Source organism: Streptomyces carminius, from assembly GCF_002794255.1.
Taxonomy (GTDB): Bacteria; Actinomycetota; Actinomycetes; order Streptomycetales; family Streptomycetaceae; genus Streptomyces; species Streptomyces carminius.
In genome coordinates, this window is record NZ_PGGW01000069.1 from 610,877 (window position 1) to 835,324 (window position 224,448).

The following is a 224,448-nucleotide window of genomic DNA, read 5'->3' on the forward strand; positions in this document are numbered from 1 at the left end:
TCCTCGATCACGACCGTTTGGTTCTCACGGACGAGCCGAGTGGACAGCTTGTGCAGGAAGTCGCGGCGCCGGTCGGCGATCCGCGCGTGGACTTTGGCGACCTTGCGCCGGGCCTTGGCGCGGTTGGCCGAGCCCTTCGCCTTCCGCGACAGCTCCCGCTGCGCCTTCGCCAGCCGGGTCCGGTCACGGCGCTCGTGCCGGGGGTTGGTGATCTTCTCCCCGGTGGACAGCGTCACCAGGGAGGCGATACCCGCGTCGATGCCGACCGCCGCCGTGGTGACCGGGGCCGGAGCGATCCGGTCCTCGCACAGCAGGGAGACGAACCAGCGACCCGCCGCGTCGCGGGACACGGTCACCGTCGAAGGCTCCGCACCCTCCGGGAGAGGGCGGGACCAGCGGATGTCCAGCGGCCCGGCCATCTTCGCCAGGGTCAGCTTGCCGTCGCGCCACGTGAACGCGCTGCGGGTGTACTCGGCCGACGCGCGGGACTTCTTCCGGCTCTTGTAGCGCGGGTACTTGGCGCGCTTGGCGAAGAAGTTGGCAAACGCCGTCTGGAGGTGGCGCAGTGCCTGCTGGAGCGGGACGGAGGACACCTCCGTCAGGAACGCCGGCTCCTCGGTCCTCTTCCACTCCGTCAACAACGCGGAGGACTGCGCGTAGGAGATGCGACGCTGCTCGCCGTACCAGGCCCGCGTACGTTCCTCCAGGGCCTTGTTGTAGACGAGACGGACGCAGCCGAACGTGCGCGACAGCTCCGCCGCCTGCTCGTCCGTGGGGTAGAAGCGGTACCGATACGCCCGCTTGACCTGCCGCGTCACGCCTCACATTCTATCAAGTTCCGCGTGAGCAGCGGGTGTCGGCCGGTGGCGCAAACGCCGAATCGCCCTGGCGGCGATTCGTCTTCCCCTGCCCCGCTTCGCAGGAGTTTCGTTTCCTCCCCCGGCTGAAGCCGGGGGTGTCCACGAAGGGAATTCGATGAAGAACCGAGTTCTGTATCTCCTGGGTTGCGCCGCTCCGCCGGTCGTATACGCCGACCGGGCGGTCCGCGACGCCCAGGCACGGGGATGGGACGTGTGCCTGGGGGTGACGCCGACCGCGCGCGACTGGCTGGGGGACCGGTTGCCGGAGCTGGAGCGGCTGACCGGGCACCCGGTGCGCAGCGCCTACCGGGCCCTGGGCACCCCGGACGTCTGGCCCCGTGCGGACGTGGTGGTGGTGGCCCCGGCGACCCTGAACACGGTCAACGCCTGTGCGCTGGGCATCGCCACGACGTTCGTCGCGGGCTTCACGATGGAGGCGATCGGCAAGCGCGTCCCGCTGGTGGTGATGCCGTGCGTGAACTCGGCATACGCCCGGCACCCGCAGTTCGGCCGGTCGCTGGAGACGCTGCGCGAGGCGGGGGTGCGGGTGCTGTACGGGCCCGGCGGGTTCGAGCCGAACCCGCCGGGACGGGGGCGCCCGGAGGAGTACCCCTGGCGGCTCGCGCTGGCCGCCGCGGAGGAGGCGGCAGGCGGCGGCGACGGGAACGCCGGCGACGGGGACGCCGGCGGGACGGCCGGGCCGGCGGGGTGACGGGTACGGCGCCCGGTGCCAGGACGCCTCGCCACCGGGCAGAACCCTGACCGGCGTGGCACTGGCTGTGCCGTCTCATGACACCGGTTCCTCGCTGTCAGGCTCGGCGGGCGCAGGACGTGAGGCGATCGGCGAGCGCGATGACGAGGTCGCGGAGTTCAGCGGGGCGCTCGATGACGAACGGCCGGCCGAGTGCCGCGAGTACTGGAGGCAACCAGTCGAGCCGCTCCACCCGCAGTTCCACGCGCAGCCAGCGCTCGGTCGCCCGGTCCTCGCCGGCCGCGGGCTCGTGCTCCTCCAGGCTCGCGACGCCGGCGGGAAGGTGGGCGCGGACCTGCTCGACCGTCCCGTGGATCCGCAAGGTCACCGCATGCCGGTACTCGGCCGTGGCGAATCCTGACAACACGCGCTGTGCCGGAGCGGGACCCGTCGGTGCTTCGAATGAGCCGGGCAGGGTCCGCGCGTCTGCGATGCGGTCGAGCCGGAAGGTCCGGTCCTCGCCGATCCGGGCGTCCTTGCCCGTGACGTACCACCGGCCCGCATGGGCGACGATCCCGTACGCGTGCAGTGTGCGTTCGCTGCGCCGTCCGTCGCGGTCGGTGTAGCGGATCGAGACCGGTCGGCGGTGGCGCACCGCATCGGCGACGGTGAGCAGGACCCCGGCGTCCGGGGTGTCGAACTCGCCGGGCCGGTCCGTGAAGGCGAGGGCTTCCAGGAGTGTGTCGAGCCGGCGGGCGATGTGCTTGGGCAGCACCCGCCGGATCTTCGCCGACGCCGTCTCGCTCGCCGTGTGCTGCGTCGTCGTCAGCCCTGCCCGGCGGCCGGCGACCAGGCCGAGCAGCACGGCCAGCGCCTCGTCGTCGCTGAGCATGAGCGGAGGCAAGCGGTACCCGGGGGCGAGCCGGTACCCGCCGTAGCGGCCGCGCACCGACTCCACGGGCACGTCCAGGTCGATCAGCTGGTCCACATACCGCCGCACGGTGCGCCCTTCGACGCCGAGCCGGTCGGCGAGTTCGGCCACCGTCCGGGTGCCGCCCGACTGCAGCAGCTCCAGGAGTGTCAGCACGCGGCCGGCGGGTCGGGGCATGGTTCGCAGCCTAACGCGGATACAGGACCGATTCTGTCCACTATTTCTCCTAGCCTGCGACGTGCATCCCTCCAGCACAGCCGAGGAGATTCCCATGGACTTCGTCTCGATCCGCATCATCACCGGCGACGTAGCGCGCCTCGTCGAGTTCTACGAGCGCGCCACAGGGGCGCAGGCGACGTGGGCCACCGAGGACTTCGCCGAACTCAAGACCTCGGGCGCCACCCTCGCGATCGCCGGCACCCGCACCGTCCCGCTGTTCGCCCCGGGCTCCGCCCGTCCGGCGGACAACCACAGCGTGATCACCGAGTTCCTCGTCGACGACGTGGACCGCGTGCACCAGAACCTGACCGGCCTCGTCACCGACTTCGTCACCGAGCCCACCACGATGCCCTGGGGCAACCGGTCGCTGCTGTTCCGTGACCCCGACGGCAACCTCGTCAACTTCTTCGCCCCCGTCACCCCGGCGGCCATCGAGAAGTTCGCACGCTGACGCCACGCACAGCCGCTCACGTGGGAGCCCTGAGATCCCAGGGCTCCCGGTGAACGCGGCCGCCGAGTCCGGGAACGCCACCAGCAGGGGGCACCGGAACGCACCGCTGACCCCGAAGGACGTCTGCGCTTGTGTCTGCGGATCGACGCCGGACGTCCGATCGCGCACGTCGCCGCGGAAGCCGGGATCTCCCTCCGCTGCCTGGCCGAGTGGTACGCCCGCCGGCGCGCGCACGGTGAGAACGGACTGCTCGACCACTCCCGCCGCCCCACCACCGGCCCCGCCCGCACCCCCGAGGACATCGCCGACCTGGTGGAGGCGCTGCGGCGGCAGACCAAGCACGGGCCAGGTCGGCTCGCGCCGGCCTACAGCGGCTGCACGGCGTCGGCACCGAATCCGCCCGCGCCTCCAAACGCACCGGTCCCGGCACCGGCAAGGTCGGATACACGTACCTGCATCCGGCGCTCGACGACCACTCCCGGCTCGCCTGCACCGAGGTCCTGGACGAGGGGAAGGCCGTCACCGCGGCCGCCTTCCGGCACCGGGCCGTTGCCTTCCTCGCCGCCCACGGCGTCACGCCGATCCGCCGCCGCCTCACCGACAACGGCGCGTGCCACCGGTCTACGACCTGGGCTGACGCGCTCGCCGTGACCGGTACGGAGCACAAGCGGACCAGGCCCGTACAGGCCGCGTACGAACGGGAGGGCGGAGAGGTGCCACGGGAGGCTCTCCCGCGAGTGGGCGTACGTCCGCGACTACCCGGCCGAGCGTGAACGCCGCGTCGTGCTCGCGGAGTTCGTGAACTGCTACAACCACGGGCGGCCGCACGCCGCGCTCGGCGGCCGGCCGCCCGTCAGCCGGACCGCCGGGAGCGGCTACCGGATCGTCTTCGACCAGCCGCCCGAACCACTCGCGGACATCCCGCAGCAGCTCACCTTCGAGGAATCCGCGTAACCAAGGCCCCGAGGCACCACGACTAGCGGCCTCCGTCCCCGCTGTCGTCGCTGCCCCCGCTGTCGTCGGAGTCCTCGTCGGGGCGGCCGGCGAGCGCCCGGGCGGCTGCCACCTCTCCGTCGTCCAGGCCCCGGTGCCCGCTGTCCGGGTGCCGCTCGGCCTGCTCGTCGATCCACCGGTTGTGCGCCTCCCAGGCGGCCTGCTTGCTGGTGCCCAGGGCCGCGCCGATCCGGGACCAGGAGGCCCCGGCCCGGCGGGCGGAGCGCACCGAGAGCTGACGCCCGCAGGCCGCCTTGCGGACGATGACCTCGCCCAGTGCGAGCAGCTCCAGCGCCTCCTCGCGGGACAGCGGCCGGTGGTCGGGCGGACCGTCCCCGTCGTCCCCGTCGTCCTCGCCGCCGTGCGGGGCCAGGGCGTCGCGGGCGCGCAGGGCGTCATGGCGCGCGGTGGCGGTCAGCAGGGTGTGCCGTTTCTCGAGGTCGTCCGGAGTGGTCATACCGCCACCTTCTCGCCAAGGCGACCTGACGCCAAGACGGCTTGACGGCTCGGCGGCTCGTCGGTGCGGGACCGGCCGCGAACCGACCGGAGCGGGCACGAGAAGTCGGGCGCGGCGGCTTGGGTCCTCCCTAGCGTGGAGCCCGGAAACGGTGAGGAACCGGAGGAGAACGAGGACCGGACGGGCTGTCCGGGCGGAGCGGACGGGAGGAGGACCTGGTGCTGGACCGGCTGAACCAGGCCCTGGAGCACATCGAGCGGAACCTCGGCCGACCGGTCGGGACGGCCGAGCTGGCGCGGATCGCCGCCACCTCGGAGTACCACTTCCGGCGGCTGTTCGCGGCGCTGGCGGGCATCGGGCTGTCCGAGTACGTCCGCCGCCGGCGGCTCACCGTCGCCGGAGCCGAGGTGCTCGCGGGGGAGCGGACGCTGCTCGACATCGCGGTGCGGTACGGCTACGGCTCGGGCGAGGCGTTCGCCCGAGCCTTCCGCGCGATGCACGGCGTCGGGCCGGGCGAGGCCCGCAGGACCGGCGCGGCCCTGCGTTCCCAGCCCCGGATGTCCTTCCGGCTCGTCGTCGAAGGGAGTGTCGGCATGGAGTACCGAGTGGTGAAGAAGGAGGGGTTCCGGGTGGTCGGGCTCAGAACGCGCGTCCCCCTGGTGCACGAGGGGGAGAACCCGGCCATCGCGGAGTTCGTCCGCGGGATCGGCCGGGAGGTGAACCGGCGGCTGGCACAGCTGTCCGACCAGGAGCCGGACGGCGTCGTGGCCGCGGTCGACAACCTCGCCGGAGACCGGGCGGAGGGCAGTGAACTCGACTACTGGCACGGGGTGGTGACCGGCGCCGAGGCGCCGGAGTCCCTGGAGGCCCTGGCCGTTCCGGCCGGGAGCTGGGCGGTCTTCGAGAGCTCGGGCGAGTCCCCGCGGGCGGTCCAGTACCTGTGGCGGGACGTGTTCACGCAGTGGTTCCCCGCCAACCCGTACCGCACCCGGCCGGGCCCGGAGATCCTGCGTACCCGGCTCTCGGCGGACGGGAAGCGGGCGCGGTCGCAGCTGTGGATCCCCGTGGAGCGGATCACGGAGTAGGGCACGGGGGGTGAGCGGGCGGGGCAGTGGCGAGGGGGCCCGAGCCGCCCCCACTCGGCTCGAGCCCCCTGCTTGTGTGCGGCCCGGGTCCCGTCCCCTCGCCGGGACGGGTCCCGGGCCCCTCGCGCGTCATCCGGCCGCTGGACGGCTCAGGGGCGGATGACGGCCCAGACGATGTGGCCCAATCCGGGGCCGGCGGATTCGACACCCCACGTCTGGGCGATGGTCTCGATCAGCAGCAGACCGCGGCCGCGCTCCTCGTCGGAGCGCGGGAAGTGCAGCATCGGCGTGCTCGCGTAGCTGCCCTGGTCGCGTACCTCGATGCGGATCTGGTCGTCGGCGACGTGCAGCAGACAGCCGATCCGGTCGCTGTCGGTGTGCAGCACGGCGTTGGTGAACAGTTCGGACACCACCAGCCGTGCGGTGCTGCAGACGTCCGGTGCGATGCCCCACTGCCGCAGCCGCTGGTAGGCGCGGTTGCGGGCGTCGGCCACGGAGACGGCCTGGGCCGGGAGTTCGAAGGTCTCCTGGCGCAGGTCGGGGCAGATTCCGACCCGGCTGGGGATCGTCATCGTGCCTTGGGGTAGCGCCACGGCTTCCGCCTTCCAGTCCGTCCGTCCTCCTGCGGGGACCCTCACTATCCTCGCTGCGGTAGGCAGAAGGCAAGAGGCGTCTTGCAAATTGCAGAATATCGACGGCAAGCTGTTAGCGTCACCGACGGTATGTCAGACTCGCTGTCCAAAAGCCTTGTGAGGGAGGGAACGTGACGACCGTCGGGCGGATAGTGCTCGGCCTGAGACTCCGCGACCTGCGGGAGAGGGCCGGCTGCTCGTACGAGGAGGCCGCCCGCGCCCTCAGCGTCAACGTCGCCACGGTCCGCCGCATGGAGAAGGCCGAAGTCGGCCTGAAACCGCTCTTCGTGGAGAAGCTGCTGGAGACCTACGAGGTCGCGCGGCCGGAGATCGACGCGTTCCTCTCACTGGTGGAGGACTCCCGCAGACCGGGCTGGTGGCACCGTTTCCGGGACGTACTGCCGGACTGGTTCGGTCTGTACGTGAGCCTGGAGGGCGCCGCCAACACCCTCCGCGGCTACGAACCCCACTGCGTCCCCGGTCTGCTCCAGACCGAGGACTACGCGCGCGAACTGCTGCGCACAGGCTTCCCCAACGCCCCCGAGGAGGAGCTGGACCGCCGCGTCACGCTCCGCATGAAGCGGCAGTCGCTCCTCGGCGGAACCGGGGCGCCGCGGCTGTGGGTCGTCATGGACGAGACGGTGCTGCGCAGACCCGTCGGGGGACCAGAGGTCATGCGGGCCCAGATCGACCGGCTGCTGGAGGCTATGACGATGCCGAACGTCACGGTCCAGGTGCTGCCTTTCGAAGCGGGCCCGCACCCGGGCATGTTCGGACCCTTCCAGTTGTTCCGCTTCGACATACCGGAACTGCCGGACATCGTCTACAGCGAGAGCCTCACCGGCGCCGTCTACCTCGACGAGCGCCCCGACACGGCCGCGTACCTGGAGGTCCTGGACCGGATGGTCGCGCAGGCCGTATCAGTACGACGCACCGGGGAGTTCCTCGATGCCATTCGCAAGGAGTTCTGACCGATGGGCCACATTTACAACGGCATGCCCGCCAGGGAGCTGGGAAACGAGGGCTGGCACAAGCCCTGGAGCGGCACCAACGGCGGCAACTGCGTGGAAGCGATGAAGCTCGGTGACGGCCGCGTGGCCCTGCGGCAGTCCAGTGACCCCGACGGCCCCGCGCTGATCTACACCTACCAGGAGATCGAGTCCTTCATCCGGGGCGCCAAGCTCGGTGAGGCCGACTTCCTGCTCGCCTGAGCCGCCCAGCCGACCATCCATTCCAGGGGAGACCGACAGATGACCGCCCAGGGCTTCTCCGCCGACGACATCGACACCAGCAGGCCGCACTCGGCCCGCATGTACGACTACTTCCTCGGAGGCAAGACCAACTACCCGGCCGACATCCAGGGCGCCGAGGCCGTCATCGGCATCTGGCCCGGGGTGCGGACCGGGGCCCAGGTCAACCGGGCCTTCATGCACCGGGCGGCCCGCTGGCTGGTGCGCGAGGCGGGCATCCGGCAGTTCCTGGACATCGGCACCGGTATACCGACCGAGCCCAACCTGCACCAGGTCGTACAGGGCGTGGCACCGCAGGCCCGGGTCGTCTACGCCGACAACGACCCCATCGTGCTGCGCTATGCGCAGGCCCTGCTGCGCAGTACGCCGGAGGGCCGCACCGTCTACCTGCACGCGGACGCGACCGAACCGGACTCCATCCTGGCCCACCCCGAGCTGCTCGAGACGCTGGACATGAGCCGTCCGGTCGCGCTCTCCCTCAACGCGCTGCTCCACTACATCAACGACGCGAAGAAGCCGTACGAACTGGTGGCCCGGCTGGTGGACGAGCTGCCCTCCGGCAGCTACCTCACCCTCAGCCACTGCACCCCCGACCTGGACCCCGAGACCTGGGACCGCCTGCACCGGATGTCGATGTCCGGCTCCGCGGCCTCCGCCCAGGACCGCACCCGCGAGCAGATCCTGCGGTTCTTCGACGGACTGGAGTTCGTCGAGCCCGGCCTGGTGGTCCCGCACCGCTGGAAGCCGGAACCGGACCAGCCGTACGCGGACGTCACCGACGCCGAGGTGTCCATGTTCGCGGGGGTGGCCCGCAAGCCCTGACGCGCCGTGCCCCGCCCCCGCCGGTTCCGCCCCCGGATCGCGGCCCGTTCACGCGCGCCGGTGTCGGTGGCCGCGGCGGCGGGGGCGCGTAGCATCTCGGTCACGGTCGACCGGGACGGGGGTGGCGGTGCGCACATGGGTGGCCTCGACCATCGGGCTGGCGCTGCTGGGCGCGGTCGCCGGCACGCTGTGGTACGTCAACGCGCCCCGGGGCGGCCTCGACCGCGCCGAACTGCGGCGGGTGGCGGCGGAGGCCGCCGGGTCCACGGCGGACCGGCGGATCCGGCACCACTCCTACCGGGCCGTCTCCGGTGAGGTGCGCCACGCGGTGGAGGAGGCCGCCCGGCGGCTGGACCTGCCGGTGCCGCACGTGGACGTCGTCGACGCCGAGAACCGGCCGGAGGACGTGCCGGGCGGCTATCTGACGACCTACCAGTTCCAGCTCACGGACGAGGTGAGCGGACTCGCGGTGTGCCTGGTGCTGGACGAGAAGGACCCGCGGAAGGGCCCGGCCGGCTTCGAGCCGTGGATCACCGAGGGGGAGTGCCGGCCCGGGCCCGCCCGGAACCGAGCCGGGACAGGGGACTGAGCCGACAGGCGTCAGGACGCCTGCGCCTGCGCGGGCCTGCGCCGCACCAGATAGGCGGCCAGCGCGCCCGCCCCGAAGAGGGCCAGCACCGGGACCACCGTACCGAGCCAGCTCGCCCCCAGCCACTGTCCGCCGAAGTAGCCGACGCCGACGCCGTATCCCGACCAGACCAGGCCCGCCAGGGCCGACCAGGGAAGGAACTCCACGGCCCGCCGGTGAGCGGCGCCCGCCGCCAGGCTCATCACCGAGCGTCCGGCCGGGGCGAACCGGGCCAGCACGACCAGGGGGCCGCCGCCGGAGGTCAGGACATGGCCGAGCTGCCGCTGGGCGGCCGTCAGCCGACGGGAACGGGCGACGGCCCGGTCGAAGCGCGCACTGCCGCGCCAGGCGAGCCGGTACAGCACCAGATCGCCCAGGACGGACGCGGTGGCGGCGCACAGCACCAGCGCGCAGATCTCGGGGAGCGGGGCGTCGGCGGGCGGGGCGGGCAGACCGGCCGATCCCGCGACGGCGGTCGCGGCGGCGATCACGATGACACCGCTGGGCAGCACGGGCAGGAAGACGTCCAGCAGCACGGACAGTCCTATGAGCACGTAGATCCACGGTGCGTGGATCAGCTCCCCCAATGTCTCCTGCACTTCCTGCTCCCCCGGCCGGCCCTGGTCTGGGCGGTGTCTCGTCGTACAGCGTACGCCCGCGGTCCCCGTACGGATCGGCCGGGGTGCGCGGCGGCACCCCTTCCTCCGGGAACGGCGGGATGTGACGGAGCCTAGGGGAGCGGACCGACAGGCCACGACGGCCTGTGGAGGTACTTCCGGGGTCCCCCCGGAGGACGATGCGTCCCGGAGCGGGACATGCCGTGGTGCGCGGCGCGGACGGCGGTGGCGGCCGTCGCGGTGGTGACGGTGCTGGTGGGGGCGCGGACGGCGGACGCGGCGGCGTTCCGGGCGGCCACCCGGCGAGTGAGACCTGAGGGGGAGGGAGAGGGGGAGGGCGGGGCGTCGCCGCACCGGCGGGGCGGACGCCGGTGCCCGGCATCCCGGCGGCAGGGGCACGACGGCGGTGCCTCCCCGTGCGCGGCCCGGAGGCGGCCGCCCTCACGGGGCGCACCTCCGCGTCCGGCCCGGGGGCTCCGGGCCCGCCGGGGCCCCGGGGGCACCGGGTCCGCGGACGCCGTCCACCGGCCCCGCACGCGGATCCGGGGAACTCCCGCACAGCCCCCGGGGAAAGAATCCCGGGCCCGACCGCGCCACCGGCGACGGCGGCGGAAGTGCGGCACCGCCGGACGCGCGGACGGACCGCCTCACCCCGCCCGGCCGCCCGGGCGGCCGGACCGCTCCGGGGCGGCGGTGCCGTCGGCGCCTTCGCCGGGGCGGGCGGCGGGACCGGGTCCGGGACCGGGGCCGCTCAGCTCCCGGTCGAGGACCGTCTCCAGGACGGGGCCGCCGCCCTCGCCGCCGTCACGCGTCCGGTCCAGCCGCAGCCGGGCGCGGCGGCCGTGCAGGGCGAGCGTCATCAACTGGTTCCCGAACCACGGGCCGCCGGTCTTCCGCCAGCCGACCGGCGGCCGTCCGGCCCGCCCGTGCCGGGCCAGGATCCGGCCGAGCAGCCGGCCGGTGCGGCTCCAGCCGAAGCGGAAGCCCCAGCGCATCACCGCCGGAACACTGTTGTGCATCGGCGAGCAGGTCAGCTGCGCCACCCGGGCGTCCACCGGCTCCCCGAAGTCCGGCTCGGCGGTGTACGCGTGGTGCACGTCGCCGGAGAGCACCAGCACCGTCGCCGGGGCCGCCGGGCCCCGGCCCGCCGCCGCGAGCAGCTCGCCCAGCCGTCCGAAGGACTCCGGGAAGGCCGCCCAGTGCTCCAGGTCGGCCGCCTGCCGCACCTTCTCGCCCAGCCGCGCCCAGCGCGGCCCCCGGGTGCCCCGGCACAGCGCGGCGTTCCATGCCTCGGCGTCGTGGACGGCGGGCGGCAGCAGCCAGGGCAGTGACGAGCCGATCAGCAGGTGGTCGTACGAACCATGCCCGTCGAACACCTGCTCGCGCAGCCACCGCCCCTCGTCGGCGTCCAGCATCGCGCGGTCGTCCTCGGCCAGGACGCGGGCGGCCCGGGTGTCCACCATCAGCAGCCGGACCCGGCCCAGATCGCGGCGGTAGCTCCAGCGGGCGGCGGCCGGATCGGCGTCGGCGCGCCCGGCGAACTCCCGCAGCGCGCCGGCCGCGTCGCCGTCCGTGCTCCGCACCACCGCGTACAGCTCGTCGGCGGCCAGCTCGGCGGGGGAGAGGTTGCCCAGGTGCTGGTGGACCCAGTAGGAGGTCAGCCCGCCCAGCACCCGCTCGCGCCACCAGGAGGTGGCGCGGATCCCCCGGCGCCAGGCCTCGCTGGTGTTCCAGTCGTCGATCAGATCATGGTCGTCGAAGATCATGCAGGTGGGGACGGTGGACAGCAGCCAGCGCACCCGGGGGTCGAGCCAGGACTCCTCGTACAGCCAGGTGTACTCCTCGTAGTCCGCCACCTGCCCCCAGGGCGGTTCCGCCAGGCTCCGGTGGGAGGCGATCCGGCGGCGCATCACCTCGGAGGTCTCGTCCGCGTACACCTGGTCGCCCAGGAGCAGCAGGACGTCGGGGCGCTCGGCGGTGCCGGCCAGGATCTGCCGGGCGAGGGTGTCCAGGGCGTCGGGGCCGATCGCGGCGTGCCCGGCGGCGGAGGGCCGGGCGGCCCAGCGGCAGGAGCCGAAGGCGACGCGCAGCGGCGGTCCGTCCGGCCCTCCGCCGCCACCGCCGCCGGCGGCGGACGGGTCCGACGGCGGGAGGGTCCGGACGGCGGGGGGCGGGAAGGGGGAGTCGGGCGGCGGCCAGACCTGTTCGCCGTCCAGCAGCACGCGGTAGGGCGTCTCGGTGCCGGGGCGCAGCCCGGTGACGGGGATCAGGGCGTAGTGGTGTCCGGCGACCTGCCAGGTGCGGCAGGAGGCGCGCGGCCCCGCGTCGTCCCGCGGTTCCCCGCCGCCCCGCGGTTCCGGTCCGCACCGCACCTCGGCCTCGCAGGGCCGGTCGGTCTCGACCCAGACGGTCGCGGAGTCGGTGTCGGCGTACCGCAGCAGCGGTCCCAGGCGCAGTCCGGCCATGCGGGCGGCCCTCCCTCCGTCGTTCGGACGTGTCGTTCCGGTTCCGGATGCTACGTCGCTCCGGGAGTGGCGGGGGAGGGCCGCAGGGGCAGGAAGGCGGTTCAGCAGCCGCCGAGCACGCTGCTGAGCTTGTTCCTCTCGGCGGAGTCCACGGACAGGCCGTAGTCGTACTTCACCCACACCCACATCCGGGCGTAGGTGCAGTGGTAGGCGGTGCGCGGCGGCATCCACTCCGCCGGGTCCTTGTCGCCCTTGGCCTGGTTGACGTTGTCGGTGACGGCGATGAGCTGCGCGATGCCCAGCTCGTTGGCGAACGCCTGGCGCTTCGCGGTGCTCCAGGAGCTCGCGCCCGAGCGCCAGGCCTCGGCGAGCGGCACGACGTGGTCGATGTCCACGTCGGAGGCGGCGTACCAGGTGGCGCCGTCGAAGGGGGAGTACCAGCGGCCGCCGGTCGCCGCACAACTGCTGTTCCGCACCACGTCCGTGCCGTCCCGCTTCAGGACGACCTCGCGGGTGTTGCAGCTGCCGCTCTGGGTGATCCAGTGCGGGAACCTGTCGCGGCTGTAGCCGCTGGAGGAGCCCTCGGCGCGGACGGTCAGGGCGTTCAGGTAGGAGCGGGCGGTGGCGGCGCTCGGCGGGGTGGGCGGCGCGGCCTGGGCGGTGGGGCCGGTCAGGAGCAGCAGGCCGGCGCAGAGGGCGAGGAGGGTGCCGAGGAGCGTGGCTCGACGCGCGTAGAAGCCGTGCCGTGCGAAGGCGCCGCGGGTGCGGTGCATGCGATCTCCCTTGGGGTGGGGTGGTGGGGAACGGCGTGGGGCGGGGCGTGACCTCCGTCAGGGTGGCGGCGGAAGGTTTCCTCCCGGTGGGTGCCAGGTAACAGGGTGAGGACATGAACACGTCATATCAAGGGCGCGGTCCGGGGTTTCCGTCCGCCGGGCGTCCGCCCGCGCGCGGTGACGCGGTGCGGCTGCACGCGCCGCGCCGCGGGGTCCGCCGCCTCCGGTGACGGCGGGCCCCGCCGGGGTTTGGGGAGGCGGCGGGGGATCCCGTAGGGTGAGTGGCGTCTGAAGGGGAGTAGCTCTTCGCCGGACCGTCGACATACTGGCCGGCCCGCCGTGAGGCGGTCCGGCCCGGCGCCCGGAGCCGGTGCTCGCGCACCGTGCCAGCGAGACCTTCGGCCGCAGTGTTCATGTTCTTCCGTGACGCTGCCGTGCCGAAGTGTGTTCGCTCCCCGGCGGGCCCCTCGGTTCCGGCGGCCCGACCGAACCGGGAGCCCCCGTGCTCAGCCTCACCGTCTCCGCCGTGACCTTCGGCGTCGTCTTCCTCGCCGAGCTGCCCGACAAGACCGCCCTCGCGGGCCTGGTGCTGGGCACCCGCTACCGCGCCTCGTACGTCTTCGCGGGTGTCGCCGCCGCCTTCGCCGTCCACGTCGCGCTCGCCGTCGCCGCGGGCAGCGTGCTCACCCTGCTCCCGCAGCAACTCGTCCAGGGGATCACCGGCGCGCTGTTCCTGGGGGGCGCACTGGTGCTGCTGCTGAAGCGGGAGGACGGGGAGGAGGTGGTGCGCGGGCCCGCCGACCAGTCCTTCTGGAAGGTGGCGGCCAGCGGCTTCACGCTGATCCTGGTCGCCGAGTTCGGTGATCTCACCCAGATCATGACCGCCAACCTCGCCGCCCGCTACGAGGACCCGTTCTCGGTGGCCCTCGGCGCGGTCCTCGCCCTGTGGGCGGTCGCGGCCGTCGGCATCGTGGGCGGCCGCGCGCTGATGCGCCGGGTGCCGCTGAAGACGATCACCAGGGTCGCGGCCGGGGTGATGCTCGTGCTGGCGGCCCTCAGCTTCCACGAGGCGCTGACCGCCTGAGCGCGGGGCGCGTCCTCGGCGGCGCCGGACGGGTCCGGCGCCGCCGGAGGCGGCCACGCCCCGTCCGCGGGCCGGCGGGGAGGAAGGCCCGGTGCGGGGCGCGGGTCTGTGGAAGCCGTCGCTCGGACCGCTCCGGAACGAGGTCCGGGTGCGGGGAACGGCGGGGAACAGAGTGGCCCGCCCGCCGGTCAGGGAACCCCGCTGTCAGGTGCGGAGAACGGGCGGAACCACTTTGTTCTTCCACCATACAAAATGGTCGGCCTTCGCGCCACCCCGCCACGGGGTATCCGGTGCCGCCTCCGGATCAGCGACCGCCGCCGGTGGCCCTCTCCAGAGCCCGCCGGGTGTGGGGCCCGTACACGCCCTCGGGGTCGCCCCGCACGCCGTACCAGCCCTGGAACCGGGCCACGCCGTCGCGGACCGCGCGGTCGTACACGCCGTCCACGTCGCCCTGGTAGGCGTTGGTGTGGCGCAGCCGGATCTGCAGCTCGTAGACCTCCGGGCCGGTGTCGCCCTCGCGCAGTACGGGCTCCTGGCCGCTGCTCTGCTCCTCGTCGCCGCGGCCGTCCCGGTCGTCCTGGCCGTCCTGGCCGTTCCGGCCGTCCGTGTCGTCCCACCAGTCGTGGTCGCCGCCGTTCCAGTTCCCTTCCCCGGGTTCTCCGGAGGGCGAGGCCGCCGGGGACTCCCGTCCGGCGGGCGGGGCGGAGGAGTCGCGGGCGGTGGGGGTGGCGGACGGGGCGGGAGTCCGGGACGGGCTCGCCGGGGGTGAGGAGGACGGCGAGGGCGGGGCGGAGGAGGGCGCGGCGGACGGGCTCGCCCCCGCCCCCTGCCCGTCCTCGGGCGGCGGGGCGCTCGAGGTGGCGGTCCGGCTGTCGAAGCGGGCCTCGTCGAAGGGGTCGTCGTTCTGCGCGAACATCCCGATGACGAGCGCGCTGGAACCGATCACGGCCAGTGCGGCGCCGCCCATGGCCAGCGCCGCGCCGCGGCCCACGCGGCGCCCGGGCCGGTGCCGCGGCGCGCCGTCCACGGCCTGCAGGACGACCGTGTCGTCGTCCGTGCGCCGGGCCCGCTCGAACATCGCCAGATCGGCCGGATCCGGCCCCTCGTCGGGTACGGCCGCCCGCCGGGGCATCACCTCCACCTCGGCGCACCGGCAGGTCGCCCGGCCGGAGGCGTCGGCAGGCCTCCGGCATATGGGGCAGATCGGCGTATCCGCCACTGGGGGCTCCCCTCCCTCAGAAGTGCCACCTCTCGAAACGTCACAGAGGTTACCAACGGTTCCTGTGTGACGACTCAGCCCTTCGGGACAGGACCGGCGCGTCCCCGCGCCGGACGGCGCGCGATGGTGCCGCACGCTGCTTGGCCCGCCGTTCCCTGGGCACCCGCCCCCGGTGACGCGCCCCGCGAACCGCCCGGGACGCCCGGCACCGCGGTGTGCGCGCCCGGATCCGTACACCGGTGAGGAGGCGTCCATGCCGCAGCACGCACCGACCGCCGCCGCCCCGCCCGCCGGACCGGGGGCCGGGCGGCCGCGGCGCACCGTGTGGCCGGCGATCGGCGCTCTGCTGCTGGGCATGCTGCTCGGCGCGCTCGACCAGACGATCGTCGCCACCGCCCTGCCCACGATCGCCAGTGACCTCGGCGGTCTGGAGCACCTGTCCTGGGTGATCACCGCCTATCTGCTGGCCGCCACCGCGGCGACCCCGCTGTGGGGCAAGCTCGGTGACCAGTACGGGCGCACCTGGCTCTACCGGCTCGCGATCCTCGTCTTCCTGACCGGTTCCGTGCTGTGCGGACTCGCCCGGAACATGCCCGAGCTGATCGCCTTCCGCGCCGTCCAGGGCCTGGGCGGCGGCGGTCTGATGGTGCTGTCGATGGCGATCGTCGGCGACCTCGTACCGCCCCGGGACCGGGGCCGCTACCAGGGGGCGTTCGGCGGCGTCTTCGCCGGGGCCAGCGTGCTGGGGCCCTTGCTGGGCGGACTGCTCACCGAGCACCTGGACTGGCGGTGGGTCTTCTACGTCAACCTGCCCGTCGGCGCGGTGGCCCTGGCCGCCGCCGCGGCGGCCCTGCGCCTCCCCGCCCGCCGCGGGAGGCACCGCATCGACTACTCCGGCACCCTGCTGATCGCCTCCGTCGCCGCCTGCGTGGTGCTGGTCGCCTCGCTCGGCGGCACCACCTGGGCGTGGGGATCGGCGCCGGTGACCGGGCTGGGCGTACTGGGCGCCGTGCTGCTGGCCGCCTTCGTGGCCGTCGAGCGCCGGGCGGCCGAGCCGGTGCTGCCGCCCGGCCTGTTCCGGGTGCGCACCTTCACCATCTGCTCGGTGATCGGCTTCGTCGTCGGCTTCGCGCTGTTCGGGGCACTGGCCTACCTGCCGACCTTCCTCCAGGTCGTCCACGGGATCTCACCCACCATGTCCGGTGTGCACCTGCTGCCGATGGTGCTCGGCGTACTGGTCTCCGCCACCGTCTCCGGCCGGATCGTCAGCCGCACCGGCCGCTGGAAGGCCTTCCCCCTCGCGGGCACCGCCGTCACCGCGGCCGGCCTGCTGCTGCTCCACGGTCTCGACGAGAACAGCACCGACTGGCGGATCTCCGGGGCCTTCCTCGTCTTCGGCCTGGGCCTCGGCCCGGTGATGCAGGTGCTGGTCCTGGCCGTGCAGAACGCCGTGCCCTACGAGCACCTGGGAGCGGCCACCGCCGGCGCCACCTTCTTCCGCTCCATCGGCGCCGCGGTCGGCGTCTCCGTCTTCGGCTCCCTCTTCGCGGGCTCCCTCGCCGACCGGATGGCCGACGCCCTGCGGGGCGAACCGCTGCCGCCCGGGATCACCCCGGAGGGGCTGCGGGCCGACCCGCGCGCCGTCGGCGAACTGTCCCGGACGGCGCGGGAGGAGGTGCTGGGCGTCTACTCCGACTCCATCACGGACGTCTTCCTGTGGGCGGTGCCCGTCGTCCTGGTGGCCTTCGTCCTGGCCTGGTTCCTGACGGAGGAGCCGCTGCGGGCCGGCGTGCGGTCCCCCGACCCCAGCGAGGTCGTACCGCCCAACCCCGTCGAGCGCTCCTCCCTGGAGGAGGCCGCCCGCGTCCTGTCCCTGCTCGGCACCCGGCAGGGACGGCGCGACCTGTACCGGCGTGTGGCCGAGCGGGCCGGGGCGGACCTGGCACCCGCGTCCTGCTGGATGCTGCTGCGCGTCCACCGGTACGGCTCGGTGGAACCCGCCCTGCTGGCCGACCGCGGCACCGTGCCGCTGGAGGTGATCACCGAGGCGGCCCGCGAGCTGGAGGCGCGGGGCCTGGCCGGGCGCGAGGGGCTGGCGCTGGTGCCCACCGGCCGCGGCCGGGCGGTGGCCGACCGGCTGGCGGACGCCCGCGAGGAGTGCCTGGCCGAGCTGCTGGGCGACTGGTGGACGCCCGGCCGGCCCACCGACCTGGCCGCGCTCGTCCACGAGCTCAACGAGGAAACGGGCGGCGCGGAGGACGACTGCCCGCGCGCCGGGACGCACCGGACGGCGGGACAGGGCGGCCGGCTGCCCTGACCCGGCCCGGCGTCCGCGGCCCCGGCCCCCCCCCGCGAGCGCCCGCCCCGCCGGCTGCGCCGTCCGGGTGAACCTCCCGGCGCGGCACGCCCCGGCGGGCGTGCCGTCCGGCCGGATCCGCCCGGAGCGTCCCGGAGACTGCGGCGGAGGCCGACGGGGCCGACGGGAGGGTGTCCGTGTACTACTCCGCCATCGCCGACCTGCCCCTGTGGGCGACGGCGCTGATCATCCTCGGCGGGCTGCCCGTGCTGGCCGTCACCCTGCAGGCGCTGACGCGCAGGGTGCTGCCGCCCGCCAGGGCGAAGGACCACAACGACGTCGCGGGTTTCCTGGTGGCGGTGATCGGGGTGGTGTACGCGGTCACGGCCGGCTTCACCATCGCCGACCAGTGGGACAACTACGCGGAGGCCAGGCAGGACGTCACCGAAGAGGCGTACGCCGTCGCCTCCGTCGCCGAGGGCGCCGCGGTGGCCGGGACCGGGGAGCGGCGTGAGATCACGGCGGCGGCGGTGGCGTACGGCCGCGCGGTGGTCGCGTGGTGGCCGGACGCCCCCGGCGAGGCCGGGGACACCGTCCGCGAGGACCGGGCGATGGAGCGGCTCCACGCGGCGGTGCGGTCGGTGCGCCCGGACAGCGAGGCGGAGCGGGCGTACGTGTCCGAGGCCACCGGGCAGCTGATGCGGGTGTCCGTCCTGCGCGGCCACCGCCACAACGAGGCCGGCACCGCCCATCTGGAGGCGCCCATGTGGGTGGCGGTGGTGGTGGTCAGCGCGGTGACCCTGCTGTTCAGCCTGCTGTTCGGGCTGGAGCGGCCGTGGCTGCACTACGTCATGGTCGCGGGCGTGGCCCTGGTCGTCGCGGTCAACCTCTTCCTGGTACTGCTGCTGGAGTACCCCCTCGTCGGGACGCTGGCCGTCACGTCCGAGAGCTTCCGCGAGCTGGCCCGTGAGCCGGCCTCCGGGATCTGACCGGCCCGCGGGGCCGCCGGTCACCGGGCCGGCCGCGTCACGCCGCCATCCGGTCGCGGCCCCCGTACGACAGCGCCCGGTCCAGGCACATCGCGGCGCTGACCAGCCCCAGGTGGGTGAAGGCCTGCGGGTAGTTGCCCAGGTTGCGGCCGGTGCCGTCCATCTCCTCGGCGTACAGCCCCAGGTGGTTGGCGTAGGTGTGCATCTTCTCGAAGAACAGCTCGGCCTTCTCCGTCTGCCCGGCCATGGCCAGACACTGGATGAACCAGTAGGAGCACATGCAGAAGGTGCCCTCGGTGCCGTTCAGCCCGTCCGAGGCCCCCTCGTCCGTGCGGTACCGGTAGACCAGGGAGTCCTCCACCAGGGTCTCCTCGATCGCGCGCAGCGTGGCCGTCCAGTGCGGGTCGGCGGGGGAGACGAAGCCCACGACCGGCATCAGCAGGCTCGCGGCGTCGAGGGTGGAGCTGCCCCGGTGCTGGACGAACGCCTCCAGCTTCTCGTTCCAGAACACCCGGTGGATCTCGGTGTGGATCTCGTCGCGGACGTCCAGCCACTTCTCCAGCGGGGCCGGCAGCGAACGCCGCTGCGCGATGCGCAGCCCGCGGTCCAGGGCCACCCAGCACATCAGCCGCGCGTACAGGAACTCCTGGCGCCCGCCCCGGGTCTCCCAGATGCCCTCGTCCGGCAGGCGCCAGTTGGCCGCGACCCACTCCAGGGAATCGCGCAGATGGCCCCAGAGCCGGTGGGAGACCGGTTCCACCCGCTCGTCGTACAGGTCCGCCAGCAGCAGGAACTCGCCGTAGATGTCGAGCTGGAGCTGGTTCCAGGCGCCGTTGCCGACCCGTACCGGGCTGGAGCCGCGGTAGCCCTCCAGACAGGACAGGATCTCCTCGTCGAGTTCGTGCCGGCCGTCGATGCCGTACATGATCTGCAGCCGGCCCGGCTCCTCGCTCTCCCGGTAGCGCTCCTCCACCCATCGCACGAATCCCCTGGCCTCCTCGTGGAAGCCCAGCCCCACCAGGGCCGCGGCGGTCAGCGAGCCGTCCCGGATCCAGGTGTAGCGGTAGTCCCAGTTGCGTTCGCCGCCCACCAGCTCCGGCAGCCCGAAGGTCGCCGCCGCGGCGATGGAGCCGTGCCGCACCGAGGTCAGCAGCTTCATCGCCAGGGCCGACCGCAGCACCTCCTCGCGCCAGCGCCCCGTGTAGGTGGAGGACCGCGCCCAGTCGCGCCAGAACGCGTAGGTGTGCCGGAAGGCGCGCTCGGCCCACCGCGGACCGGCCGCCGGGGTCCCGGTGCCCGGCGGCACGGCCTCCAGGACGAAGTCCGCCGTCTGGTCCGGCCCCAGCTCGAACTCGGCGACGACGTCACCCGCGCCGCCCGTGCCGCTCGCGGCCCCGCTCTCGATCCGGGTCGGCACGGGGGTCTGCAGCCGCAGCGCCGATTCCTCCCGGCCCTCGGGGACGAAGAACACCTCGCCCGGGCGCTGCTCGATCCGGTGCTCGGTCCGCGCGTAGTCGAACCGCGGCCCGCAGCGCAGCGCGAAGCGGAAGCGGCCGCGCACGCCCTTCACCCGGCGGACGACCGCGTGGGTGTGCCGCACGGCGCCCACCGGCATGAAGTCCACCACCTCGCCGACCCCCTCGGGGGAGAGGAAGCGGGTCAGCAGGATGTTGGTGTCGGGCAGGTAGAGCTGTTTGAGCCGGGCGCCCTCGGTGGCCGGGCCGATGCGGAAGCTGCCCCCGCGGGAGGAGTCCAGCAGCGCGCCGAACACGGTCGGCGAGTCGAAGTCCGGCAGGCACAGGTAGTCCAGCGAGCCGTCGAGGGAGACCAGGGCCACGGTGCGCAGGTCCCCGATCAGCCCGTAGTCCTCGATCGGTCGGTATGCCATGGAGTCTCCTTCTTCCGGGCTTCTCCCGGGCGCTCACAGGCCCGTGAGGTCGTGCAGGTACTCGCGGGCCTTCTTGGCGTAGGTCAGCGGGTGCGCCTTGGCCGGGTCCTGCTCGGCCTCGACGACCAGCCAGCCCCGGTATCCGGCGTCGGCCAGGGTGCGCAGGACGGGCCCGAAGTCGAGCATCCCGTCGCCCGGCACGGTGAAGATCCCCGCCAGCACGGCGTCGCGGAAACTGGGGTCCAGACGCCGGCAGTCCTCCAGGACGTCGCGGCGCAGGTCCTTCAGGTGGACGTGCCGGATCCGGCCGGCGTGGTCGCGGACCAGCTCCAGCGGATCGTCCCCGGACCAGGCGAGGTGGCCGGTGTCCAGCAGCAGGTGCACCAGTTCCGGGTCGGTGCCCGCGAGCAGCCGGTCCACCTCGGCCCGGGTCTGCACCCCGGTGCCCATGTGGTGGTGGTAGCACAGCAGCATGCCCTGGTCGGCCGCTGTCCGGCCGAGCGTGTCCAGCCCCGTCAGCAGCCGGTGCCAGGCGTTGTCGCCGAAGACCGGTTTGTTGGCGACCAGGGCCACCTGCTGCTGGTGGACGGCCCCGGCGAGCTCCGCCACGACGATCCGGTCGCCGCCGGCCGCCTTGATGAAGTCGAGCTGCCGCCGGAAGGCGGCCACCGTGCGGTCCCACATGTCCTCGGCGGTGAAGTAGGTGCTGGACCAGGGCTCGGACACCCGCAGGCCCCGCAGCTCCAGCGCCTGCCGCAGGGTGCGCGGATCGGTGGGGTACTTGTGGCCGACGCTGCACCCCTCGAAGCCGGCGAGCGCCATCTCGCTGACGCACTGCTCGAAGGGGATGTCGTCGCCGACGGTGGGGAAGTCGTCGTTGGTCCAGCAGGTGGGCGTGATGCCGAAGGAGACCGCGTCCCGGTCGAACAGCGCGCCGTCCCGCCCGCGTACGGAGGCCGGGGAGGCCGAGGTGGTCATGGCGGTCACCACACTCCGGGAGGCGCGTCGCCGAACTCCAGACCGTGCCGGGGGGCGATCCGGTGGGCGTCCGCCAGGTCGGTCTCCCCGGTGGGGGCGTTCCGGTTGTGCTCCGCCACCGCCTCACCGGCCTCGGTCAGGTACTTCTCGAAGCCCGCGGGGGCGAAGAGCAGCAGGATCCTGGCGTCGGTGTCCCCGGAGTTGCGGAAGGCGTGCAGGGTGCCCTGGGGCATGTTGACGAAGTCCCCGGGGCCGACGGGGAACTTCCGGTCCCGGTCCAGGACCTCCATCTCGCCCTCCAGCACGTAGAAGAACTCGTTCTCCCGGTGGTGGATGTGCGGCGGCGGCCCGGCGTGCGGGAGGATGACGGTCTCCACCACGGTGAGGGTGTCCCCGGTGTCCTCGCCGGTGGCCTTGAAGGTGTCCAGATCGCTGTAGACCCAGTAGGCGGGGCCGCCGCCGGCGGGCACGTGGGAGACCCGGACGTGCTGCTGACTGTCCATCTCGTGCAGGCTCATGAGTGCTCTCTCCTTCGGGGGGTCCGCGGCCGGGGAGTCAGTGGTGCGAGGGGACGGCGTGGGACATCTCCTCGACCGTCACGATGAGGATCGGCCGGATCGTCCCGCGCAGCAGGTGACCGCCGCGCGCGGCGCCGTCGGGGCAGCCCAGGACGACGTGGCCGTGGACGGTGGGGCCGTCCTCCCCGGGGCTGATGTCGCCGATGAGGCTGAGGACCTCGGCCTGGTCGTACGGGAACGGGATGTGGTCGAAGCCCCTGGTGTCGATGTTGTAGAAGCCGATCTCGACCCCGTGGAAGCCGCCGATGGCGGCGAACGAGGCGGGGCCCAGCTCCTCCTGGCGGGCGAAGTCCGCCAGCCCCTGGACGACCTCTTCACCCGGGTCGAAGACGACGGTGTAGTCCCGCTGCGGGCCGCTGTTCTGCAGGGTGGTGTGCATGACCGGTTGTCCTTGTCGGTGGGACGGACGCGCCGGATGGACGGCGCCTTCCGGGGGTGCGCGCCGGACGGCCCGGCGCTAGACGGCCCGGTGCCGGCCGGCCGGCACCGGGCCGCCGCCGGTGCGCCGCCGGTCCCCGTCGCCGCCGGCGGACACCAGTTGCCGTCCGATGAACTCCCTGGCGTGGCGGGCGAGATCGGCCGAGTCGGTCCACAGGTCGCGCCAGATGCACAGGGCGTCGGTGAGTTCGGGGGCGAGGACCGCGGACGAGAACGACTCGAAGGTGATCGGCCCGGAGTACCCGATGCGGCCGAGCGCCCCGAAGAAGCCGTCGAAGTCCACGCTGCCGGTGCCGAGGTAGCCCCGGTGGCTCTCGCCGATGTGCACGTAGCCGAGCCGGTCCCCGCAGGCCAGCACCGGCTCGGTCATGCCGTTCTCCTCGATGTTCATGTGGTACGTGTCGAGGTGCACGACACAGGTGTCCGGCCGGTCGATCTCGTCGAGGATCTCCAGGGCCTGCCGGGCGGTGTTGAGCAGGTTGGTCTCGTAGCGGTTGCACAGCTCCAGGCCGATGCGCACCCCGCGTCCGGCGGCGTGGTCGGCGACCTGCCGCAGGGTCTCCACGCAGTTGGCGCGGCCCTGCGGGGTGGGCGCGTGGTCGTAGCGCCCGAGCTTGCTGTAGACGGTGCCGCACAGATGGTCGCCGCCGACCGCGGCGACGGTGTCGACCCCGCCGGTCAGCCGCCGCAGTCCGGCGGCGACGGTCGCCGGGTCGTGGCTGGTGATGTCGTTCGCGTCGGTGAGGAAGAGGTTGCCGGTCATGGCCAGCCCGTTGCCGGACAGGAGCTCCCGGGTCGCGGCGGTGTCGATGTGCCAGTCGTCGAGCAGCGGGATCTCGATCCGGTCGTAGCCGCGGGCCGCCGCGGACTCGATGGCGTAGCGGGCCGTCTCCCGGTTCCAGTCGCCGACCCAGACCAGGGCGTGGATGCCGATGGAGTTGTTCATGGCGGGAGTGCCCCCTCGGTGGGAACCGTGCGCCGGCCCGGCGGGCCGGCGCACAACGGACCGTCACCGGGTACCGGGCCGCCGTTCGGGTAATCCGCGGAGGTGCGCTTTCACCCGATAGGGCCACCCGGATTGCGGGAGACGGCCGGACGGCGCACACTCGGCCGCCTCCCGCGGGCGGGAGTCAGCCCTCCTTAGGCCTCGGGCCCGTCTGCTGGATCACCTCGAAGGTCCACACGGTGGAGTCGGCGGCCGCCGGGCCGGGCCGCCGCCCGCCGTCCGGTCCGCCTTCCCGGGCGGCTTTCCCGCCCTGGTGGGCGGACTTCATCGGTCCCTCCATCCACGCCTGGAAGGCCGCCTCGTCGCGCCAGCGGGTGTAGACCAGGTAGCGGTCGGTGCCCTCCAGGGGGCGGAGGAGTTCGAACCACTCGAAGCCGTCCGAGGACTCCACCACCCCGGCCCGGGAGGCGAACCGCTTCTCCAGGACTTCCCGCTGGTCTGCCGGGACGGTGAGGGCGTTGATCTTCACGATGCTCATGCCCCCATCGTGCCCTTTGCCGTCCGGTACGGCCCGCGCGGCCCGACGCTCAGGTGACCGCGGGGTGTCCCGCGTCTGACGTGTGGGGGGTCCGTCATGGATGATGGGGCCCGTCCGTGGTCGCGCCGGCGTCCGCGCGCACGGACCTTCCGACCGGAGAGCGGGACCCCGGATACCAGGAACACCGGACCACGGGAACACGGGGAACCGGAAAACGAAAATGGGGGCAGCGGGGCGTGGTTGACACTGACAGGCGCGCGGTGGCGGGGGTGCCGCGCCGGGGATCGTACGGCGGTACGGCGCTGGTGGCGCTCTGGCTGCTGGCGCTGGCGCTGGCCGCGCGCCAGGCGGTCGCGGTGCTGGCCCGGCCACCGGAGGAGCGCTTCGCCGATCTCGCCGCGTGGACGGGCGAGCGGGGCGTCCTGGAGGTCAGCGGCCCGCTCTACGAGGGCGGGACGTTCACCGGGACGCCGTTCGCCGGGCTGGCGCTCAGACCCCTGACGAACGCCGCCGAGCAGGTACTCGGCGTCGCGTGGACCCTCGGCACCCTGCTGCTGGTCGCCGCCCTCGGCGTGGTGGCGGTACGCGCCCTGCCCTGGGTGACCGGCCGGACCGTGCGGCTGGCCGCCGCGCCGGTGGCCATCAGCCTGCTGGTGCTGTCGGTGCCGGTGCGCAACACCTTCCACCTGGGCCAGACCAGCATCATCCCGGTGCTGCTGGCGCTCTGCGGCCTGCTGTACGCCGCCCGCGCCCCGCGCGGCGCGGGCGCCGCCGTGGGCCTGGCCGCGGCGATCCAGCCCACCGTGCTGCTGTTCGCCCCGCTGCTGTGGCTGACCGGACGGCGCCGGGCGGCGGCCGTCGCCGGCGGGGTCTTCGCCGGGTGCACGGTGCTGGCCTGGGCCGCCATGCCGTCCGACTCCTGGACGTACTGGGTGCACCATGTCGCGGGGGCCGGGCTCGGCGCACCGGCCGACGGGCTCGCCAACCAGTCCCTGCACGGCCTGCTGCTGCGGCTCGGGCTGCGGGGCCCGCTGGAGATCGCGCTGTTCGTCGCCCTGGCCGCGGTGGTGGCGGTGGTGGCGCTGCGCCGGGCGGCCCGTTACGCGCTGGACGGCCAGCTCCTGCTGGCCGCCGCCCTCGTCGGCTGCGCCGCGGTCGCCGTCTCGCCGGCCGCCTGGCAGCACCAGCAGCTGTGGATCCTGCTGGCCGCGGCCGGCCGGGTGGGCCGCCGCTCGGGCGACCGCCTGGTGTGGCCGGTCTTCCTCGTGCTGGTGATGACGCTCGACCCCGTCGCGCTGGTCCCCAACCTGCCGCTGCTCACCCCGCTCGGCGAGAACGCCCCGCTGCTCGCCGCCCTGCTGGCGGCCTGTGTCCTGCCGTTCGTCTCCCGCACCTCACCGCTGTGGGACCGCCCCGAGTACTCCGGGCCGTTCAGCCGCCCCAACCTGATGCTGGAACTGCTGCTCATCCGGGTCGGCTACTGGCTGTACTCCCTGGTCCGCTCCCTGGCGCCGGACGGGCGCGAGCTGGCCGAATCGCACGGCCGGCAGGTCCTCGCGGCCGAGGAGGCCCTCCGGCTGGACGTCGAGCACTGGCTGAACCACGCCGTGGTGAAGGTGGGCTGGCTGGAGGAGAGCATGAACCTCTACTACACCAGCCTGCACTTCCTGGTGCCGATCTCCCTGCTCGCGGTGCTGTACGTACGCCGCCCGGTCACCTACCGCTGGGCCCGGACGTCGCTGTCGTTCGCCACCCTGCTGGGGCTGGTCGGCTTCTGGCTCTACCCGCTGGCGCCGCCGCGGCTGATGCCCGGCCTGGGCTACATCGACACCGCGCACGGTCCGCAGGACTTCGACGACCCCGACTTCGGCGTGCTGACCGGTATATCCAACCAGTACGCGGCGATGCCCTCGCTGCACGTCGGCTGGTCGCTGTGGTGCGCGGTCGTCGTCGTCCGCCTCACCCCCAACAGATGGCTGCGGGCGCTCGGCGTGCTCTACCCGGTGCTGACCACGCTGGTGGTGATGGGCACCGCCAACCACTATCTGCTGGACGCGGTGGGCGGTGCGGCGGTGGTCGCCGCGGGCCTGGGCATCGCGGCCCTGTGGCAGCGGCACGGCCCGGCCTGGCGGGCGGCGGCGGAGCCGGCGGCCGGGCCGGCGGAGCGCGCGGGGCGGACGGTGCCGGCCGGCCGGACGGAGCCGGGGAAGGCCGCGGCGGCGGGGAAGACCGGGGAGACGGCGGAACCGGTGGGCGCGGTGGCGGCCGGGCCGCCACCGGAGGAGGCCGCGGCACCCCGGCCCTGACCCGGCCCTGGCCCGGCCCCGATCCGGCCCGGCGTCACCGGGGTACCGGGGCACGCACGAGGGCCGCGGCCCGTCTCACCGACGGGCCGCGGCCCTCGTGCCGTACGTCCCTCTCACAGCCGCGTCAGCCGCTCGGCGGCGTCGCGGTACCGCCGCAGGGCGTTGCGCAGGTCCTCCGTCTCCGTCGCGGCCTCGTCGTCGCGCCAGGGGGCGCGCAGGCCGTGGTGGCGCTCGGCGACGAGCGCGCTGATACGGCGGGAGAGCTCCTCGAACAGGGCGTCCGCCTCCTCGACCGAGCGCCGCGGCTCGTCGACGAAGCCGTTCACGGCCTGGTGCATGCGCCGGAGGAACTCCTCGCGCTCGGCGGGCGGCAGAAGCCTGGTGTCGTCCCGCCCGGAGCCGGGGTGGTCCGCACCGTCGCTCCGGTGCTCGGTCCGGTGCTCCACCGGGTGGTGGGTGCGGTCGGTGCCGTCGGTGTGCTGGACGCGATGGGTGCGGTCGGTGGTGGTCATGCGTTGCCCTTCGACGTGTCGTGGCGGTGCAGCATCCGGGAGGCGTGCAGCTTCTCGGTCAGCCGGCCGGAGCGCCGCGGCTCGCCGTCGTGCCGGTCACGGCCGCCGCCGGTTCCGCCGGTCCCGTCGTGCCGGTCACGGTCGTCGTGGCCGTCGTGCCGGTCGCGGGTGCGCCCGCCGCCGTGCTCCTTCCGGTCGCCGGTCCCGCCGTCGGCGGGCTGCGCCATCAGGTCCTCGTACAGGGCGCGGGCGTGCACCAGCGCCTCGCGCTGCCGCTCGGTGTCGGCCTGGCCCTCGCGTCCCAGCACGGCCACCGCGTGCATCTCGCGGTAGCCCTGGACGCGCTTGGGGTGGTGCACCGAGAGCGCGGAGACCTGCTCGTCGTATCCGTCGCCCGGGAAGCCGCGCGCCTCGGCCAGCCGGCTCAGCAGCCGGTCCGCCTCGGCGACCGCCTCGGCGGGCGCGTCGACGAACCGCTCCTGCACGGCGGCCCACTGGGCGGCGTAGTGCTCGCGCTCCTGCGGCGTCAGCGGCTGCACGCGCAGGTCGCCGTGTCGCTCCAGCCGCTCCCGCAGCTCCTGTTCGGCGGCCTTGGTGTCGCCGTTGTGCTGGGCGACGGTCCGCTCGTACTCGGGGCCGAAGCGCCGCCGCACCGAGTGCGGCCCCTTACGCCTGGTGCCCAGGTACAGGGCGAGTACGAGGACGGCGACCGCCGCCACGATCAACGTGATGATCAAACCTGTGGACATGGCTCGCCTTCCACGGGTGTCCCCTTGTACGGGCTGTCATCTGTCCGGATTGCCGCCCCTGTGCCCGGCAAACGAAGCGCTGGTGAAGGACACCGGGGCGTCGAACGCCGCCCGCCGGGTGGCCCGTCGCAGCGCCCGCAGCACCGTGCCGCCCAGCGTGAGGGTGAGCACCACCGTCAGCAGTGCGCGGGAGAGGTCCCAACCCATCGAGGTGGCCAGCACGTAGGCGGCGAACCGCACCAGGTTCTCGCCGAGCGGATCGCCGGGGACGAAGGAGACCCCGGTGCCCAGCCCGGCGATGTACGGCCAGCCCTGGAGGTTCATCACCGTGCCGTACAGCACCGAGGCGGCGGCCCCGTACCCGGCCAGCATCGCCAACTCGCCGCGGCCGCGCAGCCGGTGAGGCCCCGGCAGCAGGCCCGCGCCCATCGCCACCCAGCCCATCGACAGCATCTGGAACGGCAGCCACGGCCCGACCCCGCCGGTCAGCAGCGCGGAGGCGAACATCGACACGGCGCCCAGCACGAAACCGAACCCCGGCCCCAGGACCCGCCCGGAGAGGACCATCAGGAAGAACATCGGCTCAAGTCCCGCCGTACCGGCCCCCAGCGGCCGCAGCGCGGCGCCCGCGGCGGCCAGCACCCCCAGCATCGCGACGGCCTTGGCACCCAGCCCGGTGCCGGTGCCGTCGTCGCTGTCGGAGACGGCCGCCACCACCACGCCCAGCAGCAGCGGCAGCAGGGCCGCGAACAGCCAGGGCGCGTCGCGGGAGTGGGCCAGTCCGGAGGCGGAGTCGGCCAGCAGCGGCCACCCGAAGGCGGCGACGCCGACGGCCGACACGAGAAGGAGGGTCACGGCGGAACGCGGCCCGAGCCGCACGGCCCGCACCCGGCGGCCGGCCGTACCGGCCGCTGGACGGTGCCCGGTCCGTGCCGTACCCGCGGACTGCCGCGCGGGCGCGGCACCGGTGCCGGCACCGGTGCCGGGGTCCGGGTCCGGACCCCGCCCGGCGCCGGAATCCGGCACCGGGTGCTCCGTGCCGACTTGTCCGGGTGCCTCCGGCTCCGACGCGGCGGGGCGGCCCGCGCGGCCGGCCCGCTCCGGACCGCTGCCCGGGCGCGGCGGTCCGGCGGCGTCCCGGGAACCGGACCCCGTCCGGCGGCCGGGGTCCCGGCCGGTGCCGCTCATCCGCGTACCTCCGTCTCCCGGGGTCCTTCCGGTGTCCGGTCCTCTGCCGGCCCTTCCGGCCCTTCCGGCTCCTCCGGCCCGTCCAGGGCCGTGCGCACCTGTCCGACCGTGAGCCAGCGCTGCGGGGCGAGGACCTTGGCGGTCTGCGGGGCGAAGGCGGGGGAGGAGGTGACGACCTCGGCCGCCGGACCGTCCGCCACCACCTCGCCGTCGGCCAGGACGACCACCCGGTCGGCGAGTTCGGCGGCCAGCTCGACGTCATGGGTGGCCAGCACGACGGCGTGGCCGTCCGCCGCCAGGGCACGCAGCATCCCGGTCAGCCGTTCCTTGGCCGCGTAGTCCAGGCCGCGGGTCGGCTCGTCCAGGAGCAGCAGCGGCGGGGCGGCGGTCAGGACGACGGCCAGGGCGAGGGTGAGCCGCTGGCCCTCCGACAGGTCGCGCGGGTGCGCGGTGCCGGGCACGTCCGGCAGCAGGGCGGACACCAGGGCGCGGCAGGTGCCCGGTTCGGCGCCCGCGTCCCGGTCGGCGCCCGCGCACTCGGCGGCGACGGTGTCCGCGTACAGCAGATCGCGCGGGTCCTGCGGAACGAGCCCGGCGTGGCGCAGCAGTTCGGAGGGCTTGGTGCGGTGCGGTGCCACCCCGCCCCCGGAGCCGCCGGAACTCCCGGTGCCGCCGCCCAGCCGCACCCGGCCGCGGGCCGGTTCGTGCAGCCCCACCAGAGCGCCCAGCAGGGTCGACTTGCCCGCGCCGTTGCGGCCCATCAGCGCGACGGTCTCGCCCGGCCGCACTGTCAGGTCCACCTTCCGCAGGGCCGGGACCCGGCCCCGGTGCACGGCGAGCGAGGAGACCTCGGCCAGCGGCCCGCCCCGCGCGGCGGCGCCGCCGGACGTGCCGGACGTGCCGGGGACGGCGGTCCCGGGCGGGACGAGCGGCGCCAGCCGCTCCCGCAGCCCGGCCGCCCGCCGGCGCGCGTCCCGTACCGACAGCGGCAGCGGGGACCAGCCGGCCAGCCGCCCCAGGGCGACGACCGGCGGATGGACCGGGGAGAGCGCCATCACCTCGGCGGGCTCGCCGAGCACGGGCGCGGCGCCCGCCCCGGGCAGCAGCAGCACCCGGTCCGCGTACTGCACCACGCGCTCCAGCCGGTGCTCGGCCAGCAGCACGGTGGTGCCCAGGTCGTGGACCAGCCGCTGGAGCACGGCCAGCACCTCCTCGGCGGCGGCCGGGTCGAGCGCGGAGGTCGGCTCGTCCAGCACCAGCACCCTCGGGTGGGCGGTGAGCACCGAGCCGATGGCGACCCGCTGCGTCTGCCCGCCGGAGAGGGTGGCGACGGGGCGGTCGCGCAGCTCGGCCAGCCCCAGCAGGTCGAGGGTCTCCTCGACCCGGCGGCGCATGGTGTCGGGGGACAGGCCCAGGCACTCCATGCCGTAGGCGAGCTCGTCCTCGACGGTGTCGGTGACGAAGTGGGACCGCGGGTCCTGCCCGACCGTGCCGACCACGTCGGCCAGTTCGCGCGGCCGGTGCTCGCGGGTGTCGCGGCCGGCCACGGTCACCCGGCCGTGCAGGGTGCCGCCGGTGAAGTGCGGCACCAGCCCGGAGACGGCGCTCAGCAGGGTGGACTTGCCGCTGCCGGACGGGCCGACGAGCAGCATCAGTTCGCCCTCCTCGACGGTGAGGTCCACCCCGTGCAGGGCGGGCGCGGCGGCGTCCTCGTAGGTGACGGAGACCTGGTCGAAGCGGATCATGAGCGGTTCGTCTCCTCCGCCCGCGGCGGCTCCCCGCTGCGACGGGGACCGGCCGCGGCGCCGGTGTCGGTTCGGGACTCGCTGTCGGTGCTGCCGGCACTGCCGGCACTGTCGGCGTCGGCGGCGGTGCCGGTACGGCCTCCGGACGTACCGCCGGAGGGCCCCTGCGGTACGGGTGCCACGACGGCCGGGAGCAGCCCGGCCAGCACGGCCGCCGCGGGCCACAGCGGCAGCTCCGGCGCGGTCAGCGGGACCACCGACGGGTGCAGTGCCGCCGGATCGGCGGCGCCCGCCCGGACCATGGCCGCGGCGACCACCGCGCCGGAGCCGGACACCAGCCAGGCGCGCACCCCCCAGCGGTCGGGCCGGTACCGGCTGCGCACCGAGCGGCGTCCGCCCAGCCACAGCCCGCCGAGCGCCGCGGCCAGCCCGCCGAGCAGCACCGGCAGCCCGTACGCCCCGCCCTCGGCGGCCAGCAGCCCGTACACACCGGCGCACACGCCCAGCAGCCCGCCGACGGTGAGGGCGGCGGTGGTGCGGCGTACGGCGGCCGGCACCCGCGCGGTACGGCCGTAGCCGCGCGCGTCCATCGCGGCGGCCAGCGCCACCGACCGTTCCAGCGCCCCCTCCAGCACCGGCAGGCCGATGCGCAGCAGCGCGCCGATCCCCTTGTCGTCCCGGCCGCGCAGCCGGCGGGCGGCGCGCAGCCGCCGGACGTCGGCGATCAGCTGGGGGGCGAACGTCATCGCCACCACCACCGCCATCCCCGCCTCGTACAGCGCGGCGGGCAGCGACTTCAGCAGCCGGGCGGGACTGGCCAGGGCGTTGGCGGCGCCCAGGCACACCAGCAGGGTGGCCAGCCGCAGGGCGTCGTACAGGGCGAACGCCAGACCCTCGGCCGTCACCCGGCCGCCGATCCGCACCCCCTGCGCCCAGTCGGGCAGCGGGACCTCGGGGAGGGTGAACAGCACGGTGCTGCCGGGGATCGGGGAGCCCAGGACGGTGGCGAACACCAGCCGGACGGCCAGCACCAGCAGCGCGAGCTTGAGGAAGGCCTGGTAGCCGCGCGCCCAGGGGGCGTCGGTGCGGCGGGCGGCGACGACGTAGCCGGTGACGGCGGCCAGCAGGGCCAGCAGCAGCGGATTGGTGGTCCGGGAGGCGGCCGCGGCCAGTCCGAGCGCCCACAGCCACCACGCCCCCGCGTGCAGGGCGCCCGCCCGGTCCGCCCGGGGGGCGCGCAGGGCGGCGCGCGCGGCGGAGAACACGGCGGACGGGGCCGGGCGGGTGGTCATGACCGGCGCCGGCGGGCCTGCCGGACGGCGGCGGCACCGAGGAGGGCCACCACGGCGGCACCCGCGGCCAGCCCCGCGGCGGGACCGCCGGAGTCCTCACCGGACCGGTCGCCGCCCCCGCCGGACTTCCCGGCGGACTCCTGCCCGCCGGCGCGCTCCCCGCCCTTGTCCGGCGCGGCGTCCGGGACCTGCTCGCCGCAGCCCGTGCGCGGATAGCCCGCGACGGCGCACAGCAGGGACCCCGAGTCGTACCGCAGCGGCTTCAGCACGGCGGCCAGCGCGTCGGCGGCGGTGCCGTCCCCGGGTACGCGCGCGCAGGCGGTACGGCCCTTCGGCGGACTCTCGCCCGAGGGAGCGTCGGCCGGGGTGCCGAAGTCGACGCTCAGCGCGATCCGCTTGGTGCCCGGCGCGGGGTCGGTGCGCCCGCAGATCGCCGCGAAGGAGGACGCACCGCGGGGCCGGTCGACGTCGGCGGAGTCCTCACCGACGGCGAACCGGAAGCCCAGCACGTCACCGTCCGCGGGCCGGAGCGTGCCCGGGCCCTGGGTGGCGTACGTCCACTGCCGTCCGTCGTGCTCCCAGAAGGACCAGTAGCGGTATCCCGCGGCGTGCGCGGGCGCCGCGCCGACCGCCGCCAGGACGGCGGCGAGCAGCGCGCCCAGCAGGACGGCACCGGGCAACGGGCGGCGCGGCGCGGTCACCTCGACCGCCTCCGGTGCCGGACGAGCATCACCAGCAGCGCCGCGAGGGCGGCCAGGAGCGCGGCACCCGCCGCCGCGACGGCGGCGTAGCCGCCGTCACCGTCCCCGCCGCCGCCCTTCGCGCCCTTCCCGTCGTCCTCCGCCGGGGCCGGACCGGTGGCGTTCAGGAGCTCGACCAGGTCGGTGCCGCCGAAGTCGCGCGGATCGCCGCCGACGGCATGGGTGGCCAGCACCAGCTGGCCCAGGGCGGCCGGGCTGTCGTCGAACCTGTCCCACCGCGGGGCGTTCTCCGTCAGCCAGGCCAGGGACTTCTCCGCCGTCTCCCGCCGGTCGACCGCGGCCAGGGCGAGCACGGCGTCGGCGGTGTTGCCGTAGTCCGGCTGCGCCTCGGCGCCGGGCATGGCGGACAGCAGATGGCCGCCGTTCTCGCTCAGCACCCTCTCCAGGTAGGCGGCGCCGCCCGCGGCGGCCTCGGCCGGGGTGGGGGTGCCGTCCGCGCCGCACCGCGGGGGCTCGGCACCGGCGCCGCTTCCGCCGTCGTCCGGCTCGACGGTCAGGTCCCCGCCCAGCGCGGCCAGGACGGCGGCGGCGGTGGCGTCGTCGTTGGCGTGCAGCCGGCCGTCCTCGGGCTGGAAGGCGAAGGCGCCGCGCTCGTCCGGCTCCGCCTCCTCGCAGCCGAGCCGGAAGCCCAGCAGGGCGTCGTAGGGCGAGTTGCGGTCCCCGGCCGAGAGCACCTTCGCCGGGTCCTCGTCCGCCGCCGCCAGGGCGCCGATCACCACGGAGACGGAGTTGGCGTCGCTGGCGCCGCCGGGGTTGTAACCCCAGCCGCCGTCGTCGTTCTGGACCAGCCGCAGCCACTCCACCGCCCTGGTCACCCGCTCCTCGTGGCCGCCGAGCGCGGCCAGCGCCTGGACGGCGACGGCAGTGGCGTTGGTGTCGGCGGTGGTCTTGGAGGTGCACGGCTCGGCGGGGTCGGGACGGTAGGAGGCGAAGGAACCGTCCTCGCACTGCTGCCCGGTCAGCCACTCCACCGCGCTCGCGGCGGGTTCCACTCCGGCCGTGTCCTGGGCCAGCAGGGCGACGGACTGGCGCCAGACGCCGTCGTACTGGGGGTCGCCCTTCCCGTACAGCGCGGCCGGCGGGTCCGGCCGCGCCGGGGCCGACGCGGACGGTGACTCGTCGGCGGACGCCGGAGTCCCGGCGGCCGCCGACGCGCAGAGCGCGGCGGAGACGGCCAGGACCGCGGCGGTGCGGCGCGGGGACAGTGGCATGGCGGTGTGGTGCCTTTCTCGTGGGCGACAGGCCGGACGCAACCGGGCACGGAAGCCGGCCGCGCTCGCCGCACGGGGCACACCGGGCTCGGCTCCGTATTCCTCGACGGTGCCGGACCGGGGCCGCCGCCTCCACCCCGTGACGGGTGCGTTCGACGGCTCCGGGAGCCTGCTCGTGCCCGGGCGGGTGCTCCGGCTCGTACGGCGGGACGGGATGTCCGCCGTGCTCACGGTTGCGGGTCAGCGCCGGATTCGCACCGGCTTCCCCCGTTCGGGCACATGACGTTCGTCGGGTCACTCTAACGGGCGGACGCGGGATTCCCCGAGGCTGGGAGCGGGATCACATCCGGGGCGCGCCCGGCCGCGACGCGGGGAGGGGGCGCCGGGCGGCGCGTCCGCGAGAGCGTGTCCGCGGGCGGCCGGACCGGTGGCCGGACCGGTGGCCGGAAGGCGGCCGAAACGCGGACCGGCGCGCGTGACGACGTTTCCGTTCCGTTCTGTCCCGCGGGCGGGGCGGTGAATTCCCGGAAGTCCGCCGGTGGTTCATTGACGCCCGCGGTGTCGGTGCGTCACCCTTCCGCGCTCCGGTGCCGACCGGGGCGCGGACGGCCGGGCCGTGGAGGTGTATGCGCAGGTGGCGGCGGGTGGACGGGGAGCGGATCGATTTTCGGCCAGGGTTTTCCGGCGCTGGTGCGGAATTCCTGTGGCAGGCGGGTGAAAGCCGGTGGAAACCTCCGGCACTTTCTTGACGTGGCCATGCCTTGCGGATAGAAGTTCCTGCCGACCACGGGCGTGAGCGAGCAGCCACTGCTCACCCCCGCGCACATGCCCACCGGGAGGAAGAATGCCCAGACGTCCCACGGCCCGGCGGTGGCCGGGAGCGCCCGTCCTCGGCGCCCTGGCCACCGCGGCGCTGCTCGCCATGGCACCCCCGGCGGGCGCCGCCCCGGCGGACTCCGCCGGAGGTGCCCCGCACGCCCCGGTGAGCCGGGCCTTCGACCGCGCCGCCGAGGAGTACCAGGTCCCACGGGACCTGCTGGTCGCGGTCGGCTACGGGGAGACCCGCCTCGACGGCCACGGCGGCGAGCCCAGCCACGCGAACGGCTACGGGGTGATGCACCTGACCGACAACCCCGTGCACCGCACCCTGGCGGAGGCCGCCGTACTGACCGGCGAATCCGAGGCCGAACTGCGCGAGGACACCGCGGCCAACGTCCGCGGCGCCGCCGCCGTACTGCGCTCCTACGCCGACGAACTGGACCTGGACGCCGCCGAACGCCGTGACGCGGGCGCCTGGTACCCGGCGGTGGCCCGCTACGGCGGCGCCTCCGATCCCGGTACGGCCCGGCTGTACGCCGACGCCGTCTACGAATTCCTCTCCGCCGGCTTCAGCGCGCTCACCCCGGAGGGCGAACGGGTCACCGTGGGGCCGCGCGAGGCCGAGCCCGAGCGGGGCCGCTACGCGGAGGTCCGCCCGGCCGCCGGTCCCGTGCCCTCCGCCGCCCGCCCGGCGGACGCCCCGGACGCCCCGACCACCCCCGACACCACGGCCCTCCTCAGCGCCGACTACCCGCCCGCGCGCTGGGCGGCGGCCCACCCGGACAACTACGCCGCCGGCCGCTCGGCGCCGATCACCCATGTCGTCGTCCATGTCACCCAGGGCACGTACGCCGGGACCATCTCCTGGTTCCGGAACCCCGAGGCCGAGGTCAGCGCCCACTACGTGGTCCGCTCCTCCGACGGCGAGGTCACCCAGACGGTCCGCGACCGCGACACCGCCTGGCACGCCCGGTCGGGGAACCCCTACTCCGTCGGCATCGAGCACGAGGGCTACGTCGACGACCCGGCGTGGTTCACCGACGCGATGTACCGCTCCTCGGCCGCGCTCACCCGCCATCTGACCGACCGCTACGACATCCCCCGGGACCGGGCCCACATCGTCGGCCACCACGAGGTGCCCGGCAACACCCACACCGACCCCGGCCCCAACTGGGACTGGAACCGCTACATGCGGCTGGTCCGCGACGACGGCGCCGCCGCCCCCGCCCGGCTGAGCTTCGGTTCCTACGACACCCTGCGGTCCGGCTCCACCGGCGAACAGGTGCGGGCCGCCCAGCAGCTGCTGGACGACCACGGCTTCGACCCGGGGGAGGCGGACGGCGTGTTCGGCCCCGTCACCGCCGCCGCCGTACGGGCCTTCCAGGCCAACCGCGGACTGACCGCCGACGGCGTCGTCGGCCCCCGCACCTGGACGGCCCTGCTGTCGGCCGGGGCCACGCCCACCCTGCGGCAGGGCGCCTCCGGCCCGGCCGTCGAGCGGCTCCAGCGCGCGCTGACCGCCGCCCTCGGCCGCACCGTGGACATCGACGGCGTCTTCGGGCCGCTCACCGCCGCCGCCGTCCGCGACTACCAGCGCGGCCGCGGACTGGCCGTGGACGGCACCGTCGGCCCCCGCACCTGGGAGGCCCTGCAGACGGGCAGGTGACCTGGCGCGCGCTCCGGCCGGCCCGCGCCGCCGCACGGCGGCGCGGGCCGGCGCCGTTCCGCGGCCCCGGTGCCGACTCCCTTCCCGCCGGCCTCGGTTACTCGTGAGTTCTTCACAGCCGACTCGTGACAGCTGTGACTGTTGCGCCCTCCGGCCCCGTGGAAGAGTCGAAGTCAGTCGCCGCCGGTGAAGCCGGACGGACCGACCGGGCAAGCCGACCGGACGAGACGGACGAAGGAGATGAGATGAGCAAGGGGTACGCCGTCTTCTGCGACGCGGACCGTCGTTTCTACGACGCCCCTCACCGCATCTCCGACGACAACGGCCGCGCCGGCGGCTACGAGACCGCCCGCCGCCCCGTTCCCGAGGGCTGGCAGAGCCACCGCTCCGGGGACTGGCTGGCCTTCCGCCCGCTGGACGCGAAGCTCCCCTACCAGGGCTGGAAGATCCACGTCTCCGCCTGCCTGGACAACGCCGAGCGGATCGCGGAGAAGGTCTGGGACTACTGCGTGCCCCGCGGCATCGCCTTCAAGTTCGTGCCCAGCCGCTACCTGCTGCACAACCGCAACGCCAAGTACGCCGAGCGGGCCGGCAGCGGGAAGTTCGTCACCGTCTACCCGGCCGACGACGAGCAGTGCCGCACCATCGCCGAGGACCTGGACGAGCTGCTGGCCGGCGAGCCGGGCCCGTACATCCTCAGCGACCTGCGCTGGGGGAACGGCCCGGTGTACCTGCGCTACGGCAGCTTCACCGAACGGCACTGCTACGGCGCGGACGGCGAGCTGCGGCCCGCCGTCGAGGACGCCGGGGGCCGGCTGGTGCCCGACCGCCGGGAGCCGTCCTTCCACGTCCCGGACTGGATCACCCTGCCCGACTTCCTGGGGCCGCACCTGGCGGCGCGCAACGCCACGAAGCTCGGCTCCATCCCGTACCGCATCGAGAAGGCCCTGCACTTCTCCAACGGCGGCGGCGTCTACGTCGGCACCGACACCCGCACCGGCGAGAAGGTCGTCCTCAAGGAGGGCCGCCCGCACGCCGGCCTGGCCGCCGACGGAGCCGACGCGGTGACCCGGCTGCGGCGCGAGAAGGAGGCCCTGGAGCAGCTCTCCGGACTGCCCTGCACCCCCGAGGTGCGCGACTGGTTCAGCCTGGGCGACCACTGGTTCCTGGTGCTCCAGTACATCGAGGGCAAGCCGCTCAACGGCTTCTTCGCCCGCCGCCACCCGCTGATCGAGGCCGATCCGGGACCCGAGCGGCTCGCCGAGTACACCGGCTGGGCGCTGCGCATGCACCGGCTGGTGGAGGAGGCCGTCGAGGCCATCCACGGGCGCGGCATCGTCTTCAACGACCTGCACCTGTTCAACATCATGGTCGCCGAGGACGAGTCCTCTGTGGTGCTGCTGGACTTCGAGGCCGCCGCCCACATCGACGAGGGCCGCCGCCAGACCGTCGCCAACCCCGGCTTCGTCGCCCCGGCCGACCGCAGGGGCTTCGACGTGGACCGCTACGCCCTGGCCTGTCTGCGCATCGCCCTCTTCCTCCCGCTCACCAGCCTGTTCGCGGTGGACCGGGGCAAGGCCGCGCACCTGGCCCGGATCGCGGCCCGGGAGTTCCCCGTACCGCGCGAGTTCCTCGATACGGCCGTCGAGGAGATAACCCGGGGGTGGCCGGGCCCGGAACCCGTCGGGGCCGCTCCGGACGGCGCGGCCGGGGAAGCGGCTCGGGAAACGGTCCAGGAGGGGACGGCGGGTGCCACCGCGGACGGCCCCGGGGAGGACTACCTCCCCGTGCACCCCGCCGACTGGCCGCGCAGCCGCGACTCGATGGTCCGCGCCGTGCTCGCCTCGGCCACCCCCGAGCGCACCGACCGGCTGTTCCCCGGCGACATCGCCCAGTTCGCCCCCGGCGGCGGCGTCTGCCTCGCCCACGGCGCGGCCGGCGTGCTCTACGCCCTGTCCGAGACCGGCGCCGAGCGGCCCGCCCAGGCCGAGGAGTGGCTGCTGCGGCAGACCGAGCAGCCGGCCTCCGGCACCCCGCTGGGCTTCTACGACGGCCTGTCCGGCGTCGCCTGGGCCCTGGAGCGGTTCGGGCACCCCGACCGCGCCCTGAAACTCGCCGAGACGGTCGTCGGCCAGCCCTGGGCGGACATCGCCCCCGACCTGCACAGTGGCCTGGCCGGCATCGGCCTGGCCCTGGACTCCCTGGCCGCCGCCACCGGCGAGAGCGCCCTGCACGACGCGGCCCTGCGCTGCGCCCGGCTCGTCGCCGACAAGGCCGAACGGAGCGGACCGCGGAAACTGCCCGTCACCAAGGGCTCTCCCCGCGCCGGACTGCTGTACGGCTCGGCCGGCCAGGCCCTGCTCTTCCTGCGGCTGTACGAGCGCACCGGCGACAGCGCACTGCTGGACCTCGCCGCCGAAGCACTCCGCCGCGACCTGGACTGCTGCGTCACGGGCATCGGCGGCGGACTCCAGGTCGACGAGGGCTGGCGCACCATGCCCTACCTGGGCGCCGGCAGCGTCGGCATCGGCATGGTGCTGGACGACTACGCCGCCCACCGCACCGACGAGCGGTTCGAACAGGCGCGGCGCGACATCGTCAGGGCGGCCCAGGCGAAGTTCTACGCCCAGCCCGCGCTGTTCCGCGGCGCGGCCGGCATGGTCCTGCACCTGGCCCGCACCACGGTCGGGGGTCCCGGCACCCAGGACGCCGACCTGCGCCGCCAGATCGACTCGATGACCTGGGGGGCCGTGCCCTACCGAGGACAACTGGCCTTCCCCGGCGAGCAGATGATGCGTCTGTCGATGGACCTGGCGACCGGGACCGCCGGATGCCTGCTCGCCCTGGGCGCCGCGCTGCACGACACACCCGCGCGGCTGCCCTTCCTCCCGCCGCTTCGGCGGCCCCAGAGCCGGTCCTCCGCGAGGGGGACCGTGAAAGAAAATCCCGTCCCCACGGAATGAAAGGAAAGAAAAATGACCCTTCTCGACCTGCAGACCATGGAGACCCCCGCCGAGGACGAGTTCACCGGTGGCGGCAGCCGCGCCAGCCTGCTGCTGTGCGGCGACAGCTCCCTGAGCGTCACCACCTGCGACTGACCTTTTCGGGGCACGCGGTGACGACACCGCGACCGTGAAACGGCAGCGCGCGGTCCCGGGCGGTCACAACGCCCGGGGCCGCGTCGCCGTATCCGGAGGTTACCCCCCGCCCAGCTCCCCGTACCCCCGCGGGCGCGGCAGCACCGCGCCGCTTCCGGAGGCGAGGACCCACCGCCCATGGCAACCCAGCCCACCGACCGCGAAGCCGGCGGCGCGCCGGAGCGGTCCCCGCACGGCGGCCCGTCCGAGGACCGGCCCGGGAGCCCGCCGGTACGCACCGGCCGGGACGCCGACCGCCTCCTGCTGGGCGCGCTCCGCCACAGCGCGGGCCGCACCACGGCGATCTGCCTGCTGAGCTGTGCCTCCGCCGCGGCGGCCGTCGCCCTGCCCGCCGTACTCGGCCGCACCCTCGATCTGGCGCTGGACTCCGGCGACGGCCCGGACGGCGGCGCCGGACTGCCCCGCTGGCTGGCGCTGTGCGCGCTGCTGGTCGCCGCCGAGGTGCTGTGCGACGCGGCGACCGCCTATCTCACCGGGGTCACCGGTGCCCGCTCCACCGCCTGGCTGCGCCGCCGCGGCCTGGGCCACCTGCTGTCCGTGGGCCCCCACCGGGCGGCCCGCTTCACCTCCGGCGACCTGGTGACCCGGCTGGCGGGCAACGCCGCCGAGGCCGGCCACGCCCCCGCCACCGCCGCCGGCGCGTTCGCCGCCCTGGTCACCCCGCTCGGTGCCCTGGCGGCCCTGCTGCTCATCGACCCCTGGCTGGCCGCGGCCTTCTGCGCCGGGGTGCCCCTGCTGGTGCTGCTGCTGCGCGCCTTCGCCCGCAGCTCCTCCGAGAGCGTCTCGCACTACCAGCGCGTCCAGGGCCGGATCGCCGCCCATCTGGTCGAGGCGCTCGCGGGCGCCCGTACGGTGGCCGCCGCCGGCACCGCCGGGCGCGAACGCGCCCGCGTCCTGGCCCCGCTGCCCGAACTGAGCGGCCAGGGAAGGCGGATGTGGCAGGTGTACGGGCGGGCCGTCGTCGGCAGCGGCGTACTGGTGCCCCTGCTGACGGCCGCCGTCCTGGCGGTGGGCGGCGTCCGGCTGGCCGCCGGGGCGGTGAGCGTCGGCGAACTGCTGGCCGCGTCCCGCTACGCGTCCCTGGCCGCCGGGATCGGCGGGATCACCACCCAGCTCAGTTCCCTGGTGCGCAGCCGCGCCGCCGCCCGCCGCGCCGCCGAACTGCTGGCGGTGCCCCCGGTGGAGCACGGCGGCCGGTCGCTGCCGCCGGACGGCACCGGACGGCTGGAACTGCGCGGCGTCACCGCCGTGCGCGGCGGACGGACGGTGCTGCGGGACGTGGACCTGACCGTCCCCGGCGGCACCACAGTGGCCGTGGTGGGCGCCTCCGGGTCGGGCAAGTCCACCCTGGCCGCGCTCGCCGGGCGGCTGGCCGACCCCGACGAGGGCGAGGTGCTGCTGGACGGGGTCCCGCTGGCCGGCCTCGACCCCGGGGTGCTGCGCCGGGAGGTCGGCTACGCCTTCGAGCGGCCCGCGCTGTTCGGCGCGACCGTCGGCGAGGCCATCGGCTTCGGCCCGCGCGAGGTGGACGACCGCGCCGTGGCCCGGGCCGCGAGGGCGGCCAGCGCGGACGTCTTCGTGAACCGGCTGCCCGCCGGGTACGGCACCGCGCTGGCGGACGCGCCGCTGTCGGGCGGCGAGTTCCAGCGCCTGGGCCTGGCCCGGGCGTTCGCCCACGCGGGGCGGCTGCTGATCCTGGACGACGCCACCTCCAGCCTGGACAGCGTCACCGAGCTCCAGGTGGGCCGGGCGCTGACCCGCGAGGTGCGGGCGGGCACCCGGCTGCTCGTCGCGCACCGGGTCTCCTCCGCGGCCCGCGCCGATCTGGTGGCCTGGCTGGCGGACGGCCGGGTGCGGGCCGTGGGCCCGCACGAGGCGCTGTGGGAGATCCCGGAGTACCGGGCGGTGTTCGCCGCCGGGGAAGCGGACGCGGACGGCGCGGCGGCGGACCCGGCGGGCACGGCGGCGGCCGGGGAGGGAGCCCGGTGAGCCGCACCGAACCGGGCCCGGCCCGCCGGCTGACCCCGCACGCGGTCCGTTTCCTGCGCGGCAGGAAACGGGTGCTGGCACTGCTGGGCGCCTGGTCGCTGCTGGAGTCCGCGCAGACCTTCCTGTTCGGCTACGGGGTGGCCCAGTCCCTGGACCGCGGCTTCCTGGCCGGGCAGACCGGCACCGGGCTGCTCTGGCTGGCCGTGGCCGCCGTGGCGACCCTCGCCGGCGGACTGGCCACCCGGGGGGTCTTCCGCGCCCTGGCCGACCTCGTCGAGCCGCTCCGGGACGGACTGCTGCGCCGGGTGGTGACCCGCGCCCTGCGCGAGGCGGCGGCGGACCCGGCCCGGGCCGACAGCTCGGCCGTCTCCCGCCTCACCCACCAGACCGAACTGGCCCGGGACAGCTTCGCGGGCCTGGTGCTGGTACTGCGCTCCTTCGTCTTCACCGCCGCCGGGGCGCTGGCCGGGCTGGCCTCCCTCGCCCCGCTGCTGCTGGTGGTCGTGGTGCCGCCGCTGGTGCTGGGCCTGCTGCTGTTCACCGCCACCCTGGTGCCGATGGCGGCCCGGCAGCGGGACTTCCTCACCGCCGACGAGGCGCTGGCCACCCGGTACGGGGCCGTCGCCGCGGGGCTGCGGGACGTGGTGGCGTGCGGCGCCGAGCGGCGTACGGCCGCGGAGGCGGACGGGCTGGTGGACACCGAGGTCGGCGCTGCCCGCTCGCTCGCCCGCTGGGCCGCGGCCCGCACCCTGGCGCTGGGGGTGGCCGGGCAGCTGCCGGTCGTCCTGCTGCTGGTCGCCTCCCCGTGGCTGCTGGACCGGGGGGTCACGGCGGGCGCGCTGCTGGGCGCGCTGACCTATCTGACCCAGTCGCTCCTGCCCGCCCTGCACACCCTGATGAGCGCGCTGGGCACCGCGGGCACCCGGCTGCTGGTGATCCTGGACCGGCTGGTCGGTCCCGGGGACGCCGGGGAGGTCGGGGACACGGGGGACGCCGCAGAGCCCGCGGCCGGGAAGGCGCCCCCACCCGCTCCCGTCCCCACCGCCTCCACCGCCCCCGCCGTCCCCGCCGTCCGCCGGGAGTCCGGCTCCCGGGTGGAGCTGCGCTCGGTGACCTTCGCCTACGGTCCCGGCGCCCAGCCGGTGCTCCGCGATGTCGGTCTGGTGGTCGAGCCCGGTGAGCACCTGGTGGTCGTGGGTCCCAGCGGCATCGGCAAGTCCACGCTGGCCGCCCTCGTCGCGGGCCTGCTCGCACCGGACGAGGGCGAGGTGCTGGTGGACGGCGAGCCGGCCCGGCGGCTGCGCGGTCTGGAGGCCGGGGAGCTGGCGCGGCGGCGGGTGCTGATCCCGCAGCAGGCGTATGTCTTCACGGGCACCCTCCGCGACAACCTGTGCTATCTGTGCCCGCCGGAGCCCGAGGTGCCCGGGGAGGCCGTGGCCGCCTCGGTGGCCGCGGTCGGGCTCGGACCGCTGGTGGACCGGCTGGGCGGACTGGACGCGGTGGTCGACCCGGCGGCGCTCTCCCAGGGGGAGCGGCAGCTCGTCGCCCTCGGCCGGGCCCATCTGTCGCCGGCCCCGCTGGTGCTGCTGGACGAGGCCACCTGCCATCTGGACCCGGTGGCCGAGGCCCGGGCCGAGCGGGCGTTCGCCGCCCGGCCCGGCACCCTGGTGGTGATCGCCCACCGGATCAGCTCGGCGCACCGGGCCGACCGGGTGCTGGTGATGGACGGCGCCCGGGCCACCGCCGGGAGCCACCGGGAACTGCTGGCGGGCTCCGCCCTCTACCGCGACCTCGTCGGCCGGTGGCACACCGGGCGCGACGGCGGACGAAATGGCGGACGCGACGGCGGACAGAAGGATGGACGCGACGGGGAACGGGACCTGCCGGCGGGCCGCGCCCGGTCCGGGCCGCCGCCCGCGGTCCCGCTGTCCGGCGGCGGTGCCGCACCGGTCTGATGCCGCACCGGCGCCGCCGGACCTCCGCGTGGTGGGTGTCCTCCGCTACACCCAGCCCGCGCCCTGGGAGATCCTTATGGCGTCGACGCGGTTGCGCGCGCCGGTCTTCCGCGTGATGGCGGACATGTAGTTGCGTATGGTCCCGCACGACAGGTGCAGTCGGCCGGCTATCTCGGAGACCGTCGCACCTCTGGCTGCCAGGGACAGCACGCTCAGCTCCCGTGCGGTGAGCGGCATGTCCGCCGCGCGCAGCAGATCATGGGCCAGGGATTCGTCCACATAGCGGCGGCCGGCGGCAACATTCCGGATGCCTTCCATTAATTTCTGCGGAGTGGCGTCCTTGTTCACGAAACCGAGGGCGTGGGCGTCATAGGCGCGGCGCAGCACCCCGGGTCTTCCCGGGGTGGCCAGAACCAGTAGGCCACAATCTGCCTTTGGCATATGCCGACACAGCTCGGCGACGCTGCCCCCCTCCGGTCCCTCCGGGCCGTCCAGGTCGACGACGCACACGTCCGCCCGCAGGGACCGGAGTCGACCGGGGGCGTTCGACCAGGGGACATCCCTGACCTCCATGTCGGGCGCCTTGTTGAGCAACGCTGCCAGGCCGGATCTCAACAGGCTGAAGTGGTGCACCAGCAGTACCTGAATCACGGTCGGCTCCTCCAGTGCCCTGTCCGGGCGAAGTTTGTCGAACACCCGTCAACAGATACCTACAACGGTCCCCTGATAACGCAGACTTTCGGCCAGTACCGACGAGTATTCAGAGGCGCTGGAAGCTGTTCGGGGGCGCGCGCCTGACCTGTGCGAATTATCGGCGCGCGCCGTCCTGTGCCGTGATGTCGATCAATCGGCACGCCATTTCGATATCGCCGCGCACCTGTTCGCCCGAGGCCCGCCCGGAGAGCCAGCCGGTCAGGGCCGAGTGCCAGGTGTGCTCGATCACCCGGACCGCCGGGAGACGCTCCGTCCCGGGGGTCCCCGCGTCCCCCGCCGTCCCCAGGGCGTCCAGGATGATGGCCGTGGTGAGCCGGGAGACCGCGTCGACCTCCGCGCCGGCCGAACGGTCCGCGAACGTGAACGCGCGCACCATGGCCTCCGTCAGCCGCGGCTCCCGCTGGAGCGCGCGGAAGGCGCGCAGCAGTGTGCCGGCGACCCGGGCCGAGGGCTCCGGCTCCTGCGGCGGATGCCGGTGCAGTGACCGGTGGAGATGTTCCAGCCGGTCGTGCATGGTGGCGACCAGCAGGTGGATCTTGGAGGGGAAGTGGCGGTAGAGCGTGCCGAGCGCGACACCGGACGTCTCGGCGACCTCGCGCATCTGCACCGCCTCGAAGCCGCCGCGCCGGGCCAGGGAGACCGTGGCGTCCAGGATGCGGCGGCGGCGCGCCTCCTGGCGCTCGGCGCGCCGCGGGGCGGCGGGGGCAGGCGCGAGGGGGCGGGGGTGTGCCGTCGGCTGTTCTGTCATCTACCCGTCCTGCCTGCCTGCCGTCCTGCCTGCCGGGGCCCGTCCGTCTCCGCCGGGCCGCACGGGTCCGGCACGGGGGGTGCCGTGGTGCGAATCACCCGGGCCGTCCGGCCCGGATCACCTACCGGCCGGTAATCTTGCGGGTCGGGGCCGTACGGACCGCCGGACCGGACACGGCCGGAGTGCGAGCGGGGCGCGGCCCGGCCATCCTTGAAACTTGTTCCAGATTAACGCGAGCGGTTACGCTCCCGCGGAGGTTTGCCGCGAGATCCTTGCAGAAGGGGGCCGTGAGTGACGGCAGAGGCCACCAGGGACGCCGCGCCCGGTCCCCTGGCGGGCACGGCCGCCGACGGCGGCCGACCGCTGCGGATCGCACTGCTCACCTACAAGGGGAACCCGTTCTGCGGCGGCCAGGGCGTCTACGTACGGCACCTGTCGCGCGAACTGGCCAGGCTCGGCCACCGCGTCGAGGTGATCGGCGCCCAGCCCTACCCCGTCCTCGACGCCCCCGGAGCGGACGGGGAGGACCGCTGGGCTGGGGAGACCACCCTCACCGGACTCCCCAGCCTCGACCTCTACCGCCAGCCCGACCCCTTCCGCACCCCGCGGCTGGGGGAGTACCGCGACTGGATCGACGTGCTGGAGGTCGCCACCATGCGGACCGGCGGCTTCCCCGAGCCGCTGACCTTCTCGCTGCGCGCCCGCCGCCTGCTGGCCGCCCGGCGCGGCGACTTCGACGTCGTCCACGACAACCAGACCCTCGGCTACGGGCTGCTGGGCCTGGAACGGCTCGGCCTCCCCCTGGTCACCACCGTCCACCACCCCATCACCGTGGACCGGCGGCTGGAGCTGGCCGCCGCCGCGGACTGGCGCAAGCGGGCCTCGGTGCGCCGCTGGTACGGCTTCACCCGGATGCAGAAACGGGTCGCCCGGCGGCTGCCGCGGATCCTGACCGTCTCCGGCTCCTCCCGCCGGGAGATCACCGAGCACCTCGGGGTGCGCCCCGAGCGCGTCCACGTCGTGCACATCGGTGCCGACACCCGGCTGTTCTCCCCCGACCCGGCCGTCCCGGAGATCCCCGGCCGCATCGTCACCACCTCCAGCGCCGACGTCCCCCTCAAGGGACTGGTCCACCTGGTGGAGGCGCTGGCCAAGGTCCGCGCCGAGTACCCGGACGCGCATCTGGTCGTGGTGGGCGGACGGCCCGGGAAGGGCCCGGTTGCCGACGCCCTGGAACGCTACGGGCTCGGCGGCGCGGTCGAGTTCGTCAAGGGCATAAGCGACCGCGAGCTGGCCGACCTGGTGCGCGGCGCCCAGGTCGCCTGCGTTCCCTCCCTCTACGAGGGCTTCTCGCTGCCCGCCGCCGAGGCCATGGCCACCGGCACCCCGCTGGTCGCCACCACCGGGGGAGCCATCCCCGAGGTCGCCGGCCCCGACGGCGAGACCTGCCTGGCCGTGCCCCCGGCCGACGCCGGGGCGCTGGCCGCCGCCCTGGGGCGCCTGCTGGGCGACGCGGCCCTGCGGGCGCGGCTGGGCGCGGCCGGACGGGAGCGGGTGCTGCGCCGCTTCACCTGGGAGCAGGCCGCCCGCGGCACGGTGGAGCACTACCGCACGGCGATCGGGAACGCCGGGCGGGCCGGACACGACGAGAACGGGAGCGCGGCGGCCCGGCGCGCTCCCGTCACCGGCTAGCGCCGTGACCGCGAAGGCGCGCCGGGACCTCCCCGCCGTGGGGAGCCGCGGGCCGGCGGGCCTCCCCGGTCACGGCACCGGTTCCCTCCCGCACATCACCGAGGAAGGCAGACCAGTTCAGTGCTGACCGTGGACTTCTCCCGCTTCCCGCTCGCCCCCGGCGACCGGGTCCTGGACCTGGGGTGCGGCGCCGGCCGCCACGCCTTCGAGTGCTACCGGCGCGGCGCGCGCGTGGTCGCGCTGGACCGCAACGGCGAGGAGATCCGCGAGGTCGCCAAGTGGTTCGCCGCCATGCGGGAGGCCGGCGAGGCGCCGGCGGGCGCCGAGGCCACCGCGCTGGAGGGCGACGCCCTCGCGCTGCCCTTCGAGGACGACAGTTTCGACGCGGTGATCGTCTCCGAGGTGATGGAGCACATCCCCGACGACAAGGGCGTCCTGGCCGAGCTGGTGCGGGTGCTGCGCCCCGGCGGCCGGATCGCGGTGACCGTGCCGCGCTACGGCCCGGAGAAGGTGTGCTGGACGCTGTCCGACGCGTACCACGAGGTCGAGGGCGGCCACATCCGCATCTACCGCGCCGACGAACTGCTGGCGAGGATCCGCGAGGCGGGCCTGGAACCGTACGGGACGCACCACGCCCACGCCCTGCACTCCCCGTACTGGTGGCTCAAGTGCGCCTTCGGGGTGAACCGGGACGGGGACGAGGCCGCGTTGCCGGTGCGCGCGTACCACAAGTTGCTGGTCTGGGACATCATGAGGAAACCCCTGGTCACCCGGCTCGCCGAGCGTGCGCTCGACCCCGTCATGGGCAAGAGCTTCGTGGCGTACGCCACCAAGCCGCACCTTCCGGCCGCCCCGGTCCCCGGCGCGGAGACCACCGTCCCGGGGACCGCCACCCCGGAGACCGGCACGGAGCGGGTATGACGAGCCCGGACCGCACCGAGCGGCTCGTCCTGCCGGGCGTGCTCACCGCCGAGCAGGCCGCGCGGACCGTCGCGGGCATCGCCGCCGTCCAGCGTCCCGACGGCGCGATCCCGTGGTTCCGCGGCCACCACCTCGACCCCTGGGACCACGTCGAGGCCGCCATGGCGCTGGACACGGCCGGCGAGCACGAACGCGCCGAGGCCGCCTACCGCTGGCTGGCCGAGCACCAGAATCCGGACGGCTCCTGGTACGCCGCCTACGCCGACGGGGACGCCGCACACCCCACCGACCCGGGCAGGGAGAGCAACTTCTGCGCGTACGTCGCCGTCGGGGTGTGGCACCACTACCTCGCCACGGGCGACGAGACGTTCGTGGAGCGGATGTGGCCGGTGGTCGTCGCGGCGATCGGCTTCGTCCTGGACCTCCAGCAGCCCGGCGGCCAGATCGGCTGGAAGCGGGACGCCGACGGCACCGCCTCCCCCGACGCCCTGCTGACCGGCTGCTCCTCCGTCCACCAGGCGCTGCGCTGCGCGCTGGCGCTGGCCGAGCACCGCGAGGAGCCGCAGCCCGGCTGGGAGTTGGCGCTGGGCCGGCTGGGTCACGCGATACGCCGCCATCCCGAGCGTTTCCTGGACAAGAGCCGCTACTCGATGGACTGGTACTACCCGGTCCTCGGCGGGGCGCTGACCGGGCCCGAGGCCAAGGAGCGGATCGAGTCCGGCTGGGACCGCTTCGTCGTCCCCGGCCTGGGGGTGCGCTGCGTACTGCCCAATCCCTGGGTGACCGGCGGCGAGAGCGCCGAACTCGCGCTCGCCCTGTGGGTGATGGGGGAGTCCGACCGGGCGCTGGAGATCCTGCGCTGGATGCAGCACCTGCGGAACGCGGACGGCATGTACTGGACCGGCTATGTCTTCGCGGACGACGCCTTCTGGCCCGAGGAGCTGACCGCCTGGACGGCGGGCTCGCTGCTGCTGGCCGTCGCCGCGCTGGGCGGCGACGAGGCCACGGTGGCGGTCTTCGGCGGGGAGCGGCTGCCGACGGGACTGGAACCGGACTGCTGTTGAGCCGCCGGGACGCGGCCGGCCGGGCCGGCGTCCCGTGGCGGTCCGTCAGTAACGGCGGATCCGGGCCGCCAGCAGATGGCCGATGAACAGGTAGACCACGGCCGCGATGCCGTAGTTGATCAGCACCTGGAACCAGCCGGGCTCCAGGTCGAAGAGGTCGTGGGACCAGCCCGCCAGCCAGCGGGCGGCGTCCTGTACGAACACGACCAGATCGTTGCCCCGGTTGGCGTCCAGCACGTACAGCAGGATCCAGAGACCGATGATGGCCGCCATGATGTCCGCGACGATCCGGATCACCAGGGCCGCCGTACTGCCTCCGCTTCGTCGGACAGTAGTGACCATGTGCTCCGGATTGCCGCTCCGTACGCGCGCAAACCCGATCCGCCCGGAATCAGGGGCTGTTGAGGCGTCCGACGGGAGACGGTGCGCGGGGTGCCCCCGGTACGGCGTCGGCCCCGCCCGGAAAACGGGCGGGGCCGACGGAGTGCCGCCGCGCGGCGGGGGCCGGGCCGGTCAGCCGCGCTGGATGCCCGAGGTGTCCTGCAGGACGCCGCGGCGGCCGTCCTGGGTCTGGGCGACCAGCGTCTGGCCGCGCTGTTCCACCGCCAGGTACCAGGTGCCCGGCGCCAGTTCGGCGATCTGGCTGTGCGAACCGTCCTCGCTGTACAGCGGACGGGCCACCGGCACGGCGAACCAGAAGGGCTGGAAGCCGGGGTCGGCCGGGGCACCGGCCGCCGGACCCGGACCCGGAGCCTGCTGCTGCGCGGGCTGGCCGCCGCCGTACGGCTGGTGACCGGCCGGCTGGCCCTGCTGCATCGGCTGCCCCTGCTGGCCGGGCTGCATCGACTGCATCGGCTGGCCCGGCTGCATCGGCTGACCGGGCTGACCCGGCTGGGGGCCGCCGGGATAGCCGTAGCCGCCCGGCTGGGGGCCGCCCGGGTAGCCGTAGCCGCCCTGCTGCCCCGGCTGCGGACCCGTGCCGTAGGGGTTCGGGGCCTGCGGGGAGGGCGCCGGCAGCAGCGGGGCCTTCAGCGCGGAGACGGTGTTGCCCAGAACGGCGAAGGCCGCCATGACCAGACCCCCGATGAGCGTCAGCCAGGCGCCGACCCCCAGTTCCAGACTCCGGTTGAGGTTCATGCCCTCCGGGTCCGGCAGGACGGTGGAGAACATCGACCACAGTGCCGCCCAGCCCGTGAACACGGCCAGCGCGGTACCCCACTGTTCGAGGCCGAGCCCGGCCACCTTGCGGTCGCCGGGCAGTATCCGTCCGGCGACGAGCAGGGCGGCGGCGATCAGTGCGGCGAGAGTCACGGTCGGCAGCAGCGGGAAGAGCGCCGGCTCCCAGCTGTTGACCGTGCAGTTCTCGGAGCAGTTCTCCGAGGCCTCGAAGAAGGCGAGGAACGAGGCGATGAACAGCAGCACCGCTGCTCCGATTACCGCACCATCGCTTCGGGTGAGCGAGCGGATGTTCACGTGAGGTCCTTAGTCGGTCTCGTCATGGTCTGGTCAGCTTGGGGGCGGGCCCTATCGTACGGAAGGACGCCCGGTGGGGTCCGGCGGGTCCGCGTTGTCCGGTCCGGCGTGCGGGTGGCTCCCCGAGGCGCGCAGGAAGGCCGTGACGCCGTCGGCGAGGCCCTCGGCCGCGCGCTGCCGCCAGGCCGGATCGGTCACCAGCCGGGCGTCGCGCGGATCGCGCATGTTGCCGCACTCCAGGAACACCTTGGGCACCCGGGAGAGGTTGAGGCCGCCCAGGTCGCCGCGGGTGACCAGACCGGTCTCGGCCACGGTGGGCCCCAGGTAGCCGGCGGGACCGGTGCCGGTGGCCGCCGCGAAGGCGTCGGCCAGCTCCTCGCCCAGCAGCCGGGACGGGCCGGTGATCCGCGTGGTGTCGGCGCCGCCCTCCTTCACCCGGGCCGGGACGATGACATGGAAGCCCCGGTTGCCCTTTCCCGAACCGTCGGCGTGCACGGAGACCGCGGCGTCGGCGTCCACGGTGTTGCCCCGCGCGGCGCGTTCGTCGATGCAGGGCCCGTACGGGCGGTCGCCGTCATGGGTGAGCACCACCCTGGCGCCCCGCTCCGCCAGGATGTCCCGGGCCCGGCGCGAGACGTCGAGGGTGAAGGCCGCCTCCGCGTAACCGGAGTTCGTGGCCGTGCCGGTGGTGTCGCACTCCTTGCGGCCCGTGCCGATGTCGACCCGGCGGGCGATCTCGCGGGTGTGCTCGCGGTTGTCCGGATTGTGCCCGGGATCGATCACCACCACCGTGCCCCGCAACGGCCCGCCGTCCCCGCCGTCCCCGTCCGGTTCCCCGGGCTCCCCTGATTCCGGGGAGCCGGCCGTGGGTGCCGCCGGGGGTGAGGCCTGTGAGGTGCCCGGGGCGGGTGCGCCGGGCTCCCGCCCGGAGTCCTCCTGGCGCACCGACCGCCACGCCGACCAGCCCGCCAGACAGACGGTCAGCACGAGCGCGAGGACTGCCAGAGCGGTGAACGGGCGGCGGCCGAGGGACATGACCGGAGATCGTAGCGGTGCGGCCGGGGCCGGTGCCGTCAGACGCCCGGGCCCGTACGCCGCAGGACGCGCAGTGAGCGGAACGCGGACACCTCGGCGAAGGCGCCCGACTCCAGCGCGCGCCGGTAGATCCGGTACGGCGCCTGCCCGCCGTCGGCCGGATCCGGGAACACGTCGTGGATCACCAGCAGTCCGCCCTCGGCCAGTTGCGGTGCCCAGCCCTCGTAGTCGGCCCGCGCGTGCTCGTCGGTGTGGCCGCCGTCGACGAAGACCAGCCCCAGCCGCCCGCCCCACAGCGCGGCGATCCGCGGCGAGCGGCCGACCAGCGCCACCACGTGCTCCTCCAGCCCGGCGGTGTGCAGGGCGCGGCGGAAGAAGGGGAGGGTGTCCATCAGACCGACCCGCGGATCGACCAGTTCCGGATCGTGGTACTCCCAGCCCGGCTGCTGTTCCTCACTGCCCCGGTGGTGGTCGACGGTCAGTACGGTCACGTCCCCGTCCGCCCGGCGGGCGGCGTCGGCCAGCAGGATGGTGGAGCGCCCGCAGTAGGTGCCGATCTCCAGCAGCGGCAGTCCCAGGCGCGCCGCCTCGACGGCGGCGGCGTACAGCGCCAGCCCCTCGTCGGCGGGCATGAAGCCCTTCGCGGCCTCGAAGGCGGCGAGGGCCTCGGGTGTCGGCCGCGCGGCGGTTTCCAACGGTTGTCCCTTCCTCGCCCGGCCCGGGGGCGGCCTGGTCCGGCCCGGTGCCGGGGCCCATGCTGCCCTACGCCCCACCGGCCCGCCCGGCGGGGGCGGCGGGAGCGGCGGAACCGCCGGGCACCCGGGGCGTGTCCGAAAAGCCATCGCCCGGAGCGGCCCGGCACCCGCGGGCCGCCATACTGTTCCTCCGGCTACCGGCCGGGTGCGTCGGACAGGGGCCTTCCGACGCCCGGGGACACCGGCCGGAGCGCGTTCTCACCGTCCGCCATCGTGCACCGCGGCAGCCAAGGAGCGAGCCTCCCATGCCCATCGACCCGGCCAAGGCCCTCGCAGCCGACCCCGTCACGACCGAACTCGTCTGGGACCACCGGGACGTGCAGCTCTACCACCTGGGGATCGGTGCGGGTGTCCCCGCCACGGATCCGCTCGAACTGCGCTACACCCTGGAGCGCGGACTGCGCGTCCTGCCCGGCTTCGCCACCGTCGCGGGCGGCCGGCCCGCCCTGCTGGACGGGCTGTACGCGCCCGGCGTCGACGTCGAGCCGTCCGCCGTCTCGCACCGCGAGCAGTCCCTCACCCTGCACCGGCCGGTCCCGGTGAACGGCAGGGCGGTGCGGACCTCACGGATCACCGCCGTCCACGACCGGGACGAGGACGCCGTCGTCGTGCTGAGGTCCGAGGTCGCCGACGGCGACGGGCCGATGTGGAGCTGTACCGCCGGGCTGCTGGTCCGGGGCGGGGGCGGTCTCGACGGCGGGCGGGGCGCGGGCCGGGCCAGACGGCCCGGACGCGGCCCGGCGCGCACGCCGGAGCGGGAGCCGGACCTGGACCTCACCCGGCCGGTCCAGGAGAACCTGGCACTGCTGTACCGCCTGTGCGGTGACCACAACCCGCTGCACACCGACCCCGAGCACGCCCGGGACGCGGGCCACGACCGGCCGCCCCTGCACGCCCTGTGCGTCTACGGGATGGCGCTGAAGGCCGCCGTGGACACCGCGCTGGGCGGGGAGGTGGAGCGGGTGCTCGGCTACCGGGCGCGTTTCGCGGGGGCCGTCTTCCCCGGCGAGACCCTGCGCGTGCGGCTGTGGCGGGGCGACGGGCGGCTGACGGCGGCCGTCACCGCCGCCGACCGGGGCGACGCCCCGGTGCTGGCCGACACCGTCGTCCACCACGCGTAGGGCCGCGACACCGGAACAGGCCCACCGGCTCGCGGCCCGGTGGCCGGTGTGCGGTCGCCCGGGCAGCCGGAGGCCCCGGGCGCCGGAGGAGGCGACGGCACCCGGGGCCGGGGGCGGGCGGACCGGCGGTCAGCTTCCCGGGCCGTCCCGCTCCGGCGACCCGGGGCGGCGGTGGCGGCCCTGGGCGGGCACCCTCATCTCCTCCTCGACAGCGGCCCGGCCCCGGTGTCTGCCCCGGGACGCGGCGTTGTCGGTGCTCGCCTCGGCGCTCGGCTCGGTGCTCGTCTCGGTGCTCGGCTCGGTCTCGGTCTGGGACATCGCGAACTACTCCGTGGACAAGGTGGACACGTGGCTCTTCCTCCGTACCCGACCGAATCGTAGTAGTTCTACGATCTTCGTTCCGTGTCGGCCCGCTCCAGCGATCCTTCCAACGCCCCCTCCAACGGGGCCTGTTGGAGCGGCACCGGAACGTACGGCACCGGCCGGGCGGTGAGCGGGCCGACCGGCGCCGCCGGGGCGGGCGGCACCCGCGGCGCGGTCCTCACCCCGTCCGCTCCTCCCTCCGCCGCCCCCTCCGCCGCCTCGTGCCCGGCCTCCGAGGGCGGTCCCGGCCGCGGCACGAACGCGAGCCCCGGGCCGGGCGGCCGCTCGCCGGGTTCCGGGCGGAACGGCCCGATCCGGGCCAGCCCGCACGGCACATGGGGGGCGGCGTACGGCAGCCGCAGCTCGCCGGCCGCCGTCCACAGCCCCGCCCCGCGCAGCCAGCCGCGTGGGGCGGGCAGATGCCGCAGCCGCCGCTGGGAGGGCCGCCACACGGCCACCCACGTCCCGTTCGGCCCGTCCACCCGCAGCGCCACCGCGCAGTCCTCCGGCACCAGGGCCTGGCCGGGCTGGACGGCGAAGGGCACCAGCGAGACCCCCTGCGGGCGCAGTGCCCCGGGGAAGCGCACCGGCCGGTGGCTGCCGAGCACCCCCCAGCCCAGCAGCGTCTCGCCCGGGGCGTCGGAGCGCACCAGCAGCAGCCCGCTGTCGGGGTCGGCCAGCAGCAGCCGGTCGTCGCTGTCGTCGGTGATCCGCAGCAGCGGGGACACCTCGCCGCCGCGTCCCAGGTCGACGGTGACGGTCTTGGTGCGGCCGTCGGCGTCGGTGCGGTCCAGGGCGAGCAGCCGGCCGTCGCGGTCCAGCCAGCCGCCGCCCGAGCAGCGGCCGGACACCATGGCGACCCGCTCCGGGCCGTCCGCCCCGCCGTGCACCCGCCACACCGCCGTGGTGTCCCCGCCGGGGTGGGCGGGGGAGAGGGCGTAGGCGGCCGCCCCGCCCGGGACGGGCGGCAGCAGCGTCAGCCGCTCGCATCCCACCTCGCCGAGAGGGACCTCGCCGGTGCCCGGACCGGTGGGGTAGAGCAGCGCCAGCCGGTGCCGGCCGGCGGTCCGGCGGCAGATCAGCACCCGCCCGTCGGACAGCGGCAGCACCTGGGTGCCGGGCTCCTCCGGCCGCGGCCCCGGCAGCGGCACCGCGTACGGCTCGGGACCGTCCAGTGTCCAGCGCTCGGGCACCCAGCCCCGGCCCGTACCGGTGGCGGCCAGCCGGGCCGCGTAGGAGCCGTCCGCGGCGATCGTGAAGCCGGTGTACCCCGTCCTCTCGCCGCCACCTCGGACGGCGTCGACGGCACAGACAGTCATCGACCAATCACCTCCGATCACGGAGGGTAGTTTTCGCTTCCCCCGGTGGACAGTGAGAGGCGCACCCCTTCACGCATACGGGGGACTGTGGATGGTTATGGGTGACATGTCGGTCTGCGGTGTGCTTCACCCCGGGCCCCGTCCGGAAGCGGGACGGGCGCGGCCCGGGCGCGGGGTCCGGACCGTACCCGTCCCGGCCCGACGGCCCCGGCACGGCAGGTAACCTCTCACCCGTGCCTGCACTCGCCGATGTCATCGCCGCCCTGGACGACCTGTGGCCGCCCGCCTGGGCCGAGCAGTGGGACGCGGTCGGGACCGTCTGCGGGGACCCGGCGGCCCCGGTGGACCGGGTGCTGATCGCCGTCGACCCGGTGCGGGAGACCGCCGAGGAGGCGGTGGCGCTCGGTGCCGGGCTGCTGCTCACCCACCACCCCCTCTACCTGCGCGGCACCACCACGGTCTACGGCGGCACCTTCAAGGGCCGCGTCGTGCACGGCCTGATCCGCGCCGGTGTCGCCCTGCACACCGCGCACACCAACGCCGACCGCGCCGACCCCGGAGTCTCCGACGCCCTCGCCGGGGCCGTCGGACTGCGGGTGGTGGCGCCGCTGGTGCCCGACCCCTCCGATCCGGCCGGCCGCCGCGGGCTGGGCCGGATCTGCGAACTGGACGTGCCCGAGCCGCTGGAGAGCTTCACCCGGCGGGTGGCCGCCGCCCTGCCCGCCACCGCGCAGGGCGTACGGGCGGCCGGCGACCCCGGGCGCCCGATCCGCACGGTCGCCGTCTGCGGCGGCTCCGGCGACGGTCTCTTCGAGGCGGTGCGGGCGGCCGGGGTCGACGCCTACCTCACCGCCGACCTGCGGCACCACCCGGCCTCCGAGGCCGTACAGCACGCTCTCTCCGCCGGCGGGCCCGCCCTGGTGGACGCCGCGCACTGGGCCACCGAGTGGCCCTGGTGCGAGCAGGCCGCCGCCGGGCTCGACGCGGTGTCGCAGCGGCACGGCTGGGGACTGCGCGTCCATGTCTCCCGCACGGTCACCGATCCCTGGACCGGCCACGCGGCGTCCGCCCCCGTACCCACCACCCACACAGGAGCCCCCAACTGAACGCCGAGCCCGCCGACCAGATCCGCCTCCTCGACGTCCAGGCCCTCGACGTGCGGCTCACCCAGCTCGCCCACCGGCGCGCGAACCTGCCGGAGCACGCCGAGATCGAGAGCCTGACCGCCGACCTCGCCCAGGTGCGCGACCTGCTGGTCGCCGCGCGGACCGAGGAGAGCGACACCGCCCGCGAACAGACCAAGGCGGAACAGGACGTCGACCAGGTGCGCAAGCGCGCCGCCCGCGACCAGCAGCGGCTGGACACCGGCGCGGTGACCTCGCCCAGGGACCTGGAGAACCTGCAGAAGGAGATCGCCTCGCTCGCCAGGCGCCAGAGCGACCTGGAGGACGTCGTCCTGGAGATCATGGAGCGCCGCGAGTCCGCGCAGGAGCGCGCCGCGGAACTGGCGCGGCGGGTGGAGTCCGTCCAGGCCAGGACGGACGAGGCGGTGGCGCGGCGCGACGCGGCCCTGGCGGGGATCGACACCGAGGCCGCCTCGGTGACCAGGGAGCGCCAGGCCGTGGCGGCCACCATCCCGGAGGCGCTCCTCAAGCTCTACGACAAGCTCCGCGGACAGCAGGGCGGCGTCGGCGCGGCCCGGCTCTACCAGCGGCGCTGCGAGGGCTGCCGGCTGGAGCTGAACATCACCGAGGTGAACGAGATCCGCCAGGCCCCGGCGGACGAGGTGGTGCGCTGCGAGAACTGCCGCCGCATCCTGGTCCGCACCCCCGAGTCGGGGCTGTGATGTCCGGGATGTCCAAGGTGTCCGGCTCCACCGCTTCACCGATGTCCCTCGTCGTCGAGGCGGACGGCGGCTCGCGCGGCAACCCGGGCCCGGCCGGCTACGGGGCGGTCGTCCGCGACGCGGCCACCGGCCAGGTGCTGGCGGAGACCGCGGAGTACATCGGCACCGCCACCAACAACGTCGCCGAGTACCGCGGGCTGATCGCCGGGCTGCGCGCGGCCCGTGCCCTGGACCCGGCGGCGACGGTACGGGTCCGGATGGACTCCAAGCTGGTCGTCGAGCAGATGTCGGGCCGCTGGAAGATCAAGCACCCCGGCATGCGGCCGCTGGCGGCGGAGGCGCGCTCCGTCCTCCCGCCGGAGGCGGTCACCTACGAGTGGATCCCGCGCGAGCGGAACAAGTACGCCGACCGGCTGGCGAACGAGGCGATGGACGCGGGCCGGCGCGGCGAGAAGTGGCGGCCGTCCGCCTCGACGGCGGAACTCACCGCCCGGGAGGACCTCCCCACCGTCGACTCGGCCGCCCTTTCCGTCCCGCCTGTCCCGGCCACCCCGCCGGCCACCACCGAGAGCTCCGCCGAGGCGCGGGCCGCCGCCCGCGCCGCCGTCCGGCAGGCGCGCGTCCGGCAGCCGGAGCAGCCGGAGCTCCCGGAGGCAGCGGGGGGCGGGACGGACCCCACCGCCGTCACCGCCGCACCGGAGCGGGCCGGGGGCACGGCCCAGGGCTGGGGCCCCGACCTGGGCACCCCCACCACCTTCGTCCTGCTGCGGCACGGCGAGACGGCGCTCACCCCGCTCAAGCGCTTCTCCGGCAGCGGCGGCACCGACCCCGAGCTGTCGCCGGCCGGGCTCGGACAGGCCGAGGCCGCCGCCGCCGCGCTCGCGGCCCGCGGGACGGTCCAGGACGTGGTCGCCTCGCCGCTGACGCGCTGCCGCCAGACCGCCGAGGCGGTCGCCGCGCGGCTCGGCCTGAAGGTGGAGACCGACGAGGACCTGCGCGAGGCGGACTTCGGCGCCTGGGAGGGACTGACCTTCGCCGAGGCGCGCGAGCGGTACCCGCGGGATCTGGCCGCCTGGCTGGCCGACCCCGGTGCCGCCCCCACCGGCGGCGAGTCCTTCGCCGCCGTCACCCGCCGCGTCGAGCGGGCCCGCGACCGGCTCCTGGAGCGGTACCGCGGCCGGACGGTGCTGCTGGTCACCCATGTCACACCGATCAAGATCCTGGTGCGGCTGGCCCTGGGCGCCCCGCCCGAGTCGCTGTTCCGGATGGAGCTGTCGCCCGCGGCCCTGTCCGCGGTGGCGTACTACGCGGACGGCAACGCCTCGGTGCGGCTGTTCAACGACACGGCCCACCTGCGCTGACTCCCGCGCCGGCCCCCGGGCGGCGGCCCGTCACCCGCCGTCCGGGGCGCCGTCCGGGGCGCCGTCCCGACCGCCGCTCCCGGGACCGCCCCGCCCGGCCTGGGCGCCGAGCCGGGCGGCGTCCCGGGCCAGCCGCTCGATCCGGGGCCAGTCCCGCTCGCGCAGCGCGTCCGGCGGCAGCATCCAGCTTCCGCCGACGCAGCCGACGTTCGGCAGGGCGAGATAGCTCCGGGCCGAGGCGGCGTCGACGCCGCCCGTCGGGCAGAACCGGGCCCGGGGCAGCGGCGCGGCCAGCGCCTGGAGGTACTCCGGCCCGCCCGCCGCCCGGGCCGGGAAGAACTTCATCTCCGTCACCCCGCGCTCCAGCAGCGCCATGACCTCGGAGGCGGTCGAGGCACCCGGCAGGAACGGCACCCCGGCCGACTCCAGCGCCGTCAGCAGCCGGTCCGTGCCGCCCGGACTCACCAGGAAGCGGGCCCCGGCGTCCACCGCCGCCTCCGCCTGCTCCGGGGTGAGCACCGTGCCCGCGCCCACCACCGCACCGGGGACCTCCGCCGCCACCCGGGCGACCGCCGCCACCGCGTCCGGCGTCCGCAGGGTGATCTCGACCGCGGTCAGCCCGCCCGCCACCAGCGCCCGCGCCAGCGGCACGGCGTCACCGGGCCCGAACCCTTCCCCCGTGCCGCCGTCCGCCCCGTCGCCGAGGGCGACGACCGGCAGGACGGGTCCCAGGGCGAGCACGGAGGACGGTACGGACTGCTCGGCGGACTGCCCGGCGGACGGCTCGGCGCTCATGGCGCCATCCTGCCGGTGCCCGTCACCCGCCGCAACGCCGGTTGCACCCGGTGCAACGGAGCCCGGCACTGCGCCCGGCGGTGCTCACACCTCGGTGACCACCACGTCCAGCCGCCACGGGCTGCCGCTCCTGGCCGGGGGCGCGGCCTCCACCGTGTACCCCAGGGCGCGCAGCGCTCCGGCCAGCTCCGCCGGGCCGTCCGGCTCCTCGCCCGCCGTCAGCAGCGAGCGCACGATCCGGCCCTTGGTGGCCTTGTTGAAGTGGCTCACCACCGACCGCTTCTCCACCCCGCCGACGATCCTCGACTGGAGCACCCGCACGGTCGCGGTGCGCTCGGCGAGGGCGCCCCTCGGCTTCCACATCGCGCCGTACGCCGCCGACCGCAGGTCCAGCACCGGGCCGTCGCCCGCCGCCTCGGGCAGCACCGACTCCAGCGGCCCGCGCCAGTGCCGGGCCAGACTCCCCAGACCCGGCAGCTTCACCCCGCCCGAGCAGCGGTAGGGCGGAACCGGGTCACCGGTCCGCACCGCGCCCCACAGCCCCGAGAACACCAGCAGCCACCGCCCGGCGCGCTCCCGCGCCGCCGGGTCCAGCGTGGCCAGGCCCAGCGCGTCGTAGAGCACCCCGGTGTAGAGCTCGCCCGCGGGCAGCGCCGGGGCCGTGCGCAGCGCGGCGTTCCGGGCCACCTCGCCGCGCAGCCCCTCGCTCAGCCCGAGCACCTCCCGCGCCTCCTCCCCGCGGGCGTCCCCGTCGCCCGAGCACAGCTCCACCAGCTCTTCCAGCACCGCCTCCCGCGCCGCCGTCAGCCCCGGCAGCGACAGCGCGCCCAGGTCGAGCGGGGGGCCGTCGGCCCCGGTGGCCTTGCCCTCCGACGGCGGCAGCAGTACGAGCACGGTCTCTCTCCTCAGCAGCGGGTCCGCGGTCCGCGGAACAACCGGTTCCGGCGCCCCGGCAGGGTATGCCGCCGCGGCGGCCCGGCTCCAGCCGGGTGCCGGACGAGGCATCGGCCGCCGGTCACGCGGTACCCGTACCGGTGTGAACCTTCTTCCACACCGCCGCAGGCCTCGCGCGGAGTCGTCCCGCTCGCCGCTGTGGACCTGGCCCACCGCGGGCGGCGTCACCGCCCTGGTCACCGCGATCCTCCTGGAACAGGTCCGGCCCCGGGCCGGCACCGGCCCGGCCAACCTGTGGCCGGGCGACTCCGACGCCGCCTCCGCCATGCTCCAGGTGGTGGCCACCAGCTCGGTCACGGTGGCCGCCCTGACGTTCAGCGTCACCGTGGTGACGCTGCAGCTGGCCTCCCAGCAGTTCTCCCCGCGGCTGCTGCGGCGGTACGCCCGCGACCGGGTGCTCAAGGCCGTCCTGACGGTCCTGTTGTCCACCCTGGTGTTCGCGCTGACGACCCTGTCCTTCATGAACTCGGACGAGGGGCTGCCCACCGTCGCGCTGCTCACCGCGTCCGCGCTCGGTGTCACGTCGCTGGCCGCCGTGCTGGGCTTCCTCAACCACATCATCCGCCAGCTGCGGGTGGACTCCATGATGCTCGCCGCCCACGACGAGACCGGTGAGGCGATCCGGAAGCTCTGCGCCGGCCGGGACGAGCCGCCCCCGCCGTCCCCGGACGACCTGGACCTGGAGCTGGACCCGGCGCGCGGCGCCACGGTGCACGGGGGCAGCAGCGGATTCGTGCGGTTGATCGACACCGGTGCACTCGTGGCCTGCGCGCGCCGGAGCGATGCCGTGGTACGGCTCGACGTCCGGCCGGGCGACCTGGTCGTCGCGGGGAACCCGATCGCCACCGTCTGGGCGCGCGACCCCGCCGCGGGCGTCCCCGACCCGGACGCCGACGGCCTGGCCGAAAAGGTCGACGACGCCCTGGAACTCGGCTACGAGCGGACCCTGGAACAGGACGTCGCCTTCGGCTTCCGCCAACTGGAGGACATCGCGGTCAAGGCGATGTCGCCGGGGATCAACGACCCGGTGACCGCGTGCACGGCCGCCGGGCACCTGGCCGACCTGCTGGTGCGGCTGGCCGGACGCCGCCTGGGGCCGGTCCTGCACCTGGACGAGGACGGGACCGGACGGTTGATCCTCCCCGACCGCGACCTGCGGTACTACCTCGACCTGGCCTGCGGGCAGCTGCGGCGCTTCGCCGCCGCCGAGCCCACCGTCCTGGCGGCCCTGCTGCGCATGCTCCGCGATCTGGCGACCGCCGTGCACGGCACGGGGGACGAGCGGGACGCCGCGGAGGTCCGGCGGGCGGCCGACCTGGTCCGGGACACGCTGGACTCCTCCGTCGGCACCGAGGACGCCGGGCAGGTCCACGATCTGCACCGGCGGGTCCTGGCGGCGCTGGCGGGGCGCACGGCCGAGGCGTACACGGACCGCAGCGGCGAGACCCGGTCCGTGTAGCGGCCGGACCGGAAACGGTTCCGGGTACCCAGCCCGCTCAGCCCGCTCAGCCCGCGGGCGCGCCCCGGGCCCCGGCCGCCCGCCGCAGCGCGGCGACCGCGGCCGACGGGTCGTCCGCGCAGAACCGCAGCACCCGCGCCCGCTCCCGCCCGCCCAGCGGCCGTACGACCGGCACCGGACCGGTCAGCTCCACGGTCACCGTGGTCCGCCCGCCGACGGCCAGGTCCAGCACACCGTCCCCGGAGACGGCGAGCAGCCGGCCCTCCTGCGGGAAGCGGTGCTCCACCCGGGCGGCGGCCACCCGCCCCGCCGGGACACGGACGTCGACCAGCGCCCCGTACCGCACCCGCAGCGAACCGTCCGCGCCCACCACATGCGGGCGCACCACGCAGGCGGCGTGCAGGCCCAGCACCAGCAGCACTCCCCACACGTCCAGCACCAGCACCACCGCGTGCACCACCGGCCAGGGGATCAGCACCGCCAGCGCCACCGTCTCCACCACGGACACGAACAGCAGCCCGTACATCAGCGGCGCCTGCCCGGCCGCGTACGGCACGGTCGTCCCGCCCGCACCGGTCCCGTGCGGACGCCGTACCGCCCAGCGGACCAGGCTCGCCGCCAGCCGCAGCTCGTGCACGGCCAGCCGCCGCACCGGCTCCGGCACGTGCTCCCGGACGGCCGCGCGCACCGCCGCCCGGCCGTCCGCGCCCCGGTGGCGCGCCCGCCGCCAGGCGCGTGCCAGTACGACCGCCTCCGCCGCCAGTACGCACCCCACCGCGGCCTCCGCCGCCACCAGCAGCGGCCCCGGCACCCGCACCCCGGCCACCAGGCAGACCACCAGCGTCAGTTCGGCCGGCACCACCACCGCCACGGCCCACCGGGCCCGCAGTGCTCGCCGCTTCCGCCCCGCCCGGTTCACCGGGCACGCTCCGCCAGCAGCCGGATCGCCTGCCGTACCGCCGCCGCCTGCGCCGGGGCGAGGTCGGCGAACAGCGCCTCGGCGAAACCGGCGGCCGCCCCCTCCCCGCCGGAGGAACCGGGCGCCCCGGAGGCACCGGAGAACTCCGGGGGGATGCCCCCGATCGCCGCCAGCACCTCGTCCGGCAGGCTGTCGGCCACCGCCCGGGCCGCGTCCGCCACCCGCGGGTCGTCCACCTCGGCGTCCGCCAGCTCGTCCAGCAGCGCGTACACCTCGTACGCGCGGGCCGACGCCGCCGGAGCGCCGCCCAGGGAGCCGAGCGCCGCGAACAGCCTGGCGCGCTCCGCGGGCGGCATGGCCGTGTCCAGCAGGGCCAGCAGCTCCCGGTCCCGGGCCGCCATCGCCGGCTCGGGACCGGGCAGCTCCGCACCGGCCCGGGACAGCTCGCCGAAGAGCACCGTCAGCTCGGCCGAGACCGGCCCCTCGGCGGGCAGCTCACCGCGCTCGGCGAGCCGCAGCAACTCCCGCACCCGGCGCCGCCGTTCACGCAGCGCCGCCTCCTGCCGGGCCAGGTCGGCGTCCAGCCCGGCCAGCACCTCGGCCAGCTCGCGCCCGGTGCCGCCGTCCGGGAACCCGCCGTCGGCCAGCACGTCGCGCACCTCGTCCAGACTCAGCCCCAGTTCGGTCAGCCGCCGCACCCGCGCCAGCGCCACGGCGTCGCGCAGCCCGTACTCCCGGTAGCCGTTCGCGCGCCGCGCGGGCTCGGGCAGCAGCCCCAGATGGTGGTAGTGCCGCACGGTGCGGGTGGTGACGCCCGCCAGCGCGGCCAGCTCGCCGATCCTCATGGGGGTGAGTCAACACATTGACGCCACGACAAGGTCAAGCGCGTCCCGCGACCGCCGGACGCGTCACCGGCCGGACCCCGGTGTGCCGGGCGTCCTCAGCCGAGTTCCCGCGCCAGCAGCTCGGCGGTCTTCGCGACCAGCGGGTAGTCCGGCTCCGCGGTCTCCTTCTCCTTGGCGGTGAGCACGGCCAGCACCACCGGTCTTCCGTCCGGGGTCCAGGCCACGCCCACGTCGTTGTTGCTGCCGTGGCGGCCCGCGCCCGTCTTGTCGGCGCTGGTCCAGCCGTCGGGCAGGCCGGCGCCGAAGCTCCGGCCGTTGGTCTCGTTCGTCCGCAGCCAGTCCGTCAGCCGCTCGCGGTCCGGCTCGTCGAGCGCCCCGCCGGTGATCAGCCGCCGGTAGGTCTGGGCGACGGCGCGCGGACTGGTGGTGTCCGTCACGCGGCCGGGCTCGGCGGAGTTCAGCTCGGTCTCCCACCGGTCCAGCCGGGTGACCTGGTCGCCGATCGAGCGGCAGAAGCGGGTGACGGCCCGCGGGCCGCCGAGCTCGCGCAGCAGGAGGTTCCCGGCGGTGTTGTCGCTGCGGCACACGGTGGCCTCGCACAGCTCGGCGACGGTCATGCCGTTCGCCAGGTTCCCGGGCCGGCCGGTGTCGGGGGAGTGGGCCACCAGGTCCGCCTCGGTGTACCGGACGCGCCGGCCGAGGAACGCCTCGTCGCGGTCGCGCAGCACGGCCGCGACGGCGAGCGGCTTCCACACCGAGCAGATCGCGAAGCGCTCGTCCGCGCGGTGCAGCACGGCGGCGCCGGTGGCCGGGTTGAGCGCGAAGACGCCCAGCCGGGCGGAGTGCGCGCGCTCCAGCGCACGCAGCCGCCCGGCGACGGACCTCTCCGGGGGCCGCGGGGCGCGCGACGGCGAGGCGGACGGACGCTCGGTCTCGTTCCCCTTCGCGGGCGCGCAGGCGGCCAGCACCGCCGCCGCGCCGAAGGTGAACACGGCACGGCGGGTCGGACGGACCGGTCGGGAATCCACGATCTCTTCCTCTTCCTCCGAGGGCTGACGGGAAGCTGCCGGGACCCGCCTGACCGTTCGGACAGTGGGTACCACCGAGTAGGACAGCACATCCTGGCGTCAGGTTCACTCTGCATTCATCAGAGTCGCCGTCATTTTCCCGCCCCGTGCACGCCCCGTCCCGCCGCGGACGGCACCCGGCGGAGGAACCGGCCCCCGCCCTGGTCGACTACCATGGCCGGCACGGCAGACGAGTCGTGCGGGCGGTCGCGGCGGAGTCCCTCCGGGGAGTCCGCCGAGGAACGTCCGGGCTCCACAGGGCAGGGTGGTGGGTAACGCCCACCCGGGGTGACCCGCGGGAAAGTGCCACAGAAAACAGACCGCCGGGGGCCTCACCGCCCCCGGTAAGGGTGAAACGGTGGTGTAAGAGACCACCAGCGCCCAGGGTGACCTGGGCGGCTCGGTAAACCCCACCCGGAGCAAGGTCAAGAGGGGCCGCCGTCCCGGACGGGACGACGGCCCTGCGCGGACGTTCGAGGGCGGCCCGCCCGAGTCCGCGGGTAGACCGCACGAGGCCGGTGGCGACACCGGTCCCAGATGGATGGCCGCCTCCCGGCGGGCCGCGAGGCCCACCGGAGACAGAACCCGGCGTACAGCACGGCTCGTCTGCCGCCGCCCGTTCCGTACCCGCTCCATCCTGGCCGGAACGGCGGCGCCGGCGGGCCCGGCAGGAGTCAGCGGGCGGGCGGGGCGAACTCGGGACGGTCCAGCAGACGCAGCCAGCTCCCGTCGGGCTGGCGGCGGACGACCTGCGCCCGGGCGCCCGCTCCGTCCTTCGGAGGGGTCGAGGTCAGGGCGATGTCCCCGCTGACCAGCGTCGGCAGCGACGGCTCCGGCTCGAAACGGGGGCGGTCGGCCAGCACCTTCTCCCACAGCGCGCGGATCGCCTCCCGGCCCACCGTCCGCCCGCCGGGCGGATAGGCCAGCACCGCGTCCTCCTCGTAGAGGGCGGCCACCCCGGCCGCGTCACCGGCGTTGGACCGCTCGACGAACAAGCGGGTGATGTCCTCGGGCCGCATGGCCTTCTCGTACTCCGGCACGGCTTCCTCCTGACGTCGGGCTTTCGGTGCTTTCCAGCGTGATCACCTCCGAGTAAGAAGTCCAACGGATGTTTCTGCTGGTAACTAGAATTACTGGTCATGGAGTTGAGGCAGCTGGGGTACTTCGTCGCGGTCGCCGAGGAGCGGAACTTCACGCGGGCGGCCGAGCGGGTGCACATCAGCCAGTCCGGCGTCAGCGCCCAGATCCGCCGACTGGAACGGGAGCTCGGGGCCGAGCTGTTCGACCGGTCGGCCCGCACCGTCACCCTCACCGCCGCGGGAGAGGCCGCGCTCGGCCACGCCCGTGCCGCGCTCGCCGCCGCCGAGGCGGTCGGCCGGGCGGTGGACGAGGTGGTCGGCCTGGTCCGGGGACGGCTCACCGTCGGGATGGTCGCCGGCTGTACGCTCACGCCGCTGTTCGACGCCCTCGCCGCGTTCCACCGGGCGCACCCCGGCGTGGAGCTCTCACTCCTGGAGGACAACTCCGACCGGCTCGTCGCGCAGGTGCGCGACGGCGCTCTCGACCTGGCCCTCGTCGGGGCCGCGGACGCCGCCCCCGACGGGCTGGAGGCGCTGACCGTCGTCAGCGAGCGGCTCGTCGCGGCGGTCCCGGCCGGGCATCCCCTGGCGGAACGGCGCCGCGTCACCCTGCGCGATCTGGTCACCCACCCGATCGTGTGCATGCCGCCCGGCACCGGCCTGCGCACGGTGCTCGACCAGGCATGCGCCGCACAGCACCTCCGGCCCGCCATCGCCTTGGAGGCCGGTGCCGCGGACGCCATGGCCGATTTGGCCGCCCGTGGGCTCGGCGTCGCCGTCCTGAGCGATTCGATGGCCGCGCACTACCGCGACCGGCTCACCGCCCGCATCATCGACGACGTCGAGACGCACGCCCTGCTCGCCCTGGTCTGGCGGAGCACGCGAAGCCCCGCGACGCGTGAACTGCTCGCGCACTGCCGACGGACGTTCGCCGGGGCCGGCCCTGCCTGACGGGAGCACTCGTAGCCCAGCGGGCCAGACCGTGAACGGCCCCCGCTTCCCCGGGCAGAGTGGCCCGTATCCGGCAGAAGAACGGCCACGCGTCCGGTCAACGTAGGTAGATGCACTCAGGCACCCTCTGTAACCGTGTTGCTACTGTCGCAGCCGTGTTGGACGGCGAGACATGACGGAGGGACGGACCGTGAGGTTCGCGGACGAGTGGACGACCACCGGCACGGACGCGGCCGCCGGTATGCGTCTGAACGGGTGGCAGGGCGGACACGGCACGTCCAAGGCCGGTGCCCTGCCGGATCTGGACATCAACACGACGGAACTGCGGGGCCTGTCGGGAAAGGCGGGAACGCTGCACGGCCGTATGACCACCGCCCTGACGAACCTCGGGCAGGCGCACTCCGGGCTGACCGCCGCGACGGAAGGCTTCGCCTGCACGGCGGCACTGGGGAAGGTGCGCGGTAGTTGGGAAGGCCGCCTGCGGGACGTACGCGACGAGTGCGAGCGACTGAAGACGGCTTTCACCGGTGCCGCGGACGCCCACGACGGCAACGAGGACGACACGAAGAAGGAGATGTCCTCGCTCTCGTCGAAGCGCCCCTGGCACGAGGACCGCCCCAAGTCCCCCATCGAGAACTTCTCGTAGGGGCGGGGATGAAGACGGTCGGTCAGCTACAGGACCTGAGGCGGACGCAGTACGAGAAGGCGGCCGACGGCTGGAAGAAGGTCAGTGACCAGGCTCAGGCCGACATGGACTGGGTGGACCAGCAGATGCTCGCCAGGATCCGGGCCCAGAAGGGCGACACCAAGGACGCGGCCTTCAAGGCCCTGGAACGCCTCAGCCGGAACTACCAGTACGTCCAGGTGGAATGCGGCCTGATCCAGACGGCTCTCAACGGTCTGTCGGACGATCTCGAGGAGCCGCAGCGGAGACTGAGACGGGCACTGGGCGATGCCGAGGAGAACGGGCTGACCGTCGGCGACGACGGCGCGGTCACCTACCCGGCCGCCAAGGGACCGGACGGTGCGGAACTGCCGGGCGGTACGGTCCGCAAGCAGGCGCACGAGCCGTTCATGGAAGCCAACCGCCCGAGCCCGTACGCACCGGCCGCGCCGAACGCCGGACGGCTCGAAATCGGGGCGAACCCGAAGAAGCACCTGGCGGAACAGCTCAGCATCACCATCATCGGTGCGCTGAACGATGCCCAGCGGATCGACGAGCAGTACACGAAGACGTTGTCCAGGCTCACTGCCGAACGCGGCCTGAAAGTCGGTGGTGCCCAGTGGTCGGACGCCCGGTCCGACCGTGCGGCGGTCGACAAGGTCGCGGGCGACAACTACGAGAAGGGCGACATCCCGCAAGGGCGTTCCCCGGAGGAGAACGCCAAGTGGTGGAAGGGGCTCTCCGCAGACGAGCGGGACGCGTACGTCTCCATGTACCCGGCCGGTGTCGGCGCCCTGGACGGTCTGCCGGCGGAGGTCCGCGACAGTGCCAACCGCGTGGTGCTCCAGGAGGAGAAGGCCCGCACGGCGGACGTACTCGCCAAGCACATGAGCCAGGAGCCCAGCCGGTACCACCTCGCTCCGAAGGGGAAGGACGGCCTGACCGCCGAGAAGACGGAGACACCGGAGTGGCGGAAGTGGAACGAGGAGAGGGCGCGGCTGGAGGAGCTCGGCAAGGGCGTGGACGCCATCGAGGAGCGTTTCCGCCAGACAGGTGTGGACGGTCTCCCCGAGGCGTATCTCCTCGGCTTCGACACCAGGGACCTGGGGCATGCCGTCACCGCCAACGGAAACCCCGACACCGCCGACCACACAGCCGTCTTCGTCCCGGGTACCACATCTCGCCTGGGTACGGTGGAAGGCGACATCAACCGGATGAGCGACCTGTGGCGGGACAGCAGCAGGGAGGCTCCGGGGCAGAGTGTCTCGACCATTACCTGGGTGGGGTACGACGCCCCGCAGACCGCGATTCCCGTCGCGGACGGAGACGTCGTTCCCGAGGCGGCTTCCGTCTCGTACGCCAAGGACGGATCACCGAAACTCACCTCCTTCATGGAGGGGTTGCAGGTGGCCCAGGGAGGGCCGAACGCCAGCCACACCACGGTGATCGGGCACAGCTACGGCACCACGGTCGTGGGAGACGCCTCCTACGGCAAGGAGTTGGCTACCGATGACATCATCGCCATCGCCAGTCCGGGCATGCTCGCCCCGCATGCCAGTGACCTCACCACCGGAACAGAACACACCTGGTCCATGGCGGCCCCGTTCCCGGACGACCCTGTCCCCTTCGGCGGCAAGGTCGCGGGACTGGGCGGAATCGGTTTCGGCGTGTCGACATGGAACGGAATTCCGTACGACGTCGGCTGGACTCGGCATGTCCCCTCGGACGAATCCTTCGGGGCAAAACGCCTGGCAACCGACTCAAAGGACCACAGTGGCTACTGGGACCAAGATTCAGTCAGCATGAAGAACCAGGCATACATCACTGTGGGGAAGTATGGGAAGGTCCAGAGTGAATAACCGGATTCCGAGTGCGGGTAAATCTCTCATCTTGGTTCTTTTCTTGATCGCTTTGACGGGATGCTATGGCGAAGTGAGGGATTCTGAAAAGATGGACGATCTCGGCTATGTTCCCACTGTTGTCGGTGTTCAAGAGGCACGTGATCGTACGGGTGAGTTGTCCAGTCAGGTTCTGGATGCCATAGGGGTCAAGGGTAAGATTACAGAGCCAGGTCCCGGTGTTTCAGTATGTCCGGCAGATCCGAAGAAGGAGAAGCTCTACAGGGTTCGTCATCCATGGGCCTTGTATGGAATTCCTGATTCCTCCCTGGAGAAGGGGATGGCTAACCTCAGGGAAAAACTTCCGAAAAATGGATGGAAGATCATCGCTGACAGGGAGGCGGAATCCGAGGATCGAGATCCTGTGATTCATGCTGAACACGAGGAGATGCGGTACGCGCTGGATGTTGTCTGGGAGAGGGAGACCGCGGAGCATGATCCCCAGATCAGTGTGACTCTTCTTTCCGCATGCTTTGAAACCCCTGAGGGGGAGAGTCCGCAGGGGGAGTTCTGACAACGGACCTCGGTCCGGCGGCTGCCCAGCGAACCGGCGAGCTGCCAGTGGTCCAAAGGCTGAGCCGGGGCGGGGATGTCAGTCCGGCAGCGGCAGTTCGGCGAGCATCACGGCGAAGAGCGGGGAGTCGGCGAAGGGCTGCTGCTCGCCGACCTCCCGATAGCTCCAGGACTTGTGCAGGGCCTGCACCTTGGGGTGGGTGACATCCACGCAGAGGGCGGTCAGGTCCTCGTCGCGGTCCGCGAGCAGCGAGTGGTGCAGCAGCCGGGAGGCGCCCGTCTTGCGCCAGCGCGGACGCACCATCAGCTCCGAGAGGGCGAAGGTGCGGCTTGCCTCGGGCGGCGGATTCAGGAACTCGCGTGACATCGTCGCCATTGCCGGTCCGGGCATGCCCGCGCCGCATGCCGGTGACCTCACCACCGGTACAGAACACACCTGGTCCATGGCGGCCCCGTTCCCGGACGACCCTGTCCCCTTCGGCGGCAAGGTCGCGGGGCTGGGCGGACTCGGTTTCGGCGTGTCGACATGGAACGGAGTCCCGTACGACGTCGGCTGGACTCAGCATGTCCCCTCGGACGAATCCTTCGGGGCGAATATTGTCGCAACGGACTCAGTTGACCACAGCGGCTACTGGGAAGATGGCTCGGTGAGCACGGTGAACCAGGCGTTGATCGTGACGGGCAACTATGGCGAGGTCAGCCGTGAGTAGGGAAATGAGTACCGCCCGAAGCGGGCGGATATTTCCGAGAGCTTCGGCTCTCCTGGTTGTTTTCTTGACAGGATGTTCCATGGGTGCGGAGAACCGAAGTGAAAAGCAAGAGCTCGACTATGAGCCCCACGTCATCAGTGTGCAGGACGCCCGTTCCCAGGCGGAAAACATTTCGAGTCGCATCCTCGACATGATGAGGATTGAGGCAAGAGTCACGGAGCCAGGACCCGGGGACTCCATCTGTTCGGTCGACCCCAATAAGGAACGCATGTATATCGTGCGTCACCCATGGGCTGTCTACGATGTGCCGAACAGTACTCTTGAGGCGGCAATGGAAAACCTGCGCTCCGGACTTCCCGAGGATGGCTGGTCCATTGTCAAGGACGGCAGGGCGAACTCCGAGGATCGCCAGCCGGTCATCCACGCGGAGAATGATGAACTTCAGTACACCCTGATGATCTCCTGGGCGCAGGACAGGGGAAAGCCCCAGATCAGTGTCACACTGGCCTCTGCGTGCATCAAGACCCCTGAGGGGGAGAGTTCGCAGGGGGAGTTCTGAGCTGGTTTTTAACGCCGGTGGGCTTGGTCTTCCTTGATTGATTCGGCGCGCTTGGCGGTCTTGTCGATGTCGTGGTGCCTGGTGCGCTGCTTACGCATGGTCCAATCAGAGGCCGCAGTGGGCGAGTCGGGGGTGCGTCCGGTACCACCGGTGCCGCGGACGCCATGGCCGGTCCGGCCGCCCGTGGGCTCGGCGTCGCCGTCCTGAGCGAATCGATGGCCGCGCACTACCGCGACCGGCTCACCGCCCGCATCGTCGACGGCGTCCGGACGCGCGCCCTGCTCGCCCACTGCCGGCGGGCGTTCGACGGGCCCGGTCCCGTATGACGGAAGGCACCGTCGCTGGGACCCGGCGGCAGCCGGGGGCAGGCGGATGCGGTGGTGCGGCCTGCGGGAACGCCGAGCAGGGCGGACAAGTAGGCTTTCCTGCGTCTCGCCGTCAGCGAGTGGTACGTCCTGGGGCCCGGTGGGCTCTGCTGGACCGCATACACACGGGGGTCGTTGTGAGTCAGGTGCTCTATGGCGAGCGGTCGTGGAACCCGCTGGCGCGGACCGTGGAGTTGACCGAGACCGGCCTGCGCCGGGGCGGCAGGACTACGCCGCTGGGCGAGCTGAACCTCGCAGCCATGGCCGAGGCGTTCCAGCGCGGCTGCTGGCTCGGGGGCGGTGGAGCGGAACGCCCGCTGGAGCGGCTGGCGGACGGGGCCGGCGTCGTCCCGGTGACACGCGTCACCGGGACCGCCACGCCGGTGAAGGCACGCCAGGCCGCCGAGTTCGCCCACCGTCTGGGCGAGTTGGCAGTACGGCAGTGCGGCGGTCCTGACCAGGTGGCCGCCCTGGCGGCACAGGCCCGCGCCGAGGGTGTACCGCTGTGGATGGCGCGGCGGAACGCGCCGGGACCCGCCAGGCCGGTCACCGTCGCCGTGGACCGGCGTCTGGTGCGCGTGGACGTGTGGGGGCCGCACGCTCCCGTCGTACGGATCCGGGCGCCGCGCGGCTTTCACCACGACTCCCCGGACCCGTCCAAGGGTCTGCTTCTGACCGTCGGCGATGTCCCGGCGCAGCTCGCACTCAGGAAGAGACTGCGCAAGTCCAGGAGTTCGGTGGAGGTGCGGCTGCCCGGGCAGCACTGGGTGCTGCGGCGGGAGAACGCGGTGAGTTCGTGGCTGCTGCGCGACGAACGGCGTGTCGCCCTCCTGACGAGGCCCCCGCGCCGGCCGGCGGTCGAGCCGGGCACGGTCCTGGTGCCGCTGGCCTCCGTGCGGTACGAGAGCCCGGACCCGCTGGACGCCGTCATGGCGCATGCTTTCGCCGTCGCCTTCGGTCTCGGGGACACCACGGGCCTGGCGCGGTTCCGGGCGCGGCGGCGCCCGCAACGTGAGGGGGAGCCGGTCGCCGTCGACGACGACTGGGGCCGTCCCTGGTTCAGCAACCTGGGCAGAGAAGGCGAGGACAACGAGCCCGGCGGTGGCGACGGCTGGGGTACGGACGGCGGTGACGGCGGCGACTCCGGCGGGAGTGGCGATGGCGGGGGCGGTGGCGGCGACGGCGGGGGCGGCGGTGGTGGCGGCGACTAAGCCGCGTTTTGCGCCAGCTGACTTTGCTGACCGACGGTCTTGGCCTGGTCGCCGACGCAGCCATGGACGCGCCGGCCGCCGCCGTCAGGGATCATGCCCACCTTCTTCACGTCCAGGTGCACCATGTGGCCGGGCCGGCGGGCGGTGATCTTCCCGGGCTTGCGGTTGTTGTCTCCACCAGGGTCGATGGACCTGCGCTTGCCCGGGCCGAGTCTGCTCAGGTGCCGGGTGGGGGCACGGCGGAAGACCGCGAACCCGAGGTCGGCGAGCTCATCGGTGATGCGCTGGGCCGACCACTTGTGCTCGTGCCGCCAGGGCTCGATCTCCTCGATGACCCAGGCTGGTGTGGCGTGCGGGCTCCGACGTGGGCTCGATGAGCGGTCGCGCAGTCCAGCCTCGCCGTGACGACGCCACCAGTTGACCCACTTCGACGCACAAGCACGGGAGATACCCATCTCTTCGGCCACGTGCGCGATGGGGCGAGTCTTACAACGCTCGACCAAGCGGTGACGTCCCTCGATGCTCAGCGGGGCATTGGCGTGGCTCATGCGTCCATCGCGTAGGAGCGCTCCATCAGGTCGGTCATCGCCTGCTGGAAGTCGCGGCGCTTCTTGTCGCTCCAGCCTGTGGTCAGCTGAACGAAGATGTCCTCCTGCCAGCGATGTGCCTGGTCCAGCATGGACCTGCCCGCGGAAGTGAGTGATGCTTCGCGTCTACGACCATCGGCCGCGGACGCCGCCATGACCAAGTAGCCGGCTGCCGCACCGCTCTTGATCAACCGTGAAGCGCCGCTCTGGTCGATCCCGATCTCGTGCGCGATCGCATTCACCGTTGCCGGGGTCCCGCGCAGACTGAGGGCATGGACTGCCTCGCAGACCAGCACGAGTCGCCCCTGCTCGCCACCTGTGTCTGCTGCGACAGGTCGGCGTGTCCAGTACCTGACGAAGTGGAACAGGATCTGTCCCGGGCCTCGGTCTGTCATTCGGTTGCTGCCATCTCGCGGCAGATGTAGGCCAGCTCGAGAGCAGCCTTGAGGTCCGGCAGCCTCAGCGCAGCCGTGACCTTCCCGCCGGAGGCACGGAAGACCGTCGCCACCCGCGCGGGCTCCGTGCTCTCGGGCCAGGTGGCATCTTCCTCGACCACCATCAGACGCTCGCTGACCGGGTGCCACGACCGAGGGATCAGCTTGATCCCCGAACGCTCCACCCAGTCAGCGAACTGCGCAGGCGTGATCGGGCCTGCACCCTTCGGGCCGAGGACGACGACCGGATCACCGACCGCTGTCGCAGACTGCTCCAGGTCACCGGCGTTGACGCTCGCGTGCCACTCGTCAATCGATTCCTCAAGGCTTGATTCCACACCCCGAACTATATGCGATCCGCATACATCTGCTCTCGGGTAGGCGCGACATCAACCCCCTGCCCCGCAACAACCAGGCAGCGGTCCTCGCCGACGGTTCAGCCGGGTGAGTCTTCGTCCTCCGCGACCCCGCGACCCCGCGACCGGGCGGAACGGACGGGAGGGACCTGGGTCAGTCCGGCAGCGGCAGTTCGGCGAGCATCACGGCGAAAAGCGGGGAGTCGGCGAAGGGCTGCTGTTCGCCGACCTTCCGGTAGCCCCAGGACTCGTACAGGGCCTGCACCTTGGGGTGGGTGACGTCCACGCAGAGGACGGCCAGGTCCTCGTCCCGGCCCACGAGCAGCGAGTGGTGCAGCAGCCGGGAGGCGCCCGTCTTGCGCCAGCGCGGACGCACCATCAGCTCCGAGACGGCGAAGGTGCGGCTCGCCTCGGGCGGCGGGTCCAGGAACTCGCGCCACCACTCGCGGCCGGGGGCGGCGGGGGCGCCGTAGGCGAAGCCCACCGGTTCGTCGCCGTCGTAGCCGATGACGCAGTGGAAGCCGGGATGGCCGCCCCAGTGGTCCACGAACCAGGAGAAGCGCTGCACGAACGGGTCGTGCATCTGGTCGGCGTAGGCGTCGGCGTGCACGTCCAGGAGGATCTGCCGGATCTCCGGCAGGTCATCGTGGGTGTGGCGGCGCAGGTCCAGATCGGCGGCGATCGTCATGCGCGAGTCCATTCGGTGCGGTAGCGGTCGGCCCACTCCCGGGCGGTGGCGGAGTCGGGGGCGATGGTGAGCAGGTCGCGGTGGAAGTCACCGAGGCGGGAGCGCATCCTGCCGGGCAGGGGATCGCCCTCCATCAGTTCGAAGGCCGTCTCGGCGGTGGCACACGCCCGCTCGACCTCGTGCTGGTGGAGCTGGGCCATGGCGAGTTGCACCGTGGCCAGGGCCCGGTTGCGGCGGAACCAGGCGGGGGTGGCTGCCAGGTCCTTGTGCGCGGCGGCCTCGGACTTGGCCGGATCGCCGAGGCGGTCATGGACGATCGCGGTGAGCCCGTGCAACTCGCCGGGGCCGTAGAAGACGGTCCAGCTCGGCCGGGGCTCGTCCGGGGACGCCTTGTCGAGGGCCTCCCAGGCGTAGCCGAGGGAGCGCAGGGCGGCCTGCCGGTCGCTCAGATAGGCGTGTCCGATCGCGGTGCGGGCGTGGGCGAGCGAGGCGAGCAGCGGATCGCGGCGGGCGGCGGTGGTGGCCTGCGCGGCCTGTGCGGCGGCCACGGCCTGGGGGTAGTTCCGGCGCTGACGGGCCAGGAACGCGTACGAGTTCCACACCTTCAGTTCCGTGACGGAGTCCTTCGCCAACCGGGCCAGATACAGCCCTCGGTCCAGATACCGCTGGGCGTGTTCCGGATGGTGGGCGTCGATCGCGGACCAACCGGCGGCGGCCGTGTACTCGGCGGCCACACCGAACAGGCGCTGCCGGATGCGCTGGGAGGCCGCCCGTTCCTGCATGCCCAGCGCCTGGCCGGCAGCGGCCAGCGCCCTGCGCTCCAGACTCTCGTGCCCGCCCTTGCGCTGGTCCAGGGCGGTGATCTTGTCCAGCCCTTTGCGGAGCCGGATCACGTCGGAGGTGCCGACGGAGGGCGGCGGGGCGGCGGCGATCAAGGGGACGGCCGCCGCGGTCGTCCCGGTGGTGGCGGTGAGGAAATGACGACGTCGCACGGGGTCCTCCTGCTCCGATGAGGGGGCGGTGCCGTCTCCGCCCGCCGGGGGCGTGAAACCCAACTCCTCGGCGGCACAGCCGAACACCACTTCCAAAGCCTGCCTCTGCCGACGGTGCGGCCAAACCGTCTTTCCGGCCAGCCAGTGGCGCACCGTCCGATCGCTCACGGTTCCTTCGTGGCCCCAGGAGCGCAGCTGGGTGTTCACCGCCTCGGCCAACTCCTCCTGGGTGAAGCCCGCCTCTGCCATGCGGTTCTTGAGGCTCTGATTCCTCTGCACTCGCTCACCGTAGCCAAGTGACCCCGCTCGGTAGAACCGAAAAGGTGAAATTTCCGCTTGGGGATGATCCGTAGGGCTTCGCCTTTTCCTCACTCAGCGTGACGGTCGGCCGTTGACTGAGGCAGGAAGCCGGTCGACGAGAAGTCGTCGGCCTCCCCGTCCCGAACGAGGCGATGACATCGGCGATGCCCATGACCACAGACGAGCCCGCCCTCTCCGACGCGTCCTCCTGGCTGACGATCGGCGCCCGCGCCGTGGACACCGGCACCGGCCGGACCGGAGTCGTCCTGCTCCTCCGCGACGCCGCCGGCAACGTCCACACCGAGGGGATAGAGCGCCCGGTGCGGGCCCTGCTGCGGTGCGAGGGCAGACGCGAGCCGCGCTGGTGGGCCGAGGTCGGTGAGCTGCGGAGCGCGCCGTGACGGGGGCCGGGCGGGAGACCGGGCCCGGGCGGGACATCGGGCTGGGGCACCGGGATCATCCGCTGCTCGGGCGCACGGTGCTGGACGTAGCCACGGGCCGCACCGGCGTCCTGCGGGCGGTCTGCCCCCTGCCGGACGACGGCGCCGCGTACCTGCGCCCGGAAGTCCGGCCGGGGAACGGGCCGCCGGTGGCGTGGCTGGCCCCGGTCGGCGGTGGCCGGGAGTGGACCACCGCGCTCGACGCGGTCCGCGACGAACAGGGGCAGGGACAGGGACAGGGACGGGAACGGGGAAGTGAATGGCAGAGAAGTCGCTGACGGTCTCCGGCGAGGTGCCCGGAGAGGACGTCCTGCGGTGCGTGGGACGGCAGGTCAAGATCCTGCGCCGGCGGGCGCGGCTGGAGCGCCGCGAGCTGGGGGAGCGGATCGGCTACAGCGCCGCGCAGGTGGCGGCGGTGGAGCAGGGGCGGCGGGTGCCGCAGCCGGGATTCCTCACCGGTGCCGACTCCGCACTGGACACCGGCGGCGCGCTGGCGGCGCTCACCGAGCTGGTGGCGCACGTCCGGATCGGCAGCGCGGCCTGCGGGGCGCCGCGGCAGGTGGCCGTCCGGTACGAGTACGCCGCCCTGACCGTCCCCGGGCCGCTGCGCACCCCGGCCTACGCCCGCGCCGTACTGGAGGCGACCCGGCCGTTGCTGGACGAGCGGACGGTCGAGGAACGTCTGGCCGCGCACGCGGCCCGGCCGCTCCCCGCCCAACTCGGCTGTGTGATCGAGGAGTCCGTCCTGCACCGCCCCTGCGGCGGGGCGGACGTACTGTGCGTCCAGCTCGCGCACCTGCTGGCGGCGGGCCGGTCGCGGCAGGTGGAGGTGCAGGTGCTGCCCACCGCACTGGCCGAACACCCGAGCACCGACGGCGCCTTCGCCCTGCTGGAACCGGCCGGCGCCCGCACCACCGTCGCCCGCCTCGGCGGCCGGTACACCACCCGCCGCGCCACCGTCCGCGCCCTGCAGCAGCGTTACGCCGCCCTGCGCGCCCGGGCACTGGACCCCGCCACCTCGCTGAGCCTCATCGAGGACGCGCTCAAGAAGACATGACCCGAGAGCATCTCCCCATGCCCGTCACCACGGCGCTGACGCCCCGGCCCGTGCGGTCGCCGCCTGTCCCGCCCAGGCGTTCCACGGCCCGGACGGACGTGCGGTGCGTCCCCGCGCGCCGGCCGCCGTCACCCGCCGCCACCTGGGCCTGCTCGACCCGCGCGCCGGGGGGAGCGTCCTGGAGGCCGGCGCCGGCTCCGGATGCGGAGCCTCGTGTGCTGCTCCAGGGCGTTCCGGTCCTGACGGCCGCACCGGGCCGGTGTCAGGTCATGCCATGGGGCGTCGCAGGCGGAGCAGGAGCTGCGGGTCCGGTGTGGTCAGGCACGGGGGACGAGTGTCGCCATGGCCCGGTCGACGGCCTCGGCGAAGGAGGTGTTCGCTCCGGAAGCGAGCCAGGAGTGCTGCGCGGCCACGAGGCATCCGAAGGCCGCGGCGGTCAGGGCACGCGGCGTCGGATCATCCGGGGCGTAGGGTGCGCCGGCCGCCTCGGCGCGTACGAGCAGTTCGGTGACCACGGCGTCCTGCATGTGTTGCAGCTTCTGCAGGTAACCGGCGAACAGCGCGGGGGTCTCGAAGACCATCCGGTGGACGGGCTCCATCAGTTCCTCGTGGCCCGGTGCCTTCGAGAGGGCCACCAGGACGCCGAACACCCGGTGGAGTGAGGTCCAGACCGCCTCGTCGGAAGGCCGGGCGCGCAAGGCGTCAAGCATGTCGTCCACGACGAGGTCGAACTTGCCGAGGACGATCTCCTCCTTCGTGGCGAAGTAACGGAAGACGCTGCGCTGGGACATGCCCACGGCCGACGCGATGTCGTCGATGGTCGTGGCTTCGAAGCCGCGCTCGACGAAGAGCGTGTTGGCGGCCTCCGCGATCTCCCTCCGCACCGCCCTGCGGGTGCGCTCCCGGAGCCGGGGTTGTCTGTCGCTCATGGTGCGGCCACACTAGCAGGCGCAGTCGTATGTGACAGTCGCTGACATTCATGGCGTACGCTGACGGTGCCCAGGGAGGACTCGGCAGCGAAGGCAGGACATGAACCAGGGACAGGGCAAAACAATCGTCATCACCGGCGCCAGCGACGGCATCGGCGCCGCGGCGGCACGTCAACTCCACCGGGACGGCCACAGCGTCGTCCTCGTCGGCCGGTCCCCGCACAAGACCCGGGCCGTCGCTCGCGAGATCGGCGCGGATCACTACTGTGCCGATTTCACCCGCCTCGACGAGGTGCGTGCGCTCGCTGCCGAGCTGGACGCCGCCTGTCGCCGGATCGACGTGCTCGCCAACAACGCCGGCGGTGTCTTCGGTGACCGCACCACAACCGTCGACGGCTTCGAGATGACCTTCCAGATCAACCATCTGGCGCCGTTCCTGCTCACGCGGCTGCTGATGGACAAGCTCGCGGCCTCGGGCGCATCGGTCATCCAGACCTCGAGCGTCGGTGCGCGCAGAGCCGGCCCGCTCGACATCGACGACCTGAGCCACGAACGGAACTACAGCCCGGTACGGGCTTACACCGCTGCCAAGCTGGAGAACATCCTCTTCACGAAGGAACTGCACCGCCGCTACCACCACCGAGGCATCTCCGCCGCGGCATTCCATCCCGGCAACGTCGCCACGAGCTTCGGCACCCGGTCCGGGAGTCGGCTGATGAGGTTCATCACCACCAACCCCCTCACCCGGGCCATGCTGATCACCCCCGAGAAGGGGGCGACCCGCCTGGTCTGGCTCGCTTCGAAGCAGCCCGGCGCCGACTGGCAGTCCGGCACCTACTTCGAAAAACGAAAGCCGGCCAAGCGAGTCAATCGACAGGCGCTCGACACCGAAATCGCCCGTCGCCTGTGGGAACGCTCGGAGGAAATGGTGGCTTGACGTGCTCCCCGGACTTCGGGCCAGGGAGCACGTCAAGGACCGCCAGAGCCCCGCTCGGCCGTCAGATGCCCAGGGAGGCCATTTCGACGGCGGTGCGGTAGGACGCCGCCGCGTTCACCACGCAGATCCGATAACTCCGGTTCTGGGAGACCGCCTGGAAGTACTCCTTGAGCTGCTTGGCGTACTTGAGCAGGTAGCTCACCCCCGGGATGAACCCCGGGGGCCGGGGGACCAGGGCGAACGCCTCGGAGCACCGCAGGATGCTGTCGGTGGCCTGCGACAGGACGTCGGCCACGGCGGGGTTCATGTTCCAGCCCGCGGCCAACTGGGGAGTCCAGATCGCGCCCGCGAGCTCGCGGAGCTGCTCCTGCTCCTCCGGTGTCAGGTCGGCGGCCGCCCCGGCCCGGAGCGCGGTGGCCTCCGCGGCGGTCCGGTGGGCGGTGTCCCGGTCCGCGCCGGCGGTGCCGACCGCGCCGGCCGTACCGGTGGCGAGCACGGACCCGGCGGCGACCAGCGCCACCGCGGACAGTAAGCGGGATGTCCTGTTGCGCATCTGTTCCCTCCCTGGTCGGGCGTGCGTCCGGTGTGATCGCGCCGGACGCACGCTGGCATGCCGTGTGGGCCGCGGTCAACGGGCCCGGCCGCCGGGCAGTGCGGGGTGTCCGGTTGCGGACGGGGGCGCCCGGGGACACGCGGTGGCACCCGGGAGCACCGATCCGCCGGACGGCCTCGCCGCCGCGGTGGACGTTCAGGCGCGGCCCGGGTTCGGCACCTGCCCGTCCGGCCCGGCGCGGCACCGCCCCTTCGGCCCCCTCCGTCCCCCGTTGAGCATCCGGGCCGCCGGACGCGTATCCCCTGCCGTGGGGGCAGGGGAAAAGCAGGAGGTGGGTGGGGTATGCCCCGTCCCGAAACGGACTCGCCGTCCGGCGGCCGGATCGTCGAGCCGACCGAGGTGCTGCCCGGGCAGGACCGCGCCTGGATGGAGGAGCTGCGGCTGTTCCGCCGCGAGGACGGGCCGCCGGACGGCGAGCCCGGCGGCCCGGCGGACGACACCCGGCCCCTGAGCACACCGGGTACCGACGGATCCCCGCAGGTCGGCCCGCGCCGCCGGGCCGGACGGGGCCGCCCGGCACGCGGCGGGCGGGGCGCACGGGGCAGAGGGGGCAGACGGGGTGCGGTACGCGTCCGCCGTCCCGCCCGCCTGCCGCGTCCCGCCCTCCTGGCGCTGGCCGTGGCCGCAGCCGGTGCTCTCCTGACCGCCGTGCTGGCGGCCACCGGCGCGCTGACGCCCGCCCCGCCGGACCGGGCCCCCGGCCTGCCCCCCGCACCGTCTTTCGCACCGTCCGTCGCGCCCCCGCAGCCGGAGGGCGCGGCGCCGTCCTTCGCCCCGCAGGATCGGGACCTCGGCGTCCTGCGGCAGGGGGACAGCGGCCCGGCGGTGTCGGAACTCCAGCGGAGGCTGTCGCGGGTCCCGGACGTCTACCCCGGGGGCGCCGTCGACGGCCGCTACGGCGAGGCGCTCGCCCGGGCGGTCGCCCGTTTCCAGGAGTGGTACGGCATCCGCGGCGACGAGGAAGGCGTCTACGGCGACGACACCCGGCGCGACCTGGAGGCACGCACCTGAGGGCGCCACCGGCGGCGCACCGGGTCCGCTAGTCTCCCGTCCTTCCGGCACAGGGAGGACGGGAAATGAACGGCACCGGCAGTACCGACGAGGCATGGGAGGTCGTCGAGCGGCTCACCGCCCGGCTGGAGGCGCACAGCACGCTCCCCGCCGAGCAGCGCCGCATCCTCCAGATCCTCAAGATCACCGAGGAGGCGGGCGAGGTGGCCGAGGCCGTGATCGGCGCCACCGGCCAGAACCCCCGCAAGGGCCACTCCCACACCTGGGACGACGTACGGGCCGAGGTGTGCGATGTGATCGTCACGGCCATGGTGGCGCTCGCCCGGCTCACCCCGGACGCCCGGCAGGTGTTCGCCGGGCATCTGGCGAAGGTCGCCGCCCGCGACCTCCCGCCGGCCGACTGAACGGGAACGGAGGCGGTACGCCCCGCCCCCGGGTCAGCCCCCGCCCGGGGCGCCCCGGCGGCGGGCGGCGCCCCCCGCCTCCACCGCCTGTGCCACCACCTCGTCCACCAGGGCGGCCAGCTCCTCCGGGCGCTCCTCGGGCAGCAGGTGCCCCGCCCCGGGCAGCACCCGGGCGCGTACGCCGAGCAGCCGCCCGGCGGCCGGGACCAGCCGGCGCGGCGGCAGGAAGACGTCGTGCTCGCCGACGGCCACCGCGGCCGGCACCCGGCGGCACCGCGCCACCACCGGGCGCGGCAGCGGGGGAGGGGCGAGAGTGGAGCGGCAGTTCCGGGCCACCAGCGTCATCCACTCGGCCGACTCGGCGGACGGCTCCGCGCCCGGGCCGGACATCACCCGCAGCAGGGCCGCGCTGCGGGCCTCGTCGGGGCGCAGCAGCCAGGGCAGGGTGGCGCCCAGCACCCGGCCCGTGACCCGCAGCCGGACCAGCCCGGCGGGGGAGAGCGCCACCCGTCCCACCATGTGCGGCGAGTCGCAGGCCAGTACGGCGGCCCCGCCGAGCGAGTGCCCCACCATGACGGCCGGCCGCGCCACCACGCCATCCAGCACCTCCGCCAGCCACCGCCCGTACCAGGCCGTACGGTCCCGGCGGGGGCGGCCGGGCGCGCTGAGCCCCGGCTGCCCCGGCAGGTCGGGCACGTACACCGGCCCTCGCGCCGCCAGCGCTTCGATCAGGGGAAGACAGGCGGCGGCACTGAAGTTGGTGCCGGGCACCAGCAGCACCGCGGGCCGGTCCGCCCGGCCCGCCGCCTCACCGGCCTCACCGGCGACGAGGACATGGGCGTCCCCGGCCCCTGTGGGGTGGACCAGGGTCCGGTGCGGTACCGGCCACCGGCCGAGCCGGTCGGCGCACCACTCCCGGACCACCCGGCGGGCGTCGGCGTCCCGGTACACGGAGTCCGCCGCCGGGGACGGCGGGCTCGCGGGGATGTCGGAGCTCATGGATGAAGCATCCCCGACCCCGCCCGCCCCGGCACGGCAGGTCCCCGACGGCGGCCGTCACCCGTCCGCGTGAACGTCACCGAGGCGCGGCACACCCCTCCGGTTCCGCCGTTACCGTGCGCACGGGGCGAACGGCGCCGCTACGGTGGAGGCGAGAGGAGACCAGTGATGACCATGGCCATCGATCGGTCCGCGCAGACGAACGACTCCGTGCAGATGAGTGTCGCGGAGTTCGAGCAGCTCGAAGCCGCCGCCCCGGAGACGGTGAAACTGGAATTCGTGCGTGGAGAGCTGAGGGTCAAGCCGGTGCCGGACGGAGATCACGGAGAGATTGTCATGTGGCTGCTGGAGCGCTGTATGGCGCAGCGGCCCGAGCTGCGTCTGTATCCGGAGCAGGGCCTCGTGGTGGAGGAGTACGGGCGGGGCCGGGCCCGCCCGGACGGGGTGCTGGCTCCGAAGAGGTACTTCGCCGGGCGCGGTGAGTGGTCCGACCCCGACGGTGTCCTGATGGTCGTCGAGGTCACCTCCACCCGGCCCGGCAGGGACCGCGCCGAGAAGCCCGACGGGTACGCGGCGGCCGGTATCCCGGTGTACTTGCTGGTCGACCGGGAGCGGCAGGAGCTCGTCGTCCACTCCCGCCCCGTCCGGGGCCGCTACCGGGACGTCCACTCCACGGCCGGGCTCGGCGAGGAGCTGCACCTGCCCGACCCGGTGGGGATCGTGCTGGAGACCGAGCAGCTCAAGGAGCTGATGGCCTGACGGCCGGCCCGCGAGGGCAACGAAGGCCGCACGGAGGCATGCTGAGGACCCGTCACCATCGGGCAGCAGCCCGGGCCCCGCTGCCCGGACGCGGACCGGAACCGATAATGCCGGTACGCGACCGAAGGAGAGGCGCCATGAACGCCGAGGAGTACCGGGACCACGGGCCACGGCCGTACGTGCTGGACATCGAGCGGGCCACGCTGGCCAACGACACCTTCCGCACCGCGCTGTGGACCGGGAAGCAGATGCAGTTGACGGTGATGAGCATCGACCCGGGCGGCGAGATCGGTCTGGAGGTGCACCCCGACCGCGATCAGTTCCTGCGAGTGGAGGCGGGCCGGGGACGCGTCCTGATGGGCCAGGAGAAGGACCGGCTCGACTTCGACGAGGAGGTCCGCGCCGACTGGGTGGTCCTGGTGCCGGCCGGCTCCTGGCACAACGTGCTCAACACCGGCGACGAGCCGCTGAAGCTCTACTCCCTCTACGCCCCGCCCGAGCATCCGCACGGCACCGTGCACCCTACGAAGGCCGATGCGGACGCCGCCGAGGAGGCGGAGGAGGAGTAACCGGGGGGAGCGGCCGGGCCCGGGGTGGGGTTGCGGCGGCCCGGGTCCGGCGGGGATCGTGCCGTACGGGGGCGGCGCGGGGCCGCCGCGGGGAGAGGGGGACGTATGCCGGTGCGGGGTGTGCTCTTCGACGTGGACGACACCCTCTTCGACTACTCCGGCTCCGACGAGGCCGGGTTCCTTGCCCATCTCACGGCGGAGGGGCTGCTGGAGCGCTTCCCGGAGCCCGCCGCCGCCCTGGCGCTCTGGCGGGAGATCACCAGGGCGGAGTACGCCCGCTACACCTCCGGCGAGATCACCTTCGCCGCACACCGCCACGCGCGGGTCCGCGCCTTTCTCTCCCGCGCCGGGGATCCGGCGGCCGCCGCCCTGCCGGACGAGGCGGCCGCCGCCTGGTTCGCGGCCTACGTCTCCCACCGGGACGCCGCCTGGGCGGCCTTCGCCGACGCCGCGCCCGTCCTGGCGCGGCTCGCGCCCCGCCACCGCCTCGGCGTCGTCTCCAACTCCGCCCGCGCCGCCCAGTGCCGCAAACTGGCGGGCACCGGTCTGCTGGCGTACTTCGAGCGCTTCGGGGACGTGATCGTGTGCTCGGAGGAGCACGGCGAGGCCAAGCCCGCGCCGGGCATCTTCCTGGCGGGCTGCGCGGCCCTGGGCCTGGCGCCGCACGAGGTGGCGTACGTGGGGGACAACCACGCGGTCGACGCGGTGGGCGCCCGGGACGCGGGGCTGCGCGCGTACTGGCTGGACCGCGCCGGCACCGGCCCGGCCGCGCCCGGTGACGGGATCCGGGTGCTGCGCTCCCTGGCGGAACTGCCCGCGGCCCTCGACCGCTGACCCGGGCCCGTCCCGGGCCTCACGCCCGCCGCAGCGACTCCGGCGACAGCTCCGCCGGGGAGCGGTGCCCCGACAGCCCCAGCGTCAGGTCCAGGTCGGCGAGCAGGCCGCTCAGCACGTGCCGTACGCCGTCCTCGCCGCCGTGGGCCAGACCGTACGCGTAGGGGCGGCCGAGCAGCACGGCCTTCGCGCCCAGCGCCAGCGCCTTGAGGACATCCGAGCCCGTCCGCACCCCCGAGTCGAACAGCACCTCGGTCCGGTCGCCGACGGCCGCCGCGATCTCGGGCAGCATCTCCAGCGAGGCCACCGCCCCGTCCACCTGCCGGCCGCCGTGGTTGGAGACCACGATGCCGTCCATGCCGGCCGCCGCCGCCCGCCGGGCGTCGTCCGGGTGCTGGATGCCCTTGAGCACGATCGGCCCGTCCCAGTGGTCGCGCAGGAACGGCAGCCGGTCCCAGGACCGGTCCGTGCCCGTGAACATCGGCACCCAGCGCAGTACGGCGGAGATCAGGTCCTCCTCCGGTGACTTCTCCAGACCGGCGAGGAAGGCCGGGTCGGAGAAGGGGATGGCGGTGCCCACGCCCCGGACGAACGGCAGGTAGGACAGGTCCAGGTCGTGCGGGCGCCAGGCCAGCGTCCAGGTGTCCAGGGTGACGACCAGGGTGGTGAAGCCCGCCGCCTTCGCCCGGTTCAGGATGCTGACGCACACCTCGTCGTCGTTGGGCCAGTAGAGCTGGTACCAGCGCGGGCCGTCGCCGCTCGCCGCCGCCACGTCCTCGATGGTGTGGGAGGAGGCGGTGGACAGCACCGTCGGCACGCCCAGTGCCGCCGCGGCCCGCGCGGTGGCGAGTTCGCCGTCCGGGTGGATGATCGACTGCACCCCGATGGGCGCGAGCAGGACGGGGGCGGGCATGTCGGTGCCCAGCACGGTGGTGCGCAGATCGCGCACGGTGGCGTCGCGCAGCATGCGCGGCACCAGCCGCCAGGCGTCGAACGCGGCCCGGTTGGCGCGGGCCGTGGCGCCGGAGCCGGCCGAACCGGCCACGTACCGGAAGGGGCCCGGCTCCAGCCGCTCGCGGACGGAGTCCTCCAGGGCGGTGAAGTCGGTGGTGAACGGCGGGAGTTGGCCGCCCAGTCCATTGAGGTAGAGCTTGCTCTGGTACGCGCCGAAGTTCTCGCCGGTGAGGCCCGGCGTGCCCGTCGTACCGGCCGTGTCCGCCGTGTCCGCCGCGTCCGGTCCGCTGGTGTCGCTCATCTCGCGTCCGCCTTCCTGCCTGTCACCTGTCCGCCCCCGTCCCGTCCGGGGCGGCTCACCCGATGCGGGCCGCCGTCCCCGAGACCCGCACCCGTACGTCGTCCGGGCGCAGCTCGACCTCCAGCAGCCCGGGGCGTCCCATGTCGTGCCCCTGGTGCAGGGTGAGGGTCACCGGCGCGGTGACCGTGACCAGGCCCAGGGCGCGAAGATACCCTCCGAACGCCGCCGCGGCGGCCCCCGTGGCCGGGTCCTCCACCACCCCGCCGACCGGGAACGGGTCGCGGACGTGGAAGACCGTGCCCGGCTGCCTGCCCGTCTGCCCGCCCGCCCGCGGACCCGGTACCGGCTCCCGCCACACCAGTTGGACGGTGGTCAGGTCCAGCCGCAGCATCAGGGCCTTGAGCCGCTCGAAGTCGTACTCCAGCGCCGCCAGCCGCTGCCGGGTCGCGGCGGCGAGGACCAGGTGCCGGGCGCCCGCGTAGGCGATGCGCGCGGGCAGTGCCGGGTCCAGCTCGTCTGCCCGCCAGTCCAGGGCGGCCAGGGCCTCGGCCAGGTCCGCCGGGGCAGTCTCCGCCACGTACGGTTCGACGCTGGTGAGCGTGGCGCGCAGCGTCCCGTCGGCCCCCGCCGCGACGGTGACGGGGACGGTTCCGGCCGGGGTGGCGAACAGGAGGTCGCCCGGCGCGGTCCGCTCGGCGAGCGCCACCGCGGCCGCCACCGTGGCGTGCCCGCAGAAGGGGACCTCGGCCAGCGGGCTGAAGTAGCGGACGCCGAAGCCCCGGCCGGGCGGGGCGGCCAGGTCCGGGGGCGGCGGCAGCAGGAAGGCGGTCTCGGAGTAGCCCACCCCGGCGGCGACGGCCAGCATCCCAGTCTCGTCCAGCCCGTCGGCGTCCAGGACGACTCCGGCCGGGTTGCCGCCGTCCGGGTCGGTGGAGAAGGCGGTGTAGCGCAGTACGTCCGGGGCCCCGGCCGTACGTCCCGCCGCGGGTCCGGGTACGTCGTTCGTCGTCATGCCCGGCCAACTCCGCGCGGCCGGGCACCTATTCCGCAACCGGCCGGATGTCCCCTGTTCAGGGGGCGTACGGCGGCCGCTCCGCGCGTGGTCGGCGGCCCGCCATCGGAGTGTCGGGTACGCGACGACGTGGCGCCGCCGGGACGCCGCCCCGGGCCGCTGCAATCGACCGCATGACGCACCCGTCCGGCGCCGACGCCGAACTGAGAGCAGCCGCCCGCCATCTGACCCGCCTGGACCGCCGCCGCTTCCTCACCGTCTCCGGGGCCGCCGCCGCCCTGGCCCTGGGCACGAACCTGCCGTCCGCCGCCCACGCCGCCACCGCCCTCGACCCGGACCGTGTCACCGCCGACCCCTTCACCCTGGGCGTCGCCTCCGGCGACCCGCGCCACGACTCGGTGGTGCTGTGGACCCGGCTGGCCCCCGAGCCGTACGCCCCCGACAGCGGGCTGCCCGCCCGCCCGGTCCCCGTCCGCTGGGAACTCGCCCGCGACGAGCGCTTCCGGCACACCGTCGCCCGCGGCACCGTCCTGGCGCACCCGGAGTTCCACCACGCCGTGCACGTGGAGGCCGCCGGCCTGGCCCCGGGCCGCGACTACCACTACCGCTTCCGCGTCGGCCGCTGGACCAGCCCGGCCGGCCGCACCCGCACCGCCCCCGCGCCCGGCGCCCTGCCCCGCGCGCTGCGTTTCGGGCTGCTGTCCTGCCAGGCGTACCACCAGGGCTACTACACGGCCCTGGGGCATCTGGCCCGTGAGGAGGAGATCGACGCCGTCCTCCACCTGGGCGACTACCTCTACGAGTACGCCGTGAACGCCGCCGGCGGCGACCGGAAGTACACCGACCGCACTCTGCCGGACGTCTTCAACCGCGAGACGGTGACGCTGGAGGACTACCGGCTGCGGTACGCCCTGTACAAGACCGACGCCGACCTGGCCGCCGCGCACGCCGCCCACCCGTGGATCGTCACCTGGGACGACCACGAGACGGAGAACAACTACGCCAACGGCGTCCCCGAGAACGGGGTCCCGCCGGAGGAGTTCCTGGTGCGCCGCGCCGCCGCCTACCGCGCGTACTACGAGAACATGCCGCTGCGCCGCCCCCAGCGCCCGCACGGCCCCGACCTGCGGCTGTACCGGCGGCTGCACTACGGGCGGCTGGCGCAGCTCGACGTGCTCGACACCCGGCAGTACCGCGACAACCAGGCGAACGGCGACGGCTGGAAGGTGCCGACGCCCGAGTCCGAGGAGCCCTCGCGCACCATGCTGGGCGCGACCCAGGAGCGCTGGCTGACCGACGGCTGGCGGCGCTCGCGCGCGGTGTGGAACGTGGTGCCGCAGCAGGTCGTCTTCTCCCGCCGCCGCAACCGCGTCGAGGGGCCGTGGCCGCTGTCGATGGACGCCTGGGACGGCTACCCCGGTGCCCGGGAGCGGGTGCTGGCGGGCGCGGAGTCGGCCGGTGTCGACAACCTGGTGTTCCTCACCGGTGACGTCCACGTCCACTACGGCTTCGACATCAAGCGGGACTTCGACGACCCGGACTCCCGTACCGCCGGGGTGGAGATCGTCACCACCTCCGTCTCCAGCGGCCGGGACGGCGCGGAGAAGCCCGCCAACTGGCAGGCGCTGACGACCGCCAACCCGCATCTGCGCTACTACAACGGGCAGCGCGGCTACGTCGTGCTCGGTCTGGACCGGGAGCGGCTGCGGGCGGACTACCGCACCGTGTCCGCGGTGACCACCCCGGGCGCGCCGATCCGGACCGCGGCGTCCTTCGTCTCGGAGGCGGGGCGACCGGGTCTGCTGCCCGCCTGACCGGCTCCGATGTCTGGTTGATCACATCGAAAGCATTTTGGTCGGTTATTGAACAAAAAAGAGTGCGCCGGGGGCGGGACACCTGTGATGCTTGGACGGTCCCACTACTTTGGAGAGGTGCATGTCCAACCCCTGCCCGTCCCCGGCCGCCGACCCCGAGACCGTCCGGCAGACACTCCGGCAGGAGCCGAAGGCGCACCGCGCCGGCACCCCGGCGGACGGCGGCGGCAGACCTCCGGCGCTCCCGGCGTCCCCGGCCGGCCCCGCCGGAAAGGCCGCCGCCCCGGCCGGCCGCGCCCGCGCCGGACTGCTGATCACCCTCATCCTCGGCAGCCTCACCGCCCTCCCCCCGCTGTCGCTGGACATGTACCTCCCGGCGCTGCCCGACATCGGCACCGCCTACGGCAGCCCGGCCGCCCAGGTGCAGCTCACCCTCACCGCCTGCTTGCTGGGCCTGGCCGTCGGCCAGCTCGTCGTCGGCCCGATGAGCGACCGGTTCGGCCGCCGCCGCCCGCTGCTGATCGGCATGGGCGGCTACGTCCTGGCCAGCGTCGCCTGCGCGCTCGCCCCCGGCGTCCACAGCCTGACGGCCTTCCGGCTGGTCCAGGGCCTGGCCGGGGCCGCGGCCGTGGTGATCTCCCGGGCGGTGGTCCGGGACCTGTTCGACGGGCTGGCCATGGCCCGCTTCTTCTCCACCCTGATGCTGATCTCCGGCGCCGCCCCCATCCTGGCCCCGGTCCTCGGCGGCCAGATGCTGCGGTTCACCGACTGGCGCGGTGTCTTCTTCGTCCTGGCGGGCTTCGGCCTGGTCCTGACCCTGGTCACCGCCCGCAGCCTGCCGGAGACCCTGCCGCCGGACAAGCGCCACAGCGGCGGCGTCCGCAACGCCCTGCACACCATGCGCGGCCTGTTCGCCGACCGGGTCTTCACCGGCTACCTGCTGGTCGGCAGCTTCGCCTTCGCGGCGCTGTTCGCCTACGTCTCCGCCTCGCCGTTCGTCATCCAGGAGATCTACGGCGCCTCGCCGCAGACCTTCAGCCTGCTGTTCATGGCCAACTCCATCGGCCTGGTGGCCGCCGGCCAGGTCAACGGCAAGATCCTGGTCGGCCGGGTCTCCCTGGACCGGGTCATCGCCTTCGGCCTGGGCCTGATCCTGCTCTGTGCCACCGCCCTGCTGCTGATGACCTCCGGCCTCTTCGGGAAGGTGGGCCTGCTCCCGGTCTCCGCGGCGCTGTTCCTGCTGATGTCCGCGATGGGACTGGTGATGCCCAACGCCAACTCCCAGGGCCTGATGCGCACCCCGCACGCCGCGGGCTCCGCCTCCGCGCTGCTGGGCACCTCGATGTTCCTCCTCGGCGCGCTGGCTCCGCCGCTGGTGGGCATCGCGGGCGAGGACACGGCCGTGCCGATGGCGGTGGTCCAGGTGGTGTGCGTGCTCGTCGCCATCACGGCCTTCGCCGTGCTGTGCCGCCCCTGGCGGACCCGGGCGTAGGCCCGGGCCGTACGGGGGCAACGGGGCCATCGGTGAGCGGGGCCACCGGTGAGCGGGGCCACCGGTGAGCGGGGCCGGGGTGTGGACGGGCCGACGCCGGCCCGTCCACACCCCGGCCCCGCCGTGTCGGACCCTCCTTCTAAGGTCTGCCCATGACCCCTGAACTGCGAGACCGGCTGCGCCCGTTCCGTACCGAGGCGATCGCGCGGGGCATCCCCGCCGACGACGTGGAGCGATGGCTGGACACCGCCCGTCCCTGCGCGATGCTGACGCGGGACGGGGACGGCCCGGTCGTGGGCCGGTTCGGCGGCCCGCTCCTGCTGCCGGCCGACGTCCCGGACCCCGCCCACCCGTTCGTGGCCTCCATCGACCTCGCGGCCCTGCCCGCCGGCGCGACGGACCTGCCCCTGCCCCCCGAAGGCCACCTGCTGCTCTTCGCCTTCCCCGAGACCGCCGGCCACTGCGAGACCATGGGCAGCGTGGTGTACGTCCCCGCCGGCACGGCCGTGGCGGAAAGGGACAGGCACGCCTGGAACTCCTCGGGCACCGACGGCTGCGAGAGGATGTTCAGCGGGTTCCCGCAGGGGCCGCTGCGGGCGAGGGCCGATGTGTCGCTGCCCTGCCACTGCCTGGTCGACCTCCCGCGGGAGCCGTGGGCCGAACCGCTTCCCGGGCATCCCCGCGCCGAGGAACTCGTGGAGGTCTGGGAGAGCACCCGTGACGACATAGCCCCCGACGGGCCGCTGCAGATCGGGGGATACGCCTCGGAGGAGATCACCGAAATCGATCCGGTCGACGCCGCCCTGTTCCATGTCCTGGAAGCGGTGAAGGAGGGCGAGTGGGGCGGGCCGGTTTCGGACGACGTCTCGGACTGGGTGCTCCTGGCCGACTGGCACGCCGGTATGGACGTGCGGGGCCGGGAGGGCGCCACCGCCCACTGGGTGATCCAGCGCGAGGACCTGGCCGCGCGGCGCTTCGACCGGGCGTTCACCCATGTCTTCTGGAACCCCTGATTCGTCCGCACCCGGACCGGCCGACCGGCCGACCGGCCGGCTCCGTCTCCGTCTTCGCCGAGTGGGTCCGTACCGGGTGTCCTCCCTCCCGCATGGAACTCCGCGCGAGAGGACACCCGGTATGGAGAGGCACATACCCGGACAGGGGAGGCGAATCGGCGATGACTGCTCAGACGTGGTCGGAGTTCCCACAGGTCGGCGAACCGCCCCCGGCCGGGGGCGGCGTGTACGAGAGCCCGCGGGGGCAGCGGTACATCGAGCTCCCGGAGACCGGCCGGGGCGCCCTGCTGGCCTGGGTCGCGGGCCCGCGCCGGGTGGTGCGCAGTCCCGCCGGACTGGCGGACAAACCCCCCGTGGTCACCGCCGTCACCACCGGGGAGGGGGAGACCGAGCACAGCGAGTCCCCCCGCACCGTCGTCGACCAGGAGGAGATCGACGCCGCCGTCGACGAGTACCTGACCGAGGCGGACCTCCCGCCCCGCCCCCGCGGCTGGCGCTGGTTCCTGGCCCTGCCGCCCTCCTGCTCCGGCCCCGAGGACTTCCACCGCTCCGTCGCCGCCCTGCTGGGGGACGAGCCCGCCGACCTGCGTCCCGCCGACCTCCGCAAGGCGCTGGAGAACGACGGCGGCGAGCTTCTGGCCCCGGCCTGAGCCCGCCCGGCCGCCCACCGGGCCGTTCCGCGGGAACCGGGTCCGGAGGAAGATGTACCCTGATGCCGCTCATCACCGAATACAGCGTCAAGGCCCGCCCGGACCGCCGGGTCGTGGAGGTGTACGACGAGGACGCCCACCTCGGTGACGGCGACGCACTGGACGCGGCAGAGACCCAGGTGGTGGCCGGCAACGGCTATCACCTGTACCTGCTCAGCCTGCAGCCCGACATCGAGGTCGAGGTGGCCATCCGCATCTGGGACGGTCCGCGGGAGCCGCCGCCCGAGGCGGAGGGCGACGCTCCGGTGTCGCTGGAGTCGGAGACCGGCACCCTGGTGGTCGGCCAGTTCACCTTCGGACCGGCCGGCGAGATGTCCCTGCCCCGGCCCGGGGTGTACGAGGGCTGCGCCTGGTGGACCGGGCGGCAGGCCACCGCCGACTACTACGACGAGTGCATCAGGCGGGGCGTCGACGAGAACTGGGACGCCGATCGCATCGGGCGGTCCTGGCGGGAGTGCCCGGTCCAGGAGCGGTATGTGCTCGACCTGTGGTACGTCCGTGAGCCCGAGCCCGTGGAGGACGCGGACCTGTGGGCCTGACCTCGCCCGGCCCGCCCCGCTGAACCGGCAGGAGAAACCAAGCCCATGCCCTCCGAAGACGGTCCCCTCGCCGCCGTGACGGCGAGCCCGCGTGTCGAATACAGGCAGTTCGCCCTGTGCGACGTGAACGAGGCCGGTGCCGACGGGGGGCTGCGCCCCGGCCGCATCGTCCACCCCGGGCCTCATGGTGTGACGCTCACCTGCGGCGGTAACGACTTCTACCCCGAGGTGCGCGTCGAGCTCTGGGCGGGTGCGCCGCCGGGGGAGGACGCCGGGGACTGGGATGCGGTGGAGACGGCCGCTTTCACCTCCCCGCACGGCCGCGTCGGGGTGCGTTCCTGGGACGGGGGCATGGCGAGCCCCGAACTCGACCTCGGCGCCCCGGGCACCTACCGCCTCCGCGCGTACTGCCGGGGCCGGGCGGCGGCCGCCACCCGGGTGGGCCGGGAACTGTACTACCGGGGCGTGGAGGAGTGGCTTCTGCGGCTGTGGCCCGTCGGCGCCGAGTAGCGCCGCGCGACCTCCGCGGCCCGGCGACCACCGGGTGCCTGCGGCCCGACGTGCGGGTGCTCGGCTTCACCTACGACGGCTCCCGCCGGACGGGCCACGCCGTCCACCTCGCCCACATCGGAAGGGGCGGGGAAGGCGGCCACCGGCGTGCCCGGGCCACGGTCGCCACGGATCCGGATGTGGACACGGCCAGCACCGTGCCGCATGCTCGGCAACGACCCGTTGCAGGCAAGGCCGTTCCCCGACTTCCGAGGAAACCCCTCCCATGGCGCTGATCACCGAGTACGGCACCAGGACTCGTCCCGACCGCCGGATCGTGGAGGTGTACGACGAGGACGCCTACCTCGGTGATGACGAAGCGCTCGGGGAGTCGCGGACCCGGGTGGTGGCCGGCAACGGCTACCACCTCTATCTCCACAGTCTGCAGTCCGAGATCGAGGTGGAGGTGACTGTCCGGGTCTGGGACGGTCCACGGGAACCGTCGTGGGAGGCGGAGGGCGACGCTCCGGTGTCGCTGGAGTCGGAGACCGGCACCCTGGTGGTCAGGGCGTTCACGGGCGGGCCGGTCGGCGACATGTCCCTGCCCCGGCCCGGGGTGTACGAGGGCCGCGCATGGTGGGCCGGGCGCCAGGCCACCGCCGACCACCTCGTGGAATGCGACCGCCGCCGCGACGCGGAGGGATGGGGGTTCGAACGCCTCCGAAGGGCCTGGCGGGAGTGCCCGGTCCAGGAGCGGTACGTGCTCGACCTGTGGTACGTCCGCGAGCCCGAACCCGTGGAGGACGCGGACCTGTGGGCCTGAGCCCGCCCGGCCCCGCCGCTCGCCTCCCGGCCCCGGCAGCACCTGCCGGGGCCGGGACGCGGCGCGATCAGGACCGCTCGGGGGCCGGACCGCGCCGGGCGGGACGCAGCCGGTACACGACGACCGCGATGACGGCGAGCAGCACGGCCAGCCCGGTCCACACCTGCCACCGCTCGACGTTCAGCCCGGCACCGGTGACGCCGGGGGTACGGCCGCCGTCCCGGCCGGTGGCGGCGACCGCGAGCAGGACGACGACGCCGGCCGCGACGGCGACCCGGCCCGCCAGCCGGGACACCGTGGACAGCGCGCCGGACCGCCGCGCGGCATCGCGCACCCGCAGGCGCTCACCGGGGCGTGCGGGGGCCAGCAGCCGCGCCAGCAGCAGGGCGGCGACAGGCACTTGGAGGAGCCACACCGTGGTGCGGAAGGCGCCGTCGTACCAGACGTTCGTGCCGTACAGCAGCGTGTGCCACACGCTCAGCACGTAGACCACGACCACGAACCGGTGCAGCGCCCGCCACAGCCGGGCGCCGGTGGCCCGGCGCAGGTAGTACGCAAGGCCGAGCGGAACGGCCAGGTAGAGGGCGAGCAGCCCGAGCAGGATGGCTGTGCGTCCCGTGCCCGAGGAGTAGACGCCGGGCACAAAGACCTCGGCGAAGGCGGTGGACAGCCGCCCCGCCCAGCCCTTTCCGTCCTCGTTCGCGCGTACCAGCTCCGCGAAGAACATCGCCGCGTGCGCGGTCATCAGGCCGATGGTGGTCAGACTGGTGGTGCGGTGCCACCGCTCGATCCGCACCGCGGACACCCTCAGCCACCCCGGGCGGGCGCTGGAGCGGGCCAGGCCGAGGACGACGGTGATCCACGCCCACAGCAGGCCTGACCAGCCGAACGCCTGGCACAGCCAGTACATCCAGTACTGGTCGGCGTCGGCCAGATAGGGCATCACCTGGAGCGTCATGGAGGTACCGGACTCCACCCGCGCGTACAGCCAGGCGAAGAGGCCCGCCGTGATCACCAGCGCGGCGGTGGCGTCGGGCACCGCCGCCCGCAGATCCGCCCGCAGCGCGGGCCAGTCGAACCGGCTCCGGCGGGCTGCCGCCGGAAGAGTGGAGTGGGGGGCTTCAGCCATCGTGCGGCACTGCTTTCTGCTCGTGGGGGGTGCGGGGTTCTCCCGCGCGGTGGAGAGGCGGAGAAGGTGCTGCCGGCCGGTCCCGGACCGGGTGCCCGTACGGACAGGGCACTCTGACCCGGGATCACGGCCCGGAGGGTAACCGGAACGGACGGCACCGGAAAGACGGCGGGAAGGAACACCGGGACGGTGACGGGGGCCCGGACGGCCGGGGGCCCGGTGTCAGTGGGTCGCACTAGCGTCTCCTCCCAGGACCCCGCACACCGAGCCCTCCGAAGGAGCCTGGCATGGGCAGCACCGAGAGCAGCGCGCACGAGGGATTCACGGCCGAGGAGCGGGCCGCGATGAAGGAGCGCGCCCAGGAGGTGAAGAAGGCCGGGCGCCGTACCTCGCGCGCGGAGAAGGCGGCGCAGGCGGAGCGGGACGTGCTCGAGAAGATCGCCGGGATGCCGGAATCGGACCGGGCCATGGCCGAGCGCGTCCATGCCGCCGTCACCGCCGCCGCCCCGTCCCTCGCCCCGAAGCTCTGGTACGGGATGCCCGCCTACGCGCTGGACGGCAAGGTCGTCTGCTTCTTCCAGGCGGCGGAGAAGTTCAGGACGCGCTACGCGACGCTCGGGTTCAGCGATCTGGCGAGGCTGGACGAGGGCACGATGTGGCCGAGTGCCTTCGCCCTGACCGAGGTGACGCCCGAGGCGGAGGCGCGGATCGCCGAGCTCGTGAAGCGGGCGGTGGGCTGAGGCGCCTCGGCGGACGGGCCGGGCCCACGCCCCGCCGGGGCGGCCCGTCCATCCGGTGCCCACTGCCTCCGACGGGCACCGGACGCGACGGTGCCGCCCGGGACGGTGCCCTTTCGGGTCTCCCGCTCCCGCCCGTCCTCCGGTAGACCTCTTTCGAGGAGGTCCGAGGGGAGGGGAGCGCCGCCGTGCACGCGAGTGAACTGTCGGAACACGACCACCCCGGTACCCGTACGCCCGCGCACCGGCCCGAGCGGACCGCCGCGCCCGGCCCGGACCGGGCGGCCCCGGCGGCCCCCGGCCACTCGGGTCATCTCGCTAGCCCGGCCGACGTGCTGCGGCTCCAGCGCGCCGCCGGCAACGCGGCCGTGGTCCGGACGCTGGAAGTCCAGCGGCACGCCCACCGCGCCGGCCACGGGCCCGGCCCGTCCGTGCAACGGGTCGAGGACGACGACCAGCCCCGCCGCACCCTGGCGAACGACCAGCGGCAGTTCGGGCCCGGCCAGCTCAAGCCGCCGGCGAAGGAGGACCAGGAGAACCTGGAAAAGGTCTTCCCCAAGGACAAGAAAGGCAACTTCAAGCAGTTCCCCGACCCGACCTCGTTCGCCTCCTCCCTCATAGGACCGCTCACCCAGCGGCTCAACAAGCTCGATCCCAAGGGCCCGATGGCCAGTTCCGGCGGTGCCGCGGACTGGGTGAAGGCGATCAACCCCCGCCGGGACGAGGAGGGGGAGGCGTACCGCCGCAACTGCATCGACGCGGTACGCAGCTTCCTGGCCTCCTGGTCCGGCAACCCCACCGTGGCGGCCGGGGTCCATGACGCGGTGGGCGCCAACCCGGCCAACCCGAAGGGAATCGAGCTGGGCGGCACCGACCGGACGAAGGAGTGGCTGGACACCGAGTGGCGGACCACGGAGGCGGGGCCGGAAGACCAGGTCCAGCGCGTGTGGCAGGTGGTGGCGGCCCGGCTGAAGAGCGCGGGGCACGGTGCGGCGAGCATCGTGGTCTTCAGACGGACGGAGACGGACCGCGTCCACGCCGTCTGCGGCGTCAACCACAAGGACGACGTGGTGTGGGTCGACCCGCAGATGGGCCGGGTCAGCGGGATACCGATGTACGAGGGCGACCTCTTCATGACGATCACGCTCGACGCCCAGTTCGATCCGGTCGACGCACCGGCGCCCGCCCCCACGGCGCTGACCGGCTGAGCCCTCCGGGCCGCGCCGCCCACCGGGTTCCGCGTGTGTGCCCCGGTGACCGGTCGCCCGGTCACCGGGGCACACACGCGAGGTGGGCCGTACGCGTACGGCCCGGCCGCTCAGCGCAGGTGGTCGAGGAACGCGCCCCACGCCTCCGCCCCGAAGCCGAGCACCGGGCCGGCGGGGCGCTTGCTGTCGCGTACGGGGACGGCGCCGGGGAGGTTGGTCGCCACCTCGACGCACTCGTTGTTGCCGCCGCTGTAGCTGCTGGTGCGCCATATCGCGTCCGGCAGGTCCGGCGTGCTGCGGTGTGCTGCCCTCATGTTCTGTGCTCCTTGGCGATGCGGTGGATGACGGAACGGGATTCCACCGGAGAGAGCGCTGATGTACGTGCGGCGTCGAACAGGCTTCGGTAACGGGCAACTTCCGCCTCCCGCTCAAACCACATGGAGCCGGCCGGGTTGTCCGCCAACACCACGTCGAGCGCCCCTTCCTCGGGAAAGCCCAGCACTACGTACGGACCGAACATACTTGCATGGGCCCCATGGGAGAACGGCAGCACCTGAACGGTCACGTTGGGGCGCTCGGAGGCGTCCAGAAGATGCTGTAGCTGCGCTCTCATCACCTGCGGTCCACCGACCCGCTGAAGGAGCACCGCCTCCGATAGAACGGCCCAGAGACGCAGGGGTGATTCAGCGATCAACCGTTCCTGTCGGGCCAGGCGCACCTGTACGACCTGCTCGATCTCGTCCGCCCTCTCCCAGAGCTTCGAGGCGACCGTCACGGCTCGGATGTACTCCGGGGTCTGGAGCAGTCCGGGCACGAGCTGGGCCTGGAAGGTGCGGACGGACTCCGCCATGGCCTCCAGGGTAATGTAGTCGCGGTAGGTGTCCTCGAGGACTGAGCTGTACTCGTTCCACCAGCCCCGTCTGCGGCGGCGGTTGGCCTTGCGCGCCAGCGCGGTCAGTCGCTCGCGGAGTTCGGCGTCCGACACCTCGTAGGTGTGAAGCATGGCCGTCAGGTCGGGGAGCCGGACAGCCACCCGGCCGTTCTCGATCCGGCTGATCTTGCCCTTGGTGCAGTCGAGAGCTTCGGCTGCCCGGACAGTCGTCAGCCCTGCCGCCTCCCGTAGTCGGCGCAGCTCATCGCCGAGTTGGCGACCGAGGACGGTGGACGAGTTCGGTGCGGCGCTCTTCGTAAGCATGCCGACACGTTAATCAGGGCGGCAGGCCCCCAGAAATATCCTTAACTCGAAAGAGCGAATATCGGAGCTTCTTTCTTGGAAAAGTTGCAGATTCGGATGGTGCGCACTCATTCTGCTGGGAGCGGACGCCGGGTCCCGCTTCCCAACTCGTCTTTCTCGAACGGGATTCCGGCCGGTTACCAATTATCTGGGAGCTGCCATGGCCGTACCGAACGAAGTCACCTGCCGTCTGCCCCGCCACAACAGCAGCGTCCCCAGAGCGCGGGCGCTGCTGCACGCGATGCTCGGCGAGTGGCGCATGGGGGAGGACGTCCGCGACGCGGCCGAGCTGGTGCTGTCGGAGCTGGTGACGAACGCCCTGCGGGTGAGCGTGCCCAAGGGGCGGCAGGTGGGCGTGCGGATCGAGCACTCCGGGGCGGAGGGCCTGCTGCGGCTGGAGGTGAGCGACGCGGGCGGCGGCTGGCCCGTGGTGCGCAGGCCGGACGACGACGAGACACGCGGACGCGGGCTGCTGCTCGTGGAGACGCTGACCCACCGCTGGGGCGTCCGCAGGCGCGCGTGCGGGTTCGGCAAGACGGTGTGGGCCGAACTGAAGGCCTCGGACCTGGTGGCGGTGCCCGCCGAGCGGGAGGTCGCGGCGGTGACCGTCCAGGCCGGGCAGCAGGTCAGGGTGTGGGGGCTGTGGCACACGGTCCGCAGCGTCCGGGGGGAACGGTCGCCCCTGGGCGGCTTCACGATGGTGCTGGGGATGGACGAGGGCCCCGCGCTGCGGGTGGACGCCGCCGAGCCGCTGACCGTACGGGACGGTCGACCGGAGTGAGTGCCGGGTGCGGCTTTGAAAGACGTTTCGGCCTTCGGGCGCTCGGCGCCGTCTGTACTCGGGCCGCTCGATCACGCCGATGGCGTGGCTGCTCCGGGCGGTGCTGAAGGCGGGAGAGGACGCGCGGTCGGTGCCGCGGCCCGGGACCGGGAACGACCGGTGCTGCCGGGCCGTCATGACTGGTCCGGCAGCCGACTTTCTCTCAGGCGGGCGCGGAGCTGTTCGTGCTGTGGGTCGCCCAGAGCCTGGTAGAGATCGGCTGCCGCAGCCCAGTGAGAGCACGCCTCGCCGTGTTTCCCGAAGCGTTGGCAGACCTCCCCGTACGTGGTCAGAGCCATGGCCTCACTACGGTGGTCCCCGAATTCCCTGAAGGCTTCCAGCGCCTGGTCCAGGCAGGTTCTGGCGTCATTCTCACGGCCGGTGTCCATGAGGCCGGAGGCGTGGGCGAGTCTGCCCCACGCCAGAGTCCACGGATCGTCGAGCTCCTGGAAGATCTCAAGGAACCGGTGCCCGTGCTCGACGGCTTCGGTGGGATCGCCCAGCACCCGTACGCACTTGGCCATGCTCAGCAAGGACATGCCCTCCCCCCGCCGGTGACCACCGGACCGGAAGACGCGCAGCGCCGTCTCGAAGTGGGGAAGCGCGGCCTCGTACCGTTCCCGTTCCTCCTCCAGCAGCCCCATACCGCGCCGGGCGAATCCCTCGATCCAGGAGTCCGGGATGCCGCTGGCGACGCGGGAGGCGTTCCGGTACTGCTCGAAGGCTTCCTCCAACCGGCCGACGCGCCAGGTGGCATCTCCCAGGACCAGATGGCAGACGGCCTCGCCGTAGGTGTCGCCCAGCGTCTGCGCGGCCGACAGGCCCGTCCGCATGGTGCTCTCCCAGTCGGACCAGTGCGAGCGCATCTCCAGCGGACCGCTGAGGGCCAGGGACAGCTTCCACAGGATGTCCAACTGCCCGTAGTCCGACGCCTGTCGCAGTGCGGCCAGGACGTTGATGCGTTCGGTGTCGAACCAGTCCAGCGCTTCGGAGCTGTCCCGGAACGGTTCCCCGACCTCCACCTCATGGGCCGGAACCAGGGGGATCGCGACGGAGTGCGGCAGGATGCCGCGCCGGACCAGGTCCGTGACCAGCAGGTACCAGGTCAGCGCCCGCCGGACGGCCCGGGTGCGTTCTGCCTGGTCGTCTTCCGCGACCGCACGCTCAAGCGCGTAGGCACGCAGCAGGTCGTGCATCCGGAAGCGGTTGGCGAAGACCTCCTGCAGCAGATTGACGTCCGTGAGCGCCCGGAGCAGCCGCTTGGCCGCCGAGGGCCGGCACCCGATCAGCGCAGCCGCGGCCCCGACCCCGATATCGGGACCGGCATGGAGACCGAGACGCCGGAACGCTGTCTGCAAGGGCGGATCCAGCGCCCGGTACGACCAGGAGAAGGCGGCGCGGGTGTCGCTGAGTTCGTCCTCCTCGGACGCCAGGGCATCGAGCCTGACCTGCTCCTCCTCAAGTTCCTCGACCAGTTCCCCCAGCGACAGACGAGGTCTGCCGGAGGCCCGCTCCCCGACCACCCGCAGCGCGATGGGCAGGTAACCGCACAACTCGGCCAGCCGCAGCGCCTGCGGCGCTTCGTCCCGCACCTTGGCGGGCCCGACGAACCGCGACAGAAGTTCGACCGACTCCGCCGGCGTCAGGATGTCCAACGTCACGCGGACCGCTCCTTCTCTAGCAACCAGTCCAGTGAGTGTGCTCCGGCTCGTCACCACGGTGAAGGATTCACCGGCAGCCGGTATCAGAGGGCGTACCTGGGACGATGTCGACGCATTGTCGATGACGACCAGAATGCGCTTGCCCGACAACAGCGACCGGAACAAGGCGGACCGCTCCTCGACCGTGTCGGGGATGTTGTCGGCCGGTATGTCCAAAGTACGCAGGAACGTGTCCAGGGCCTGTAACGGAGCCAGGGCCGTACCCGGCCCATATCCCTGCATATCCACGTACAGGTCCCCGTCGGGGAAGTGGTCCCGTGCACCATGAGCCCAATGCAGAGCCAGTGCTGTCTTGCCGACTCCGGGAGCCCCCGCGACGGTGGAGATCACTGCATCGGCTTGGCCTTCGCCGGAGCGCTGCATCCACAGCAGGTCGCTCAGTCTGCCAAGACTGTCCAGCCGGTTCACGAAACCGGCCGGTCGCAGGGGAAGCTGATGAGGCGGCGGTGCGGTGTGGCGTCTCGGAGCCGCCAGGTGAATACCGCCGTGCACGGTACCGGCCTGTACGACGCTCCCTGCCTCGCCGCCGGATACCTCGTTGTTGCTGCTGGTCTGATGTGCCATCCGTGGATATCCGTCCGGCTCTTACTTCGGCCGGTAGTCCGTATGGTCGACCGCCCGCTCCCACACCGCTTCGAAGGCGGAGCAGCACAGCTTCACCACGGCCGGGTCGTCCACCAACTCCTGGCCCAGATAGGTACCGTCTCCGGAGAAGTGGCCGAAACGCACCAGTCTGTTGTCGAAGACCCAGAAGTCGTTACCGGGCAGTGCCAAGTCAGAGGCCAGCCGTCGGCTGAGCCAGCGCACCCGCTCCCCGGAGGGAATGTTCAGCACAGACGTCGTCTCGTACTCGTGGCGGACGAAGTCGGTCACCGGTTCCGAGACGACACGGGCCCGGCGGACCTCCACTCCCCGGGCGACCGTGGTGACAATTAAGTCGTGCCAGTCGCGGAACCGCTCCACCGGGTCGTACGTCACACCGGCTTTCCAGTCGAGGTAGGTGGGATCGTCGGGCGTGTACATGTCCCGCATCTCCAAGTGCACGGCCGACTGTGAGCACTCGGCGAACAACTCATCGAAGGTCGGCCGCTCCACCACCGCACGCCTCCTGGACGATCGCCCGCATCCGTGCGGGCAGCCGTACGATCTTTTCGTGCCTCGCGATCGGGCTCCGCGCCGCGACCTCGCTCAGCGTAGGGCCATCAACGACTTCCCACCCTTGAAAGAGGAGATCTCCGGTCTCTTCGTCGATCCACACCGACGGGCAGTTTCCGCCGTTTGTCTCGGGGTCGATCCCGACAAACCGCAAAGCCATGGCTCCTCCAGGGTGAGCATCCCAAGCCTTGCACATACAGTGATCAAGCGCATGCCGAGAGTCAAGGCTCTTTTCGGCGACATGCGAGCCTCTGTGGCGGCTTCTCTCGCAGCGGCGCCGGGGCTGGACGGCGGTCCGGCGCTGCGCGCGGGCGCCGCCGGGCCGTCGGCCGTACGGGTGGCCCGCCCGCCGGGCGGGCCACCCGGTGACGCCTCGTGCGTCCGTCCCGGAGGGCGGGACTACGCGCGCTTGAAGCTGGTCAGCTCGTCGTTGTGGATCGGCAGGGCGGAGACCGAGCCGCCGGAGCCGTAGCACCCCATGGGGTAACCGTAGTTCTGGTCCCGGTACATGCAGACGGTGTGGTCGGTCCGGTTCCAGACCGAGGTCGTGCGGTCGTTCATGTAGCTGCCGATGTTGGGGACATCGTGAGGGCTGGAGAAGAAACGGCCCTCGTAGCCGTTGTTCTGCCAGACGCAGAAGTGCCCCTTGGGGCACTCGCTGTAGTGAGCCTGTGCCGCCGGGGCGTTGAGCGCCCCCAGAGCGCCGGCCAGTACCGCTGCGGACAGCAGGACGCGGTGAAGTCGTGAACGGATCAAGGGTGTTCCTCTTCGTGCTCGGGCTCCGACACCGGCGGGAGCCGGGACGCTGTTCGCGACCTGCGCGCCGGGCAGTGGACAGGGGCAGGGGGACGCGGCGGGGTCGCCGTCGTTCCGGGAACCGTGTGCCGGTTCCCCGGAGACGTTCCACTCCTGTGGATGGCGGGACCGGCGGAGGGGTTCATCGTCCACTCCCGCGTTCCCGGGGAAGGGAGCGCACGGAGGGCCGGGGGCGGGGATCGCCGGGTGTCCGCGTGCCGCCGACACGACCTTCCGCGCGGTCGTTCCGCGGGGAGGGGGCAGCCGGGAGGCTCCGGGCGGGAAGTCCGCTGATGTCCGGACCCGGCGCGGACACCTGCCTTACGCTACGTGCCCGGAGCGTCGCCCGCAGTCCGGGCGCGGGGGAGGGGGAGCCGGTGGGGATGGACGTGTTACCGGGGGAGGGTGCCGCCGGGGCGGCGCGGGTCACGCTGGAGGGGCTGCTGTCGGTGGTGGGCGCCGGGGTACTGGAACTGTGCGCGGCGCCGTGCGGCCCGGGGGCGGCGGTCGCCGGGGTGACCGTGCTGGACGAGCTGGAGCCCGGGACGGGCCCGGGGGAACTGGTGCTGGCTGTCGGGGTGGATCCGGAGTCGGCCGTCGCCGCCGACGTGGTGCGCCGGGCGGGCGGCACCGGTGCGGCGGCCGTGGTGTTCGGGCCGGGTCCCTCGGGGCGGCAGCCGCCCCCGGCGCTGCGGACGGTCGCCGAGGAGGCCGGTGTCGCGGTGCTGCTGCGCACGGCGTGGTGCCCCTGGGCGCGGCTGGTGAGCGTGCTGCGGGCCGGGCTGGCCTCGGTGGGTGTCCCGCCCGACCCGCGGACGGCGGCCGTGCCGCCGGGGGATCTGAACGGGCTGGCCGACGCGGTGGCGGCGTTGGTCGGCGGGGCGGTGACGATCGAGGACACCGAGTCGAGGGTGCTCGCCCACTCCGCCACGGAAGGGGACGTGGACGAGCTGCGGCGGCTGACCATCCTGGGCCGCCGGGTGCCCCGGTGGCGGGTCGAGGCGATGCGGGAGGACGGCTTCTTCCGGGCGCTGTGGGGAGCGGGTGACGTACTGCACCGTCCGGCGGGCGGGGAGAACCCCGAGCGGCTGGTCGTGGCGGTCCGGGCGGGCGGCGAGGTGCTGGGCTCGATCTGGGTGGCGGCCGAGGGCCGGCCGCTGGCGCCGGACGCCGCCGACGCCCTGCGGGCCGCGGCCCGGTCGGCCGCGGCCCACCTCCTCCACCACCGCACGCGCGGCGGGCACGAGCGCCTCGTCGGTGACGCGGCCCGCGCCCTGCTGGAGGGGCGCGGGCCGGCCGGGGCGCTGGCCGAGCGGGCCGGGCTGCCGGTACGGGGGAACTGCGCGGTCCTGGCGGTGTGCACCGGTTTGGACGGGAGCGACGGGGACGGGGACGCGCGGCTGCACGGGCTGCTGGCCCTGTACTGCGCCGCCCACCGGCACCGGGCGGTGGCCGTCCCGCTGAACGGCCGCCGGACGCTGGTGGTGCTGGGCGGTCTGGACGCCGACCGGCGGCGTGCCGAGGAGCAGGCGGCGCGACTGGGCAGGTCGCTGGTGGAGCAGGTGTCGGCCGCGTTCGGCGCGGACGTGCGGATCGGGCTGGGCGAGGTGGTCGCGGAGCCGGCGGAGCTGCCGGAGTCCCGCCGGTCGGCCGAGGACGCGCTGCGGGCCCTGCTGGCGCCGGGGGAGTCCCGTACCGTCGCACGGGTGGACCAGATGGCCGAACGGGTCGCCCTCTCCCGGGTGCGGGACGCCCTCGACGGACTGCCACTGCCACCGCGGACCCCCGTGGCCAGGCTGACGGCGCTCGACGACGGCAACGGCGGCACCATGGTGGCGACCCTGCGGGCGTACCTCGACCACTTCGGCGACGTGTCCGCCGCCTCCCGGGCGCTGGGCGTGCACCCCAACAGCCTGCGCTACCGGCTCCGCCGGATCACCGAGGTGTCGGGACTGGACCTGGCAGACCCCGATGCCCGGCTGCTCGCCCACCTCCAGCTCCGGCTGCTCGGCGGCGGCTGAGCGGCCGGTTGTCCGCCGCCACCACGGGAGCGGCCCCGTTTCGTCGCCGCGCACAGCGGCGGCGGCCCGCGCCCCGTACGGCTGCCCGGTCGTACGGCCTCCGCCGCGGCATCTGGGAAGGTGCCACGAAGACGCCTCCCCGTGCCCGGGGGCAGCCTGGTGCGGTACCCGGCCGCCCGGCCGGGTAGCCGGGCCGGGTACACCGGCCGAGGAAACCGCACCGGAAGGCTGCCATGACCGACCTCCCCGCCCCTGAATCCTCCCCCGGACCCGCCCTTCGTCCCGCCGCCCGGCGCGAGCACGTCCTGCGGGCCGCCGTGCAGCAGGGCCTGCTGCACGGCGAGCGGGCCGTGCTGGCCGGGTTCGTCGACTTCGACGGGGTCGCCGCCACGGTCGCCTCCCTGCACCGGGCGTTTCCCGGCCCGCCCCGCGTCCTGCACGCCTTCGCCGCCAAGGCGAACTCCCTGGTACCCGTCCTGGCGGAACTGGAGCGCCTCGGCATGGGCTGCGAGGCCGCCACCGCCGGGGAGCTCGCCCGCGCGGTGGCGGCCGGCTTCCCGCCGGAGCGGATCGTGTTCGACTCCCCGGCCAAGACCGTCGCGGAACTGCGCTGGGCCCTGGCGGCGGGCGTCGCGGTCAACGCCGACAGCTTCCAGGAATTGACGCGGATCGCGGCCCTCCTCGGTGACGGGCCCGCCCGGTCGCCGATCGGGGTGCGCGTCAACCCCCAGCTCGGCGGCGGGACGATCGACGCGATGAGCACCGCCACCCGGCACTCGAAGTTCGGCATCCCCCTGACGGACCCCGGCAGCCGCGAGAAGCTGCTGGCGGCCTATCAGGACCACCCCTGGCTCACCCGGGTGCACACCCACGTCGGCTCGCAGGGCTGTCCGCTGGAGCTGATCGCCAGGGGCGTCGCACAGGCCGTGGCGTTCGCCGACGAGGTCAACCGTCGGCTCGGCCGGCGCCAGGTGACCGGCATCGACATCGGCGGCGGGCTGCCGGTCGACTTCACCGGTGACGAGGCCGGACCCGGCTTCGGAGACTACGCCGCCGCCCTGCGCGCGCACGCGCCGACGCTGTTCGACGGCGGGTACGGGATCGTCACCGAGTTCGGACGCTCGGTGCTGGCCAAGAACGGCTTCACCGCCGCATACGTCGAGTACACCAAGCACGCGGGCGGCCGTCCCGTCGCGATCACCCACGCCGGGGTGCAGGTCGCCACCCGGACGGTGTTCGCCCCGGACTCCTGGCCGCTGCGCATCGAGGCGCACCGCCCCGACGGCCGTGCCAAGGACGGGCCGCCGGTGCGGCAGGACGTCGCCGGGCCGGCCTGCTTCGCCGGCGACCTGCTGGCCCGCGACCGGGCCCTGCCGGAACTGGCGCCCGGGGACCTGGTCGTCCTGCCGGACACCGGCGCGTACTACTTCTCCACGCCCTTCCACTACAACAGCCTGCCCGAGCCCGCCGTCCACGGCGTCCGCACCGGCCCCGGCGGCGAGGTCTCCTTCGAGGAGATCCGCCCCGCGCAGTCCCCGGGGGAACTGCCGCTGCCCGTCGGCTGATCCGCCGGGCACGCCACCCCACGACAGGCCACGACAGGCCACGACAGCCACGACACGGAGGAGAAGAAGCAGATCATGGGAACGCACCACGACCCGCCGGGAGCCGCGGGTGAGGAGCCGCCGGTCCCGTCCCGGCGGGCCCGCTGCCGCCGGGCGGCACGCGGCTGGGCCCGGTGGGCCGCCCGGCGCCGGAACGTCGCGGCCGACCAGTTCCTGCGCGGCGCCTGTTACGGCGCGGGCGCCACCGCGGTGAGTCTGCTGACCGTATGGGCGCAAACCCGCTGAACGGCCCCGCGGGCCGTCCCGCCGCCCCGGTGCAGGCCCGGGGCCCGGCGCCGCGCCCGGGGAAGGCGGACAGCGGGACGCCCGGGCTGAGGTTGGTCCACCCGACGACCGTATTGCGAGGCAGCCGTGGAAGCAGCCCACCAGTACAACGTGCACGAGGCCAAGACGTACTTCTCCCGGATCCTGGAGGAGGTCGCCACGGGCGAGGAGGTCGTCATCAGCAAGGCGGGGGAGCCGGTGGCCAGGGTGGTGCCCTTCCGGCCCAAGGTGAGGCGGACCGGCCGGGGTTCGCTCCGGGGCCGCATCCACATCCCGGACGACTTCGACGAGCTGCCCGACGACATCACCGACACCTTCGGGACGCGCTGATGCGGCTCCTGCTCGACACCCACGTGCTCCTGTGGTGGCTGGACGACTCCCCGGAGCTGTCCGAGGAGATCAAGGAGCTGCTCGACACCGAGCCCGCCGTCCACGTCAGCGCCGTGACACCGTGGGAGATCGCGGTCAAGCAGTCCCTCGGAAAGCTCAAAGGGCCGGAGGACCTGGCCGAGCGGGTGCGAGACTGCCAGTTCACCGGTCTGCCCGTCACCGCCGGACACGGCGTGCGGGCGGGCAGGCTGCCGGAGATCCACCGGGACCCGTTCGACCGGATACTGGTGGCCCAGGCGCAGATCGAGGGCATGTCCCTGGTGACCAGGGACAGATGGATCCCGCAGTACGACGTGCCGGTGATGCCCGTCTGACGGACGGTGCCCACTCGCCGGGCCGCTGGACGTCGAGATCGACCTCTCCGCGCCGTACATGGTGGACCTGGCCGCACTCGTGCCGGGCGTGTCACGTGCCGCGGGCGGCCGTACGGTCGCCTTCGCCGCCGCCGACTTCGCCGAGGCGTACCGGCTGGTCCTGCTGCTCGTACAGCTCGCCGCGCTCGGACCGGGGTGAGCCCGGTGCCGGTGGCGGACGGCCCGCGCCGCGCCGCGCCGGGCCCCGGTGCCGCAGGGCGTCACGGTGCCGGCCGCGCCGGGGCTGCGGGCTCGGATTCGGGTTCGGGGGCGAAGGCGCGGCGCACGGTCCGGGCGAGGGCGCGGCGCCGGCCCTCGTGCTCGCTCTCGGGCTCGTCCGGGGCGGCGGTGTGGATCAGGCCGGCCGGTGACCAGGTCAGTGCCATCGCCGTGACGATCGAGAGTACGTCGGCCGGGGCGAGGGACGGATCGATGTGCCCGGCGCGCTGCGCCGCGGCGATCGCCCCCAGTTTGTGCGCGCTCCGGGCGTCCGTGCCGCTCACCAGGGGGCCGGTGGGCACGCGCTCCAGGCGTGCCCAGGCGGCCAGCCGGACCAGCTCGGGGCGGGCCAGGCAGGCGTCGTAGAGGCGGGTGGCGTAGCCGGGGAGGTCCTCGGCCGTCATGGGCACGGCGTGGACGATCTGCTCGACGTGGTCCTCGAAGACCGCGTCGAAGAGACCGTCCTTGTTGCCGTAGTAGGCGTACATCTGTGCCTTGTTCACCCGGGCGTCGGCCGAGATCCGGTCGACGCGGGCCCCGGCGATCCCATGGGCGGCGAACTCGGCGGCGGCCGCGTCGAGCAGGCGGCGGCGGGTGGCCTGTGCGTCCCTCATTCCTCCAGGGTAACTAACCAGTTTGTTTGACCGGAGGCCGGGAGTGCCCTACGGTCGAAGAGAAGTAACCAACTAGTTTGTTTCCTCTTGGAGGTCAGCCATGTCCGTCTCCCCCTCCCCGATCACCACGGCCTTCACCGCCCAGAGCACCGCGGACGAGGTGGTGGCGGGTGTCGATCTCTCCGGTACCCGCGCCGTCGTCACCGGCGCCGCCTCGGGCATCGGCGTCGAGACCGCCCGCTCGCTGGCCCGCGCCGGAGCCGAGGTCACCCTGGCGGTGCGCGACACGGCGGCCGGCGCGCGGGTCGCGCGGGACCTGACCGCGACGACCGGCAACGACGACATCCGGGTCGCGCACCTCGACCTGGCCGACCGGAGCTCGGTCGGCCGCTTCCTGGCCGACTGGAACGGCCCCCTCCACCTGCTGGTCAACAACGCGGGCATCATGGCCACCCCGGAGACGCGCACCGCCGAGGGCTGGGAGCTGCAGTTCGCCACCAACCACCTCGGCCACTTCGCCCTGGCCCTCGGACTGCACGCCGCGCTCGCCGCCGGCGCCGCCGAGCGCGGCGGCTCGCGCGTCGTGGCACTCAGCTCCGCCGGGCACATGTACTCGCCGGTGCACTTCGACGACCTCCACTTCCACCGGCGGCCCTACGACCCGATGCTCGCCTACGGGCGGTCCAAGACGGCCGTCGTCCTGTTCGCGGTCGAGGCCACCCGGCGGTGGGCCGATGACGGGATCACCGCCAACGCCGTCAATCCCGGGGGGATCTCCACCGGACTCCAGCGGCACTTCCCGCGGGAACTGCGCGAGGAGTTCGCCCGGCACGAGGCGGCGGGGGTCTTCAGGTACAAGACCGTGCGGCAGGGCGCGGCCACGACCCTGGTCGCCGCGGTGGCACCGGAGTTCGCGAACACCGGCGGGCACTACCTCGACGACGCGCGCGAGGCGTACACCGTGCCCGACGACGCCGACCCCGCCGAGCACCCGCACGCCGTCAAGCGGTGGGCGCTCGACCCCGCGGCGGCCGAGCGGCTGTGGTCCGTCTCGGCCGAACTGCTGCGCGCTGCGGCCTGACCCGTCCGGGGAGTGCCGCGTCAGCCGAAGGCGCGGCGGTAGGCGTGCGGGCTGACACCGGTGACGCGCCTGAAGCGGTCCCGGAAGGCGGTGGGGGAGCCGAAGCCCACCTGGGCGCCGATGCGTTCGATGGGCTGCCGGGTGGTCTCCAGCAGGTGCTGGGCCCGGCGGACGCGGGCGCGGTGGAGCCACTGGAGCGGTGTGGTGCCGGTCTGCTCGCGGAAGCGGCGGATCAGGGTCCGGGTGCTGACCCCGGCGTGGGCGGCGATGTCGGCGAGGGAGAGGTCGGCGTCCAGGTTGTCCTCCAGCCAGCCGAGCAGGGGTTCGAGGACGGAGCCCCGGGGGCGGGCGGGTGGTCGTGGACGATGAACTGGGCCTGTCCGCCCTCGCGTTCCAGGGGCATGACGGACAGCCGGGCGGCGTCGGCGGCGACGGCCGAACCGTAGTCGCGGCGGATCAGGTGCAGGCACAGGTCCAGGCCCGCGGCGGCACCGGCCGAGGTGAGGAACTGCCCGTTGTCGACGTACAGGACGTCCGGGTCGACCTCGACGTCCGGGTGGGCGGCGGCCAGCAGACCGGCCGCGTTCCAGTGGGTGGTGGCCCGCAGACCGTCCAGGAGCCCGGTGGTGGCCAGGACGAAGGTGCCCGAGCAGATGGAGGCGATGCGGGTGCCCTCCCCGGCGGCCGTCCGCAGCGCGTGGCGGACGGCGGGAGCGAGCGGGGCCGTGGGGGCGGTGGTGCCGGGCACGATGATCGTGTCCGCGCCCCCGAGCCCTTCCAGCCCCCAGGGCGCGCGCAGGGAGAAGGCGCCCGCGTCGGTCTCCGGACGCTCCGCGCACACGCGGATCCGGTAGCCGGGACGGCCGTCCGGCAGCCGGGTACGGCCGAAGACCTCGAGCGGGGTGGAGAGGTCGAAGGGGATCACCCGGTCCAGTGCGAGGACGGCGACGGTGTGCATGGCCGGAAGATACCCGCCCGCGGGACACCCGTACGAGTCCCGGCACCTCGGTAACCCCGCTTCGACCAGCCCGGAAACGTGGCGTGGGGCTCGTGGCACTATCTCGTTGGAAGGTGTCGCCAATGCCACTGGGAGCGGGAACGGCAGCCGCCTAGCGTCGGGAGCGATCCCGGCGCGGACCGGGCCCGCCGTATCCGGAGGAAGCCGCCATGCACGCCCAGATCGTCCTGTTCGACGGTTTCGACCCGCTCGACGCCATCGCCCCCTACGAGGTGCTGTACGCCGGCGGCACCGCCTCCGGCGGTGCGGTGAGCGTGGAACTGGTCTCCGCCGAGGGGCCGCGCGAGGTGGTCAGCGGCACCGGGGGCCTGGCGCTGCGCGCCACCGCCGCGCTCGACCCCGGGCGCGCGGACCTGGTCGTGGTGCCCGGTGCCTCGGGCCGTGTCGGTGAGCCCGGCGAGGTCCCCGACCGCGACCACGGCCAGGACGCGGACGCCGGGGAGTGGCGGCAGGACGAGTTCATCCCCGTCCTGCTGGGCCGCACCCTGACCACCGGGCTGCCCGGGCTGCTGGCGGCGGCGATGGAGAACCCGCGGGTGACGGTCGGCACGGTGTGCGGCGGCTCGCTCGTCCTGGCCATGGCCGGGCTGCTGGAGGGCCGTCATGCCACCACCCACCACCTCGGCCTGGACATGCTCGACGCCACCGGCGTCCACGCGGTGAAGGCCCGCATCGTCGACGACGGCGACCTCGTCACCGCCGGCAGCGTCACCTCCGGACTCGACCTCGGCCTCTATCTGCTGGAGCGCGAGGCGGGTCCCCGGATCGCGCACGCCGTCGAGGAACTGTTCGCCCACGAGCGCCGCGGCACCGTCTGGCGCCGGCAGGGCCCGGTGCCCGCCGGCTTCTGAGCACGCACACCCGCACCCGCCCCGCACCGCGCCGTCGGAAAGAGCAGCAGCATGCCCGTCGAAGGCACCTGGGACCTGTCCATCGCCACCCCCGTCGGCAGGATCAGGGCCGTGGTCGAACTCCTGCGCCGGGACGGCGCCCTGACCGGGACCGCCCACGGGGCGGGAGAGGAGGTCCCCCTCGACGATGTCGTCCTCGACGGCGACCGGCTCACCTGGAAGCAGGCCGTCACCAGGCCCCTGCGGCTGAACCTGGCCTTCGCGGTGACGGTCACCGGCGACACCCTGACCGGTGCCGCCCGGGCCGGACGCCTGCCGGCCTCGCAGGTCACCGGACGGCGCCGCACCGTCCGGGCGGCCGGCGGGGCCACGGAGCACCGGCCGTAGGGGGCGCCGGTCCGCCTACACTTTCCGGGTGCCCGACCCCCGTACCGCCCTCCGCCCCGCCGCCCGTACCGCCTCCCGCCGCACCGACGAGGAGCTGCGCGCCGCGCTCGCCGGCCTGCTGGACGGCCTGCCGCCGCGGCAGGCGGCCGGGGCCGTCGAGCGGCTGATCGGCAGCTACCGGGGGAAGGTCCCCACCCACGCGCCCGTCCTGCGGGACCGGGCGGACGTCGCCGCCTACGCCGCCTACCGGATGCCCGCCACCTTCGGCGCGGTCCGCGCCGCGCTGGCGGCGCTCGCCGACCGGGCGCCGGGCCTGGCCCCGGACACCCACCTGGACGTGGGCGGCGGTACGGGCGCGGCCGTCTGGGCGGCCGCCGCCGTCCTCGGCGACGGCGGCGGTGACGGCAGGGGGAGCGGTGGCCGCGCCCGGGAGACCACCGTCGTGGACTGGGCCGAGCCCGCCCTCGCGGTGGGCCGGGAGCTGGCCGCGGCCTCCGGCTCGGCCGCGCTGCGCGGCGCGCGGTGGCGGCGCGAGCGGATCGGAGTGGGCACCCGGCTGCCGGAGGCCGGCCTGGTCACCGTCTCCTACGTCCTCAACGAGCTGGCCGAGGACGACCGCCGGGCCCTGGTGGAGGCCGCCGCGGCGGCGGCCCGGGACGCCGTGGTCGTCGTCGAGCCGGGCACCCCGGACGGCTACCGGCGGATCATCGAGGCGCGCGGGCGGCTGATCGACGCCGGGCTGCGCGTCCTGGCGCCCTGCCCGCACAGCGCCGCGTGCCCCATGGAGCCGGCCGCGGACTGGTGCCACTTCGCCGCCCGGATCAGCCGCTCCTCCCTCCACCGGCAGGTCAAGGGCGGCTCGCTGGCGTACGAGGACGAGAAGTTCTCCTATGTCGCCGCCGTCCGGCCCGGCACGGACGGTGCGCCCGCCGGGGCGCGGATCGTGCGGAAACCGCAGATCCGCAAGGGACAGGTGCTGCTGGAGCTGTGTGCCGGACCGGACCCGGAAAGAGGCGGGCTGCGGCGCGAGACCGTCACCAAGCGGCAGGGCGCGGGCTACCGGGCCGCCCGGGACGCCGCCTGGGGCGACGCCTGGGACGGCGCCGGGGGCGATGCACGGGACGGCGCCGGGGAACGGTGAACGGGACGGCCGTCGTCCGGCCGGAGCGGCCCCGGTGACACCGGGGTGACACACGCGACCACCCCCGGCCACCCGCCCACGGCACCGGAGGATGCAGGATGGAAGGGTGACATCCGAGTTCCCTGGAACGAGTTATCCGGAATCCGCCCGGCCGCGGGCGCCCCGTTCCGTACTCTCGGAGTCACCTCGGACACCAACGGTTCCCGGTTGCGAGTGAGGCGGTAGGCGGTAGATGGAAAGCGAAAGCAGGTTCTCCCGGTGGCTGCGCCGACGCTCCCGCGACGACGCGCGGACGAGCGCCGCGCAGGAAGCGGCCCGCCACCGCGAGGATCTGCTGCTGAACGCCGCCGCCGCGGGGTTCCCGCTGGCGCCCGCCGCGCACCCCGAGGGCTACGGCTGCTCCTGCGACCGTATCGGCTGCCCCACGCCGGGCCGCCATCCCGTCTCCTTCGCCTGGCAGACGGAGGCCACCACCGACCCCGAGCGGATCGCCCGGTGGGCCGCCGGCCGGCCGCTGGCGAACTTCGTCACCGCCACCGGCCGCGCCCACGACGTGCTGGACGTGCCGCTGGACGCGGGACGGGCCGCGCTGGAGCGGCTGGAGGCCGAGGGCGTCGAGGTCGGTCCGGTGGCGGTGTGCGGGGAGGAGCCGTGGTCGGGCCGGATGATGTTCTTCACCGCCACCCGCGGCACCCCGGACGACGAGGACGAGTGGTGGCCCTGCGAGCTGGACTGCCACCCCGAGACCCTGGACGAGCACCCAGGGCTGCGCTGGCACTGCCGCGGCAGCTACGTCCTCGTACCGCCCGCACGGCTGCCCGGCGACGACTCCGGCGCCCCCTCGGTCGGCTGGCTGCGCGCCCCCGAGCGCCCGCTGCCCGACCCGCTGACGCTGCTGGAGGCCCTGACGGACGCCTGCGCGGCCCACGCGGAGGAGGAGCCGGGTCACGACCCGGCGGCCTGGCCGGTGCGCTAGCCGCTCCGCACGCGGTCCCACCGGCTCACGGCGGCCCCGTGCCAAGCAGGGCGAGGCAGGGGCCGGTCAGAGCGATTCCCGGGGCCGTGACCGCCGCGTTCGGACAGTACGGGGACGAGGGCCGGACCGCCCGCCGTCCCGAGGGCTGTCCACCTCCGCCTCCGCCTCCGCGTACGGCCCCGTCCCGCCGGTCAGCCGCCCTTGAGGGCCGTCACGCCCTGGAGCCGGTAGACCACCGTCACCGCCGGGTCGGCGGCGTCGGCGGCAGGGACGGACGCCGCCTGGACGGCGACCCGGACATAGGTCACCGACTGCTCGGGCTCGCCCTCCAGCAGCGCCCGCAGCAGCGGGTCCTTCACCTGGGGCTCGAAGCCCTCGGCGACGGTCTGCTTCATCTGGTGGTGGGAGGTGAAGAAGACCAGCGCCCCGCCGTCCTCGGTGCGCAGCCCCACCGGGGCGAACCGGGCGTCCTCGGCGGGCAGGTCGGCCCACTCGGTACGGGCGCCGGGGGAGTCGGAGGTCTTCTTCCGCTCCTCGCGCAGTCCGCTGGTCAGCGGGCCCGCCGCGAAGGTGTCACCGCCCTCGCGCAGGTAGTCGGTGTAGCCGCGGCTGAGGTCCCGCGGTGCGACGGCCAGCTTCGCGGTCTCGCCGGTGGGGACCTCCTCGACGTACTCCTCGCCGTCCTCGGCGAAGTCCGGCACCGCCGCCTCGTTCAGCACCGCCAGGTACGACACCTTCCAGTCCTCGTCGATGCCGCCCCGGGTGAAGACGAGCAGCCAGCGCTTGCCGGGGCTGCGGTTGCTGGCGGTGTCCGCGACGAAGAACTTGGGCCAGCCCGCCTGCCGCGGTATCAGGAAGCGGGAGTCGGTCAGCTCCAGCGGCTCGTGGCCGGGGTCGCCGTCGGGGTCGACGGTGCGCCGGGCCCGCAGTCCGGCCTGGTCGATGGCGCCCAGCGCGCCCGTCTCGATGGTGGCGTTGAGCTCGGCGTCGTGGGTGCGGTTGGCCTCGTTGTTGGTCTCGGTGAAGTGGTCGAGGACCTTCTCCGCCCCGGCCTCGGTGGTCGCCGGTACGACGGCCTCCTCGCCGTGCACCGTGATGCAGCCCGGCGCTCCCGCCAGTACCGCCGCCACCGTCGCCAGCGCCACCGCGGCCCGCCGGCCGCGCGCCTTCGTCCGCACTTCTCCTCGACCCCTCCCGGACGGTTCGTCGGAGCGAACCCTACCGCTGCCCTGAACCCTCCGGACGCCGGTGCCCGTCCGTGCGCGCGGCCCGTGCCCGCCGGTCCCGGTGGACCGGCGGGCACGGCGGTCGTCCCCGCGGCGTGTTTCCGGAGCCCGGCCGTCAGGAGGCCGAGCAGGTGCCGCCGTTGAGCGTGAAGTCGGCGGGGCTGCCGTTGCTGCCGTTCCGGGTGCCGGTGAAGCCGATGGTCACCTGCGAGCCCGGGGCGATGTCCGCGGTGTACGGGGCGGGCCGGACGGTGACCGCGCCGCCGCTCTGGCTCGCGGTGCCGCCCCACATGCTGGTGACGGTCTGGCCGTCCGCGAACCGCCAGCCCAGCGTCCAGTCCCCGATCGGGGCGGTGCCGGTGTTGCGGACGGTGACCTTGCCCTGGAAGCCGCCCGACCACTCGCCGACGATCTCGTAGCCGACGGAGCAGACGACCCCCTGGCCGCCGTCCTCGCGGGTGGTGACGGTGACGGTGGCCGACCGCTCGGAGCGGTTGCCCGCCGCGTCCCGCGCGTACACGGCGAAGGTGTGGGAGGTGGCGGGGCTCAGCCCGGTGAGGGCGGCGGAGTTGTCCGAGGTGGTCCGTACGGTGGTTTCGGACGTGCCGTCCACGCGTACGACCTCGTACCCGGTCACCCGTGTGTCGTCCGTGGCGGCGGCCCAGGACAGGGTGACACCGGTGGCGGTCACTCCGGAGGCGGCCGGGGCGCCGGGGCGGGACGGGGCAGTGGTGTCGTCCTCGCCCGGGCCGCCGTAGACGGTGGCCTCCTCGGCGGTCTCGGCGATGCCGTCCGGGCCGTCGAACAGGCGCTCGCCCCAGGAGGTCATGGCGTTCGGGTCGAAGTTCTCGACCATGTCGAGGTACTCGACGCCGCCGCCGTTGCCGCTCCAGGACCAGCCCAGATAGCCCAGACCGAGCCGCTCGGCGGTGGCCAGGATGGCGTCCTCGTCCGGGTTGCCGTCGGAGTGGTCGTGCCCGAACTCGCCCACCAGGATGGGCAGTCCGGCACTGACGAAGGAGTTCAGGTAGTCCTGGACCCTGGCCGCGGTGTTGTAGACCCCGTACATGTGGATCGAGAACATGGTGTTCCGGTCGGGGTCGGCCTCGAACACCGAGGCGGCGTCGGCACGCATGGTGCCCGACCAGTCCTGGCCCCAGTTGGGCGCGTCCACCATCAGGGTGTGGTCGAAGCCGGCGTCGCGCAGCTTCCGCACGGCCGCGCCGGTGTCGGACGCCCAGCGCTCGTAGCCGTTGTTGCCGTGCGGCTCGTTGCCGATGTTGACGATGACGTAGTCCTCCTGGCCCTCCAGGGCGCTCCGGACACTGATCCAGTACTCGGCCGCGCGGTCCAGGGTGACCGCCCCCTCCTGCTCGCCGTAGCCGGTGGTGTCGTGCACCTCCAGCACGCAGATGAGGCGGTTGGCCTTGCACTCGGAGACGACGTTCGCCACGTCGGACGCGTCGTTGCGGGTCCAGCGGTCGCCGCTGCTGAGGACGACGCGGACGGTGTTGGCGCCCTTGGCCTTGATGTGCGACAGGGAGTCGAGTTCGTTCGTGAACCAGGTGTGGGCGTGGTTGACGCCCCGCATCACGAAGTCGTTCCCGTCGGCCTCCAGCAGACGGCCGTCCTCGACGCGCAGGCCGGGAGCATCGGCGGTGTCCCGCGGGGCGGCGGAGGCGGCGGGGCCCGGGCCGAACAGGGAGAGCGCCAGACCGAGGGCTAATCCTCCGGCGGCGGTCGTACGGGCGGTGCGTGATCTCATGGGGCACTCCAGTAAGCCGGTGCATGACAATGATGCTCTGACAACGATGTCCTCCAGTGCCGGGCTTCCCCGGGGCTGATGGACGGGGATGGATTGGGAGCGCTCCCAATGAACAGCCGCCGCCGCGTCGCGTCAAGGGGTGGGGCGCGGATCGCTCCCCGCGCCGCTCCGTTCGACCGTCGTCCGGCGGCGTCCGGTCACGCGCGGCGCGGGAACTCCTCGCCCAGCTCCCGGAAGACGGCGGTGTTCAGGGCGAAGGCGTGCCGGCACTCCTCGGTGATGCGCCGCTTCTCCGCTTCGCCCACCGGGATCGCGTCCAGCCGTGCCCGGTACTCGCGCTTGAAGGCGGCCGGGTTGGCGATTTCCTCGAACGTGTAGAAGCGCACACCGTCGCCCCCGCGCGCGAATCCCCAGGTCTTCTCGGCGGTGCCGCGGATGACCTGGCCGCCGGAGAGGTCGCCGAGGTAGCGGGTGTAGTGGTGGGCGACGTACCCGCCCGGCCACTCCCGGAGCACCCGGGTTATCCGCCCGGCGTACGCGGCCGTGGCGGGCAGGGGGGCCAGCGCCCCGCGCCAGCCGGCCCGCCCGCCGTGCAGGTGCGCCAGATCTCTCTCCAGCGCCTCGGTGCGGGCCAGTCCGGGCCGGAGGAACGGCCCCGCCACCGGATCGTCCGCGAGTCGGCCGGCCCCGTCCTCCAGGGCGCGGTACACGAACCAGAGCTGCTCCGTGTAGCGCCTGTACGCCTCCAGCCCCAGCCTGCCGCCCAGCAGGTCGCCCACGAAGGCGGAGGTCTCCGCCTCCGTGTGCCGCTCCTGGGAGGCGGTGCGGATGAGTGTGGAGAACGGGACCATGGCGGGCGCGACCACTGGGGACCTCCGGAACCGCAGGACACGGGAGACGCCGACCGGGTGGCGACGCCGCGCCATGATCCTCTCCGGTTAGGTAAGCCTAAGTCAACGCCATGCCGACATCCTGTCGGAAAACTACGGCAGGGTCAGGATCTCCGCTCCCGAGTCGGTCACCACCAGGGTGTGCTCGAACTGCGCCGTCCGCTTCCGGTCCCGGGTGACGACCGTCCAGCCGTCCTGCCACATCTCCCACTCATGGGTGCCCAGCGTCAGCATCGGCTCGATGGTGAACGTCATGCCCGGCCTCATCACGGTGGTCGCGCGCGGGTCGTCGTAGTGGGGGATGATCAGCCCCGAGTGGAACGAGGTGTTGATGCCGTGCCCGGTGAAGTCGCGGACCACTCCGTAGCCGAAGCGCTTGGCGTACGACTCGATGACCCGGCCGATGACGTTGATCTGGCGGCCTGGCCGGACCGCCTTGACCGCCCGGTTCAGCGACTCGCGCGTCCGCTCCACCAGCAGCCGCGACTCCTCGTCCACCTCGCCGCACAGGTAGGTGGCGTTGGTGTCGCCGTGCACGCCGCCGAGGTAGGCGGTCACGTCCAGGTTCACGATGTCACCGTCGCGCAGGACGGTGGAGTCGGGGATGCCGTGGCAGATGACCTCGTTGACCGAGGTGCACAGCGACTTGGGGAACTTCCGGTACCCCAGGGTCGAGGGGTACGCACCGTGGTCGCACAGGTATTCGTGCGCCACCTCGTCCAGCTTGTCGGTGGTCACCCCGGGCGCGATGTGCTCGGCCGCCGCCGCCAGGGCGCGGGCGGCGACGCCGCCGGCGATCCGCATCCGCTCGACGGTCTCGGCGTCCTGCACCTCCGGCCCGGTGTAGGGCGCAGGGGCGTCCTTGCCGACGTACTCCGGTCGGGGGATGGCGGCGGGCACGGTACGCCTCGGGGAGAGCGTGCCCGGAACAAGAAGTGACTGGCCAGACATGTGCGCGAGTCTAACGGTGATAGCGGGCGCCGCTGCGGGGCAGCATGAGGGCATGGCACTCTTCAAGCGCAGGAAGACCGGCAGGCCCGGCGAGTGGTTCTACTGCCTGGAGCACCGCAAGGTCGAGGAGGGCCCGGAGTGTCCGGCCAAGGACCGCATGGGGCCGTACGCCTCCCGCGCGGACGCCGAGCGCGCGATGGAGACCGCCCGCGAGCGGAACGCCGAGTGGGAGAACGACCCCCGCTGGTCCGAGCCGTCCGCACCGCGCGGGGACGACACGCCGTAGTACGCGGCGGGCCCGGGACTGCCACAGGCATGACGGCGGTGCACCCGGCGACGGCGGGGAGGGGACGGGGAGGGGCGGCCGTTCCGGACACTCAAGTGCGATTTGCGGCCAATGAGCGGGCGAGGAAACGTGGGACGGCAACGGCCGCAAATCGTACCGTCCGGAATGGTCGCCCCGGATCGGCCCCGACCCCAGCACCCACCCAACCCGCACCCGCACCCCACCACGCACCCACGCCCCTCACCCCTCGGAACGGGCGATCCTGTCCAGCAACTCGGCGAGCAGGGCCGCCTCGCCGGGGCTGAGGACGTCAAGGCGGGACACGGCGGTCCGGAGCGCGACGGCGTGGCTGACCGGCGAGGTGTCCCCGCCCCCGCCCCCCGTCCCGGAAGCACCCCCGCCGTCGGTGGTCACCGCGGCGAGGACGGCCTCCCGGGTGAGCCGGGCCACGTCCGGATCGCGTTCCTCGGGGGCGGCGGAGAGCAGGGTCAGGGTGACCCCGCACCCCGCGGAGTGGATCATGTGGGCCGCCCGCTCCACCCCGAGGCGGAGCCGCCCGGCCTCGGCCACGCGCTCGACAAGGCCCAGCAGTACCGCGTCGGCCTTCCGGGCGGCGGGGGAGCGCTCACCCGGCCGGGGATCGCCGTACATCAGGGTGTAGAGCGCGGGATGGGCCAGCCCGAAGCCGATGTGCAGGTCCCAGCCCCGGCGGAGGTCGTCCACCGGGTCGGGCAGCCGCTCCCGGGCGGTCTTGGCCCGCAGGTAGTCCGCCATGCCGTGCTCGGCCACCGCGTCGAGCAGTCCCCGCATGTCCCCGAACAGCCGGTAGATGGCGGGCGGCTGCACTCCGGCGGCGGCGCTGACCGCCCTGGTGGAGACCGCGTCGCGTCCGCCCTCCTCCAGGAGTGACACCGCGGCCCGCACGATCCGCTCCCCGGTGGGGATCTTGGTCTCGACTCCGGGCTCACTGTTCTCGCTCATGAGTATCGATGGTATCCGACGTCGGATAGCGCCTTGACCTTCCAGTGATACCGTGCTTGCATTATCGATGTTAGCGCCGGTGGGGCCGCCTCCCCGTACGGGCCTCCGGTGCCGCATGCCCACTCCGTCCCCCAGCACCCGCCCCGTGTGTGCCGGTGCGTCATGCACCGGCACACACGGGACCACGGACCACGGACCACCAGGAGGAGACCCGTGCCGGAGAATCCCGTGAGCGAAGCACCACCGGAAGGCGGGGCTTCCCCGCCCGGACGGACGCGCCGCGGCGTCCTCAAGGCCGGCGGTGTGACCGCGGCCGCGCTGATGGCCCCCGGCGCCGCGGCGGCGCCCGCGCTCGGCGCCGCCGCCGGGGACGGAGCGGCCGCCGGACCGGCCGCGGACATCACCCTCCATGTCAACGGCCGGGCCCGTCGGCTCACCGTCGAGGCCCGGGTCACCCTCCTGGACGCGCTGCGCGAGCACCTGGAGCTGACGGGGACGAAGAAGGGCTGCGACCGCGGCGAGTGCGGCGCCTGCACCGTCCTGGTCGAGGGGCGCCGCGTCAAGTCCTGCCTGACCCTGGCCGTCATGGAGGACGGCAGGGAGGTCACCACCGTCGAGGGCCTGGCCCGCGGCGACCGGCTGCATCCCGTGCAGGAGGCGTTCGTCCGGCGCGACGCCTTCCAGTGCGGTTTCTGCACACCGGGGCAGATCATGTCCGCCGTCGCCTGTGTCGAGGAGGGCCACACCGGATCCGACACGGAGATCCGCGAGTGGATGAGCGGCAACCTCTGCCGCTGCGGCTGCTACCCGAACATCGTCGACGCGGTGCGCGACGCCGCGAAGGAGAGCGGGAAAGGGGGCCGGCGGTGAAGTCCTTCGACTACCTGCGCGTCTCGCGGGCCTCCGCCGCCGTGGGTGCGGTCGCCGCACGCCCCCAAGGCTCGTTCGTCGCGGGCGGCACGGAACTGCTGAACCTCATGAAGGACGAGGCACTCGCCCCCGACCTCGTCGTGGACGTCAACGGCCTGCCCCTGTCGGAGATCGCCCTGCGCGACGGACGGCTGAGCATCGGGGCCACGGCGCGGATGGGGGACGTCGCCGACCATCCGGTAGTCCGCGAGAGATTCCCAGTCCTGGCCGAGGCCCTGCTCGCCTCCGCCTCCCCACAGATCCGCAACCGGGCCTCCATCGGCGGAAACCTGATGCAGCGCACCCGCTGCTGGTACTACCGGGATCCGGGCTCCCCCTGCAACCGGCGCGACCCGGGCAGCGGATGCCCCGCCCTGGACGGGCAGAACCGCTGGCACGCCGTCCTCGGCGGCAGCGGCCACTGCATCGCCGTCCACCCCTCCGACCTGGCGGTCGCACTGCGCGCGCTGGACGCCACCGTCCACATCCTGGGGCCGCGGGGCCGGCGGTCCCTGTCCCTCGACGACCTCTACCGCCTCCCCGGTGCCACCCCGCACCGGGAGACCGCCCTGCGGCACGGCGAACTGATCACCGGCGTCGAGCTTCCCATTACCCCACTGGCCCGTTCCTCCCGGTATCTCAAGCTCCGCGACCGTGCCAGTTTCGAGTTCGCGGTGGTCTCGGTGGCCGCGGCACTCACCATGCGCGGGCGCACCGTGACCGGCGTCCGGCTCGCGTTCGGCGGCATCGCCCCCCGGCCGTGGCACTCGCCCGCGGCGGAGGAGGCGCTGCGCGGCCGTGCCCTGACCGACCGGGCCGTTCGCGAGGCCGGCCGGGCCCTGGTGCGGGGCGCGGAACCGCGCGAGCACAACGCCTTCAAGATCGAGCTGGTGCAGCGCGCACTCGCCGACATCCTCGACGACCTCGGAGGCAGGCGATGAGCCGGATCGTGGGCAGCCCGGTCCCGCGGGTCGACGGGCGCGCCAAGGTGACCGGCGCGGCCCGCTACGCCGCCGACGCCCGTGTCCGCGGGGCGGCGCACGGGTTCCTGGTGACGAGCACCGTCGCGACGGGCCGCATCACCCGCATCGACACCCGGGAGGCCCGACGCGCCCCCGGAGTGGTCGCCGTCCTGACCCATCTGACCATGCCCCGCCTGACCCGGCCCGCCTCACCCGGTGCGGCCTTCCTCAAACGGGTGCTTCCCCTGCAGGATGCGGAGATCCACCACAGCGGCCAGCCCGTGGCGTACGTCGTGGCCGAGACGCTGGAACAGGCCCAGCACGCGGCGACGCTCGTGGACGTCGCCTACGACGCGGGACATCCCCGGGTCGTCCTCGCCGACGGCATGGACGACGCCTATGTGCCGCCGCGCGGTCTGCGAGGCGAGAACGAGATCTCCCGCGGCGACCCGGCCGCGGGCATGGCGGAGGCCGACGTCAGGATCGAGGCCGAGTACACCAGCCCCATGCACCACCACAATCCCATCGAGCCGTCCACGACGACCGCCGTCTGGGAGGGCGACCGGGTCACGCTGTACGAGTCGGCCCAGGGAGCCAACGCCACCAGGGCGGCCGTCGCGGAGGCCACCGGCGTCCCCGTGGCGGACGTCCGCGTGCTCTCCCCCTACCTGGGCGGAGGGTTCGGCGGCAAGGGGCCGGTATGGCCGCACACCGTACTCACCGCGGCCGTCGCCCGGGAGGTGGGGCGCCCGGTCAAACTGGTGCTGTCGCGTGCCCACACCTACACCTCCAACGGCCACCGGGCCGAGGCCCACCAGCGCATCAGGCTCGGAGCCAGGAGGGACGGCACGCTCACCGCCGTCGAACACATCACCACCCAGCAGGTCTCCCGCACCGAGGAGGAGATCTTCTCCACCAGCGAGTCCACCCGGATGCTCTACGCCTGCCCCAACGTGCACGTCGTGCAGCGGGCCGTCCGCCTCGACCTGCCTGCGCCGAGCTTCATGAGGTCCCCGGAGGCCGTCGCCTCCCATGCCCTGGAGACGGCCCTGGACGAGCTGAGCGACGCCCTCGGGATGGACCCGGTCGAACTGCGGGTGCGCAACCACACCCGCGACAACCCCGAGACAGGTGAGCCCTTCGGCAGCAAGCACCTCCTGGAGTGCTACCGCCGCGGCGCGGCCGCGTTCGGCTGGGACCGGCGCGACCCCCGGCCCGGCTCGATGCGCGACGGCGGCACCCTGACCGGCTGGGGCATGGCCACGGCGGCCCACACGGCGGGCGGGCGGCCGGGAGCCGGGGCCCGCGTCGTGCTGTCCACGGAGGGCAGGGCCGTGGTCCAGGTGTCCACCCACGACATCGGCACCGGCACCTACACGGTGATGACCCAGCTGGCGGCCCAGGTCCTGGGCCTGCCCCTGGAAGACGTCACCTTCCAGCTCGGCGACACCGACTTCCCCTTCGCCTTCATCTCCGCGGCGTCGGCCACCGTCCCCGGCGTCGGCGGCGCCGTCAACCGGACCTGCACCCGGGTCCGGCGGGCGTTGACCGAGATCGCCGTCGCGGACGTGCGCTCCCCGCTGCACGGCGTCCCCGCGGAGCGGATCAGCGTCGAGGACGGGCAGCTCTTCGTCACCGACGAGCCCCGGCGCCGCACCGGGGTGCGCACGGTCCTGCGCCGCCACGGCAGGCCCGTGGAGATCACCACCGAGCCCGGCTCCATGGCCCCGGGCTACTCCACCGGCGCCGTCTTCGCCGAGGTGCGCGTCGACCCCCGGCTCGGACAGGTCCGGGTGACCCGCATGCTCGGGGCGTTCGACGCGGGCCGGGTGCTCAACCGCAGGACGATCCGCAGCCAGGCCGTCGGCGGCTTCGTGTGGGCCGTCGGCTTCACCCTCAGCGAGCACACCCTGGCCGACCCGGGCCTGGGGCGGATCGTCAACCCCAACCTCTCCGGTTATCTGGTGCCGGTGAACGCCGACATACCCGAGGTCCAGGCGATCTTCGTGGACGAACCCGACCCGACCAGCGAAGCACTTGGAGCGCGCGGTTTCGGGGAGACCCCGATGACGGGCATGACGGCGGCCATCGCCAACGCCGTCCATCACGCCACCGGGGCGCGCATCCGTGACCTGCCCATCACCCAGGACAAGATCCTCCGGGTCCTGGAGCGGTGATGGACCGCACACGGCACCGGACATGGCACGAACTTCACCGGCTGTGGGAGGCCGGTGAGGCGGCCGGGCTCGCCACGGTCGTGTCGACCTTCGGCTCCGCCCCCCGCCCACCGGGCTCGACCATGCTCGTCACCCCGGACGGGCAGACCGTCGGCAGCGTGTCGGGCGGCTGCGTGGAGGGCGCGGTGTACGACCTGGCCCGGCAGGCGATCCGGGACGGCACCGCCGTGCTCGAACGGTACGGCGTGAGCGATGACGCCGCCGCCGCGGTCGGCCTGACCTGCGGCGGCACGATCGAGGTGCTCGTCGAGCGCGTCGACCGGGAGACCTTTCCCGAACTCGGCGTCCTTGTGGACCGGATGCGCGCGGGGACGGCCGTCGCCCTGGCCACCATCCTCGACGGTGATCAGGAGGGCGGGGGCGGGGACGAGAGTGAGGGCGGGGGCGGGGGCCGCCGTCTGGTCTGCTGGGCGGGCGGGACGGCCGGCGGTACCGGCCGCCGCGCTCCCGACGCGCGGATCACCGGGGCCGCCCGCCGTCTGCTGGCGCGGGGCCGCAGTGGGACGGTCCGCCCCGGGGACGGACCGCGGGTCTTCGTCAACTGCCTGGTGCCGCCGCCCCGCATGCTGGTCTACGGAGCCGGTGAGTTCGGTGCGGCCCTGGTCCGGCAGGGGAGCCTGCTCGGCTACCGGGTCACGCTCTGCGACGCCCGCCCCGTGTTCACCGTCCCCGAGCGGTTCCCGGAGGCGGACGAGGTGGTCGTGGACTGGCCGCACCGTCATCTCGCCGGGCAGGTGGCGGCGGGCCGCACCGACCCCCGCACCGTGGTCGTCTCGCTGACGCACGACCCGAAGTTCGAAATCCCTCTGCTGCGGACCGCCCTGCGGCTGGAGCTGGCCTATGTCGGTGCTCTGGGCTCCCGCCGCACCGTCGAGCGCCGCGCGGCGGCGCTGCGGGCCGCGGGGCTGGCGGACGAGCAGCTGAGCCGGCTGAACTCCCCGGTGGGGCTCGACCTGGGCGGCACCGATCCGGCGGAGACGGCCGTGTCCATCGCCGCGGAGATCGTCCTCCTCCGGCACGGCGGCCGGGGCGCCCGACTGTCCGGCACCACCGGCCCGATCCATGCGGAGGGCCGGGAGCCGGTCCGGGGGGTGGTCGGCACGGCCTCCTGACGAGTGCGGCGGGTGGGGTGCGGGAGGGTGGGCGCGGGGTGCGACGGGGTGGCGGAGACGGGTGAGGGGCGTGTCACTACTCCCCGGTAACAGGTGTCCGGCCCGGGACTGGCAGGATCGGGGCATGACTTCGAACGACGTATCCGCACAGACCACCGGTGCCGCCCAGGACGCAGCGAAGAAGGCGCCCGCCAAGGACCCCTGGGAGCTGCCGGACGTCTCCGGCCTGGTGGTCGGTGTCCTGGGCGGCACCGGCGACCAGGGGCGCGGCCTGGCGTACCGGCTGGCCCGGGCCGGGCAGAAGGTGATCATCGGCTCGCGGGCCGCCGAACGGGCCCGGGCCGCCGCGCAGGAGCTGGGGCTCGGCGTGGAGGGCGCGGACAACGCCGAGTGCGCGCGCCGCAGCGATGTGGTGATCGTCGCGGTGCCCTGGGAGGGGCACGCCGCCACTCTGGAGGGCCTGCGGGAGGAACTGGCGGGCAAGCTCGTCGTGGACTGTGTCAACCCGCTCGGTTTCGACAAGAAGGGCGCCTACGCCCTGAAGCCGGAGGAGGGCAGCGCCGCCGAGCAGGCCGCCGCGCTGCTGCCCGGCTCCCGGGTGACCGCCGCCTTCCACCACCTGTCGGCCGTGCTGCTGCAGGACCCGGAGGTCGAGGAGATCGAGACCGATGTGATGGTGCTGGGGGAGGTGCGGGCCGACTGCGAGATCGTGCAGGCGCTGGCGGGGCTCGTTCCGGGGATGCGCGGGGTCTTCGCGGGGCGGCTGCGCAACGCGCACCAGGTGGAGTCGCTCGTGGCGAACCTGATCTCGGTGAACCGGCGGTACAAGGCGCACGCGGGGGTGCGGCTGACGGACGTCTGAGCGGGTGCGGGTTGGGTGGGTGGTGGGGTCGGGGCCGGTCCGGGGCGACCATTCCGGACGGTACGATTCACGGCCGTTGACGTGCCACGTGTCCTCGCCCACTCATTGGCCGCAAATCGCACTTGAGTGTCCGGAACGGCCGCCCCTCCCCGCCCCCTCCCGCCGTCCCCCGACTGCGGGTCGGTTCCGGTGCGGGGTCCTCGCCATCGGGCCGGATCCCTCGTTGCCCGGTCGCGGGCCGGACGGGCGCGTGGGGGACAATGGGGGTGTCGTACCACCGCTCGTACCGTCTGGAGCCCGCCCCATGGCCCCCAAGCCCCGGCTGTCCCTGTTCGCCCTGGTCGTCTGCGGCCTCGCCCTCGTCGCCGCGGTGGTGTCCTTCGCCAAGGGCAGCTGGCCGGTGGGGGTCCTCTGGATCCTGATGGCCGGACTGGCGTCCAACATGGCCTGGTACTACGTGCGGCGCGCCAGGCTGGAGCAGGCCGCGGCCAGGGCGAACGACGGCCTCAGCCGGGAATGACGACGAACTCGGGCTCGCCCTCCCAGAAGCGGAAGTACTCCAGGCCGAGGCGGGTCTCCGACTCGGAGACGCCCAGTGCCGACATGACCGAGTCGATGCCGTCCCAGAACACGGCGTTGACCTCCGGGATCCACAGGCAGGCGAAGACCGCGATCAGGCCGACGGGCGCGAACGGCTCCACCTGGCGGCGGACCTTGTGTGACAGCCACGGTTCCAGGACGCCGTAGCCGTCCAGGCCGGGCACCGGCAGGAAGTTCAGGATCGCGGCCGTGACCTGGAGCATCGCCAGGAACGCCAGCGCGCAGCGGAACGCCACCGGCGCGCCGTCGAGCAGGCCCAGCCAGAAGGGCGCGGTGAGCACCAGGGCCAGGACCGCGTTCGTCAGGGGGCCCGCGGCGGAGATCAGGCTGTGCTTGACCCGGCCCCGGATGCGGTGACGCTCGATGAACACCGCGCCGCCGGGCAGGCCGATCCCGCCCAGGATCACGAACAGCACGGGCAGCACGATGCTCAGCAGGGCGTGGGTGTACTTGAACGGGTTGAGCGTGAGGTAGCCCTTGGCCCCGATGGAGATGTCGCCGCCGTGCAGCGCGGTACGCGCGTGCGCGTACTCGTGCAGACACAGCGAGACGATCCAGGCGGAGGTGACGAAGAGGAACACCGCGAAACCGGGATGGGCGGCGAAGTCCGCCCACACTCCCCAGGCCGACACCCCCGCCACAGCGAGAAGTCCCAGGAATATGGGGCTGATCCGTCTGCCGCTGTGGGTGTGCGTCGCGCTCATGGGCCCTGACCGTACCGGACGGCCGGGACACGGCCGACGGGGGAGGGAGACAACGGCCCGGTGCGCTGTCGATACGAGCTGCCGGGGACCGTACGGGTACCGCGCGGGGACGGCGCCGCCGTGCCGGCGGAACGGATGTGGGGGACGTGCCGGAACCCGCCGGTCCGCAGGGTGTGGCCGCCGACCCGGGCCTTCAGCTCGGTCACCCCGCCGCCGGCGACCACCCTGCCCCGGGCGACGACGGCCGGCTCGTCGGCGAGCCGCTCGGCCTCTTCCATGTGCTGGGTGGTGAGCAGCACCCGCGGGCGGCCGACGAGGGAGGCGGCCAGGGCCGGACGGCGGCCCGCCGACGGGCGGGGAGCCGTCGGCGGGCCGCCGGTGGACCGGCCGGGTGGCGGATCAGTGGAAGGAGTGCTCCTCGGCCGGGAAGGCGCCGCCGACCACGTCCTGCGCGAACTCCTTCGCCGCGCCGCCCAGCGCCTCGCGCAGTTCGGCGTACCGCTTGACGAAGCGCGGCAGCCGGCCGGAGGTGAGGCCCGCCATGTCCGTCCAGACCAGGACCTGCGCGTCGCACTCGGCACCGGCGCCGATCCCGACGGTCGGGATGTGCAGGGAGCGGGTGACCTCGGCGGCCAGTTCGGCCGGGACCATCTCCAGGACGACCGCGAAGGCACCCGCGTCCTGGGCGGCCTTGGCGTCGTGCAGCAGCCGGTGGGCCGCCTCGTCGCCGCGGCCCTGGACGTAGTAGCCGCCCAGCGCGTTGACCGACTGCGGGGTCAGGCCGAGGTGGGCCATCACCGGGACGCCCGCCTGGACGAGCAGTTCGGTCTGGGGCAGCGAGCGCTCGCCGCCCTCCAGCTTCACCGCGCCCACCCCGGCCTCCTTCACCAGCCGGGTGGCGTTGCGCAGGGCCTGTGCCGGGCCCTCCTGGTACGCCCCGAAGGGCAGGTCGGCGACGACCAGTGCCCGCCGGGTGCCGCGGACGACGGCGGCGGAGAGCACGGCCATCTCGTCCATGGTGACGGGCACGGTGGTCTCGTAGCCGAGGTGGCAGTTGCCCGCCGAGTCCCCGACGAGGAGGACGGGTATGCCCGCCTCGTCGAAGACGGACGCGGTCATCGCGTCGTACGCGGTGAGCATGGGCCACTTCTCGCCGCGCTCCTTGGCGGCGGCCAGATCCCGCACGGTGATGCGCCGCTGCTGTGTTCCGCCGTACAGCGCCCTGGGATTGCTGCTGTCGGAGGCCTGCTGGACATGCGTCATTGCACTGGCTCCTGTGATGTCGTCTCGAGGCGCCCTCGCGGCGTCCCCGGATCCGTCTCCATGGTGCACCCGGTGAACACGCCGGGAAAGGGGAGGACGGGGAATCGTTTCGTCTCACAGCCATGTGCCGCGGCGGGCCCGGGCCGGACTTCTTTACGATACGAGACGGTCTCGTATCGTAATTCGGCTACACTGCCCGCATGACCACAGCCAGGCCCGCGACCGCGCGGCCCCCGGTACCCGAAGCCGTCCACCGCCGCCGCTGGGCGATCCTGGCCGTGCTGATGCTCAGCCTGCTGATCGTGGTGCTGGACAACTCGATCCTCAACGTCGCGATGAAGACCATCGCGACCCCCGACCCCGTCGGCCTCGGCGCCACCCACAGCCAGCTGGAGTGGGCGATCAACTCCTACACGCTGGTCTTCGCCGGGCTGCTGTTCACCTCCGGCCTGCTGGGCGACCGGTGGGGGCGCAAGAAGGTGATGATGTTCGGCCTGGCCGTGTTCGGCGCCGCCTCGGCGCTCGCGGGAATGGCCGACTCGCCCGGCGAGCTGATCGCCTTCCGCGCCCTGATGGGCTTCGGCGCGGCCTTCGTGATGCCCGCCACCCTGGCCATCCTGATGAACGTCTTCGACCGCGACGAACAGCCCAAGGCCATAGGCGTCTGGGCCGCGGGCGTCGGGCTGGCCATCGCCATCGGGCCCATCACCGGCGGGCTGCTCCTGGAGCACTTCTGGTGGGGCTCGGTGTTCATGATCAACGTGCCCATCGTGCTGCTCGCGCTGGCCGCCATGGCGCTGCTGGTGCCCGAGTCGAGGGACCCCGCCCCCGGCCGGATGGATCCCCTGGGCGTGCTGCTCTCGGTCGTCGGCCTGGTGCTGCTGGTCTACGGCATCATCACGGGCGGCCGGCTCGCCGACTTCACCGATCCCGAGGTGCTGCTGACGGTGGGCGCCGGCCTGGCCGTCCTGGCCGGCTTCGTACTCCACGAGAAGCGCAGCGAACACCCGGCCCTGGACGTCCGGTGGTTCCGCAACCCCGCCTTCTCGGCCGCCGTCACCGCCCTCGCGCTGGTCTTCTTCGCGCTGATGGGCGTCACGTTCTTCATGGTCTTCTACCTCCAGAGCGTGCGCGGCTTCACCCCGCTCCAGACCGGACTGCTGCTGATCCCGCTCGCCGCCGCCCAGCTGTTCTTCGCGCCCCGGGCCCGGCTGGTCGTGGACCGCTTCGGCGCCCGCGCGACCTGTGCGGGCGGCCTGCTGACGATCGCCGCCACCATGACCGCGTTCCTGCTGCTGGACGGGGACACCCCGATCTGGGTACTGGAACTGGTCTTCTTCTTCCAGGGCGCGGGGATGGCGCACATCGCGCCGCCGGTCACCGTCACGGTCATGCAGGCGCTGCCGCGGGAGAAGGCGGGCTCCGGCTCGGCCGTCAACAACATCTTCCGGCAGGTCGGCGGCGCGCTGGGCGTCGCGGTGCTCGGCTCGCTGCTCTCCGCCTCCTACCGCGGGCGGATCGACGGCGAGCTGGCCGCCGTGCCGGGCCTGTCGCGGGACGCGCGCCACGCGGCGGGCGAGTCCATCGAGAGCACCCTGGCACTGGCGGACGGACTGGGCCCGGCGGGGCGGGCCCTGGCCGGGCGGGCGGACGAGGCGTTCGTCCACGCCATGCACGTCACGGCCGTCACCGGGGCCGCCGTCGTCCTGCTCGGCGCGGTCGTCGCCGTGTTCTTCCTCCCCGGCAGGCGACCGGAGGAGCGGGCCGGGACCGGCGCGGCCGGCGCGGAGGCGCCGGGCGACGGCGGTGCCGGTGTGGTGGGCGCGCGTACCGGTGGTGCGGGCGCGGGTGGCGGGAAGGACGGCGACCGGGAGCCGGGGGCGGGGGAGGCGGAACGGTGACCGGGACGGAAGCCGGTGTCAGTGCCGGTGCCGGTGCCGCCGCCGACGCGGGGCGCGGCCGGCCGCGCAGCGCCGCCGTCGACCGGGCGATCGTCGACGCCGTACTGCGCCTGCTGGAGCGGGGCACCGGCGTCGACGCGCTCTCCATGGAGGGCATCGCCCGCGAGGCGGGCGTCGGCAAGGCCACCGTCTACCGTCGCTGGCCCGGCAAGGACGCCCTGCTGCTCGAGGTCATGCGCGCCCTGGACGAACCCGTGACCGAGCTGTCGGGGAAGTCCGTCCGGGACGACCTGGTGGAGATCCTGGAATGGCTGCGGCGGCGGGGCCTGGCCAGACGGGGCTCCGCGCTGCTGCGCACCGTGATGGGCCACTTCCACAGCCACCCGCGGCTGTGGCAGGTGTATCACGACACCGTGGTCCGTGCCCGGCACGAGCAACTGTACGCGGTGCTGCGGCGCGGCATGGAGTGCGGTGAGATCCGCTCCGACCTGGACGTGGAGCTGCTCGGTGACCTCTTCCTCGGGCCGATGCTGGCCCGGGCGATGCTGCGTGCGGGGCCGGTCGGGAAGCGCGGCGGGAAGGACGATCTGCCCGAAGGGCTGGCGGAGCGGATCGTGGACGGGATCCTGGAGGGCGCCCGGCCGCGGGGGTGAGGCGGGACCGCCGTATGCCGACGGTGCGCCGGTGCCTGCCCCGCGGTTGTCCGCACTGCCGGAATGTGCGCGTTTCGTTACAGTGGCGGGACGCTGCCGGAGGATCAGGAACCCTTCACCTGGGCGCGGTCGTCCTGGGGACGTGTCCGCGTGCGGGGCGCCGGGGCCCTCCTCCGGAGCGGGCCGGGCATGCGCGCGGCGCGGACAGGGCCGGCCGCCCCCGTTCCGGACCGGGGGGCGGCCCGCGGCAACGGCAAGTGGCAAGCGGCAAGTGAGGGACGGCGAATGGCACGGGCGCACACGACGACGGAGGCGGAGTCCCGGACGGAGCAGGACGGAGCGGGCCGGGAGTCCGGTGCCGGCCCGGCCGCCACCGCACGCCGGGTCCTGCGCGGGGCCGCCCGGCTGGGCGGCGAGGGCAGGTGGCGGCGCGGCTGGGTACTGGCCCTGATCGCGGTGCTGGCCGCGGCGCTGATGCTCCTGCACTCCCGGGTGCCCAACCGGATCGGCAATCTGGGCAGCCTGCTGGAGACGTTCCTGCCGTGGGTGGGGCTGGTCTTCCCGGTGCTCCTCCTCCTGGCCCTGCTGCGCCGCTCGGCCACCGCGCTCGTCGCGCTGCTGGTGCCCGTGCTGGTCTGGGTGGGCATGTTCGGCGACCTGCTGGTCGACCGTCGGGGCACGGGCGGCGACCTGACGGTCGTCACCCACAACGTCAACGCCCAGAACCCCGACCCGGCGGGCACGGCCCGGCTGCTCGCGGAGAGCGGCGCCGACGTGGTGGCGCTGCAGGAGCTGCCGAAGCGGATGCTGGTGCGGTACGAGACGGTGCTGGGGGAGGTGTACCCCCACCACACCGTGCAGGGCACGGTCGGGCTGTGGAGCAGGTACCCGATCGGCGAGGCCCGGCCGGTGAACATCGGGGTCGGCTGGACCAGGGCGATGCGCGCGACCGTGACCACGCCGCAGGGTGCCGTCGCCTTCTACGGGGCGCATCTGCCGTCGGTGCGGGTGAAGTTCGAGGCCGGGTTCACCGCCCGTCAGCGCGACGTGGCCGCCGATCTGCTGGGCGAGGCCATCGCGGGGGAGCGGATCGAGCGGGTGATGCTGCTCGGCGACCTCAACGGGACGATGAACGACCGGGCGCTGGCGTCCGTCACCTCCCAGCTGCGCTCCACACAGGGCGCGGCGGGCAACGGCTTCGGGTTCAGCTGGCCCGCCTCGTTCCCGCTGGCCAGGATCGACCAGATCATGGTGCGGGGGGTGGAGCCGGTGTCCTCGTGGACCCTGCCGCCGACCACCAGCGACCATCTGCCGCTGGCGGCGTCGGTGCGCTGGGAAGCGGAGCGGTAGGGCCGGCCGGGCCGGAGCCGGCCGGGTCGGGGAGGACGTCCGCGGACGCCCGGGTTAACGGGCGTCCGCTGCCCGTAGCACGCCTGTCACCTTTTTGTTTTGCAGCGGAACAAAAAGCCTGACAGGCTTGTTCGTGTTCGGAGCACACCTGGTTCCGTTCTCAGCGGTCTCAGCTTCCCGCGCCCACCCTCGCGTCGAAAGGCCCCTCCCATGCCCCTGGCCCTGCTGGCCCTCTCGGTCGCGGCCTTCGGGATCGGCACCACCGAGTTCGTCATGATGGGCTTGCTGCCCAATGTCGCGGACGACCTGGGTGTCTCCGTACCCACCGCCGGCCACCTCGTCTCCGCCTACGCCATCGGTGTCGTCATCGGCGCCCCGCTCCTGGCCGCCGTCGGCGTCCGCGTCCCGCGCAGGCGGATGCTGATCGCGCTGATGGGCCTGTTCACCATCGGCAACCTCGCCACCGCCCTCGCCCCCGGATACGGCACCCTGCTGGCCGGAAGGGTGCTGGCCGGGCTGCCGCACGGCGCGTTCTTCGGCGTCGGCGCGGTGGTGGCCGCCCGGCTGGCCCGGGAGGGGCGGGCGGCGCGGGCGGTGGCCACGATGTTCCTGGGGCTGACCGTCGCCAACATCGTCGGTGTCCCGCTCGGTACGGCGCTGGGGCAGCAGCTGGGCTGGCGTGCCACGTTCCTGGTCGTCACGGTGATCGGGCTGGTGGCGATGGGGGCGCTGGCGGTACTGGTGCCGTACCTGCCGCTGGAGCGGCGGGACGGCGGTGCCGGTGCCGGTGGTGAACTGCGGCGGGAGCTGCGGGCACTGGGCGACCGTCAGGTGCTGCTCGGACTGCTGACCGCCGTGTTCGGATTCGCGGGCGTCTTCGCCCTCTACAGCTACCTGGCGTCGATGGTCACCGAGGTCACGGGACTTGCCGATTCGTCGGTGACGGTGGTGCTGGCGCTGTTCGGCGTCGGCATGACGCTGGGTGCGCTGGCGGCTGGTCCGCTGACCGACCGGGCGCTGCGGCCCACGCTGTACGGGGCGCTGGGAGCGCTGGCCCTGGTGCTGGTGGCCTTCCGGTTCACGGTGCACGTGCCGTGGGCGGCACTGGTGACCGTGGTGGTGATCGGCGCGGTGGGGTTCATGACCACCACGCCGCTGCAGATGCTGGTGATGGAGAAGGCGCGGCACGCGCCCACGCTCGCCGCGGCCTCCAACCACTCCGCCTTCAACCTGGCCAACGCCGGTGGTGCCTGGGCCGGTGGTACCGCCATCGCGGCGGGCTGGGGCTGGACCTCGCCGACCCTGGTGGGCGCGGCGCTGGCGGTCGTCGGACTGGCGGTCGCCGTGCTGGCGGGGGTGCTGGACGGACGAGGGGCGTCGGTGCGGGGCTCGGCTTCGGTGCGGCGGTCGCGGGTGGTCGCCCGCGGCGGCGAGGCCGGTGCCGGTGTGCGGGCCGGCGCCGCGGACGGTGCCGGGGTCCGCTGATCCCGGGCCCCGTGTCCTGTGTCCCGTGTCCGTGCCCTGGGCCCGGGGTTCGCGGGGTGCGGGGTCTGTTGGGTGCTGGGGTCGGGGCCGGTCCGGGGCGGCCATTCCGGACGGTACGATTTACGGCCGTTGCCGTCCCACGTTTCCTTGCCCGCTCATTGGCCGCAAATCGTACTTGAGTGTCCGGAACGGCCGCCCCTCCCCGTCCCCTCCCCGCCGTCGCCGGGTGCGCCATCACCGTGCCTGCGGTCCTCCACCCCCACCGGCTCACACACGTCGGGTGACACCCCGCCCCGCGGCCGCACTGCCGGCCACTCGCCCCCGCGCGTGAGGGCGGCCAGGACCTGCCGCTGCCGCGAGGTGGGCCGCCTGGTCGTTCCCGTGAGGGTGATCAAGGCGCGTGCCGCTGTCGTGGGGTGCCGGTTGTTCGGCGGGGCCGTGAGGGTGGCCGGGGCGCTGCCCGCCCCCGGTGTGCAGCAGCACCCCCCGGCGGAACCGGGATGGCCTGCGAGCACGTCCGGAGCCGGAGCCGGTCCGTATCGGCTCCGGGGGCCCTGTCGGGAGTGGGTTCGGTCCGGGGTGCGCGGCAGGCGGAGGAAGACATCCCAGGGACGGGCTCGGCCCGGGGCTGCCCCTCCCGGAGACGGGATCGGCCCGGGGCTGTGGGGGGGGGTGTGGTCGGAGGAGCATCCCCGGGAGTGGGCCTGGTCTGGAGCGCAGGCGCGGCGCTGGTGCACTCGGCGACGGCGGGGAGGGGACGGGGAGGGGCGGCCGTTCCGGACACTCAAGCGTTATTTGCGGCCAATGATTGGGTGACAGAACGTGACACGATCACGGCCGTAAATAATGCCGTCCGGAATGGTCGCCCCGGACCGGCCCCGACCCCCGCACCCACCCAACCCGCACCCGCACCCGCACCCGCACCCACGGAACCCGCACCCCCGTGCCCGTCGCCGGTCCGCCGGCGCTACCCGGATTCGCGCCAGCGGTTGGTGATCGGCAGGCGGCGGTCCTTGCCGAAGCCCTTGGCGGAGATCTTCGTACCCGGCGGATACTGCCGCCGCTTGTACTCGGCGGTGTCCGTCATGCGCAGGACGCGGGTGACGGTCTCCGGGTCGAAGCCCTCGGCGATGATCTCCTCGCATCCCCGGTCCCGGTCCACGTACAGCTCCAGGATCGGGTCCAGGACGTCGTAGTCGGGGAGGGAGTCGGCGTCCACCTGGCCCGGGCGCAGTTCGGCGCTGGGCGGCTTGCTGATGGAGTTCTCCGGGATCGGCGGGGTCTCACCGCGTTCGGCGGCGGCCCTGTTGCGCCACCGGGCGAGGCGGAAGACGGTCGTCTTGTAGACGTCCTTGATCGGACCGTAGGCGCCGACCGAGTCGCCGTAGAGGGTCGAGTAACCGCACGCCAGCTCGGACTTGTTGCCCGGGGCGAGCACGATGTGGCCCTCCTGGTTGGACAGCCCCATCAGCAGTGTGCCGCGCAGCCGGGCCTGGAGGTTCTCCTCGGCGAGGCCGGTGAGGTGGAGGGAGTCCATGTACGCGTCGAACATCGGGCCGATCGGCACCGTGCGGTAGTTCAGGCCGGTGCGCCGGGCCAGCTCGGCCGCGTCGTCCCTGGAGTGCTCCGAGGAGTAGCGGGACGGCATGGAGATGCCGTGGACGTTCTCGGGACCCAGCGCGTCGCAGGCGATGGCGGCGACGAGGGCGGAGTCGATGCCGCCGGAGAGGCCGATGAGGACCGAGCGGAAGCCGTTCTTGCGGGTGTAGGCGCGCAGACCCGTGACGAGGGCGGTGTAGACCTCCTCGTCGTCGTCCATGCGCGGGGCCTCGGTGCCGGGGTACTCGGGCTCGTAGGCGGGCAGGGGGTCGGGGGAGAGGGTCCGGTGGTCGATGCGCAGCCCGTCGGCGACGGTGCCGGACGGGGCCTCGGCGGCGGCGGGCAGGTCGAGGTCGAGGACGAGGCAGCACTCCTCGAACTGCGGTGCCCTGGCCAGGACTTCGCCGACGGCGTCCACGACGATCGAGTCGCCGTCGAAGACCAGGTCGTCCTGGGCGCCGCTCATCGCCAGGTAGGCGGTGGTGCAGCCCGCCTCGCGGGCGCGGCGGCGTACCAGGTCGAGGCGGGTGTCGTCCTTGTCGCGCTCGTAGGGGGAGGCGTTGACGGACAGCAGCAGCCCGGCCCCGGCGGTGCGGGCGGCGGGTACCCGGCCGCCGTCCTGCCACAGGTCCTCGCAGATCGCCAGGGCCACGTCGACGCCGCGGACCCGGATGACGGGCAGGGTCTCGCCGGGGACGAAGTAGCGGAACTCGTCGAAGACCCCGTAGTTGGGGAGGTGGTGCTTGGCGTAGGTGAGGGCGACCTCGCCCCGGTGGAGGACGGCCGCGGCGTTCTGCGGGGCGCCCGCGGGCTGGCCGTAACGGGGCTGGGCCTTCTCGGCCCGGTCGAGGTAGCCGACGACGACCGGGAGCTCCCCGAGGCCCTCGTCGGCCAGCCGGGCGGCGAGGGCGGTCAGGGCGGCGCGGCTGGCCTGGACGAAGGACGGGCGCAGGGCCAGGTCCTCGACGGGGTAGCCGGTCAGCACCATCTCGGGGAAGGCCGCGAGATGTGCTCCCCGTTCGGCCGAGCGCCGCGTCCAGCGGACGACCGCGTCGGCGTTCCCGGCGAGGTCGCCGACGGTGGAGTCGATCTGGTTCAGGGCGAGTCGTAGCTGAGGCACGCGGCCAGTCTAGGCACGCGGTCGGCCTAATCGTCGTATTGACGCAATAAGGGCTCCGGGGGAGGCGGGGTGTCTGCCGGGCTCCCCGGGCAGGTGCGGGGAAGTGTGTGCCGCTCGGTGCATTCGTTCGGGTGAACCTCCCCGGTCCGGGGTGGGACGGGTGGTGCCGCTCTACGATGATGCTCTCGACAACCGGCCGTCAGGAGGAACGCCATGTCCGCCGCAGCAGTCGAGCATCCCTGCGACGACGCGCCGAACCTGCTGGAGGAAGCCGAGAAGCTCTCCCGGAAGCTGCCCGGCTACCGCGTCGAGATCATCGGGGGAGAGATCACCGTGACGCCACCCGCCGACGGGCACCATGGAGTGTCGCTGACCGACCTGACCCTTGCCCTCGCGGGGTTGCACGGAGAAGAGACCAAAGTGGTCCAGGCCATGGGCGTCTGGCTGCCCGACGGGCCCTTCGACTACGCGGTCCCCGACCTTGCCGTGGTGGACGCCGACTTCGCGGAGCGGCTCGTCCAGTACAACTGCTACGACCCGGCGGTCTTCCGGCTGGTCCTGGAGGTCACCTCCGCCAACTACGGCAACGACCTGAAGAAGAAGGTCCTCGCCTATGCCATCGCCGGGATCCCGGTCTACGTCATCGCCGACCGCCGCAACCGGCGGGTCCATGTGCTGACCGAGCCCGAGTACGGGGAGTACCGGGTGCACGCGGTGCATCCGCCGGGGGAGTCGTTCACGCTGCCGGAGTCGGTCGGGGGTGCGGTGACGCTGGAGGTCGACCGGGTTCTCGGGCTGGGGTGATCCGGTCCTGGAAAAGGATTGTTCCGCGGAGGTCCGGCCGTCAGACTGAGAGCGCTCTCATAACGGTGGACAGTCCGAGGATGCCCATGAGTCGCAAGGAAAAGCCGTACATCCGGCCCTACCGGCCCGCCGACCGGGCAGCGGTGTACGACGTGTGCGTGCGCCTCGCGGACGCGGGGGGTGACGCGCGAGGCCTCTACCGGGACGACGACCTGATGCCGGACATCTTCGCCGGGCCGTATCTGCACCTGGAGCCGGGGCTGGCCTTCGTTCTGGACGACGGCGAGCGGGCGGTGGGGTATGTGATCGGCGCCGCCGACACCGCCGCCTTCGCCGAGGCGTTCCGCCGTGAGTGGCTGCCGCTGGTCGCCGACCGGTACCCCCGGGCGGAGCGGCCCGGCACCCCGGACGAGTACATGACCGAACTGCTCCACACCCCGGAGCGTATGGTGCTGCCGGAGCTCACCGGCCATCCGGCGCACCTCCACATCGACATCCTCCCCGAGTACCAGGGGGCCGGGCACGGCAGGGCGCTGATGTACAGGCTGCTCGCCGCGCTGCGCGAGGCGGGGGTGCCGCGCGTCCACCTGGGGATGCTGACGGCGAACACCGGGGCCCGCCGGTTCTACGACCGCCTCGGCTTCTACGAGATCCCGGTGTCCGACGCGGGCCCGGTCACCTATCTGGGGCGCTCCACACAGACCGGTGCCGGTGGGGCGGCGGCGGACCGGGGCGGCGTAATGTGGCGGTAACCCCTCACCGCGATACTGGTGCGCCAGCCACCCTTGTCCCCCGAGCGGTGCGGGGAAGGGCCGTCTGACCAGCCAAGGATTGGGTGACCATGGACAAGCAGCAGGAATTCGTGCTCAGGACGCTCGAGGAGCGCGACATCCGGTTCGTCCGGCTGTGGTTCACCGACGTGCTGGGCTTTCTGAAGTCCGTGGCCGTCGCCCCCGCCGAACTGGAGCAGGCCTTCGACGAGGGCATGGGCTTCGACGGGTCCGCGATCGAGGGCTTCGCCCGGGTCTACGAGTCCGACATGATCGCCAAACCCGACCCCAGCACGTTCCAGATCCTGCCCTGGCGGGCCGAGGCCCCGGGCACCGCGCGGATGTTCTGCGACATCCTGATGCCCGACGGCTCCCCCTCGTACGCCGATCCGCGCTACGTCCTCAAGCGCGCCCTGAACAAGACCTCCGATCTGGGGTTCACCTTCTACACCCACCCCGAGATCGAGTTCTTCCTGCTCAAGAACCGTCCGGTGGACGGCACCCGGCCCACCCCGGCCGACTCCTCCGGCTACTTCGACCACACCCCGCAGCACGTGGGCCAGGACTTCCGCCGCCAGGCGATCACCATGCTGGAGTCGATGGGGATCTCGGTGGAGTTCTCCCACCACGAGGGCGCCCCGGGCCAGCAGGAGATCGACCTGCGGTACGCCGACGCCCTGTCGACGGCCGACAACATCATGACGTTCCGTCTGGTCATGAAGCAGGTGGCGCTGGAGCAGGGGGTGCAGGCGACCTTCATGCCCAAGCCGTTCTCGGAATACCCGGGTTCCGGCATGCACACCCATCTGTCGCTGTTCGAGGGCGACCGCAACGCCTTCCACGAGTCCGGCGCCGAGTACCGGCTCTCCAAGGTCGGCCGGTCCTTCATCGCGGGACTGCTCAGGCACGCCGGCGAGGTCTCCGCCGTCACCAACCAGTGGGTCAACTCCTACAAGCGCATCTGGGGCGGTGCCCAGCGCACCGCGGGCGCGGGCGGTGAGGCCCCCTCGTACATCTGCTGGGGGCACAACAACCGCTCGGCGCTGATCCGCGTGCCGATGTACAAGCCGGGCAAGACCGGCTCCACGCGGGTGGAGGTGCGCTCACTGGACTCGGGCGCCAACCCGTACCTGGCGTACGCGGTGCTGCTCGCCGCCGGGCTGAAGGGGGTCGAGGAGGGGTACGAGCTGCCCGCCGGCGCCGAGGACGACGTGTGGGCGCTGTCGGACTCCGAGCGCCGCGCGCTGGGCATCGAGCCGCTCCCGCAGAACCTGGGCGAGGCGATCTCCCTGATGGAGCGCAGCGAACTGGTCGCCGAGACCCTCGGCGAGCACGTCTTCGACTTCTTCCTGCGCAACAAGAAGCAGGAGTGGGAGGAGTACCGCAGCGAGGTCACGGCCTTCGAACTGCGCAAGATGCTGCCGGTGTTGTAGCGGCGGGTCAGAGCGGTTTTCCCGCTGATTCGGCGGATGGGGCCGACGGTCACGGACCGTCGGCCCCACGGTGTCTCACAGACCCTGGGCCGTCTCCGGGCCGTCCGGCGCCGGATCGATGCCCCGTACAGGCCGTCCGCCGCCTTCCGGCCCCGCGCCACCCCCGCTCGCACACGATCAGCGGCACAGTTGGCTCTGGTGGTCCAAGCCGCCGCCAGGGAACACCTCCGGGGCGGGGTCACGCCGTGCGGAAGTACGACTTCGCGTCGACCCTCTCCGAGGTTCACGTCAAGCCGCCGTTGAAACACAATCCCAGACGCCGAGGCGGCGCCTACTGACGAGGTGATGCCGTTGCAGCGCCGGTAACCACAGGGCCGGTGCTCGGACGCCGGTCACGGTGCCGAACGCCTCCGCTGCAGCAACCAGGTACCCCCTGTCACTGCCCCCGTCACCGAGAAGCCTATTATCAGCGACTTCCTGAGCTCCTCCACCTTGCTGCCGTCGTCCGCGACAATCACCGACAGCGACGCGATGACGGCCGTGATCACCAGCCCGATGGCCAGGTTCTTCCTCACCCGCGATTTCAGCAACTGCTTCTCCTTCTCGATGGGTGTGGCGCTGCATCGTCCTCGATGCGGCACCACACCGGGTTGTCATCCGTTCGGGCCAGTCGGTACGGTCTTGCGCCGTGTCCGTTACGGACGTTGCACGCCGCCACCGAACGGGCGTGAGAATCCGGCCCCGCACTCGCACGCTCGACATGCACCGGCGCCCCCGGTGAATGCGGCCCTGCCGACACCCCTCGTCGGCAACCCGCGTCCATCTGTCACGAGCGAGGCGTCGGGCCTGCAGGCCGTCTAGCGCGTGGCGGACCGTGATCCGCCTACGGCGGACAGGGAAGGCGGCTCATAGTCGTACAGGTATCCCTGCGCCCGTTCGAAGAACGGGAGGAGTACGCGCATCTTCGCCGCGTTGACCTGTCGCTTCACGGCACCGGGCCGCTTGCTCTCGCGGGCGTTGTGCCCGTGCTTGAGCAGCTTGTCAATGCGCGGGCGACGTGTCGCGTCGTAGGCCTTGAGTGCCGCTGGGACGGTCGGGGCGCTGCTCAGCGCCGCCGCGAGTTCCAAAGCGTCCTCGACGCACATCGAGGCGCCGTGTCCGACGCCGACAGGGTGGGCGGCGTCGCCGACCAGGACCATGCGCCCGCTGTGCCACGTCCGGACCGGATCGCAGACGTTCAGGTAGCCGGACGCGACTATCGATGTCGCGGCTCCGACGACGGCCCTCGGCACTGCCTCCGGGAACAGCTCGGTGACGCGCCGTAGCCATTGCGCGTCGTCGACACCTCGCAGGTCGGGCTTGACCGGATCCCCGATCTGAGCCGTCCACCACTGGGTCTTCTCGTCGATGCTGGTGTACACGAAGGCACCGTTGCGCGCGTAGGCGAGGTTCCAGACGCCGGGCTCCAGGCCCGTCATGGTGGCGATTCCGGCGACCCCGTAGAGCCCCGCGTACTCTGCGCGCGGCGCGGACGAGTCGATCAGCCCGCGCACGGTTGACCAGACGCCGTCGGCGCCCACGAGCAACTCCGCGGTGTCGCGCCGGCCGGAGGCGAATTCGGCCACCACGCTGTCCGCCGACTCCGTCCCGCCCACCAGGCGTTCGCCGGTGACGATCCGCGCGCCCGCGTCGAGCGCCGCGCGCCGCAGGATCGCCACGAGCCGTCCGCGCTGGAGCGAGATGCTGCGCATCGAGTCGGCTTCGCGCCGAAGGCGTGGCACGTCGCCCAGGAGGTGGCCGCCCGCCGTGTAGAACCGCATCCGTTCGATGGGGTATCCGGCCGCCTGTACGTCGCGTAGGCAGCCCAGCTTCTCCAGCGCGCGCAGGCCGTTGACCGCCAGGCTGAAGTGGGCGCCGACGTCCTCGGGCGGAACGTCGTACGCCTCGTAGACGGTCACGTCGTGACCGATCTGCTGCAGTGCAAGGGCGATGGCAGGCCCGGCTATCCCGCCACCGATCACGATCGTCCGCATGACGCCTCCCTGAATCTGATTTCACTGAATATTGATTCAGCTCAAGTCTGTTCCGATACGCTGGCATCTGTCAACAGCCGATGGAGGACGACATGACGCAGGCGAGTACCGCCAGTCGAAAAGTCCGGGCGGCCCAGACTCGTGCCGCGCTGCTGGACGCGGCGCGGGGGCTGTTCAACGATCGCGGCTACCTCAATACGAAGATCACCGATATCACCGCCGCGGCCGGACGCTCGACCGGCTCGTTCTACGAGCACTTCGCCGGCAAGGACGAGCTGCTCCAGGCGCTCCTCGCCGAGATGGAGGATGCGATCGACGAGCGCATGGTCGGCCTGGAGCACCCCCGCGACCACGACCTGACCGATCGCGACCAGCTGCGCGACCACCTCGGTGTCGCGTGGACGGTGATGCGGCAGAACCGCCCGGTCACGCTCGCACTGTTTCAGGCGATGGTGGCCGACGACCCCGGCGCGGGCCGGGCCTGGCGCGACCTGCGCGAGCAGACAGGAACCATTCGGGAGCATCTGGAGTACCTGGTCGAGCGCGGACACCAACTGCCCGGCGATCCCGAGTTCATCGCGGCGGCGATAGGCGCGATGCTCGTCACCCTCAACTACGCTGTGCTCACGCCCCCCGGCGGCGAAGACGACCAGCGCGTCGTCGACACCCTCACGGATCTGCTGTTGCACGGGCTGGCCGGACCGGCGTCACATTCGGCGGACGAAGCCTGAGGACCACGTGCGTGTCGGTCCCGCGCCGGCCGAGGACGAGACTTTGCTGACGACCAGAATCCGTCTCGCCGCGACGGCAAGGGCCGCCCGCTCGCAGTCCTGGTGACGCCAGGGCAACATCACGCCGGCATCTGCGCGCGCCCTCTTCCGGAGCGCATCCGTGTCCCTCGCACAGGCAGGGGCCGACCACGCTGCAGGCCTGACCGGATCATCGCGGACAAGGCCTCCAGTTCTGCGGCTTCCGCACCTACCTGCGCCGACGCGGCACCGGGCACACCATCCCGGAACGGACCGGCCAGCAGTGACACCGGCACAACCGCGGCGGTCGCGGCGGGCGGCCACCGACGCTCCCCAGCCCATGCTCTCCGTCGTCTTCACCGCGGAGTCGGGATCCACTTCCCCGTCCCCGCAGCTCTCCAGCCACCACACGACGTCGACGAGCAGGCCAGTGAGCGTCGACACAAGCGGGTCCCTGTCAGACATGCGGGCGATCTGGCCGAGCCCGGCGCCACCGGACAGGACGGTGGGCGCGGCAGGCATCGTCAGTGGTGCCATCCGGAGTGCGCTGCATCGCCGGACCGAATACCCAGGGGTGGGACATGAAGGAGCCCGAACGGTTCGCCCTGCTGCGGATCACCGGTACGGCGGCGGTGTTGTGGTCGAGTTGAACGACTCCTCCGCTCCGGGCATCCCGGACGTGAAGGGGCAACGCCTGGTCCGCGACGATCTCGTGGCCGGTGTCCTCAACACCTACGTGATCCAGGAGACCTGGCTGGCTGGGCACACGTATCGGACGAGGTCGCCGCCTTCGAGCTGCGCAAGATGCTGCCGGTGCGGTAGCCGCGAGGCCGGCCCGGACCCCCGTTCCCGGGCCGGCGCGGTGCCGGGTCAGTCCAGGTACCGGCCCAGCCGTTCCATGAGGTGGACGGCGTCGTGGAGCCGCCGGGCGGTCTCCCGGAGGTCTCCGGCGAGGAGCTTCTCCGGAGCGCCTTCCTCCCGTGTGCCGACGACCGTGCCGCGGTAGCCGGTGGGCTCCGCGCCGGCGGCGCGGCGGTAGCCGATGAAGTCCGGGGCGTACGCGGGTGCCTCGCCGCCGTCGAAGAACTGGACCCGGGAGAGCTGGGTCTCGTAACTCCCGGAGTTCTCGGTGACGCGGAGACGGTAGCGGCGGTACGGCGCGGCACCGGCGACGGGGAACGTCCTGGTCTCGAAGCGGCCGGTGAACCGCTCGCCCCGCCGGGAGTCCAGCACCGTCCAGGTGTGGCCGTCGGAGGAGCCCTCCAGGACCCATGCGGACGGGTCGCGGTCGGGGGCGTCGTTGGCCGTGGTCAGGGCGTAGGCGGCGACGGCGACGGGGGTGCGGAGGGTGAACTCCAGCTCGGGGTCGCCTTCGTGGGCGAGCCACTTGCCGTACCCCTTCCGCAGCAGGTTGTCCGCCACCTCGCCCGCGGCGTCGAACTCGTCACTGGCCTCGACGCCGGTGACCTCGCCCGTGACGTCGCGCAGCGCGGCGGGGGCGGGCGCGGTCCGCAGGGTGAGCGAGGCGGTGCCGCCGTGCCAGTCCGTCCAGGTGAGCCGTTCCACGGGGGCCGAGCCGTCGTCCAGGAGCAGCCGCAGCTCCCCGGCGGCGTGCCAGGCGCCGTTGTGCTCCTCCTCGGTGGTGAAGTGGCGCGCCTGGTCTCCTTCGTCCCCGTCCGGCAGGGACCCGCGGTCCGCGAGTGTGCCGCGCAGTTCGCCGGTGGTGCCGTCGGCGGCGCGGTAGTGCCCGTGGAAGCCGGACATGTCCGTGCGGAGGGCGACGGCGGACTCCGCGCCGTCGGTGGTGCGCCAGGACAACTGTGCGGGTGCCGACCGGTCGCCGTGGTCGAGGTGCAGGAGCAGTCGCGCGGCGGGCTGCCAGACGGCGGCGCCGGCCGCGCGCCGTTCGGTGTGGAAGACGAGCAGGGCCCGGGGGTCCGTCCGGGCGGTGAGGGTCCGCCGCGCACGGTGGTCCCCGGCGAGGTCCACGGTGACCGCGCGCAGCCGCAGCAGGCCCTCCGTCTTCTCGGGGCACCGTATCCCCAGGGTGTTCGGGCCGGGGGTCAGCGAGGTGCCCGGCAGGGTCAGGAGATGCTCCCGCGGCTCGGCCGGGGTGCCGTCCGGGACGGGCACGAACTCCTCCGCCACCGTCTCGCCGTTGAGGTCGATCTCCACGGGGACGGCCGGGCCGAGGACCGTGACACCCACCACGGCCTCGGCCGGGGACTCGTCCTCGCCGACCGTGAAGTCGATCTTGAGATGGCCTCCGGCGCCCACCGCGACGTGGGTGGGGGCGATCGCGCACCGGTGGTGGCGGACCACGGCGTTCGACAGCCCGGCCGGTGCGGTCGAGAAGTCGGCGAGGACCGGTTCCATGGGGTTTTCCTTCCGTCGCTTCGGATGTGGCCGGTGCCCGTCGGGGCATCGGTGTTCCGGAAGCTATCGGCCGCCTCCGACAGTCCCGGGCGGCCGGCACCGGGCGGGGGCCGGGCCCGGACCGGCCGGGTGCTCCGGGGCTGCTCAGGAGCACCCGGCGGGCTGCCCGCCGGGATGTGCGGGCCTGCCCCCGCAGATGTCCCGGACGGGCAGGAGGGAGGCCGGGAACGGCGCGCCGTGGGAGCCGGCCGTGGCGGTACCCTGCGAGGATCGGGGCTACGGGCGAGGAGGGCGGCACGCGGTGGCGCAGGGCGGTCGGCGGGACAGCCGGTTCGGGCGGTTCGTACGGCAGGGGTTCACCGATCCGGCGGCGGCGGGCCGGCTCCTGGACGCCCCCGTCTTCGACCGGGTGCGCGACGATCCGGTGCTGCTGGAGGCGCTGGGCGCCACGGCCGACCCCGACCTGGCGCTGCTCTCCCTGGTGCGGCTGGTGGAGGCGCAGCCGGACGAGGCCGGACAGCAGGCGCTGCTGGGCACCGTGCTGGCGGCCAAACCGCTGCGGGACCGGCTGCTGGGGGTGCTCGGCGCCTCCGAGGCGCTCGGCGACCATCTGGCGCGGCACCCGGACGACTGGCGGGCGCTCCAGGAGTACGAGGCGTCCGACCTGCACCCGGGCATCGAGGAGTTCGAGGCCGCGCTCGCGCCCGCGACCGGCCCCGAGGAACTGCGCGTCGCCTACCGCCGGGCCCTGCTCACCATCGCGGCCCGCGACATCTGCGGCACCACCGTCCTGGACCAGACCGCGGCCGAGCTCGCCGACCTGGCCACCGCCACCCTGCGCGCCGCACTGGCGATCGCCGGGCGCGAGGCGCCCGAGGACGCGGCGCTGTGCCGGCTGGCAGTGATCGGGATGGGCAAGTGCGGCGGCCACGAGCTGAACTACGTCTCGGACGTGGACGTCGTCTTCGTCGCCGAGCCGGCCGGCGGCGCGGGGAGCGGGGACGGCAGCGCCGCGGAGAGCGCGGGACTGCGGGCCGCGACCCGGCTGGCCTCCCGGATGATGCGGCTGTGCTCCGACACCACCGCCGAGGGCACCATCTGGCCGGTGGACGCCAATCTGCGGCCCGAGGGGCGCAACGGCCCGCTGGTGCGCACTCTGTCCAGCCATCTGGCGTACTACCAGCGCTGGGCCAAGACCTGGGAGTTCCAGGCGCTGCTCAAGGCCCGTCCGGTGGCCGGGGACGAGGCACTGGGCCGGGAGTACTGCGCGGCCGTCGCGCCCCTGGTGTGGCAGGCCGCCGAGCGGGAGAACTTCGTCACCGACGTCCAGCAGATGCGCCGCCGGGTGGTGGCCGGGATCCCCGCCGCGCAGCTCGACCGGGAGCTCAAGCTCGGCCCCGGAGGGCTGCGGGACGTGGAGTTCGCCGTCCAGCTCCTCCAGCTCGTCCACGGGCGCAGCGACGCCTCGCTGCGCAGCCCCACCACCCTGACCGCGCTGGACGACCTCGCGGCGGGCGGCTACGTCGGCCGCCGGGACGCCGCCGCCCTCGGCGAGGCGTACCGCTTCCTGCGCACCCTGGAGCACCGTATCCAGCTGCGGAAGCTGCGCCGCACCCATCTGATGCCGCGGGAGGAGGACGAGCTGCGGCGGCTGGGGCGCTCCCTGGGCCTGCGGCAGGAGCCCGTCGCCGAGCTGACCCGCCTGTGGAAACGGCACGCCGCGGTGGTGCGGCGGCTGCACGAGAAGATCTTCTACCGGCCGCTGCTGGACGCCGTCGCCCAGCTCGCGCCCGGTGAGATCCGGCTGCCGGCAACGGCCGCCCGGCAGCGGCTGGAGGCCCTGGGCTACGCCGATCCGGCCGCCGCCCTGCGCCATCTGGAGGCGCTGACCTCCGGGGTGAGCCGCAAGGCCGCCATCCAGCGCACCCTGCTGCCGGTGCTGCTGGGCTGGTTCGCCGACTCCGCCGACCCCGACGCCGGACTGCTGGGCTTCCGCAAGGTCTCCGACGCGCTCGGCCAGACGCCCTGGTACCTGCGGCTGCTGCGGGACGAGGGGGCCGCCGCGGAGAACCTGGCGCGGGTGCTGTCCGCCGGGCGGCTCGCCCCCGACCTGCTGCTGCGCGCCCCCGAGGCCGTCGCGCTGCTGGGCGATCCGGGAGGGCTGCGGCCGCGCGGCCGGACGGCGCTGACCCAGGAGGTGCTGGCGGCCGTCGGCCGGGCCGACGGTCCCGAGCAGGCCGTCGCGGCGGCCCGCGGCGTGCGGCGCCGTGAGCTGTTCCGTACGGCGGCGGCCGACCTCATCGGCGCCTACAAGGCGGAGGACGGCGGGGAGCCCGCAGAGGTCGCCGCCGCCGTGGACCGGGTGGGCCAGGCGCTGTCCGATCTCAACGCCGCGACCGTCGCCGGTGCCCTGCGGGCCGCCGTGGACGCCCGGTGGGGCGAGACGCTGCCCACCCGCTTCGCCGTGATCGGCATGGGCCGCTTCGGCGGCCACGAGTTGAACTACGGCTCCGACGCGGACGTGCTGTTCGTCCACGAGCCGCGTGAGGGCGTGGACGAGCGGGAGGCGGGTGATGCCGCGCACGCCGTCGCCAACGAGATGCGGCGGCTGCTCCAGCTCCCCAGCACCGACCCGCCGCTGGTCGTCGACGCCGATCTGCGGCCGGAGGGCAGGAGCGGCCCCCTGGTGCGCACCCTGGCCTCCTACGCGGCGTACTACCGCCGCTGGGCGCTGGGGTGGGAGCGGCACGCGCTGCTGCGCGCCGAGCCCGTGGCGGGCGACGCGGACCTGGGCCGCCGCTTCACGGAGCTGATCGACCCGCTGCGCTATCCCGCCGGCGGCCTGGCCGAGGACGCGGTACGGGAGATCCGCCGTCTCAAGGCCCGGATGGAGGCCGAGCGGCTGCCGCGCGGCGCCGACCGCACCACGCACACCAAGCTCGGCCGGGGCGGTCTGTCGGACGTGGAGTGGACGGTGCAGCTGATGCAGCTGTGCCACGGCGCGGCCGAGCCCGCGCTGCGCACCACGCGCACCCGGCCCGCCCTGGCGGCCGCCCGGAAGGCCGGGCTGATCGAGGACGAGGACGCGGCGGTCCTGGACGAGGCGTGGCTGCTGGCCACCCGGGTGCGCAACGCCGCGATGCTGGTGCGCGGCCGCCCCGGCGACACCTTTCCCTCCGAGGCGCGCGAGCTGGCCGCCGTCGGCCGCTACCTGGGGTACGGGCCGGGGCGCGTGGGGGAGATGCTGGAGGACTACCGCCGCACCACGCGCCGGGCCCGGGCCGTGGTGGACCGGCTGTTCTACGGCGTGGACTGAGCCGGTCCGGGAGCGGCACGGGGCGGTGCACGGGGCGGTGATGAACGGCGGACCGCCGAATGTTTTGTCCGGTTTGTTTCGGTTAGGCGGTAGGGAGCAAGGAGAACCCGAGCACGGCTAGGAGGCCGCCATGGGCAAGCTGGGCGACATGGCCAAGAAGGCCAAGGGCATGGCCAGGAAGCACCCCGACAAGGCGGACAAGGGCGTGGAGCGCGCCGAGCGGACGGTCGACGGGCGTACCGGGAACCGGTACGACACCCAGACGGACAAGGCCTCGGACCAGGTGCGCCGCACCTACGGCGGCGAGGGGGACCAGCCGCGGTGACGCGGCGGCCGCGGGCCGGACGGGGACGGCGCACGTACGCCGGCGCCCCGTCCGGCCCGCGTGCGGGAGGCCCCGGTCAGGGGGAGGCGGGCACCAGCCGGGGCAGGCGGTGAGCCGGGGCGCCGTACCAGGCGCGGGAGACCGCGAAGCCTATGCCCAGGCAGAGCACGCCCCCCACCGCGTCCAGCCAGAAGTGGTTGGCGGTGCAGACGATGACCAGCAGGGTGACGGTCGGGTAGAGCCAGCCGAGGACCTTCACCCACAGCGGCGCGGCCAGTACGGCGATCATGATGCCGCACCACACCGACCAGCCGATGTGCATGGACGGCATGGCCGCGTACTGGTTGGAGACGTTCGCCATGTTGCCCGAGGCCATCGAGCCCCAGGTGTCGTGGACCTGCACGGTGTCGACGAAGCGCACGGTCTCCATCAGCCGCGGCGGTGCCAGGGGGTAGAGGTAGTAGCCGAGCAGGGCGACGGCCGTGGTGGCGAACAGCACCGTGCGGGCGGCGGAGTAGCGGCCCGGGTGTCTGCGGTAGAGCCACACCAGCACACCGATGGTCACGACGAAGTGCAGCGTCGCGTAGTAGTAGTTCATCGACACGATGAGCCAGGTGACGCCGTTCGCCGCGTGGTTGAGGGACTGCTCGGCGGCGATCCCCAGGACGCGCTCGAGCTCCCAGATCCACTCGGCGTTCCGCAGGGCCTGCGCCTTCTGCTCCGGCACGGCGTTGCGGATCATGGAGTACGTCCAGTAGCTGATCGCGATCAGCAGGATCTCGAACCGGATACGGGGACGCCGGGGGGTGCGGAGCCGGCGGACGACGTCGCGGCGCGGTGCCGGGACGTCCCCGCCCCCGGCCCCCGGCCCGTGTCCGGCCACCGGGGCGACGGCGGCCGGCCGGTCTTCTTCTCTCGTCCTCACCCTTGTAACCCCCATGGGGCGACAGTCTGCCAGGAATCCGGACCCCGGCCGATCATCCACCGGTCTGGTCCCGCTCGGCCGTACTCCTCCGTGAGACGGAGGTACCTGAGAGGGAGGTGCGACCCCGGGGGGCCGAGGCGGTGGAGCCGCGCACCACCAGTTCCGGCAGGAAGACGAACTCGCTGTGCGGGGCCGGCGTCCCGCCGACCTCCTCCAGCAGTGCCCGTACGGCCGCCTGCCCCATCGCCGTCACCGGCTGCCGGATGGTGGTCAGGGGCGGGTCGGTGAACGCGATCAGCGGGGAGTCGTCGAAGCCGATCACCGAGACGTTCCCGGGCACCGACAGGCCGAGTTCCCGGGCGGCCCGGATCGCGCCCAGGGCCATCATGTCGCTGGCGCACACCACGGCCGTGCAGCCCCGGCCGATCAGGGCGGTCGCGGCGGCCTGGCCGCCCTCCAGGGTGTAGAGGGAGTGCCGGACGAACTCCCCGGCCCGCTCCTGCGACAGCCCCAACTGCTCCTGGAGGCCGGTGGTGAAGCCCTCTATCTTGCGCTGGACGGGCACGAACCGGGCCGGTCCGAGTGCCAGCCCGATCCGCTCGTGGCCGAGGGACACCAGATGGGTGACGGCCAGCCGCATCGCCGCGCGGTCGTCCGGCGAGACGAAGGGGGCCCGCACCTTCGGCGAGAAGCCGTTGATCATCACGAAGGGCACGCCCTTGCCGCGCAGTTGCTCGTAGCGCTGCGTGTCGGCGGTGGTGTCGGCGTGCAGCCCGGAGACGAAGATGATCCCCGCCACCCCCCGCTCCACCAGCATCTCGGTCAGTTCGTCCTCGGTCGAGCCGCCGGGGGTCTGGGTGGCGAGCACGGGCGTGTAGCCCTGCCGGGTCAGCGCCTGCCCGATGACCTGTGCGAAGGCCGGGAAGATCGGGTTCTCCAGCTCCGGCGTGATCAGTCCGACCAGGCCCGCGCTGCGCTGGCGCAGCCGCAGCGGCCGCTCGTACCCCAGCAGGTCGAGAGCGGCGAGGACGGACTCGCGGGTGGCCGGGGAAACGCCCGGTTTGCCGTTCAGGACACGGCTGACCGTCGCTTCGCTGACCCCCGCCTGGGCTGCGATGTCAGCTAGTCGTGCGGTCACAGGAGTGGACTGTACCGGCCTCCTCCCGCACTGCCCACCGTACCCGGGAGTTCGCCGGAATCCACCCGGTCCGTCCGTGCCCCGCCGGCGCCCTCCCGGTCCGTCCGGCCTGCTCGGTCCCCGATCGTGCGGCTGGACGGCGGCTTCGTCCGCCACTCCCGGGCGGTCCGGGCCGGCCCCTTCCCGCGGGCTCTCCTCGCCGCGTCCCTCCGGAAGGCGTTCTTCCGCGCTTCTGGGCCTCTTCCACTGTCCTCCCCGTGCTCCGCCCGCCCCTGTGCTCCGGTCGGCGGGGGCGGGCGGAGCACAGGGAGGACAGCGGGCCGCAAGTTCTTGCGGCGGTCGTTGCAGACTCGTTTGCAGAAAGTTGCCGCAAGGTCTTTCTAAAAGATTGCGCCGCTGTTACGTTCCTCGTCAGCCCGGCGCCGCGACCGATGCGGCCCGCGCGGAGTACGCCCGTGCCCCCGCGAGACGGGCACCGGATCATGGAGGAGTTCACATGCGGCGTGGCATAGGGGCCACCGCACTCGTCGCGGCTCTGGCGCTCGCGGCGACGGCCTGCGGCGGCGGCGAGGACGGCGGCGACAGCGGCAAGAAGGGCGCCGACGGCGAGCTCTCGGGCACCGTCGAGTTCTGGGACACCTCGGGCGACGCCGAGAAGGGCTTCTACCAGAAGGTCGCCGAGGAGTTCGAGGACAAGCACCCCGGCGTCGAGGTCAAGTACGTCAACGTGCCCTTCGGCGAGGCGAACAACAAGTTCAAGAACGCCGCCGGCGGCGGCTCCGGCGCCCCCGACGTGATGCGCACCGAGGTCGCCTGGGTGGCCGACTTCGCCGGCCTGGGCTACCTCGCCCCGCTGGACGACACCGTCGCCGTCGAGGACAAGGACGACTTCCTCCCGCAGGCCTGGGGCAGCACCCAGTTCGAGGGCAAGACCTACGGCGTGCCGCAGGTGATCGACACCCTCGCCCTCTTCTACAACAAGGAACTGCTGGACAAGGCCGGGGTCGAGGTCCCGCGGTCCGTCGCCGACATCAAGAACTCCACCGGGAAGTTCGCCGAGAACGGCGTCACCCCCTTCTACCTGCGCGGTGACGACGCCTACTTCGTCCTGCCCTTCCTCTACGGCGAGGGCGGCGACATGCTCGACGCCGACGCCAAGAAGATCACCATCGACGACCCGGCCGGGGTGCGGGCGTTCGAGACGATCAGGGACCTGGTGGACTCCGAGGCCGCGATCACGGACGTGACCGACGGCTGGGAGAACATGCAGAAGGCCTTCAAGGACGGGAAGGTCGCGATGATGCTCAACGGCCCGTGGGCCATCGAGGACACCCTCGCGGGCGCCCAGTTCAAGGGCAAGGAGGACAACCTCGGCGTCGCCGCCGTCCCGGCCGGCTCCAAGGCCCAGGGCGCCCCGCAGGGCGGCCACAACTACTCGGTCTACGCCGGCTCAGACAACCTGGACGCCTCCTACGAGTTCGTGAAGTACATGAGCTCCGCCGAGGTCCAGAAGCGCACCACCGAGGAGCTGAGCCTGCTGCCGACCCGCACCTCGGTGTACGGGGAGCAGACCGTCAAGGACAACAAGATGGTCCAGTTCTTCAAGCCCGCCGTGGACAAGGCCGTCGAGCGCCCCTGGATCGCCGAGGGCAACTCCCTCTTCGAGCCCATCCGCGTCCAGCTCGCCGACGTGCTGACCGGCAGGACCGAGCCCGAGGCCGCCGCCGACAAGATCGGCCAGGAGTACGCCAAGCTCCTCAAGGACGGGGACTGGAAGTAACCGGAAGAACGACTCCGAGAACGACTGGGAGAGGCTGACCGACGACCATGGCAGTCGAGACCGGCCAGTCGCCGGCACCGGCCGCGGGCGCAGGCGCCCGCGGCCGCGGCCGCGGAACTGGCGAGAAGTCCGGAAAGGCCCCCGGACCGCTGCGCCGGGCCCTGGCCACCCACTGGTACGCCTGGGCCATGGTGGCCCCCGTGGTGCTCGTCATCACGGTGATCATCGGATATCCGCTGGTCAGAGGCATCTACCTGTCGCTGACCAATGCGGACGAGTCCAATGTCGCCCGCACCATCGGCGTCAACGAGATCGAGGCGACCCACGAGTTCGTCGGCCTGGAGAACTACCGGGCCATCCTCACCGACACCGTCTTCTGGGACCGGCTCGGCTGGACGGTGGTGTGGACGGTCGCCTGTGTCTCGGTCACCTTCCTCCTGGGGCTGGCGCTGGCCACCATGCTCAACCGGAAGCTGCGCGGCCGCGCCGCCTACCGGATCGCCCTGATCCTGCCCTGGGGCATCCCCGCCTTCGTCTCGGTCTTCGCCTGGCGGATGCTCTACAACGAGAAGAACGGCATCCTCAACCGGATCATCGAGGGCGGCGGCATCGACGGCGTCCCCTGGCTGGGCGACCCCACCTGGGCCAAGGTCTCCGTCATCGCGGTGAACGTCTGGCTCGGCGTGCCGTTCATGCTGGTGGCCCTGCTCGGCGCCCTGCAGTCCATCCCCTCCGAACTGCTGGAGGCCGCCGAGGTGGACGGGGCGAACGCCTGGCAGCGCTTCCGCAACGTCACCCTGCCGGGCATCAGCTCGGTCAGCAGCACGGTGGTCCTGCTGAGCACCATCTGGACGTTCAACATGTTCCCGGTGATCTACCTGCTCACCCGGGGCGGTCCCGGTGACTCCACCGAGATCCTGGTGACGTACGCCTACCGGCTGTCCTTCCTGGTCAGCCCACGCGACTTCGCCACCTCCGCGGCCTGGGGCGTGCTCATCCTGCTGCTCCTGTCGCTCTTCGCGGTGGGCTACCGCCGCTCGCTCCGCAAGCAGGGAGAGGTGTGGTGACGACCGTGAACCCCCGTGAGAACACGCCCGGGAAGACCACCGTGACCACGACCCCCGACCCCGTCACCACCGGCCCCGTACCGACTGTGCCGGCCGGGCGCCCCCGGCGGGTCCGCCGGCGCGGCGAACGCGGGCCGCTGGCCTCGGCCGCCCTCCACGCCGGCCTGCTGCTGGCCGCCGTGGTCGCGGTGTTCCCGCCGTTCTGGCTGCTGGTGACGTCCTTCAAGCCCAAGACCGACACCTTCACCACCTCGCTGGTGAAGAACTTCACGCTCGAGAACTACGACCACGTCGTCAATGACACCTACTTCCTGACGTGGTTCGGGAACTCCGTGGTGATCGTGCTGGTGACCACGCTGCTCGGCGTGTTCATCTCCGCCACCACCGGCTACGCCGTCAGCCGCTTCCGCTTCCCCGGCATGCGCCCGCTGATGTGGACCCTGCTGATCACCCAGATGTTCCCGATGGCGATCCTGATCGTGCCGCTGTACAACCTGATGGCACAGCTGGGGCTGCTCAACCAGCCCGTCGGCCTGATCATCACCTACCTCACCATCGCGGTGCCGTTCTGCGCCTGGATGATGAAGGGCTTCTTCGACACCATCCCCGTCTCCATCGACGAGTCCGGACGGGTGGACGGCCTCAACCCGTTCGGCACCTTCTGGCGGCTGATCATGCCGCTGGCCAAGCCCGGTCTGGCCGTCACGGGCTTCTACAGCTTCGTGACCGCCTGGGCCGAGGTCGCCTACGCGTCGGCCTTCATGACCGGCGAGGAGAACCTCACCCTCGCCGGCGGCCTGCAGACCTTCGTCAACCAGTACGTGGGCGACTGGGGTTCGATGACCGCCGCCGCGGTGATCATTGCGGTACCGGCCGCGATCGTCTTCGGCATCGCTCAGCGGCACCTCGTGGCCGGACTGACCTCCGGAGCCGTCAAGTCCTGACCGGTGCCGGACCGGTGTCCGGTCCGGCACCCGGGCGGACCCCGCCCCCGTACGCCCGCACCTCGCGTCCCCCACTCACGACCACCAGGGATGACATGACCCAGCACTCCTCAGCCCCCGCCCCCGGTACGGCCCCCGCCGCGCGCCCGGACGCCACGGCCGCGGGGAAGCCCGCCGGCTGGTGGCGCGACGCGGTGATCTACCAGGTCTACCCCCGTTCCTTCGCCGACGGCAACGGCGACGGCATGGGCGACCTCGCGGGCGTCCGCGCCCGGCTGCCGTACCTGGCCGAGCTGGGCGTCGACGCCGTCTGGCTCAGCCCCTTCTACGCCTCGCCGCAGGCCGACGCGGGATACGACGTCGCCGACTACCGCGCCATCGACCCGATGTTCGGCGATCTGCACGACGCCGACGCGCTGATCCGCGACGCCCACCGGCTGGGCCTGCGGATCATCGTGGACCTGGTGCCCAACCACTCCTCCGACCGGCACGAGTGGTTCCGGCGGGCGCTGCGCGAGGGGCCCGGCTCGCCGCTGCGCGACCGCTACCACTTCCGTCCCGGCCGCGGCCCGGACGGCGCGGAGCCCCCCAACGACTGGGAGTCCATCTTCGGCGGCCCGGCCTGGACCCGCACGAAGAACCCCGACGGCAGCCCGGGGGAGTGGTACCTGCACCTGTTCGCGCCCGAGCAGCCCGACTTCAACTGGGAGAACGAGGCCGTGCGGGACGAGTTCCGCTCGGTGCTGCGCTTCTGGCTCGACATGGGCGTGGACGGTTTCCGCATCGACGTCGCGCACGGCATGGTCAAGGCCGCCGGCCTGCCCGACATGGGGCGGACCGGTCAGCTCAAGCTGCTCGGCAGCCAGGTGCTGCCGTTCTTCGACCAGGACGGCGTCCACGAGATCTACCGCTCCTGGCGGCGCATCCTGGACGAGTACCCCGGCGAGCGCATCGGCGTCGCCGAGGCGTGGACGCCCAGCCCCGACCGCACCGCCCTGTACCTGCGCCCCGACGAGCTGCACCAGGCGTTCAACTTCCACTACCTCAACACCGGCTGGAACGCCGAGGCGCTGCGCGCGGTCATCGACGAGTCGCTGGACTCCATGCGCCCGGTCGGTGCCCCCGCCACCTGGGTGCTGTCCAACCACGACGTGGTGCGTCACCGCACCCGGCTGGGCGGCGGGTTGCGCCGGGCCCGCGCCGCCTCGCTGCTGATGCTGGCGCTGCCCGGCTCGGCGTACGTGTACCAGGGCGAGGAGCTGGGCCTGCCGGAGGTCACCGACCTGCCCGACGAGGTGCGCCAGGACCCGTCGTTCTTCCGGGACAACGGCCAGGACGGCCTGCGCGACGGCTGCCGGGTGCCGATCCCGTGGACACGCACCGGCACCAGTTACGGCTTCGGCTCCGGCGGGAGCTGGCTGCCGCAGCCGCCGGAGTGGTCCGGGCTGTCGGTCGAGGAGCAGACCGGCGACCCCGGCTCCACGCTGGAGCTGTACCGCCGCGCGCTCGCCGTGCGCCGCGGGCACCCGGCGCTGGGCGCGGGCGACGGGGTGGAGTGGCTGGCGGAGTACCCGGCGGGCGTGCTCGCCTTCCGGCGGCGCGCCGCCGACGGCAGTACCTTCGTCTGCACCGTCAACACCACCGGGCAGCCCGTGGAACTGCCGGCGGTGCCCGGCCGGGTGCTGCTGGCCAGCGGGGAGTACGACGGCAGCGGCACGCTCCCGGCCGACACCACCGTCTGGTGGACGGCGTGACCGGGACGGACACGGCTCCCGCGGCTTCCGCGGCGTTCTCCCGGGCCGGGGCCGAGCCCCCGGCCGCGGGGGGCGCCCCGGGGCCCGCCCGGCTGGCCGACATCGCCGCCCAGGCCCGGGTCAGCGAGGCCACCGTCAGCCGGGTGCTCAACGGCAAGGCCGGTGTGGCCGCCGCCACCCGGCAGAAGGTGCTGGCCGCCCTGGACGTGCTCGGCTACGAGCGGCCGGTGCGGCTGCGGCAGCGCAGCGCCGGACTGATCGGACTGGTCATCCCCGAGCTGACCAACCCGATCTTCCCGGCGTTCGCCCAGGTCATCGAACAGGTGCTGGTCGGGCACGGCTACACGCCGGTGCTGTGCACCCAGCTGCCCGGCGGCGCCACCGAGGACGAGCTGGTCGACCAGCTCGTCGAGCGGGGCGTCAACGGCATCGTCTTCCTCTCCGGGCTGCACGCCGACACCACCGCCGATCCCGGCCGCTACGTCCGCCTCGCCGGACAGGGCGTGCCGTTCGTGCTCATCAACGGCTTCAACAGGCACATCGGCGCTCCCTTCGTCTCGCCCGACGACCGCGCGGCGGCCCGGGCGGCGGTGCGCCACCTGACCGACCTCGGCCACGACCCGCACCGCATCGGCCTGGCGGTCGGCCCCGTCCGGTACGTCCCGGTGCTGCGCAAGGTGGAGGGTTTCACGGCGGCGCTGGCCGAACGGGGTGTGCCCGGCGAGCGGATCCGGGAGCTGGTGCGGCACACGCTGTTCACCCTGGAGGGCGGCCACGCCGCGGCGGGCGCGCTGATCGGCGCGGACTGCACGGGCGTGGTGTGCGGCAGCGACATGATGGCGCTCGGGGTGGTCCGGGCGGCCCGGCAGCACGGCCTGGAGGTGCCCCGGGAGCTGTCGGTGGTCGGCTTCGACGACTCGGAGCTGATCGCCTTCACCGATCCGCCGCTGACGACGGTGCGGCAGCCGGTCAAGGCCATGGCGAGCGCGGCGGTCGACGCGCTGCTGGAGGAGATCGGCGGCAACCCGGTGCAGCACACGGAGTTCGTCTTCCAGCCCGAACTGGTGGTGCGCGGCTCGACGGCCCCGCCCCGCGGGTAGCCGCCGCGCGGCGGTTCCGGCGCCTTCCGCCGCGGCGGGCCCGCTGCCCGGGTACTCCGCGTGGTGTGTCCGCACGACCGGCGGACGTAGGCTCGGCCCCATGGGCGGGCTGCTGTCGTTCCTGGTCTTTGCCGGTGTTCTTGCCGCGGTGCTGGGCTGCTTCGCGTGGTTCGCGTCCCGCGTGCGCCGCCGCGGTCTCGCCGGTGGGGCCCTGAGCGCCGCCCTGGCCTCGTACGAGGAGGCGTTCCGTGTGACCGCCCACGAGGCGCACCACGAGATCCGGGCGCAGGCGGAACGCCGGGCACCGGTCCTCTCGCCCGGCGACGACTGGCGGCGGAGCTCCGGCGGAACCGGCCGGCCGGGAGCGGGGACACGGCGACGGCCCCGGCCGCCCCGCCGCTCACGGCGGACTTTCGCACGCCTGGCCGGCCGCCTGGGGCGCGGTCGCTGACCGCCGGCCCCGGCCCGGCCGGGCGGGCGCGTGGGGTTCCGCACGGAAACCCCCGGCCGGCCGGGCCGGGAGTGTGCTCGAACCTAGCACCGTGAAAATGCTTGCGAAAGATGTTGCGGAAAGAAGGCGGCTTCGTTTCCTTTGTGTGCCCAGAGCCTTGACGGGCTGTCGGCGTGGTTCTACGGTCTGCTGCGCGGAGACTTCCAGGCTCTTGCAGTGTTCTTGCAGTAAGAGGATTCACGTTCTCCGGCCGACCGGGCGCGGCGCGTTGCCCCCGGCAGGCATTCGCTTCGGCTCCCCAGGAGGAAACGTGGTCAGAAGATCCACGGCTGCCGCGCTTGCGCTTGTCGCGGGCATGGCAGGTTCGCTCGTCGCCGTCCCCGGGCAGGCGCAGGCGGCACCGCCCGGCGCCAAGGACGTCACAGCGGTGCTGTTCGAGTGGAGGTTCGACTCTGTCGCCCGTGAGTGCAGCACCGTGCTCGGCCCGGCCGGCTACGGCTACGTCCAGGTCTCACCGCCCCAGGAGCACATCCGGGGCGGCCAGTGGTGGACGTCCTACCAGCCCGTCAGTTACAAGATCGCCGGCCGGCTCGGCAGCCGGGCCCAGTTCAAGAACATGATCGACACCTGCCACGCGGCGGGCGTCGAGGTCGTCGCCGACTCGGTGATCAACCACATGTCGGCGGGCAGCGGTACCGGCACCGGCGGCTCGTCGTACACCAAGTACGACTACCCCGGCATCTACCAGAGCCAGGACATGGACGACTGCCGGTCCCAGATCACCGACTACCGGGACCGGGGCAACGTCCAGAACTGCGAGCTGGTCGGCCTGGCCGACCTCGACACCGGCGAGCCCTACGTGCGCGACCGGATCGCCGCCTACCTCAACGACCTGCTCTCCCTGGGCGTGGACGGCTTCCGTATCGACGCGGCCAAGCACATGCCCGCGGCCGATCTGAAGGCGGTCAAGTCCCGGCTGACGAACCCGGACGCCTACTGGAAGCAGGAGGCCATCCACGGTGCGGGCGAGGCCGTCTCACCGGAGGAGTACCTGGGCACCGGCGACGTCCAGGAGTTCCGCTACGCCCGCGACCTCAAACGGGTCTTCCGGAGCGAGAACCTCGCCCACCTGAGGAACTTCGGCGAAAGCTGGGGGTACCTGCCCTCCGGGCAGTCCGCCGTCTTCGTCGACAACCACGACACCGAGCGTGTCGGCGACACCCTCAACTACAAGGACGGTGCCGCCTACACCCTGGCGGGCGTCTTCATGCTGGCCTGGCCGTACGGCTCCCCGGACGTCCACTCCGGCTACGAGTGGTCGGACAAGGACGCCGGTCCGCCCAACGGCGGCACGGTGAACGCCTGCTACGCGGACGGCTGGAAGTGCCAGCACGCCTGGCGCGAGATCTCGTCCATGGTGGCCTTCCGCAACACCGCCCGCGGACAGGGCGTCACGAACTGGTGGGACAACGGCGGCGACGCCATCGCCTTCGGCCGCGGGAACAGGGCGTACGTCGCCATCAACCACGAGGGCTCGGCGCTGAGCCGCACCTTCGCCACCTCGCTGCCCGCCGGCGACTACTGCGATGTGCAGAGCGGCCGGACGGTCACCGTGGACGGCTCCGGACGGTTCACCGCCACCCTGGGCGCGCACACCGCGCTCGCCCTGCACACCGGCGCACGCACCTGCTCCGGCGGTACGGGCGGCGGCCCGGGCCGGGGCGGCGATGCCGTCGACGGCGCGTCGTTCAGCGTCACCGCCACCACCGTGCCGGGACAGAACATCCACGTCACCGGCGACCGCGCCGAGTTGGGCGACTGGAACACCGGCCGGGCGCCGAAGCTGGACCCGGCCGCCCACCCGGTGTGGAAGCTGGACGTGGACCTGCCGCCGGGGACGGCGTTCCAGTACAAGTACCTCCGCAAGGACGCCGGCGGCAACGTCACCTGGGAGAGCGGCGCCAACCGCACCGCCACCGTCCCCGCCGACGGCCGGGTCGTCCTGAACGACACCTGGCGCCCGTGACCGCCCGCCGGCCCGGAGCCCGCGAACCGCCCGCCGGCCCGCTTCCGCGTCCCCGCCGCACACCCCCCGCACCACACAACCCCCGCACCCGAGGAGAACGACCCGTGAGAGGTCCCCTGGCGCGCAGAGGAGCGGCCGCGAGCATCGCGGGCGTGCTCCTGGCGACGCTCGTCACCGCGGCGGCCCCCGCCGAGGCCGCACCGCCGCCACCGCCGTCCGACGCGAAACTGGCCGCCGAGCCCGCCCGGCACGACCTGACCCGGGAGCAGTTCTACTTCCTCCTGCCGGACCGCTTCGCGGGCGGCGACCGGGCCAACGACCGCGGGGGACTGGAGGGCGACCGGCTGGCGACCGGCTACGACCCCACCCACAAGGGCTTCTACCAGGGCGGCGACCTCAGGGGACTGATCAACCGGCTCGACTACGTCAAGGGCCTGGGCACCACCGCGATCTGGATGGCGCCCGTCTTCAGGAACAAGCCCGTCCAGGGCACGGGCGAGAACACCTCGGCCGGCTACCACGGCTACTGGATCACCGACTTCACCCGGATCGACCCGCACTTCGGCACCAACGCCGAGCTGCGCGAGCTGATCGACGCCGCCCACGCCAAGGGCATGAAGGTCTTCTTCGACGTCATCACCAACCACACCGCCGACGTGGTGGGCCACGAGGAGAAGTCCTCCTCCTATCTGAGCAAGGGTGCCTTCCCCTATCTGACGAAGGACGGCGAGCCCTTCGACGACGCCGACCACGCGGCGGGGAGGAGGTTCCCGGAGACCGACCGGGACTCCTTCCCCCGCACCCCGGTGGTCCCGGCCGCCGAGAAGGACGCCAAGGTCCCCGGCTGGCTCAACGACCCGGAGATGTACCACAACCGCGGCGACTCCACCTTCGCCGGGGAGAGCGCCCTGCACGGCGACTTCCACGGTCTGGACGACCTGTGGACCGAGCGTCCCGAGGTCGTCGAGGGCATGACGGAGATCTACCAGCGGTGGGTGGAGGACTTCGGGATCGACGGCTTCCGCGTCGACACGGTCAAGCACGTGGACATGGAGTTCTGGACCCGGTGGGCCACCGCCCTGGACGCCTACGCGGCGAAGAGGGGCCGCGAGGACTTCTTCATGTTCGGCGAGGTCTACTCCTCCGACCCCGCCCAGACGGCCCCCTACGTCACCCGCGGCCGTCTGGACGCCACCCTCGACTTCGGCTTCCAGGAGGCCGCCCGCTCCTACGCGTCCCAGGGCGGTCCGGCGGCGCGGCTGTCTGATCTGTTCGCCCAGGACTACCGCTACACCACCGGCCGGTCCAACGCCTATGAGCAGGTCACCTTCACCGGCAACCACGACATGGGCCGTATCGGCGCCTTCCTGCGGCAGGACAACCCCGGCGCCGGTGACGCCGAACTGCTGAGGCGGGCCGGGCTCGCCAACGAGCTGATGTTCCTCACCCGCGGCAACCCGGTGGTCTACTACGGCGACGAACAGGGCTTCACCGGCGCCGGCGGCGACCAGGACGCCCGCCAGACCCTCTTCGCCTCCCGGGTGCCCGACTACCTGGACGCGGAGAAGAACGACCGGATCGGCACCGACCGCACCCACGCCCGGGACGCGTACGACACCTCCCACCCCCTCTACCGCTCCATCGCCGCGCTGTCGGAGCTGACCCGCGAGCACCCCGCCCTGCGCGACGGCGCCCAGACCGAGCGATATGTCGACAAGGGAGCGCAGGGCGGCGGTCCCGGCGTCTACGCCTTCTCCCGCACCGACACCGAGCGGCGCACCGAGTACCTCGTCGCCGCCAACAACAGCGAGGAAGCCCGCACGGTCCAGATCCCCACCGGCACGCCCTCCACCGCCTTCCGGCAGCTCCACGGCGGGAACGCGGCCCCGCGCACCGGCTCCGACGCGAAGCTGACCGTCACCGTCCCGGCCCTGTCCACCGCGGTGTTCAGGGCCGCGAAACCGCTGCCCGCCCCCGAGGCCCGGCCCACGGTCGAGCTGACGGCCCCCGCCGCGGGCGCCACCGGCACCGTCGAGATCACCGCCGACGTCGGCGGAGGCGACGGCCTCAACCGCGTCGTCTTCGCCGCCCAGCGGGGAAACGGGAGGTGGCAGACCCTCGGCACCGCCGATCACGCCCCCTACAAGGTCACCCAGTACCTGGGCGAGGACGTGCGGGCCGGAACACCGCTGCGCTACAAGGCCGTCGTGGTCGACGGCTCCGGCCGCACCGCGAGCGACACCGCGGCCTCCACCGCCGGCCAGGCACCGCCCGAGCCGAAGCCCTCGGCGGTGAAGAGGGACTGGGCCGTCGTCCACTACCAGCGCCCGGACGGCGACTACGACGACTGGAGGCTGGTCTCCGGAGAGCGGACCGCCGCCTTCACCGGCCGTGACGCCTACGGCGCCTTCGCCTGGCTCAAGGTCGCCGACGGGCAGTCCGAGCTGACGTTCACCCTCACCGGGGACGGCACGACCGACGGCCCCGAACGCAGCGTCGATCTGACCAGGACCGGCGAGGTGTGGATCGAGCAGGGCGAGGAGGAGACGCTGACCGCCCGGCCCGAGGGCGTCTACCCGCCGCAGGACGAGAAGAAGGCGATCCTGCACTACCACCGCCCGGACGGCGACTACGACGGCTGGGGCCTGCACACCTGGACCGGCGCCGCCGAGCCCACCGACTGGTCCAGACCGCTGGAGCCGGTGCGGAAGGACGCCTTCGGCGCCGTCTTCGAGGTGCCGCTCGCCGAGGGCGCCACCTCGCTCAGCTACCTCATCCACAAGGGCGACACCAAGGACGAGGCCGCCGACCAGTCGCTGGACTTCGCCACCCACGGCCGCGAGGTGTGGAAGCTGTCGGCCAACCCCGGCTACCTGCTGCCCACCACCGGCGCCGCCCCCGACCTGGACCTGACCCGGGCCGAGGCCCAGTGGATCGACGCCGACACCGTCGCCTGGAAGGCCGGGGCCACAGGCGCCGGCAGCGAGCAGCTCGTGTACGACCCGAAGGGCACCCTCGCCGTCGAGGACGGCGCACTGACCCACGAGGGCCGCTGGCTGCGGCTGAACCCCGTCCCCGGCGGACTGACCGGCGCGCAGCGCGAGAAGTACCCGCACCTGAAGGACCACGCCGCCTTCCGCCTCGACCCGCGCGACCGCGACCGGGTGCGCACCGCCCTGCGCGGCCAGGTGATCGCCACCCGGCGCAACAGCGAAGGGGCACTGCTGGCGGCCACCGGTGTCCAGCTCGCCGGAGTCCTCGACGACCTGTACGGAACGAAGGCCGCCAAGGCCGGCCTCGGTCCGGTCTTCGACCGCCGCGGCCGTCCCACCCTGTCGGTGTGGGCGCCCACCGCGCAGCGGGTCGCCCTCGAACTCGGCGGCCGCACCGTGGCGATGCGCCGCGACGGGACCACCGGCGTCTGGAGTGTGCGCGGCAACCGGAGCTGGACGGGCAAGCCGTACCGCTACCGGGTCACCGTCTGGGCGCCCACGGCGGGCGAGGTGGTCACCAACAAGGTCACCGACCCCTACTCCACCGCCCTGACCACCGACTCGGAGCGGAGCCTGGTGGTGGACCTGGCCGACCCCGCGCTCGCCCCGGAGGGCTGGCGGAAGCCGGCGAAGCCGGCGGCGGTGCCGCTGCGCGACGCCCGGATCCAGGAGCTGCACATCAGGGATTTCTCCGTCGCCGACCCCACGGTGCGCGAACGGCACCGCGGCGGCTACCTGGCCTTCACCGAGAACTCCTCGGACGGCATGCGGCACCTGAGGAAGCTGGCGGACGCGGGCACCACCCACGTCCATCTGCTGCCCTCCTTCGACATCGCCTCCATCCCCGAGCGCGCCGCCGACCGGGTCGAGCCCGGGTGCGACTTGGCCGCCCTGCCCGCCGACTCCGAGAAGCAGCAGGAGTGCGTCGGGAAGGTCCGCGGCAAGGACGCCTACAACTGGGGCTACGACCCGCTGCACTACACCGTGCCCGAGGGCTCGTACGCCACCGATCCGGAGGGCACCGCCCGCACCGTCGAGTACCGGAAGATGGTCAAGAGCCTCAACGAGGCCGGGCTGCGGGTCGTCCTGGACGTGGTCTACAACCACACCATGGCCGCCGGACAGGACGAGAAGTCCGTCCTGGACAAGATCGTGCCCGGCTACTACCACCGGCTGCTGCCGGACGGCACCGTGGCCACCTCCACCTGCTGCGCCAACACCGCGCCGGAGAACACGATGATGGGGAAACTGACCGTCGACTCCGTCGTCACCTGGGCGAAGCAGTACAAGGTGGACGGCTTCCGCTTCGACCTGATGGGCCACCACCCCAGGGAGAACGTCCTGGCCGTCCGCGAAGCCCTTGACGCCCTCACCCCGGAGAAGGACGGCGTCGACGGGAAGAGCATCGTCCTGTACGGCGAGGGCTGGAACTTCGGCGAGGTCGCGGACGACGCCCGCTTCGTCCAGGCCACCCAGAAGAACATGGCCGGCACCGGCATCGCCACCTTCTCCGACCGGGCCCGCGACGCGGTGCGCGGCGGCGGCCCCTTCGACGCCGACCCCGGAGTCCAGGGCTTCGCCAGCGGCCTGTACACCGACCCCAACTCCTCCGCGGCCAACGGCAGCAGGGCGGAGCAGCGCGCCCGGCTCCTGCACCACCAGGACCTGATCAAGGTCGGGCTGTCCGGCAACCTCGCCGGCTACACCTTCACCGACACCTCCGGGAAGCGGGTGACGGGCGCCCAGGTCGACTACAACGGCTCACCGGCCGGATACGCCGAGGCCCCCGGCGACGCCCTCGCCTACGCCGACGCCCACGACAACGAGACCCTCTACGACGCGCTGGCGTTCAAGCTGCCCGCGGACACCCCGGCCGCCGACCGGGCCCGTGCGCAGGTGCTCGCCATGGCCACCGCGGCCCTCTCCCAGGGACCGGTGCTCAGCCAGGCCGGCACGGACCTGCTGCGCTCGAAGTCCCTGGACCGCAACTCCTACGACTCCGGCGACTGGTACAACGCCGTCCACTGGGACTGCGAGGCCGGCAACGGCTTCGGCCGCGGGCTGCCCCCGGCCTGGGACAACGAGGACAAGTGGCCGTACGCCGGGCCGCTGCTGAGCGCACCCGGGCTCATCCCCTCCTGTACGGAGATCACCGGCGCCTCCGCCGCCTACCGGGACCTGCTGACGATCCGCTCCACCGAGGAGGTCTTCGACCGGGCCACGGCGGCGGACGTCCAGGAGACGCTGTCCTTCCCGCTGTCGGGGAAGGGGGAGACCCCGGGAGTGATCACCATGAGCCTGAAGGGCTCCGGGGACGGAAGCGGGGACGGCGGACGCGGCGGCCGTGACCTGGTGGTCGTCCTCAACGCCACCCCCGAGCGGCGGACGCAGACCGTGCCCTCGCTCGCGGGTACCCCCTACGCACTGCACCCGGTGCAGGCCACCGGCTCCGACCCGGTGGTGAAGGGCGCCGCGTACGACGAGGGCGAGGGCGCCTTCACCGTCCCGCCGCGCACCGTGGCGGTGTTCGCCGCCCGGTGACGGGCGGTACCGGTCCGAGGGGGGCGGCGGTACCGCCGCCCCCCTCGGCCTCGCCCGGCGGGTGCCGTCAGTCCCACCAGAACGACCAGTGGCCCCGGCCGACCAGCCACTTCTCCGCATACCGCACCAGGTCCCCGGCGCCCTGCCGGATCACGGCGGGGCAGAAGGCGTAGTGCTCGGCCGCCACCGGCAGCGCCTGATCCACCGAGCGCGGCGGCGACGCCACCGACAGGTGCAGCACCTCGGTCTCCAGCGCCACCACCCGGGTGCCGAAGCGCTCCTCCCAGGAGCGCAGCACGGCGCCGTACGGCGCGGTGTCGGCGCCGTGCGCCAGGGTGCCCGTCCAGCCGATCGCGTCGGGTATGCCGGCGCTCCGTCGCGCCGGGGCCAGGGCGATCCGCGGATCGCGCAGCGTGCCGTGGGCCACCAGGGAGCGGGCCAGCGAGGCCGCCGCCGTGTCGGGGTCACCCCGCCGCGCGGGGGAGGGCGCGAGCCCCGGCCACCGCCTGCCGTACGGCCGCAGCGCCGTGCCGTCCGCCGGTTCCCGTGCGGTGTGCTCCGCCCACCAGCAGGCCAGGGCGCTCCCGGCGTCGCTGTCGGTACCGGTATCGCCGGCGGTGCCGTCGGCGCCGGCCTCCCCGTCACGGGTGCCGGACGGGGGCAGCAGATCGTCCTCCACCCGGGCGCCACGGCTGTGGACGCCCAGCAGCACGGGCCACAGCCCGGTGGCGTCCCGTACCGGGAGCATCCGCCGCCAGCTCTCCGGCCCGGCGGGGAAGTCGGCGCGCCACAGGAGTGGCTCATGCCATTTCCCGAGCACCGTCCGGTCGACCAGTGTGCCCGGCGGCAGCTGTGCCGAGGCCACGAGTGAGCGCAGATTACGTGCTTCGGTCATCACCCCGTAGACGCTACCGGTTGCCGCCGACATCGTCGCCGACGCCGTCGCCGACGCCGTCGCCGGGCGTCCCACCGGAGGCCCGGTCCGCGCCGGCGGGTGCCCCGGGGGCGCCGGACACCCCGGCGGCCAGCGCCGACAGCCGCTCCACCAGCTCGCCGAACGGGCCGTCCGCGGGCTCCTGCCCGGCGACCCGGCGGAACACCCGGCCCGTCTCCTCGTCGAACGCGGCCGTCACCGCCGCCAGAGCCAGCAGTTCGTGCACCAGCCGCAGCTCCAGCTCCCCGCGCGGGATGGAGCGCTCCTCCAGCCAGCTCAGCGCCGTGGTCTCGGCGACACCGACCCAGGACCGGATGACCAGGGCCATGCGCGGACCCGGCTCGGAGACCTCCAGATGGGCCAGCAGATGCTCGTACGCCGCCTGCCGCACCTCGTCGATCACGGCGTCGGCCCGCATCGAGCCGGCGGCCGAACCGCCGCGCAGCAGGGCGGAGAAGCCGGGCGCGTGCTGCTCGACGAAGTCGAAGTAACGGCCCATCACCAGCAGCAGGCGGGAGCTGAACGGCCCCTCGTGCGGAACGGAGAAGCGGGCCGACAGCTCGTCGGCGGCCCGCCGTACGGCCGCCTCGTAGAGGCTGTACTTGCCGGGAAAGTAGTGGTAGACCAGCGGCCGGGATATCCCGGCCGCGGTGGCGATGTCGTCGATGGACACGTTCTCCGGCGAACGGTCACTGAATAACCTCAGTGCGACGTCCAGCAGTTGCTGCCGGCGTTCCTCGACACCCATCCTGCGGCGTACCCCGGTGGTCATGGGAACACCCTATCGACCGCCCCGCTCCACCCTGCGCCCCAGCCCTTCGCACCGGCCCCTTCCGGAGTGCGAAGGGGCAGCTCAGCGGGGTCCGGTGCGGGGCCGGTGCAGGATCGGTGCCGGATCAGTGGAGGGCGGTGAGCCGCCTGCCGTCCGTCAGCTCGGCGGAGATCTCGACCCGGGTGTCCTCCCCGGCCGCGAGGGCGAGGGACGGACCCGCCTCACTGTGCGTCAGATCGCCGGTCACGGTGATCGACCCGACCTCCTCGCTGCCCGCGGCCAGCAGGTACCAGGTGCCGGACGGGGACTTCCACAGCACCCCGCTCAGCACCCGCGGCTCCCGCTCCCCGCACGCCGGACTGTCCTCGGCCCGCGCGGCCACGACACCGGGCGCGTCCGGCTGCCGCGCCGGGGCCAGGAAGTGGACCAGGGTCCGCGCGCCGGCGCCCCGCCAGGTGTCCGCCCGTACGCACACCCACCGTGCCAGGCCCGCTCCCTCCGGCAGCCACTGTGCGCCGAATCCCCAGACGTTCACCGTCCGCACCCCCCGGCCGGCCAGCGCGGGCAGCCGACAGGCGGTACGGGCCAGGACCGCGCGCGCGTCGTCCGCGTCCGCGGCCGGGACCACCGGGGCCGCCGGGACCACCGGTTCCCCGGCCGGGCCGGCGGCCGGGCCGGGGGCCCCGTGTGTCAGCCGGGCCGGGGTCAGCTCACCGAGGTCGGTCAGCAGGTACGGCCCGCCGAGGGCGTCCCCGCTCCCCCCGCCGTCGTCCCCGTTCCCCCCGTCCGTGGCCAGCCGCAGCGCGGGCCAGGTCTCGCAGGAGGAGTCCGCCGGCGGCGGCCCGCTGACCGGGCCGGTCAGCCCGTGCCGGGAGAGCTCCACCGGCCGTCCCGCGTAACCGGGATCCAGCAGGTCGACGACGGACGCGCCGGTGACCCACGGCGCCAGCAGGTAGCGGGCGTTCCTCCCGCTGCGGGAGACCACCAGCGCGGCGGCGGACGCCGCGTCGGCGCCGTCCGTCCGTGCGAAGTCCAGGGCCACCGGACCGTCCTCCGCGCCGGCGGGCTCGGCGTAGCGCACCACGCGCAGCCCGTCGTACAGCAGCACCACCGCCCCGCCGTCCACCTCGCCCGCGTACAGCAGCCGCGCCGGGCCGGCGGCCGGTCCGGACGGGGTGTCCCGGGCCGCGCTGACGCGCACCCGCGGCCCCGGCCGTGCCCACACCGCCAGTGCCCGCCGCAGCAGCCCGATGTCGTCGGCCAGCTCGCCCCGGGCGGGCCAGACCGAGAAGTCGGTACGCGCCGAGCGCCGCCACGCCCCGGGCTCCGCGCGGGTCAGCAGCAGCGGGTCCAGGGCGCGCTCCACCGCCGGGTTGCGGGCGTACGCCGGGGCCGCCGCGCCGTCCGGTCCCCAGCCGCCGGTGCCGTCCGGCAGCACCGGCAGCAGCACGCAGGCGGCCAGTACGGCGGCGGCCGCGGCCCGCAGCCGCTTCCGGCGGCGCACCGGATCGGTGGGGCGGGCCCGCAGCGCGCACGGGTCGAACTGCTCCGACTCCAGCAGCGCCCGGCCCCGGCCCCCGGCCGGGGGCACCACCTCGTCCGCCCCGGCGAGCGCCGCCTCCGGATCCCGCACCCCGGCCGCCGCCAGCAGCGCCGCCGCGTCCTCGCCGGCCAGTCCGTCCAGGGCGCGCAGCGCGTACGCCGCCCGGGCCGCCGCCGGCAGCCGGGCCAGCGCCTCCTCCAGGGCGAGCGCCTCGTCGCCGGGCGGTTCGGGAGACAGTCGCAGGCCCGGCGTCCGGGGCAGCGCCGGGCGCCGGAGGCCGCGGCGCCCCAGCGGCCGTTCCGCCGCCAGCGCGGCCCGCAGCACCCGCAGCCGCAGCCGGGCGTACGCCGGATCCGCCGCGCCGTCCGGACCGCCGCCCGCCGCGCCGTCCTCCGCCGCGCCGCCCGGGGCCGGGGGGCGCGGCGGCGCGGGCGCGTCCTTCGCGTCCCGGCCGTGCGACAGCGCGTGCTGCGCCAGGGCGTGTGCCGTCAGCACCCGGCGGTGCCGGGCGGCCGAGGGCGACAGGACGAGGTACGCCAGGCGTGCCAGCCGTGGATAGTGTCCGGCGAACGCGTCGGCGGGCGCGGATCCGGCCCGCCCGGTGCCGACGGTCTCGGGGCGGTCGGTCTCGGGGCTGCCGGGCGGTACGGACGCCGGCTGGGAGGTTGCATCCTTCAGGGCCACACCGACTGAACGAACGAAACCCCCGCCAGGTCACATCTCGCGCAAAACGCGCCCCGGACCGCCGCAGTCGCCCTGGTCGCCGGGACCGCCGGCTGCCGGCCGCCGTCCGGCTCAGTCCAGGCGCCACCCGGTGAACTCCACCGTGCCGGACCCGCCGCCCGCCGCCGTCATCCCCGGCCCGGCGTCCTGCCGTCCGGCCGCGCCCGGCACCCGTACGGTGCCCACCGTCCGCCAGCTCCGTCCGTCGTCGGTGGACAGCTCACCGGTGTACTCGGTGCCGGCGCGCCGCAGCCGCAGCAGCACCGGGGCCCGCACCCCGGTGATCCGGCGGTAGGCGTCCAGCATGCCGTCGCCGTCGGAGTCGTACGACAGCGCCACCCCGTTGTCCGGGGTCACCGACAGGTTGAGGAAACCGGGCGAGCCCGCCCGCGCCAGGTCGTTCCGGACGAGGATCCCGGCCCGCGCCCACGGCCCGGTCGCCTCCTGCGAGACCACCCGCAGGGTCACCGCGCCCCGCTCGCCCAGCGCGCCCGGCCGGTACAGGGCGCCGAACTCGGCGGTGGCCCGCCACAGGTCCGCGCCGCCGCCGTGGATCGCGTACGCCCCGCCCGCCTGGCCGAAGACCGCCCCGTTGGTGGTGACCGTGCGCAGCCCCGGTTCCAGCGGGCCGGCCAGGAACAGCGCGCCGCGGCGCACCGTGCGCACCCGCTGCCCGCCGGCGGGCCCGTACGCCGCGGTGAGGGTGTACGGCAGCCGGCGCAGCGGTTCCTCCGGCGCGCCCTCCGGCGCGGTCAGCCGCCAGCCGGCCTCGGCCCGGCCGCCCGGCGGGACGGCGGGCAGCGAAGTGGGGCCCTGTGCTTCCGCCGTGACCCCCGAGCCCCCGCCGAGCCCGGCCAGGGAGAGTTCGACCGGCCCGGTGGCGCCCAGCCCGCTGGTGTTGGTGAGGGCGGCGGTCAGCCGCGCGCTGCCGCCCGGTGCCAGCACCCCGGGCTCCAGGGCGGCCTCCAGGGTGCCCTGGTAGGGCGCGGTGGCGAGCGCGTCGCGGACCCGGGCGGCGGTGGCGTACGGATCGCCCACGGGCCGCAGCGGGTACTCCTCGCGCCGCCGGGTCCAGGGCTCCTCCACGGCGTACCAGTCGACCGGCTCCGGTGTCCGCCCGGCCGTCAGGGCGGCCTCCAGCCGGTCCAGCAGCAGCCGCCAGCGCGGCAGGTAGAGGTCGCCGATCAGTCCGTGCCAGTCCCGGTTGGCGTAGTCGTGCAGCTTCCCCGCGTCGGCGGTGGCGCGGTCGCCCCACACCGTCACCAGCACCCGGGCGGTGCGCTCCAGCTCCGCCGCCTCCGCCGCCTCCGCCGGGGAGGCCGCCGCGCGGCGGGCCGCGTCCGTCCAGGGGCCCAGCAGGAAGTGCCGGTGGGTGCCGGACAGTTCGTCGGCCAGGGTCATCAGCCGCAGCCACAGCGCCGACAACCCCCGGAACGTCTCCGGGTCGCCCTCCCGGTAGGCGTCGCGGAGCTGGGGCAGCAGCACCCGGCTGCGGTTGGCCAGGGCCTGCCGGGCGATGTCCACCAGGTCGTGCCGGTAGGCGTCACTGCCGCGCAGCGCGCCCGCCACGGCCAGCAGCCCGGTCAGCGCGGCGTCGAACCGGGCCGGGTCGTAGGTCAGTTCGGTGGGCCCGTACTGCCCGGCCCGGGTGGCGGTCAGGTCGGGGCGGGCGGCGAACAGGCTGTCGTGGGCGAAGCCGTAGAGGTGGGCGTGGTGCCGGTAGGCGGTGTCGTGCAGCGCCCGCCAGGCCTGCGACGCGCCCGGATCGCCGCCGCTGCCGTCACCGCCGTAGCGGTAGCCCGCGTACCGGTCGAACCAGCCGGGCAGGTCCACCGGGTCCTCGCGCCAGGCCAGCTCGGCGAAGAGGTCGAACGCGGCCGGGTCCCGCTCGGCGGCCTCCGGCAGGTAGGCGGTGCCCGCCAGGGCGCTGCCGGGCTTGTCGCGCCAGGCGAAGAAGCGCTCGTTCCACACGTGGGTCTTGGCGCCGAGGGTGGTGCGGCCGCCGAAGTTGGGGATGGTGCCGAAGCAGTACGGGGTGCCGTTCCAGTCGGCCTCGCGGTCGAAGACGGTCTCGGTGCGGTCGGAGATGCCGTCCACGATCAGCATGCGCCGCTTGTCGACGGCGTCCACCAGCTCGCGCCGGGGGTTGTCCTGCCAGCCCAGGATCACCCAGACGGCGTCCGGGCGGGCCCGCCGCAGGGCCGCCTCCACGCCCCGCGCGGCGTCCGCCACGGGCACGTCCCCGGCACTGCCGCCCTCGTGCAGCAGGTCCATCTTGAAGTGGTCCGCCTCGCCGAGCAGCTCCCGCTGGTGCCGGTAGTACGCGGCGGCGACCTCGGTGAAGGCGGTGGTGCGCGGGTCGAGCCAGTCGGGCCGGTCGAAGCCGTGCCAGGTGCCCTGGGGAACGGTGCGGGCACCGGCGACCCGGGCGGCGAAACCGCGCGGCACCGTGCCGTAGTAACCGGGCAGCACCGGGTGCATGCCCAGCTCCCGCAGCCGCGCGGTGATGCGCCGGCCCAGGTCGGCGCGTCCGCCGATCAGCTCCGGGGAGGGCGGGCCGCCGTAGCCGCTGAGGTTCTGCAGCAGCCACCACGGCTGGTGGGAGGGGGCGGGCAGCCAGCGGCGCGCCTCGGCGTCGGAGTAGCCGAAGTCCATCAGCAGCCGGTGGTAGACGGCCTCGTGACCGGCGATGACCAGCACCTGGTTGCAGCCGTGCAGCGCCAGTACGTCGATCAGGCGCTCCCAGTGCGGCCAGTCGGCGTACGGGGCGGTGTAACCGTCGTTGGTGTCGTTGAGCGCGAAGCGGTGGGGCAGGGTGGTGGAGCGCTCCAGGGGGCCCGGCGGCGCGGGCAGGGTCGCGGGCAGCGAGAGCTGCCTGCCCGCCCAGGAGATGTGCGCGGAGCACACCTCCTTGAGGTACCAGTGGACGCCGGTGAGCAGTACGGCCGGACTGGTCCCGGCCACCTCCAGCCGGCCGGCCGCGCCCGCCACCCGGAACCGCTCCGCACCGCCCCGCGCGTCCAGCGGGACCAGGTGGAACTGCCCGGCGTGGCCGGGCAGCAGTCTGTGCAGCGCCGCCCGGGCGGGCTCGGTGGAGAAGGGCGCGCGGGGGGCGGCGAACGCCCTTCCGCGACCCGCGGCCCCCGGCCCGAGTCCCGGCCCGAGCGCGGCGGCCAGCCCCGCCGCCACCGTTCCGGCGCCCAGCACGGCGCGCCGGGGCAGGCCCGTGCCGCCGGGCGCGGTGCCCGGGGAGCCGTACGGAGCGCCGCCCGAGGTGCTGCCGGAGGTGTTGCCCGGCCCTCCCGGCGCGCGGGAGGGCTGGGGCGGCCGGCGGCTCACCCCCGGTCCAGGTAGGCGAGAACGGCCAGGACGCGGCGGTTGTCGTCGTCGGACGGCGGCAGCTGGAGCTTGTTGAAGATGTTGGAGGTGTGCTTGGCCACCGCCCGTTCGGTGATCACCAGCTGGCCCGCGATGGCCGCGTTCGACCGGCCCTGCGCCATCAATTCCATGACCTCCCTCTCACGTGGTGTCAGCCGGCCCATCGGCCGGTCCTTCTCCCGCCGTGTCAGCAACTGCTGGATCACCTGCGGATCCATCGCCGTACCCCCCGCCGCCACCCGGCGGACGGCGTCGATGAACTGCTCCGCGTCGAAGACGCGGTCCTTCAGCAGGTACCCGATCCCGCCCGTGCCGTCGGCGAGCAGCTCACGCGCGTAGAGCTGCTCGACATGTTGGGAGAGGACCAGCACCGGCAGTCCCGGCCGCTCGCGGCGGGCCTGGAGCGCGCACTGGAGCCCCTCGTCGGTGAAGGACGGCGGGAGCCGGACGTCCACGATCGCGACGTCCGGTTCCAGCTCGGCCAGCGCCCGGGTCAGCTCCGGACCGTTGTCCACGGCCGCCGCGATCTCGAACTCGTACGCCTCCAGCAGTCGTACCAGTCCGTCGCGGAGCAGAAACAGGTCTTCGGCGAGGACAACACGCATGGGGGTCCCTCCACTCAACCGGGCGGCACCCGGCCGGGGCAACACCGCCCGCGCACCGCCGCCGCACCGTCCTCATGACGGGCCACACGATAGAGCGAGCCGGGACACGGGACCGGCAGGGCCGCCGTCAGCCGCGCGGCAGGACCAGGGACAGCGCGGACGGCAGCGGGTACCAGTCGGAGGTGGCGAAGGAGGCGCCCTCGGCGGCGAGCCGGGCCACCCGGTCGCGTGCCTGGTCCTCGGTGGGCGAGGTGGCGCTGATGGCGGGGGAGACGCTGTGGGCGTCGGTCATCACCAGCAGGTAGTTGTGGCGCGTGTACCAGCCGGTGTCGATGCCGCCGGCCAGATAGGCCGAGGCGTCGCCGTCGAAGACCACGAACCACGGCCGCAGGGAGGCGTCGGAGTAGCGGGCGGCACGCGGGTCGCCCGCCTCGGCGCGGTGCACGGCGGGGAAGGCGGCGGCCCGGGACAGGTTTCCGGCGGCGGCCAGCTCGCGCAGGTGGCGGGCGTACTCGCGGTCGGTCCACAGGGAGTCGAAGGGGTTGGACTCCTCCAGGGTGCCGGGTATGAGGTGGACCAGGAACTTCCCCCGCAGCGCGTCCCGGCTCGGCCAGCCCCGGGACCGCACGGCCTCGTCCAGGGTGGCGTGTCCGGCGGCCAGCTCGCCGGGCCGGTAGAGGGCGTCGCCGAGCTTCCCGGTGACCAGGGAGTCGAACTGGGCCGGGCCGCGCCCGAGGTTGGCGGCGAAGCCGTCCTTCATCTCGATCTTGATCAGGACCGGCCGGTGCCCGGGGTTGGCGTCGTGCCAGGCCCGCAGGTCGGCCAGACAGCCGGCCAGGGGCTGGTCGCGGGGCCTGGTGCGCAGTTCGGCCGGGGAGGAGGCGTTCTCGCAGTTGTTGTCGTTGCCCAGCGGGTTGTCGTGGGCCACTCGCCAGGTGCCGCCGGAGAAGTTGGTCCACACGTCCAGCTCCAGCAGCGAGGCACCGGAGTCCAGGGCGTCGGCGAGATAGCGGTACTTGTCCTTCTCGTAGGCGTTGTGCACCCCGACGCCGGTGGCTCCGGAGTACGGCAGGCCACCGGGGCCGGCCGCGCCCGCGGGCGGTGCGAGGGCCGCCGCGGCCAGCAGTGCCGCTCCCGTTCCCGTCGCCAGCGCCGCCGCCGCTCTGCCGCCGAACTGCTGTCCCATGCGCGTCATGCCTCCTCGGGTGGGGGGTCAAGGCGCGCTCACAGTAGGGGAGTCGGGGAACACCGGGGAGGGGGAACGGCGTGACGCAGACATGACGATTGAGGGAATGGCCGGTTCGCCGGGGCGACCGCCGGTCCGGCCGGAGGAAGTGTGAAGGCATCTTGACGGTCGCGTGAAGATCTCAATAGGCTCGCGCGGTGATCACCTGGTGAACGTCCGGCCGCAGCGGGTCGGACCGGTGGTCTCTTCTCCATCGAGCGACATGCACTTCCGCGGTGCGGCCCGAGGGCCGCACCGCCCGTACGGCCATGTTCCCGATGTTCCGAGGGGCTTCACAATGACCAAGCGCATTACCGCCGTCCTGGCCACGCTGTTACTGGCGCTGGCCGGCCTCGCCCTCACCGCCGCGCCCGCGCAGGCGGCGCCCGTGACGATCTGCAAGACCTCGCCCGTCCCGGCGGGGTATGTGATCCTCGCCGAGGGCCGCAGCACCCAGTGCTCCTTCGGTTTCCCCAACACCTGGCTGATCGACAGGCCGGCCGAGCGGGGCACCACCACGGTCTGCAAGGTCTCGTCGATCCCCGACGGATATGTGATCCTCGCCGAGGACCGCAGCACCCAGTGTCCCTACGCCTTCCCCAACACCTGGCGGATCGCCAAGCCGTCGGCCACGGGGACCACCACGATCTGCATGGTCTCGCCGATCCCGGCGGGCTACGTCGTGGTGTCCGAGGGCCGCAGCACCCAGTGTCCCTACGCCTTCCCGAACACCGTGCAGATCCGCGCCCTGTGACGCCCGGGGCCGGGTGGCGGTGACCGCCCGGCCCCGTCGCCGACTCCGTTCTGTGCCCCCGGGCGCGGGCGGTGGCAGGACACGGCCGTCGGCCCCCGGGCGTCCTCGGACGCCCGGGGGCCGACGGTGGTGGTTCGCGGCCGTCCCGGCGGGGTCAGAAGGAGAAGACCGCGTCGGTGGCGCCCTCCATGACGCAGGGGTTGGCGAAGGTGTGGGTGAAGGAGACCTCACGGCCGTCCCAGATCCCCTGGGCGGTCACCACGACCGGGTCCCAGATCATCGGGCACACCCGGTTGGGATCGGGCTCGGCCAGCTCCTCGAAGTCACCTTCCACGGCGCGCAGTTCGGCGCACGCCTGGCCCGGAGCCGGGTGGGAGCCGCCCGCGTTCGGCGAGCAGTTCAGTACGGCGGTCCGCTGGTTGGTGGCCAGCGCCGGGTCCTCGCCCTCGCCGATGGTAAGCACCAGTGACGAGGGAGCCTCGGGCGACTCGGGTGCCGCCGGCGCGGCGGTCGCGGTGGCGGCCGTACCCGTGAGGCAGGCGGCGGCCACGACGGCGCCCAGCCCTAAGCCCTTGACGGCGTACCGCATGTCGAACACTCCTTGGCTTGTCGTGTCAGCTTCCGAACAAACGCCTTGCCGAGGACGAGGTGAACACACATCGGAACAATCGATTCCGGTCACCTTCTGTTCGGAATTTCAGCGAAGTGGGCAGTTTGTGCAGTTGAATCGACTTGCGGGAGTTTGCCGGGTATCGCTCACCGGGTGGCCCGCCGACCTGCAGTGGCATATGCCTGGGCGTTGAACTGGGAATTCGCCCCGCGTCCGCTCCGAGGACACCGGCTATTCGGCCGGAAAGCGATGCGTCCGGCCGCGGAACGACCGGGGGCGGCCCCCGGAGGGCGCGTACAACGCCGGGGCCGCCCGGAGGGGGACGCGGGCGTGGCCGGTCGCGGTCACCGGGGCCGTGCCCTTCGCGGGGCCATGTCGCCGGTCCGCCCTGAGCCGTACCGCCGGGCGGCGGCCGCCCGGCACCGGTGGCGCTCCGCGACACGGGCCTTCGCGGGGCGTCACCGCCGCCGTCGGCTACCGGGGCTCCTCCCGGGTCGTCATCGCGGCGCGCTGCGCGGCGGCCGCGGCCGGGCCCAGCACGTAGTGGACGGCGGGCCGCCGGTCGCGCAGCGCCGCGCGGGCGGCGTTGGCCCCGCAGGCACCGTGGACACCGCCGCCCGGATGGGCGGAGGAGGACGCCAGGTACAGGCCGCGCACCGGGGTCGCCGGGCGGCCGGTCCCGGGGACGGGACGGAAGAAGAGCTGCTGGTGGACGGCGGCGGTGCCGCCGTTGAGGGCGCCGCCGACCAGGCTCTCGTCGCGTTCCTGGAGATCCGGCGGGGCCAGCACGCGGCGGGCCTCGACCAGCTCGCGGAAACCCGGGGCGCGGCGCTCCACCTCGGCCTCCACCCGGTCCGCCAGCGCCTCCCGCTCACCCGGCCCCCAGTGGCCGGTCAGACCCGCCCCGCCCGCGTCCTCGCGGATGTCGCGGGGCAGGTGGGTGTAGGCCCAGGCCGACTCGGTGCCGGCGGGGGAGCGGGACGGGTCGGCGGTGGTCATCTGCCCCAGCAGGCAGAACGGCCGGTCCGGCACGGTGCCGGTGGCGAGCTGGGCGCTGTGGCGGGTGAGGTGGTCCACGCTCTCGGCCAGGTGGACGGTGCCCGCCCCGGCGGCCCCGGGCGCCTCCCAGGGGATCGGCCCGGACAGCGCCCAGTCCACCTTGAACGTCGCGGTGTCCCACTGGAAGCGGCGTATGTCGTCCCGCAGCCGGGCCGGGAGGTGTGCCCAGTCCACCAGGCCGCCGTAGAGCGCCGGGGCGGGTACGTCCGCCAGGACCGCGCGCCGGGCCCGCACCGCGTCGCCGCCGGCGGTGACCACGCCCAGCGCCCGCCCGCCCCCGACGACCACCCGTGTCACCCGGGCCCCGCAGCGCACCGTGCCGCCGCGCGACTCCAGACGCCGGACCAGGGCGTCGGTCAGGGCACCGGCGCCGCCGGCCGGTACCGGCCAGCCGGCCTGCTGGCCCAGCATCGCCAGCAGCCAGCCGTAGACCGCCCCGGCGGCGGACTCGGGGAAGAGGTCCGCGTGCAGCGCGCACCCCGCCAGCAGCAGCGGGCCGCCCGCCCCGGCGAACTCCTCCTCGCCCAGCCGCCGCACCGGCAGCAGCAGCGTCCGCAGCAGCCGCAGGCCCCCGGCCGCCCGCAGCCGGGCCAGCAGCGACAACCCCGGGCGCACCGGCGGGAAGGGCGACAGGAGCGCCGCCACCAGATCCGTGCCGAGCCGGTCCCACAGCCCGGTCAGCCGCAGGTACGCCTCCCCGTCGCCGGGGGCGAAGGACTCCAGGCTCCGCGCCGTCTCCGCCCGGTCCCGGTGCAGGACCGCGCAGCGGCCGCCGGGCAGCGGATGGGCGAGGACGGCCGGGGCGTGGCTCCACTCCAGGCCCCAGCGCTCCAGTTCCAGCGCGCGGATGGTGGGGGAGACGGCGGCCAGCGGATAGAAGGAGCTGAACAGGTCGTTGACGTAGCCGGGGTGGACGCCGCGGTCGCTGCGCACGGCGCCGCCGGGCTCGGGCTGGGCCTCCAGGACCAGCACCCGCCAGCCCGCGTCCGCCAGCATGTTCGCGGCCACCAGCCCGTTGGGGCCGGCACCGATCACGACGGCGTCGGGTGCGTCGGTCATGAGGAGCTCACAGGGGGGTCGGGCCTTCCTGTCGCGGCCTGCGGGACGGGGGACGGGCGTCAGGCGTCCGGATCGGTGTCCGGGCGCGCGGTGTGGGCGGGATGACCGTGGGTGCGCCGGGCCTCCTTCATCTCGGCCTCGTACAGGTGCCGCAGACCGCCCACCAGCCGGTCGCGCACCCGCTTCTCGGCGTCGGTGAACGCCCGGTGGTAGTGGTCGTCGTAGCCCTCGACGATCTGGAACGTCCAGTGGCCGGGGAGCACGTTGCGGCCCAGGACCTCGGTCTCCAGCAGGTCCGCCTCCGCGGTGTGCCCGGCCGCGCGCAGCAGGTCCACCGCCTCGCCCAGCAGCAGGTCGGCCCGGCCGGTCAGCTGGTGGAAGGAGTACAGGTGGCCGCGGGCCCGCTCGGTCGCCTCCAGCGCCTCGGAGACCTTGCCGACGGCCTCGACGGTGGCGTCGGAGACGCCCGGCGGGCGGCGGTGGGCGGTGTCCGGCCGGTCGTCGGGCCGGTCGTGCCGGTGCGCGCCGTGGTCGGTCGTCATACGTGCCTGCCCGCCTCCCGGTCGGCCTCCGACCGGCCGGACTCCACCACGTCCCGCAGTCGCGCCAGCATCAGCCGGTGCCGCAGTTGCAGCAGCATGTCCACGGGCGCGGTGTGCAGCCGGGCCACGGCGCCCCGCAGCGGATGCTCGTCCATGGTGATCAGCGAACCCTCGCCCCAGGGACGCACGGAGATGGCGATGCGGGCGCTGCCCAGCCGCCCCGCCGACGCCTCCAGCTCCAGCCGCCCGGGGGGCTCGCAGAGCCGGACGATCGTGTGGCCCTCCACGGTCAGCCGCCCCACCCCGACGTCGTACTCCAGGGTGGTGCCGACCTGGGGCCAGGAACCGTCCTCCTCCACCGTCGACTGGGTGCCCACCACCCACTCGTGGTAGCGGTCGGCGTCACTGAGGACTCCCCACACCCGCTCGGGCCTTCTGTTCACGAAGACGTGTCGCACTGCCATGCGGCCCGGGTACCCGGTTTTCCGCGATGCACCGCCCCGGCCCGGGTGCCGCCGCCAGCCGGTTCCGCGGTCCCGCGGTCCCGCGGCCCCTCCGGACGGCCTCACCCCGGTGCCGCGGAGGTACTACGGACGGCTGCCCGCCCGCCGGTCCGCGTGTCCGGCACGGTTCCCGGGAGCGCAGGGGATCTCCATGGTGACCATGGTCGGCCCGCCCACCGGACTGCTGACGGCCAGGATGCCGTCGAACGTGCCGAGCCTGCGCTCGACCCCGGCCAGCCCCGTGCCGCCGGCCGGGTCCGCTCCGCCGCGGCCGTTGTCCGTGACCGTGATCCGCAGCATCCCGTCGGCCGCGCCGTGGCCGAGGTCCAGCCAGATCCGGTCGGCCCCCGAGTGCTTGGCGGCGTTGGTGAGCACCTCGCTGACCGCGAAGTACGCCGCCGCCTCCACCGGCTCCGCCAGCCGGCCCGGCAGTTCCACCGTCACCTCCACCGGGATCTCCATGCGCAGCGCCAGGGCCTTCACCGCGTCCCCCAGACCGCGCTCGGCGAGCACCGGCGGATGGATGCCGCGCACCAGGTCGCGCAGTTCGGACAGGGCCTCGGCGGAGTTCTGCCGGGCCTGCGCCACCAGCCTGCGCGCCTGCTGCGGGTCGCGCTCGATCAGCGCCTCGATCGCGCCCAGGCTCATGCCCATCGCCACCAGCCGCGCCTGGGCGCCGTCGTGCAGGTCGCGCTCGATGCGGCGCAGCTCGGCCGCCGAGACGTCCAGCGCGTCGTGCCGGGTCTCGTACAGCCGCTCCACCCGGCGGTTCAGCATCATCTTCTCGGTCGGCGCCAGCAGGGCGTGCGTCAGCCGGAAGTGCAGCCGCAGCACCTCCGCGCCCTTGAGCAGCCCGACGACGGTCAGCGCCCAGCCCAGCGCCATCGCCAGCAAGGCGTTGAGCTGCGAGGTCATCGGGACGAACAGGAAGAAGTCGCCCCGCATGGCCCGCCAGGCGCCCGCCGCCACCACCGTGCCCTGCACGCCGTAGAGGGTCAGCGAGGGGGGCAGCAGGGCCAGGAAGAAGCCCAGCGTGGCGTCCACCGCGAGCCACTGCAGATCACGCCAGGTCGCCTGGTCCCGCAGCAGGGACACACAGCGCTGGACCTGCCCGGCCGGGCCGGGCCGCCGGTCGTCCGGCCGGGGGAGGTACGGCTCCGGGGTCTCGATCCCGCCCCAGGCGCGGGTCAGCGAGCGCCGCCACCCGGCGTAGGACCGCACCAGGTCCAGCACGGCGGGAGTGGTGAGCAGGCCCACGCCGAGCGGGATGAGCGCGATCGACAGCACGGACAGGACGAGCAGCGAGAGCCCGCAGACGATCGCCACCACCGCCAGCGGCAGCCCGCGCACCGCCGCCACCAACCCACCTTGCACTCTGTCCCTGTCCACTGGTGCTCCTCCGCCGCGCTCCGCCGGGACGTCCGCCCGGTGTGGACTCCAGTCTCGGGGATGGACGGCGGCCGGGTCACGGGGGACGGACACCCGGGGGAGGGTGTAGCCAGCTGTACCCCCCCACCGGTGCCGGGACACCCCGGGAGCCGGTCGGCGCACCGCGGTGGGCATCCGGCATAGTGGCGGAACACTCGATTCCCAGTTCGACGGCACGATCCGACGGCACACCCGAGGAGACACGGCATGAGATTCGGCCTGCTCGGCACCGGCCCCTGGGCGGAACTCGCCCACGGCCCCGCCCTCCAAGCCCATCCGGAGGCCGAACTGGTGGGGGTGTGGGGCCGCCGCCCCGAGGCGGCGGCGGACATCGCCGGACGCTTCGGCGCCCGGCCCTACGCGGACGTGGACGCCCTGCTCGCCGACTGCGACGCGGTCGCCGTGGCGCTGCCGCCGGACGTACAGGCGCCGCTGGCCGTGCGCGCGGCGCGGGCGGGCCGTCATCTGCTGCTGGACAAGCCGGTGGCCACCACCGCGGCGGCGGCCCGCGAGGTGGCCGGGGCGGTGGCGGAGTCCAAGGTGGCCTCGGTCGTCTTCTTCACCCTGCGGTTCCGGCCCGAGACGGTGCGGTGGATCGAGGAGCAGCGGGCCGCGGGCGGCTGGCAGCTCGGCCGCGCCGACTGGCTCTCGTCGATCCACGACAGCGGCGGCAGCGACAGCCCGTTCGCCGTCTCGCCCTGGCGGCGGGAGAAGGGCGGACTGTGGGACGTCGGCCCGCACGCCCTGTCCGTGCTGCTGCCGCTGCTGGGCGACGTGGCGGACCTGGAGGGCTCGGTGGCCGCCGTGGCCGGTCCGGGCGACCTGGTCCAGCTCGCCCTGCGCCACACCTCGGGCGCGGTCGGCACCTGCGCGCTCGGTCACACCGCGGCTCCGGCGGCGGCCGGGACCGCGGTGGAACTGCGCGGCGCCGCGGGGACGGCGGTCATGCCGGAGGGGAAGACGGACGCGGTCGCGGCCTTCGGCAGTGCCGTGGACGCCCTGCTCGACTCCGTCCGCACCGGCCGGGCGCACCCGTGCGACATACGGTTCGGCCTGCGGGTGACGGAGATCCTCGCGGCGGCCCAGGACCGGCTCGGCGCCGGCCGCTGACCCGGCCGGGTGGCGGCCGGGCGGGCGGGGACAGGACACGGGGGCGCCCGCCGGACGTCCCCGGCGGCCGTCCGGCTCCGCCGCCCGGTCCCGGCGGGGCGTCACTCCCGGCGCAGACTGACTCCGCACTCCGCGCACAGGAGGTGGGTCCAGTAGCCGACGCTCCACGGCACCGTGGCGGTCGGCCCGGCGCAGACCCGGCACACCGGACGGTCGCCGGAGCCGGGCGGTTCTGCCAGGCCGCGCAGCACACGGCGCACCACCACCGGCAGCGGCTCGGTGGGATGGCGCCCGGGGTCGGGGCAGTAGGCGATGCGGTCGCAGCCGCGCTGCCGGGCCCGCCAGACGTCCCCGGCGGCCGGCCGCCGCCGGCCGGCGTGCTTCTCACGGGTCCGCCGCGCGGCGTACTCGGTCTCGGCGGTCAGCCAGACCAGCCGGGCGGCGTGCAGCTCCTCGACCGCCCGCACCAGTGACTCGGGGTCGCGGTCCGGCCGCCGGGGTATTCCGGCGCTCGTCCGCAGATGGTGGTAGGTGGCCCGGAAACCGTACGGCGCGAAACGGACCACACACGACCTGAGATCGCTCAGTCTCCACTGCACCGGCCGCGCCGGGTCGTGCACACGGGCCCGGTGGGTACCGAAACTGCTCATCCCCGCCCCCTGTCGTTCTCTCGGATGAGGATGACCGCACCATGCCTCATCCGGCAGGTGGGGCGAGGGCACTTCCGGTGCTTTCCCCGGAAGACGTCCGGGCGCTGCGGGCCATCCGGCGGGACGGTGGTGCGGATGTCCGGTTCCGGCCATGGTTCTCCGGAGTGCGCACCACCGTAGAACACCATGAAAGCTCAGTATTCCGCCGTATCGCCTTTTATGCGCCCCTGTGCGCAACCGCAGATTCCGGCCGCGTCTGTCAAGTCTCTGCGGCGGCTCCCGGAAAGCCCTTATGCTCCCTGTCACGCAGCGAGTCGTCCCGGTTACGTCTTGTTGCCGCCGTGTGCGGCGCCGTGGCGCCGATACGCCCCGAACGGGGCGTGGCCGGGGGGCTGAGGCACGTTCCGGTCCCCTCCCGGCAGGTATGGCGTATGCCAGAGGCCACCACCACCGGCATGCGCCGTCCCTGCCGGAAGGAACCCGGTCCCCCCGGCCGCCGTCGCCCCTCACCGCACCCGGCCCACCGTCCACCCCGATGCCCGAGGATGCCCATGGAGCCCATGGAGCCCGCCGACTCGCCGCCGGGAGGTCCGCGCACCGCCTCCGGCGGCGTGTGGCTCGTCCCACCCGCACTGGTCGCCGCCTGCGCGGTCGTGGCCGTGGCCGCCGTCACGGACCAGGCCCGCGCCGCGGTCGCCTGGTGCGGCGCGGCCGCGGTGCTCGCGGTCGCCGCGGCCGCGTACGAGGCGGCACGCCGGGGACGTGCCGTCGCCGCCGCGGACCGGCGCGCGGAGTGCCTGCTGGAGGACATCGAGCGGTACTGCCGCGAGGTCATGCCGCCGATCGTCACGGCCGTGCAGCGCGGTCAGTCGCCCAACGACGTACTGCCCGACCGGCTGCACCCGGCCGACGCCGACCCGCGGCTGGTCGCCGCCCACGAGAAGCTGACCCGGCTGGTGGTGCGGGCGGTCCAGGACCGCGAGTACCAGCGCGACTCCGCCCGCCGCGCCATCGTCAACATCGCCTGCCGCATCCAGGCGGAGATCCACCGCCTCCAGGCCGACCTGCGCCGGATGCAGTTCAAGCACCCCGGCCCGGAGATCCTGGGCGACCTGATGCACCTGGAGCACGGTGTCAACGTGGCCGGCCGGGTGGCCACCAGCCTGGCCGTCCTCGGCGGCGGCAGCCCGGCACGCCAGTGGCAGAAGCCGATCTCCCTGTACGACGTGCTGCGCGCGGGCAGCGCGCCCATCGCCGAGTACCTCCGCATCGACCTGCACCGCATCGCCGAGGTCGCGGTGCAGGGACCGGCGGTCGAGCCGCTGAGCCTGGTCTTCAGCGAGCTGATGGACAACGCCACCCGCTACTCGCCGCCGAGCACCAAGGTGGTCGTCAACACCGAGGAGGTGGCCTCGGGAATCGAGGTGTCCATCGAGGACAAGGGCGTGGGACTCACCGAGGAGACCCGCCGGCACGCCGAGTTCCTGCTCGCCCAGGCGCTCGACGGCCTGGACCTGGAGGACCTGGGCGAGACGGCCCGGGTGGGACTGCGTGTGGTGGGCGTCCTGGCCGGCCGCCTGGGGCTGCGGGTCTCCCTGCGGCCCTCCACCTGCGACGGGGTGCGCGCGGTCGTCTTCGTCCCGCAGGAACTGCTCACCGTCATGCCGATGGACGCGTACCCCAGCCTCGGCGGCCGTCCCCCCGGCATGGTGACCCGGCGGCCGGCACCACCGGTGCCCGGGCCGCGCCGGGAGGCGGCGGTGGACCCGGTGGCGGGCCCGGTGGAGGACACCGTCGTGGAGTGGAACGTCAACGGACTCCCGCAGCGCCGCCGGCGTGTCACCGGCCCGGCGACCGGCCCGACCGGCCCGACCGGCCCGACCGGCCCGACCGGCCCGACCGGCCCGACCGGCGCGGCGGACCGGATGGCGGCCGGACGGTCCGCCCTGGACGTCCACCCCGACATGGGGCTGTGGATGGGCGCCTTCTTCGCCGACCCCGAGGGCACGCGGAACGGCCCCGGCGGCCGGGGAGGGGCCGCGGCACCGGACGCCGCCCCGGGCCCCGGACCAGACGCAGAACCAGCAGTGGAATCAGGTGAGTAGCACGTGACGCAGCAGCGCCTCAAGAACATGGACTGGTTGCTCAAGGACCTGGCCGTCACCGTCCCCTACACCCGGCACATCGTGCTGCTGTCCGCGGACGGACTGTGCATGGCGCAGTTCGGCACCGACAAGGACGCCGCCGACCGGCTGGCCGCCGCCTCCTCCGGGCTCAAGAGCCTGGCCCAGTCGGTGGCCGCGGAGTTCCCGCACAGCGCGGGCGGCGTACGCATGGTCGTCCTGGAAGTGGACGGCGGCTTCTTCTACCTCATGGCCGCCGCCGCCAACTCCTATCTGGCGGTGACCGCCGACGAGGGTGTGGACGCCGCGCTGATGAGCCAGCGGATGAGGGACCTGGTCATCCGGATCGGCGACCATCTCGCCACCCCGCCCCGCGCCGCCGGGCAGGCTCCGTGAGCGGGGGCGGGAGCCGGGAGGAGCGGGGCTGGGAGGAGGGCAACCCCGTCCCCCTGTACATCGTCACCGGCGGGCGCACGGAGGCCGGGGACGCCCAGGTGCTGGACCTGGTCACCCTGATCGTGGCCCGGTCCGAGCCGAGGCCGGGCATGCGGCCCGAACACGCCTCCATCCTGCGGATGTGCGCCAACCCGCTCTCCGTGGCCGAGCTCTCGGCGTATCTGGACCTGCCGTTCAGCGCCGTCCACGTGCTGCTCGCGGACCTGCTCGCCGACTCCCTCGCCGAGGCCCGGCAGACCCGCGCGGCGGACACGACCGCAGTCAAACCCGACGCCGAGATCCTGAAAGCGCTGATCGATGGACTACAACGACTCTGAACTGCCCCTGGGGCCGCGGCGCGAGGATCTGCTGCCGACCTCGACCGAGCGGTCGGTCAAGGTGGTGGTCGTCGGCGGTTTCGGCGTCGGCAAGACGACCATGGTGGGTTCGGTCAGTGAGATCCGCCCCCTGACCACCGAGGAGACGATGACCCAGGCCGGGGTCGGCGTGGACGACCTCTCGGGCGTGGAACGCAAGACCGAGACGACCGTGGCCATGGACTTCGGCCGGATCACCCTCAACGACCAGCTCGTCCTCTACCTGTTCGGCACCCCCGGCCAGCAGCGTTTCTGGTTCCTGTGGAACGGCGTGATCGCGGGCGCGCTGGGCGCGGTGGTGCTGGTGGACACCCGCCGGCTGGCGGACAGCTTCCCCGCCATGGACCGTCTGGAGCAGACCGGGGTCCCCTTCGTCGTCGCCGTCAACAACTTCCCCGGCGCCCCCGTGCACCCGGTCGCCGACCTGCGGTCGGCCCTGGACCTGCCCGCGAGCGTCCCCCTGGTCAACTGCGACGCCCGCCGGCTCGACTCCAGCCGCGACGTCCTGCTGACGCTGATGCACCACCTGTACGACCTGCACGAACTCCGCGACCCGCAAGATCCCGTCACCGTCTCCCGGGAGGCACTGTGAGCACCTCCTCACCCGGCCCCGAGCTGCCGCGCCCCTTTCCCGCTGCTTCCCCCGGAGTTCCTCCCGAAGTCCCTCCAGCGGTTCCTCCCGCCGCCCCGCCGGGCTGCCCCGCCCACCGGGCCGGCCCCGGCGTCCGGGGCGGCACCCACGACGGCGCCGTCCGGCTGTACGGTCCCGCCGCCTCCGCCGACCCCATGGGGACGTACGAGCGGCTGCGGGCCCAGCACGGCCCCATAGCCCCCGTCCTGCTGGAGGGCGACGTCCCGGCCTGGCTGGTCCTCGGCTACGACGAGACGCTCCAGGTCGCCCGCAACCCCCGCCGCTTCACCCGCGACTCCCGGCTCTGGCGCGACTGGCGGGAGGGCCGGATCCCCGAGGACTCCCCGGTCCTGCCGATGCTGGTGTGGCACCCCGACTGCCGTTCCCAGGACGGCCGGGAGCACCAGCGGCTGCGCGGCGCGGTCAAGGGGAGCCTGGAGCGTTTCGACCGCCGCGCGGTCCGCCGCGCCATCCACCGGCTGGCGCACCTGCTGGTCGACGACTTCGCCGGAGCCGGGCACACCGAACTGCTGAGCCGGTTCGCCCAGCAGCTGCCCATGCTGGTGCTCACCCACCTGTTCGGGCTGCCCGAGGAGGAGGGGCCCCGACTGGTCGAGGCCAGCCGCCAGCTGGTCAGGGGCACCGAGCGGGCGATCGAGGCGGACCGTCTGATCCAGGCGACACTGGCGAAGCTGGTCGCGGACAAGCGCGCCTCGCCCGGCCCCGACCTGGCCTCCTGGCTGATCGACCACGAGGCCCGGCTCACCGACGAGGAGATCCGGGACCACCTGCGGCTGGTCCTCGTCGCCGCCAACGAGACCACCACCAACCTGATGGTGGACACGCTGCGGATGGTGCTCACCGACCCCCGGTTCCGCGGCACCCTCAACGGCGGCCAGATGACGCTCCCGGCCGCCGTCGAGCAGATCCTGTGGGACGAGCCGCCGCTGATGGTGTGCCCCGCCCGCTTCCCGACGTACGACGTGGAGATCGCCGGGCACCAGATCCGCGAGGGGGACCTCCTGCTGCTCGGCCTGGCGGCCGCGAACGCCGACCCGGCCATCCGACCCTCCCCCGGCGCGGACATGCACGGCAACCGCTCGCACCTGTCGTTCGGCAGCGGGCCGCACGAGTGCCCGGGCCAGGACATCGGGCGGGCCATCACCGGCTCGGGGATCGAGACCCTGCTGAGCAGGCTGCCCGATCTGCGGCTGGCGGTCCCCGAGGAGGAGCTGAGCTGGACCTCCTCCACCTGGTCCCGTCATCTGGACGCCCTGCCGGTGCGGTTCACGCCCCGCCGCGACCGGGACCACTCCCCGCGCCCGTCCACCGCGGTGCCGGCGGCGTTCGGCGCCGCCGAGGAGGTTCCGGACGGCACGGACGGCACGGGCGGCACCGCGGACGAGCCGGCGGAGACCGCGCGGGCGGTGGCGACCCGTACGGCGCCGCGGTCGCCGGCCCGCGGACGGCGCGGCCTGTGGCGTCTGCTGCGGTGGCCGCGGCGCGGGTGACCTCCGGGGAGACTCCCGGTCCGGCCGCTCCTACGGCCCTGCCCTCGCCCTCCTCAGCCGCGCCCGCCCACCGGTCGCGCCTCCGCCCTCCCCCCTGTCCCCGACCGCTCCGGCGGGGACAGGGGGGAGGTGACGTCCGCCACGAAGCCGGACACGGCGTTCCCGGCCGCGTAGCGGGCCGAGGCCGTCCCCCACGCCTGGTTGCCGGCCATCCAGGCACACAGGCCGTCCAGGTACCGGGTGAGGTCCGACCGCTGCCGGGCGTCCGGTCCCCACCGCGCGGCGCACCGCCGCTCCGTGCGGCCGTGTCCGCGGAACCCGTGGGCGGAAGTGTTCCGGCCACCACTCGCGTCGCCGCGCGCTTCCGGGAGGGCCGTGCCGCTTCGGCCGGGGGCCGGCCGCGGATCCGTCTCTCAGCACCGGGCACCGGCACCCGACAGGGTGCCCTCCACCACGTCGCGGAGCTGTGACCGGGCGGTGATGCCCAGTCTGGGGAACACCCGGTAGAGGTGGGAGCCGACCGTGCGCGGCGAGAGGAACAGCCTCTCCCCGATCTCGCGATTCGTCAGGCCCCGGGCCGCCAGCCGGACGATCTGCTGCTGCTGTGGGCTGAGTTCGGCGAACGCGCCGGGCACGGTGCTGTCGGCCTCGATGCCGGCGGCGCGCAGCTCCGCCCGCGCCCGCTCGGCCCACGGCCGCGCGCCCAGCCGCCGGAAGGTCTCCAGGGCGGCGCTCAGCAGTGGGCGGGCCTCGGCGATACGGCGTTGCCGCCGGAGCCACTCCCCGTAGTCGAGCTGTGTCTGCGCCCGTTCGAACGGCCACTGCCCACCCGAGGCGGCCGCGAGCGCGGTCCGGAAGAACGGCTCCGCGTGCCCGGGGTCCGCCAGCAGGGCGCGGCCCCGGCCGACCAGCGCGGCCACCCGTGCGGACATGCCCGTACCGAGGCGTCGCACCGACCGCTCCAGCAGTTCGGCGGCCTCCTCCCGCCGTCCCCGGCGGACGGCCGCCGCGGCGAGTTCGGCCAGGAGGGTGTGGGAGACGTGGTAGTGGACCGGATCGCCGTCGTCGGTGAAGGCGGAGCGGAACTGCGTGTACGCGGTGTCGTAGTCGCCCTCGGCCACGGCCGCCAGTCCCAGCGCCCGGCGTGCGAAGACCGCGACGGAACGGCTCTCCAGCGGATCGACCAGGGCCAGCGCCCGCTCGGCGAGCCTCCGTGCGGCGACCGGGTCGCCGAGCAGACCGACCACCGTGGCGTCGAGCGTGTGAGCGCATGCCGCGGCGTGGTCGAGTCCGGCCGAGGACGCCACGGCCGTGATGTCGGCCGCCACCGAGCGGGCCTCGGCCCACCGGCCCTGCTCCAGATAGGCCCAGCCGGCCGCGCACCCCAGTCCGTCCGGGAGGGGGCCGCGGGCCTGCCACCGGTCGAACGCCTCGTCGAAGGTCCTGGTGGCCAGGGCGGTCCGGTCGAGCAGCCAGGCGACGACGGCCAGCGCGGTCAGGCGCCTGGCGTCGCCCCCGGCCCCGGCGATGAGCTCGGGCAGCACCGGCCCGAGGGACGCCCCCGCGGCGGCGGGATCGGAGACGGCCCGTACCCAGGCGTGCAGCGCCGCCCTGGCGGGATCGTCGGGCATCCGGGAGAGCAGGGCCTGGATCTCCCGCTGCTGGGACTTCGCACCCGAGTAGTAGCGCACCACCGCGGCCGCGGCGAGCGCGTCCAGCACGCGGGGCGACCCGGTGGCCTCCGCGTCGCCCGCGACGCGCATGAGCAGGGCGAAGGCCGCCGTGTGGTGGGGGCCCATGGCCATGAGCTGCCCGGTGGCCAGCGAAGCCCTGCCCGTCAGCGCCGGGTCGTCGGTGCACCTGCGGACTTCGGCGGCCAGGCGTTCCACCCAGCCGAGCTGACCGGTGAGGACGGCCGCGGCGGCGGCCTCCACCAGGAGTTGCGCCCGGTCCGCACGCCGCGGGCTGAGTTCCGCGGCACGCTCCAGAGCCGCGGCGGCGGCCGCGTGGCCGCCCCGGCTCCGCGCCCGGTCGGCCGTCCGCCGCAGGGCGGCCGACACGTCCCGGTCGGGCCGTACGGTCGCGGCGGCGAGATGCCAGGCGCGGCGGTCGGGCTCCTCGCGCAGCAACTCCGCGAGAGCGAGGTGTGCCCGGCGGCGTTCCCCGAACGACGCGGCGTGGTAGACGGCCGAGCGGATCAGCGGGTGACGGAAGGAGATCACGGATCCGTCCTGGCGCACGAGACCGGCCCGGTCCGCGGGCGCCCACGCCTCGTCGTCCGCCTCGGGGAGACCCAGGGAGGCCGCCGGCGCGTCCGCCGCGTCCGCGGCCGCGAGCAGCAGCAGGACGCGGCGGGTCGGTTCCGGCAGGTCCGCCGCCTGCCCGGCGAAGACGCGCTCCAGCCGGTCGGTGACCGGCAGCGGGCCTTCCACACCGCTGCCCTCCGGCTGCCGGACCGCGGTGGCGTGGGCGAGTTCGACCAGGGCCAGCGGGTTGCCGGCCGCTTCCTCCAGGATCCGCACGCGGGTCCGGCCGGTGGGCGGCGCCGGCTGCCGGTCGAGCAGCAGGTTCGCCGCCTCGCCGTCCAGCGGGCCGAGTTCGAGGCGCTCGTATCCCTTGTCGAAGCCGGGGAGCGCGGCCGCGGTGCGGACTCCCACCAGGAGCACGACGGGTTCGCTGTCCATGCGCCGTGCCACAAAGGAGAGGACGTCCAGTGAGCCGCGGTCGATCCACTGCGCGTCGTCGACCACCACCAGGAGCGGGACAGTCTCCGCCAGGTCCGACAACAGGGTCAGGACCGCCAGGCCGACGAGTGCCGCGTCGGGGGGCTCGGCACACTCGTCGAGCCCCAGGACGGCCCGGAGCGCGGAGCGCTGCCGCGGCGGCAGGTTCTCCGCCTCGCCGAGTACCGGGCGGAGCAGCTGATGAAGACCGGCGAATCCGAGGTGCGCCTCGGATTCGCCGCCCACCGCCCGGAGCACCCGGCCGCCGGCGCTCCGCGCGTGGTCGGCCGCGAGGGCGAGGAGCGTGCTCTTGCCGGCGCCGGGGTCGCCCGTGAGGACCACCACGTCGCTGTGGGACCGGCCGGCTTCGACACGCCGGATGATCTCCGCGGTCTCGGTTTCCCGGCCCACCCCCGGCAGATCCGGATTCCGCCCCGAGCGCTGGGTTCCCATCAGTCTCCTAGCGAGGGAACCACCGGCTTCAGCCGGCGGGGGAGTCGCTTCCCTGACACGTGGTGATTCTTCGTTCGTCCCGGAAGGGATCGGTTCGGGCTGGACCGACCGCAGCCTCCGGGTTGGAAGGCCCCTCCCTCAGGTGGGGGAGCGGAGTCACGAGCCCTTCCACCACTTTCCACGGATGCTCCGGGGACGGGGCTCGTCCGATGATAGTGCGGGAGCGCCGCAGCCGTGCCCGCGGGCTGCGGGCCGCGGCACCGGTGCAGTCATGTGACGCATACCGCGGCCGCGCTCCCCGGACGCAGAATCGTGAGCGGGCACGGCCGCGCATCTCCCGGACCGGTGCGGCCGGCCCGGCGGTGGACCCGCGCCTCCGCGCGGGCGGGAACCACCGGGGCCGTACGTCCTGACCGGGAAGGCACTGTCGTGATCACCGAATGTCCGTGGCTGGTGGGCCTCGCGTTCCGCACGCCGTGCGGCCGGCCGGTGCGCCACTTCCATGTCGTCGACGGCGCGGCCGACCCGGACCGCGCTCGCGAGACCGCGCTGGAAAGGGCGGACGACCCGCGTGAACGCGCGGCCCGCGGCGGCCTGCGGCGGGATGACGGATGCCGTGGAGACACGCCGGGTGCTGCGTGATCCCCCGGTGACGCGGCGGCTGTCCGCCCCGGTGCCGCGCACCGGGTGAGCTTCCGCGGCCGGGTGCCCCGCGGCGCCCTTTCCGGATCCGTCTTCGCCGGAGCACGCCGGAGCACGCCGGCCCCGGGCACGGCCGTGCACACACGGAAGGACACACGAGGATCCCCATGGCGGCAAGGACGACGGCATCACCGGGGGACCGCTTCGCCGCCTTCGACCCCGGGCTGACGCGTCTGACCTCGGCGACGCGCGCCGTGCTCGGCGCCGCCGTGACACTCGCCGTGCTGACCGCACTGGACGGATCCGGCGCGACGCTGCTGGTCGGCGGCTTCACCGCGATGGTGACCTCGCTGGCGGTCAGCGACCTGCACCCGCGCAACCAGCTCGTCACACTCGGGCTCGGGGCACCGCTCTTCCTCGCGGGGCTGACCGCCGGCGCCGTGCTGGCACCGTACCCGGCGGCGGCCAAGGCGGCCTTCCTGGTGCTGATCCACCTCGCCGCCCGGGCCCGCGGGTTCGGTCCGCGCGGTCTGGGGCTGGGGATCTTCGGTTTCATGGCCTTCTTCCTGGCCCTGTTCGCCGAAGTCCGGGCGGACCGGCTTCCGCAGCTCGGGGCGGCGGTGCTCACCGCGTTCGGGGCCGTCGCGATCGTGTGGTGCTGCGTGGGACCGGTGACGGCGTCCGGCGCCCTGGCGAGGCTGGAGCGTGCCTTCGACGCGCGCCTGCACGGCGTCCTGCGGGACACGGCCTCGGTGGTCGCCGCCGGCCGGGGCGGCGGTGCGCGCGTCCGCTCGCTGGAGCGCCGTCTGGACGGACTGCACGCGACCGTGCTGCTGATCGGGGACTTCCTCGACGAGCGTCCGAGGGGCGAGGCCGCCGACGACCTCCTGCGGCGCGTCTCGCGGACGGAGGTGGCCGCGCAACTGCTGGCCGTCCGCGCCGTCCGCGCCGTCCGCGCCGTCCGTGCGCCGACGGAGCCCGGCGATGCGGCGGAACGGGCGGTACGGCGGCGGCTCGAGGAGCGGATCCTGGCCCTCGGGAACCGGCCCGCCGCGGGGGCGGCCGGCGACGGCGGGCGGTACGGGGAGGAGCACGCCGACGGCGCGGCGGGCCGCCCGGCCGGATCCGTCCTCCTGCGGGACTGCTTCCGGGCCGCCGACGAACTCGCCGCGGCCCTGCGGGCGTCCGTCCCGCGCGCCGGCCTCCGGGTCCGGGGCGGAACACCCCCGCGCAGGCCCGCCCCGCCCCGGGTGCGTGCCGTCGGGGCCGCGCCGCGCGGGGCGGGGGACACCGGGAGCCCGGGACGCCGGGTCACCCGGCAGGCCTGCCAGGTGACCGCCGCCTCGGCACTCGCCATGGCGGGCGGTCACTTCCTGTCCCCGGACCTGTGGTACTGGGCCGTCGTGGCGGCCTGGGTCGTCTTCGTCGGGACCGGGAGCACCGGCGAGGTGCTGCTGCAGTGCGTCCGGCGGCTGACGGGCACGGTCCTCGGCGTGGTGTTCGGCTACGGCCTCGCCGCCCTGGCCGGCGGGGACGGCCCGCTCCTCCTCGGTCTGCTGCTGGTGTGCATGTTCGGCATGTTCTTCACCCCGCCCGCCGCCTACTGGGCGGTGACCTTCTTCCTCACCGGCATGCTCAGCATGCTGCTGGCACTGCTGGGCACCTTCTCGGCGGACGTGCTGTTCGTGCGCGTCCAGGAGACCGCGCTGGGGGTGCTCTGCGGCATCCTCGCCGCCGTCCTCGTGCTGCCCACCACGGCCCGCCGGGCCGGTGACGAGGAGCTGGCCGGCTTCCTGCTGGTCCTCGGCGATCTCCTGCGGGCCGCCGCCGCGGAAGGCGGGGAAGCGGGGACCCCGGCGGACCGGACGCGCGCGGCACACGTCCTCGACCGGGCACGGGAGTCCTTCCGGAAGGCCTGCCTGCCGCTCGTCCACCCGCTCAATCCGCAGCGCGCCCGCCGCCGCCGCGCCCGCCACCTGCTGGAACTCGTGGAGGTCTGCGCGTACCACGCGCGGAGCCTGGCCACCGCGGCCGGCTGCCCGCCGACGGGGCGCGACGCGGAGTACGTCCCCCGGCTCGCCGCCGTTGCCGGCCATGCACAGGAGACCCTGGCACGCCTGGTCCGCGTCACGCGCCACCGGCCCGGCGCCGCCCCGCCCGCGCCCCGCTCCGGAGTCACCGGGGCGCTGGCCCTGCTCTCGCAGGAGCGGCGGGCGAGCCGCCACCCGCTGTCGCGGGAGCGGCGCATGCTGCTGCACGTCCGCCGCCTCGACGCGGGCCTGACCGCGCTCGCGTACGCCCTGGACCCGTCCGGCCCGGGACGGACCGGCCGCGCCGGGGGGCCGTCCGGGGACGCCGGAACCCCGCCCCCGCGCGGTGCGGCCCCGGCACCGGGGCGCGGGCCGTACCGCGCGCCCGTACCGTGCGCGCGGATGCAGTCACCTGACTGATACCGCCCGGCCGGGACCGCTCGTACGGTCCAGGAAAGCCTTCGGACCACCAGGGACACACCATGGACAACATCACGCTCGGCAATGTCAGCGTCACCCGGGTATGGGAGTACTTCGGGGCCGTCGACATGACGCCCGACACCTTCTTCCCGGAAAGCCCGAAGGAGGCCTGGGAGGACAGCGCCTCCTGGCTGGCCCCGCACTTCCTGGATGCCGAGACCAACATCGTGAACTCCGCGCTCCAGACCTGGGTGCTGCGCAGCGAGGGCAGGACCATCCTCGTCGACACCGGGGTGGGCAACCACAAGGAGCGTCCGTACGCACCGGTCTGGAGCCACCGGGAGACGGACTTCCTGGCCAACCTCGCCCGGGCCGGCGTCCGCCCCGAGGACGTGGACATCGTGATCAACACCCATCTCCACATCGACCACGTCGGCTGGAACACGTACCTGGAAGATCGGCAGTGGGTGCCGACCTTCCCCAACGCCACCTACCTGATGCCGAAGGACGACTTCGAGTTCTGGAACCCGGAGAACGGCCACTACACGGTGCTCGGCCGCGGCAACCAGAACGTCTTCGAGGACAGCGTCGTCCCCGTCCACCGGGCCGGCCGGACGCTGTTGTGGGAGGGCAGCCACCAGATCGACGCGAACCTGCGCCTGGAGGCGGCTCCCGGGCACACCCCCGGCTCCTCCGTGCTGACCCTCACCTCCGGGACGGACCGCGCGGTGTTCGTCGGCGACATGCTGCACAGCCCGGTGCAGATCATCGAACCGGACTCCAACAGCTGCTTCTGCGAGGACCCCGCGGGCGCCCGCGCCACCCGCCGGAAGGTGCTCGGCTGGGCGGCCGACAACAACGCCCTCCTGATCCCCGCGCACCTGGGCGGTCACGGCGCCGCCGAAGTGGCGCGCGAGGGAAGCCGGTTCGCCATCAAGGGCTGGGCGCCCTTCGCCCCGTACACCGAGCGGGTCTGAGTCCCGCGGAAGGACACGAGAAATGAACCACCATCCCGAACCCGTCGTGACCACGGCGCGGGGAGCCGTCCGCGGCCTGCGCCGGGGAGACACCGCGGCCTTCCTGAACATCCCCTACGCCGCCCCGCCCCGCGGCGCCGGCCGTTTCGCGCCGCCGCGGCCGCACGAGCCGTGGGACGGCGTACGGGACGCCACCGTCCCGGGACCCACCGCGCCGCAGGCCGAGCGCAGGCTCGGCGGCATCGACATGACCCCCTACTTCGGCACCGGCTGGAGCCGCGGCGAGGACTACCTCACCGTCAACGTCTGGACACCCGCCGCCGACGGCGGCGGTCTGCCCGTAATGGTGTTCGTCCACGGCGGCGGATTCGTCGCCGGGTCGACGCGGTCCGCGCTGTACGACGGCTCCGCCTTCGCCCGCGACGGCGTCGTCCTGGTCACCCTCAACTACCGGCTCGGCATCGCCGGGTTCCTCGACCTCCCCGGCGCGCCCGCCAACCGCGGCCTGCTCGACGTCGTCGCCGCGCTGCGCTGGGTGCGGGAGAACATCGCCGCCTTCGGCGGCGACCCGCACAACGTCACCCTCTTCGGCCAGTCGGCCGGGGCGACGATCGTCGGCGGCGTCCTCGCCACCCGTGAGGCCGCGGGCCTCTTCCGCCGGGCGATCGTCCAGAGCGGCAGCGGCCTGGGCGCGTTCACGACCGAGCAGGCCGCCCGCGTCACCGCGGCGGCGGCCGGGACGCTGGGCGTCGAACCGCACGCCGACGCCTTCGCGGACGTCCCGGACGACCGCCTGGTCGAGGCGGCCTCCCGGCTCGCGGGCATCGACCTGCGCACCGACACGCACCGCGATCCGCTGATCGGCCTCAGCCCCTTCAGCATCGTCCTCGACACGCAGCCCGCCGAATCCGTCGCCGCCGGCCTGAGCGCCGACGTGGACCTGCTCGTCGGGACCAACACCGAGGAGGGGAACCTCTACCTGGTCCCCGTGGGTACGTACGCCACCTCGACCGCCGACGACGTCGACGAGGCGGCGGCGCGCTCGCACCCGGACCCGGCGCGGCTGGTCGAGACGTACCGGAAGACACGCCCCGACGCCTCGTTCGGCGCGCTGCGTTCCGCCGTCATGGGGGACGCGCTCTTCGGCGCGGGCAGCTGGGCGCTGGCCGACGCGCACGCGGCCCATCCCGGATCGGCCACCCACACCTACGAGTTCGCCTGGCGCTCGCACGCCCTGGACGGACAGCTCGGCGCCGCCCACGCGGTCGAGCTGCCCTTCGTCTTCGACCTCGTGGACCTCGACCGGCTGAACGGCCCCGCCGCCCTGCTCGGCCCGGCCCGGCCCCCCGCCCGGCTCGCCGCCCGCACGCACGAGACCTGGATCCGGTTCGCCCGGACCGGCGACCCCGGCTGGGACGCGTACGACACCGAGCGCGGGGCCACCATGCGCATCGACGCCGAGTGGACCCAGGTCGACGACCCCCGCGGCGAGGAACGGCGGACCTGGGGCTGACCGCCCGCAGGCCCGCCGCCCGCCATCCGTCCCGCAAGGGACACCACCTCCTCAGGAAAGATCATGACCAGAACCACCGTCACCACCGAGAACGCCCCCGCCCCGGCGGCCCCGCTCTCCCAGGGCATCCGCAAGGGCGGCCTTCTGCAGGTCTCCGGACAGCTCCCGCTCGATCCGGACACCGGCGAGACCGTCGGCACCACGGTCGCCGAGCAGACCGCTCAGGCCCTGCGCAACGTCACCGCCGTGCTCAAGGCGGGCGGCGCGGGCCTGGCGGATGTCGTGATGCTGCGTGTGTACCTCACCGATCCCGCCCACCTGGCCGGGATGAACGAGGCGTACGCGGCGGCCGTCGGGGAGCCCTTCCCCGCCCGCACCACCGTCTACATGCGGCTTCCGCCGGGACTGCTCGTGGAGATCGACGCCCTGGCGGTACTGGACGACTGACGGGGACTGACGGGGAGGGACGGCCGAGGAGGCGTCCGCCGGCCGCGTCAGTGCGCGGCCGGCGGCACCTGGCGGGACAGCGCCTCGCGCACCGCGTCGTCGGTGCGCGCCACCACCGCCGAACCGTCGTCGGCGGTGATGATCGGCCGCTGGATCAGCCGGGGGTGCTCCGCCAGCGCCGTGATCCACCGGTCCCGCTCACCCGGCTGCCTCGGCCACTCCTTCAGCCCCAGCTCCCTCGCCTCGGCCTCCTGGGTGCGGGTGATGTCCCACGGTTCCAGCCCGAGCCGCGCCAGCACGGTCCGCAGTTCCTCCTCGTTCGGCGGGTCCTCCAGATAGCGGCGGACGGTGTACTCGGCGCCCTCCGCGTCCAGCAGCTTCACCGCGCCGCGGCACTTCGAGCAGGCGGGATTGATCCAGATCTCCATGCGGTCACGGTAGCGGGACACCTGCGGGCCCGGACGCGTCAGACGGACGGCGGAGGAACGGCCTCCGCCGTCCGACAACCGCTCGGTTTTTCCGCCGGACCTCGCCGGCCGGCGGCGCCGGGGAACCCCCGAAGACCTCTCCGACCTGCGCAGACGGCCGGTTGGCCGGGGAGGGAGCGGTGCTTGACGGCCGCTCGGGGCCTTTCTATGGTCTCCCCGCTCCACCGGAAAGGTTCCGAAAGCCTCCACCCCCCACTGGGCTGCCGGGAGCGGTGCACTCAGGCCGTGGGCACCGCTCCCGGCGATCCGCGAGGAATCAGGAAAGGGCCGCACCGACCATGACGAGGACCACCGAAAGGACCGTCCGGGGCCGTCTCGGCCTGCGCCGCCGCATGCGCCGTCTCGCGCTTCCCCTGCTGCTCTCCGCCGGGCTGTGCGCGGGCGCGCTGGGCACGACGGGAACCGCCCAGGCCGTCGACGCCACCGTCATCACCTCCACCCAGAGCGGCGGCCGGACCGTGTCGTTCACCTTCGACGACGGCCCGGACCCCACCCACACCCCGCGGCTGCTGGAGGTGCTGCGCAGGCACGGCGTGAAGGCGACCTTCTGCCTGTGGGGCGACCATGTGCGCCAACACCCCCACCTGGTGCGGCAGATCGCCGACGACGGCCACCGGCTGTGCAACCACTCCATGGCCCACCAGGACATGGGCGGCTGGTCGCAGCAGCAGGTCCGGCAGAACCTGGAGCAGACCAACGCGGTCATCCGCCAGGCCGTGCCGAACGCGCAGATCACCTACTACCGTGCCCCGTACGGCAGTTGGGGCCAGTCCCCGCAGGTGGCCGCGTCCATGGGCATGCAGCCGCTGGGCTGGCGGATGGACATCGCCGACTGGACGCCGCCGGGCACCGCGGAGCTCGTCCGGCGCCTGATGCAGGGCATCACGCCCGGGGCCGTGGTGCTGATGCACGACGGCGGCGGGGACCGCAGCCAGACGGTCTCGGCCGTCGACCAGGTCATCCCCCAGCTGAAGTCGCAGGGCTACACGTTCGACCAGCCCGCCGTCCGCTGAGCCGTCCCTCGGCGTTTTCGCGTTTCTGCGTTTCCGCGTTTCCTCTCGTCCGGTTCGCCCGGATCCGGCATCGGCCCCGGCGGGGTTCTCCCGCCGGGGCCGGTGCCGTCGTGCCGTGTCCGTTCGGGGCGTCACACGACGGAGCAGGCGGCTCCGTTCAGGGTGAAGGAGGCCGGCTCCGCGGTGTTGCCGTTGTGCCTGGCCTGGAAACCGATCTGGACGCTGTCTCCCGCCGAGAGGGTCGAGTTGTACGAGACCGCCCGCGCGGTCACCGCGCCGCTGCCGGGACTGTAGGTGGCGCCCCAGCCGGAGACGATGGTCTGGCCCGCGGGCAGCTCGAACTCCAGCGCCCAGCCGCTGACCGGGGTGTCACCGGTGTTGGTGAGGGAGATGGAAGCGGTCAGGCCGCTGTTCCAGGAGTTGACCGAGTACCCGACCCGGCAGGCGCCCGGCTCGGGCTCGGGTTCGGGCTCCGGTTCGGGCTCCGGCTCGGGCTCGGGCTCGGGCTCACCGGTGCCGTCCAGGCCGAAGAAGGAGATGGCCCGCGCCGCCATGCCGCCGGCGGGCAGCGAGTGACTGCCGCCCTGGATGCTGATGGCCTCCACCGGTGCCTGGTCGCCGGTGCCGCCGTAACGGGTGCGGTTCCAGCCGGGCTGCGGGGAGTCGGAGGCCGAGGGGGTCTGGCTCAGCCCGTGGACGTTGGTCCACTGCTCGATCTGCTCGTTGAAGTTCGGGTACCGCAGGGTGTCGTCGTTGGTGCCGTGCCAGATCTGGATCCGCGGCCGGGGGCCGTCGTAGCCCGGGTACGCGCCCCGGACCATGTCGCCCCACTGCTGCGGCGTGTGGTTCCGGGTGCCGTTGGCGCAGGAGCTGTTCCAGCTCGATCCGTCGGTGGTCCCGAAGCAGGAGTGCGGCACGCCCGCGAAGGACGCGCCCGCCTTGAACACGTCGGGGTAGTTGCCCAGCAGGACGTTGGTCATCATCGCGCCCGACGAGGCCCCGGTGACGTAGATCCGCCCGGAGTCGGCGTTGTGGCGCTGCTCGACGTAGCTCACCATCGACCGGATGGCCACCGGGTCGCTGCCCCCGTCACGGCGCAGCGCCTGGGGCGAGGAGACGTCGAAGCACTGGCCGCTGCGGGTCGCGGACGGGTAGACCACGATGAACCCGTGCTGGTCGGCGAGCCGGGCGAACTCCGTGCCGGAGTGGAACGCCGGACCGGAGCCGGTGCAGTAGTGCACCGCGACCAGCACCGGCGGCCGCTCCTGCACCCGGTCGGGCACGTACAGGTGCATCCGCAGGTTGGTCGGGTTGGTGCCGAAGTTGTTCACCTCGACCAGCTGCGCCGCCGAGGCGGGCGGCGCGGCGGCGAAGAGTGCCGCCAGCATCGGTAAGACGGCCCCCAGGAGCGCCGCCAGCCGTGACCGGGCGGATCTCCTCCCGGCCTCCGTCGTCGTTGTGTTCTGCATGGACCTGTTGGTCATGTGCCCGTCCTTCCTAGACTGCGGGATGTGAAGGGACTGCTGCTGCGGCTGTCGGAGCTGGACGCGGACGCCGCCACCGCCGTGCGGGTGATCGCGCACTTCGAGGCGCTGCTCGGCGGAGCTCTGGACCCGGCCACCCTGGCCCGGTCCACCGCCGCGCTGGCAGGGTGCGCGGCGGGGCTGGAGCTGGCCGACGGCCGCACCGCCCGCTTCGGTCCGGGGGGCGCCGCCCTGGCGGGCGCGCCGGGGAAGGTCTCCGGCCGGGTGGACCTGGATCCGGCCGGCCGGGTCTGGCTGGAGCGCCCGGGCGAACCGGGGCCGTTCGACGAGCTGGTGCTGGAGTGGATGGCCATCGCCGCCGGGGTGCTGGCCGGCCGCCCCCGGGCCGCCCGCTCACCCCGGGCGGCCGATCCGGCGCTGGTGGAACTGGTGCTCTCCGAACGCGAGGACGCCCCGGACCGGGCCCGCGCGCTGCGGCTGCTGGGCCTGGCCCCCCAGGTACCGCTGCGGGTGGTCGCGGTGGCGCCCCGGGAACCGGATCCGGTCACCGGGACGGACGCCGGAGTGGCGGCGGTGGCGCTGTTCGGACGCGGCGCCCTGCGCGGCTCCGTCCGGGTCGCCCGGGTCGGCTCGCTGGGCGCGGTACTGGTGCAGCGCCCGGAGGGCACCCCGGGCGGAAACGCCGCCTCACCGGCCACCGAACTGCGGGCGGCACTGCGGGAACGGGCCCGGGAGCGGAGCACGGCCCGCAGGCCCGACGGGGGCATCCGGGTCGGGGTCGGCGGCGCCGCCGACCCGCTGGCCGCCCACGACTCCTGGGCGCAGGCCTGCTCGGCGCTGCGGTTCGCGGTGGAGGGTTCCCCCCAGGAGGCGGTGGTCGACCACGACACGCTCGGTCCCGTGGCCCTGCTGGCGGACATCCCGGTGGAACGGCTGCGCGCCCAGCCGGACGTACGGCTGCTGGGGGAGCTGGCGCGCAGCGAGCGGGGCGGGCAGGGCGGGCAGGGCAGCGACCTGCTGGCCGCCCTGGCCGCGTTCTGCCGCACCGGCTCGCTGCGGCAGGCCGCCGCGGAGCTCCATCTGCACCACAGCTCGGTGGCCGCCCGGCTGGCGCACGTGGAGAAGGAGCTGGGCTGGCAGCTCCGCGACCCGCAGGACCGCTTCCGTGCCCAGCTCGCGCTGTACGCCCTGCGGCTGGCCGGCGACGGCTGAGCGGGTGCCCCGGGCGCGGGCCCGCCCGCCATCTCGTGCGCGGGCCCGCCCACCGCCCGCGTCACCGGCCCAGCGCCCTGCGCAGCACGGCGACGGCCTCGTCGGTCGCCCGCCGGATGACGGCGGCGTGCTCCACCGCCCACGCCCCGTGGAAGGTGCCGGGGAACAGATGCACCTCGGCGGGCACCCCGGCGGCCAGCAGGGCGCGGGCGTAGTCCAGGCCCTCGTCCCGCAGCGGGTCGAACTCCATCACCGAGACGTACGCGGGCGGCAGTCCGGCCAGGCCGGCGGCCCCGGCGCGGGCGGGCGCGGCGTACGGGGACACCCCGGGGGCGCCGCGCCTGCCGGGCCCCAGGTAGGCCTCCCAGCTCAGCAGGGCGTTGCGCCGGTTCCACACCGGGGTGTCGGTGAACCGCCGCGCGCTGGGGGTGTCCAGCCGGTCGTCGAGCGAGGGGCTGCACAGGTGCTGGAAGCAGATCGCGGGCCCGCAGCGGTCGCGTGCCAGCAGCGCCAGGCCGGCGGCCAGCCCGGCCCCGGCGCTGTCGCCCCACACGGCGATCCGGTCGGGCAGCACGTCCAGCTCGGCGGTGTTCTTCACCAGCCAGCACAGCCCGGCGTAGCAGTCCTCCAGGGGCGCGGGGAAGGGGTGCTCGGGTGCCAGCCGGTAGTCGACGGAGACCACCAGCGCCGCCAGCTCCCGGCACAGCATCAGGTTCCAGTCGTGGTCGGCGTCCGGCGAGCCCAGTACGTAGCCGCCGCCGTGGATGCCGTAGACGGCCGGCAGCGGGCCGCGCGCCCCCTTGGGCCGGTAGAGCCGCAGCCGCACCTCGGGCGCGCCGTCGGGCCCGGGCGCGCCCGCCTCCGTGACGTCCACTCCGGTGGTGTCCGCCGCCGCGACCGCCGCGGCGAGCTGCCACGCCTGCGCGGCGCGGGCCTCGTCGAGGTCGGTGATGTCCACCTCGGGCATCAGGCAGAGCGCGGCGGCCAGCTCCGGGTCGAAGCGGTAGCGCATGCCCGTCCTCCGGTGGTCGCTGGGGGGAAGGTGGGGGTACGACTGCCCGGCGGGCCGCCGTGCGTGCCGGGTGTGCGGTGCGGCACGGTGCGCGGGAGTGTCGTGGTGAGACGGTGACACGGGAGTCCTCCCAGGTCATCAGACGGGTGTCGGGAGAACGGGGGGCCCGGCCCGACACCTGCGCGGTTTTTGCGGCACTTCCTGTCGCGAGCGGCTCTCCGGAGCCGTCGGAACCCACTCTGAGCTGCGAGGAAGCATCTGTGAAGCGTGCCGCGGGCGGCTCTTGACTCCGCTCCGGGGCCTCTCTATGGTCTCCCCGCCCCACCGGAAGATTTCCGAAAAGTTTCGGCCCCGACGCGCGGATCCCGCGCACAGGTCTCCGGCGGGACAACGGCTGTGACGCCGACTGTGACGGCCGACCGCGGCGCCGGCCGCGCCGGCCGTGGCAGCGCGTCAGGAAGGGACCAGCGTTGACCGAGACCACCAGCACCAGCACCAGCACCTGTACCAGTACCAGCACCGACACCGGCACGACCGCCGGGGAGGCCCTCCGGCCCGCGGCGTCCTCCCGGCGCACCCGCCGGCTGCGCCGCCTCGCGATGCCCCTGCTGCTCACCACCGGCCTGTGCCTGGGCACGCTCGCCGCGGCGGGCACCGCCCAGGCGCACGGCGCCGGGCAGGGCAAGGCGTACGGGAAGACGCACGGGAAGGGGTACGGGAAGGAGCACGGGAAGGGACGCGGAAAGGGGAAGGCCACGGCCGCCATCGTCGAGACCACCAAGCACGGCGGCCGGACCCTCGCCCTCACCTTCGACGACGGCCCCGACCCCGAAGACACCCCGGAACTGCTCAGGGTGCTGCGCGAACACCGGGTGAAGGCGGTCTTCTGCCTGTGGGGCGACCACGTCGCACAGCATCCCGAACTCGTGCGCGCCATCGTCAGGGGCGGGCACACCCTCTGCAACCACTCCATGCACCACGACGACATGGGCACCTGGACCGAGGAGCGGATCCGCGCCGACCTGGAGCGGACCAGCGCCGAGATCCGCAAGGCCGCACCGGGCGTGCCGATCCCCTACTTCCGTGCCCCGTACGGCAGTTGGGGCAAGTCCCCGCAGGTGGCGGCGGCCCTGGGGATGCAGCCGCTGGGCTGGCGGCTGGCGATCGGCGACTGGGAGCCGCCGGGCACCGAGGAACTGGTCAGGCGCATCACCGAGGGCGTCGAGCCCGGTGCCGTGATCCTGATGCACGACGGCGGCGGCGACCGCAGCCAGACCGTCGAGGCAGTCGACCGGATCGTCCCGCAACTGCGGGACGAGGGCTGGCGCTTCACGAAGCCCGCCCGCCGCGCCTGACCTCCCGTCCGCTCCCGACGCCCAGGAGATCCCACATGAGACCGAACACCGCGCGCGGCCGGGTACGGGGCGCCCTCGTCGCCCTGCTCACCGGCGCGCTGCTGCTGCTGGTGGCGGCGCAGGCCACCCCCGCCACCACCGGCCCGGCCGCGCCCGCCGCGGCCGGGAAGGGCAAGCACGACCGCCACCGGGCCTGGGTCGGCACCTGGTCGACCACGCCCACGGCCGTGCCCGAGTCCGACACCACCGCCTTCGAGGACCAGACCATCCGCCAGATCGTCCACACCAGCGTCGGCGGGAAGCGGGTCCGCGTCCGGCTGTCGAACGAGTTCGGCGACCGGCCGCTGGTCATCGGCGAGGCCCGCGTCGCCCGCCGGGCCGGCGACTCCGGCGGGCGCATCGACACCCGCACCGACCGCCCGCTCACCTTCGGCGGCCGTACCTCCGTCACCGTCCCGGCCGGCGCCCCGGCCGTCAGCGACCCGGTCGAGCTGACGGTGCCCGCCGGCTCCGACCTGGTGATCAGCCTCCATCTGCCCGAACGCACCCCGGGCTCGACGGTCCACGCGTTCGCCTTCCAGCACAACTACGTGGCCGCCGGCAACGTCACCCGCGCCGCGGACGTCACCCCGACCGCCACCATCGACCGCTGGTACTTCCTGACCGGTGTGAGCGTCGCCGCCGACGGCCGCTCCCCGCGCTCCGAGGCCGTCGTCGCCTTCGGCGACTCCATCACCGACGGTTCCGACACCGAGGTGAACGCCAACCACCGCTGGCCCGACCTCCTCGCGAAGCGGCTGCGCGCCGCCCACGGCCCCCACCCGCTCGGCGTGCTCAACCAGGGCATCAGCGGCAACCGCCTGCTGCACGACCCCAACCCGCCCGCCGGCTCCGGCGCGGACGCCTACGCGGCGTACTTCGGGCAGAGCGCGCTGCGCCGCTTCGACCGCGACGTGGCGGCCCAGCCCGGCGTCGAGCACGTCATCGTCCTGCTCGGCGTGAACGACCTCGGCCACCCGGTCGCCGGTACCGCGCCGGAGTCCGAGAAGGTGACCGCCGAGGACGTCATCGCCGCCCACCGCCAGCTCATCGCCCGCGCCCACGAGCGCGGACTGAAGATCCACGGCGGTACGATCCTGCCGTTCAAGGGCGACACCTTCGGCTTCTACACCGCCGAGAACGAGGCCGCCCGCCAGGCCGTCAACCGCTGGATCCGCACCGGCGGCGAGTACGACGGGGTCATCGACTTCGACAAGGCCCTGCGCGACCCGGCCGACCCGCGGCGGCTGCTGCCCCGCTACGACAGCGGCGACCACCTGCACCCCAGCGACGCCGGTGCCGAGGCGATGGCCGAGGCCGTCCCGCTGCGCCTGCTGCGCTGACCGGCGCACCCGGTCACCACCCCACCCCCCCCACACGGCGGCGCCCGGCCCGGCGGCACGATCCCCGGCCCGGGCGCCGCGCCCACGCGCGGGGCGGAACCCGCCCACCGGCCGGTCCCGCCCCCGGAGGGGGCCGGGAATCCCTCAGGCGCGGCCGACGGGGATGCGCAGAACCTGCCCGGGAATGATCACGTCGGGATCGGTGAGCTGCGGATTGGCCCGTACGATCCTCGTGTGCAGGGCGGCGTCGCCGTAGTGGGTCCGGGCGATCGCCGACAGGGTGTCCCCCCGCTCCACCTCGTGCTCGCGGTAGCCGACGTAGTCCGGGACGATCCGCGGCGCGTAGACGGCCGGGACGGTCACCCTGTTGATCTCGCTGCCGTCCTTGGCGCTGGTCTCGAAGACCTGGATCAGGATCTGGTCCCGCGCGAGCGCCGCGCCGCCGAGGTCGACCTGGAGCTGGAACTGCCCGTGTTCGCCGGTTCCGCCCCCGACCTCGAAGTGTCCGCCCACCTCGTCGTGTCCGTCGCCGACGCGGTAGTTCAGGACGGCCTCGAAGCCGGTGCCGACGCCCGCGACCCGGACCGGATCGCCGACCAGGTCGAACTCCCGCGGCTGATCGATGCGGTTGGTCATGAGAATCCTTCCGGTTGAGCGGGTCTGTGGCACTCCCCACCGTGGGAAAGGGAGCGCGCGGCGGTCAAATGCCGTGTCGGGGTGTCAGAAGGAACAAGCCACCCCTTCCGTCCCGGCCGCGGTGCCGTCCCCGCAGGCGGCCGTCGCTCGCCCGCCGGCCACCGGGCCTCCGACGGGCGTCTTCCGGACGGTTCCCCGTACGTGCCGGGTGCCGGACCCCGGCGGCTCCGCGGGACGGGAGGGAAGCCCACCGGGCCTTTACGGCGCGGTGCTCCCGCCGGGGGCCGGGGGAGGCGGAGGAGAACGCTTCGACGGTGCTCCCGGGATCCACCGGAGAGGCCCCGGTGTTTGTTCCCCTGCCCTCCGGGAAACCGTGGGCGTCTGTCCACCGGGAAGACCCGGAGTACCGAGGCAAGGAGGAACCCCATGTCCGGGCAGGACGACACGCGCCGTACGGGGGAGGCACCCGCCGGTCCCTCCCGTCCCGGAGACGGCGGCCGGGGCACCGGGGAACCGGAGCCGCGGCGGTCCCCGCTGGAGGAGGACCCCGCCGTGCGGCGTGCCTTCACCGACGACAACACCGCCACCGCTCTCACGACGGAGGACGAGGACGACCGCGGTCCGCTGGCCCCGCGTTTCCAGGAGCCGGGCGGCTCCTGAACCGGCGGCGGAGCCGGCTCCCGACGGCGTGCGGACCGGTCTCACCGGTCACGGCGGGGGCGGACGGGAGAGAAGCGGTTCGGCCGCGGCCGAACCGCCGCGGCGAACGTACGGAAGGGGAACGGGCCCCCGCCCCGGGGCGGGGGCCCGGCACACCGCCCGGGAGGCCGGTACGCGGGAACCCCGCCGCGGCCGTCACCCGGCGCCCGTGCTCCCGGCCGCGCCGTCCCGCTCCCCGGTACGGCCGGTCGGCGGATCTTCTCCCGGGGGCGGTCCCGGCGGCCCGGCCGGGGCCATCGGCCACGGCAGTTCCTCCTGTGCGATCTCCCAGGTCCCCGGTGCCGGGGCGGAGCGCAGCGCGAGCTTCTCGCGGCAGTCGTCACCCAGGCCCCACAGTCGCGCCCGCCGCCCTCGCAGCGGCCGCCCGCACATCCGGCACAGCACCCGGCGGCGCTCCTCCCCGGAGGGCTCGGGGCTGCCGGGGAGCGGTACGGGCTCGGGCCCGGGTACGGAAGTCACCCCACCGGTGTAGCAGACCGCGCACCCGCCCGGCGACGCGCCGGAGGACCGGAACGGGCGGAGGCGGACGGGGCGGCGGCCGGCCGTACACGCTCCCCGCCGCGTGATCGGCCACCGTCCTTCCCCGAAGGGACGGGCCCGGGCCGCCCGGTACCCGGATTCCGGTGATCCGTCCGGCGGAAACGATGGCGGCAGGGCCGGAAAGGAATCGAAGAAGTCCTCGCGCCGCCACCCCCCGGAGAAGACGATCCGGTGATTCCCGTCAAGCGCCGGAAGTCCTTCTCGTTTGCTTCCGCGTGGTCGGGGTTCCGCTCTCCGGACGGGGGCGCCCGGGGTGCCGGGAGAGTCGTGCCGGGCCGGCGCGCCGCGCCGCGCCGGGGAGTCCCCCGGCCGCTCCCGGTCCCGGGGCGGCGGCCCGGGCAGCGGGGAGATCCGGCCCGCGCACGTTCTCCGGCATCAATTTCGAGCCATCCTCATCCGCTCACGGGAAAAGCGGGTGCCCTTCCATCCCCCGGCTGTCCAGCCGGTTTTCCCCATTGCCACCGGGAACCGTAACCCCGGCCACCCCACCCGTTCCCCCGGACCACATAAAATGCCCGGCGCCGTCGAAACCATCCGGACCTCTCAAGGAGGAGAATCAGCCATGTCCGAACACGGTCAGTTAGCCAACACCGGCACCAGCGCCCTGGTCATAGGCGGTATCACGCTCTACAACGGCTGGTGGCTGGCCTCCGTGGCCCTCGGTCTGGTGGCCGTGGGAGTGCTGGTCACCAGGATCGGTTTCCGTGCGGGCCGCCGCGCGGGTGAGCGGTGAGCGGCGAGCACCGGAGCCCGCTGCCGGCCGCCCGCCTGCACCGGTCCGGAACCGTCCTGGCGGGCGTCCTCGTCCTGACGCTGCTGGCGTTGTGGACCGCCTACCACTCCCTGGCCGTCTACGACCGCGACGGCGGCACCGCGGGGCGGCTCTTCATCGCCTGGAGCGTGCTGTTCCTCGTCTTCGCCCTCCAGAGCGTGCTGTACCACCTGGAGCGTCCGCGCCGCCCCACACCCGAGGCGGCCCGCCGGCTGCGGGAGCTGCACGTGGCCGTCCTGATGCCCGTCTACAACGAGGACCCCGGCTATCTGCGGCTCGGTCTGGAGTCCCTCCTGCGGCAGACCCGCCCGCCGGACTCCGTGCACATCGTGGACGACGGCTCCACCAGCTCGGACTACGCCGAGGTCCGCGCCTGGTGGGAGGAGGCGTCCCGGGCGGCGGGGGTGGCCGGTACCTGGCGGCGGGTGCCCAACGGGGGCAAACGCCGCGCCCAGGCCCACGCGGTGACGGCCGGCCCCCGGGCGGACGTCTACGTCACGGTCGACTCCGACTCCTGTCTGGCGCCCGACGCGCTGGAGGAGGTCCTGGCGCCCTTCGCCCGCCCCCGGGTGCAGTCCGTCGCCGGACTGGTGACCGCCACCAACAACCGCGCCGGCCTGCTGGTGAGGATCACCGACCTGTGGTTCGTCACCTGCCAGCTGGTGGACCGCTCGGGTCAGTCCGCCGTCGGCGCGGTGATGGTCAACTCCGGGCCGCTGGCCGCCTACCGGGCGGCGGTCGTCAGGGACAACCTGGACGGCTATCTGAACGAGACCTTCCTGGGCCGCCCGGTGACGTTCTCCGACGACTCGCTGCTGACGCTGTACGCGCAGGAGCGCGGGCTGACCGTCCAGCAGCCCTCGGCGGTCGTCTTCACCGCCATGCCGGAACGCTGGTCGCACTTCTCCCGGATGTACCTGCGGTGGATGCGCGGCTCGACGATCCGCTCGGTGTGGCGGATGCGCTATCTGTCCCCGGCGCGGCCGGCCTTCTGGCTGCACCTGCTGCGCTGGTTCCAGCTGGTGCTGACCCAGTTGGTGGTGGGGTGGCTGCTGCTGGTGGAACCGGCCGTGTTCGGCAACCCCCCGCCGGCCTCGATGCTGTGGATCCCGTTCCTCATCGGCTGGGCCCTGGGCCTGCGCTACCTGGGCCTGGTCCGTTCCGACGAGCCCGTCCGGGCCCGGGTGCTGACCTGGCTGATGATGCCGCTGGCCACCGTACTGGCCTGGACGGTGCTGCGCTGGCTGCGCTGGTACGGCATCGCCACCTGTGCCCGCACCGGCTGGGGCACCCGCCGGCACGGTGCGGAGGTCTCCCTGACCGGCCCGCCCCCGGCCCCCGCCCCCGCGCCGTAGGCGGCGGGAACGCGTGGAGGCCGCCGGCCGTACGCCCCGCGGCGTACGGCCGGCGGCCCCGGGACCGGCCGGATACCGAAGAAGGGACCGGCCGGCCCCGCGACCTGCCGTAGCCGGGCGGCACTTCGCCGGCCTGCGCAGATGCGAAGCTTCCCCTTGATCGTGGACACCTGGAGACTGGGACCTGAGGTTCCAGAGGAAGTAGCACCAGGTGGGAAACAAGTACACAAAGCGGTACACCGAGGAGTTCAAGCGGGACGCGATCGCGCTCGTCGACCCCTCTGGCAAGACGGTCACCGCGGTCGCCCGGGAACTCGGCATCAGCTCGGCGTCCCTGCGCGGCTGGTACCGCCGGGCCAAGGCTGACCGGGGCGAGGGGCAGCCCGGTGAGCTGACCAGCGCCGAGCGCGAGGAACTGCGCCGGCTGCGCAAGCACAAGACCTTCGGCTACCTCACCCCGGCCGAGACCCGGCAACGCCATCAACACGCCCTCGCGGCATAACGAACGAGTGTCCAAGATCACGGGGAAACTTCACCGACGACTTGACCCTGACCGCCGTCGCGGTCGACCCCGGTGTGTCCACCGTGCCTGACGCGGACGCTGCGTCTCTCGTCGGGCAGGTCGCCGCGGCTGACCTGATCGCCGGGTCGTTGCTCGCCCCCGGCGCGGTCCTCCGCGATCGCAGCGATGACCGGCCGGTTCAGCACCAGATCACGTCGAGGCCGTCGTGCTCCACGTGGTCGTCGAGCGTGACCACCGCCACAATCCTCGGCCGGATCGTCGGCCACCAAGGTCGGCCGTCCGGTCGCTCGTGTAGTCCCGTGCGAGTACGCGTCGCCTCCTGTGGGCGGATGCGGCCGCCGACGGCCGCCAGCATCGTGGTGGACACCAACCACTCATCGGAGGTCTCGTGTCCCCACATCCGCAATCCCCGGTCATCGATGGGCAGTCCGGGAGCGCGCTGTCATCCAACGCTGATGACGCTGCGGCCAGGCTCGTCGGCGCAGTCAAGCGATACGGCTCCGGCCAGTCGGCCGTCGTCGCTCTCGACGACGTCACCATCGCGTTCCCGGCGGGGGAGTTCACGGCTGTGATGGGCCCGTCGGGTTCGGGAAAGTCGACGATGATGCACTGCGCCGCCGGGCTGGATCAACTGACGTCGGGCCGCGCCTTCATCGGCAACACCGATCTGTCGACCCTCGACGACCGCGAACTGACCATGCTGCGCCGAGAACGGATCGGGTTCGTGTTCCAGACGTTCAATCTCGTCGGGACCCTCACGGCCGAGGAGAACATCTGCCTACCGTTGACGTTGTCGGGCCGCCGGCCGAGCGAAGGAGTGCTCGAACAGGTCGTGTCGATGCTGCGCCTCGGTGATCGCATGCATCATCGGCCGACGGAGCTCTCGGGCGGCCAGCAACAGCGCGTCGCCATCGCCCGGGCGCTGGTCGCCCGGCCACACGTGGTGTTCGCCGACGAGCCCACCGGCAACCTCGACACCCGGTCCGGACAGGAGATCCTCGGATACCTGCGATCAGCGGTCGACAAGCATCATCAGTCGATCGTGATGGTCACGCACGATCCCAACGCCGCTGCCTGGGCGGACCACGTCGTGTTCGTCGTCGACGGCAGGGTGCACGACGTGATGGATCGCCCGTCGGCCGATTCGGTGCTCGGCGTGATGAAGGGCCTGGGGCGATGAGCCAGATGGTGCGGAGCGCGGCCCGGAGCGTGTTCGCGAGCCGGGGTCGGTTCCTGCTCACGGGCACGGCGATCGCACTGTCGGTGGCGTTCCTCGCCGCGACGCTGGTGCTGTCCGACTCGATGCGCGGCCGAGCGGCCGACGATATCGCCGAAGCGTTGGCCGGGACGGACGCCGTGGTGCAGGGCGTTTCCCTCGGCGAGCCCGGCGGAGGACCGGGAGATCCCGCCAGGTCGGTTCGGCAATCACTGGATCCCGACATCACCGAGCGCGTGGTTGCGGTCGACGGCGTCGACGGGGCCGCCCCGCAATGGGTCGGCTTCGCGAAGCTGGTCGTCGACGGATCGACGATCGGAACCGGCACGGCGAGCGACGTCGGTCGCAACTGGGTCGCCGACCCGGCGCTCAATCCGTTCCGGCTCGCGAGCGGGCGACCACCGACCGAGGTCGGAGAGGTCATGATCGATCGATCGCTCGCCGATGACGCAGGCGTGGCTCCGGGTGACGTCGTACAGGTCCTGACCGCGACGGGGATGCACGACGCGACCATCACCGGTATCGCGACGTTCGCGTCGGCGGACGCGGCACCGCTGCAGCGAACGGTTCTGTTGGCCGACGGAGCGGTGTCCGCCTGGCTCGACAAGGCGGCGCCGACCGAGGTGTTCGTCGACATCGCGGAGGGTGCCGACCGCACCGAGGTGCTCGGCCGACTGTCGGCGCTGTCCGATACCGAGGTCGTCGACGGACCCGACTACATCCGGACGATGCAGGACGCCGCGACGTCACCGCTGCAGTTCCTGAACGTGTTCCTCCTGGCCTTCGCCGTGGTCGCGATTCTGATCGGCGTGACGATCATCTTCAACACGTTCGTGCTCACCGTCGCCCGCCGCCGGCGGGAGTCGGGACTGTTGCGTGCGATCGGTGCGAAACGACGCCAAGTGCTCGGCGGAGTGGTGATCGAGGCGGCGTTCGTCGGAACGATCGCCACGCTCGCCGGCCTCGTATGCGGGGTCGCGGGAGTGGGCGTGCTGCGCTGGGTCGTCGGACTCACCGGGGTCAGCCTGATCACCGGGCCGACGATCGTGAGCCCGACCTCGATCGCGATCGCCGCGGCCGTCGGTATCGGCGCAACGATCCTCTCGGCATGGATCCCGGCTCGCCGCGCGGCGGCGACACCACCGATCGAGGCGCTGCGCGAGAGCGCGGCGGAACCCCGGGTCGTGAGCCGAGCGCGGACTGCAAGCGGACTCGTGCTCGCCGCGGCGGCGATCGCTGGAGGAGCTGTGGCTGTGGTGGGCTCGAACCCAGTGTGGCTCATGCTCGCTGCTGCCATTGTCCCGGCGCTCGTGCTGTGCGGCCCGGCGATCGTGACAGCTTCAGCACGTTGGAGCTCTCCGGCTGCCCGCCGCGCCGCCGGTGTGTCTGGCTCGATCGCAGCGGGCAACCTGGCTGCGAGCCCCCGTCGATCGGCATCGACGGCGCTCGCGCTCATGCTCGGAATCGCAATGGTGACGGTGTTCTCGATCTTCGCGAGCTCACTGACGAGCGCGGTGGGAACGGACGTCCGTGAGGGACTGAAGGCGGACCTGGTGGTCACGTCGGCGACCCCCGACTTCTCGACGATCGACCCCACCCTGGCCGACCGGATAGCAGCGCTGCCCGATGTCGACTCGGTAACTGCGCTGTCGATCGCCGAAGGGATAGTGGCGGGGAAAGCCGAGGCGATCGGCGGCATCGACCCGACGGCACTGCCCACCGTGTACGACCTCGACCCGATCGCCGGCGACCTCGCCGATCTGAGCTCGGGAGGCGTGGCCGTGGTCGGTGACGACCCGGCGCTGCTTGGCGGAACCCTGGAGATCGAGTTCGAACGATCGACCATCGAAGCGCCGATCGTTGCCGTGGTCGAGAGGAGCACCGGCGGTTTCGAAGCCCCACCGTACTTCGTCGACCGTGCGACACTCGACGCCTCGGTCGGTCGTCTGCTCGACGCGCAGGTGTTCGTCGACCTCGCCGACGGAGCGGTGGCGGACGCCGAGGAAGACGTGCGGGCCCTGGTCCGGGATTCGCCCGGGTCGTTCCTGGCGACCCGGGAGGAACACGTCGCCAGCAGCGGGAGCGAGATCGCCGCGTTCGGGTACTTCATCGACGGGATGCTCATTCTGGCGAGCTTCATCGCGCTTCTTGGAGTCGCCAACACCACGGCGCTCGCGATCAATGAACGCTCTGGAGAGATCGGGCTGCTGCGAGCGGTCGGGGCGTCTCGGCGGGAGCTGCGTCGCATCGTGCGGCTCGAGGGGGCACTCCTGTCGTTCGTTGCAGCATCGATCGGTATCGCCGTCGGAGCCGGCTTCGGCTGGGCGATGATCGATGTCACTGGAGGCGCGGAGATCCCGTCCATCGTCGTACCCTGGCTCCGTCTGGCAGTGACGCTGATCGTCGCAGTCGCAGCGGGCGTGGCCGCTGCAGCGTGGCCCGCGTTCCGGGTCTCCCGGGTGCCTGTGCTCGAGCTGGTGAGCCGGGACCGCTGATGCGCCCAGGTTCAGCACCTGGACCGGGCGGCCGGCCCACGACCGGTCCAGGTGCGGAGACCTCCCGTCGGAGTATGCGCCCGCTGTCGATCGCGACGATGATGGTGCCATGACGCACACGGATCACCGCACCAATCGCGCCGATCTCGCTGCGCTCGTCGCCGCGTTGGCGGTGTCGATCGGCGTGTTCGTCCTCGATCCGGACGTCCTGGCCGGACGGGAGCTCCCAGGCGTCGCGATCGCGGCCGTCGCCGCGGTGCTGCTCGTCGTCGCCGGTCGGTTCGGTCGGGTCACCGTCGTGGCGATCGGCGTGCTGACCGTCGTCACCCTCGCATGGACCTCCAGCCCGGTCGCGCTGGGACCGATGCTCGCCGTGGCGCTGTTCCGTCTCGTGCGCCGGAGCGACGATCGCTCTGTGATCTGGTTCGGATCGTTCGTCGCGATCGTCGTCGCCGGCTTCGGGGCGCTGGCCGGTGATGAGCCGTTCTGGTTCGAATGGGTCACCTACTCAGCCGTTTTCCTGCTCCCGATCGCCGCGGCCGACGCCCGTCGCTCGAACCTGCGGCGTCGAGCCGACGGAATGGAACGCCAGGTCGCCGAGCGGCTCCAGGCGGAACGCCTTCGCATCGCGTACGACCTGCACGACATCGTCGCCCATTCGCTGTCGGCGATCACCGTCCAGTCCGGCATCGCCGCCCACGGGTTCGAGCGCGATCCCGCCGCCGCTCACACTTCGCTCGTCGAGATCAACGACGCGGGCAGACGATCGCTCGACGAGCTGAGATCCCTGCTCGGGCTCCTCCGGTCCGACGAGTCGGTCCCGCTTCGCCCGATACCGACGGCCACCACCACCCTCAGCGACGTTGTCGCTGCCGCCGGGCACTCGACGGAGGTCGAGGTGGTCGAGGACGGTCACTATCCTGCGGGCGTGGCGGAGAGCACCGTGGTGACGGTGCACCGCATCGTGCACGAGTGCCTGGTCAACGTCGCCCGCCACGCCGGCGACGTCCCCACGGTCGTCCGGCTCCGGCACGCAGACGGCGGCGTGCACGTCACCGTGTCGAACGAGGCCCCGGCCACCGCACGCGTTACGACACCGGGCACCGGCATCGGTCTGGTCGCGATCCGCGAGCGAGCGGAGCTCCTCGGTGGCACCGTCCACGCCGGACCCACCGACAACGGCGGGTTCACGGTGCACGCGTTCGTGCCGTACCAGATACCCGGCGGGTGGAAGGCATGACCCCTCGGCTCGACGCGCCTGCCGTGGCGAGGCGCGACATCCGCGTACTGCTCGTCGACGACCAGGAGTTGGTGCGCCGCGGGTTCGCAGCACTGCTCGCCAGCGAACCCGGCATCACGGTCGTCGGTGAGGTCGGCGACGGCGCGCAGGCGATCGCCGAGACCTGGCGGACACGCCCCGACGTCGTGCTGATGGACATCCGCATGCCTCGCATGGACGGGCTCGACGCGACGCGAGCGATCTGCGGCGACGAACGGCTCAGCGCCACCAAGGTGCTTGTGCTCACCACCTTCGCGCTCGATGAGTACGTCTACGAGGCGCTCAGAGCCGGTGCCTCCGGTTTCCTGCTCAAGGACACCCCACCGCGACTCCTGCTCGAGGCCATCGCCGCCGCCGCCGACGGTGACGTCCTCATCTCACCGGCGATGGCCAAGCGGTTGGTCGCCGACTTCGTTCGCCGACCGGCCATTCGTCCCGGCGACTCGGGTCCTCTCGATCTCCTGAGCGAGCGCGAGCGCGAAGTACTCGCCGAGGTCGCACGTGGCAAGACCAACTCCGAGATCGGCGAGTCGCTCTACATGTCGCCGCTCACGGCGAAGACGCACGTCAGTCGCATCCTCGGCAAGCTGAACGCGCGCGACCGCGTCCAGCTCGTGATCATCGGATACGAGACCGGACTCGTCAGCCTCGGCGAGTGAGCATCGCGAGCGTCGTGGCGGTCGGCTCTGTCGATGTCGGCGCCGGGATCGGCCACCCACCCTGACGGCTCAGCGCTACTTGCGAGCGAACCGCCTCGCGACGCCGGGGAACGTTCCGCCGAGCACCCCCCTGGAAGCCGGCCCTGACCAAGGCGGGCGTGCTCGCTCCGCTGGAGGAGTCCACTGGCGGGTCCCGGGTGTGGGAACCGTCCCGGGAGCACGGCTTCCATGCCCTGCGCCACTTCCACGCCTCCGAGGAACTGGAGGCCGGTGAACCGGTCGTGTCGCTGGCGCGGTGGCTGGGCCACTCCGATCCCGGGTTCACGCCGCGGAAGTACTTCCACTTCCTGCCCCGCGAGGGAGCACGGGGCAGCGCCGCCATCGACGCGGTCTTCGCTTAGCGCCGGGCTCGGGAGCGGGCCGCGGGAGCCCGGCCCGGCCGCAAAGTCCCAGAGAAGTCCCACGAACGCCGCCGCCCCCTGCCCGGCCTGCGTTTCTGCAGGTCGGACAAGGGGCAGCGGTGCTTGTCCATCAGATGTCGAAGTACAGCTCGAACTCGTGCGGGTGCGGACGGAGCTGGATCGGGGCGATCTCGTTGGTGCGCTTGTAGTCGATCCAGGTCTCGATCAGGTCCGCGGTGAAGACGCCGCCGGCCTGCAGGTACTCGTTGTCCGACTCCAGGGCCTCCAGCACGGCGCCGAGGTTGGTCGGGACCTGCGGGACGTTGGCGTGCTCCTCCGGAGCCAGCTCGTAGAGGTCCTTGTCGATCGGCTCGGCCGGCTCGATCTTGTTCTTGACGCCGTCCAGACCGGCCATCAGCAGGGCCGAGAAGGCCAGGTAGGGGTTGGAGGACGGGTCCGGGGCGCGGAACTCGACGCGCTTGGCCTTCGGGTTGGAGCCGGTGATCGGGATGCGCATCGCGGCGGAGCGGTTCCGCTGAGAGTAGACCAGGTTGACCGGAGCCTCGAAGCCCGGCACCAGGCGGTGGTAGGAGTTCACCGTCGGGTTGGTGAAGGCCAGCAGCGAGGGGGCGTGCTTGAGGATGCCGCCGATGTAGTAGCGGGCGGTGTCCGACAGGCCCGCGTAACCCTGCTCGTCGTAGAACAGCGGCTCGCCGGCGGTCCACAGCGACTGGTGGACGTGCATGCCCGAACCGTTGTCGCCGAAGATCGGCTTCGGCATGAAGGTCGCGGTCTTGCCGTTGCGCCAGGCGACGTTCTTGATGATGTACTTGAAGAGCATCAGGTCGTCAGCGGCGGCCAGCAGCGTGTTGAACCTGTAGTTGATCTCGGCCTGGCCGGCGGTGCCCACCTCGTGGTGCTGGCGCTCGACCTGCAGACCGGCCTTGGCCAGCTCCAGGGACATCTCGGCGCGCAGGTCGGCGAAGTGGTCGACCGGCGGGGCCGGGAAGTAGCCGCCCTTGTAGCGGACCTTGTACCCGCGGTTGTCCTCCAGCGCGCCGGTGTTCCAGGCGCCGGCCTCGGAGTCGATGTGGTAGAAGGACTCGTTCGCGCTGGTCTGGAAGCGCACGCTGTCGAAGACGTAGAACTCGGCCTCGGGGCCGAAGTAGGCGGTGTCGGCGATGCCGGAGGAGGCGAGGTACGCCTCGGCCTTCTTCGCCACGTTTCGCGGGTCACGGCTGTACTGCTCGCCGGTGATCGGGTCGTGGATGAAGAAGTTGACGTTGAGCGTGGCGTCCTTGCGGAACGGGTCCAGGCGGGCGGTGGACAGATCCGGGACGAGGGCCATGTCGGACTCGTGGATGGCCTGGAAGCCGCGGATCGACGAGCCGTCGAACATCAGCTGCTCGGCCGGGTCGAAGATCTCGGCAGGCACGGTGAAGTGCTGCATGATGCCCGGCAGGTCACAGAACCGGACGTCGATGAACTTGACGTCGTTGTCCGAGATGTACTTCTTTGCCTCGTCGGCGTTCTGGAACATCCAAGTCCTCCTAGTCCCGCCGCGCGAGGGGACGGGGTGACAGCTCTGGTGGCAGTCCAGGGTGCGTCCTGCTGTGCCCGACCTTAGATTTGCGGGATTTCTCAGGCATGACCCAATCGTTTCGGCGATGTTAACCAGGCGGACGGGGTGGCCGGTGTGCCCGGCGTCACTCGGCGCGTCCGCATACGTTCCGCGCGGCGGAGGCGGCCGGGTACCCCAAGACGCGGCACGTTACCGTTTACGGGTGGACAACAGGCAGGCAATCGGATCGTGGCTCTCCGGCCCCCGGGCGGCGGCCGAGCAGATGGGCGCGGACTTCGGCTACCGCGGCGAGCGGCTGGGACTGCCCGAGGAGGGCCCCGGGTCCGTCGCCCCGCTCGGCAGACGGGTGGGAGCGATCCTCGTCGACTGGGGTCTGTGCCTGCTGATCGCATACGCCCTGATCACGGGGGGCGACCTCGGGACAGCCGGAAACTGGGCACTGGCGGTGTTCACCCTGCTGGGCGTGCTCACGGTCGGCACGGTCGGCTTCACCCCCGGCAAGCGGCTGCTGGGCCTGCGGGTGATCGCCGTGAACGGCGGGCGGCTCCCGTTCCCCCGCGCGGTGGTCCGTACGGTGCTGCTGGCGCTCGCCGTGCCGGCACTCGTCTGGGACCGCGACACCCGGGGCCTGCACGACCGGCTCTCGGGTGCCGTGCAGGTGCGTATCTGACGGTACCGGTCCGGCGGGCCCGGCGGCGGACCGGCCGACGTGCGGAACGGGCGGTGGTCCGGTGCCCCGCGGGGCACCGGACCACCGCCCGTTCCGGCTCTGCGTGTGCGTTCCGGCTGCCGCCGGTGCGCCTCTCGGCGGCGGGTCGGCGGCAGGTGGCGGGTCAGCGGCGGGTGGGTCCCTTCGGCATCCGCATGCCGCGGCCCCGCGGCATCGGGCCCTTGGGCAACGGCAGGTTGTTCATCAGGTCGCCCATGGCCCGCAGCCGGTCGTTGATCTCGGTGACCTGGTGCCCCTGGAGCGTCCGGGGCAGCTTGACCAGCTTGGTGCGGAGCTTCCGCAGCTCGGTCTGGCCCTCGCCGGTGCCCACCACGATGTCGTGGACCGGGGCGTCGCCGACGACGCGCGCCATGCGCCTCTTCTCGGACGCGATCAGGGTGCGCAGCCGGTTGGGGTTGCCCTCGCCGACGAGCACGATGCCGGGGCGGCCGACGGCCCGGTGGACGACGTCCTGCTGGCGGTTCATGGCCACCGCCGGGGTGACCGTCCAGCCCCGGCGCAGATTCTCCAGCACGGCCGCCGCGGCACCGAGCTGGCCCTCCATCTGGCCGAAGGCCGCCCGCTCGGCCCGCCGCCCGAAGACGATCGCCATGGCCAGCAGGGCCAGCAGGAAGCCCAGGATGCCCAGGTAGACGGGGTGGCCGAGCCAGAAGCCGATCGCGAGAAGGACCCCGAAGGTGACGAGCCCCACGCCCGCGATGACGAAGCCGACCTTCTTGTCGACGCGCTGCGTCATCCTGTACGTCTGGGCGATCTGCTTGAGCCGCCCGGGATTCTCGGATGTTTCCTTCCTCGCCATACGGCGCAGTCTACGTCGCCCGCCTGGCCCCGGTCGCCGCGGCCTCCAGCAGGGCCGCGGCCTCGCCGCGCGCCCGCGCCCGGCGGCGGTCCTCCAGGACCGCGTTCCAGGCGTTGCGGCGCGCGGTGCGCTGCTCACCGGAGAGCAGCAGCCCCTCCAGCCTCTCCAGGACCCGCAGGGTGGTGTGCATCGTGGGTTCCCTCCGCATGACGGTCCTCGCACGGCGAGTGACGTGGACGATCCCGTCCCCCGATCGTCGCCGGACGGTGTTACCGGGGGATGACACGGCGGTCAAAGGCTCCGGAACGGCCGGACGGCGAAGAGGTGAACGGACGACCGGACGGCCGGACAACCGCCCGCCCGGACGGCCGGCCGTCCGGCCCGGCGGGGCGCGGGCGCCGCGGGTCAGGCCGCGTCGGCGCTCCGGCGCTCGAGGGCCTGCCGGTACAGCCGTCCGGCACGGTAGGAGGAGCGGACCAGCGGGCCGGACATGACACCGGCGAAGCCGATCTCCTCGGCCTCCTCCTGCAGCTCCACGAACTCCTGCGGCTTCACCCAGCGCTCCACCGGGTGGTGCCGGGGCGTGGGCCGCAGGTACTGGGTGATGGTGATCAGCTCGCAGCCGGCCGTGTGCAGGTCGAGCAGCGCCCGGGAGACCTCCTCACGGGTCTCTCCCAGGCCCAGGATCAGGTTGGACTTGGTGACCAGCCCGTCCGCACGGGCCTGGGTGAGCACGTCCAGCGACCGCTCGTAGCGGAAGGCCGGACGGATGCGCTTGAAGATCCGCGGGACCGTCTCGACGTTGTGGGCCAGCACCTCCGGACGGGCGGAGAAGACCTCGGCGAGCTGCTCGGGCACCGCGTTGAAGTCGGGGATCAGCAGCTCGACACCGGTGCCGGGGGTCATCGTGTGGATCTGGCGGACGGTCTCGGCGTACAGCCAGGCGCCGCCGTCGGGCAGGTCGTCGCGCGCCACACCGGTGACGGTGGCGTACCGCAGCTCCATCTGCTTGACGGACTCGGCCACCCGGCGCGGCTCGTCCCGGTCGAAGTCGGCGGGCTTCCCGGTGTCGATCTGGCAGAAGTCGCAGCGCCGGGTGCACTGCTCGCCCCCGATGAGGAAGGTCGCCTCGCGGTCCTCCCAGCACTCGAAGATGTTGGGGCAGCCCGCCTCCTGGCAGACCGTGTGCAGGCCCTCGCGCTTGACCAGGGACTGCAGGGCGTTGTACTCGGGGCCCATCTTCGCCCGGGTCTTGATCCACTCGGGCTTGCGCTCGATGGGGGTCTGGCTGTTCCGGACCTCCAGGCGCAGCAGCTTCCTACCGTCGGGTGCGACAGCGGACACGTCCGGTTCCCCTTTTCCGTGGTTCTCCGTGTTGCCTGTGGCATTGCCTTCGAATGTGCGGCGAACACCAGCCTACGCCCCGGGTTTCGCAGTCAGACGGCCCGGGGCACCGGCTCGGCCGACTCCAGCACCGCGCGCAGCTGCTTCTCCACCACGGGCAGCACCTCGCCGACCGTCACCCTCCGGCCCAGCTCCCGGGAGATGGAGGTGACCCCCGCGTCCCGGATGCCGCACGGCACGATGCGGTCGAACCAGGTGGTGTCGGAGTCGCAGGTGAGGGCGAAGCCGTGCATGGTGACGCCCTTGGCGACGCGGACGCCGATCGCGGCGAGCTTGCGGTCCTCGCCGCGCTGGCCGGCGTTGGAGGGCGCGTACTGCGGGCCGCTGAGCCGCGGGTCGAACTCGCCCTCCTCGTCCGCCTTCGGCGAGGAGGGGCCCACGCCGCGGAGGCGCGGGTCGAGGTCCAGCTCCAGCCCGCCCGGCGCGGGCTTCTTCGCCGGGTCGCCCAGCACCCACACCCCGCTGCGGCCCTCGATCCGGGTGGTGGCCAGACCGAACTCCGCGCAGGTGCGGATGAGCGCCTCCTCCAGCCGCCGTACGTGGGCGACGACGTCCACCGGGCGGGGCAGTTTGATGATCGGGTAGCCGACGAGCTGGCCGGGGCCGTGCCAGGTGATCCTGCCGCCGCGGTCCACGTCCACCACGGGCGTGCCGTCCAGCGGGCGCTCGCTGTCCGCGGTGCGGCGTCCGGCGGTGTAGACCGGCTGGTGCTCCAGCAGCAGACAGGTGTCGGGGATCTCGTCGGCGAAGCGCGCCGCGTGGACCTCGCGCTGCCGCTGCCAGGCCTGCCGGTACTCCACGGCCTCGTCGCCGAACCCCAGGTGGACAAAGCGCAGCTCGCGCACGGCGGGACCCTCCTCGCGGTCGGTCGGGCGCCGCCGCGGGCCGCGGCGGTACCCGGCAGCAACTCTACGGCGCCCGGCCGGACGGCGGTGCCCGGCCGCCGTCCGGCCGGTCCCGGCCGTGGTGTGCCGGCCCCTCACACGTATGGATGAAACCTGCGCCCAGACCCCCGGAAGGCCGCCTCGGAAAGCTACATTCGCGCCGTTCCGGCAGGGCGCCCCGGCGGCTGCCGTACCTAGAGCCGTCAGGCAGGAGACCGCAGAGCAGATGTCGACGGAACGACCTGGGAAACCCTCCCAGCGCACCCCCAACCGCCAGCTGGCCGCGCTCATCGCGGAGGCCGGGTTCTCCAACGCCGGGCTCGCGCGGCGGGTCGACCAACTCGGGTTGGAGCACGGACTGGACCTCCGCTACGACAAGACCTCCGTGACCCGCTGGCTCCGCGGCCAGCAGCCGCGCGGCACCACCCCCGCGCTGATCGCCGAGGTCTTCACCCGCCGTCTGGGCCGCCGACTCACCGCCCAGGACCTGGGGCTGGACGCGTGCGCGCCGGTCTACGCCGGGCTGGAGTTCGCGGCCACCCCCGGCGAGGCGGTGGACATCGTCGGCGGCCTGTGGCGCAAGGACAGCGGCAGCCACGCCGAGCTGCGGAAGATCGCCTTCACCCCGGCCGGGCTGGTGGTGCCCAGCCGGGACTGGCTGATCGGCCGCCCGGACGAGCGCGTCGCGCGCGGCGAGCCCGGCCCCGAGCCGGCCGCCCCGCGGGTACCCCCGCAGGTGCGCGGCCCGGCGGGCGGGCCGCCGCCCGGCGTCCCGCGGACGCACCGTGCCGACAGCCGGGCCGACAGCCGGGCCGACGGGGTGGAACGCGGCCCCGGGCAGCGGGTCACCCCGGGGGACGTCGCCGCGCTGCGCTCGGTCGGCGAACTGTTCCGCACCCTCGACCACGCCTACGGCGGCGGGCACGCCCGCCAGGCGCTGGTGCGCTACCTGGAGCACGAGGCCGAGCCGATGCTGCGCGGCACCTACGGGGAGCAGACCGGCCGCCGGCTGTTCGGGGCGGTGGCCGACCTGACCCGGCTGGCGGGCTGGACGGCGTACGACATCGCCGCCCACGGGCTGGCGCAGCGCTACTTCGTACAGGCGCTGCGGCTCTCCCAGGCCGCCGGGGACCGGGCGTACGGCAGCTACGTCCTGGCGACGATGAGCAGACAGGCGGTGTACCTCGGGCACGGCCGGGAGGCCGTGCAGCTGGCGCGGGTCGCCCAGCAGGGCGTCGGATCCTCGGTGCCGCCCGCCGCGCAGGCGCTGCTGCACGCGGTGGAGGCGCGCGGGCACGGGGTGCTCGGGGAGGTACGGGCCTGCACGGCGTCGCTGGCGCGGGCCGAGCGGGCACTGGAGCAGGCGCGGCCGGGGGAGGAGGTGCCGCAGTGGGTGAAGGCCTTCGACGAGGCGCACCTCGCCGACGACTTCGCGCACTGCCACCGGGACCTCCAGCAGCACCGGGCGGCGGCCCAGCACGCCGAGCGCGCCCTGCGGATGCGGTGCCCGGGGCAGATCCGCAGCCGGCTGTTCTGCCGGGTGGTGCTGGCCACGGCCCGGCTGGGGCTGGGCGACGTGGAGCAGGCGTGCGCGCTGGCCGCGGAGGCGGCGGAGCAGGCCGCCGAGCTGCGGTCGGTGCGGGCGCACGAGTACGTGCGGGACTTCGAACGCCGGCTGGAGCCGTACCGGGACGCCGCCGCGGTCCGCGGTTACCGGGAGCGGACCGCCGCCCTGAACTGACACCCCGGTCCGGCGTGCGGCCTCCGGCCGGCGCGCCGGACCACCCGCCCGGCCGCTCCGGGCCCCGGGACCGGCAGTGCCGCCGCGCCGCCACGCGGCGGCACTGTCATGTCCGCGGGTGCACCGGAGCCGTGCCGCGGGCGTCTGCCGGACGGGCGCGGGACGGTGCGCCGGCCGGAGGCGCCGGACCGGGGCGTCAGGCCGCGGCGGGCAGGGCGGGGACCGCCGGCCGTGCCCGCGGGGCGAAGTCCCGGCGGATCGCCTCCGCGGCCCGGCGGGCCGAGCGCAGCGCCCCCTGCACCCCGGCGGTGTCCCGGTGGTCGCCGCAGACGTACAGGCCGCTCAGCATCCGCACCGGGCGCCGCGGATCGTGCGGTGCGGGCGTCGCCGGGACGGCGCGGGCGTCGTGGCGGGCGGCCAGCAGCCGCCAGCGGTCCGTCGGGACCCGGTACAGCGCGGCGAGCTGGCGCCGGGCGGCCTCGTCCAGCGCGTCGGCCGGCTCGGCCGCGGCGGGGCCCAGTACCACCGAGGTGACCAGGGCACGGCCCGGCCGGACGCGGGAGGGGTCGACGGCGCTGGCGACGGCGGTGTACGTCACCGGGCCGCGCCGGTCGGCGTCGAGCAGCAGCAGCGGTTCGGCCGCCGGTGCCCCGGGGCCCGCCGGATCCCCCACCGCGTGGTGCAGCACGGTGACCGGGTGGAACCGCGGTACCCGCAGCCCCGGCAGCAGCCGCGCCGCCTCGTGCGCGCCGGTGGCGATGAGCACCGCGCGGCAGTGGACGGTGCCGTGCCCGCGCGTCACCACGGCGTTCGTGGCCACCGACAGGACGTGCACCCCGGTGCGCACGGTGCCCGGGGGCAGCCCGGCCGCCAGCAGCCGGGGGACGGCCGAGACGCCGCCGGCGGGCAGGAACAGGCCGCCGCGGGCGAAGCCGCGCAGTGCCAGGTCGCCGACGCGGCTGGAGGTCGTCAGCTCCGGATCGCACAGCAGCGCGCCGAGCAGGGCCCGCAGCGGATCCTCACAGGCGTGGGGGGCCGTGCCGCGGACGGCCAGGGCCTGGGCGGCGGACAGCTCGGGCCGCCTGCTCAGCCGCTCGGCGGGGGTCGTGGCGAGCCGGTTGAGCTGGGCGCGCAGCCGGGCCAGGTCCAGCGCGCCGCCGAGTGAGCCCGCCGGGATCCCCGGCACACCGCGTGTGCCGCGGCCGGTCCGGACGTGCCGGGTGGTGCGGGGCGCCCCGATCCGCAGCCGCCGGCCGCCGCTGCGGATGACGACCCCGGAGGAGAAGGGGCGCAGGACGAGCCGTTCCAGACCGGGGCAGTGGCGCAGCTCGGAGCCCTCGGACCACGGCAGCGGGCCGCCGTCCAGCCGGTAGCCGTCCACCTCCTCGGTCACCGGACGGCCGCCGATCCGGTCGGCGGCCTCCAGGACGGTGACCCGCAGCCCGGCGCGGATCAGATGGTGCGCGGCGGCCAGGCCCGCCGGGCCCGCGCCGATGACGGCGACATCGGGTATGCCGGGCGAGGTGCCGGGAACGCCGGTCTCCGGTCGGAGTTCGCTGCCGAACATGTGTCCTCCCCTGGTCGGCGCGACCGCGCGACGATGCGCGTCCGCAGGGTTACTGCCCGTAGGAGACGCGTTCGATTCGCGTGCTCCGTCCGACCCTAGGGGCCCGGAAAGTGCTGGAAAGCGCGCACGAACCGGGCACGGTCGCACAACCGGCGCACGCAGTCGCACAGCCGGCGTACGCAGGTGCGCCCGGCTCAGCGCAGCGCCGCCCGGATGGCGTCCTCGATCCCGGGGAAGGCGAACCTGAAACCGGACTCCAGCAGCCGCCGGGGCAGCACCCGCTGGCTGCCCAGCACATCCGTGGAGAACTCGCCCAGCACCGTCCGCAGCACGGGCGCGGGCACCCACAGCAGGGCCGGCCGGCGCAGCACCCGGCCCATCGCGGCGGCCACCTCGCGCTGGGTGACCGGTTCGGGGGCGGTGAGGTTGACCGGCCCGGACAGCTCCTCGGCGTCCAGCAGGTGCCGCAGCGCGGCGATGTGGTCGTGCAGCGCGATATGGCTCCAGTACTGCCGGCCGCTGCCCAGCCGGCCGCCGAGCCCCGCCCGGAAGATCGGGAACAGCCGTCCCCAGGCGCCGCCGGAGCGCGAGACCACCAGCCCGGTGCGGGCGTACACGGTACGGATGCCCGCCTCCTCGGCCGCCGCCGCGGCCTCCTCCCACTCCTGGCAGACGTCGGCGAGGAAGCCGTGCCCGGGCGGCGCGCCCTCGTCCACGGCGCGGTCGCCGGTGTCGCCGTAGTAGCCGACGGCGGTGCCGACCACCAGGGTGTGCGGCGGGGTGTCGAGCGAGGCGACGGCCTCGGCGATCGCGGCGGTCCCCAGCACCCGGCTGTCCCGGATCCTCCGCTTGTAGGCCTCCGTCCAGCGGCTGTCCCCGACGCCCGCGCCCGCCAGGTGCACCACGGCCTCGCAGCCCGCCAGCGCGGCGGTGTCCACGTACTGGCCCTCGGGGTTCCACTCCACCTCGTCGCCGGCCCGCGCCGGGCGCCGCACCAGACGCACCACCTCGTGGCCGTCCGTGTGCAGGGAGCGGAGGAGGGCCTGACCGATGAGACCGGAGGAGCCGGTGATCGCGATACGCATGGGCCCATCCTGATGGACTCCCGGGGCGGGGGCGAGGCACAGTGGCCCACATGTCAGCCTCCGTGCCGGCCCGAGCGCCGGAGCCGCCCCTGGTACGGCCCGCCACCGAGGGGGACGGGACGGCCCTCGGCGAGCTCGACCGGCGTACCTGGTCGCCGCTGCACGCGGTCCTGCCCCGGCCGCGGCCGCCGTACGACCCGTTCTTCGACTCCGCCCACCCGCCCGGGGAGTTCCTCGTCGCCGAGTCGGGCGGGCGGCTGGTGGGATACGTCCGGCTGACGTCGGCCGGCGGGCTCGCCGCCAGGGCCCACATCCGCCGGATCCAGGGCCTGGCGGTGGACGACCGGGCGCGCGGCAGGGGGGTGGGCCGGGCGCTGGTGCGGGCCGCGCTGGCCGAGGCGCGGCGGCAGGGCGCCTCCCGGATCACCCTGGGAGTGCTGGGCCACAACGCGCCCGCGCGGGCGCTCTACGCCTCCGAGGGCTTCGCGGTGGAGGGCGTGCTGCCCGGGGAGTTCCTGCTGGAGACCGGCTTCGCGGACGGCGTGCTGATGGGGCGCTCCCTCGGCGCCGCGGCACCGGACGCCGTCCCCGGCGCACCGTCCGGCACCGCCCCCGGCGTCACTCCGAGGGCTCCCTGAACCGCTCCCACAGCCGGGGGAAGCGGGCGGCCAGGGCGCGGTCGTTCTCGAAGGGCGGCGCGGTGCCCTCCGGCTCCGGGGGCGGGTCGGGCAGGTCCAGTTCGGGCAGCGGGCCGCCGGTGAGCTGCTCGTAGGCGTCATAGGCGGCGCAGCCGAGGTCCCCTCCCTCGCCGTCCACGTCCGGGTCGAAGTCGTCCAGCAGTCCGGCGAGCGCCTCCGGGTCGTGCAGCGCGCCCTCGAACACCTTCCGGCCCTGGCCCACCAGCCAGCAGCGGAAGGCGTCGAAGACGTCGTCGCCGGCCCCGTCGAGCAGCACCCAGGCCGCGCCCCACAGTTCCCAGCGCCAGGCCCGGTTGACCCGGGTCTCGAAGTGGCGGGCGAAGTCCACGACGGTCTCCGGGTCGAGCCGGGTCAGCCTCTCGACGAGGATTTCGGCGTGGTCCACCGGATCGCCTCCGGCGGCCTCGCGGGTCTCGTCGACCAGCTCCCAGAACTCCGTCTCGTGCATCGTCACGCCACCAGCATCCGGCGCGCCGACCCGCT

Annotated in this window: 209 protein-coding genes, 1 other RNA gene, 4 pseudogenes and 1 riboswitch; of the genes and pseudogenes, 118 read left to right on the forward strand and 96 right to left on the reverse strand. The window is 73.7% G+C overall.

Annotated elements, in window-relative coordinates:
* Window positions 1-818: RNA-guided endonuclease InsQ/TnpB family protein (locus CUT44_RS29690; RefSeq protein WP_233221756.1), on the reverse strand; the 818-nt coding region annotated here is incomplete at its 3' end.
* A 157-nt stretch (window positions 819-975) separates the two neighbouring features.
* Here CUT44_RS29690 and CUT44_RS29695 point away from each other — a divergent pair.
* Window positions 976-1,572, forward strand: coding sequence for a flavoprotein (locus CUT44_RS29695; RefSeq protein WP_100205020.1), 597 nt, complete (start codon window positions 976-978; stop codon window positions 1,570-1,572).
* Window positions 1,573-1,669: 97 nt separating this feature from the next.
* On the opposite strand, the gene CUT44_RS29700 is transcribed toward CUT44_RS29695, so the two are convergent.
* A complete protein-coding gene (locus CUT44_RS29700) occupies window positions 1,670-2,659 on the reverse strand; it encodes a helix-turn-helix transcriptional regulator (protein WP_100205021.1) in 990 nt (329 codons plus the stop codon).
* Between the two features lie 94 nt (window positions 2,660-2,753).
* Here CUT44_RS29700 and CUT44_RS29705 point away from each other — a divergent pair, with 94 nt between their 5' ends.
* Both CUT44_RS29705 and CUT44_RS34975 read left to right on the forward strand, forming a co-directional pair.
* Complete coding sequence (locus CUT44_RS29705) at window positions 2,754-3,152, forward strand: VOC family protein (RefSeq protein WP_100205022.1); 399 nt, start codon at window positions 2,754-2,756, stop codon at window positions 3,150-3,152.
* Window positions 3,153-3,281: 129 nt separating this feature from the next.
* A pseudogene (locus CUT44_RS34975) lies at window positions 3,282-3,458 on the forward strand (helix-turn-helix domain-containing protein); the annotation flags it as partial.
* Window positions 3,459-3,517: 59 nt separating this feature from the next.
* Here the strand turns inward: CUT44_RS34975 and CUT44_RS34980 are convergent.
* Window positions 3,518-3,769: a hypothetical protein gene (locus CUT44_RS34980; protein WP_408646826.1), complete on the reverse strand. Its 252-nt coding sequence runs from the start codon at window positions 3,767-3,769 to the stop codon at window positions 3,518-3,520.
* Window positions 3,770-3,842: 73 nt separating this feature from the next.
* Here CUT44_RS34980 and CUT44_RS34985 point away from each other — a divergent pair.
* Window positions 3,843-4,106 (forward strand): annotated as a pseudogene (locus tag CUT44_RS34985) (integrase core domain-containing protein); the annotation flags it as partial.
* A gap of 22 nt (window positions 4,107-4,128) precedes the next feature.
* On the opposite strand, the gene CUT44_RS29715 reads toward CUT44_RS34985, so the two are convergent.
* Entirely contained in the window at window positions 4,129-4,602 is a 474-nt protein-coding gene (locus CUT44_RS29715; RefSeq protein ID WP_100205023.1) for a hypothetical protein, read from the reverse strand.
* Between the two features lie 218 nt (window positions 4,603-4,820).
* On the opposite strand from CUT44_RS29715, the gene CUT44_RS29720 reads away from it, so the two are divergent.
* Window positions 4,821-5,687, forward strand: coding sequence for an AraC family transcriptional regulator (locus CUT44_RS29720; protein WP_100205024.1), 867 nt, complete (start codon window positions 4,821-4,823; stop codon window positions 5,685-5,687).
* A 149-nt stretch (window positions 5,688-5,836) separates the two neighbouring features.
* Here CUT44_RS29720 and CUT44_RS29725 read toward each other — a convergent pair whose 3' ends face one another.
* On the reverse strand, window positions 5,837-6,259 hold the full coding sequence (locus CUT44_RS29725) for an ATP-binding protein (RefSeq protein ID WP_100205025.1): 423 nt from the start codon (window positions 6,257-6,259) through the stop codon (window positions 5,837-5,839).
* Between the two features lie 191 nt (window positions 6,260-6,450).
* Between CUT44_RS29725 and CUT44_RS29730 the strand changes: the two genes are divergently transcribed.
* The 4 genes from CUT44_RS29730 to CUT44_RS29745 all read left to right on the forward strand — a co-directional run bounded on the left by CUT44_RS29730 (window position 6,451) and on the right by CUT44_RS29745 (window position 8,980).
* Complete coding sequence (locus CUT44_RS29730) at window positions 6,451-7,290, forward strand: helix-turn-helix domain-containing protein (protein ID WP_233221757.1); 840 nt, start codon at window positions 6,451-6,453, stop codon at window positions 7,288-7,290.
* Window positions 7,291-7,293: 3 nt separating this feature from the next.
* Complete coding sequence (locus CUT44_RS29735; protein WP_100205026.1) at window positions 7,294-7,530, forward strand: DUF397 domain-containing protein; 237 nt, start codon at window positions 7,294-7,296, stop codon at window positions 7,528-7,530.
* 39 nt (window positions 7,531-7,569) lie between these two features.
* On the forward strand, window positions 7,570-8,391 hold the full coding sequence (locus CUT44_RS29740; RefSeq protein WP_100205027.1) for an SAM-dependent methyltransferase: 822 nt from the start codon (window positions 7,570-7,572) through the stop codon (window positions 8,389-8,391).
* A 127-nt stretch (window positions 8,392-8,518) separates the two neighbouring features.
* Complete coding sequence (locus tag CUT44_RS29745) at window positions 8,519-8,980, forward strand: hypothetical protein (protein ID WP_146252323.1); 462 nt, start codon at window positions 8,519-8,521, stop codon at window positions 8,978-8,980.
* A gap of 11 nt (window positions 8,981-8,991) precedes the next feature.
* Here CUT44_RS29745 and CUT44_RS29750 read toward each other — a convergent pair whose 3' ends face one another.
* The 3 genes from CUT44_RS29750 to CUT44_RS29760 form a co-directional block, all read right to left on the reverse strand.
* Window positions 8,992-9,618: a DedA family protein gene (locus CUT44_RS29750; protein WP_100205029.1), complete on the reverse strand. Its 627-nt coding sequence runs from the start codon at window positions 9,616-9,618 to the stop codon at window positions 8,992-8,994.
* A 665-nt stretch (window positions 9,619-10,283) separates the two neighbouring features.
* Window positions 10,284-12,101 carry an alkaline phosphatase D family protein gene (locus CUT44_RS29755; RefSeq protein ID WP_100205030.1) on the reverse strand — a complete coding sequence of 606 codons (1,818 nt, stop codon included), beginning with the start codon at window positions 12,099-12,101 and terminating at the stop codon, window positions 10,284-10,286.
* A 101-nt stretch (window positions 12,102-12,202) separates the two neighbouring features.
* Window positions 12,203-12,874 carry an HNH endonuclease family protein gene (locus CUT44_RS29760; RefSeq protein ID WP_100205031.1) on the reverse strand — a complete coding sequence of 224 codons (672 nt, stop codon included), beginning with the start codon at window positions 12,872-12,874 and terminating at the stop codon, window positions 12,203-12,205.
* Between the two features lie 502 nt (window positions 12,875-13,376).
* Here CUT44_RS29760 and CUT44_RS29765 point away from each other — a divergent pair.
* The gene (locus CUT44_RS29765) at window positions 13,377-13,958 is read left to right on the forward strand and encodes a TMEM165/GDT1 family protein (protein ID WP_100205032.1); all 582 of its coding nucleotides are present in this window, start codon (window positions 13,377-13,379) and stop codon (window positions 13,956-13,958) included.
* A 304-nt stretch (window positions 13,959-14,262) separates the two neighbouring features.
* Here CUT44_RS29765 and CUT44_RS29770 read toward each other — a convergent pair whose 3' ends face one another.
* Window positions 14,263-15,090: a peptidoglycan-binding domain-containing protein gene (locus CUT44_RS29770; protein ID WP_146252324.1), complete on the reverse strand. Its 828-nt coding sequence runs from the start codon at window positions 15,088-15,090 to the stop codon at window positions 14,263-14,265.
* A 340-nt stretch (window positions 15,091-15,430) separates the two neighbouring features.
* Here CUT44_RS29770 and CUT44_RS29775 point away from each other — a divergent pair, with 340 nt between their 5' ends.
* Together CUT44_RS29775 and CUT44_RS29780 are read left to right on the forward strand one after the other, a co-directional pair.
* Complete coding sequence (locus CUT44_RS29775; protein WP_100205034.1) at window positions 15,431-17,494, forward strand: MDR family MFS transporter; 2,064 nt, start codon at window positions 15,431-15,433, stop codon at window positions 17,492-17,494.
* Between the two features lie 176 nt (window positions 17,495-17,670).
* Window positions 17,671-18,462 (forward strand): bestrophin-like domain, encoded by a 792-nt coding sequence (locus tag CUT44_RS29780; RefSeq protein ID WP_158239691.1) that lies wholly within the window; start codon window positions 17,671-17,673, stop codon window positions 18,460-18,462.
* Between the two features lie 37 nt (window positions 18,463-18,499).
* Here CUT44_RS29780 and CUT44_RS29785 read toward each other — a convergent pair whose 3' ends face one another.
* The 6 genes from CUT44_RS29785 to CUT44_RS29810 all read right to left on the reverse strand — a co-directional run bounded on the left by CUT44_RS29785 (window position 18,500) and on the right by CUT44_RS29810 (window position 23,828).
* A complete protein-coding gene (locus CUT44_RS29785; RefSeq protein ID WP_100205036.1) occupies window positions 18,500-20,350 on the reverse strand; it encodes a glycoside hydrolase family 15 protein in 1,851 nt (616 codons plus the stop codon).
* Between the two features lie 33 nt (window positions 20,351-20,383).
* Complete coding sequence (gene iolE, locus CUT44_RS29790) at window positions 20,384-21,328, reverse strand: myo-inosose-2 dehydratase (RefSeq protein ID WP_100205290.1); 945 nt, start codon at window positions 21,326-21,328, stop codon at window positions 20,384-20,386.
* A 5-nt stretch (window positions 21,329-21,333) separates the two neighbouring features.
* Window positions 21,334-21,846, reverse strand: a complete 513-nt coding sequence (locus CUT44_RS29795) for a cupin domain-containing protein (RefSeq protein WP_100205037.1) — start codon at window positions 21,844-21,846, stop codon at window positions 21,334-21,336.
* A gap of 37 nt (window positions 21,847-21,883) precedes the next feature.
* Window positions 21,884-22,285 carry a PPC domain-containing DNA-binding protein gene (locus CUT44_RS29800; RefSeq protein WP_100205038.1) on the reverse strand — a complete coding sequence of 134 codons (402 nt, stop codon included), beginning with the start codon at window positions 22,283-22,285 and terminating at the stop codon, window positions 21,884-21,886.
* Window positions 22,286-22,363: 78 nt separating this feature from the next.
* Window positions 22,364-23,290 carry a sugar phosphate isomerase/epimerase family protein gene (locus CUT44_RS29805; RefSeq protein ID WP_100205039.1) on the reverse strand — a complete coding sequence of 309 codons (927 nt, stop codon included), beginning with the start codon at window positions 23,288-23,290 and terminating at the stop codon, window positions 22,364-22,366.
* 184 nt (window positions 23,291-23,474) lie between these two features.
* Entirely contained in the window at window positions 23,475-23,828 is a 354-nt protein-coding gene (locus CUT44_RS29810; protein WP_100205040.1) for an antibiotic biosynthesis monooxygenase family protein, read from the reverse strand.
* Between the two features lie 236 nt (window positions 23,829-24,064).
* On the opposite strand from CUT44_RS29810, the gene CUT44_RS29815 reads away from it, so the two are divergent.
* Window positions 24,065-26,134 (forward strand): bifunctional glycosyltransferase 87/phosphatase PAP2 family protein, encoded by a 2,070-nt coding sequence (locus CUT44_RS29815; protein WP_100205041.1) that lies wholly within the window; start codon window positions 24,065-24,067, stop codon window positions 26,132-26,134.
* Window positions 26,135-26,247: 113 nt separating this feature from the next.
* Here CUT44_RS29815 and CUT44_RS29820 read toward each other — a convergent pair whose 3' ends face one another.
* The 7 genes from CUT44_RS29820 to CUT44_RS29850 all read right to left on the reverse strand — a co-directional run bounded on the left by CUT44_RS29820 (window position 26,248) and on the right by CUT44_RS29850 (window position 33,586).
* Window positions 26,248-26,646: a hypothetical protein gene (locus CUT44_RS29820; RefSeq protein ID WP_100205042.1), complete on the reverse strand. Its 399-nt coding sequence runs from the start codon at window positions 26,644-26,646 to the stop codon at window positions 26,248-26,250.
* The gene (locus CUT44_RS29825; RefSeq protein WP_146252325.1) at window positions 26,643-27,395 is read right to left on the reverse strand and encodes a hypothetical protein; all 753 of its coding nucleotides are present in this window, start codon (window positions 27,393-27,395) and stop codon (window positions 26,643-26,645) included. The genes CUT44_RS29820 and CUT44_RS29825 overlap by 4 nt, the downstream gene beginning before the upstream one ends.
* A gap of 36 nt (window positions 27,396-27,431) precedes the next feature.
* Window positions 27,432-28,283, reverse strand: a complete 852-nt coding sequence (locus CUT44_RS29830; RefSeq protein WP_100205291.1) for an ECF transporter S component — start codon at window positions 28,281-28,283, stop codon at window positions 27,432-27,434.
* Window positions 28,284-28,579: 296 nt separating this feature from the next.
* A complete protein-coding gene (locus CUT44_RS29835) occupies window positions 28,580-30,328 on the reverse strand; it encodes an ABC transporter ATP-binding protein (protein ID WP_100205044.1) in 1,749 nt (582 codons plus the stop codon).
* On the reverse strand, window positions 30,325-31,620 hold the full coding sequence (locus tag CUT44_RS29840) for an energy-coupling factor transporter transmembrane component T (protein WP_100205045.1): 1,296 nt from the start codon (window positions 31,618-31,620) through the stop codon (window positions 30,325-30,327). The genes CUT44_RS29835 and CUT44_RS29840 overlap by 4 nt, the downstream gene beginning before the upstream one ends.
* Entirely contained in the window at window positions 31,617-32,321 is a 705-nt protein-coding gene (locus tag CUT44_RS29845; protein ID WP_199185883.1) for an SCO2322 family protein, read from the reverse strand. The genes CUT44_RS29840 and CUT44_RS29845 overlap by 4 nt, the downstream gene beginning before the upstream one ends.
* Window positions 32,318-33,586: a prenyltransferase/squalene oxidase repeat-containing protein gene (locus CUT44_RS29850; protein ID WP_100205293.1), complete on the reverse strand. Its 1,269-nt coding sequence runs from the start codon at window positions 33,584-33,586 to the stop codon at window positions 32,318-32,320. Before CUT44_RS29850 ends, CUT44_RS29845 begins: the two co-directional genes overlap by 4 nt.
* A 191-nt stretch (window positions 33,587-33,777) precedes the next feature.
* Window positions 33,778-33,860: riboswitch (cobalamin riboswitch) on the reverse strand.
* Window positions 33,861-34,436: 576 nt separating this feature from the next.
* On the opposite strand from CUT44_RS29850, the gene CUT44_RS29855 reads away from it, so the two are divergent.
* The 5 genes from CUT44_RS29855 to CUT44_RS29875 all read left to right on the forward strand — a co-directional run bounded on the left by CUT44_RS29855 (window position 34,437) and on the right by CUT44_RS29875 (window position 43,179).
* Window positions 34,437-36,077, forward strand: coding sequence for a peptidoglycan-binding protein (locus tag CUT44_RS29855; protein WP_100205046.1), 1,641 nt, complete (start codon window positions 34,437-34,439; stop codon window positions 36,075-36,077).
* Between the two features lie 245 nt (window positions 36,078-36,322).
* A complete protein-coding gene (lanKC, locus tag CUT44_RS29860) occupies window positions 36,323-39,040 on the forward strand; it encodes a class III lanthionine synthetase LanKC (RefSeq protein WP_100205047.1) in 2,718 nt (905 codons plus the stop codon).
* A gap of 12 nt (window positions 39,041-39,052) precedes the next feature.
* Window positions 39,053-39,175 (forward strand): SapB/AmfS family lanthipeptide, encoded by a 123-nt coding sequence (locus CUT44_RS29865; protein ID WP_100205048.1) that lies wholly within the window; start codon window positions 39,053-39,055, stop codon window positions 39,173-39,175.
* 177 nt (window positions 39,176-39,352) lie between these two features.
* On the forward strand, window positions 39,353-41,224 hold the full coding sequence (locus CUT44_RS29870) for an ABC transporter ATP-binding protein (protein ID WP_100205049.1): 1,872 nt from the start codon (window positions 39,353-39,355) through the stop codon (window positions 41,222-41,224).
* Window positions 41,221-43,179, forward strand: coding sequence for an ATP-binding cassette domain-containing protein (locus tag CUT44_RS29875; protein ID WP_100205050.1), 1,959 nt, complete (start codon window positions 41,221-41,223; stop codon window positions 43,177-43,179). The genes CUT44_RS29870 and CUT44_RS29875 overlap by 4 nt, the downstream gene beginning before the upstream one ends.
* A 45-nt stretch (window positions 43,180-43,224) precedes the next feature.
* Here CUT44_RS29875 and CUT44_RS29880 read toward each other — a convergent pair whose 3' ends face one another.
* Together CUT44_RS29880 and CUT44_RS29885 are read right to left on the reverse strand one after the other, a co-directional pair.
* Window positions 43,225-43,830 carry a response regulator transcription factor gene (locus CUT44_RS29880; RefSeq protein WP_233221788.1) on the reverse strand — a complete coding sequence of 202 codons (606 nt, stop codon included), beginning with the start codon at window positions 43,828-43,830 and terminating at the stop codon, window positions 43,225-43,227.
* Window positions 43,831-43,987: 157 nt separating this feature from the next.
* Window positions 43,988-44,641: a TetR/AcrR family transcriptional regulator gene (locus CUT44_RS29885; protein ID WP_100205051.1), complete on the reverse strand. Its 654-nt coding sequence runs from the start codon at window positions 44,639-44,641 to the stop codon at window positions 43,988-43,990.
* Between the two features lie 291 nt (window positions 44,642-44,932).
* Here CUT44_RS29885 and CUT44_RS29890 point away from each other — a divergent pair, with 291 nt between their 5' ends.
* The 3 genes from CUT44_RS29890 to CUT44_RS29900 all read left to right on the forward strand — a co-directional run bounded on the left by CUT44_RS29890 (window position 44,933) and on the right by CUT44_RS29900 (window position 48,318).
* Window positions 44,933-46,333, forward strand: coding sequence for a glycosyltransferase family 4 protein (locus CUT44_RS29890; protein ID WP_100205052.1), 1,401 nt, complete (start codon window positions 44,933-44,935; stop codon window positions 46,331-46,333).
* Between the two features lie 120 nt (window positions 46,334-46,453).
* A complete protein-coding gene (locus tag CUT44_RS29895; RefSeq protein ID WP_100205053.1) occupies window positions 46,454-47,254 on the forward strand; it encodes a class I SAM-dependent methyltransferase in 801 nt (266 codons plus the stop codon).
* The gene (locus tag CUT44_RS29900) at window positions 47,251-48,318 is read left to right on the forward strand and encodes a prenyltransferase/squalene oxidase repeat-containing protein (protein ID WP_100205054.1); all 1,068 of its coding nucleotides are present in this window, start codon (window positions 47,251-47,253) and stop codon (window positions 48,316-48,318) included. The genes CUT44_RS29895 and CUT44_RS29900 overlap by 4 nt, the downstream gene beginning before the upstream one ends.
* Before the next feature lie 45 nt (window positions 48,319-48,363).
* Here CUT44_RS29900 and CUT44_RS29905 read toward each other — a convergent pair whose 3' ends face one another.
* The 4 genes from CUT44_RS29905 to CUT44_RS29920 all read right to left on the reverse strand — a co-directional run bounded on the left by CUT44_RS29905 (window position 48,364) and on the right by CUT44_RS29920 (window position 51,458).
* Entirely contained in the window at window positions 48,364-48,660 is a 297-nt protein-coding gene (locus CUT44_RS29905) for a hypothetical protein (protein ID WP_100205055.1), read from the reverse strand.
* A 171-nt stretch (window positions 48,661-48,831) separates the two neighbouring features.
* A complete protein-coding gene (locus CUT44_RS29910; RefSeq protein ID WP_100205056.1) occupies window positions 48,832-49,791 on the reverse strand; it encodes a DUF5336 domain-containing protein in 960 nt (319 codons plus the stop codon).
* A gap of 51 nt (window positions 49,792-49,842) precedes the next feature.
* A complete protein-coding gene (locus CUT44_RS29915; RefSeq protein WP_100205057.1) occupies window positions 49,843-50,826 on the reverse strand; it encodes an N-acetylmuramoyl-L-alanine amidase in 984 nt (327 codons plus the stop codon).
* A 38-nt stretch (window positions 50,827-50,864) separates the two neighbouring features.
* Entirely contained in the window at window positions 50,865-51,458 is a 594-nt protein-coding gene (locus CUT44_RS29920; RefSeq protein ID WP_100205295.1) for a class I SAM-dependent methyltransferase, read from the reverse strand.
* Window positions 51,459-51,826: 368 nt separating this feature from the next.
* Between CUT44_RS29920 and CUT44_RS29925 the strand changes: the two genes are divergently transcribed.
* Window positions 51,827-52,702, forward strand: a complete 876-nt coding sequence (locus tag CUT44_RS29925; protein ID WP_100205058.1) for a MaoC/PaaZ C-terminal domain-containing protein — start codon at window positions 51,827-51,829, stop codon at window positions 52,700-52,702.
* A gap of 129 nt (window positions 52,703-52,831) precedes the next feature.
* On the opposite strand, the gene CUT44_RS29930 is transcribed toward CUT44_RS29925, so the two are convergent.
* Entirely contained in the window at window positions 52,832-53,020 is a 189-nt protein-coding gene (locus CUT44_RS29930; protein WP_100205059.1) for a hypothetical protein, read from the reverse strand.
* A gap of 68 nt (window positions 53,021-53,088) precedes the next feature.
* Window positions 53,089-54,384, reverse strand: coding sequence for a hypothetical protein (locus tag CUT44_RS29935; protein ID WP_199185884.1), 1,296 nt, complete (start codon window positions 54,382-54,384; stop codon window positions 53,089-53,091).
* 233 nt (window positions 54,385-54,617) lie between these two features.
* Between CUT44_RS29935 and CUT44_RS29940 the strand changes: the two genes are divergently transcribed.
* Genes CUT44_RS29940 through CUT44_RS29950 form a run of 3 tightly spaced genes read left to right on the forward strand, consistent with a single transcriptional unit; the run spans window position 54,618 to window position 57,591 of the window.
* Window positions 54,618-55,490, forward strand: a complete 873-nt coding sequence (locus CUT44_RS29940; RefSeq protein ID WP_107488078.1) for a Nif3-like dinuclear metal center hexameric protein — start codon at window positions 54,618-54,620, stop codon at window positions 55,488-55,490.
* Window positions 55,487-56,230 (forward strand): zinc ribbon domain-containing protein, encoded by a 744-nt coding sequence (locus CUT44_RS29945; RefSeq protein ID WP_199185908.1) that lies wholly within the window; start codon window positions 55,487-55,489, stop codon window positions 56,228-56,230. Before CUT44_RS29940 ends, CUT44_RS29945 begins: the two co-directional genes overlap by 4 nt.
* A gap of 8 nt (window positions 56,231-56,238) precedes the next feature.
* On the forward strand, window positions 56,239-57,591 hold the full coding sequence (locus CUT44_RS29950) for a bifunctional RNase H/acid phosphatase (protein ID WP_233221759.1): 1,353 nt from the start codon (window positions 56,239-56,241) through the stop codon (window positions 57,589-57,591).
* A 30-nt stretch (window positions 57,592-57,621) separates the two neighbouring features.
* Here CUT44_RS29950 and eda read toward each other — a convergent pair whose 3' ends face one another.
* Together eda and yaaA are read right to left on the reverse strand one after the other, a co-directional pair.
* Window positions 57,622-58,386, reverse strand: coding sequence for a bifunctional 4-hydroxy-2-oxoglutarate aldolase/2-dehydro-3-deoxy-phosphogluconate aldolase (gene eda, locus CUT44_RS29955; protein WP_100205061.1), 765 nt, complete (start codon window positions 58,384-58,386; stop codon window positions 57,622-57,624).
* 84 nt (window positions 58,387-58,470) lie between these two features.
* Entirely contained in the window at window positions 58,471-59,280 is an 810-nt protein-coding gene (gene yaaA, locus CUT44_RS29960; protein WP_100205062.1) for a peroxide stress protein YaaA, read from the reverse strand.
* A gap of 142 nt (window positions 59,281-59,422) precedes the next feature.
* Between yaaA and CUT44_RS29965 the strand changes: the two genes are divergently transcribed.
* A complete protein-coding gene (locus tag CUT44_RS29965; protein ID WP_158239692.1) occupies window positions 59,423-60,799 on the forward strand; it encodes a DUF2254 domain-containing protein in 1,377 nt (458 codons plus the stop codon).
* 46 nt (window positions 60,800-60,845) lie between these two features.
* On the opposite strand, the gene CUT44_RS29970 is transcribed toward CUT44_RS29965, so the two are convergent.
* The 3 genes from CUT44_RS29970 to bla form a co-directional block, all read right to left on the reverse strand.
* Window positions 60,846-61,718 carry a hypothetical protein gene (locus CUT44_RS29970; RefSeq protein WP_233221760.1) on the reverse strand — a complete coding sequence of 291 codons (873 nt, stop codon included), beginning with the start codon at window positions 61,716-61,718 and terminating at the stop codon, window positions 60,846-60,848.
* The gene (locus CUT44_RS29975; RefSeq protein WP_100205064.1) at window positions 61,715-62,563 is read right to left on the reverse strand and encodes a MerR family transcriptional regulator; all 849 of its coding nucleotides are present in this window, start codon (window positions 62,561-62,563) and stop codon (window positions 61,715-61,717) included. The genes CUT44_RS29970 and CUT44_RS29975 overlap by 4 nt, the downstream gene beginning before the upstream one ends.
* Window positions 62,564-62,658: 95 nt before the next feature.
* Complete coding sequence (gene bla / locus CUT44_RS29980; protein WP_100205065.1) at window positions 62,659-63,591, reverse strand: class A beta-lactamase; 933 nt, start codon at window positions 63,589-63,591, stop codon at window positions 62,659-62,661.
* Between the two features lie 230 nt (window positions 63,592-63,821).
* Between bla and rnpB the strand changes: the two genes are divergently transcribed.
* An RNA gene (gene rnpB, locus CUT44_RS29985) (RNase P RNA component class A) lies at window positions 63,822-64,239 on the forward strand.
* 65 nt (window positions 64,240-64,304) lie between these two features.
* Here the strand turns inward: rnpB and CUT44_RS29990 are convergent.
* Complete coding sequence (locus CUT44_RS29990; RefSeq protein ID WP_100205066.1) at window positions 64,305-64,670, reverse strand: YybH family protein; 366 nt, start codon at window positions 64,668-64,670, stop codon at window positions 64,305-64,307.
* A gap of 99 nt (window positions 64,671-64,769) precedes the next feature.
* Here CUT44_RS29990 and CUT44_RS29995 point away from each other — a divergent pair, with 99 nt between their 5' ends.
* From CUT44_RS29995 to CUT44_RS32900, 4 genes are all read left to right on the forward strand, one after another.
* The gene (locus CUT44_RS29995; protein ID WP_100205067.1) at window positions 64,770-65,660 is read left to right on the forward strand and encodes a LysR family transcriptional regulator; all 891 of its coding nucleotides are present in this window, start codon (window positions 64,770-64,772) and stop codon (window positions 65,658-65,660) included.
* Between the two features lie 190 nt (window positions 65,661-65,850).
* Entirely contained in the window at window positions 65,851-66,306 is a 456-nt protein-coding gene (locus tag CUT44_RS30000; RefSeq protein WP_146252326.1) for a hypothetical protein, read from the forward strand.
* An 8-nt stretch (window positions 66,307-66,314) separates the two neighbouring features.
* Complete coding sequence (locus tag CUT44_RS30005) at window positions 66,315-68,183, forward strand: alpha/beta hydrolase (protein ID WP_100205069.1); 1,869 nt, start codon at window positions 66,315-66,317, stop codon at window positions 68,181-68,183.
* 91 nt (window positions 68,184-68,274) lie between these two features.
* The gene (locus tag CUT44_RS32900; protein WP_146252327.1) at window positions 68,275-68,736 is read left to right on the forward strand and encodes a hypothetical protein; all 462 of its coding nucleotides are present in this window, start codon (window positions 68,275-68,277) and stop codon (window positions 68,734-68,736) included.
* Window positions 68,737-68,814: 78 nt separating this feature from the next.
* Here CUT44_RS32900 and CUT44_RS30010 read toward each other — a convergent pair whose 3' ends face one another.
* Window positions 68,815-69,102 carry a hypothetical protein gene (locus CUT44_RS30010; RefSeq protein ID WP_332888298.1) on the reverse strand — a complete coding sequence of 96 codons (288 nt, stop codon included), beginning with the start codon at window positions 69,100-69,102 and terminating at the stop codon, window positions 68,815-68,817.
* A 22-nt stretch (window positions 69,103-69,124) separates the two neighbouring features.
* On the opposite strand from CUT44_RS30010, the gene CUT44_RS30015 reads away from it, so the two are divergent.
* From CUT44_RS30015 to CUT44_RS33675, 4 genes are all read left to right on the forward strand, one after another.
* Window positions 69,125-69,445, forward strand: coding sequence for a hypothetical protein (locus tag CUT44_RS30015; RefSeq protein ID WP_100205071.1), 321 nt, complete (start codon window positions 69,125-69,127; stop codon window positions 69,443-69,445).
* 79 nt (window positions 69,446-69,524) lie between these two features.
* A complete protein-coding gene (locus CUT44_RS30020; RefSeq protein ID WP_100205072.1) occupies window positions 69,525-70,004 on the forward strand; it encodes a hypothetical protein in 480 nt (159 codons plus the stop codon).
* A gap of 164 nt (window positions 70,005-70,168) precedes the next feature.
* A complete protein-coding gene (locus CUT44_RS30025; protein ID WP_408646811.1) occupies window positions 70,169-70,330 on the forward strand; it encodes a hypothetical protein in 162 nt (53 codons plus the stop codon).
* Window positions 70,331-70,506: 176 nt separating this feature from the next.
* On the forward strand, window positions 70,507-71,580 hold the full coding sequence (locus CUT44_RS33675; protein ID WP_199185885.1) for a hypothetical protein: 1,074 nt from the start codon (window positions 70,507-70,509) through the stop codon (window positions 71,578-71,580).
* Here the strand turns inward: CUT44_RS33675 and CUT44_RS30035 are convergent.
* The 5 genes from CUT44_RS30035 to CUT44_RS30055 form a co-directional block, all read right to left on the reverse strand.
* A complete protein-coding gene (locus CUT44_RS30035; RefSeq protein ID WP_199185886.1) occupies window positions 71,577-72,128 on the reverse strand; it encodes a helix-turn-helix domain-containing protein in 552 nt (183 codons plus the stop codon). The genes CUT44_RS33675 and CUT44_RS30035 overlap by 4 nt on opposite strands.
* On the reverse strand, window positions 72,125-72,463 hold the full coding sequence (locus CUT44_RS30040) for a MarR family winged helix-turn-helix transcriptional regulator (RefSeq protein ID WP_233221761.1): 339 nt from the start codon (window positions 72,461-72,463) through the stop codon (window positions 72,125-72,127). Before CUT44_RS30040 ends, CUT44_RS30035 begins: the two co-directional genes overlap by 4 nt.
* 95 nt (window positions 72,464-72,558) lie before the next feature.
* Complete coding sequence (locus CUT44_RS30045) at window positions 72,559-72,939, reverse strand: hypothetical protein (RefSeq protein WP_100205074.1); 381 nt, start codon at window positions 72,937-72,939, stop codon at window positions 72,559-72,561.
* Between the two features lie 172 nt (window positions 72,940-73,111).
* Complete coding sequence (locus CUT44_RS30050) at window positions 73,112-73,645, reverse strand: GNAT family N-acetyltransferase (RefSeq protein ID WP_100205298.1); 534 nt, start codon at window positions 73,643-73,645, stop codon at window positions 73,112-73,114.
* Window positions 73,642-74,916, reverse strand: a complete 1,275-nt coding sequence (locus CUT44_RS30055) for a helix-turn-helix domain-containing protein (RefSeq protein WP_100205075.1) — start codon at window positions 74,914-74,916, stop codon at window positions 73,642-73,644. Before CUT44_RS30055 ends, CUT44_RS30050 begins: the two co-directional genes overlap by 4 nt.
* A 185-nt stretch (window positions 74,917-75,101) precedes the next feature.
* On the opposite strand from CUT44_RS30055, the gene CUT44_RS30060 reads away from it, so the two are divergent.
* The 3 genes from CUT44_RS30060 to CUT44_RS30070 are packed head-to-tail and all read left to right on the forward strand — an operon-like array spanning window position 75,102 to window position 76,434.
* On the forward strand, window positions 75,102-75,338 hold the full coding sequence (locus tag CUT44_RS30060) for a hypothetical protein (RefSeq protein WP_100205076.1): 237 nt from the start codon (window positions 75,102-75,104) through the stop codon (window positions 75,336-75,338).
* Window positions 75,335-75,655, forward strand: a complete 321-nt coding sequence (locus CUT44_RS30065; protein ID WP_199185887.1) for a hypothetical protein — start codon at window positions 75,335-75,337, stop codon at window positions 75,653-75,655. The genes CUT44_RS30060 and CUT44_RS30065 overlap by 4 nt, the downstream gene beginning before the upstream one ends.
* Window positions 75,637-76,434 carry a DUF5753 domain-containing protein gene (locus CUT44_RS30070; protein WP_100205077.1) on the forward strand — a complete coding sequence of 266 codons (798 nt, stop codon included), beginning with the start codon at window positions 75,637-75,639 and terminating at the stop codon, window positions 76,432-76,434. The genes CUT44_RS30065 and CUT44_RS30070 overlap by 19 nt, the downstream gene beginning before the upstream one ends.
* Window positions 76,435-76,751: 317 nt before the next feature.
* Here CUT44_RS30070 and CUT44_RS30075 read toward each other — a convergent pair whose 3' ends face one another.
* Window positions 76,752-77,363, reverse strand: a complete 612-nt coding sequence (locus CUT44_RS30075) for a TetR family transcriptional regulator (RefSeq protein WP_100205078.1) — start codon at window positions 77,361-77,363, stop codon at window positions 76,752-76,754.
* Window positions 77,364-77,463: 100 nt separating this feature from the next.
* Between CUT44_RS30075 and CUT44_RS30080 the strand changes: the two genes are divergently transcribed.
* Window positions 77,464-78,300 carry an SDR family NAD(P)-dependent oxidoreductase gene (locus CUT44_RS30080; protein WP_100205079.1) on the forward strand — a complete coding sequence of 279 codons (837 nt, stop codon included), beginning with the start codon at window positions 77,464-77,466 and terminating at the stop codon, window positions 78,298-78,300.
* A 61-nt stretch (window positions 78,301-78,361) separates the two neighbouring features.
* On the opposite strand, the gene CUT44_RS30085 is transcribed toward CUT44_RS30080, so the two are convergent.
* Window positions 78,362-78,853, reverse strand: coding sequence for a hypothetical protein (locus tag CUT44_RS30085; protein WP_100205080.1), 492 nt, complete (start codon window positions 78,851-78,853; stop codon window positions 78,362-78,364).
* A gap of 342 nt (window positions 78,854-79,195) precedes the next feature.
* Here CUT44_RS30085 and CUT44_RS30090 point away from each other — a divergent pair, with 342 nt between their 5' ends.
* Both CUT44_RS30090 and CUT44_RS30095 read left to right on the forward strand, forming a co-directional pair.
* On the forward strand, window positions 79,196-79,924 hold the full coding sequence (locus tag CUT44_RS30090) for a peptidoglycan-binding domain-containing protein (RefSeq protein ID WP_233221762.1): 729 nt from the start codon (window positions 79,196-79,198) through the stop codon (window positions 79,922-79,924).
* 65 nt (window positions 79,925-79,989) lie between these two features.
* A complete protein-coding gene (locus tag CUT44_RS30095; protein ID WP_100205081.1) occupies window positions 79,990-80,328 on the forward strand; it encodes a MazG-like family protein in 339 nt (112 codons plus the stop codon).
* Between the two features lie 33 nt (window positions 80,329-80,361).
* On the opposite strand, the gene CUT44_RS30100 is transcribed toward CUT44_RS30095, so the two are convergent.
* On the reverse strand, window positions 80,362-81,327 hold the full coding sequence (locus CUT44_RS30100) for an alpha/beta fold hydrolase (protein ID WP_100205082.1): 966 nt from the start codon (window positions 81,325-81,327) through the stop codon (window positions 80,362-80,364).
* A 168-nt stretch (window positions 81,328-81,495) separates the two neighbouring features.
* Here CUT44_RS30100 and CUT44_RS30105 point away from each other — a divergent pair, with 168 nt between their 5' ends.
* The 3 genes from CUT44_RS30105 (at window position 81,496) to CUT44_RS30115 (ending at window position 83,489) form a co-directional block, all read left to right on the forward strand.
* A complete protein-coding gene (locus tag CUT44_RS30105; protein ID WP_233221763.1) occupies window positions 81,496-82,086 on the forward strand; it encodes a Uma2 family endonuclease in 591 nt (196 codons plus the stop codon).
* A gap of 137 nt (window positions 82,087-82,223) precedes the next feature.
* Entirely contained in the window at window positions 82,224-82,655 is a 432-nt protein-coding gene (locus CUT44_RS30110; protein ID WP_100205083.1) for a cupin domain-containing protein, read from the forward strand.
* Between the two features lie 105 nt (window positions 82,656-82,760).
* Window positions 82,761-83,489: an HAD family hydrolase gene (locus CUT44_RS30115; protein WP_100205084.1), complete on the forward strand. Its 729-nt coding sequence runs from the start codon at window positions 82,761-82,763 to the stop codon at window positions 83,487-83,489.
* Window positions 83,490-83,508: 19 nt separating this feature from the next.
* Here the strand turns inward: CUT44_RS30115 and CUT44_RS30120 are convergent, their stop codons facing one another.
* Entirely contained in the window at window positions 83,509-84,744 is a 1,236-nt protein-coding gene (locus CUT44_RS30120; RefSeq protein ID WP_100205085.1) for a lactate 2-monooxygenase, read from the reverse strand.
* A 55-nt stretch (window positions 84,745-84,799) separates the two neighbouring features.
* Window positions 84,800-85,756 (reverse strand): PhzF family phenazine biosynthesis protein, encoded by a 957-nt coding sequence (locus CUT44_RS30125; protein ID WP_100205086.1) that lies wholly within the window; start codon window positions 85,754-85,756, stop codon window positions 84,800-84,802.
* Window positions 85,757-85,929: 173 nt separating this feature from the next.
* Here CUT44_RS30125 and CUT44_RS30130 point away from each other — a divergent pair, with 173 nt between their 5' ends.
* The 7 genes from CUT44_RS30130 (at window position 85,930) to CUT44_RS30160 (ending at window position 92,636) form a co-directional block, all read left to right on the forward strand.
* Window positions 85,930-87,570 carry an alkaline phosphatase D family protein gene (locus CUT44_RS30130; protein ID WP_100205087.1) on the forward strand — a complete coding sequence of 547 codons (1,641 nt, stop codon included), beginning with the start codon at window positions 85,930-85,932 and terminating at the stop codon, window positions 87,568-87,570.
* Window positions 87,571-87,691: 121 nt separating this feature from the next.
* Window positions 87,692-89,062 (forward strand): multidrug effflux MFS transporter, encoded by a 1,371-nt coding sequence (locus tag CUT44_RS30135; protein ID WP_100205088.1) that lies wholly within the window; start codon window positions 87,692-87,694, stop codon window positions 89,060-89,062.
* Window positions 89,063-89,214: 152 nt separating this feature from the next.
* Window positions 89,215-90,075, forward strand: coding sequence for a DUF1963 domain-containing protein (locus CUT44_RS30140; RefSeq protein WP_100205089.1), 861 nt, complete (start codon window positions 89,215-89,217; stop codon window positions 90,073-90,075).
* A 161-nt stretch (window positions 90,076-90,236) separates the two neighbouring features.
* Window positions 90,237-90,725, forward strand: coding sequence for a DUF5956 family protein (locus CUT44_RS30145; protein WP_100205090.1), 489 nt, complete (start codon window positions 90,237-90,239; stop codon window positions 90,723-90,725).
* 62 nt (window positions 90,726-90,787) lie between these two features.
* The gene (locus CUT44_RS30150; RefSeq protein WP_100205091.1) at window positions 90,788-91,324 is read left to right on the forward strand and encodes a hypothetical protein; all 537 of its coding nucleotides are present in this window, start codon (window positions 90,788-90,790) and stop codon (window positions 91,322-91,324) included.
* Window positions 91,325-91,369: 45 nt separating this feature from the next.
* A complete protein-coding gene (locus CUT44_RS30155) occupies window positions 91,370-91,834 on the forward strand; it encodes a hypothetical protein (RefSeq protein WP_100205092.1) in 465 nt (154 codons plus the stop codon).
* A 265-nt stretch (window positions 91,835-92,099) separates the two neighbouring features.
* The gene (locus CUT44_RS30160; RefSeq protein ID WP_100205093.1) at window positions 92,100-92,636 is read left to right on the forward strand and encodes a hypothetical protein; all 537 of its coding nucleotides are present in this window, start codon (window positions 92,100-92,102) and stop codon (window positions 92,634-92,636) included.
* A gap of 67 nt (window positions 92,637-92,703) precedes the next feature.
* Here CUT44_RS30160 and CUT44_RS30165 read toward each other — a convergent pair whose 3' ends face one another.
* On the reverse strand, window positions 92,704-93,765 hold the full coding sequence (locus CUT44_RS30165; protein WP_100205094.1) for a ferric reductase-like transmembrane domain-containing protein: 1,062 nt from the start codon (window positions 93,763-93,765) through the stop codon (window positions 92,704-92,706).
* Between the two features lie 287 nt (window positions 93,766-94,052).
* Here CUT44_RS30165 and CUT44_RS30170 point away from each other — a divergent pair, with 287 nt between their 5' ends.
* Together CUT44_RS30170 and CUT44_RS30175 are read left to right on the forward strand one after the other, a co-directional pair.
* Complete coding sequence (locus tag CUT44_RS30170) at window positions 94,053-94,505, forward strand: iron chaperone (protein ID WP_100205095.1); 453 nt, start codon at window positions 94,053-94,055, stop codon at window positions 94,503-94,505.
* Window positions 94,506-94,690: 185 nt separating this feature from the next.
* Window positions 94,691-95,710: a toxin glutamine deamidase domain-containing protein gene (locus CUT44_RS30175; RefSeq protein ID WP_100205096.1), complete on the forward strand. Its 1,020-nt coding sequence runs from the start codon at window positions 94,691-94,693 to the stop codon at window positions 95,708-95,710.
* Between the two features lie 110 nt (window positions 95,711-95,820).
* Here CUT44_RS30175 and CUT44_RS30180 read toward each other — a convergent pair whose 3' ends face one another.
* The gene (locus tag CUT44_RS30180) at window positions 95,821-96,024 is read right to left on the reverse strand and encodes a DUF397 domain-containing protein (protein WP_100205097.1); all 204 of its coding nucleotides are present in this window, start codon (window positions 96,022-96,024) and stop codon (window positions 95,821-95,823) included.
* Window positions 96,021-96,905 carry a helix-turn-helix domain-containing protein gene (locus CUT44_RS30185; RefSeq protein ID WP_100205098.1) on the reverse strand — a complete coding sequence of 295 codons (885 nt, stop codon included), beginning with the start codon at window positions 96,903-96,905 and terminating at the stop codon, window positions 96,021-96,023. The genes CUT44_RS30180 and CUT44_RS30185 overlap by 4 nt, the downstream gene beginning before the upstream one ends.
* Before the next feature lie 199 nt (window positions 96,906-97,104).
* On the opposite strand from CUT44_RS30185, the gene CUT44_RS30190 reads away from it, so the two are divergent.
* Window positions 97,105-97,725: an ATP-binding protein gene (locus CUT44_RS30190; RefSeq protein WP_100205099.1), complete on the forward strand. Its 621-nt coding sequence runs from the start codon at window positions 97,105-97,107 to the stop codon at window positions 97,723-97,725.
* A gap of 173 nt (window positions 97,726-97,898) precedes the next feature.
* Here the strand turns inward: CUT44_RS30190 and CUT44_RS30195 are convergent, their stop codons facing one another.
* The 3 genes from CUT44_RS30195 to CUT44_RS33315 all read right to left on the reverse strand — a co-directional run bounded on the left by CUT44_RS30195 (window position 97,899) and on the right by CUT44_RS33315 (window position 101,396).
* Entirely contained in the window at window positions 97,899-100,049 is a 2,151-nt protein-coding gene (locus CUT44_RS30195; RefSeq protein WP_100205100.1) for an ATP-binding protein, read from the reverse strand.
* A gap of 21 nt (window positions 100,050-100,070) precedes the next feature.
* Window positions 100,071-100,583: a DUF6879 family protein gene (locus CUT44_RS30200; protein ID WP_100205101.1), complete on the reverse strand. Its 513-nt coding sequence runs from the start codon at window positions 100,581-100,583 to the stop codon at window positions 100,071-100,073.
* 456 nt (window positions 100,584-101,039) lie between these two features.
* Entirely contained in the window at window positions 101,040-101,396 is a 357-nt protein-coding gene (locus tag CUT44_RS33315; protein WP_158239693.1) for a peptidase inhibitor family I36 protein, read from the reverse strand.
* Between the two features lie 422 nt (window positions 101,397-101,818).
* Here CUT44_RS33315 and CUT44_RS33320 point away from each other — a divergent pair, with 422 nt between their 5' ends.
* The 6 genes and pseudogenes from CUT44_RS33320 to CUT44_RS30240 form a co-directional block, all read left to right on the forward strand.
* Complete coding sequence (locus CUT44_RS33320; protein WP_158239694.1) at window positions 101,819-103,456, forward strand: PucR family transcriptional regulator; 1,638 nt, start codon at window positions 101,819-101,821, stop codon at window positions 103,454-103,456.
* 233 nt (window positions 103,457-103,689) lie between these two features.
* Window positions 103,690-105,021 (forward strand): type III PLP-dependent enzyme domain-containing protein, encoded by a 1,332-nt coding sequence (locus CUT44_RS30220; RefSeq protein ID WP_100205104.1) that lies wholly within the window; start codon window positions 103,690-103,692, stop codon window positions 105,019-105,021.
* Window positions 105,022-105,096: 75 nt separating this feature from the next.
* Complete coding sequence (locus CUT44_RS30225) at window positions 105,097-105,306, forward strand: hypothetical protein (protein ID WP_100205105.1); 210 nt, start codon at window positions 105,097-105,099, stop codon at window positions 105,304-105,306.
* A gap of 126 nt (window positions 105,307-105,432) precedes the next feature.
* The gene (locus CUT44_RS30230; protein ID WP_100205106.1) at window positions 105,433-105,675 is read left to right on the forward strand and encodes a type II toxin-antitoxin system Phd/YefM family antitoxin; all 243 of its coding nucleotides are present in this window, start codon (window positions 105,433-105,435) and stop codon (window positions 105,673-105,675) included.
* Complete coding sequence (locus CUT44_RS30235) at window positions 105,675-106,049, forward strand: type II toxin-antitoxin system VapC family toxin (RefSeq protein ID WP_100205107.1); 375 nt, start codon at window positions 105,675-105,677, stop codon at window positions 106,047-106,049. The genes CUT44_RS30230 and CUT44_RS30235 overlap by 1 nt, the downstream gene beginning before the upstream one ends.
* Window positions 106,050-106,062: 13 nt before the next feature.
* A pseudogene (locus CUT44_RS30240) lies at window positions 106,063-106,248 on the forward strand (M55 family metallopeptidase); the annotation flags it as partial.
* Window positions 106,249-106,309: 61 nt separating this feature from the next.
* Here the strand turns inward: CUT44_RS30240 and CUT44_RS30245 are convergent.
* Window positions 106,310-106,921: a TetR family transcriptional regulator gene (locus CUT44_RS30245; protein ID WP_100205108.1), complete on the reverse strand. Its 612-nt coding sequence runs from the start codon at window positions 106,919-106,921 to the stop codon at window positions 106,310-106,312.
* A gap of 100 nt (window positions 106,922-107,021) precedes the next feature.
* On the opposite strand from CUT44_RS30245, the gene CUT44_RS30250 reads away from it, so the two are divergent.
* Entirely contained in the window at window positions 107,022-108,002 is a 981-nt protein-coding gene (locus tag CUT44_RS30250) for an SDR family NAD(P)-dependent oxidoreductase (RefSeq protein WP_100205109.1), read from the forward strand.
* A 20-nt stretch (window positions 108,003-108,022) separates the two neighbouring features.
* On the opposite strand, the pseudogene CUT44_RS30255 reads toward CUT44_RS30250, so the two are convergent.
* Window positions 108,023-108,960: pseudogene (locus CUT44_RS30255) on the reverse strand (GlxA family transcriptional regulator).
* A 209-nt stretch (window positions 108,961-109,169) separates the two neighbouring features.
* Here CUT44_RS30255 and CUT44_RS30260 point away from each other — a divergent pair.
* The 4 genes from CUT44_RS30260 to CUT44_RS30275 all read left to right on the forward strand — a co-directional run bounded on the left by CUT44_RS30260 (window position 109,170) and on the right by CUT44_RS30275 (window position 112,375).
* Window positions 109,170-109,871 carry a DJ-1/PfpI family protein gene (locus tag CUT44_RS30260; RefSeq protein ID WP_100205110.1) on the forward strand — a complete coding sequence of 234 codons (702 nt, stop codon included), beginning with the start codon at window positions 109,170-109,172 and terminating at the stop codon, window positions 109,869-109,871.
* Between the two features lie 51 nt (window positions 109,872-109,922).
* Window positions 109,923-110,258 (forward strand): hypothetical protein, encoded by a 336-nt coding sequence (locus CUT44_RS30265; RefSeq protein WP_100205111.1) that lies wholly within the window; start codon window positions 109,923-109,925, stop codon window positions 110,256-110,258.
* 28 nt (window positions 110,259-110,286) lie between these two features.
* Complete coding sequence (locus CUT44_RS30270) at window positions 110,287-111,399, forward strand: small ribosomal subunit Rsm22 family protein (protein ID WP_199185888.1); 1,113 nt, start codon at window positions 110,287-110,289, stop codon at window positions 111,397-111,399.
* Between the two features lie 232 nt (window positions 111,400-111,631).
* Window positions 111,632-112,375 (forward strand): bifunctional DNA primase/polymerase, encoded by a 744-nt coding sequence (locus CUT44_RS30275; RefSeq protein WP_100205112.1) that lies wholly within the window; start codon window positions 111,632-111,634, stop codon window positions 112,373-112,375.
* A gap of 191 nt (window positions 112,376-112,566) precedes the next feature.
* Here the strand turns inward: CUT44_RS30275 and CUT44_RS30280 are convergent, their stop codons facing one another.
* The 4 genes from CUT44_RS30280 to map all read right to left on the reverse strand — a co-directional run bounded on the left by CUT44_RS30280 (window position 112,567) and on the right by map (window position 117,207).
* On the reverse strand, window positions 112,567-113,553 hold the full coding sequence (locus CUT44_RS30280) for a hypothetical protein (RefSeq protein ID WP_233221764.1): 987 nt from the start codon (window positions 113,551-113,553) through the stop codon (window positions 112,567-112,569).
* A gap of 163 nt (window positions 113,554-113,716) precedes the next feature.
* A complete protein-coding gene (locus tag CUT44_RS30285; protein ID WP_100205113.1) occupies window positions 113,717-115,366 on the reverse strand; it encodes a cellulase family glycosylhydrolase in 1,650 nt (549 codons plus the stop codon).
* Between the two features lie 197 nt (window positions 115,367-115,563).
* Complete coding sequence (locus tag CUT44_RS30290; RefSeq protein WP_100205304.1) at window positions 115,564-116,217, reverse strand: biliverdin-producing heme oxygenase; 654 nt, start codon at window positions 116,215-116,217, stop codon at window positions 115,564-115,566.
* A gap of 132 nt (window positions 116,218-116,349) precedes the next feature.
* Complete coding sequence (gene map, locus CUT44_RS30295; protein WP_100205114.1) at window positions 116,350-117,207, reverse strand: type I methionyl aminopeptidase; 858 nt, start codon at window positions 117,205-117,207, stop codon at window positions 116,350-116,352.
* A gap of 52 nt (window positions 117,208-117,259) precedes the next feature.
* Here map and CUT44_RS30300 point away from each other — a divergent pair, with 52 nt between their 5' ends.
* On the forward strand, window positions 117,260-117,493 hold the full coding sequence (locus CUT44_RS30300) for a hypothetical protein (RefSeq protein ID WP_100205115.1): 234 nt from the start codon (window positions 117,260-117,262) through the stop codon (window positions 117,491-117,493).
* A 240-nt stretch (window positions 117,494-117,733) separates the two neighbouring features.
* Here CUT44_RS30300 and CUT44_RS30305 read toward each other — a convergent pair whose 3' ends face one another.
* Window positions 117,734-118,474: a TetR/AcrR family transcriptional regulator gene (locus CUT44_RS30305; protein ID WP_100205116.1), complete on the reverse strand. Its 741-nt coding sequence runs from the start codon at window positions 118,472-118,474 to the stop codon at window positions 117,734-117,736.
* A 228-nt stretch (window positions 118,475-118,702) separates the two neighbouring features.
* Here CUT44_RS30305 and CUT44_RS30310 point away from each other — a divergent pair, with 228 nt between their 5' ends.
* The 6 genes from CUT44_RS30310 (at window position 118,703) to CUT44_RS30335 (ending at window position 125,076) form a co-directional block, all read left to right on the forward strand.
* Window positions 118,703-119,344, forward strand: a complete 642-nt coding sequence (locus CUT44_RS30310; RefSeq protein ID WP_408646812.1) for a (2Fe-2S)-binding protein — start codon at window positions 118,703-118,705, stop codon at window positions 119,342-119,344.
* Window positions 119,341-120,324 (forward strand): FAD binding domain-containing protein, encoded by a 984-nt coding sequence (locus tag CUT44_RS30315; RefSeq protein WP_100205118.1) that lies wholly within the window; start codon window positions 119,341-119,343, stop codon window positions 120,322-120,324. Before CUT44_RS30310 ends, CUT44_RS30315 begins: the two co-directional genes overlap by 4 nt.
* A complete protein-coding gene (locus CUT44_RS30320) occupies window positions 120,321-122,522 on the forward strand; it encodes a xanthine dehydrogenase family protein molybdopterin-binding subunit (RefSeq protein WP_100205119.1) in 2,202 nt (733 codons plus the stop codon). Before CUT44_RS30315 ends, CUT44_RS30320 begins: the two co-directional genes overlap by 4 nt.
* Window positions 122,522-123,694: an XdhC family protein gene (locus CUT44_RS30325; protein ID WP_100205120.1), complete on the forward strand. Its 1,173-nt coding sequence runs from the start codon at window positions 122,522-122,524 to the stop codon at window positions 123,692-123,694. The genes CUT44_RS30320 and CUT44_RS30325 overlap by 1 nt, the downstream gene beginning before the upstream one ends.
* 124 nt (window positions 123,695-123,818) lie before the next feature.
* On the forward strand, window positions 123,819-124,556 hold the full coding sequence (npdG, locus tag CUT44_RS30330; RefSeq protein ID WP_100205121.1) for an NADPH-dependent F420 reductase: 738 nt from the start codon (window positions 123,819-123,821) through the stop codon (window positions 124,554-124,556).
* Window positions 124,557-124,860: 304 nt separating this feature from the next.
* Complete coding sequence (locus tag CUT44_RS30335) at window positions 124,861-125,076, forward strand: hypothetical protein (RefSeq protein WP_100205122.1); 216 nt, start codon at window positions 124,861-124,863, stop codon at window positions 125,074-125,076.
* Here the strand turns inward: CUT44_RS30335 and CUT44_RS30340 are convergent.
* The 3 genes from CUT44_RS30340 to panB form a co-directional block, all read right to left on the reverse strand.
* Entirely contained in the window at window positions 125,063-125,860 is a 798-nt protein-coding gene (locus CUT44_RS30340; RefSeq protein WP_100205123.1) for a site-2 protease family protein, read from the reverse strand. The genes CUT44_RS30335 and CUT44_RS30340 overlap by 14 nt on opposite strands.
* On the reverse strand, window positions 125,857-126,138 hold the full coding sequence (locus CUT44_RS34990; RefSeq protein ID WP_408646814.1) for a hypothetical protein: 282 nt from the start codon (window positions 126,136-126,138) through the stop codon (window positions 125,857-125,859). Before CUT44_RS34990 ends, CUT44_RS30340 begins: the two co-directional genes overlap by 4 nt.
* A 121-nt stretch (window positions 126,139-126,259) precedes the next feature.
* Window positions 126,260-127,123 (reverse strand): 3-methyl-2-oxobutanoate hydroxymethyltransferase, encoded by an 864-nt coding sequence (gene panB / locus CUT44_RS30350; protein WP_100205124.1) that lies wholly within the window; start codon window positions 127,121-127,123, stop codon window positions 126,260-126,262.
* 200 nt (window positions 127,124-127,323) lie between these two features.
* Between panB and CUT44_RS30355 the strand changes: the two genes are divergently transcribed.
* The 4 genes from CUT44_RS30355 to CUT44_RS30370 all read left to right on the forward strand — a co-directional run bounded on the left by CUT44_RS30355 (window position 127,324) and on the right by CUT44_RS30370 (window position 132,512).
* Window positions 127,324-129,024, forward strand: coding sequence for an MFS transporter (locus CUT44_RS30355; protein WP_100205125.1), 1,701 nt, complete (start codon window positions 127,324-127,326; stop codon window positions 129,022-129,024).
* The gene (locus CUT44_RS30360; protein WP_100205126.1) at window positions 129,021-129,677 is read left to right on the forward strand and encodes a TetR/AcrR family transcriptional regulator; all 657 of its coding nucleotides are present in this window, start codon (window positions 129,021-129,023) and stop codon (window positions 129,675-129,677) included. The genes CUT44_RS30355 and CUT44_RS30360 overlap by 4 nt, the downstream gene beginning before the upstream one ends.
* A 285-nt stretch (window positions 129,678-129,962) precedes the next feature.
* Window positions 129,963-131,027, forward strand: a complete 1,065-nt coding sequence (locus CUT44_RS30365; protein ID WP_100205127.1) for an endonuclease/exonuclease/phosphatase family protein — start codon at window positions 129,963-129,965, stop codon at window positions 131,025-131,027.
* A 210-nt stretch (window positions 131,028-131,237) separates the two neighbouring features.
* Window positions 131,238-132,512 carry an MFS transporter gene (locus CUT44_RS30370; protein WP_100205128.1) on the forward strand — a complete coding sequence of 425 codons (1,275 nt, stop codon included), beginning with the start codon at window positions 131,238-131,240 and terminating at the stop codon, window positions 132,510-132,512.
* A 967-nt stretch (window positions 132,513-133,479) separates the two neighbouring features.
* On the opposite strand, the gene CUT44_RS30375 is transcribed toward CUT44_RS30370, so the two are convergent.
* Entirely contained in the window at window positions 133,480-135,231 is a 1,752-nt protein-coding gene (locus CUT44_RS30375; RefSeq protein WP_100205129.1) for an NAD+ synthase, read from the reverse strand.
* 213 nt (window positions 135,232-135,444) lie between these two features.
* On the opposite strand from CUT44_RS30375, the gene CUT44_RS30380 reads away from it, so the two are divergent.
* From CUT44_RS30380 to glnA (CUT44_RS30390), 3 genes are all read left to right on the forward strand, one after another.
* Window positions 135,445-136,035: a Uma2 family endonuclease gene (locus CUT44_RS30380; protein WP_100205130.1), complete on the forward strand. Its 591-nt coding sequence runs from the start codon at window positions 135,445-135,447 to the stop codon at window positions 136,033-136,035.
* Between the two features lie 86 nt (window positions 136,036-136,121).
* Window positions 136,122-136,787, forward strand: a complete 666-nt coding sequence (locus tag CUT44_RS30385; protein WP_100205131.1) for a GNAT family N-acetyltransferase — start codon at window positions 136,122-136,124, stop codon at window positions 136,785-136,787.
* Window positions 136,788-136,876: 89 nt separating this feature from the next.
* On the forward strand, window positions 136,877-138,238 hold the full coding sequence (gene glnA, locus CUT44_RS30390) for a type I glutamate--ammonia ligase (protein ID WP_100205132.1): 1,362 nt from the start codon (window positions 136,877-136,879) through the stop codon (window positions 138,236-138,238).
* A gap of 392 nt (window positions 138,239-138,630) precedes the next feature.
* Here glnA (CUT44_RS30390) and CUT44_RS30395 read toward each other — a convergent pair whose 3' ends face one another.
* Together CUT44_RS30395 and CUT44_RS30400 are read right to left on the reverse strand one after the other, a co-directional pair.
* On the reverse strand, window positions 138,631-138,828 hold the full coding sequence (locus CUT44_RS30395; protein WP_199185890.1) for a hypothetical protein: 198 nt from the start codon (window positions 138,826-138,828) through the stop codon (window positions 138,631-138,633).
* A 267-nt stretch (window positions 138,829-139,095) separates the two neighbouring features.
* Window positions 139,096-140,271 carry an FAD-dependent oxidoreductase gene (locus tag CUT44_RS30400; protein WP_100205133.1) on the reverse strand — a complete coding sequence of 392 codons (1,176 nt, stop codon included), beginning with the start codon at window positions 140,269-140,271 and terminating at the stop codon, window positions 139,096-139,098.
* 80 nt (window positions 140,272-140,351) lie between these two features.
* On the opposite strand from CUT44_RS30400, the gene CUT44_RS30405 reads away from it, so the two are divergent.
* Window positions 140,352-141,002 carry a TetR/AcrR family transcriptional regulator gene (locus tag CUT44_RS30405; RefSeq protein WP_100205134.1) on the forward strand — a complete coding sequence of 217 codons (651 nt, stop codon included), beginning with the start codon at window positions 140,352-140,354 and terminating at the stop codon, window positions 141,000-141,002.
* A gap of 888 nt (window positions 141,003-141,890) precedes the next feature.
* Here the strand turns inward: CUT44_RS30405 and CUT44_RS30410 are convergent.
* Window positions 141,891-143,396: an alpha-1,2-mannosidase gene (locus CUT44_RS30410; protein ID WP_100205135.1), complete on the reverse strand. Its 1,506-nt coding sequence runs from the start codon at window positions 143,394-143,396 to the stop codon at window positions 141,891-141,893.
* A 301-nt stretch (window positions 143,397-143,697) separates the two neighbouring features.
* On the opposite strand from CUT44_RS30410, the gene CUT44_RS30415 reads away from it, so the two are divergent.
* Together CUT44_RS30415 and CUT44_RS30420 are read left to right on the forward strand one after the other, a co-directional pair.
* On the forward strand, window positions 143,698-146,712 hold the full coding sequence (locus CUT44_RS30415) for a bifunctional [glutamine synthetase] adenylyltransferase/[glutamine synthetase]-adenylyl-L-tyrosine phosphorylase (RefSeq protein WP_100205136.1): 3,015 nt from the start codon (window positions 143,698-143,700) through the stop codon (window positions 146,710-146,712).
* A gap of 130 nt (window positions 146,713-146,842) precedes the next feature.
* On the forward strand, window positions 146,843-147,037 hold the full coding sequence (locus CUT44_RS30420; RefSeq protein WP_100205137.1) for an antitoxin: 195 nt from the start codon (window positions 146,843-146,845) through the stop codon (window positions 147,035-147,037).
* Between the two features lie 76 nt (window positions 147,038-147,113).
* On the opposite strand, the gene CUT44_RS30425 is transcribed toward CUT44_RS30420, so the two are convergent.
* Both CUT44_RS30425 and CUT44_RS30430 read right to left on the reverse strand, forming a co-directional pair.
* On the reverse strand, window positions 147,114-147,977 hold the full coding sequence (locus CUT44_RS30425; RefSeq protein WP_100205138.1) for a phosphatase PAP2 family protein: 864 nt from the start codon (window positions 147,975-147,977) through the stop codon (window positions 147,114-147,116).
* Window positions 147,978-148,014: 37 nt separating this feature from the next.
* Window positions 148,015-149,100, reverse strand: coding sequence for a LacI family DNA-binding transcriptional regulator (locus tag CUT44_RS30430; RefSeq protein WP_100205139.1), 1,086 nt, complete (start codon window positions 149,098-149,100; stop codon window positions 148,015-148,017).
* 496 nt (window positions 149,101-149,596) lie between these two features.
* Between CUT44_RS30430 and CUT44_RS30435 the strand changes: the two genes are divergently transcribed.
* The 8 genes from CUT44_RS30435 (at window position 149,597) to pulA (ending at window position 163,756) form a co-directional block, all read left to right on the forward strand.
* A complete protein-coding gene (locus tag CUT44_RS30435; RefSeq protein WP_100205140.1) occupies window positions 149,597-150,880 on the forward strand; it encodes an extracellular solute-binding protein in 1,284 nt (427 codons plus the stop codon).
* 47 nt (window positions 150,881-150,927) lie between these two features.
* Complete coding sequence (locus CUT44_RS30440; RefSeq protein WP_100205141.1) at window positions 150,928-151,947, forward strand: carbohydrate ABC transporter permease; 1,020 nt, start codon at window positions 150,928-150,930, stop codon at window positions 151,945-151,947.
* Window positions 151,948-152,033: 86 nt separating this feature from the next.
* Complete coding sequence (locus CUT44_RS30445) at window positions 152,034-152,891, forward strand: sugar ABC transporter permease (protein WP_100205306.1); 858 nt, start codon at window positions 152,034-152,036, stop codon at window positions 152,889-152,891.
* 95 nt (window positions 152,892-152,986) lie between these two features.
* On the forward strand, window positions 152,987-154,645 hold the full coding sequence (locus CUT44_RS30450) for a glycoside hydrolase family 13 protein (RefSeq protein ID WP_100205142.1): 1,659 nt from the start codon (window positions 152,987-152,989) through the stop codon (window positions 154,643-154,645).
* Entirely contained in the window at window positions 154,630-155,745 is a 1,116-nt protein-coding gene (locus tag CUT44_RS30455) for a LacI family DNA-binding transcriptional regulator (protein WP_408646824.1), read from the forward strand. The genes CUT44_RS30450 and CUT44_RS30455 overlap by 16 nt, the downstream gene beginning before the upstream one ends.
* Window positions 155,746-155,845: 100 nt before the next feature.
* Window positions 155,846-156,196: a hypothetical protein gene (locus tag CUT44_RS30460; RefSeq protein ID WP_100205144.1), complete on the forward strand. Its 351-nt coding sequence runs from the start codon at window positions 155,846-155,848 to the stop codon at window positions 156,194-156,196.
* Between the two features lie 355 nt (window positions 156,197-156,551).
* Window positions 156,552-158,222, forward strand: a complete 1,671-nt coding sequence (locus CUT44_RS30465; RefSeq protein ID WP_408646815.1) for a carbohydrate-binding module family 20 domain-containing protein — start codon at window positions 156,552-156,554, stop codon at window positions 158,220-158,222.
* Window positions 158,223-158,326: 104 nt separating this feature from the next.
* A complete protein-coding gene (pulA, locus tag CUT44_RS30470) occupies window positions 158,327-163,756 on the forward strand; it encodes a pullulanase-type alpha-1,6-glucosidase (RefSeq protein ID WP_100205146.1) in 5,430 nt (1,809 codons plus the stop codon).
* 67 nt (window positions 163,757-163,823) lie between these two features.
* Here the strand turns inward: pulA and CUT44_RS30475 are convergent, their stop codons facing one another.
* From CUT44_RS30475 to CUT44_RS30500, 6 genes are all read right to left on the reverse strand, one after another.
* Window positions 163,824-164,651, reverse strand: a complete 828-nt coding sequence (locus CUT44_RS30475; RefSeq protein WP_100205147.1) for a DUF4253 domain-containing protein — start codon at window positions 164,649-164,651, stop codon at window positions 163,824-163,826.
* A gap of 13 nt (window positions 164,652-164,664) precedes the next feature.
* Window positions 164,665-165,462 (reverse strand): TetR/AcrR family transcriptional regulator, encoded by a 798-nt coding sequence (locus tag CUT44_RS30480; RefSeq protein ID WP_100205148.1) that lies wholly within the window; start codon window positions 165,460-165,462, stop codon window positions 164,665-164,667.
* 124 nt (window positions 165,463-165,586) lie between these two features.
* Window positions 165,587-167,689 carry a hypothetical protein gene (locus tag CUT44_RS30485; protein ID WP_199185892.1) on the reverse strand — a complete coding sequence of 701 codons (2,103 nt, stop codon included), beginning with the start codon at window positions 167,687-167,689 and terminating at the stop codon, window positions 165,587-165,589.
* Window positions 167,690-167,800: 111 nt separating this feature from the next.
* Window positions 167,801-170,935, reverse strand: coding sequence for an alpha-N-acetylglucosaminidase (locus CUT44_RS30490; RefSeq protein ID WP_199185911.1), 3,135 nt, complete (start codon window positions 170,933-170,935; stop codon window positions 167,801-167,803).
* 128 nt (window positions 170,936-171,063) lie between these two features.
* Window positions 171,064-171,711 (reverse strand): LuxR C-terminal-related transcriptional regulator, encoded by a 648-nt coding sequence (locus tag CUT44_RS30495; RefSeq protein ID WP_100205149.1) that lies wholly within the window; start codon window positions 171,709-171,711, stop codon window positions 171,064-171,066.
* 127 nt (window positions 171,712-171,838) lie between these two features.
* On the reverse strand, window positions 171,839-172,897 hold the full coding sequence (locus CUT44_RS30500; RefSeq protein WP_100205150.1) for a phosphatidylinositol-specific phospholipase C domain-containing protein: 1,059 nt from the start codon (window positions 172,895-172,897) through the stop codon (window positions 171,839-171,841).
* A gap of 337 nt (window positions 172,898-173,234) precedes the next feature.
* Between CUT44_RS30500 and CUT44_RS30505 the strand changes: the two genes are divergently transcribed.
* The gene (locus CUT44_RS30505) at window positions 173,235-173,690 is read left to right on the forward strand and encodes a hypothetical protein (RefSeq protein ID WP_100205151.1); all 456 of its coding nucleotides are present in this window, start codon (window positions 173,235-173,237) and stop codon (window positions 173,688-173,690) included.
* 154 nt (window positions 173,691-173,844) lie between these two features.
* Here the strand turns inward: CUT44_RS30505 and CUT44_RS30510 are convergent, their stop codons facing one another.
* The 5 genes from CUT44_RS30510 to CUT44_RS30530 form a co-directional block, all read right to left on the reverse strand.
* On the reverse strand, window positions 173,845-174,279 hold the full coding sequence (locus CUT44_RS30510) for a subtilase-type protease inhibitor (RefSeq protein ID WP_100205152.1): 435 nt from the start codon (window positions 174,277-174,279) through the stop codon (window positions 173,845-173,847).
* Between the two features lie 495 nt (window positions 174,280-174,774).
* Complete coding sequence (locus tag CUT44_RS30515; protein WP_100205153.1) at window positions 174,775-176,418, reverse strand: phytoene desaturase family protein; 1,644 nt, start codon at window positions 176,416-176,418, stop codon at window positions 174,775-174,777.
* A 59-nt stretch (window positions 176,419-176,477) separates the two neighbouring features.
* Window positions 176,478-176,960, reverse strand: coding sequence for a hypothetical protein (locus CUT44_RS30520; RefSeq protein WP_100205154.1), 483 nt, complete (start codon window positions 176,958-176,960; stop codon window positions 176,478-176,480).
* Window positions 176,957-177,424, reverse strand: coding sequence for an SRPBCC family protein (locus CUT44_RS30525; protein ID WP_100205155.1), 468 nt, complete (start codon window positions 177,422-177,424; stop codon window positions 176,957-176,959). Before CUT44_RS30525 ends, CUT44_RS30520 begins: the two co-directional genes overlap by 4 nt.
* A gap of 123 nt (window positions 177,425-177,547) precedes the next feature.
* A complete protein-coding gene (locus tag CUT44_RS30530; RefSeq protein ID WP_233221765.1) occupies window positions 177,548-178,852 on the reverse strand; it encodes a sensor histidine kinase in 1,305 nt (434 codons plus the stop codon).
* 246 nt (window positions 178,853-179,098) lie between these two features.
* On the opposite strand from CUT44_RS30530, the gene CUT44_RS30535 reads away from it, so the two are divergent.
* Window positions 179,099-180,001 carry a Gfo/Idh/MocA family protein gene (locus tag CUT44_RS30535; RefSeq protein WP_100205157.1) on the forward strand — a complete coding sequence of 301 codons (903 nt, stop codon included), beginning with the start codon at window positions 179,099-179,101 and terminating at the stop codon, window positions 179,999-180,001.
* A 101-nt stretch (window positions 180,002-180,102) separates the two neighbouring features.
* On the opposite strand, the gene CUT44_RS30540 is transcribed toward CUT44_RS30535, so the two are convergent.
* Entirely contained in the window at window positions 180,103-180,651 is a 549-nt protein-coding gene (locus CUT44_RS30540) for a hypothetical protein (RefSeq protein WP_146252328.1), read from the reverse strand.
* A gap of 551 nt (window positions 180,652-181,202) precedes the next feature.
* Here CUT44_RS30540 and CUT44_RS33680 point away from each other — a divergent pair.
* Genes CUT44_RS33680 through CUT44_RS30565 form a run of 5 tightly spaced genes read left to right on the forward strand, consistent with a single transcriptional unit; the run spans window position 181,203 to window position 185,728 of the window.
* Window positions 181,203-182,756, forward strand: coding sequence for a sensor histidine kinase (locus tag CUT44_RS33680; RefSeq protein ID WP_199185912.1), 1,554 nt, complete (start codon window positions 181,203-181,205; stop codon window positions 182,754-182,756).
* A gap of 27 nt (window positions 182,757-182,783) precedes the next feature.
* Entirely contained in the window at window positions 182,784-183,170 is a 387-nt protein-coding gene (locus CUT44_RS30550) for a roadblock/LC7 domain-containing protein (protein WP_100205309.1), read from the forward strand.
* A complete protein-coding gene (locus CUT44_RS30555) occupies window positions 183,167-183,547 on the forward strand; it encodes a DUF742 domain-containing protein (protein ID WP_100205159.1) in 381 nt (126 codons plus the stop codon). The genes CUT44_RS30550 and CUT44_RS30555 overlap by 4 nt, the downstream gene beginning before the upstream one ends.
* Window positions 183,528-184,178, forward strand: a complete 651-nt coding sequence (locus tag CUT44_RS30560) for a GTP-binding protein (RefSeq protein ID WP_100205160.1) — start codon at window positions 183,528-183,530, stop codon at window positions 184,176-184,178. Before CUT44_RS30555 ends, CUT44_RS30560 begins: the two co-directional genes overlap by 20 nt.
* Complete coding sequence (locus tag CUT44_RS30565) at window positions 184,175-185,728, forward strand: cytochrome P450 (RefSeq protein ID WP_199185893.1); 1,554 nt, start codon at window positions 184,175-184,177, stop codon at window positions 185,726-185,728. The genes CUT44_RS30560 and CUT44_RS30565 overlap by 4 nt, the downstream gene beginning before the upstream one ends.
* A 413-nt stretch (window positions 185,729-186,141) precedes the next feature.
* Here CUT44_RS30565 and CUT44_RS30570 read toward each other — a convergent pair whose 3' ends face one another.
* Window positions 186,142-188,904, reverse strand: a complete 2,763-nt coding sequence (locus tag CUT44_RS30570) for a helix-turn-helix transcriptional regulator (protein ID WP_100205161.1) — start codon at window positions 188,902-188,904, stop codon at window positions 186,142-186,144.
* 429 nt (window positions 188,905-189,333) lie between these two features.
* Between CUT44_RS30570 and CUT44_RS32905 the strand changes: the two genes are divergently transcribed.
* The 5 genes from CUT44_RS32905 to CUT44_RS30590 all read left to right on the forward strand — a co-directional run bounded on the left by CUT44_RS32905 (window position 189,334) and on the right by CUT44_RS30590 (window position 194,933).
* Complete coding sequence (locus tag CUT44_RS32905; protein WP_146252329.1) at window positions 189,334-189,546, forward strand: hypothetical protein; 213 nt, start codon at window positions 189,334-189,336, stop codon at window positions 189,544-189,546.
* 167 nt (window positions 189,547-189,713) lie between these two features.
* A complete protein-coding gene (locus tag CUT44_RS30575; protein ID WP_100205162.1) occupies window positions 189,714-191,996 on the forward strand; it encodes an FUSC family protein in 2,283 nt (760 codons plus the stop codon).
* Between the two features lie 62 nt (window positions 191,997-192,058).
* Complete coding sequence (locus CUT44_RS30580; RefSeq protein WP_100205163.1) at window positions 192,059-192,973, forward strand: MBL fold metallo-hydrolase; 915 nt, start codon at window positions 192,059-192,061, stop codon at window positions 192,971-192,973.
* A gap of 22 nt (window positions 192,974-192,995) precedes the next feature.
* Complete coding sequence (locus tag CUT44_RS30585) at window positions 192,996-194,486, forward strand: carboxylesterase/lipase family protein (RefSeq protein WP_100205164.1); 1,491 nt, start codon at window positions 192,996-192,998, stop codon at window positions 194,484-194,486.
* 63 nt (window positions 194,487-194,549) lie between these two features.
* Window positions 194,550-194,933, forward strand: coding sequence for a RidA family protein (locus tag CUT44_RS30590; protein WP_100205165.1), 384 nt, complete (start codon window positions 194,550-194,552; stop codon window positions 194,931-194,933).
* A 47-nt stretch (window positions 194,934-194,980) separates the two neighbouring features.
* Here CUT44_RS30590 and CUT44_RS30595 read toward each other — a convergent pair whose 3' ends face one another.
* Complete coding sequence (locus CUT44_RS30595; RefSeq protein ID WP_100205310.1) at window positions 194,981-195,361, reverse strand: arsenate reductase family protein; 381 nt, start codon at window positions 195,359-195,361, stop codon at window positions 194,981-194,983.
* A 338-nt stretch (window positions 195,362-195,699) separates the two neighbouring features.
* Here CUT44_RS30595 and CUT44_RS30600 point away from each other — a divergent pair, with 338 nt between their 5' ends.
* Window positions 195,700-196,434: a polysaccharide deacetylase family protein gene (locus CUT44_RS30600; RefSeq protein ID WP_100205166.1), complete on the forward strand. Its 735-nt coding sequence runs from the start codon at window positions 195,700-195,702 to the stop codon at window positions 196,432-196,434.
* Between the two features lie 131 nt (window positions 196,435-196,565).
* Here CUT44_RS30600 and CUT44_RS30605 read toward each other — a convergent pair whose 3' ends face one another.
* Complete coding sequence (locus CUT44_RS30605; RefSeq protein WP_100205167.1) at window positions 196,566-197,918, reverse strand: extracellular catalytic domain type 1 short-chain-length polyhydroxyalkanoate depolymerase; 1,353 nt, start codon at window positions 197,916-197,918, stop codon at window positions 196,566-196,568.
* A gap of 27 nt (window positions 197,919-197,945) precedes the next feature.
* Between CUT44_RS30605 and CUT44_RS30610 the strand changes: the two genes are divergently transcribed.
* Window positions 197,946-199,130: a PucR family transcriptional regulator gene (locus CUT44_RS30610; protein ID WP_100205168.1), complete on the forward strand. Its 1,185-nt coding sequence runs from the start codon at window positions 197,946-197,948 to the stop codon at window positions 199,128-199,130.
* A gap of 61 nt (window positions 199,131-199,191) precedes the next feature.
* On the opposite strand, the gene CUT44_RS30615 is transcribed toward CUT44_RS30610, so the two are convergent.
* Window positions 199,192-200,142, reverse strand: coding sequence for an alpha/beta hydrolase (locus CUT44_RS30615; RefSeq protein WP_100205169.1), 951 nt, complete (start codon window positions 200,140-200,142; stop codon window positions 199,192-199,194).
* A gap of 470 nt (window positions 200,143-200,612) precedes the next feature.
* Between CUT44_RS30615 and CUT44_RS30620 the strand changes: the two genes are divergently transcribed.
* Window positions 200,613-201,497, forward strand: coding sequence for a polysaccharide deacetylase family protein (locus CUT44_RS30620; RefSeq protein WP_199185894.1), 885 nt, complete (start codon window positions 200,613-200,615; stop codon window positions 201,495-201,497).
* A 35-nt stretch (window positions 201,498-201,532) separates the two neighbouring features.
* On the forward strand, window positions 201,533-202,879 hold the full coding sequence (locus tag CUT44_RS30625) for an SGNH/GDSL hydrolase family protein (RefSeq protein WP_100205170.1): 1,347 nt from the start codon (window positions 201,533-201,535) through the stop codon (window positions 202,877-202,879).
* A gap of 144 nt (window positions 202,880-203,023) precedes the next feature.
* Here the strand turns inward: CUT44_RS30625 and CUT44_RS30630 are convergent, their stop codons facing one another.
* The gene (locus CUT44_RS30630; protein ID WP_100205171.1) at window positions 203,024-203,515 is read right to left on the reverse strand and encodes a Gmad2 immunoglobulin-like domain-containing protein; all 492 of its coding nucleotides are present in this window, start codon (window positions 203,513-203,515) and stop codon (window positions 203,024-203,026) included.
* A gap of 426 nt (window positions 203,516-203,941) precedes the next feature.
* On the opposite strand from CUT44_RS30630, the gene CUT44_RS30635 reads away from it, so the two are divergent.
* Window positions 203,942-204,175 (forward strand): hypothetical protein, encoded by a 234-nt coding sequence (locus CUT44_RS30635; RefSeq protein ID WP_100205172.1) that lies wholly within the window; start codon window positions 203,942-203,944, stop codon window positions 204,173-204,175.
* 195 nt (window positions 204,176-204,370) lie between these two features.
* Here the strand turns inward: CUT44_RS30635 and CUT44_RS30640 are convergent, their stop codons facing one another.
* Window positions 204,371-204,694, reverse strand: coding sequence for a DUF6011 domain-containing protein (locus CUT44_RS30640; RefSeq protein WP_233221766.1), 324 nt, complete (start codon window positions 204,692-204,694; stop codon window positions 204,371-204,373).
* A gap of 643 nt (window positions 204,695-205,337) precedes the next feature.
* On the opposite strand from CUT44_RS30640, the gene CUT44_RS33325 reads away from it, so the two are divergent.
* The 3 genes from CUT44_RS33325 to CUT44_RS30650 all read left to right on the forward strand — a co-directional run bounded on the left by CUT44_RS33325 (window position 205,338) and on the right by CUT44_RS30650 (window position 207,404).
* Window positions 205,338-205,508 (forward strand): hypothetical protein, encoded by a 171-nt coding sequence (locus tag CUT44_RS33325; RefSeq protein ID WP_158239695.1) that lies wholly within the window; start codon window positions 205,338-205,340, stop codon window positions 205,506-205,508.
* Window positions 205,505-206,902: a glycosyltransferase gene (locus CUT44_RS30645; protein WP_233221767.1), complete on the forward strand. Its 1,398-nt coding sequence runs from the start codon at window positions 205,505-205,507 to the stop codon at window positions 206,900-206,902. Before CUT44_RS33325 ends, CUT44_RS30645 begins: the two co-directional genes overlap by 4 nt.
* Window positions 206,903-207,113: 211 nt before the next feature.
* The gene (locus CUT44_RS30650) at window positions 207,114-207,404 is read left to right on the forward strand and encodes a transposase (RefSeq protein ID WP_100205173.1); all 291 of its coding nucleotides are present in this window, start codon (window positions 207,114-207,116) and stop codon (window positions 207,402-207,404) included.
* 199 nt (window positions 207,405-207,603) lie between these two features.
* Here the strand turns inward: CUT44_RS30650 and CUT44_RS30655 are convergent, their stop codons facing one another.
* Window positions 207,604-207,792, reverse strand: a complete 189-nt coding sequence (locus tag CUT44_RS30655; RefSeq protein ID WP_100205174.1) for a hypothetical protein — start codon at window positions 207,790-207,792, stop codon at window positions 207,604-207,606.
* Between the two features lie 72 nt (window positions 207,793-207,864).
* On the opposite strand from CUT44_RS30655, the gene CUT44_RS30660 reads away from it, so the two are divergent.
* The 5 genes from CUT44_RS30660 (at window position 207,865) to CUT44_RS30680 (ending at window position 213,475) form a co-directional block, all read left to right on the forward strand.
* A complete protein-coding gene (locus CUT44_RS30660) occupies window positions 207,865-208,605 on the forward strand; it encodes an ABC transporter ATP-binding protein (protein WP_100205313.1) in 741 nt (246 codons plus the stop codon).
* Window positions 208,602-211,136, forward strand: coding sequence for an FtsX-like permease family protein (locus CUT44_RS30665; RefSeq protein WP_100205175.1), 2,535 nt, complete (start codon window positions 208,602-208,604; stop codon window positions 211,134-211,136). Before CUT44_RS30660 ends, CUT44_RS30665 begins: the two co-directional genes overlap by 4 nt.
* A gap of 109 nt (window positions 211,137-211,245) precedes the next feature.
* Window positions 211,246-212,376, forward strand: a complete 1,131-nt coding sequence (locus CUT44_RS30670; RefSeq protein WP_100205176.1) for a sensor histidine kinase — start codon at window positions 211,246-211,248, stop codon at window positions 212,374-212,376.
* Window positions 212,373-213,074 (forward strand): response regulator transcription factor, encoded by a 702-nt coding sequence (locus CUT44_RS30675; RefSeq protein ID WP_100205177.1) that lies wholly within the window; start codon window positions 212,373-212,375, stop codon window positions 213,072-213,074. Before CUT44_RS30670 ends, CUT44_RS30675 begins: the two co-directional genes overlap by 4 nt.
* 158 nt (window positions 213,075-213,232) lie before the next feature.
* A complete protein-coding gene (locus CUT44_RS30680; RefSeq protein WP_233221768.1) occupies window positions 213,233-213,475 on the forward strand; it encodes a site-specific integrase in 243 nt (80 codons plus the stop codon).
* 130 nt (window positions 213,476-213,605) lie between these two features.
* Here the strand turns inward: CUT44_RS30680 and glnA (CUT44_RS30685) are convergent, their stop codons facing one another.
* On the reverse strand, window positions 213,606-215,015 hold the full coding sequence (gene glnA, locus CUT44_RS30685) for a type I glutamate--ammonia ligase (RefSeq protein ID WP_100205178.1): 1,410 nt from the start codon (window positions 215,013-215,015) through the stop codon (window positions 213,606-213,608).
* Window positions 215,016-215,259: 244 nt separating this feature from the next.
* On the opposite strand from glnA (CUT44_RS30685), the gene CUT44_RS30690 reads away from it, so the two are divergent.
* Window positions 215,260-215,727: an RDD family protein gene (locus CUT44_RS30690; RefSeq protein WP_100205179.1), complete on the forward strand. Its 468-nt coding sequence runs from the start codon at window positions 215,260-215,262 to the stop codon at window positions 215,725-215,727.
* A 163-nt stretch (window positions 215,728-215,890) separates the two neighbouring features.
* On the opposite strand, the gene CUT44_RS30695 is transcribed toward CUT44_RS30690, so the two are convergent.
* The 4 genes from CUT44_RS30695 to lipB all read right to left on the reverse strand — a co-directional run bounded on the left by CUT44_RS30695 (window position 215,891) and on the right by lipB (window position 218,835).
* Window positions 215,891-216,586 (reverse strand): DUF4191 domain-containing protein, encoded by a 696-nt coding sequence (locus CUT44_RS30695; RefSeq protein ID WP_100205180.1) that lies wholly within the window; start codon window positions 216,584-216,586, stop codon window positions 215,891-215,893.
* 10 nt (window positions 216,587-216,596) lie between these two features.
* Window positions 216,597-216,776 (reverse strand): hypothetical protein, encoded by a 180-nt coding sequence (locus CUT44_RS30700; RefSeq protein ID WP_100205181.1) that lies wholly within the window; start codon window positions 216,774-216,776, stop codon window positions 216,597-216,599.
* A 215-nt stretch (window positions 216,777-216,991) separates the two neighbouring features.
* A complete protein-coding gene (lipA, locus tag CUT44_RS30705) occupies window positions 216,992-217,930 on the reverse strand; it encodes a lipoyl synthase (RefSeq protein ID WP_100205182.1) in 939 nt (312 codons plus the stop codon).
* A 92-nt stretch (window positions 217,931-218,022) separates the two neighbouring features.
* Window positions 218,023-218,835 carry a lipoyl(octanoyl) transferase LipB gene (gene lipB / locus CUT44_RS30710; RefSeq protein WP_100205183.1) on the reverse strand — a complete coding sequence of 271 codons (813 nt, stop codon included), beginning with the start codon at window positions 218,833-218,835 and terminating at the stop codon, window positions 218,023-218,025.
* 265 nt (window positions 218,836-219,100) lie between these two features.
* Between lipB and CUT44_RS30715 the strand changes: the two genes are divergently transcribed.
* Entirely contained in the window at window positions 219,101-220,615 is a 1,515-nt protein-coding gene (locus tag CUT44_RS30715; protein ID WP_100205184.1) for a regulator, read from the forward strand.
* A 196-nt stretch (window positions 220,616-220,811) separates the two neighbouring features.
* Here the strand turns inward: CUT44_RS30715 and CUT44_RS30720 are convergent, their stop codons facing one another.
* Entirely contained in the window at window positions 220,812-222,182 is a 1,371-nt protein-coding gene (locus tag CUT44_RS30720) for an FAD-dependent oxidoreductase (RefSeq protein WP_100205185.1), read from the reverse strand.
* A 194-nt stretch (window positions 222,183-222,376) separates the two neighbouring features.
* Window positions 222,377-223,267: a TIGR01777 family oxidoreductase gene (locus CUT44_RS30725; RefSeq protein ID WP_100205186.1), complete on the reverse strand. Its 891-nt coding sequence runs from the start codon at window positions 223,265-223,267 to the stop codon at window positions 222,377-222,379.
* A gap of 50 nt (window positions 223,268-223,317) precedes the next feature.
* Here CUT44_RS30725 and CUT44_RS30730 point away from each other — a divergent pair, with 50 nt between their 5' ends.
* Window positions 223,318-223,905: a GNAT family N-acetyltransferase gene (locus tag CUT44_RS30730; protein ID WP_100205187.1), complete on the forward strand. Its 588-nt coding sequence runs from the start codon at window positions 223,318-223,320 to the stop codon at window positions 223,903-223,905.
* Here CUT44_RS30730 and CUT44_RS30735 read toward each other — a convergent pair.
* On the reverse strand, window positions 223,886-224,413 hold the full coding sequence (locus CUT44_RS30735) for a DUF4240 domain-containing protein (RefSeq protein ID WP_100205188.1): 528 nt from the start codon (window positions 224,411-224,413) through the stop codon (window positions 223,886-223,888). The genes CUT44_RS30730 and CUT44_RS30735 overlap by 20 nt on opposite strands.
* Between the last annotated feature and the right edge of the window lie 35 nt (window positions 224,414-224,448).

Bases quoted from the DNA above. Each gene is read 5' to 3' on its own strand.
- CUT44_RS29740 (WP_100205027.1), top strand. From the start codon at position 7,570: ATGACCGCCCAGGGCTTCTCCGCCGACGACATCGACACCAGCAGGCCG.
- CUT44_RS30035 (WP_199185886.1), bottom strand. From the start codon at position 72,128: ATGAGCCACGCCAATGCCCCGCTGAGCATCGAGGGACGTCACCGCTTG.
- CUT44_RS30080 (WP_100205079.1), top strand. From the start codon at position 77,464: ATGAACCAGGGACAGGGCAAAACAATCGTCATCACCGGCGCCAGCGAC.
- CUT44_RS30440 (WP_100205141.1), top strand. From the start codon at position 150,928: ATGGCAGTCGAGACCGGCCAGTCGCCGGCACCGGCCGCGGGCGCAGGC.
- CUT44_RS29855 (WP_100205046.1), top strand. From the start codon at position 34,437: ATGCCCAGACGTCCCACGGCCCGGCGGTGGCCGGGAGCGCCCGTCCTC.
- CUT44_RS30160 (WP_100205093.1), top strand. From the start codon at position 92,100: ATGGCGCTGATCACCGAGTACGGCACCAGGACTCGTCCCGACCGCCGG.
- CUT44_RS30185 (WP_100205098.1), bottom strand. From the start codon at position 96,905: ATGCTTACGAAGAGCGCCGCACCGAACTCGTCCACCGTCCTCGGTCGC.
- CUT44_RS30190 (WP_100205099.1), top strand. From the start codon at position 97,105: ATGGCCGTACCGAACGAAGTCACCTGCCGTCTGCCCCGCCACAACAGC.
- CUT44_RS30265 (WP_100205111.1), top strand. From the start codon at position 109,923: ATGCCCGTCGAAGGCACCTGGGACCTGTCCATCGCCACCCCCGTCGGC.
- CUT44_RS30435 (WP_100205140.1), top strand. From the start codon at position 149,597: ATGCGGCGTGGCATAGGGGCCACCGCACTCGTCGCGGCTCTGGCGCTC.
- CUT44_RS30320 (WP_100205119.1), top strand. From the start codon at position 120,321: ATGAGCCGGATCGTGGGCAGCCCGGTCCCGCGGGTCGACGGGCGCGCC.
- lanKC (WP_100205047.1), top strand. From the start codon at position 36,323: ATGAGCAAGGGGTACGCCGTCTTCTGCGACGCGGACCGTCGTTTCTAC.
- CUT44_RS29920 (WP_100205295.1), bottom strand. From the start codon at position 51,458: ATGCCCGCCGACGAGGGGCTGGCGCTGTACGCCGCCGCCGTCGAGGCG.
- CUT44_RS30630 (WP_100205171.1), bottom strand. From the start codon at position 203,515: ATGACCAACCGCATCGATCAGCCGCGGGAGTTCGACCTGGTCGGCGAT.
- CUT44_RS30730 (WP_100205187.1), top strand. From the start codon at position 223,318: ATGTCAGCCTCCGTGCCGGCCCGAGCGCCGGAGCCGCCCCTGGTACGG.
- CUT44_RS29925 (WP_100205058.1), top strand. From the start codon at position 51,827: ATGCCCATCGACCCGGCCAAGGCCCTCGCAGCCGACCCCGTCACGACC.
- CUT44_RS29840 (WP_100205045.1), bottom strand. From the start codon at position 31,620: ATGACCACCCGCCCGGCCCCGTCCGCCGTGTTCTCCGCCGCGCGCGCC.
- CUT44_RS29760 (WP_100205031.1), bottom strand. From the start codon at position 12,874: ATGCACCGCACCCGCGGCGCCTTCGCACGGCACGGCTTCTACGCGCGT.
- CUT44_RS30010 (WP_332888298.1), bottom strand. From the start codon at position 69,102: ATGTCACGCGAGTTCCTGAATCCGCCGCCCGAGGCAAGCCGCACCTTC.
- CUT44_RS30450 (WP_100205142.1), top strand. From the start codon at position 152,987: ATGACCCAGCACTCCTCAGCCCCCGCCCCCGGTACGGCCCCCGCCGCG.
- CUT44_RS30150 (WP_100205091.1), top strand. From the start codon at position 90,788: ATGCCGCTCATCACCGAATACAGCGTCAAGGCCCGCCCGGACCGCCGG.
- CUT44_RS30195 (WP_100205100.1), bottom strand. From the start codon at position 100,049: ATGGCACATCAGACCAGCAGCAACAACGAGGTATCCGGCGGCGAGGCA.
- CUT44_RS30290 (WP_100205304.1), bottom strand. From the start codon at position 116,217: ATGGTCCCGTTCTCCACACTCATCCGCACCGCCTCCCAGGAGCGGCAC.
- CUT44_RS30410 (WP_100205135.1), bottom strand. From the start codon at position 143,396: ATGGAACCGGTCCTCGCCGACTTCTCGACCGCACCGGCCGGGCTGTCG.
- CUT44_RS29785 (WP_100205036.1), bottom strand. From the start codon at position 20,350: ATGGCATACCGACCGATCGAGGACTACGGGCTGATCGGGGACCTGCGC.
- CUT44_RS30180 (WP_100205097.1), bottom strand. From the start codon at position 96,024: ATGAGGGCAGCACACCGCAGCACGCCGGACCTGCCGGACGCGATATGG.
- CUT44_RS30325 (WP_100205120.1), top strand. From the start codon at position 122,522: ATGGACCGCACACGGCACCGGACATGGCACGAACTTCACCGGCTGTGG.
- CUT44_RS30635 (WP_100205172.1), top strand. From the start codon at position 203,942: ATGTCCGGGCAGGACGACACGCGCCGTACGGGGGAGGCACCCGCCGGT.
- CUT44_RS30720 (WP_100205185.1), bottom strand. From the start codon at position 222,182: ATGTTCGGCAGCGAACTCCGACCGGAGACCGGCGTTCCCGGCACCTCG.
- map (WP_100205114.1), bottom strand. From the start codon at position 117,207: ATGTCTGGCCAGTCACTTCTTGTTCCGGGCACGCTCTCCCCGAGGCGT.
- CUT44_RS32900 (WP_146252327.1), top strand. From the start codon at position 68,275: ATGGACGATCTCGGCTATGTTCCCACTGTTGTCGGTGTTCAAGAGGCA.
- CUT44_RS30600 (WP_100205166.1), top strand. From the start codon at position 195,700: ATGACGAGGACCACCGAAAGGACCGTCCGGGGCCGTCTCGGCCTGCGC.
- CUT44_RS30525 (WP_100205155.1), bottom strand. From the start codon at position 177,424: ATGGCAGTGCGACACGTCTTCGTGAACAGAAGGCCCGAGCGGGTGTGG.
- CUT44_RS30155 (WP_100205092.1), top strand. From the start codon at position 91,370: ATGCCCTCCGAAGACGGTCCCCTCGCCGCCGTGACGGCGAGCCCGCGT.
- CUT44_RS30085 (WP_100205080.1), bottom strand. From the start codon at position 78,853: ATGCGCAACAGGACATCCCGCTTACTGTCCGCGGTGGCGCTGGTCGCC.
- CUT44_RS30520 (WP_100205154.1), bottom strand. From the start codon at position 176,960: ATGACGACCGACCACGGCGCGCACCGGCACGACCGGCCCGACGACCGG.
- CUT44_RS30235 (WP_100205107.1), top strand. From the start codon at position 105,675: ATGCGGCTCCTGCTCGACACCCACGTGCTCCTGTGGTGGCTGGACGAC.
- CUT44_RS30115 (WP_100205084.1), top strand. From the start codon at position 82,761: ATGCCGGTGCGGGGTGTGCTCTTCGACGTGGACGACACCCTCTTCGAC.
- CUT44_RS33325 (WP_158239695.1), top strand. From the start codon at position 205,338: ATGTCCGAACACGGTCAGTTAGCCAACACCGGCACCAGCGCCCTGGTC.
- CUT44_RS30075 (WP_100205078.1), bottom strand. From the start codon at position 77,363: ATGAGCGACAGACAACCCCGGCTCCGGGAGCGCACCCGCAGGGCGGTG.
- CUT44_RS30120 (WP_100205085.1), bottom strand. From the start codon at position 84,744: ATGAGCGACACCAGCGGACCGGACGCGGCGGACACGGCGGACACGGCC.
- CUT44_RS30480 (WP_100205148.1), bottom strand. From the start codon at position 165,462: ATGACCACCGGGGTACGCCGCAGGATGGGTGTCGAGGAACGCCGGCAG.
- CUT44_RS30500 (WP_100205150.1), bottom strand. From the start codon at position 172,897: ATGGGACAGCAGTTCGGCGGCAGAGCGGCGGCGGCGCTGGCGACGGGA.
- CUT44_RS30465 (WP_408646815.1), top strand. From the start codon at position 156,552: ATGGCAGGTTCGCTCGTCGCCGTCCCCGGGCAGGCGCAGGCGGCACCG.
- CUT44_RS30100 (WP_100205082.1), bottom strand. From the start codon at position 81,327: ATGAGCTCCGACATCCCCGCGAGCCCGCCGTCCCCGGCGGCGGACTCC.
- CUT44_RS29825 (WP_146252325.1), bottom strand. From the start codon at position 27,395: ATGTCCACAGGTTTGATCATCACGTTGATCGTGGCGGCGGTCGCCGTC.
- CUT44_RS30585 (WP_100205164.1), top strand. From the start codon at position 192,996: ATGAACCACCATCCCGAACCCGTCGTGACCACGGCGCGGGGAGCCGTC.
- CUT44_RS30425 (WP_100205138.1), bottom strand. From the start codon at position 147,977: ATGGGGGTTACAAGGGTGAGGACGAGAGAAGAAGACCGGCCGGCCGCC.
- CUT44_RS30380 (WP_100205130.1), top strand. From the start codon at position 135,445: ATGTCCGCCGCAGCAGTCGAGCATCCCTGCGACGACGCGCCGAACCTG.
- CUT44_RS30165 (WP_100205094.1), bottom strand. From the start codon at position 93,765: ATGGCTGAAGCCCCCCACTCCACTCTTCCGGCGGCAGCCCGCCGGAGC.
- CUT44_RS30665 (WP_100205175.1), top strand. From the start codon at position 208,602: ATGAGCCAGATGGTGCGGAGCGCGGCCCGGAGCGTGTTCGCGAGCCGG.
- CUT44_RS29935 (WP_199185884.1), bottom strand. From the start codon at position 54,384: ATGACTGTCTGTGCCGTCGACGCCGTCCGAGGTGGCGGCGAGAGGACG.
- CUT44_RS30400 (WP_100205133.1), bottom strand. From the start codon at position 140,271: ATGCGGACGATCGTGATCGGTGGCGGGATAGCCGGGCCTGCCATCGCC.
- CUT44_RS30070 (WP_100205077.1), top strand. From the start codon at position 75,637: ATGGCAGAGAAGTCGCTGACGGTCTCCGGCGAGGTGCCCGGAGAGGAC.
- CUT44_RS30095 (WP_100205081.1), top strand. From the start codon at position 79,990: ATGAACGGCACCGGCAGTACCGACGAGGCATGGGAGGTCGTCGAGCGG.
- CUT44_RS30285 (WP_100205113.1), bottom strand. From the start codon at position 115,366: ATGAGATCACGCACCGCCCGTACGACCGCCGCCGGAGGATTAGCCCTC.
- CUT44_RS30570 (WP_100205161.1), bottom strand. From the start codon at position 188,904: ATGGGAACCCAGCGCTCGGGGCGGAATCCGGATCTGCCGGGGGTGGGC.
- CUT44_RS30515 (WP_100205153.1), bottom strand. From the start codon at position 176,418: ATGACCGACGCACCCGACGCCGTCGTGATCGGTGCCGGCCCCAACGGG.
- CUT44_RS33680 (WP_199185912.1), top strand. From the start codon at position 181,203: ATGGAGCCCATGGAGCCCGCCGACTCGCCGCCGGGAGGTCCGCGCACC.
- CUT44_RS29795 (WP_100205037.1), bottom strand. From the start codon at position 21,846: ATGAGCCTGCACGAGATGGACAGTCAGCAGCACGTCCGGGTCTCCCAC.
- CUT44_RS30560 (WP_100205160.1), top strand. From the start codon at position 183,528: ATGGACTACAACGACTCTGAACTGCCCCTGGGGCCGCGGCGCGAGGAT.
- iolE (WP_100205290.1), bottom strand. From the start codon at position 21,328: ATGACCACCTCGGCCTCCCCGGCCTCCGTACGCGGGCGGGACGGCGCG.
- CUT44_RS29735 (WP_100205026.1), top strand. From the start codon at position 7,294: ATGGGCCACATTTACAACGGCATGCCCGCCAGGGAGCTGGGAAACGAG.
- CUT44_RS30060 (WP_100205076.1), top strand. From the start codon at position 75,102: ATGCCCATGACCACAGACGAGCCCGCCCTCTCCGACGCGTCCTCCTGG.
- CUT44_RS30260 (WP_100205110.1), top strand. From the start codon at position 109,170: ATGCACGCCCAGATCGTCCTGTTCGACGGTTTCGACCCGCTCGACGCC.
- CUT44_RS34990 (WP_408646814.1), bottom strand. From the start codon at position 126,138: ATGGAAGAGGCCGAGCGGCTCGCCGACGAGCCGGCCGTCGTCGCCCGG.
- CUT44_RS30370 (WP_100205128.1), top strand. From the start codon at position 131,238: ATGCCCCTGGCCCTGCTGGCCCTCTCGGTCGCGGCCTTCGGGATCGGC.
- panB (WP_100205124.1), bottom strand. From the start codon at position 127,123: ATGACGCATGTCCAGCAGGCCTCCGACAGCAGCAATCCCAGGGCGCTG.
- CUT44_RS30170 (WP_100205095.1), top strand. From the start codon at position 94,053: ATGGGCAGCACCGAGAGCAGCGCGCACGAGGGATTCACGGCCGAGGAG.
- CUT44_RS29865 (WP_100205048.1), top strand. From the start codon at position 39,053: ATGACCCTTCTCGACCTGCAGACCATGGAGACCCCCGCCGAGGACGAG.
- CUT44_RS30050 (WP_100205298.1), bottom strand. From the start codon at position 73,645: ATGACGATCGCCGCCGATCTGGACCTGCGCCGCCACACCCACGATGAC.
- CUT44_RS30725 (WP_100205186.1), bottom strand. From the start codon at position 223,267: ATGCGTATCGCGATCACCGGCTCCTCCGGTCTCATCGGTCAGGCCCTC.
- CUT44_RS30590 (WP_100205165.1), top strand. From the start codon at position 194,550: ATGACCAGAACCACCGTCACCACCGAGAACGCCCCCGCCCCGGCGGCC.
- CUT44_RS30145 (WP_100205090.1), top strand. From the start codon at position 90,237: ATGACTGCTCAGACGTGGTCGGAGTTCCCACAGGTCGGCGAACCGCCC.
- CUT44_RS30245 (WP_100205108.1), bottom strand. From the start codon at position 106,921: ATGAGGGACGCACAGGCCACCCGCCGCCGCCTGCTCGACGCGGCCGCC.
- CUT44_RS30615 (WP_100205169.1), bottom strand. From the start codon at position 200,142: ATGCGCTACCGCTTCGACCCGGAGCTGGCCGCCGCGCTCTGCCTGATG.
- CUT44_RS29800 (WP_100205038.1), bottom strand. From the start codon at position 22,285: ATGCACACCACCCTGCAGAACAGCGGCCCGCAGCGGGACTACACCGTC.
- CUT44_RS29770 (WP_146252324.1), bottom strand. From the start codon at position 15,090: ATGCCCCGGCGGGCGGCCGTACCCGACGAGGGGCCGGATCCGGCCGAT.
- CUT44_RS29725 (WP_100205025.1), bottom strand. From the start codon at position 6,259: ATGACGATCCCCAGCCGGGTCGGAATCTGCCCCGACCTGCGCCAGGAG.
- CUT44_RS30540 (WP_146252328.1), bottom strand. From the start codon at position 180,651: ATGAGCAGTTTCGGTACCCACCGGGCCCGTGTGCACGACCCGGCGCGG.
- CUT44_RS30550 (WP_100205309.1), top strand. From the start codon at position 182,784: ATGGACTGGTTGCTCAAGGACCTGGCCGTCACCGTCCCCTACACCCGG.
- CUT44_RS30510 (WP_100205152.1), bottom strand. From the start codon at position 174,279: ATGCGGTACGCCGTCAAGGGCTTAGGGCTGGGCGCCGTCGTGGCCGCC.
- CUT44_RS30355 (WP_100205125.1), top strand. From the start codon at position 127,324: ATGACCACAGCCAGGCCCGCGACCGCGCGGCCCCCGGTACCCGAAGCC.
- CUT44_RS30495 (WP_100205149.1), bottom strand. From the start codon at position 171,711: ATGCGTGTTGTCCTCGCCGAAGACCTGTTTCTGCTCCGCGACGGACTG.
- CUT44_RS29805 (WP_100205039.1), bottom strand. From the start codon at position 23,290: ATGAACAACTCCATCGGCATCCACGCCCTGGTCTGGGTCGGCGACTGG.
- CUT44_RS30670 (WP_100205176.1), top strand. From the start codon at position 211,246: ATGACGCACACGGATCACCGCACCAATCGCGCCGATCTCGCTGCGCTC.
- CUT44_RS30735 (WP_100205188.1), bottom strand. From the start codon at position 224,413: ATGCACGAGACGGAGTTCTGGGAGCTGGTCGACGAGACCCGCGAGGCC.
- CUT44_RS30385 (WP_100205131.1), top strand. From the start codon at position 136,122: ATGAGTCGCAAGGAAAAGCCGTACATCCGGCCCTACCGGCCCGCCGAC.
- CUT44_RS30580 (WP_100205163.1), top strand. From the start codon at position 192,059: ATGGACAACATCACGCTCGGCAATGTCAGCGTCACCCGGGTATGGGAG.
- CUT44_RS29715 (WP_100205023.1), bottom strand. From the start codon at position 4,602: ATGACCACTCCGGACGACCTCGAGAAACGGCACACCCTGCTGACCGCC.
- glnA (WP_100205178.1), bottom strand. From the start codon at position 215,015: ATGTTCCAGAACGCCGACGAGGCAAAGAAGTACATCTCGGACAACGAC.
- CUT44_RS29900 (WP_100205054.1), top strand. From the start codon at position 47,251: ATGACGAGCCCGGACCGCACCGAGCGGCTCGTCCTGCCGGGCGTGCTC.
- CUT44_RS29870 (WP_100205049.1), top strand. From the start codon at position 39,353: ATGGCAACCCAGCCCACCGACCGCGAAGCCGGCGGCGCGCCGGAGCGG.
- CUT44_RS29975 (WP_100205064.1), bottom strand. From the start codon at position 62,563: ATGAGGATCGGCGAGCTGGCCGCGCTGGCGGGCGTCACCACCCGCACC.
- CUT44_RS30535 (WP_100205157.1), top strand. From the start codon at position 179,099: ATGAGATTCGGCCTGCTCGGCACCGGCCCCTGGGCGGAACTCGCCCAC.
- CUT44_RS30460 (WP_100205144.1), top strand. From the start codon at position 155,846: ATGGGCGGGCTGCTGTCGTTCCTGGTCTTTGCCGGTGTTCTTGCCGCG.
- CUT44_RS30675 (WP_100205177.1), top strand. From the start codon at position 212,373: ATGACCCCTCGGCTCGACGCGCCTGCCGTGGCGAGGCGCGACATCCGC.
- npdG (WP_100205121.1), top strand. From the start codon at position 123,819: ATGACTTCGAACGACGTATCCGCACAGACCACCGGTGCCGCCCAGGAC.
- CUT44_RS29810 (WP_100205040.1), bottom strand. From the start codon at position 23,828: ATGAGCATCGTGAAGATCAACGCCCTCACCGTCCCGGCAGACCAGCGG.
- CUT44_RS29695 (WP_100205020.1), top strand. From the start codon at position 976: ATGAAGAACCGAGTTCTGTATCTCCTGGGTTGCGCCGCTCCGCCGGTC.
- CUT44_RS29885 (WP_100205051.1), bottom strand. From the start codon at position 44,641: ATGACAGAACAGCCGACGGCACACCCCCGCCCCCTCGCGCCTGCCCCC.
- CUT44_RS30275 (WP_100205112.1), top strand. From the start codon at position 111,632: ATGGAAAGCGAAAGCAGGTTCTCCCGGTGGCTGCGCCGACGCTCCCGC.
- CUT44_RS30305 (WP_100205116.1), bottom strand. From the start codon at position 118,474: ATGAGCGAGAACAGTGAGCCCGGAGTCGAGACCAAGATCCCCACCGGG.
- CUT44_RS29700 (WP_100205021.1), bottom strand. From the start codon at position 2,659: ATGCCCCGACCCGCCGGCCGCGTGCTGACACTCCTGGAGCTGCTGCAG.
- CUT44_RS29705 (WP_100205022.1), top strand. From the start codon at position 2,754: ATGGACTTCGTCTCGATCCGCATCATCACCGGCGACGTAGCGCGCCTC.
- CUT44_RS30405 (WP_100205134.1), top strand. From the start codon at position 140,352: ATGGAGGACGACATGACGCAGGCGAGTACCGCCAGTCGAAAAGTCCGG.
- CUT44_RS30140 (WP_100205089.1), top strand. From the start codon at position 89,215: ATGACCCCTGAACTGCGAGACCGGCTGCGCCCGTTCCGTACCGAGGCG.
- CUT44_RS30220 (WP_100205104.1), top strand. From the start codon at position 103,690: ATGACCGACCTCCCCGCCCCTGAATCCTCCCCCGGACCCGCCCTTCGT.
- CUT44_RS30250 (WP_100205109.1), top strand. From the start codon at position 107,022: ATGTCCGTCTCCCCCTCCCCGATCACCACGGCCTTCACCGCCCAGAGC.
- CUT44_RS30605 (WP_100205167.1), bottom strand. From the start codon at position 197,918: ATGACCAACAGGTCCATGCAGAACACAACGACGACGGAGGCCGGGAGG.
- CUT44_RS30110 (WP_100205083.1), top strand. From the start codon at position 82,224: ATGAACGCCGAGGAGTACCGGGACCACGGGCCACGGCCGTACGTGCTG.
- CUT44_RS30595 (WP_100205310.1), bottom strand. From the start codon at position 195,361: ATGGAGATCTGGATCAATCCCGCCTGCTCGAAGTGCCGCGGCGCGGTG.
- CUT44_RS30090 (WP_233221762.1), top strand. From the start codon at position 79,196: ATGCCCCGTCCCGAAACGGACTCGCCGTCCGGCGGCCGGATCGTCGAG.
- CUT44_RS30130 (WP_100205087.1), top strand. From the start codon at position 85,930: ATGACGCACCCGTCCGGCGCCGACGCCGAACTGAGAGCAGCCGCCCGC.
- CUT44_RS30105 (WP_233221763.1), top strand. From the start codon at position 81,496: ATGACCATGGCCATCGATCGGTCCGCGCAGACGAACGACTCCGTGCAG.
- CUT44_RS30365 (WP_100205127.1), top strand. From the start codon at position 129,963: ATGGCACGGGCGCACACGACGACGGAGGCGGAGTCCCGGACGGAGCAG.
- CUT44_RS30025 (WP_408646811.1), top strand. From the start codon at position 70,169: ATGGCCGGTCCGGCCGCCCGTGGGCTCGGCGTCGCCGTCCTGAGCGAA.
- CUT44_RS30335 (WP_100205122.1), top strand. From the start codon at position 124,861: ATGGCCCCCAAGCCCCGGCTGTCCCTGTTCGCCCTGGTCGTCTGCGGC.
- CUT44_RS29930 (WP_100205059.1), bottom strand. From the start codon at position 53,020: ATGTCCCAGACCGAGACCGAGCCGAGCACCGAGACGAGCACCGAGCCG.
- CUT44_RS30135 (WP_100205088.1), top strand. From the start codon at position 87,692: ATGTCCAACCCCTGCCCGTCCCCGGCCGCCGACCCCGAGACCGTCCGG.
- CUT44_RS33320 (WP_158239694.1), top strand. From the start codon at position 101,819: ATGGACGTGTTACCGGGGGAGGGTGCCGCCGGGGCGGCGCGGGTCACG.
- CUT44_RS30475 (WP_100205147.1), bottom strand. From the start codon at position 164,651: ATGACCGAAGCACGTAATCTGCGCTCACTCGTGGCCTCGGCACAGCTG.
- CUT44_RS30695 (WP_100205180.1), bottom strand. From the start codon at position 216,586: ATGGCGAGGAAGGAAACATCCGAGAATCCCGGGCGGCTCAAGCAGATC.
- CUT44_RS29835 (WP_100205044.1), bottom strand. From the start codon at position 30,328: ATGATCCGCTTCGACCAGGTCTCCGTCACCTACGAGGACGCCGCCGCG.
- CUT44_RS29905 (WP_100205055.1), bottom strand. From the start codon at position 48,660: ATGGTCACTACTGTCCGACGAAGCGGAGGCAGTACGGCGGCCCTGGTG.
- CUT44_RS30700 (WP_100205181.1), bottom strand. From the start codon at position 216,776: ATGCACACCACCCTGCGGGTCCTGGAGAGGCTGGAGGGGCTGCTGCTC.
- glnA (WP_100205132.1), top strand. From the start codon at position 136,877: ATGGACAAGCAGCAGGAATTCGTGCTCAGGACGCTCGAGGAGCGCGAC.
- CUT44_RS30015 (WP_100205071.1), top strand. From the start codon at position 69,125: ATGCCCGCGCCGCATGCCGGTGACCTCACCACCGGTACAGAACACACC.
- CUT44_RS30625 (WP_100205170.1), top strand. From the start codon at position 201,533: ATGAGACCGAACACCGCGCGCGGCCGGGTACGGGGCGCCCTCGTCGCC.
- CUT44_RS29775 (WP_100205034.1), top strand. From the start codon at position 15,431: ATGCCGCAGCACGCACCGACCGCCGCCGCCCCGCCCGCCGGACCGGGG.
- CUT44_RS29820 (WP_100205042.1), bottom strand. From the start codon at position 26,646: ATGACCACCACCGACCGCACCCATCGCGTCCAGCACACCGACGGCACC.
- CUT44_RS30505 (WP_100205151.1), top strand. From the start codon at position 173,235: ATGACCAAGCGCATTACCGCCGTCCTGGCCACGCTGTTACTGGCGCTG.
- CUT44_RS30125 (WP_100205086.1), bottom strand. From the start codon at position 85,756: ATGACGACGAACGACGTACCCGGACCCGCGGCGGGACGTACGGCCGGG.
- CUT44_RS29755 (WP_100205030.1), bottom strand. From the start codon at position 12,101: ATGGCCGGACTGCGCCTGGGACCGCTGCTGCGGTACGCCGACACCGAC.
- CUT44_RS30340 (WP_100205123.1), bottom strand. From the start codon at position 125,860: ATGAGCGCGACGCACACCCACAGCGGCAGACGGATCAGCCCCATATTC.
- CUT44_RS29950 (WP_233221759.1), top strand. From the start codon at position 56,239: ATGTCCAAGGTGTCCGGCTCCACCGCTTCACCGATGTCCCTCGTCGTC.
- CUT44_RS30715 (WP_100205184.1), top strand. From the start codon at position 219,101: ATGTCGACGGAACGACCTGGGAAACCCTCCCAGCGCACCCCCAACCGC.
- CUT44_RS29995 (WP_100205067.1), top strand. From the start codon at position 64,770: ATGGAGTTGAGGCAGCTGGGGTACTTCGTCGCGGTCGCCGAGGAGCGG.
- CUT44_RS30420 (WP_100205137.1), top strand. From the start codon at position 146,843: ATGGGCAAGCTGGGCGACATGGCCAAGAAGGCCAAGGGCATGGCCAGG.
- CUT44_RS30020 (WP_100205072.1), top strand. From the start codon at position 69,525: ATGGGTGCGGAGAACCGAAGTGAAAAGCAAGAGCTCGACTATGAGCCC.
- CUT44_RS30225 (WP_100205105.1), top strand. From the start codon at position 105,097: ATGGGAACGCACCACGACCCGCCGGGAGCCGCGGGTGAGGAGCCGCCG.
- CUT44_RS29915 (WP_100205057.1), bottom strand. From the start codon at position 50,826: ATGTCCCTCGGCCGCCGCCCGTTCACCGCTCTGGCAGTCCTCGCGCTC.
- eda (WP_100205061.1), bottom strand. From the start codon at position 58,386: ATGAGCGCCGAGCCGTCCGCCGGGCAGTCCGCCGAGCAGTCCGTACCG.
- CUT44_RS30300 (WP_100205115.1), top strand. From the start codon at position 117,260: ATGGCACTCTTCAAGCGCAGGAAGACCGGCAGGCCCGGCGAGTGGTTC.
- CUT44_RS30005 (WP_100205069.1), top strand. From the start codon at position 66,315: ATGAAGACGGTCGGTCAGCTACAGGACCTGAGGCGGACGCAGTACGAG.
- CUT44_RS30575 (WP_100205162.1), top strand. From the start codon at position 189,714: ATGGCGGCAAGGACGACGGCATCACCGGGGGACCGCTTCGCCGCCTTC.